The organism is Tepidimonas sp. HKU78 (assembly GCF_049860815.1).
GTDB lineage: Bacteria > Pseudomonadota > Gammaproteobacteria > Burkholderiales > Burkholderiaceae_C > Tepidimonas.
Window position 1 is genome coordinate 1 of record NZ_CP187547.1, and the last position, 221,496, is coordinate 221,496.

217 protein-coding genes, 3 tRNA genes and 7 pseudogenes (1 of these 227 only partly in view) are annotated in these 221,496 nt (G+C 67.8%); 120 read left to right on the forward strand and 107 right to left on the reverse strand.

Annotated elements, in window-relative coordinates; genetic code table 11:
* Positions 1–111: 111 nt before the first annotated feature.
* A complete protein-coding gene (locus tag ACPYIS_RS00005; protein ID WP_424894419.1) occupies positions 112–1,818 on the reverse strand; it encodes an ABC transporter permease in 1,707 nt (568 codons plus the stop codon).
* Between the two features lie 40 nt (positions 1,819–1,858).
* Between ACPYIS_RS00005 and ACPYIS_RS00010 the strand changes: the two genes are divergently transcribed.
* Positions 1,859–2,998: an ABC transporter ATP-binding protein gene (locus ACPYIS_RS00010; protein WP_299021128.1), complete on the forward strand. Its 1,140-nt coding sequence runs from the start codon at positions 1,859–1,861 to the stop codon at positions 2,996–2,998.
* A 53-nt stretch (positions 2,999–3,051) separates the two neighbouring features.
* Here the strand turns inward: ACPYIS_RS00010 and ACPYIS_RS00015 are convergent, their stop codons facing one another.
* The 3 genes from ACPYIS_RS00015 to ACPYIS_RS00025 all read right to left on the reverse strand — a co-directional run bounded on the left by ACPYIS_RS00015 (position 3,052) and on the right by ACPYIS_RS00025 (position 4,696).
* Positions 3,052–3,528, reverse strand: a complete 477-nt coding sequence (locus tag ACPYIS_RS00015; protein WP_424894418.1) for a copper chaperone PCu(A)C — start codon at positions 3,526–3,528, stop codon at positions 3,052–3,054.
* 34 nt (positions 3,529–3,562) lie between these two features.
* On the reverse strand, positions 3,563–4,198 hold the full coding sequence (locus tag ACPYIS_RS00020) for an SCO family protein (protein WP_424894417.1): 636 nt from the start codon (positions 4,196–4,198) through the stop codon (positions 3,563–3,565).
* Between the two features lie 93 nt (positions 4,199–4,291).
* A complete protein-coding gene (locus tag ACPYIS_RS00025; RefSeq protein ID WP_424894416.1) occupies positions 4,292–4,696 on the reverse strand; it encodes a DUF2946 family protein in 405 nt (134 codons plus the stop codon).
* A gap of 44 nt (positions 4,697–4,740) precedes the next feature.
* On the opposite strand from ACPYIS_RS00025, the gene ACPYIS_RS00030 reads away from it, so the two are divergent.
* The 8 genes from ACPYIS_RS00030 to ACPYIS_RS00065 all read left to right on the forward strand — a co-directional run bounded on the left by ACPYIS_RS00030 (position 4,741) and on the right by ACPYIS_RS00065 (position 12,488).
* The gene (locus tag ACPYIS_RS00030) at positions 4,741–7,050 is read left to right on the forward strand and encodes an NADP-dependent malic enzyme (protein WP_425973739.1); all 2,310 of its coding nucleotides are present in this window, start codon (positions 4,741–4,743) and stop codon (positions 7,048–7,050) included.
* Between the two features lie 195 nt (positions 7,051–7,245).
* Complete coding sequence (locus tag ACPYIS_RS00035) at positions 7,246–8,277, forward strand: ABC transporter substrate-binding protein (RefSeq protein ID WP_299021114.1); 1,032 nt, start codon at positions 7,246–7,248, stop codon at positions 8,275–8,277.
* A gap of 5 nt (positions 8,278–8,282) precedes the next feature.
* Entirely contained in the window at positions 8,283–9,119 is an 837-nt protein-coding gene (locus ACPYIS_RS00040) for an ABC transporter ATP-binding protein (protein ID WP_424858836.1), read from the forward strand.
* A gap of 28 nt (positions 9,120–9,147) precedes the next feature.
* Complete coding sequence (locus tag ACPYIS_RS00045; RefSeq protein WP_424858835.1) at positions 9,148–9,915, forward strand: ABC transporter permease; 768 nt, start codon at positions 9,148–9,150, stop codon at positions 9,913–9,915.
* An 88-nt stretch (positions 9,916–10,003) separates the two neighbouring features.
* Complete coding sequence (locus tag ACPYIS_RS00050; protein WP_424858834.1) at positions 10,004–10,879, forward strand: prepilin peptidase; 876 nt, start codon at positions 10,004–10,006, stop codon at positions 10,877–10,879.
* The gene (coaE, locus tag ACPYIS_RS00055; protein ID WP_424894414.1) at positions 10,879–11,484 is read left to right on the forward strand and encodes a dephospho-CoA kinase; all 606 of its coding nucleotides are present in this window, start codon (positions 10,879–10,881) and stop codon (positions 11,482–11,484) included. Before ACPYIS_RS00050 ends, coaE begins: the two co-directional genes overlap by 1 nt.
* A gap of 7 nt (positions 11,485–11,491) precedes the next feature.
* Positions 11,492–12,250, forward strand: a complete 759-nt coding sequence (zapD, locus tag ACPYIS_RS00060) for a cell division protein ZapD (protein WP_424858832.1) — start codon at positions 11,492–11,494, stop codon at positions 12,248–12,250.
* Positions 12,251–12,281: 31 nt separating this feature from the next.
* Positions 12,282–12,488, forward strand: coding sequence for a DNA gyrase inhibitor YacG (locus tag ACPYIS_RS00065; RefSeq protein WP_424858831.1), 207 nt, complete (start codon positions 12,282–12,284; stop codon positions 12,486–12,488).
* Between the two features lie 7 nt (positions 12,489–12,495).
* On the opposite strand, the gene ACPYIS_RS00070 is transcribed toward ACPYIS_RS00065, so the two are convergent.
* The 6 genes from ACPYIS_RS00070 to ACPYIS_RS00095 all read right to left on the reverse strand — a co-directional run bounded on the left by ACPYIS_RS00070 (position 12,496) and on the right by ACPYIS_RS00095 (position 18,655).
* Complete coding sequence (locus tag ACPYIS_RS00070) at positions 12,496–12,957, reverse strand: NUDIX domain-containing protein (protein WP_424858830.1); 462 nt, start codon at positions 12,955–12,957, stop codon at positions 12,496–12,498.
* A 19-nt stretch (positions 12,958–12,976) separates the two neighbouring features.
* The gene (locus ACPYIS_RS00075; protein WP_424858829.1) at positions 12,977–13,855 is read right to left on the reverse strand and encodes an ATP-binding protein; all 879 of its coding nucleotides are present in this window, start codon (positions 13,853–13,855) and stop codon (positions 12,977–12,979) included.
* A 5-nt stretch (positions 13,856–13,860) separates the two neighbouring features.
* The gene (gene argJ / locus ACPYIS_RS00080; RefSeq protein WP_424858828.1) at positions 13,861–15,096 is read right to left on the reverse strand and encodes a bifunctional glutamate N-acetyltransferase/amino-acid acetyltransferase ArgJ; all 1,236 of its coding nucleotides are present in this window, start codon (positions 15,094–15,096) and stop codon (positions 13,861–13,863) included.
* A gap of 17 nt (positions 15,097–15,113) precedes the next feature.
* Positions 15,114–17,870, reverse strand: a complete 2,757-nt coding sequence (secA, locus tag ACPYIS_RS00085; protein ID WP_424858827.1) for a preprotein translocase subunit SecA — start codon at positions 17,868–17,870, stop codon at positions 15,114–15,116.
* A gap of 189 nt (positions 17,871–18,059) precedes the next feature.
* Positions 18,060–18,362, reverse strand: a complete 303-nt coding sequence (locus ACPYIS_RS00090) for a hypothetical protein (RefSeq protein WP_424858826.1) — start codon at positions 18,360–18,362, stop codon at positions 18,060–18,062.
* Entirely contained in the window at positions 18,344–18,655 is a 312-nt protein-coding gene (locus ACPYIS_RS00095; protein WP_424858825.1) for a PQQ-dependent sugar dehydrogenase, read from the reverse strand. Before ACPYIS_RS00095 ends, ACPYIS_RS00090 begins: the two co-directional genes overlap by 19 nt.
* A 201-nt stretch (positions 18,656–18,856) precedes the next feature.
* Between ACPYIS_RS00095 and rpoH the strand changes: the two genes are divergently transcribed.
* Complete coding sequence (gene rpoH / locus ACPYIS_RS00100) at positions 18,857–19,807, forward strand: RNA polymerase sigma factor RpoH (RefSeq protein ID WP_299023035.1); 951 nt, start codon at positions 18,857–18,859, stop codon at positions 19,805–19,807.
* A 15-nt stretch (positions 19,808–19,822) separates the two neighbouring features.
* Here rpoH and lysS read toward each other — a convergent pair whose 3' ends face one another.
* The 8 genes from lysS to ACPYIS_RS00140 form a co-directional block, all read right to left on the reverse strand.
* Positions 19,823–21,373: a lysine--tRNA ligase gene (lysS, locus tag ACPYIS_RS00105; protein ID WP_299023033.1), complete on the reverse strand. Its 1,551-nt coding sequence runs from the start codon at positions 21,371–21,373 to the stop codon at positions 19,823–19,825.
* 113 nt (positions 21,374–21,486) lie between these two features.
* Entirely contained in the window at positions 21,487–22,215 is a 729-nt protein-coding gene (locus ACPYIS_RS00110; RefSeq protein WP_424858823.1) for an ABC transporter ATP-binding protein, read from the reverse strand.
* 1 nt (position 22,216) lies between these two features.
* Positions 22,217–22,987, reverse strand: coding sequence for an ABC transporter ATP-binding protein (locus ACPYIS_RS00115; protein ID WP_299023028.1), 771 nt, complete (start codon positions 22,985–22,987; stop codon positions 22,217–22,219).
* A gap of 10 nt (positions 22,988–22,997) precedes the next feature.
* Entirely contained in the window at positions 22,998–24,098 is a 1,101-nt protein-coding gene (locus ACPYIS_RS00120) for an ABC transporter permease subunit (protein WP_424858822.1), read from the reverse strand.
* Positions 24,099–24,123: 25 nt separating this feature from the next.
* Positions 24,124–25,053, reverse strand: a complete 930-nt coding sequence (locus ACPYIS_RS00125) for a branched-chain amino acid ABC transporter permease (RefSeq protein ID WP_299023025.1) — start codon at positions 25,051–25,053, stop codon at positions 24,124–24,126.
* Positions 25,054–25,311: 258 nt separating this feature from the next.
* A complete protein-coding gene (locus ACPYIS_RS00130) occupies positions 25,312–26,628 on the reverse strand; it encodes a replication-associated recombination protein A (RefSeq protein WP_299023023.1) in 1,317 nt (438 codons plus the stop codon).
* Positions 26,625–27,284 (reverse strand): outer membrane lipoprotein chaperone LolA, encoded by a 660-nt coding sequence (gene lolA / locus ACPYIS_RS00135; protein ID WP_424858821.1) that lies wholly within the window; start codon positions 27,282–27,284, stop codon positions 26,625–26,627. The genes ACPYIS_RS00130 and lolA overlap by 4 nt, the downstream gene beginning before the upstream one ends.
* Before the next feature lie 53 nt (positions 27,285–27,337).
* Positions 27,338–29,773: a DNA translocase FtsK gene (locus ACPYIS_RS00140; protein ID WP_299023020.1), complete on the reverse strand. Its 2,436-nt coding sequence runs from the start codon at positions 29,771–29,773 to the stop codon at positions 27,338–27,340.
* 131 nt (positions 29,774–29,904) lie between these two features.
* On the opposite strand from ACPYIS_RS00140, the gene trxB reads away from it, so the two are divergent.
* From trxB to rpmG, 3 genes are all read left to right on the forward strand, one after another.
* Entirely contained in the window at positions 29,905–30,855 is a 951-nt protein-coding gene (trxB, locus tag ACPYIS_RS00145) for a thioredoxin-disulfide reductase (RefSeq protein ID WP_299023019.1), read from the forward strand.
* A 238-nt stretch (positions 30,856–31,093) separates the two neighbouring features.
* Positions 31,094–31,327: a 50S ribosomal protein L28 gene (rpmB, locus tag ACPYIS_RS00150; protein WP_043698877.1), complete on the forward strand. Its 234-nt coding sequence runs from the start codon at positions 31,094–31,096 to the stop codon at positions 31,325–31,327.
* Positions 31,328–31,347: 20 nt separating this feature from the next.
* Positions 31,348–31,518, forward strand: a complete 171-nt coding sequence (rpmG, locus tag ACPYIS_RS00155) for a 50S ribosomal protein L33 (protein WP_143901721.1) — start codon at positions 31,348–31,350, stop codon at positions 31,516–31,518.
* Between the two features lie 93 nt (positions 31,519–31,611).
* Here rpmG and ACPYIS_RS00160 read toward each other — a convergent pair whose 3' ends face one another.
* A complete protein-coding gene (locus tag ACPYIS_RS00160; protein WP_424858820.1) occupies positions 31,612–32,841 on the reverse strand; it encodes a DesA family fatty acid desaturase in 1,230 nt (409 codons plus the stop codon).
* Positions 32,842–33,047: 206 nt separating this feature from the next.
* Between ACPYIS_RS00160 and ACPYIS_RS00165 the strand changes: the two genes are divergently transcribed.
* The 3 genes from ACPYIS_RS00165 to ACPYIS_RS00175 are packed head-to-tail and all read left to right on the forward strand — an operon-like array spanning position 33,048 to position 38,387.
* Entirely contained in the window at positions 33,048–33,815 is a 768-nt protein-coding gene (locus ACPYIS_RS00165) for a translesion DNA synthesis-associated protein ImuA (protein WP_424858819.1), read from the forward strand.
* The gene (locus ACPYIS_RS00170) at positions 33,757–35,091 is read left to right on the forward strand and encodes a hypothetical protein (RefSeq protein WP_425973742.1); all 1,335 of its coding nucleotides are present in this window, start codon (positions 33,757–33,759) and stop codon (positions 35,089–35,091) included. The genes ACPYIS_RS00165 and ACPYIS_RS00170 overlap by 59 nt, the downstream gene beginning before the upstream one ends.
* Complete coding sequence (locus ACPYIS_RS00175; RefSeq protein WP_424858817.1) at positions 35,088–38,387, forward strand: error-prone DNA polymerase; 3,300 nt, start codon at positions 35,088–35,090, stop codon at positions 38,385–38,387. The genes ACPYIS_RS00170 and ACPYIS_RS00175 overlap by 4 nt, the downstream gene beginning before the upstream one ends.
* Before the next feature lie 28 nt (positions 38,388–38,415).
* On the opposite strand, the gene lexA is transcribed toward ACPYIS_RS00175, so the two are convergent.
* The 5 genes from lexA to ACPYIS_RS00200 form a co-directional block, all read right to left on the reverse strand.
* A complete protein-coding gene (gene lexA / locus ACPYIS_RS00180; RefSeq protein ID WP_424858816.1) occupies positions 38,416–39,066 on the reverse strand; it encodes a transcriptional repressor LexA in 651 nt (216 codons plus the stop codon).
* 71 nt (positions 39,067–39,137) lie between these two features.
* Positions 39,138–40,115, reverse strand: a complete 978-nt coding sequence (gene ylqF / locus ACPYIS_RS00185) for a ribosome biogenesis GTPase YlqF (RefSeq protein ID WP_424858815.1) — start codon at positions 40,113–40,115, stop codon at positions 39,138–39,140.
* Positions 40,116–40,154: 39 nt separating this feature from the next.
* A complete protein-coding gene (locus tag ACPYIS_RS00190; protein ID WP_424858814.1) occupies positions 40,155–40,844 on the reverse strand; it encodes an HAD family hydrolase in 690 nt (229 codons plus the stop codon).
* A gap of 98 nt (positions 40,845–40,942) precedes the next feature.
* A complete protein-coding gene (locus tag ACPYIS_RS00195) occupies positions 40,943–41,248 on the reverse strand; it encodes an H-NS histone family protein (protein ID WP_299021197.1) in 306 nt (101 codons plus the stop codon).
* A gap of 55 nt (positions 41,249–41,303) precedes the next feature.
* On the reverse strand, positions 41,304–42,278 hold the full coding sequence (locus ACPYIS_RS00200; RefSeq protein WP_424858813.1) for an RluA family pseudouridine synthase: 975 nt from the start codon (positions 42,276–42,278) through the stop codon (positions 41,304–41,306).
* 564 nt (positions 42,279–42,842) lie between these two features.
* Between ACPYIS_RS00200 and ACPYIS_RS00205 the strand changes: the two genes are divergently transcribed.
* The 3 genes from ACPYIS_RS00205 to ACPYIS_RS00215 all read left to right on the forward strand — a co-directional run bounded on the left by ACPYIS_RS00205 (position 42,843) and on the right by ACPYIS_RS00215 (position 47,668).
* Positions 42,843–45,842, forward strand: a complete 3,000-nt coding sequence (locus ACPYIS_RS00205; RefSeq protein WP_424894410.1) for an Rne/Rng family ribonuclease — start codon at positions 42,843–42,845, stop codon at positions 45,840–45,842.
* Between the two features lie 78 nt (positions 45,843–45,920).
* Entirely contained in the window at positions 45,921–46,415 is a 495-nt protein-coding gene (locus ACPYIS_RS00210) for a hemerythrin domain-containing protein (RefSeq protein ID WP_424894409.1), read from the forward strand.
* Between the two features lie 98 nt (positions 46,416–46,513).
* The gene (locus tag ACPYIS_RS00215; protein ID WP_424894408.1) at positions 46,514–47,668 is read left to right on the forward strand and encodes an alpha-hydroxy acid oxidase; all 1,155 of its coding nucleotides are present in this window, start codon (positions 46,514–46,516) and stop codon (positions 47,666–47,668) included.
* Positions 47,669–47,772: 104 nt separating this feature from the next.
* On the opposite strand, the gene soxB is transcribed toward ACPYIS_RS00215, so the two are convergent.
* The 9 genes and pseudogenes from soxB to ACPYIS_RS00260 form a co-directional block, all read right to left on the reverse strand.
* Positions 47,773–49,497 (reverse strand): thiosulfohydrolase SoxB, encoded by a 1,725-nt coding sequence (gene soxB / locus ACPYIS_RS00220; protein ID WP_424858809.1) that lies wholly within the window; start codon positions 49,495–49,497, stop codon positions 47,773–47,775.
* Positions 49,498–49,618: 121 nt separating this feature from the next.
* Positions 49,619–49,930 carry a thiosulfate oxidation carrier complex protein SoxZ gene (gene soxZ, locus ACPYIS_RS00225; RefSeq protein ID WP_424858808.1) on the reverse strand — a complete coding sequence of 104 codons (312 nt, stop codon included), beginning with the start codon at positions 49,928–49,930 and terminating at the stop codon, positions 49,619–49,621.
* 36 nt (positions 49,931–49,966) lie between these two features.
* Positions 49,967–50,419: a thiosulfate oxidation carrier protein SoxY gene (gene soxY / locus ACPYIS_RS00230; RefSeq protein ID WP_424858807.1), complete on the reverse strand. Its 453-nt coding sequence runs from the start codon at positions 50,417–50,419 to the stop codon at positions 49,967–49,969.
* Between the two features lie 52 nt (positions 50,420–50,471).
* Positions 50,472–50,804 (reverse strand): c-type cytochrome, encoded by a 333-nt coding sequence (locus ACPYIS_RS00235; protein WP_299020179.1) that lies wholly within the window; start codon positions 50,802–50,804, stop codon positions 50,472–50,474.
* Between the two features lie 94 nt (positions 50,805–50,898).
* On the reverse strand, positions 50,899–51,669 hold the full coding sequence (locus tag ACPYIS_RS00240) for a c-type cytochrome (protein WP_424858806.1): 771 nt from the start codon (positions 51,667–51,669) through the stop codon (positions 50,899–50,901).
* An 11-nt stretch (positions 51,670–51,680) separates the two neighbouring features.
* Positions 51,681–53,033: pseudogene (soxC, locus tag ACPYIS_RS00245) on the reverse strand (sulfite dehydrogenase).
* Positions 53,026–53,418 carry an ArsR/SmtB family transcription factor gene (locus tag ACPYIS_RS00250; RefSeq protein ID WP_424894406.1) on the reverse strand — a complete coding sequence of 131 codons (393 nt, stop codon included), beginning with the start codon at positions 53,416–53,418 and terminating at the stop codon, positions 53,026–53,028. Before ACPYIS_RS00250 ends, soxC begins: the two are co-directional and overlap by 8 nt.
* A gap of 134 nt (positions 53,419–53,552) precedes the next feature.
* Entirely contained in the window at positions 53,553–54,245 is a 693-nt protein-coding gene (gene lolD, locus ACPYIS_RS00255) for a lipoprotein-releasing ABC transporter ATP-binding protein LolD (RefSeq protein ID WP_424894405.1), read from the reverse strand.
* Positions 54,238–55,506 carry a lipoprotein-releasing ABC transporter permease subunit gene (locus ACPYIS_RS00260; protein ID WP_424894404.1) on the reverse strand — a complete coding sequence of 423 codons (1,269 nt, stop codon included), beginning with the start codon at positions 55,504–55,506 and terminating at the stop codon, positions 54,238–54,240. The genes lolD and ACPYIS_RS00260 overlap by 8 nt, the downstream gene beginning before the upstream one ends.
* A gap of 56 nt (positions 55,507–55,562) precedes the next feature.
* On the opposite strand from ACPYIS_RS00260, the gene ACPYIS_RS00265 reads away from it, so the two are divergent.
* From ACPYIS_RS00265 to ACPYIS_RS00275, 3 genes are read left to right on the forward strand one after another with little or no spacing between them, the layout of a single operon-like run.
* Positions 55,563–56,546, forward strand: coding sequence for a phosphoglycerate mutase (locus tag ACPYIS_RS00265; RefSeq protein ID WP_299020168.1), 984 nt, complete (start codon positions 55,563–55,565; stop codon positions 56,544–56,546).
* Positions 56,543–58,288, forward strand: a complete 1,746-nt coding sequence (locus ACPYIS_RS00270; RefSeq protein ID WP_424894403.1) for a single-stranded-DNA-specific exonuclease RecJ — start codon at positions 56,543–56,545, stop codon at positions 58,286–58,288. The genes ACPYIS_RS00265 and ACPYIS_RS00270 overlap by 4 nt, the downstream gene beginning before the upstream one ends.
* Positions 58,285–58,944 (forward strand): RluA family pseudouridine synthase, encoded by a 660-nt coding sequence (locus ACPYIS_RS00275; RefSeq protein ID WP_424894402.1) that lies wholly within the window; start codon positions 58,285–58,287, stop codon positions 58,942–58,944. Before ACPYIS_RS00270 ends, ACPYIS_RS00275 begins: the two co-directional genes overlap by 4 nt.
* A gap of 55 nt (positions 58,945–58,999) precedes the next feature.
* On the opposite strand, the gene rssA is transcribed toward ACPYIS_RS00275, so the two are convergent.
* From rssA to ACPYIS_RS00290, 3 genes are read right to left on the reverse strand one after another with little or no spacing between them, the layout of a single operon-like run.
* Positions 59,000–59,980: a patatin-like phospholipase RssA gene (gene rssA / locus ACPYIS_RS00280; protein WP_424895242.1), complete on the reverse strand. Its 981-nt coding sequence runs from the start codon at positions 59,978–59,980 to the stop codon at positions 59,000–59,002.
* A gap of 5 nt (positions 59,981–59,985) precedes the next feature.
* On the reverse strand, positions 59,986–60,624 hold the full coding sequence (locus tag ACPYIS_RS00285) for a CoA transferase subunit B (RefSeq protein ID WP_299018687.1): 639 nt from the start codon (positions 60,622–60,624) through the stop codon (positions 59,986–59,988).
* 11 nt (positions 60,625–60,635) lie between these two features.
* The gene (locus tag ACPYIS_RS00290; RefSeq protein WP_299018685.1) at positions 60,636–61,340 is read right to left on the reverse strand and encodes a CoA transferase subunit A; all 705 of its coding nucleotides are present in this window, start codon (positions 61,338–61,340) and stop codon (positions 60,636–60,638) included.
* Between the two features lie 90 nt (positions 61,341–61,430).
* Here ACPYIS_RS00290 and ACPYIS_RS00295 point away from each other — a divergent pair, with 90 nt between their 5' ends.
* Positions 61,431–62,003: a LuxR C-terminal-related transcriptional regulator gene (locus tag ACPYIS_RS00295; RefSeq protein WP_424894401.1), complete on the forward strand. Its 573-nt coding sequence runs from the start codon at positions 61,431–61,433 to the stop codon at positions 62,001–62,003.
* 128 nt (positions 62,004–62,131) lie between these two features.
* Here ACPYIS_RS00295 and queF read toward each other — a convergent pair whose 3' ends face one another.
* The 6 genes from queF to ACPYIS_RS00325 form a co-directional block, all read right to left on the reverse strand.
* Positions 62,132–63,019, reverse strand: coding sequence for an NADPH-dependent 7-cyano-7-deazaguanine reductase QueF (queF, locus tag ACPYIS_RS00300; RefSeq protein WP_424858799.1), 888 nt, complete (start codon positions 63,017–63,019; stop codon positions 62,132–62,134).
* A 7-nt stretch (positions 63,020–63,026) separates the two neighbouring features.
* Positions 63,027–63,875, reverse strand: a complete 849-nt coding sequence (locus ACPYIS_RS00305) for a 2OG-Fe(II) oxygenase (protein WP_424894400.1) — start codon at positions 63,873–63,875, stop codon at positions 63,027–63,029.
* A gap of 20 nt (positions 63,876–63,895) precedes the next feature.
* Positions 63,896–64,672, reverse strand: a complete 777-nt coding sequence (gene yaaA, locus ACPYIS_RS00310) for a peroxide stress protein YaaA (protein WP_424894399.1) — start codon at positions 64,670–64,672, stop codon at positions 63,896–63,898.
* 49 nt (positions 64,673–64,721) lie between these two features.
* Entirely contained in the window at positions 64,722–65,315 is a 594-nt protein-coding gene (locus ACPYIS_RS00315) for a DUF3501 family protein (RefSeq protein WP_299019911.1), read from the reverse strand.
* Positions 65,316–65,363: 48 nt separating this feature from the next.
* Positions 65,364–66,713, reverse strand: a complete 1,350-nt coding sequence (locus ACPYIS_RS00320; RefSeq protein WP_424894398.1) for a heterodisulfide reductase-related iron-sulfur binding cluster — start codon at positions 66,711–66,713, stop codon at positions 65,364–65,366.
* A 135-nt stretch (positions 66,714–66,848) separates the two neighbouring features.
* Entirely contained in the window at positions 66,849–67,271 is a 423-nt protein-coding gene (locus ACPYIS_RS00325; RefSeq protein ID WP_424894397.1) for a rubrerythrin family protein, read from the reverse strand.
* A gap of 231 nt (positions 67,272–67,502) precedes the next feature.
* On the opposite strand from ACPYIS_RS00325, the gene ACPYIS_RS00330 reads away from it, so the two are divergent.
* Entirely contained in the window at positions 67,503–70,454 is a 2,952-nt protein-coding gene (locus tag ACPYIS_RS00330) for a valine--tRNA ligase (protein ID WP_424894396.1), read from the forward strand.
* A gap of 130 nt (positions 70,455–70,584) precedes the next feature.
* On the opposite strand, the gene ACPYIS_RS00335 is transcribed toward ACPYIS_RS00330, so the two are convergent.
* On the reverse strand, positions 70,585–70,812 hold the full coding sequence (locus ACPYIS_RS00335; protein ID WP_424858796.1) for a sulfurtransferase TusA family protein: 228 nt from the start codon (positions 70,810–70,812) through the stop codon (positions 70,585–70,587).
* Positions 70,813–70,903: 91 nt separating this feature from the next.
* Positions 70,904–71,809, reverse strand: a complete 906-nt coding sequence (gene cysM, locus ACPYIS_RS00340) for a cysteine synthase CysM (protein WP_424860174.1) — start codon at positions 71,807–71,809, stop codon at positions 70,904–70,906.
* A gap of 142 nt (positions 71,810–71,951) precedes the next feature.
* On the opposite strand from cysM, the gene ACPYIS_RS00345 reads away from it, so the two are divergent.
* Positions 71,952–72,038, forward strand: a tRNA-Leu gene (locus ACPYIS_RS00345).
* A gap of 46 nt (positions 72,039–72,084) precedes the next feature.
* On the opposite strand, the gene ACPYIS_RS00350 is transcribed toward ACPYIS_RS00345, so the two are convergent.
* On the reverse strand, positions 72,085–73,011 hold the full coding sequence (locus tag ACPYIS_RS00350; RefSeq protein WP_299019859.1) for an SDR family oxidoreductase: 927 nt from the start codon (positions 73,009–73,011) through the stop codon (positions 72,085–72,087).
* Between the two features lie 98 nt (positions 73,012–73,109).
* Between ACPYIS_RS00350 and ACPYIS_RS00355 the strand changes: the two genes are divergently transcribed.
* Positions 73,110–74,147 carry a CDP-6-deoxy-delta-3,4-glucoseen reductase gene (locus ACPYIS_RS00355; protein ID WP_299019861.1) on the forward strand — a complete coding sequence of 346 codons (1,038 nt, stop codon included), beginning with the start codon at positions 73,110–73,112 and terminating at the stop codon, positions 74,145–74,147.
* Between the two features lie 32 nt (positions 74,148–74,179).
* On the opposite strand, the gene ACPYIS_RS00360 is transcribed toward ACPYIS_RS00355, so the two are convergent.
* Genes ACPYIS_RS00360 through ACPYIS_RS00380 form a run of 5 tightly spaced genes read right to left on the reverse strand, consistent with a single transcriptional unit; the run spans position 74,180 to position 78,349 of the window.
* Entirely contained in the window at positions 74,180–74,797 is a 618-nt protein-coding gene (locus ACPYIS_RS00360; RefSeq protein WP_424858795.1) for an SCO family protein, read from the reverse strand.
* A gap of 47 nt (positions 74,798–74,844) precedes the next feature.
* Entirely contained in the window at positions 74,845–75,759 is a 915-nt protein-coding gene (gene cyoE, locus ACPYIS_RS00365) for a heme o synthase (RefSeq protein ID WP_299019865.1), read from the reverse strand.
* Positions 75,756–76,913 carry a COX15/CtaA family protein gene (locus ACPYIS_RS00370; protein ID WP_299019868.1) on the reverse strand — a complete coding sequence of 386 codons (1,158 nt, stop codon included), beginning with the start codon at positions 76,911–76,913 and terminating at the stop codon, positions 75,756–75,758. Before ACPYIS_RS00370 ends, cyoE begins: the two co-directional genes overlap by 4 nt.
* Positions 76,914–76,920: 7 nt before the next feature.
* Positions 76,921–77,646 (reverse strand): SCO family protein, encoded by a 726-nt coding sequence (locus ACPYIS_RS00375; RefSeq protein WP_299019870.1) that lies wholly within the window; start codon positions 77,644–77,646, stop codon positions 76,921–76,923.
* The gene (locus ACPYIS_RS00380; RefSeq protein ID WP_424858793.1) at positions 77,603–78,349 is read right to left on the reverse strand and encodes an SURF1 family protein; all 747 of its coding nucleotides are present in this window, start codon (positions 78,347–78,349) and stop codon (positions 77,603–77,605) included. The genes ACPYIS_RS00375 and ACPYIS_RS00380 overlap by 44 nt, the downstream gene beginning before the upstream one ends.
* Before the next feature lie 15 nt (positions 78,350–78,364).
* Here ACPYIS_RS00380 and ACPYIS_RS00385 point away from each other — a divergent pair, with 15 nt between their 5' ends.
* Complete coding sequence (locus ACPYIS_RS00385) at positions 78,365–78,592, forward strand: twin transmembrane helix small protein (RefSeq protein WP_299019879.1); 228 nt, start codon at positions 78,365–78,367, stop codon at positions 78,590–78,592.
* A 99-nt stretch (positions 78,593–78,691) separates the two neighbouring features.
* On the opposite strand, the gene ACPYIS_RS00390 is transcribed toward ACPYIS_RS00385, so the two are convergent.
* From ACPYIS_RS00390 to ACPYIS_RS00425, 8 genes are all read right to left on the reverse strand, one after another.
* Complete coding sequence (locus ACPYIS_RS00390; protein WP_299019881.1) at positions 78,692–79,573, reverse strand: cytochrome c oxidase subunit 3; 882 nt, start codon at positions 79,571–79,573, stop codon at positions 78,692–78,694.
* Between the two features lie 52 nt (positions 79,574–79,625).
* On the reverse strand, positions 79,626–79,838 hold the full coding sequence (locus tag ACPYIS_RS00395; protein ID WP_299019883.1) for a DUF2970 domain-containing protein: 213 nt from the start codon (positions 79,836–79,838) through the stop codon (positions 79,626–79,628).
* Positions 79,835–80,428 carry a cytochrome c oxidase assembly protein gene (locus ACPYIS_RS00400; protein WP_299019886.1) on the reverse strand — a complete coding sequence of 198 codons (594 nt, stop codon included), beginning with the start codon at positions 80,426–80,428 and terminating at the stop codon, positions 79,835–79,837. The genes ACPYIS_RS00395 and ACPYIS_RS00400 overlap by 4 nt, the downstream gene beginning before the upstream one ends.
* Positions 80,429–80,464: 36 nt before the next feature.
* Complete coding sequence (locus ACPYIS_RS00405; RefSeq protein ID WP_299019888.1) at positions 80,465–80,578, reverse strand: cytochrome oxidase small assembly protein; 114 nt, start codon at positions 80,576–80,578, stop codon at positions 80,465–80,467.
* Positions 80,579–80,600: 22 nt separating this feature from the next.
* Complete coding sequence (gene ctaD, locus ACPYIS_RS00410; protein WP_299019890.1) at positions 80,601–82,226, reverse strand: cytochrome c oxidase subunit I; 1,626 nt, start codon at positions 82,224–82,226, stop codon at positions 80,601–80,603.
* Between the two features lie 28 nt (positions 82,227–82,254).
* Positions 82,255–83,469: a cytochrome c oxidase subunit II gene (gene coxB / locus ACPYIS_RS00415; RefSeq protein ID WP_424858792.1), complete on the reverse strand. Its 1,215-nt coding sequence runs from the start codon at positions 83,467–83,469 to the stop codon at positions 82,255–82,257.
* 105 nt (positions 83,470–83,574) lie between these two features.
* A complete protein-coding gene (locus ACPYIS_RS00420; protein WP_424858791.1) occupies positions 83,575–84,111 on the reverse strand; it encodes a DUF2244 domain-containing protein in 537 nt (178 codons plus the stop codon).
* An 88-nt stretch (positions 84,112–84,199) separates the two neighbouring features.
* Positions 84,200–85,186: a biotin synthase gene (locus ACPYIS_RS00425; RefSeq protein WP_424894395.1), complete on the reverse strand. Its 987-nt coding sequence runs from the start codon at positions 85,184–85,186 to the stop codon at positions 84,200–84,202.
* A gap of 60 nt (positions 85,187–85,246) precedes the next feature.
* On the opposite strand from ACPYIS_RS00425, the gene ACPYIS_RS00430 reads away from it, so the two are divergent.
* Together ACPYIS_RS00430 and trmL are read left to right on the forward strand one after the other, a co-directional pair.
* Positions 85,247–85,978 (forward strand): ComF family protein, encoded by a 732-nt coding sequence (locus ACPYIS_RS00430; RefSeq protein ID WP_424858789.1) that lies wholly within the window; start codon positions 85,247–85,249, stop codon positions 85,976–85,978.
* 10 nt (positions 85,979–85,988) lie between these two features.
* Positions 85,989–86,501, forward strand: a complete 513-nt coding sequence (trmL, locus tag ACPYIS_RS00435; protein ID WP_425973746.1) for a tRNA (uridine(34)/cytosine(34)/5-carboxymethylaminomethyluridine(34)-2'-O)-methyltransferase TrmL — start codon at positions 85,989–85,991, stop codon at positions 86,499–86,501.
* On the opposite strand, the gene ACPYIS_RS00440 is transcribed toward trmL, so the two are convergent.
* Both ACPYIS_RS00440 and ACPYIS_RS00445 read right to left on the reverse strand, forming a co-directional pair.
* Complete coding sequence (locus ACPYIS_RS00440) at positions 86,489–86,944, reverse strand: MaoC family dehydratase (RefSeq protein WP_424858787.1); 456 nt, start codon at positions 86,942–86,944, stop codon at positions 86,489–86,491. The genes trmL and ACPYIS_RS00440 overlap by 13 nt on opposite strands.
* A 71-nt stretch (positions 86,945–87,015) precedes the next feature.
* Positions 87,016–87,633 carry a ParA family protein gene (locus tag ACPYIS_RS00445; RefSeq protein WP_299019903.1) on the reverse strand — a complete coding sequence of 206 codons (618 nt, stop codon included), beginning with the start codon at positions 87,631–87,633 and terminating at the stop codon, positions 87,016–87,018.
* Positions 87,634–87,701: 68 nt separating this feature from the next.
* Here ACPYIS_RS00445 and ACPYIS_RS00450 point away from each other — a divergent pair, with 68 nt between their 5' ends.
* The 4 genes from ACPYIS_RS00450 to nrdR all read left to right on the forward strand — a co-directional run bounded on the left by ACPYIS_RS00450 (position 87,702) and on the right by nrdR (position 91,578).
* Positions 87,702–88,136, forward strand: coding sequence for a DUF1841 family protein (locus tag ACPYIS_RS00450; protein WP_424894394.1), 435 nt, complete (start codon positions 87,702–87,704; stop codon positions 88,134–88,136).
* A 616-nt stretch (positions 88,137–88,752) separates the two neighbouring features.
* On the forward strand, positions 88,753–89,661 hold the full coding sequence (locus ACPYIS_RS00455; RefSeq protein ID WP_425973749.1) for a transglycosylase SLT domain-containing protein: 909 nt from the start codon (positions 88,753–88,755) through the stop codon (positions 89,659–89,661).
* A 216-nt stretch (positions 89,662–89,877) separates the two neighbouring features.
* Positions 89,878–91,122, forward strand: coding sequence for a serine hydroxymethyltransferase (gene glyA / locus ACPYIS_RS00460; RefSeq protein WP_299022674.1), 1,245 nt, complete (start codon positions 89,878–89,880; stop codon positions 91,120–91,122).
* Between the two features lie 6 nt (positions 91,123–91,128).
* Positions 91,129–91,578 carry a transcriptional regulator NrdR gene (gene nrdR / locus ACPYIS_RS00465; protein ID WP_299022677.1) on the forward strand — a complete coding sequence of 150 codons (450 nt, stop codon included), beginning with the start codon at positions 91,129–91,131 and terminating at the stop codon, positions 91,576–91,578.
* Here nrdR and ACPYIS_RS00470 read toward each other — a convergent pair.
* Entirely contained in the window at positions 91,547–92,587 is a 1,041-nt protein-coding gene (locus tag ACPYIS_RS00470) for a sensor histidine kinase (protein ID WP_299022681.1), read from the reverse strand. The two genes, nrdR and ACPYIS_RS00470, sit on opposite strands and share 32 nt — an antisense overlap.
* 159 nt (positions 92,588–92,746) lie before the next feature.
* Between ACPYIS_RS00470 and ACPYIS_RS00475 the strand changes: the two genes are divergently transcribed.
* From ACPYIS_RS00475 to tolA, 8 genes are read left to right on the forward strand one after another with little or no spacing between them, the layout of a single operon-like run.
* On the forward strand, positions 92,747–93,382 hold the full coding sequence (locus tag ACPYIS_RS00475) for a riboflavin synthase (RefSeq protein WP_299022684.1): 636 nt from the start codon (positions 92,747–92,749) through the stop codon (positions 93,380–93,382).
* A gap of 22 nt (positions 93,383–93,404) precedes the next feature.
* Positions 93,405–94,574, forward strand: coding sequence for a bifunctional 3,4-dihydroxy-2-butanone-4-phosphate synthase/GTP cyclohydrolase II (gene ribBA / locus ACPYIS_RS00480; protein ID WP_424858782.1), 1,170 nt, complete (start codon positions 93,405–93,407; stop codon positions 94,572–94,574).
* Complete coding sequence (ribH, locus tag ACPYIS_RS00485) at positions 94,571–95,041, forward strand: 6,7-dimethyl-8-ribityllumazine synthase (protein ID WP_424894393.1); 471 nt, start codon at positions 94,571–94,573, stop codon at positions 95,039–95,041. The genes ribBA and ribH overlap by 4 nt, the downstream gene beginning before the upstream one ends.
* 27 nt (positions 95,042–95,068) lie before the next feature.
* Positions 95,069–95,524: a transcription antitermination factor NusB gene (nusB, locus tag ACPYIS_RS00490; protein ID WP_409934399.1), complete on the forward strand. Its 456-nt coding sequence runs from the start codon at positions 95,069–95,071 to the stop codon at positions 95,522–95,524.
* Positions 95,502–95,987 carry a tol-pal system-associated acyl-CoA thioesterase gene (gene ybgC / locus ACPYIS_RS00495; RefSeq protein WP_424858781.1) on the forward strand — a complete coding sequence of 162 codons (486 nt, stop codon included), beginning with the start codon at positions 95,502–95,504 and terminating at the stop codon, positions 95,985–95,987. Before nusB ends, ybgC begins: the two co-directional genes overlap by 23 nt.
* Positions 95,984–96,667: a protein TolQ gene (gene tolQ / locus ACPYIS_RS00500; protein ID WP_299022692.1), complete on the forward strand. Its 684-nt coding sequence runs from the start codon at positions 95,984–95,986 to the stop codon at positions 96,665–96,667. The genes ybgC and tolQ overlap by 4 nt, the downstream gene beginning before the upstream one ends.
* Before the next feature lie 18 nt (positions 96,668–96,685).
* Entirely contained in the window at positions 96,686–97,129 is a 444-nt protein-coding gene (locus tag ACPYIS_RS00505; RefSeq protein ID WP_424894392.1) for an ExbD/TolR family protein, read from the forward strand.
* Between the two features lie 7 nt (positions 97,130–97,136).
* Positions 97,137–98,012, forward strand: a complete 876-nt coding sequence (gene tolA / locus ACPYIS_RS00510; RefSeq protein ID WP_424858779.1) for a cell envelope integrity protein TolA — start codon at positions 97,137–97,139, stop codon at positions 98,010–98,012.
* Between the two features lie 20 nt (positions 98,013–98,032).
* On the opposite strand, the gene dnaE is transcribed toward tolA, so the two are convergent.
* Positions 98,033–101,599, reverse strand: a complete 3,567-nt coding sequence (gene dnaE / locus ACPYIS_RS00515) for a DNA polymerase III subunit alpha (protein ID WP_424858778.1) — start codon at positions 101,597–101,599, stop codon at positions 98,033–98,035.
* 300 nt (positions 101,600–101,899) lie between these two features.
* Here dnaE and galE point away from each other — a divergent pair, with 300 nt between their 5' ends.
* The 10 genes and pseudogenes from galE to ACPYIS_RS00565 all read left to right on the forward strand — a co-directional run bounded on the left by galE (position 101,900) and on the right by ACPYIS_RS00565 (position 109,529).
* On the forward strand, positions 101,900–102,931 hold the full coding sequence (gene galE, locus ACPYIS_RS00520) for a UDP-glucose 4-epimerase GalE (RefSeq protein ID WP_424894391.1): 1,032 nt from the start codon (positions 101,900–101,902) through the stop codon (positions 102,929–102,931).
* Positions 102,928–104,160, forward strand: coding sequence for a nucleotide sugar dehydrogenase (locus ACPYIS_RS00525; protein WP_424894390.1), 1,233 nt, complete (start codon positions 102,928–102,930; stop codon positions 104,158–104,160). The genes galE and ACPYIS_RS00525 overlap by 4 nt, the downstream gene beginning before the upstream one ends.
* A complete protein-coding gene (locus ACPYIS_RS00530) occupies positions 104,157–105,182 on the forward strand; it encodes an NAD-dependent epimerase/dehydratase family protein (protein WP_299022945.1) in 1,026 nt (341 codons plus the stop codon). The genes ACPYIS_RS00525 and ACPYIS_RS00530 overlap by 4 nt, the downstream gene beginning before the upstream one ends.
* Positions 105,183–105,237: 55 nt before the next feature.
* Positions 105,238–105,489, forward strand: a complete 252-nt coding sequence (locus ACPYIS_RS00535) for a type II toxin-antitoxin system Phd/YefM family antitoxin (protein WP_299022949.1) — start codon at positions 105,238–105,240, stop codon at positions 105,487–105,489.
* Positions 105,486–105,872 (forward strand): type II toxin-antitoxin system VapC family toxin, encoded by a 387-nt coding sequence (locus tag ACPYIS_RS00540; protein ID WP_424858775.1) that lies wholly within the window; start codon positions 105,486–105,488, stop codon positions 105,870–105,872. Before ACPYIS_RS00535 ends, ACPYIS_RS00540 begins: the two co-directional genes overlap by 4 nt.
* 16 nt (positions 105,873–105,888) lie before the next feature.
* On the forward strand, positions 105,889–107,460 hold the full coding sequence (locus tag ACPYIS_RS00545; protein WP_424858774.1) for an ATP-binding protein: 1,572 nt from the start codon (positions 105,889–105,891) through the stop codon (positions 107,458–107,460).
* A 36-nt stretch (positions 107,461–107,496) separates the two neighbouring features.
* On the forward strand, positions 107,497–107,751 hold the full coding sequence (locus tag ACPYIS_RS00550) for a type II toxin-antitoxin system Phd/YefM family antitoxin (protein WP_424858773.1): 255 nt from the start codon (positions 107,497–107,499) through the stop codon (positions 107,749–107,751).
* A gap of 8 nt (positions 107,752–107,759) precedes the next feature.
* A pseudogene (locus ACPYIS_RS00555) lies at positions 107,760–107,939 on the forward strand (PIN domain-containing protein); the annotation flags it as partial.
* Positions 107,936–108,073, forward strand: a pseudogene (locus tag ACPYIS_RS00560) (Vi polysaccharide biosynthesis UDP-N-acetylglucosamine C-6 dehydrogenase TviB); the annotation flags it as partial. The pseudogenes ACPYIS_RS00555 and ACPYIS_RS00560, both read left to right, overlap by 4 nt.
* A gap of 94 nt (positions 108,074–108,167) precedes the next feature.
* Positions 108,168–109,529 (forward strand): lipid II flippase MurJ, encoded by a 1,362-nt coding sequence (locus ACPYIS_RS00565; RefSeq protein WP_424895241.1) that lies wholly within the window; start codon positions 108,168–108,170, stop codon positions 109,527–109,529.
* A gap of 14 nt (positions 109,530–109,543) precedes the next feature.
* On the opposite strand, the gene ACPYIS_RS00570 is transcribed toward ACPYIS_RS00565, so the two are convergent.
* Together ACPYIS_RS00570 and ACPYIS_RS00575 are read right to left on the reverse strand one after the other, a co-directional pair.
* The gene (locus ACPYIS_RS00570; protein ID WP_425974136.1) at positions 109,544–110,521 is read right to left on the reverse strand and encodes an IS481 family transposase; all 978 of its coding nucleotides are present in this window, start codon (positions 110,519–110,521) and stop codon (positions 109,544–109,546) included.
* Positions 110,508–111,467, reverse strand: a pseudogene (locus ACPYIS_RS00575) (IS481 family transposase); the annotation flags it as partial. The gene ACPYIS_RS00570 and the pseudogene ACPYIS_RS00575, both read right to left, overlap by 14 nt.
* Positions 111,468–111,676: 209 nt before the next feature.
* Here ACPYIS_RS00575 and ACPYIS_RS00580 point away from each other — a divergent pair.
* The 4 genes and pseudogenes from ACPYIS_RS00580 (at position 111,677) to ACPYIS_RS00595 (ending at position 114,055) form a co-directional block, all read left to right on the forward strand.
* Complete coding sequence (locus ACPYIS_RS00580) at positions 111,677–112,642, forward strand: IS481 family transposase (protein ID WP_424894388.1); 966 nt, start codon at positions 111,677–111,679, stop codon at positions 112,640–112,642.
* Between the two features lie 8 nt (positions 112,643–112,650).
* On the forward strand, positions 112,651–113,424 hold the full coding sequence (locus ACPYIS_RS00585) for an MraY family glycosyltransferase (protein WP_424894387.1): 774 nt from the start codon (positions 112,651–112,653) through the stop codon (positions 113,422–113,424).
* 21 nt (positions 113,425–113,445) lie between these two features.
* Positions 113,446–113,745, forward strand: a pseudogene (locus ACPYIS_RS00590) (BrnT family toxin).
* A complete protein-coding gene (locus ACPYIS_RS00595; protein WP_424858767.1) occupies positions 113,735–114,055 on the forward strand; it encodes a helix-turn-helix domain-containing protein in 321 nt (106 codons plus the stop codon). The pseudogene ACPYIS_RS00590 and the gene ACPYIS_RS00595 overlap by 11 nt, the downstream one beginning before the upstream one ends.
* A 27-nt stretch (positions 114,056–114,082) precedes the next feature.
* On the opposite strand, the gene ACPYIS_RS00600 is transcribed toward ACPYIS_RS00595, so the two are convergent.
* Both ACPYIS_RS00600 and ACPYIS_RS00605 read right to left on the reverse strand, forming a co-directional pair.
* Positions 114,083–114,637, reverse strand: coding sequence for a flavodoxin family protein (locus ACPYIS_RS00600; RefSeq protein ID WP_299021895.1), 555 nt, complete (start codon positions 114,635–114,637; stop codon positions 114,083–114,085).
* A gap of 75 nt (positions 114,638–114,712) precedes the next feature.
* Complete coding sequence (locus tag ACPYIS_RS00605) at positions 114,713–115,462, reverse strand: pirin family protein (RefSeq protein ID WP_424858766.1); 750 nt, start codon at positions 115,460–115,462, stop codon at positions 114,713–114,715.
* Between the two features lie 200 nt (positions 115,463–115,662).
* On the opposite strand from ACPYIS_RS00605, the gene ACPYIS_RS00610 reads away from it, so the two are divergent.
* A tRNA-Ala gene (locus tag ACPYIS_RS00610) sits at positions 115,663–115,738 on the forward strand.
* A 7-nt stretch (positions 115,739–115,745) separates the two neighbouring features.
* Positions 115,746–115,821: transfer RNA gene (locus tag ACPYIS_RS00615), tRNA-Lys, on the forward strand.
* Between the two features lie 217 nt (positions 115,822–116,038).
* Here the strand turns inward: ACPYIS_RS00615 and xdhC are convergent.
* Positions 116,039–116,860, reverse strand: coding sequence for a xanthine dehydrogenase accessory protein XdhC (gene xdhC / locus ACPYIS_RS00620; RefSeq protein ID WP_424858765.1), 822 nt, complete (start codon positions 116,858–116,860; stop codon positions 116,039–116,041).
* Between the two features lie 179 nt (positions 116,861–117,039).
* Here xdhC and ACPYIS_RS00625 point away from each other — a divergent pair, with 179 nt between their 5' ends.
* The gene (locus ACPYIS_RS00625) at positions 117,040–117,717 is read left to right on the forward strand and encodes a hypothetical protein (protein WP_424858764.1); all 678 of its coding nucleotides are present in this window, start codon (positions 117,040–117,042) and stop codon (positions 117,715–117,717) included.
* Here the strand turns inward: ACPYIS_RS00625 and uraH are convergent.
* Entirely contained in the window at positions 117,702–118,052 is a 351-nt protein-coding gene (gene uraH, locus ACPYIS_RS00630) for a hydroxyisourate hydrolase (protein WP_424858763.1), read from the reverse strand. The two genes, ACPYIS_RS00625 and uraH, sit on opposite strands and share 16 nt — an antisense overlap.
* 39 nt (positions 118,053–118,091) lie before the next feature.
* On the opposite strand from uraH, the gene puuE reads away from it, so the two are divergent.
* Genes puuE through ACPYIS_RS00645 form a run of 3 tightly spaced genes read left to right on the forward strand, consistent with a single transcriptional unit; the run spans position 118,092 to position 122,165 of the window.
* On the forward strand, positions 118,092–119,081 hold the full coding sequence (gene puuE, locus ACPYIS_RS00635; RefSeq protein ID WP_424894386.1) for an allantoinase PuuE: 990 nt from the start codon (positions 118,092–118,094) through the stop codon (positions 119,079–119,081).
* Positions 119,078–120,859, forward strand: a complete 1,782-nt coding sequence (gene uraD, locus ACPYIS_RS00640) for a 2-oxo-4-hydroxy-4-carboxy-5-ureidoimidazoline decarboxylase (RefSeq protein WP_425973757.1) — start codon at positions 119,078–119,080, stop codon at positions 120,857–120,859. The genes puuE and uraD overlap by 4 nt, the downstream gene beginning before the upstream one ends.
* Before the next feature lie 22 nt (positions 120,860–120,881).
* The gene (locus tag ACPYIS_RS00645; protein ID WP_424894384.1) at positions 120,882–122,165 is read left to right on the forward strand and encodes a M20/M25/M40 family metallo-hydrolase; all 1,284 of its coding nucleotides are present in this window, start codon (positions 120,882–120,884) and stop codon (positions 122,163–122,165) included.
* A gap of 25 nt (positions 122,166–122,190) precedes the next feature.
* Here ACPYIS_RS00645 and ACPYIS_RS00650 read toward each other — a convergent pair whose 3' ends face one another.
* The 7 genes from ACPYIS_RS00650 to ACPYIS_RS00680 form a co-directional block, all read right to left on the reverse strand.
* Positions 122,191–123,219 (reverse strand): DUF475 domain-containing protein, encoded by a 1,029-nt coding sequence (locus ACPYIS_RS00650; RefSeq protein ID WP_424894383.1) that lies wholly within the window; start codon positions 123,217–123,219, stop codon positions 122,191–122,193.
* Positions 123,220–123,304: 85 nt separating this feature from the next.
* Positions 123,305–124,093, reverse strand: a complete 789-nt coding sequence (locus tag ACPYIS_RS00655; protein ID WP_424894382.1) for a lysophospholipid acyltransferase family protein — start codon at positions 124,091–124,093, stop codon at positions 123,305–123,307.
* A gap of 7 nt (positions 124,094–124,100) precedes the next feature.
* Positions 124,101–125,429, reverse strand: a complete 1,329-nt coding sequence (locus ACPYIS_RS00660) for a dihydroorotase (RefSeq protein ID WP_424894381.1) — start codon at positions 125,427–125,429, stop codon at positions 124,101–124,103.
* The gene (locus ACPYIS_RS00665; RefSeq protein WP_299021216.1) at positions 125,426–126,382 is read right to left on the reverse strand and encodes an aspartate carbamoyltransferase catalytic subunit; all 957 of its coding nucleotides are present in this window, start codon (positions 126,380–126,382) and stop codon (positions 125,426–125,428) included. The genes ACPYIS_RS00660 and ACPYIS_RS00665 overlap by 4 nt, the downstream gene beginning before the upstream one ends.
* A 21-nt stretch (positions 126,383–126,403) precedes the next feature.
* On the reverse strand, positions 126,404–126,967 hold the full coding sequence (gene pyrR / locus ACPYIS_RS00670) for a bifunctional pyr operon transcriptional regulator/uracil phosphoribosyltransferase PyrR (RefSeq protein ID WP_424858757.1): 564 nt from the start codon (positions 126,965–126,967) through the stop codon (positions 126,404–126,406).
* Complete coding sequence (ruvX, locus tag ACPYIS_RS00675) at positions 126,964–127,374, reverse strand: Holliday junction resolvase RuvX (protein ID WP_299021222.1); 411 nt, start codon at positions 127,372–127,374, stop codon at positions 126,964–126,966. Before ruvX ends, pyrR begins: the two co-directional genes overlap by 4 nt.
* Entirely contained in the window at positions 127,371–128,114 is a 744-nt protein-coding gene (locus ACPYIS_RS00680) for a YqgE/AlgH family protein (protein WP_299021225.1), read from the reverse strand. The genes ruvX and ACPYIS_RS00680 overlap by 4 nt, the downstream gene beginning before the upstream one ends.
* A gap of 26 nt (positions 128,115–128,140) precedes the next feature.
* Here ACPYIS_RS00680 and ACPYIS_RS00685 point away from each other — a divergent pair, with 26 nt between their 5' ends.
* A complete protein-coding gene (locus ACPYIS_RS00685; RefSeq protein ID WP_424858756.1) occupies positions 128,141–129,688 on the forward strand; it encodes a cryptochrome/photolyase family protein in 1,548 nt (515 codons plus the stop codon).
* Here ACPYIS_RS00685 and ACPYIS_RS00690 read toward each other — a convergent pair.
* Positions 129,627–129,803, reverse strand: coding sequence for a rubredoxin (locus ACPYIS_RS00690; protein WP_299019672.1), 177 nt, complete (start codon positions 129,801–129,803; stop codon positions 129,627–129,629). The two genes, ACPYIS_RS00685 and ACPYIS_RS00690, sit on opposite strands and share 62 nt — an antisense overlap.
* A 95-nt stretch (positions 129,804–129,898) precedes the next feature.
* Here ACPYIS_RS00690 and thiD point away from each other — a divergent pair, with 95 nt between their 5' ends.
* Positions 129,899–130,765, forward strand: a complete 867-nt coding sequence (gene thiD, locus ACPYIS_RS00695; protein ID WP_424858755.1) for a bifunctional hydroxymethylpyrimidine kinase/phosphomethylpyrimidine kinase — start codon at positions 129,899–129,901, stop codon at positions 130,763–130,765.
* The gene (gene hemL / locus ACPYIS_RS00700) at positions 130,762–132,057 is read left to right on the forward strand and encodes a glutamate-1-semialdehyde 2,1-aminomutase (RefSeq protein ID WP_424858754.1); all 1,296 of its coding nucleotides are present in this window, start codon (positions 130,762–130,764) and stop codon (positions 132,055–132,057) included. The genes thiD and hemL overlap by 4 nt, the downstream gene beginning before the upstream one ends.
* A 30-nt stretch (positions 132,058–132,087) precedes the next feature.
* On the opposite strand, the gene yegQ is transcribed toward hemL, so the two are convergent.
* The 5 genes from yegQ to ACPYIS_RS00725 form a co-directional block, all read right to left on the reverse strand.
* Positions 132,088–133,515: a tRNA 5-hydroxyuridine modification protein YegQ gene (yegQ, locus tag ACPYIS_RS00705; RefSeq protein WP_424858753.1), complete on the reverse strand. Its 1,428-nt coding sequence runs from the start codon at positions 133,513–133,515 to the stop codon at positions 132,088–132,090.
* Between the two features lie 63 nt (positions 133,516–133,578).
* The gene (gene pabB / locus ACPYIS_RS00710; protein WP_424858752.1) at positions 133,579–135,333 is read right to left on the reverse strand and encodes an aminodeoxychorismate synthase component I; all 1,755 of its coding nucleotides are present in this window, start codon (positions 135,331–135,333) and stop codon (positions 133,579–133,581) included.
* A 49-nt stretch (positions 135,334–135,382) separates the two neighbouring features.
* Positions 135,383–137,977, reverse strand: coding sequence for a bifunctional aconitate hydratase 2/2-methylisocitrate dehydratase (gene acnB, locus ACPYIS_RS00715; protein WP_424858751.1), 2,595 nt, complete (start codon positions 137,975–137,977; stop codon positions 135,383–135,385).
* Between the two features lie 24 nt (positions 137,978–138,001).
* Positions 138,002–139,015 (reverse strand): HpcH/HpaI aldolase/citrate lyase family protein, encoded by a 1,014-nt coding sequence (locus ACPYIS_RS00720; protein WP_424858750.1) that lies wholly within the window; start codon positions 139,013–139,015, stop codon positions 138,002–138,004.
* Positions 139,016–139,042: 27 nt separating this feature from the next.
* Entirely contained in the window at positions 139,043–140,029 is a 987-nt protein-coding gene (locus ACPYIS_RS00725; protein WP_299020905.1) for a malate dehydrogenase, read from the reverse strand.
* Between the two features lie 134 nt (positions 140,030–140,163).
* Between ACPYIS_RS00725 and ACPYIS_RS00730 the strand changes: the two genes are divergently transcribed.
* The 25 genes and pseudogenes from ACPYIS_RS00730 to ACPYIS_RS00850 all read left to right on the forward strand — a co-directional run.
* Positions 140,164–140,949, forward strand: coding sequence for a GntR family transcriptional regulator (locus ACPYIS_RS00730; RefSeq protein ID WP_424860172.1), 786 nt, complete (start codon positions 140,164–140,166; stop codon positions 140,947–140,949).
* A gap of 157 nt (positions 140,950–141,106) precedes the next feature.
* A complete protein-coding gene (gene sdhC, locus ACPYIS_RS00735) occupies positions 141,107–141,538 on the forward strand; it encodes a succinate dehydrogenase, cytochrome b556 subunit (RefSeq protein WP_299020911.1) in 432 nt (143 codons plus the stop codon).
* Positions 141,539–141,561: 23 nt separating this feature from the next.
* Complete coding sequence (gene sdhD / locus ACPYIS_RS00740) at positions 141,562–141,927, forward strand: succinate dehydrogenase, hydrophobic membrane anchor protein (protein WP_314227338.1); 366 nt, start codon at positions 141,562–141,564, stop codon at positions 141,925–141,927.
* A 3-nt stretch (positions 141,928–141,930) separates the two neighbouring features.
* Positions 141,931–143,736 (forward strand): succinate dehydrogenase flavoprotein subunit, encoded by a 1,806-nt coding sequence (sdhA, locus tag ACPYIS_RS00745; RefSeq protein WP_299018834.1) that lies wholly within the window; start codon positions 141,931–141,933, stop codon positions 143,734–143,736.
* Between the two features lie 26 nt (positions 143,737–143,762).
* Positions 143,763–144,464, forward strand: coding sequence for a succinate dehydrogenase iron-sulfur subunit (locus tag ACPYIS_RS00750; RefSeq protein WP_424858749.1), 702 nt, complete (start codon positions 143,763–143,765; stop codon positions 144,462–144,464).
* Positions 144,465–144,497: 33 nt separating this feature from the next.
* Entirely contained in the window at positions 144,498–144,806 is a 309-nt protein-coding gene (locus ACPYIS_RS00755) for a succinate dehydrogenase assembly factor 2 (protein WP_299018847.1), read from the forward strand.
* Between the two features lie 20 nt (positions 144,807–144,826).
* A complete protein-coding gene (gene gltA / locus ACPYIS_RS00760; protein WP_424858748.1) occupies positions 144,827–146,137 on the forward strand; it encodes a citrate synthase in 1,311 nt (436 codons plus the stop codon).
* Between the two features lies 1 nt (position 146,138).
* Positions 146,139–147,560 (forward strand): 3-isopropylmalate dehydratase large subunit, encoded by a 1,422-nt coding sequence (gene leuC / locus ACPYIS_RS00765; RefSeq protein WP_299018840.1) that lies wholly within the window; start codon positions 146,139–146,141, stop codon positions 147,558–147,560.
* A 31-nt stretch (positions 147,561–147,591) separates the two neighbouring features.
* Positions 147,592–147,720 carry an entericidin A/B family lipoprotein gene (locus ACPYIS_RS00770; RefSeq protein ID WP_299018841.1) on the forward strand — a complete coding sequence of 43 codons (129 nt, stop codon included), beginning with the start codon at positions 147,592–147,594 and terminating at the stop codon, positions 147,718–147,720.
* Complete coding sequence (leuD, locus tag ACPYIS_RS00775) at positions 147,721–148,374, forward strand: 3-isopropylmalate dehydratase small subunit (RefSeq protein WP_299018842.1); 654 nt, start codon at positions 147,721–147,723, stop codon at positions 148,372–148,374.
* A 42-nt stretch (positions 148,375–148,416) separates the two neighbouring features.
* A complete protein-coding gene (leuB, locus tag ACPYIS_RS00780; RefSeq protein ID WP_424858747.1) occupies positions 148,417–149,502 on the forward strand; it encodes a 3-isopropylmalate dehydrogenase in 1,086 nt (361 codons plus the stop codon).
* A gap of 38 nt (positions 149,503–149,540) precedes the next feature.
* Positions 149,541–150,659, forward strand: coding sequence for an aspartate-semialdehyde dehydrogenase (asd, locus tag ACPYIS_RS00785; protein ID WP_299018844.1), 1,119 nt, complete (start codon positions 149,541–149,543; stop codon positions 150,657–150,659).
* A 218-nt stretch (positions 150,660–150,877) separates the two neighbouring features.
* Complete coding sequence (locus tag ACPYIS_RS00790) at positions 150,878–153,409, forward strand: FimV/HubP family polar landmark protein (RefSeq protein WP_424858746.1); 2,532 nt, start codon at positions 150,878–150,880, stop codon at positions 153,407–153,409.
* Between the two features lie 39 nt (positions 153,410–153,448).
* Positions 153,449–154,237, forward strand: coding sequence for a tRNA pseudouridine(38-40) synthase TruA (gene truA, locus ACPYIS_RS00795; RefSeq protein ID WP_424895239.1), 789 nt, complete (start codon positions 153,449–153,451; stop codon positions 154,235–154,237).
* Positions 154,222–154,974 (forward strand): phosphoribosylanthranilate isomerase, encoded by a 753-nt coding sequence (locus ACPYIS_RS00800; RefSeq protein ID WP_424895238.1) that lies wholly within the window; start codon positions 154,222–154,224, stop codon positions 154,972–154,974. Before truA ends, ACPYIS_RS00800 begins: the two co-directional genes overlap by 16 nt.
* A gap of 53 nt (positions 154,975–155,027) precedes the next feature.
* Entirely contained in the window at positions 155,028–156,338 is a 1,311-nt protein-coding gene (gene trpB / locus ACPYIS_RS00805) for a tryptophan synthase subunit beta (protein ID WP_425973764.1), read from the forward strand.
* On the forward strand, positions 156,335–157,177 hold the full coding sequence (gene trpA, locus ACPYIS_RS00810; RefSeq protein WP_299018792.1) for a tryptophan synthase subunit alpha: 843 nt from the start codon (positions 156,335–156,337) through the stop codon (positions 157,175–157,177). Before trpB ends, trpA begins: the two co-directional genes overlap by 4 nt.
* Positions 157,178–157,258: 81 nt before the next feature.
* On the forward strand, positions 157,259–158,128 hold the full coding sequence (accD, locus tag ACPYIS_RS00815; RefSeq protein WP_314227060.1) for an acetyl-CoA carboxylase, carboxyltransferase subunit beta: 870 nt from the start codon (positions 157,259–157,261) through the stop codon (positions 158,126–158,128).
* Between the two features lie 11 nt (positions 158,129–158,139).
* Positions 158,140–159,090 (forward strand): LysR family transcriptional regulator, encoded by a 951-nt coding sequence (locus ACPYIS_RS00820; RefSeq protein ID WP_299018790.1) that lies wholly within the window; start codon positions 158,140–158,142, stop codon positions 159,088–159,090.
* Between the two features lie 74 nt (positions 159,091–159,164).
* Positions 159,165–160,313, forward strand: coding sequence for an NAD(P)/FAD-dependent oxidoreductase (locus ACPYIS_RS00825; RefSeq protein WP_424858742.1), 1,149 nt, complete (start codon positions 159,165–159,167; stop codon positions 160,311–160,313).
* The gene (gluQRS, locus tag ACPYIS_RS00830) at positions 160,313–161,254 is read left to right on the forward strand and encodes a tRNA glutamyl-Q(34) synthetase GluQRS (RefSeq protein ID WP_424858741.1); all 942 of its coding nucleotides are present in this window, start codon (positions 160,313–160,315) and stop codon (positions 161,252–161,254) included. Before ACPYIS_RS00825 ends, gluQRS begins: the two co-directional genes overlap by 1 nt.
* Positions 161,255–161,277: 23 nt before the next feature.
* Positions 161,278–162,021 (forward strand): tRNA (guanosine(46)-N7)-methyltransferase TrmB, encoded by a 744-nt coding sequence (trmB, locus tag ACPYIS_RS00835; RefSeq protein ID WP_424858740.1) that lies wholly within the window; start codon positions 161,278–161,280, stop codon positions 162,019–162,021.
* Positions 162,008–163,162, forward strand: a complete 1,155-nt coding sequence (gene ribD / locus ACPYIS_RS00840; RefSeq protein ID WP_299021623.1) for a bifunctional diaminohydroxyphosphoribosylaminopyrimidine deaminase/5-amino-6-(5-phosphoribosylamino)uracil reductase RibD — start codon at positions 162,008–162,010, stop codon at positions 163,160–163,162. The genes trmB and ribD overlap by 14 nt, the downstream gene beginning before the upstream one ends.
* A 12-nt stretch (positions 163,163–163,174) precedes the next feature.
* Positions 163,175–164,140, forward strand: coding sequence for a pseudouridine synthase (locus ACPYIS_RS00845; protein ID WP_299021622.1), 966 nt, complete (start codon positions 163,175–163,177; stop codon positions 164,138–164,140).
* Positions 164,141–164,383 (forward strand): annotated as a pseudogene (locus ACPYIS_RS00850) (type II toxin-antitoxin system Phd/YefM family antitoxin); the annotation flags it as partial. It abuts the gene before it with no gap.
* Positions 164,384–164,485: 102 nt separating this feature from the next.
* Here ACPYIS_RS00850 and ACPYIS_RS00855 read toward each other — a convergent pair.
* The 7 genes from ACPYIS_RS00855 to ACPYIS_RS00885 all read right to left on the reverse strand — a co-directional run bounded on the left by ACPYIS_RS00855 (position 164,486) and on the right by ACPYIS_RS00885 (position 172,206).
* The gene (locus ACPYIS_RS00855; protein ID WP_424895227.1) at positions 164,486–167,188 is read right to left on the reverse strand and encodes a DEAD/DEAH box helicase; all 2,703 of its coding nucleotides are present in this window, start codon (positions 167,186–167,188) and stop codon (positions 164,486–164,488) included.
* On the reverse strand, positions 167,185–167,400 hold the full coding sequence (locus tag ACPYIS_RS00860; RefSeq protein WP_424858738.1) for a hypothetical protein: 216 nt from the start codon (positions 167,398–167,400) through the stop codon (positions 167,185–167,187). The genes ACPYIS_RS00855 and ACPYIS_RS00860 overlap by 4 nt, the downstream gene beginning before the upstream one ends.
* Positions 167,397–167,921, reverse strand: coding sequence for an AAA family ATPase (locus ACPYIS_RS00865; protein WP_299021617.1), 525 nt, complete (start codon positions 167,919–167,921; stop codon positions 167,397–167,399). The genes ACPYIS_RS00860 and ACPYIS_RS00865 overlap by 4 nt, the downstream gene beginning before the upstream one ends.
* A 3-nt stretch (positions 167,922–167,924) precedes the next feature.
* On the reverse strand, positions 167,925–169,529 hold the full coding sequence (locus tag ACPYIS_RS00870) for a site-specific DNA-methyltransferase (protein WP_425973767.1): 1,605 nt from the start codon (positions 169,527–169,529) through the stop codon (positions 167,925–167,927).
* A complete protein-coding gene (locus ACPYIS_RS00875; protein ID WP_424895225.1) occupies positions 169,517–170,161 on the reverse strand; it encodes a GNAT family N-acetyltransferase in 645 nt (214 codons plus the stop codon). The genes ACPYIS_RS00870 and ACPYIS_RS00875 overlap by 13 nt, the downstream gene beginning before the upstream one ends.
* Positions 170,158–170,451: a DUF1778 domain-containing protein gene (locus ACPYIS_RS00880; RefSeq protein WP_299021611.1), complete on the reverse strand. Its 294-nt coding sequence runs from the start codon at positions 170,449–170,451 to the stop codon at positions 170,158–170,160. Before ACPYIS_RS00880 ends, ACPYIS_RS00875 begins: the two co-directional genes overlap by 4 nt.
* 240 nt (positions 170,452–170,691) lie before the next feature.
* Entirely contained in the window at positions 170,692–172,206 is a 1,515-nt protein-coding gene (locus tag ACPYIS_RS00885; protein WP_424895224.1) for an NADP-dependent isocitrate dehydrogenase, read from the reverse strand.
* A gap of 50 nt (positions 172,207–172,256) precedes the next feature.
* Between ACPYIS_RS00885 and ACPYIS_RS00890 the strand changes: the two genes are divergently transcribed.
* Positions 172,257–173,201 carry a LysR family transcriptional regulator gene (locus ACPYIS_RS00890; RefSeq protein ID WP_299021609.1) on the forward strand — a complete coding sequence of 315 codons (945 nt, stop codon included), beginning with the start codon at positions 172,257–172,259 and terminating at the stop codon, positions 173,199–173,201.
* Positions 173,202–173,219: 18 nt separating this feature from the next.
* Here ACPYIS_RS00890 and alaS read toward each other — a convergent pair whose 3' ends face one another.
* A complete protein-coding gene (gene alaS / locus ACPYIS_RS00895) occupies positions 173,220–175,859 on the reverse strand; it encodes an alanine--tRNA ligase (protein WP_424858734.1) in 2,640 nt (879 codons plus the stop codon).
* 73 nt (positions 175,860–175,932) lie between these two features.
* Here alaS and ACPYIS_RS00900 point away from each other — a divergent pair, with 73 nt between their 5' ends.
* A complete protein-coding gene (locus ACPYIS_RS00900) occupies positions 175,933–176,499 on the forward strand; it encodes a dihydrofolate reductase (protein WP_299021605.1) in 567 nt (188 codons plus the stop codon).
* Here the strand turns inward: ACPYIS_RS00900 and ACPYIS_RS00905 are convergent.
* From ACPYIS_RS00905 to ACPYIS_RS00915, 3 genes are all read right to left on the reverse strand, one after another.
* Positions 176,451–176,837 (reverse strand): HI0074 family nucleotidyltransferase substrate-binding subunit, encoded by a 387-nt coding sequence (locus tag ACPYIS_RS00905; protein WP_299021603.1) that lies wholly within the window; start codon positions 176,835–176,837, stop codon positions 176,451–176,453. The two genes, ACPYIS_RS00900 and ACPYIS_RS00905, sit on opposite strands and share 49 nt — an antisense overlap.
* On the reverse strand, positions 176,825–177,130 hold the full coding sequence (locus ACPYIS_RS00910) for a nucleotidyltransferase family protein (protein WP_299021601.1): 306 nt from the start codon (positions 177,128–177,130) through the stop codon (positions 176,825–176,827). Before ACPYIS_RS00910 ends, ACPYIS_RS00905 begins: the two co-directional genes overlap by 13 nt.
* Positions 177,131–177,229: 99 nt before the next feature.
* Positions 177,230–177,853, reverse strand: coding sequence for a hypothetical protein (locus tag ACPYIS_RS00915; protein ID WP_424860170.1), 624 nt, complete (start codon positions 177,851–177,853; stop codon positions 177,230–177,232).
* Between the two features lie 83 nt (positions 177,854–177,936).
* Between ACPYIS_RS00915 and ACPYIS_RS00920 the strand changes: the two genes are divergently transcribed.
* Positions 177,937–178,236: a nucleotidyltransferase domain-containing protein gene (locus tag ACPYIS_RS00920; RefSeq protein ID WP_299021598.1), complete on the forward strand. Its 300-nt coding sequence runs from the start codon at positions 177,937–177,939 to the stop codon at positions 178,234–178,236.
* Positions 178,233–178,712, forward strand: a complete 480-nt coding sequence (locus tag ACPYIS_RS00925) for a hypothetical protein (protein WP_299021596.1) — start codon at positions 178,233–178,235, stop codon at positions 178,710–178,712. Before ACPYIS_RS00920 ends, ACPYIS_RS00925 begins: the two co-directional genes overlap by 4 nt.
* Before the next feature lie 23 nt (positions 178,713–178,735).
* Here the strand turns inward: ACPYIS_RS00925 and ffh are convergent, their stop codons facing one another.
* Complete coding sequence (ffh, locus tag ACPYIS_RS00930) at positions 178,736–180,103, reverse strand: signal recognition particle protein (RefSeq protein ID WP_424858733.1); 1,368 nt, start codon at positions 180,101–180,103, stop codon at positions 178,736–178,738.
* 29 nt (positions 180,104–180,132) lie between these two features.
* Here ffh and ACPYIS_RS00935 point away from each other — a divergent pair, with 29 nt between their 5' ends.
* The 10 genes from ACPYIS_RS00935 to ACPYIS_RS00980 all read left to right on the forward strand — a co-directional run bounded on the left by ACPYIS_RS00935 (position 180,133) and on the right by ACPYIS_RS00980 (position 187,435).
* Positions 180,133–180,930 (forward strand): cytochrome C assembly family protein, encoded by a 798-nt coding sequence (locus tag ACPYIS_RS00935; protein ID WP_424895223.1) that lies wholly within the window; start codon positions 180,133–180,135, stop codon positions 180,928–180,930.
* 20 nt (positions 180,931–180,950) lie between these two features.
* Positions 180,951–181,199 carry a PP0621 family protein gene (locus ACPYIS_RS00940; RefSeq protein WP_424858731.1) on the forward strand — a complete coding sequence of 83 codons (249 nt, stop codon included), beginning with the start codon at positions 180,951–180,953 and terminating at the stop codon, positions 181,197–181,199.
* Complete coding sequence (locus tag ACPYIS_RS00945; RefSeq protein ID WP_425973775.1) at positions 181,171–182,910, forward strand: two-component system sensor histidine kinase NtrB; 1,740 nt, start codon at positions 181,171–181,173, stop codon at positions 182,908–182,910. The genes ACPYIS_RS00940 and ACPYIS_RS00945 overlap by 29 nt, the downstream gene beginning before the upstream one ends.
* Before the next feature lie 15 nt (positions 182,911–182,925).
* Positions 182,926–183,492 carry a nucleotidyltransferase domain-containing protein gene (locus ACPYIS_RS00950; protein ID WP_424858729.1) on the forward strand — a complete coding sequence of 189 codons (567 nt, stop codon included), beginning with the start codon at positions 182,926–182,928 and terminating at the stop codon, positions 183,490–183,492.
* A 10-nt stretch (positions 183,493–183,502) separates the two neighbouring features.
* The gene (locus tag ACPYIS_RS00955) at positions 183,503–183,850 is read left to right on the forward strand and encodes a DUF86 domain-containing protein (protein WP_424858728.1); all 348 of its coding nucleotides are present in this window, start codon (positions 183,503–183,505) and stop codon (positions 183,848–183,850) included.
* Entirely contained in the window at positions 183,847–185,223 is a 1,377-nt protein-coding gene (locus tag ACPYIS_RS00960) for a sigma-54-dependent transcriptional regulator (RefSeq protein ID WP_424895222.1), read from the forward strand. The genes ACPYIS_RS00955 and ACPYIS_RS00960 overlap by 4 nt, the downstream gene beginning before the upstream one ends.
* A gap of 46 nt (positions 185,224–185,269) precedes the next feature.
* Positions 185,270–185,413, forward strand: a complete 144-nt coding sequence (locus ACPYIS_RS00965; protein ID WP_424895221.1) for a hypothetical protein — start codon at positions 185,270–185,272, stop codon at positions 185,411–185,413.
* The gene (locus ACPYIS_RS00970) at positions 185,410–185,712 is read left to right on the forward strand and encodes a nucleotidyltransferase family protein (RefSeq protein WP_424895220.1); all 303 of its coding nucleotides are present in this window, start codon (positions 185,410–185,412) and stop codon (positions 185,710–185,712) included. The genes ACPYIS_RS00965 and ACPYIS_RS00970 overlap by 4 nt, the downstream gene beginning before the upstream one ends.
* A 219-nt stretch (positions 185,713–185,931) precedes the next feature.
* On the forward strand, positions 185,932–186,375 hold the full coding sequence (locus ACPYIS_RS00975) for a pilin (RefSeq protein WP_424895219.1): 444 nt from the start codon (positions 185,932–185,934) through the stop codon (positions 186,373–186,375).
* A 40-nt stretch (positions 186,376–186,415) separates the two neighbouring features.
* Positions 186,416–187,435: a hypothetical protein gene (locus tag ACPYIS_RS00980; RefSeq protein ID WP_424895218.1), complete on the forward strand. Its 1,020-nt coding sequence runs from the start codon at positions 186,416–186,418 to the stop codon at positions 187,433–187,435.
* On the opposite strand, the gene ACPYIS_RS00985 is transcribed toward ACPYIS_RS00980, so the two are convergent.
* Entirely contained in the window at positions 187,319–188,284 is a 966-nt protein-coding gene (locus tag ACPYIS_RS00985) for an IS481 family transposase (protein ID WP_424894388.1), read from the reverse strand. The two genes, ACPYIS_RS00980 and ACPYIS_RS00985, sit on opposite strands and share 117 nt — an antisense overlap.
* Positions 188,285–188,401: 117 nt before the next feature.
* Between ACPYIS_RS00985 and ACPYIS_RS00990 the strand changes: the two genes are divergently transcribed.
* Together ACPYIS_RS00990 and ACPYIS_RS00995 are read left to right on the forward strand one after the other, a co-directional pair.
* Positions 188,402–188,995, forward strand: a complete 594-nt coding sequence (locus ACPYIS_RS00990) for a hypothetical protein (RefSeq protein WP_424895217.1) — start codon at positions 188,402–188,404, stop codon at positions 188,993–188,995.
* The gene (locus ACPYIS_RS00995) at positions 188,992–189,888 is read left to right on the forward strand and encodes a 5'-nucleotidase (RefSeq protein ID WP_424895216.1); all 897 of its coding nucleotides are present in this window, start codon (positions 188,992–188,994) and stop codon (positions 189,886–189,888) included. The genes ACPYIS_RS00990 and ACPYIS_RS00995 overlap by 4 nt, the downstream gene beginning before the upstream one ends.
* A gap of 124 nt (positions 189,889–190,012) precedes the next feature.
* Here ACPYIS_RS00995 and ACPYIS_RS01000 read toward each other — a convergent pair.
* Positions 190,013–190,201: pseudogene (locus ACPYIS_RS01000) on the reverse strand (Lrp/AsnC family transcriptional regulator); the annotation flags it as partial.
* A 71-nt stretch (positions 190,202–190,272) separates the two neighbouring features.
* Here ACPYIS_RS01000 and ACPYIS_RS01005 point away from each other — a divergent pair.
* The 6 genes from ACPYIS_RS01005 (at position 190,273) to ACPYIS_RS01030 (ending at position 193,682) form a co-directional block, all read left to right on the forward strand.
* Positions 190,273–190,854 (forward strand): Uma2 family endonuclease, encoded by a 582-nt coding sequence (locus ACPYIS_RS01005; RefSeq protein WP_424895215.1) that lies wholly within the window; start codon positions 190,273–190,275, stop codon positions 190,852–190,854.
* A gap of 143 nt (positions 190,855–190,997) precedes the next feature.
* A complete protein-coding gene (locus tag ACPYIS_RS01010; RefSeq protein ID WP_424895214.1) occupies positions 190,998–191,294 on the forward strand; it encodes a nucleotidyltransferase family protein in 297 nt (98 codons plus the stop codon).
* A complete protein-coding gene (locus ACPYIS_RS01015) occupies positions 191,291–191,767 on the forward strand; it encodes a hypothetical protein (RefSeq protein ID WP_424895213.1) in 477 nt (158 codons plus the stop codon). The genes ACPYIS_RS01010 and ACPYIS_RS01015 overlap by 4 nt, the downstream gene beginning before the upstream one ends.
* A gap of 39 nt (positions 191,768–191,806) precedes the next feature.
* The gene (gene crcB, locus ACPYIS_RS01020; RefSeq protein ID WP_424895212.1) at positions 191,807–192,190 is read left to right on the forward strand and encodes a fluoride efflux transporter CrcB; all 384 of its coding nucleotides are present in this window, start codon (positions 191,807–191,809) and stop codon (positions 192,188–192,190) included.
* A 48-nt stretch (positions 192,191–192,238) separates the two neighbouring features.
* Positions 192,239–192,949, forward strand: a complete 711-nt coding sequence (gene pyrE, locus ACPYIS_RS01025; protein WP_424895211.1) for an orotate phosphoribosyltransferase — start codon at positions 192,239–192,241, stop codon at positions 192,947–192,949.
* A gap of 91 nt (positions 192,950–193,040) precedes the next feature.
* On the forward strand, positions 193,041–193,682 hold the full coding sequence (locus ACPYIS_RS01030; protein WP_424895210.1) for a DUF4124 domain-containing protein: 642 nt from the start codon (positions 193,041–193,043) through the stop codon (positions 193,680–193,682).
* Between the two features lie 40 nt (positions 193,683–193,722).
* Here the strand turns inward: ACPYIS_RS01030 and gatB are convergent, their stop codons facing one another.
* Genes gatB through gatC form a run of 3 tightly spaced genes read right to left on the reverse strand, consistent with a single transcriptional unit; the run spans position 193,723 to position 197,033 of the window.
* Positions 193,723–195,201: an Asp-tRNA(Asn)/Glu-tRNA(Gln) amidotransferase subunit GatB gene (gene gatB, locus ACPYIS_RS01035; protein WP_424895209.1), complete on the reverse strand. Its 1,479-nt coding sequence runs from the start codon at positions 195,199–195,201 to the stop codon at positions 193,723–193,725.
* A gap of 3 nt (positions 195,202–195,204) precedes the next feature.
* On the reverse strand, positions 195,205–196,737 hold the full coding sequence (gatA, locus tag ACPYIS_RS01040) for an Asp-tRNA(Asn)/Glu-tRNA(Gln) amidotransferase subunit GatA (RefSeq protein WP_424858716.1): 1,533 nt from the start codon (positions 196,735–196,737) through the stop codon (positions 195,205–195,207).
* A complete protein-coding gene (gene gatC / locus ACPYIS_RS01045) occupies positions 196,734–197,033 on the reverse strand; it encodes an Asp-tRNA(Asn)/Glu-tRNA(Gln) amidotransferase subunit GatC (protein WP_299022704.1) in 300 nt (99 codons plus the stop codon). The genes gatA and gatC overlap by 4 nt, the downstream gene beginning before the upstream one ends.
* Before the next feature lie 139 nt (positions 197,034–197,172).
* Between gatC and ACPYIS_RS01050 the strand changes: the two genes are divergently transcribed.
* Genes ACPYIS_RS01050 through mrdA form a run of 4 tightly spaced genes read left to right on the forward strand, consistent with a single transcriptional unit; the run spans position 197,173 to position 201,693 of the window.
* On the forward strand, positions 197,173–198,219 hold the full coding sequence (locus ACPYIS_RS01050; protein ID WP_425973778.1) for a rod shape-determining protein: 1,047 nt from the start codon (positions 197,173–197,175) through the stop codon (positions 198,217–198,219).
* 49 nt (positions 198,220–198,268) lie between these two features.
* Positions 198,269–199,153 (forward strand): rod shape-determining protein MreC, encoded by an 885-nt coding sequence (gene mreC / locus ACPYIS_RS01055; RefSeq protein ID WP_299022709.1) that lies wholly within the window; start codon positions 198,269–198,271, stop codon positions 199,151–199,153.
* On the forward strand, positions 199,150–199,674 hold the full coding sequence (gene mreD, locus ACPYIS_RS01060) for a rod shape-determining protein MreD (protein WP_299022711.1): 525 nt from the start codon (positions 199,150–199,152) through the stop codon (positions 199,672–199,674). The genes mreC and mreD overlap by 4 nt, the downstream gene beginning before the upstream one ends.
* 48 nt (positions 199,675–199,722) lie before the next feature.
* Positions 199,723–201,693 (forward strand): penicillin-binding protein 2, encoded by a 1,971-nt coding sequence (gene mrdA, locus ACPYIS_RS01065; RefSeq protein ID WP_424895207.1) that lies wholly within the window; start codon positions 199,723–199,725, stop codon positions 201,691–201,693.
* Here the strand turns inward: mrdA and ACPYIS_RS01070 are convergent.
* From ACPYIS_RS01070 to glnK, 3 genes are all read right to left on the reverse strand, one after another.
* Entirely contained in the window at positions 201,675–202,439 is a 765-nt protein-coding gene (locus ACPYIS_RS01070; protein ID WP_424895206.1) for a TSUP family transporter, read from the reverse strand. The genes mrdA and ACPYIS_RS01070 overlap by 19 nt on opposite strands.
* 170 nt (positions 202,440–202,609) lie before the next feature.
* A complete protein-coding gene (locus tag ACPYIS_RS01075; protein ID WP_299022184.1) occupies positions 202,610–204,025 on the reverse strand; it encodes an ammonium transporter in 1,416 nt (471 codons plus the stop codon).
* A gap of 45 nt (positions 204,026–204,070) precedes the next feature.
* Positions 204,071–204,409 (reverse strand): P-II family nitrogen regulator, encoded by a 339-nt coding sequence (gene glnK, locus ACPYIS_RS01080; protein ID WP_299022182.1) that lies wholly within the window; start codon positions 204,407–204,409, stop codon positions 204,071–204,073.
* A 175-nt stretch (positions 204,410–204,584) separates the two neighbouring features.
* Here glnK and ACPYIS_RS01085 point away from each other — a divergent pair, with 175 nt between their 5' ends.
* Together ACPYIS_RS01085 and ACPYIS_RS01090 are read left to right on the forward strand one after the other, a co-directional pair.
* Positions 204,585–206,138, forward strand: a complete 1,554-nt coding sequence (locus ACPYIS_RS01085; RefSeq protein ID WP_424895205.1) for a YifB family Mg chelatase-like AAA ATPase — start codon at positions 204,585–204,587, stop codon at positions 206,136–206,138.
* Positions 206,139–206,167: 29 nt separating this feature from the next.
* Entirely contained in the window at positions 206,168–208,672 is a 2,505-nt protein-coding gene (locus ACPYIS_RS01090) for a GspE/PulE family protein (protein ID WP_424895204.1), read from the forward strand.
* Positions 208,673–208,693: 21 nt separating this feature from the next.
* On the opposite strand, the gene ACPYIS_RS01095 is transcribed toward ACPYIS_RS01090, so the two are convergent.
* From ACPYIS_RS01095 to ACPYIS_RS01105, 3 genes are read right to left on the reverse strand one after another with little or no spacing between them, the layout of a single operon-like run.
* A complete protein-coding gene (locus tag ACPYIS_RS01095) occupies positions 208,694–210,145 on the reverse strand; it encodes an efflux transporter outer membrane subunit (RefSeq protein WP_424858710.1) in 1,452 nt (483 codons plus the stop codon).
* Positions 210,142–213,285, reverse strand: coding sequence for an efflux RND transporter permease subunit (locus tag ACPYIS_RS01100; RefSeq protein ID WP_424895203.1), 3,144 nt, complete (start codon positions 213,283–213,285; stop codon positions 210,142–210,144). The genes ACPYIS_RS01095 and ACPYIS_RS01100 overlap by 4 nt, the downstream gene beginning before the upstream one ends.
* 13 nt (positions 213,286–213,298) lie before the next feature.
* Positions 213,299–214,474, reverse strand: a complete 1,176-nt coding sequence (locus ACPYIS_RS01105; protein ID WP_424895202.1) for an efflux RND transporter periplasmic adaptor subunit — start codon at positions 214,472–214,474, stop codon at positions 213,299–213,301.
* 137 nt (positions 214,475–214,611) lie between these two features.
* On the opposite strand from ACPYIS_RS01105, the gene ACPYIS_RS01110 reads away from it, so the two are divergent.
* Positions 214,612–215,271 carry a TetR family transcriptional regulator gene (locus ACPYIS_RS01110; protein ID WP_424858707.1) on the forward strand — a complete coding sequence of 220 codons (660 nt, stop codon included), beginning with the start codon at positions 214,612–214,614 and terminating at the stop codon, positions 215,269–215,271.
* Positions 215,272–215,280: 9 nt separating this feature from the next.
* On the opposite strand, the gene metH is transcribed toward ACPYIS_RS01110, so the two are convergent.
* The 3 genes from metH to ACPYIS_RS01125 form a co-directional block, all read right to left on the reverse strand.
* Positions 215,281–218,010 carry a methionine synthase gene (gene metH, locus ACPYIS_RS01115; protein ID WP_424858706.1) on the reverse strand — a complete coding sequence of 910 codons (2,730 nt, stop codon included), beginning with the start codon at positions 218,008–218,010 and terminating at the stop codon, positions 215,281–215,283.
* A 10-nt stretch (positions 218,011–218,020) separates the two neighbouring features.
* Complete coding sequence (ychF, locus tag ACPYIS_RS01120; protein WP_299019560.1) at positions 218,021–219,115, reverse strand: redox-regulated ATPase YchF; 1,095 nt, start codon at positions 219,113–219,115, stop codon at positions 218,021–218,023.
* Positions 219,116–219,192: 77 nt separating this feature from the next.
* A complete protein-coding gene (locus ACPYIS_RS01125) occupies positions 219,193–220,095 on the reverse strand; it encodes an MOSC domain-containing protein (RefSeq protein ID WP_424858705.1) in 903 nt (300 codons plus the stop codon).
* Positions 220,096–220,189: 94 nt separating this feature from the next.
* On the opposite strand from ACPYIS_RS01125, the gene ACPYIS_RS01130 reads away from it, so the two are divergent.
* Both ACPYIS_RS01130 and ACPYIS_RS01135 read left to right on the forward strand, forming a co-directional pair.
* Complete coding sequence (locus ACPYIS_RS01130; protein ID WP_424858704.1) at positions 220,190–221,350, forward strand: FAD-dependent oxidoreductase; 1,161 nt, start codon at positions 220,190–220,192, stop codon at positions 221,348–221,350.
* 40 nt (positions 221,351–221,390) lie between these two features.
* A protein-coding gene (locus ACPYIS_RS01135; RefSeq protein WP_424858703.1) for a DsbC family protein crosses the window boundary here: on the forward strand, positions 221,391–221,496 show its beginning. It continues 653 nt past the right edge of the window; 106 of the gene's 759 nt are visible here — the first part of the coding sequence; its start codon is at positions 221,391–221,393; the stop codon falls past the right edge of the window.

The following is a 221,496-nucleotide window of genomic DNA, read 5'->3' on the forward strand; positions in this document are numbered from 1 at the left end:
CCGTAGTTCAATGGATAGAACGGCCGCCTCCTAAGCGGCAAATCCAGGTTCGATTCCTGGCGGGGGGACCAACCCGGCATCCGTCGGCGAGCGCATTCGCGTGCCGGGTCATCAGCACGCCGACGCCTCGCCACGGCGCATGGCACGGCTGAGCCATATCACCGGCACCAAACCCACGGCCACCAGCGTCAACGCGGGCAACGCCGCCTCGCCCAGGCGCTCGTCGCGCGCCAACTGGTGCGCCACCACCGCCAGCGTGTCCATGTCAAACGGACGCAGCACCAACGTTGCTGGCAGCTCTTTCATCACATCGACGAACACCAGCAACGCTGCGGCCAGCACGGATCGGCGCAGCAGCGGCCAATGCACGCGCCACCATAGCGCCGCACCGGCGACACCGAGCGTCGTCGCCGCATCATCCCAACTGCGGGGAATGCGGCTGTAGCCGCTTTGCACCGATTGCAGCGCCACCGAGGTAAAGCGCACCAAATAGGCCCACACAATACCCAAAACGGTGGTCGTGACCCAGTACGCCACATGGCTGTCCGGCCAGCGCGCCTGTGCCCAACCCACCGGCAGCAGCAGGCCCACCACCACCACGGCCCCGGGTACGGCATAGCCCAGGCCCACGATGCGCACCTGCACCCGCGTGAGCGCCCCGGGCATGCGGCGCGCCGCATGCGCCAGCGCCAAAGCGGCTGCCGTGGCCAGCGCGGCACTGCTTGCCGCGAGCACCAGACTGTTGCGCGCCCAGCCCCCAAAGGCGTGCCACGGCAGCTCGTCCCAGCCATGCCACAACGGCCGCAGCATGAACAGCACCGGCAGCACGAATCCAAACATCACGGGCAGCGCACAGACCAACCACGCGGCCACCACCTGCCCCCCGCGCAAGCGCACTGGCTGCGCCTCCGCGCTGCCGCGCGCGACACGCTGGGTGGCAAAGCGCATCCGTCGCTGCGCGCGCTGCTCCACCCACAACAGCAACGCCACCCACGCCAGCAACATGATGGCCAACTGTGCCGCGGCGGTGCGGTCGTCCATCACCAGCCACGCATTGTAGATGCCCGCGGTGAACGTCTGCACCCCAAAGTAGCTGACGACGCCAAAGTCCGCCAAGGTTTCCATGAGCGCAAGGGCCACACCGGCCGCGATCGCGGGGCGGGCCATCGGCAGCGCCACCTCGCGCAGCCGCCGGCCCAGCGGCGCGCCCAGCAGCCGCGCGGCTTCCAGCAACTGGGGGGGGCGCTCGCTCAGCGCGGTGCGCGCCAACAAATACACATACGGATAGAGCGTGAAGGTAAAGACCCAAGCCGCGCCCCAGGGGCTGCGGATCTCGGGCAACAACCGGCCTTGCCAGCCGGTCCACTCACGCAGCGCGGTTTGCAGCGGCCCCGAGTACTGCAAAAAGTCGGTGTAAGCGTAGGCGACCACGTAAGCGGGTACCGCCAGCGGCAGCAGCAGCAGCCACTCGGCCGTGCGCCGGCCCGGAAAGTCAAAGACCGTGACGGCCACGGCCGTTGCCGACCCCACGACGCCGACGGCGACGGCTACCACCGCGCACACCCACAGCGTGGTGCGCACATAGTCGGGCAGCACGGTGACCGCCATCTCGCGCAACACGGCGGTCGAGCCCGCATCCCAGGTGAGCGCTGCCAGCAGCAGCGCCAACACGGGCAGAGCGAGCCACAGCGAAAACAACGTCAAACCGATCCGCGCCAGGGCACGCGAGGGTGCCACCCCATGGGAGCGCCGCCGGGGGGGTACGGAAGGCACCGACGCAGCAAGATGGCTGACAGCAGTGGAGTGGACAGGTTTCATGGCGCAAGAAATGAGAATACGCATTATCTACAATGCGCGTATGGAACTGTCGATCACTCAGGCGACGGTGCGCTACCCTGGATCGGGTCAGCCTGCCGTCGATGGCGTCACGCTCGCGCTGCGTGCCGGGGATATCGGCGTGCTCATCGGACCGTCGGGCTGCGGCAAAACCACGCTACTGCGCGCGGTGGCAGGATTGGAGCACTTGAGCGGCGGCGCCATCGTGCTCGGCGGTCAGGAGGTGAGCGCCCCGGGCGTGCATGTGCCGCCCGAACACCGCCGCATCGGCATGGTGTTTCAGGACTATGCGCTCTTTCCCCATCTGAACGTCGAGCGCAACGTCGCCTTCGGGCTGGCTCACCTGCCTGCACCGCAACGCCGCGCGCGTGTGGCGGAGGTGCTTGAACTCGTCGGGCTGGCCGGCATGCAGGGGCGTTACCCGCACGAGCTCTCGGGTGGGCAACAACAGCGAGTGGCGTTGGCGCGGGCATTGGCGCCACAGCCGCGACTGCTGCTGCTGGACGAGCCTTTTTCCAATCTGGACGTGGATTTGCGTGAGCGTCTGGCGCACGAAATCCGTGCCATCCTCAAAGCGGCCGGCCTGACCGCCCTATTCGTCACGCACGACCAGTTGGAAGCGTTTGCCATTGGTGACGTGATCGGCGTCATGCACCAGGGCCGACTGCACCAGTGGGACGACGCCTACACCCTCTACCATCGCCCCGCGACACGGTTCGTTGCCGAGTTCATCGGCCACGGGGTATTCGCGCCGGCCCGCATCCGCGCGCTGGGCGACGACGTCGTGGTCGAGACACCGCTGGGCGACCTGCGCGACGTGCAGGAATGTCCCTTGCCCACCGCCTATCCCGACGGGCTGTGCGATGTGCTGCTGCGCGCCGACGACATCGTGCACGACGACGCCGCCCCGGTCAAAGCGCAAATTGTGCGCAAGGCGTTTCGCGGCTCGGAGTTTCTGTACACCCTGCGGCTGGCCAGCGGCGAGACGGTGATGACGCACGTGCCGTCCCACCACGACCATGCAGTGGGCGAGTGGATCGGCATCCGCGTCGAGATGGATCATGTGGTCACGTTCGAGCGCGGCGCGGGGGCCGCATCGCCACCCGCCACCGCCCTCCGCCGTCCCGAGCGCGCCGCCGCCGAAGCAACGCTGCCCGGGTGAGCCGCGACATCGCAACGCACACCGATCCAATCGGGACCGAACCCGGTTCTCTCTCAGTGTTTGTGGCCGTGATCGTGAGACGGCTCCTGCCGGGCGCCCAGCGCCCGCACCGGCGCTTGCACCTGCTGCTCGATACGGCGCTTGTCCGCGGTCTCGAACACCAGGGTCAGCGGTACGGTTTGACCCGCAGACACGGGCTGCTTGAGGTCCATCAGCATCACGTGATAACCGCCCGGTTTGAGTTCGACCGTCTTGCCGGCGGGCAAGTCCAGCCCGGGAATCTGGCGCATCTTCATGACATTGTTGTCCATGGCCATTTCGTGGATTTCCACGACACCGGCCACCGGCGAGGCGGCTGCCACCAGGCGCACCGGCTGGTCGGCTTTCAGGCGCATGAAAGCGCCCGTGGCTTTTTGCTGTGCGACCGTCCCGCGCACCCACGGCTCCTCGACGGTAACGGTCTGTGACCATACGGCGCTGGCAACCAAGGCGGTGGCAGCGGCGGCAGTCACGCGGGTCCAGGTTTTCATGGTTGGGCTCCTTGAGAAAAAACAAAAAAGGCATCTACCCGCCGCTGGCGCTTTCGCGCAGCAGAGCAGCCACGTCATGGGCGTAATCCTCGGCCGACTGCTCGTGCTTGAGCACGATGCGCAGCCGCCCTTGCGGGTCGATGAGATAGGTTTGCGCGGAGTGATCCATGGTGTAGCTGCTGCCGGTGGGGACCTTGGCGTAATACACCTTGAATTCGCGTGCCGCTGCGGCGATCTCGTCCGGCGTTCCGGTCAGCCCCAGAAAGCGAGGGTGAAACGCGGCCAGGTACTCGCGCAGCAGCTCGGGCGTGTCGCGCTCGGGATCGACGGTGACGAATAGCAACTGCACCCGGTCGGCGTCGGGCCCCAGCCGCTGCATGACCTCCGCCGCGCGCGCCAGCGATGTCGGGCAAACGTCTGGGCACTGCACGAAGCCGAAATACAGCATCACGACCTGGCCACGAAAATCAGCCAAGGTGCGTCGCTGCCCGAACTGGTCGGTCAGCTGTAACTCACGCCCATAGGGCGCGCCGGTGACGTCGATCCCCCGAAACGCGGGGGTGGGCGAGCGGTCGCAGGCGGCAAGTCCCGCAGCGACGATCATGCACGCGGCCGCAAGCCCAAGCACCCGGCGACGGCCCGGCGCGTGCGCATCGTTTGTCGATGCCATGGATCACTCCTGTCCAACGGCCCGCCATCTGGCGGACCTCTGCGTCAGGCCACTCCGACCCGCCACCTAGCGGGCCGAGGGTTGGCCGCCCAATCAGCGCAGAGACGGCGACAGGAGCGGTGGCGCGTGCGGCTGGGGACGCCACCAATGATCTTCGTCGAAAGCAGAAGCGATGGGCGCGTCGGCAAGGGTAATGGCTACCGCGAAGGCGACCGGCGCGACGTGCTCACCCGGTGGAACGTTCCACGCTCCCGCATGCAACAGGCACCAGTCGCACGCCATGGCAGCCATCGCCGGCGCTGTAGGGGTACTGCCGACGTCCGCCGCACCGTCCGTCGGCGCACCGGCAGACACCCAGACGACACCGGTACTGGTGCAAATCTCGATGCGCTCGACCCTCTCGTCCACCCACACCCGTGCGAGTGCTGGGGACAGCGACGTCCACAGCACGGCAATGAGGGCCAGCCAATAGGGCCAGCGGTAGGCGGGTCGATGCATGGCTGATTTATTATAGGTCGGCATATTTTTGACCGCCATCCATCATGACCCCTGCCGAACAAGCCCTGCGCGACGCCGCACTCGAGTACCACCGCACCCCCACCCGTGGCAAGATTTCGGTCACGCCGACCAAGGCGCTGTCCAACCAGCGCGACCTGAGCCTCGCCTACTCGCCCGGAGTGGCGTACCCTTGCCTGGAAATCGCCGCCGACCCCCACAAGGCCGCCGACTACACCAGCCGCGCGAACCTGGTGGGTGTGATCACCAACGGCACCGCGGTGCTGGGTTTGGGCGACATTGGCCCGCTGGCAGGCAAGCCGGTGATGGAGGGCAAGGGCTGCCTGTTCAAGAAATTCGCTGGCATCGATGTGTTCGACATCGAGCTGGCCGAGAAAGACCCCGACAAGCTCGTCGACATCATCGCCGCGCTGGAGCCGACGCTGGGCGGCATCAATCTGGAAGACATCAAGGCACCCGAGTGTTTTTATATCGAGCGGCGACTGCGTGAGCGCCTGCAAATCCCCGTCTTTCACGACGACCAACACGGCACGGCCATCATCTCCGCAGCGGCGCTGATCAACGCGCTGGAGCTGGTGGGCAAGCCCATCGACGCAGTGCGTATCGCGGTCTCGGGCGCGGGCGCGGCTGCGATCGCGGTGCTAGACCTCTTCGTCGCGCTCGGTGCCCAGGCGGACAACATCCTGGTGTGCGACTCCAAGGGCGTGATCCACGATCAGCGCGAGGACGCGCTCGCCGGGCGGCTCGACGAATCCAAGCGCCGCTACTGCCGCCGCACCGACGCGCGCACGCTGGCTGACGCCGTGCGCGGCGCGGACGTCTTTTTGGGTTGCTCCGCCCCTGGCGTGCTGAGCGCCGCGATGGTGCAAACCATGGCCGAGCGCCCCATCATCTTGGCGCTGGCCAACCCCGAGCCCGAAATCCGCCCCGAGGTGGCCAAGGCCGCGCGGCCCGATTGCATCATCGCCACCGGGCGCTCGGACTATCCCAACCAGGTCAACAACGTCCTGTGCTTTCCGTACATCTTCCGCGGTGCGCTCGACTGCGGGGCCACGCGCATCACCGACGCGATGAAGCTGGCTTGCGTGCGCGAGATCGCTGCGCTGGCCAAGGCCGAAATCAGCGACGAGGTGGCTGCCGCCTACGCCGGGCAAGAACTGCAGTTCGGGCCGGACTACCTCATCCCCAAACCCTTCGACACGCGGCTCATTCTGCGCATCGCGCCGGCGGTGGCGCAAGCGGCAGCGGATTCGGGCGCGGCCACCCGCCCGATCGCTGACATCGAGGCCTACCGCGACAGCCTGCAGCGCTTCGTGTACCAAACCGGTATTTTGATGCGCCCGGTTTTCAGCGTGGCCAAAGCCGCCCAACCCAAGGCGCGCGTCGCCTACGCCGACGGCGAGGACGAGCGCGCGCTGCGCGCGGCCCAGTTGGCGCTGGAAGAAGGTATCGCCCAGCCGATCCTGATCGGGCGCCCCGCCGTGATCGAAGCCCGCATCCGCAAGGCCGGCCTGCACCTACGCCTGGGCGTGGACGTGGAGAACGTCAACCCCGAAGACGACCCGCGCTTTCGCCAGTACTGGGAAACCTACCACCATCTGCTCAAGCGAGACGGCGCCACGCCCGAGGTGGCCAAGGCCGCGGTTCGGCGCTCCAACACCATCATCGGCTCGCTCATGCTACGCCTGGGCGACGCCGATGCGCTCATCTGTGGACTGGTGGGTACCTACACCACCCATCTGGAGCGCATCGATGCCATCCTGGGGCGTCAGCCCGGTGCGTCGCTCTATGCCGCGCTCAACGCGGTCAACACCGACCGCGGCCCTATCTTTATCACCGACACCTACGTCAACGAAGACCCGAGCGCCGAGCAACTGGCCGAGATCGCCGCCATGGCGGTGCTAGAGGTGCAGCGCTTCGGCATCGTGCCCAAAGTGGCGTTTCTGTCGCACTCCACCTTTGGTTCGTCCAAACGCGCCAGCGCCCGCAAGATGCGCGCGGCGCGCGACCTGTTCGTGGCCGCCCACCCCGACATCGAATGCGACGGCGAGCTGCACGGCGACGCAGCGCTCGACCCCGGGATTCGGCAACGCTTCCTGACCGACTCCACGCTGTCGGGCAGCGCCAACCTGCTGGTGTGCCCCAATCTGGATGCGGCCAACATCCTCTACAACGTGATGAAAACCACGACCAGCGGCGGCGTCACGGTTGGCCCCATCCTGATGGGGGTGGCAGGCGCGGCCACCATCCTGACGCCTGCGGCGACGGTGCGGCGCGTGCTCAATATGACGGCGGTGGCCGCCGCGCGCGTGCGCTCGGCGCCCGCGCCGACCTGAGCGACGGGACGCCGGGTCGGTGCAAGGCCGCACCAGCGTGGTGCAGCGGTGCGGGTTTCCACGGGTTCCGGCAGCGCCCGTCTCGCGAACAATGCGGGGCATAGCGTCCGCCTGGCATCGGTTTTGCATGGGTGGGCTGTCTCAGCGCTGCCCTTAGCGGGCCGCCGTTCACCCTTGACCCGTTGGAGAGTCCCCATGCACAAGCGCCAGTTCCTCCGCACCGCAGCCGCCCTCGTGGCGGGCACGCTCGCCGTCGGTGTCGTCCACGCGCAAAACAAGCCCATCAAGTTCCAGCTCGACTGGCGCTTCGAAGGGCCCGCCGCGCTCTTTCTGCACCCGGTCAGCAAGGGTTATTTCCGGGATGCCGGCCTGGACGTGACGATCGATGCCGGCAGCGGGTCGGCGGGCACGGTCACACGCGTGGCCTCCGGCACCTACGACATGGGTCTGGCCGACATGGCGGCGCTGATGGAGTTCCATGCCAACAACCCCGACGCGCCCAATAAGCCAGTGGCCATCATGATGGTCTACAACAACACCCCCGCGGCGGTGTTGGCCTTGAAATCGTCGGGCATTCGAAGCCCGAAGGACCTGACCGGCAAAAAACTGGGGGCTCCCGTCTTTGACGCGGGACGCAAAGCCTGGCCGATTTTCGAAAAAGCCAACGGCGTGGGGCCGGTTTCCTGGACGTCGATGGACCCACCGCTGCGCGAAACCATGCTGGTGCGTGGTGACGTCGATGCGATCACGGGTTTTTCGTTCACGTCACTGCTCAACCTGGAGGCGCGCGGCGTCAAGACCGAGGACATCGTCGTGCTGCCGTATGCACAGTATGGGGTCAAGCTCTACGGCAACGCCATCATCGCCAGCCCCAAGCTGTTGCGCGAACATCCGGCCGCGGTGCGCGCCTTCTTGGCAGCCTTCGCCAAGGGGGCGGGCGAGGTCATGGCCAACCCCGCAACCGGCATCCAGGCGGTCAAGGCCCGCGACGGCATCATCAACACCGACCTGGAGCTGCGCCGGCTGCGGCTGGCCATCGACTCGGTCGTGGCCAGCCCCGACGCGCGCGCCGAAGGCTTCGGGCGCGTCAACCCTGGCCGCCTGTCGCTGATGGCCAGTCAGGTTTCGGACGCCTACCAAACCAAAACCCGGGTCGACGTCAGCAAAGTGTGGGATGGTTCATTCCTCCCCGATGCGCGCGTGCTCGACGTCCTGCCCAAGCGCTGAACCCCATGACGACAACCACTGCGCACGAAACCGACCCCTTCGTCGTCTTCGATGGCGTGTGGCTGGCGTACACCCCGGCGCTGCAGGCGCAGGGGGTGTACGCCGTAGAGGACATCCACCTGACGGTGCGCCGCGGCGAATTCATCGCCATCGTCGGCCCCTCGGGATGCGGCAAATCCACGTTCATGAAGCTGACCACGGGGCTCAAACGCCCGTCGCGCGGCACCATCTGCGTCGACGGTCGCCCTGTGGACGGGCCGCTCAAAATCTCCGGTATGGCGTTCCAGGCGCCGTCGCTGCTGCCCTGGCGCACCACGCTAGACAACGTGCTGCTGCCGCTGGAGATCGTCGAGCCCTACCGCAGTCAGTTCAAGGACCGCCGACGCGAGTTCGAAGAGCGCGCGCGGCGCCTGCTGGCCTCGGTGGGGCTGGAGGGCTACGAGCACAAATACCCGTGGGAACTCTCCGGTGGCATGCAGCAGCGCGCCAGCATCTGCCGCGCGCTCATTCACGAGCCCAAGATGCTGTTGCTCGACGAGCCCTTCGGGGCGCTGGACGCCTTCACGCGCGAGGAGCTGTGGTGCACGCTGCGCGATTTGTGGGAGGCGCAGCGCTTCAACGTCATTCTGGTCACGCACGACTTGCGCGAATCGGTCTTTTTGGCCGACACCGTCTATTGCATGAGCAAGAGCCCCGGTCGGTTCGTGGTGCGGCGCGACATCCCGATTCCGCGCACGCGCGATCTGGAGGTCACCTACTCGGCCGAATTTACCGACATCGTGCACGAGCTGCGCGGCCACATCGGCGCCATGCGCCGGCCCGGCGTGCCCCTGCAGCAGTGATGGCTTTTCCTTTCTTCCCACCCGCCACATGAACCGTCGCATCGTCGAGCGCCTGTCGCCCCTGCTGCTGCTGATTGCCCTCATCGTCGTCTGGGAGGGCATCACACGCGAGCTGCAAGTCTCGGAGTTCATCTTCCCCAGCCCCTCGCGCATCTGGGCGCAAACCCTGGAGCATCACACGGCCATCTTGGGGCATGCCTGGCGCACGTTTTGGGTCACGATGGCGGGCTTTGGCATCGCCATCGTGGTGGGCGTATTGCTGGGTTTTCTGTTGGGCTCGTCGCGCCTGGCCTATGCGGCGCTGTACCCCCTGATGACGGCGTTCAATGCGCTGCCCAAGGCGGCGTTCGTCCCCATCCTGGTGGTCTGGTTTGGCATCGGGGCGGGCCCGGCCATCCTGACCGCCTTCTTGATCAGCTTCTTTCCCATCATGGTCAACATCGCCACCGGCTTGGCGACGCTGGAGCCGGAGTTGGAAGACGTGCTGCGCGTGCTGGGGGCACGGCGCTGGGACGTGTTGACCAAAGTCGGCCTGCCGCGCTCGATGCCGTATTTCTTCGGCTCGCTCAAGGTGGCCATCACGCTGGCCTTCGTCGGCACCACCGTCTCCGAGATGACCGCTTCCAACGAAGGCATCGGCTACCTGCTCATTTCCGCCGGCTCGTCGATGCAGATGGGGCTGGCGTTTTCGGGGTTGATCGTCGTTGGCCTGATGGCGATGATCATGTACGAGCTGTTCAGCTGGCTGGAAAAGCGCATCACGGGCTGGGCACACCGCGGCAGTCAGGCGGCATGAACAAGGTCCGATGCGAGGCTGCCTCGGCGCGTGACGAGACGTTACACTGCCAGCTTTCGTGCTTTTGCGCGAACGATCCGCTGTCACCATGTCTGCTGACCCCTCCTTCCTTCTGCCCAGCCCATGGGGGCTGGTTGTCGCCGTTTTATTCGGCTTGGTCATCGGCAGCTTCCTCAACGTGGTCATCCACCGCCTGCCGCTGATGCTGCAGCGGCGCTGGGCGGACGAATGCGCGGCGCTGCAGGCCAGCGCCACGGAAGCACCCGCAGCACCACAAGGCGCGCCGTTCAACCTGTGGGTACCACGCTCGCACTGTCCGGCGTGTCAAACCCCCATCCGGTGGGTGCATAACATCCCATTGCTGGGCTGGCTGGTGCTGCGGGGGCGGTGTGCCGCGTGCGGCGCCGCCATTTCATGGCGCTATCCGCTGGTGGAACTGGTCACGGGGGTGGCTTTCGCGTTGGTCTTTGCCCGCTACGGCGCCACCGGAGCCACACTGGCCTGGTGGGGGTTCGTGGCTGCCGTGCTGGCGCTGGCCCTCATCGACTGGGACACGACGCTGTTGCCCGACGACATCACCTTGCCGCTGACCTGGGCCGGTCTGATCGCCGCCAGCCTGGGCTTCAGTGGCGTGACGCTCACCGACGCGCTGTGGGGCGCGGTTGCGGGCTATCTGTCACTATGGGCGGTGTATTGGGCATTCAAGCTGGTCACCGGCAAGGAAGGCATGGGCTACGGCGACTTCAAATTGCTGGCCGCCCTCGGCGCCTGGTTGGGCTGGCAAGCCCTCATCCCGCTGGTGCTGGTGGCCTCGGCCTTGGGGGCCGTGGTCGGACTGGCCATGAGGGCGCGCGACGCCCTGCGCGAGGGCCGCTACGTGCCGTTCGGGCCGTTTCTGGCGTTTGGCGGGCTGCTCGTGTGGGCGATGGGGCCGGGGGCGATTCTGGCAGTGTTGGGGTTGTGATGGGCGCTCCTTTGCGCATCGGTCTGACCGGCGGTATCGGCAGCGGCAAAAGCACCGTCGCCGCCATGCTGGCAGCGCTGGGTGCGACCGTGGTCGATGCGGATGCCATTTCACGTGCCTGCACCGCGCCCGGCGGGGCCGCCATCGAGCCCATTCGCGATGCATTTGGCAGCGCCTTCATCACGCCCGACGGCGCGCTCGACCGCGACCACATGCGTGCGCTCGTCTTTCGCGACCCCGAGGCGAAAGCGCGGCTGGAGGCCATCATCCACCCGCTGGTGCGAGCGGAAATCGACCGCCGCATCGCGGCCTGCACGACCGACACGGTCGTGCTCGACCTGCCGCTGCTGGTCGAATCGCCCCGCTGGCGCGAGCGCTGTGACCGCGTCTGGGTGGTGGACTGCACGCCCGAGACGCAAATCGAGCGCGTCATGGCGCGCAGCGGCTGGCCACGCGAGCAGGTGCTGGCGGTGCTGGCGCAGCAAGCCAGCCGTGCACAACGGTTGGCGGCAGCGGATGTCGTGATCGACAACGACGGCGTCGATCTGGAGACCCTGCGCGCGCGCGTGCGCGCCGCGTGGGAGCGACGCCGATTGCCAGTATGATGCCCGCGTGATTCTGTACGAATACCCTTTCAACGAGCGCATCCGTACCTACCTGCGCCTGGAGCATCTGTTGCTGCGGCTCGGTGAGCTGCTGGCGCGTGCGCACCCACTGGATCACCACTTCGCGATCCAGACGCTGTTCGAGATCATGGAGGTGGGCGCGCGCGCCGACCTCAAATCCGAGATCCTGAAAGATCTGGACCGGCACAAGCAGGTCTTCGTGGGCTATCGCGGCAATCCCGCCATCTCGGAGGTGGCGCTGGAGCAACTGATCGCGCGCATCGACACCTGTTACGCCACGCTGCGCGACGACGAAGGCAAGGCAGGACATGCGCTGGCGGGTATCGAGTGGCTCAGCGCCGTGCGCAACCGCATCACCATTCCCGGCGGCACGTGCGCGTTCGACCTGCCGGCCTATCATGACTGGCAGCACCGGCCCGCGCCACAGCGCCAGGCCGATTTGGCGCGCTGGGCGGGCGAGATTGCCTGTCTGGCCGAGCCGATCCACCTGCTGCTGCAGCTGCTGCGCGAGTCGGCCGTCGCCCAAAAGGTCTTTGCGACGCAGGGGCACTATCAGCAAAGCCTGCCGCAAAGCCGCACCTTTCAGCTGCTGCGGGTGTGGCTCGACCCCGCACTCGGGCTGATCCCCGAAATCAGCGGCAATCGGCTGCTGTTTTCGGTGCGGCTGCTGCGGCGCACCGACGAAGGACGACTCGAACACGCCGCGGACGCCGAGGCCGAGTTCGAAGTGCATTTGTGCGTGTAACCGATGCGCTTGCGGCATCCCGATACCGTTCATGACGCAGCCGTTCACTCCCCGCACCGTCACCTGCCCCACCTGTAGCGGGCCGTCGCGCTACGCGCCGGACAACCCGTGGCGCCCGTTTTGCAGCGAGCGCTGCAAACGCATCGACCTGGGGGCTTGGGCCAGCGAGCAGTTTCGCGTGCCCGACCCCGCGCCACCGGTCCAAGACCCCAACGCCGACGATACCCGCCTGCACTAAAGCCGGCTCAGGCCCGGGCGGGCGGACGCGGCGGATCGGTCTCGAACCAGGCCAGCACCGGCACCGTGCCCGGCAAGAGCGGCCCCACACTCACGGGCAAGCGCTGCCAGGCGTGGGTCTGCCCTTCGCGCATGTGCAGCGTGCCGTGCCAGTCATAGACACGGCAAAAATGCAGCCGCACCAGCGCGTGGGGGTAGTCCACCACCTGTTCGCGCCACGGGTGGACGTCGCCCACGGTCACGCCGATTTCCTCCTGCAGCTCGCGGCGCAGGGCCTGCGCCACGGTCTCTCCGGGCTCGACCTTGCCGCCAGGAAACTCCCAGTAGCCGGCATACGCCTTGCCAGGCGGCCGCGTGGTCAACAAGAAGCGCCCTTCGGCATCGATCAACACGCCCACGGCCACCTCGGTCACGGACCGCGCGCTGGCGTGGCGCGGCTGCTGCGGGTCGGCCACCAGCACTTCGGTCATCGCACGACTCCCCGCCCCGTCAAGCCGACGCATCGGCCTGACGGCCCACATAGTCGCGCGCAAACTGGTAGGCCACGCGCCCACTGCGCGAGCCACGCTCCAGCGCCCACACCAGGGCCTGCGGGCGTGCCGCCTCGATCGCCGCTTCGTCCACACCGTAGTGCCGCAACCACTGGCGCACCACGGCCAGGTATTCGTCCTGGCTGAAGGGGTAGAAGCTCACCCACAGTCCGAAGCGCTCGGACAGCGAGATTTTTTCTTCCACCGCCTCGCCTGGGTGGACCTCACCGTCGTCGGTGTGGGTGACGGCGAGGTTCTCGCGCAGGTACTCCGGCAACAGGTGGCGCCGGTTGCTGGTGGCATAGATCAGCACGTTGGGGCTGGCCGCGGCCACCGACCCATCGAGCATCGATTTGAGCGCCTTGTAGCCCGACTCACCCTCCTCGAAACTGAGGTCGTCGCAAAAGACGATGAACCGCTCGGGCCGTGGCGCGACCACGTCGACGATGTCGGGCAAGTCGGTCAGGTCGGCCTTGTCCACCTCGATCAAGCGCAGCCCCTGGTCGGCGTAGGCGTTGAGGCAGGCCTTGATGAGCGAGCTCTTGCCCGTACCGCGCGCACCGGTCAGCAGTACGTTGTTGGCGGGCAGCCCGCGCACGAAGCGCTCGGTGTTGCGTTGGATCTTGGCTTTTTGCTCGTCGATCTGCTGCAGGTCCTCGAGCCGAATCGTTGCCACGTGCCGCACCGGCTCCAGCACCCCGTGCGCGCCGCGCTTGCGGTAGCGAAAGGCGATCGAGGCGCCCCAGTCGGGCGCGCCCAACGGCTGCGGCAGGATGGATTCGAGGCGGGCGATCAACGCCTCAGCCCGCATCAGCAGGCGCTCGATGGGCTCGTTCATGGCCTTTAGCTGCGGTAGTCGGCGTTGATGCTGACGTAGTCGTGGCTCAGGTCACAGGTCCAAACCGTCTCGGCCGCGGGGCCACGCCCCAGGTCCACGCGCACGGTGATTTCGCTCTGCTGCATCACGCGCGCGCCGTCTTCCTCGCGGTAGCCTGGGTGACGCCCCCCGCGCGTGACCACGTGCACGTCGTCCAAGAACAGCTCGATGCGGCTCTGGTCCAGGTCATCGATGCCGGCGTAGCCAACCGCGGCCAGGATCCGGCCCAGGTTGGGGTCGCTGGCAAAGAATGCCGTCTTGACCAGTGGCGAGTGCGCGATCGCATACGCCACCTTCAGGCACTCGTCGGCATCGCGCCCGCCTTCGACGCGCACCGTGATGAATTTGGTCGCGCCTTCGCCATCGCGCACGATGGCGTGCGCCAGTGTACGCGCCACGTCGGTCAGCGCCGCCAGCAGCGCCTGTCCGTTCGGGCTGTCCAGGGACACAACGGGCGGGTTGCCCGCACGCCCCGTGGCCATCACGATGAACGAGTCGTTGGTCGAGGTATCGCCATCGACCGTGATGCGATTGAACGATGCGTCGGCCACGCGCCGCGTCAGCTCCGGCACCAAGTCAGGGGCCACAGCCGCATCGGTGGCCACGAACCCCAGCATGGTGGCCATATTCGGCCGAATCATGCCCGCCCCTTTGGCGATACCCGTCACCGCCACCGGCACACCCGCGACGGTGGCCCGCGCGCTGGCCGCCTTGGGCACGGTGTCGGTGGTCATGATGCCCTCGGCCGCGCGCAGCCAGTGGGCGCCGTCGGCGGCCGCGTCGGCGATGGCCGCGCCCAGCCCATCGACGATGCGCTGCACCGGCAGCGGCTCCATGATCACGCCGGTGGAAAAGGGCAGGATCTCCTCGGGCGCCAGGTCGAGCTTTTGCGCCAGCGCGATGCACACGGTGCGCGCGTCGATCAGCCCTTGCTCCCCTGTGCCCGCGTTGGCGCAGCCGGTGTTGATGACCAGCGCACGGATGCCCACCCCTGCGGCCAGATGGTCACGGCACACCTGGACGGGCGCGGCGCAGTAACGGTTGCGGGTGAATACGCCGCCCACCGCGGTGCCGGGGTCGAGCAGCACGACCGTGAGGTCCTTGCGGTGGGCTTTGCGCACACCGGCTTCGGTCACCCCCAGGCGCACGCCCGCCACGGGCAGCAAGGTCTGGGGATCAGGGGCGGTCCAATTGACGGCCATGGGTCGACTCCTGCCACTCAGCTGAGCTTACCGTGGCAATGCTTGTACTTCTTGCCACTGCCACACGGGCAGGGGTCGTTGCGCCCGACACGCGGCACGGCGGGGGCCGCCGGCTGGCTCAGCAGGCCCTGGTCGGCGGTGGTCTCGGCTTCGCCGGTCTCGGTGGGCGCGGTGTAGGTCACGTTGCTCAGCCGCTCGGCGTGCTGCTCGAGCTGCTGCGCCGCGTCGCTGACCTGCTCGGGCGACTGCACTTTAACGTTCATCAGGATGCGCGTGACCTCGTCGCGCACCGCGTCGAGCATCTGGGCAAAGAGCTGGAACGCCTCGCGCTTGTACTCCTGCTTGGGCTGCTTTTGCGCGTAGCCGCGCAGGTGGATGCCCTGGCGCAGGTAGTCCAGCGCCGCCAGATGGTCGCGCCAGTGGCTGTCGAGGGTTTGCAGCAGCACGACACGCTCGAACGGTGTGAACGCCGCGCGCCCCGCCTGCGCCACCTTGGCCTCGTAGGCCGCGTGCGCAGCCTCGACCACGCGCCGCACGATGTCCTCGTCGTCCATCGCCTCGGCGCGCTGCAGCTCGCCCACCAAGTCCAGCGTCAGGCCGTAATCCTCGGCCAATGCGCGCTGCAGGCCGGGCAGGTCCCACTGCTCTTCCACGCTGCCGGCCGGCACGTACTGCCGCACCAGGTCGGTGAGACACCCTTCGCGCAGCGCGGCCACTTGGGCTGACAGGTCCACGGCGTCGATGATGTCGTTGCGCTGCTGGTAGATGACCTTGCGCTGGTCGTTGGCGACGTCGTCGTATTCCAGTAACTGCTTGCGGATGTCGAAGTTGCGCGCCTCGACCTTGCGCTGCGCACTTTCGATGCTGCGCGTGACGATGCCGGCCTCGATCGCCTCGCCCTCGGGCATCTTGAGGCGGTCCATGATCGCGCGCACCCGGTCGCCCGCGAAGATACGCATGAGCGGATCATCCAACGACAGGTAAAAGCGTGACGATCCGGGGTCGCCCTGGCGCCCGGCACGCCCGCGCAACTGGTTGTCGATGCGACGGCTCTCGTGGCGCTCGGTACCGATGATGCGCAACCCCCCCAGCGCCTTGACCTTCTCATGGTCGGCTTGCCACTGGGCGGTCAATTGCTCGATGCGCTGGCGCTTGGCCGCCTCGTCCAGCGCCGGGTCGGCCTCGACGGCGGCGATCATCTTCTCCAGGTTACCCCCGAGCACGATGTCGGTGCCGCGCCCAGCCATGTTGGTGGCGATGGTGATCGCACCCGGGCGGCCCGCCTGCGCGATGATTTCGGCCTCGCGCGCGTGCTGCTTGGCATTGAGCACCTCGTGTGGCAGGCCCTCGCGGCGCAGCATTTGCGACAGCAGCTCGGAGTTTTCGATCGAGGACGTGCCCACCAGCACCGGCTGGCCGCGTTGGTGGCACTCCCGGATGTCGGCGATGACGGCTTGGTACTTCTCCGCCACCGTCTTGTAGACCCGGTCTTGCTCGTCGCGCCGCTGGCTGGGCTTGTTGGGCGGGATGACCACCGTCTCTAGCCCATAAATCTCCTGAAACTCGTAGGCTTCGGTGTCGGCGGTGCCGGTCATGCCGGCCAGTTTCTCGTACAGGCGGAAATAGTTTTGGAACGTGATCGACGCCAGCGTCTGGTTTTCGGGCTGGATGGCCACGCCCTCCTTGGCCTCCACTGCCTGGTGCAGGCCATCGCTCCAGCGCCGACCCACCATCAGCCGGCCCGTGAACTCGTCGACGATCACCACCTCGCCGTTTTGCACCACGTAGTGCTGGTCGCGGTGGTACAGATGCTGCGCCTTGAGCGCCGTCACCAAATGGTGCAGCAGCGTGATATGGGACGGGTCGTACAGCGATGCCCCCGCGGGCAGCAGGCCAGCTTGTGTGAGCAATTCCTCGGCCCGCTCGTGGCCTTGCTCGGTCAGGTGGATTTGGTGCGACTTCTCATCGACCGTGAAGTCGCCCGGCTCGATCACGCCTTCGCCTGTGCGCGGGTCGGCCTCGCCGATCTGGCGCTTCAGGTGCGGCACCAGGGTTTTGATCTTTTGGTACAGCTCGGTGTGGTCCTCGGCCTGGCCGCTGATGATGAGCGGCGTGCGCGCCTCGTCGATCAGGATCGAATCCACCTCGTCCACGATGGCGTAGTGCAGCCCGCGCTGAACGCGGTCGCGCGCCTCATAGACCATGTTGTCGCGCAAGTAGTCGAAGCCGTATTCGTTGTTGGTGCCGTAGGTGATGTCGGCAGCGTAGGCGGCTTGCTTTTGCTCGCGCGACATCAACGGCAAATTGACCCCGACGCTCAGCCCCAACCACTGGTAGAGCTTGCCCATCCACTGCGCGTCGCGGTTGGCCAAGTAGTCGTTGACGGTGACCACATGCACGCCCTTGCCGGTCAGCGCGTTCAGGTACACCGGCAGTGTCGCCGTCAGCGTCTTGCCCTCACCGGTGCGCATCTCGGCGATCTTGCCCTGGTGCAACGCGATGCCGCCGATGAGCTGCACGTCGAAGTGGCGCATCTTCATGACGCGCTTGCTCGCCTCGCGCACGGTGGCGAATGCCTCTGGCAGCAGCGCATCGAGTGACTCGCCATTGGCCAGCCGCTGGCGGAACTCGGCCGTCTTGGCCTGCAGTTGCTCGTCCGTCAGCATGGCGTACGAGGCTTCCAGCGCATTGATGCGCTCGACCGTCTTGCGGTAGCTCTTGAGCAGCCGATCGTTGCGGCTGCCGAAAATCTTGGTCAGAAAAGGGATGGCCATACAAACCCCACCGCACGGCCCGCCAGGCGTGCGGCTCAAAGAAAACGATGACGAGGTCGCCACCCCGCCCACGGCGGCGCGCAACCGATACCGAGCCCGCGGCACAGCGGCGCCCCGGGTCAGTCATATGGCCATTGTAGCCCTGTAGCAAGTCGCACCGTGGAACCTGCCGGCGCCCTGCCGGCGCGGCTATGTCGATCGGCCCGCCACGCGCACCTGCAGCACCTGCACCTCGGCATTGGCCGCACGCGCCGCCGCCAGCAGCACAGGGGTGAGCTGGCGCACCTTGGCCGCCACCGATGGATTGGCCGCCAGCAGGCACCACACACCTTCCTCCAGCGGACCCGCCGTCACCAAGGGCCGCAGCGCCGGGGGCAAATGCACGGCCACGCGCTGTAACAGGCGGCGCGAGGCCCAGGCGCGCTCGGCCACATCGGCCAGCACCGGGTGCGCGCGCACCGCCTGTTGCAAGGTCAGGACATTTCGGGACATATCCACCAAGTGTACGCGCAGCGCCGCGTGTGGTCTCTAAGCCGGTCAGGGCGCTGGCAACAACCGCAGCAGCCGTCCGGCGCCTCCACGATGCGGTAGCCAAAGTGCAATCGGCCCTCGTGCCGTGGCCGCTGCCGAAAGATGACCTGCACCTCCTGCAAGCGGGTCGCATCGGGTGCCAGCACCGCGCGCGCCAGCGCGGTCGCGTTGCCCTCTCCGTCCGCGCCGGGCTCGGCAAAACAGAAATAGAGCCAGCCAAGCCAGCGCTCAGCGGCCCACGCCACGCCACGCACGGGCGTCTGCTGCCCAACCCAAAAAACGCCAGATCACTGCCATGGGCGCAGCGTCGCCGAATGGCGGTGGGGCGTCAAGCCCGGGCAGCGGCATTTCCCTGGCGGGATGTTGGGCATCGCGCCCATCGCTTGGGGAACTTGGACGACTGGCACTCGATCAAAGAGAGTGCTAATATGGAAACCCACAGGAGAGGAGATCCCATGTCCACGACGCTTGCCCTCGCCCCGGCCACCCAGACGCTGCCGGCCGCCTCGTGGTCGAGCCGCGCGCTCGTGTTGCCACCGCTGGGCAACCTGGATGCCTACATCCGCGCCGTCAACCAGATCCCCATGCTCAGCGCGGAGGAGGAGCGCGAATGCGCCCGGCGCTGGCGCGAGCAACAGGATTTGGAGGCCGCCGGCAAGCTGGTCATGTCGCACCTGCGGCTGGTGGTGGCGATTTCGCGCCAGTACCTGGGATACGGCCTGCCGCAGGCAGACCTGATCCAGGAGGGCAACATCGGCCTGATGAAGGCTGTCAAGCGCTTCGACCCCGCGCAGGGGGTGCGACTCGTCAGCTACGCGGTGCACTGGATCAAAGCGGAGATCCACGAGTTCATCCTGCGCAACTGGCGCATGGTCAAGGTGGCCACCACCAAAGCGCAGCGCAAGCTGTTTTTCAACCTGCGCTCGCTCAAGCGCGGCTTCAAGGCCGACGCCGATGACGATGCCGTGGGGCGCGAACGCCTGACGGAGGCCGAGATCGACACCGTCGCCCGCGAATTGAACGTGCGTCGCGAAGACGTGATCGAGATGGAAGCCCGCCTGTCGGGCACGGACGTCGCGCTCGACCCGCTGCCGCAGGATGACCAAGAAGACCACCACGCCCCCATCGCGTATCTGGCCGATCAGCGCCACGAGCCGACGGCGGTGCTGGAGGCGCGCGAACGCGAGCGCCTGAGCTCGGAAGGCATCGAGCACGCGCTGGCCCAGTTGGATGAGCGTTCGCGGCGCATCGTCACGGCGCGCTGGTTGCAGGTCAAAGACGATGGCAGCGGCGGCGCCACGCTGCACGAGCTGGCAGAGGAATTCGGCGTCAGCGCCGAACGTATCCGCCAGATCGAGGCCGCGGCGCTCAAGAAGCTGCGCAAGGCGTTGGAGGCGTACGCCTAAGCCCTGGCCGGCCCCTCACTCCTCGCGCCGCAGCGCGGGGAACAAAATCACGTCGCGGATGCTGGGGCTGTCGGTCAGCAGCATGACCAGGCGGTCGATGCCGATGCCACAGCCGCCTGCCGGCGGCATGCCGTACTCCAGCGCGCGGATGTAGTCGGCGTCGAAGTACATCGCCTCGTCGTCGCCCGCGTCCTTGTTGGCCACCTGGGCGTGAAAACGGGCGGCTTGGTCTTCGGGGTCGTTGAGCTCGGAAAAGCCGTTGCCCACCTCGCGCCCGGTGATGTAGAGCTCGAAGCGCTCGGTGATGCTAGGGTCGGTGTCGCTCGCCCGCGCCAGCGGCGAAATTTCGGTCGGATGGTTGCAGATAAACGTGGGCTGCCAGAGCTTGTCCTCGACCGTCTCCTCGAAGTACAACACCTGCAGCCCGGGCAGGCTGCGGCGATCGAGCCGCTCCTTGACGGGGTCGACCCCCAGGCGGCGCAACTGCTCGCGCAACCAATCCGGGTCGTCCACGCGCTCGCCCGCGTCGGTGTGGCGCAGGATGGCTTCGCGAATGGTCAGGCGCTCGAACGGGGCGTCGAGGTCCACGTCGCGCCCCTGGTAGACCAGCCGGCCGCTGCCGCACACGGTGTGCGCTACGTGCCGGATGAGCCGCTCGGTGAAGGCCATCATGTCCACGTGGTTCCAGTACGCCGCGTAGAACTCCATCATGGTGAACTCGGGGTTGTGGCGCACACTGATCCCCTCGTTGCGGAAGTTGCGGTTGATCTCGAACACGCGATCGAACCCGCCCACCAACAGCCGCTTCAAGTACAGCTCCGGCGCGATGCGCAGGTACATGTCCTGATCGAGCGCATTGTGGTGGGTGACGAACGGCTTGGCGTTGGCCCCGCCAGGAATGGGATGCAGCATGGGGGTCTCGACTTCCAGGAAGCCGTGCTGCACCATGAAGTCGCGCACCGCGGTGACGGCCTGGCTGCGCGCCACGAAGCGCTGGCGAGCCGCGACGTCGGTCATCAGGTCGACGTAGCGCTGGCGGACCTTGAGCTCCGGGTCATGGACCCCATGAAACTTGTCCGGCAGCGGGCGCAGGCTTTTGACGATCAAGCGCAGGCGGTCGGCCTTGATGGAGAGCTCGCCCGTGCGCGTCTTGAACACCGTGCCTTCGGCGTACAGGATATCGCCGAGATCCCAGTGTTTGAAGCTTTCATAGGTGGCCTCGCCCAGTGTATCCTTGGTCAGGTAGAGCTGGATGCGCCCCCCGGTCGGGCCGAACGAGGCGTCCTGGATGGTGGCAAAACTGGCCTTTCCCATGACGCGCTTGAGCATCATGCGCCCAGCGACGCTCACGCGCGCCTGCAGGGGTTCGAGCAGCTCGTTGCTCATGTGGCCGTATTCGGCCTGCAACCCTTCGGCCGTGTGTTGCGGACGCACGTCGTTGGGGAACGCGGGCCCCGCCCCCTGCGCGGCGGCGGCGCGCAGCGCCTGCAGCTTTTCGCGGCGCTCGGCCATCAGCTGGTTTTCGCTGGCGCCGTCGGCGGGGGGTCGATGCTCGTGATCGGTCATGGCTGTGCACGAAAAGAAAGGGTCCTGCGGTGGGTACCGCAAAACCCTCGATTGTAGGCTCCGCCCGGGATCGACCCGCCGTCGGTGGGTGCCCAGCTGCGTAGCCCCGAGTGTCAGGCGATCGCGGCTTCGCCCAGGTACGCCGCGCGCACCTTGGGGTCGTCCAGCATGGCTTTGGCCTCACCGACCATGATGATCTCGCCCGAGTCCATGACGTAGCCCCGGTCAGCCACCTGCAGCGCGCGGCGAGCGTTTTGCTCCACCAACAGCACGGTCACGCCCTGCGCGTGCACGTCGCGCACCACCTCGAAGATTTTGTCCACCATGATGGGCGACAGGCCCATCGACGGCTCGTCGAGCAGCAGCAGCTTCGGCCGGCTCATGAGGGCGCGTGCCATGGCCAGCATCTGTTGCTCCCCGCCCGACATGGTGCCCGCGAGCTGGTCACGGCGCTCCTTCAGGCGCGGAAACAGCTCGAACATGCGGTCGATGTCACGCTGGATCTCGGCCTTGTCGTCGCGCACGTACGCGCCCATGAGCAGGTTTTCGGTGATGGTCATGCGCGTGAACACACCTCGCCCCTCGGGCACCATGGCCAGGCCGCGCTTGACCAAGTCCCACGAACCCATACCGCGAATGGGCTGGCCCTGGTAGGTGATATCACCGGCCTCGGCCAACAACATGCCGGTGATGGCCTTCATGGTCGTGGTCTTGCCCGCGCCGTTGGAGCCGATCAGGGTCACCAGCTCGCCCTCGCGCACCTCCAGATCGATACCCTTGACGGCCTTGATGCCGCCATACGAAACCTTCAGACCCGTGACTTTGAGCAGGGTATTGGCCATTTCAGTGTCCTCCGGTGCCCAGGTAGGCCTCGATGACCTTGGGATTGCGCTGCACCTCCGCCGGTGTGCCCTCGGCGAGCTGCTTGCCGTAGTCGAGCACGGTGACGCGGTCGCACAGCCCCATGACGAGCTTGACGTCGTGCTCGATGAGCAGGATCGTGCGGTTGTCGTGGCGGATGCGGTCGATCAGCTCGCGCAGCTGCACCTTTTCGGTGGCGTTCATGCCCGCGGCCGGTTCATCCAGCGCGATCAGCTTGGGGTCCGTCGCCAGCGCACGCGCGATCTCGAGGCGCCGCTGGTCGCCGTACGACAGCGTGCGCGCCTTGTAGTCGGCGTACTTGGCGATGCCCACGTACTCCAGCAGCTCCATGGCTCGCTCGGCGATGGCTTTTTCTTCGCCCTTGAAGCGCGGCGTGCGCAGGATGGCGTCGATGATGTTGGAGCGCGTGCGCACATGCCGGCCGACCATGACGTTTTCGAGCACGGTCATTTCGGCAAACAGGCGGATGTTTTGAAAGGTGCGCGCGATGCCCGCCTTGGCCACTTCATGCACCGCCGTCGGGGTGTACGGTTTGCCGTCGAGCTCGAAGGTGCCGCTGTCAGGCGTGTACAGCCCGGTCAGCACGTTGAAGAACGTCGTCTTGCCCGCGCCGTTGGGGCCGATCAGGCCATAGACCTGGCCGCGCTTGATTTCGATGCCGACGTCCGAGAGCGCCTGCAGACCGCCGAAGCGCTTGGAGACGCCGCTGACTTTGAGAATAGTGTCGGTCATGTCGGGCTCCTCACTTGCTCAGCGACTTGCCATGCTCGGGCGCGGGCCACAGGCCGCGCGGGCGCAGCAGCATGACGATGATCATGGCCAGCGCGATGAGCAGCTGACGCAGGATCTCCGGCGCGAGCCGCCCGTCGGTCAGATGGTGCAGCGGCCCCGCCATATGGCGCAGCAGCTCGGGCAAGCCCGCCAGCAACAGCGCACCCAAGATCACGCCCGGGATGTGGCCCAGTCCCCCCAGCACCACCATCGCGACGATCATCACCGACTCCATCAGGATGAACGACTCGGGATAGACCCCACGCATGAGCGAGGCAAACAGCACACCGGCCACGCCGCCGAAGGTGGCGCTAGTACCAAACGCCGCCAATTTCAGGTTGCGCGTGTTGATGCCCATCGCCTTAGCGGCGATTTCATCCTCGCGAATCGCCATCCAGGCGCGGCCGATGCGCGAATCCTGCAAGCGATACGCCACCACCACCGTCAGCACCACGAAGAACAGAATCAAGTAGTAATACATCGTGACCGACTGGAAAGTGAAGGTCCAATCGCCGAGCGACATCTGCAGCGGCTGCGCCATGTTGTGGCCGAACACCGTCACCGCATCGACGCCCGCGATACCCTTGGGCCCATTGGTGATGTTGATTGGGCGGTCCAGATTGAGCATGAAGATACGCACGATCTCGCCGAACCCCAGCGTCACGATCGCCAGATAGTCACCGCGCAGCTTGAGCACCGGGTAGCCCAACAGCAGGCCCGTCAAGCCCGCCAGTAGCGCTGCCAGGAAGATCACGATCCAGAAGCTGATGTGCAGCCCGTTGGGGAACATCGCGGCGATGGCGGGAAAGTTGTCCGCCAAGTGACTCGACGCGAGCAGGGCGTACAGGTAGGCGCCGACGGCGAAGAACGCGATGAAGCCCAGATCAAGCAGGCCGGCGAAGCCCACCACGATATTGAGGCCCAACGCCAGCATCACGTACAGCAGCGCCACGTCGACGATGCGCACCCACGAATTGCTGCCGGTGGCTTGCAACAGCAGCGGCAGCACCAGCAGGCCAACGGCCGCCAGCGCGAACACCATCAGCTTGGTAGAGGTTTTCGATTGACTCATGTTCATCTCCTTGCGTGCGGCCACGTCAGGCACGATCCGCCACGCGCTCGCCCAGCAGGCCGGAGGGGCGGAAGATCAGCACGATGGCCAGCACGATGAAGGCGAAAATGTCGGAGTACTGGCTGCCCAGAAAGCCGCCGGTCAGCGGCCCCAGATAGCCCGCCCCGAGCGACTCGATGAGGCCCAGCGAGATGCCGCCGACGACTGCCCCCGCCAAGTTGCCAATACCGCCAAAGACGGCCGCAACGAACGCCTTGAGGCCCGGCATGAAGCCCATGGAATGCTGCACCGTGCCATAGTTGGACGCCCACATGATGCCCGCAATGGCCGCGAGCATCGCACCGATGATGAAGGTGGCGGAGATCACCACGTCGGGCTTGATGCCCATGAGGCCAGCCACTCGCGGGTTTTCCGCCGTGGCACGCATCGCACGCCCCAGGTTGGTCCTGTTGACCACGAACATCAGCAGCGACAACACAATGGCCGTCGTGGCCAGAATCATCACCTGCGTCGGCGAGATCACCGCGCCGCCCAGATGGAAAGGTTCGCTCGGCAGCAGCGTCGGGTACGACTTGGGGTTGGGCTTCCAGATGATCATCGCCAGCGTCTGCAGCAAGATGCTCATACCGATGGCGGTGATCAGGGGCGCCAGCCGGGGGGAGTTGCGCAGCGGCTTGTACGCGAGCTTTTCGATCGAGAAGTTGAGCACCGCGCACACCACCATCGAAATGAGTGCGGCCAAGATCAGCAACGCCCAACCGGGCATGCCGGGCATGGCCTCGCGCGCCTGAACGATGATGGTCCAGCTGGTCAGCGCGCCAATCATGAGCACGTCACCATGGGCGAAATTGATCAGCCCGATGATGCCGTACACCATGGTGTAGCCCAGCGCCACCAGCGCGTACATGCTGCCCAGGACCAGACCATTGATGATCTGCTGTAGCAATACATCCATGAGAGCTCTCCGTGATGAGGAACCACCAACCCCAGCGGCGGCTGGCCACCCGGGCTAGCAAAAAACCCGCCAGTTCCGGCCGGGATCGGGCCTTGGGGCGGGTTCGGTGGGCGCGATTGTAGCCAAGGGCCCGTGGCGTACCGCTGCGTGTTTGCCCTAGGCTGCCCGTCAAAACCTAGGGTTTACCCTGCAAACTTCGGGCCGCCGACACCTGTTGTACGACTTTCATCAATACAAGTGACGGAACATTAGTCCGGCTTATTTAGCATCCTCCACCGGCGCCTGACCCGCCACGGCCTGCGCTTGACGCGCCCGCAGCTCGGCCAGTCGCTCGCCGATGCGGATCTCCAAACCACGAGGCACCGGTTGATAAAACGTGGCCGACACGCCGTCGGGGAAGTAGCGCTCGCCCGCGGCGAAGGCATCGGGTTCGTCGTGCGCATAGCGATAGCCTTCACCGTGACCCAGTGCCTTCATGAGCCGCGTGGGTGCATTGCGCAGGTGCAGCGGCACCGGCCGGGTGCCCTCGCGCGCCACGAAGGTGCGCGCCGTCTGATACGCCCGGTAGACGGCATTGCTCTTGGGCGCCACCGCCAGGTAAACCGTGGCCTCGGCGAGCGCCAACTCGCCTTCGGGACTGCCCAGGCGCTCATATACCTCCGCTGCGTCGAGCGCCAGGCGCAGCGCGCGCGGGTCGGCCAGCCCGATGTCCTCGGCGGCCATGCGGATCAGGCGCCGTGCCAGGTAGCGCGGATCGGCCCCACCGTCGAGCATGCGCACCAGCCAGTACAGCGCCGCATCCGGATCCGAGCCGCGCACGCTTTTGTGCAGCGCGCTGATGGTGTCGTAGAACTGGTCACCGCCCTTGTCGTAGCGGCGCAGGCGCTCGCCCAGCGTGCGCAGCAACCAGGCCTCATCCACCCCCGACAGGCCTTGGGCTCGCGCGGTCATGGCGACCGTCTCCAGCGTGTTCAGCAGTCGCCTGGCGTCGCCGTCGGCGTAAGCCACCAGCCGCTGGCGGGCCGCCGCGTCCAGCGCGGGCACTTCTGCCGTGGCCAGTGCGCGGTCGATCAAGGCTTGCAAGTCGGCATCGGCCAGCGGCTGCAGTACATACACGGTCGCGCGCGACAGCAGCGCCGCGTTGACTTCGAAACTGGGGTTTTCCGTCGTGGCACCGACGAAGGTGAACAGGCCGCTTTCCACGTGCGGCAAAAACGCGTCCTGCTGTGCTTTGTTGAAGCGGTGCACCTCGTCGACGAAAACGATGGTGGGCTGGGGATGCAGCCCGGCACGCGCGGCTTCGGCCCGCTCGACCGCATCCCGGATATCTTTCACGCCGCCCAGCACCGCACTGATGGCGATGAACTGCGCATCGAACGCGTCGGCCATCAAGCGCGCCAGCGTTGTCTTGCCCACGCCAGGCGGCCCCCACAGGATGCAGCTGTGCGGTCGGCCACTCTCGAAGGCCAGCCGCAGCGGCATGCCGTCGCCGAGCAGGTGGGCCTGACCGACGACCTCGCCCAGGCTGCGCGGGCGCAGCCGCTCGGCCAGCGGGACGTGCGTGACCGCGGTCACGGACGCAGTACCTCAGCCCCTGCGGGTGGTTGGAAGCGAAAGCTCGCTGCGGTCAAACCCGCTGCCCGCTCCAGCGGACCGAAGCGCATGACCGACCGCTGGCCAAAGCTGTCCAGAATATCGAGCACTTCGAGTTCGCCTTGCCGAAAGCCGATGCGGATGCGCTGCACCTGGCCATCGCGCGCCTTGGGCACCGCCTCCACCCAGCGCAGACCGTCTTGCGGCGGGGCTTCGGACAGCGTAAACGCCTGGCGCACCGAGCGCAGGTCGGCTGCCGCGGCCAACAGCGCCGCCGGCGTGTTGCCCAGCACCTCGGCCTGACGGCGCGCCGTGACCTGGTTGAGGTCCGGGTCGTACAGCCACAGCGTCTGCCCATCGGCCACGATGAGCTGCTCGAATGGCTGCGTGTAATGAAAACGGAAGCGGTCCGGGCGCAAAAAGGTGAACTCCCCCCGGCTGGTGCGGGTGCGGGCCACGGTTTCCCCATCGCGCAGCGGGGCCGTCACCGTTTGCGTAAACGTTGCCCGCCCCTGCTGTACACCAGCCAGGAATGCCTCCAACTCACGCAAGCCGTCAGCGGCGTGCGCGGGCCACGCGAGCCATCCCGCAGCGGCCAGTGAGGCGGTCAGGGTCGACAAAACACGGCGTCGGTTCATGGGTGTTGGAAGCTTTGAAGGGGGTGCGGGTTCCGATGAGCGTTGTCACGCGCTCACTCGGGCCGCGAACCCACCAGAATGTCGCGCTGGCCGCTGGCGGTCAACGCACTGACCAAGCCGGCTTTTTCCATATCCTCCAGCAGCCGCGCAGCCCGGTTGTAGCCGATCTTGAGCTTGCGCTGCACGTAGCTGATGCTGGCCTTGCGGTCCTGCAGCACGATGGCCACCGCCTGGTCGTACAGCGGGTCCTTTTCGCCTGCGGCATCGCCCTCGCCCGCCGCGTCCGGCCCGCCCAGGCCATCGCCGCCGGCGTGTTCCAGCACGTCGTCGATGTAGTCGGGCTCGCCGTAGCGTTCCTTCAAAAACGCCACCACGCGGTGCACCTCGTCGTCGCTGACGAAAGCGCCGTGCACCCGGGTCGGGAACCCCGTGCCGGCAGGCAGGTAGAGCATGTCGCCCATGCCGAGCAGAGCTTCGGCACCCATCTGGTCCAGGATGGTGCGGCTGTCGATGCGGCTGCTGACTTGGAAGCTGATGCGCGTCGGGATATTGGCCTTGATGAGGCCGGTGATGACGTCCACGCTGGGCCGCTGGGTGGCCAGAATGAGGTGGATGCCTGCGGCGCGCGCCTTTTGCGCCAGGCGGGCAATGAGCTCCTCGATCTTTTTGCCCACCACCATCATCAGGTCTGCCAGCTCGTCGATGACGACGACGAGGTAGGGCAAGCGCTGCAGCGGCTCGGGCGCTTCGGGCGTGAGGCTAAACGGGTTGGGAATGGATTCGCCGCGGGCCGCGGCGTCGTCGATCTTGGCGTTGTAGCCGGCCAGGTTGCGCACGCCCAGCTTGCTCATGAGGCGGTAGCGCTTTTCCATCTCGGCCACGCACCAGTTCAGGCCGTTGGCGGCCTGCTTCATGTCGGTCACCACGGGCGCGATCAGGTGCGGGATGCCTTCGTAGACGCTGAGCTCGAGCATCTTGGGGTCGATCAGCAACAGCCGCACATCTTTCGGCTCGGCCTTGTACAGCAGGCTCAGGATCATGGCATTGATGCCCACCGATTTGCCCGAGCCCGTGGTGCCCGCCACCAAGCAGTGCGGCATCTTGGCCAGATCGGCCACCACGGGGTGGCCCGCGATGTCCTTGCCCAGGCCCAGCGTGAGCAGGCTCTTGGCCTCGTGGTAGACCTGGGAGCCCAGAATCTCGCTCAAATGGATGGTCTGGCGGCGCGCGTTGGGCAACTCGAGCGCCATCAGGCTCTTGCCCGGAATCGTCTCGATCACGCGGATCGACACCAGCGACAGCGAACGCGCCAAATCCTTGGCCAGGTTGACGATCTGTGAGCCTTTGACGCCAGTGGCAGGCTCGATCTCGTAGCGCGTGATCACCGGGCCGGGCTGGGCCGCCACCACCCTCACCTCGACCCCGAAGTCGGCGAGCTTTTTCTCGATCAGGCGGCTGGTCATCTCCAGCGTCTCGGGCGCCACGGTCGTGGGCTGGCGCGCCGGCGGGTCGAGCAGATCCAACCGTGGCAGCGGCGATTCGCCCTCGGCGAATAGGGCTTGCTGGCGTTCCTTGACGACGCGCGCGCTGGGCTCGACGGCGGCAGCCGCGGGCTCGATCTGCAGCCGCGCGCTCTTGGGCGGTGTCGGGGGCGGTGCCTCGTCGCTCGTCGCCGACGCGGTGTCGGCATCGGACGTCGGCACAGCCGCGGCGTCCGGCGGCAGATGCGGTTCGTGCGCGGGGTGGGCCGCGCGCGCCGCGGCTTCTTCGCGGCCGCGCTCGCGCGCCGCCCGCTGGCCGATGCGCACATCCTCGTCACGCTCGCGGCGCTCGCGCCAGGCTTCGATCCCATGGTCGATCGCCGCGCCCACGCGCTCGGCCACCTGCGCCCACGAAAAGCGCAACACCACCGCCACCGACACCGCCCACACGCCAATCGCCACCAGGGCGGACCCCGTCTCGCCCAGCCAGCGCACCGCCACCGGCCCGGCCAGCGCACCGACCACGCCACCGGCGACATGGCCGGGCAACCACGCGTCCCAGTGATACAGCCGGCTCCACTCGATGACGCAGCTCGACAACATCAGCAACACCAGCGCCAGCGCGTAGCCCAGACCCCGCCACAGCGGCGTGCGCCACCACGGCACGGGTGCTTGGGGTGGCTGTGTCGGCGCCGCGCGCAGCCAGCGCGCCAGCCCGGCCAGCCATGCGCGCGCGGCGGCCAGCAACAGCCACCAAACCGACGCGCCGAAGACGTAGTACCCGATATCGGCCACCCAGGCCCCGAGCCGCCCTCCCCAGTTGCGCCACCCCACCCCCGTGCCCGAGGTGGACCATGCGGGATCGGCGGGATGGTGGCTGATCATCGCCAACCACCAAAACCCCAGCACCACGGCACCCAACAGCAAGGCGATCTCTTGCGCAAAACGCATCCAGCCCCGGCCGGGCGCGGCCAGATCGGCGTTGAGGGCATTGACGGATCGACTCATGGGGACAGACGAAGGTTGATGCGCACCCCGAAGCTTAACCCGGCTTGGCACCCGCCGACGACCACCCGTGCACCCATGGTCATGACCAGACCCATGCCCGGCGCGGCCGACGTCTCCGTACAATCGGGCGTATGACGACCCATGCCCACGTGCTCATTCTCGGCTCCGGCCCGGCCGGTTATACCGCCGCCATCTATGCGGCGCGCGCCAACCTGAAACCGGTGCTCATCACCGGGCTGGCGCAAGGCGGCCAACTCATGACCACCACCGAGGTGGACAACTGGCCTGCCGACGTGCACGGGGTGCAGGGGCCGGAGCTGATGCAGCGCTTCCAACAGCACGCCGAGCGCTTCGCCACCCAGATCGTTTTCGACCACATCCACACCGTGGACTTGTCGCGCCGCCCCTTCACCCTCACGGGCGACAGCGGCACCTACACGTGTGACGCCCTCATCGTCGCCACCGGCGCCTCGGCCAAATACCTGGGCCTGCCCTCCGAGCAGGCGTTCATGGGGAAAGGCGTCAGCGCCTGCGCCACCTGCGACGGCTTTTTCTACCGCGGCCAGGACGTGTGCGTGGTCGGCGGCGGCAACACCGCGGTCGAAGAAGCGCTGTACCTGTCCAACATCGCGCGCAAAGTCACGCTCATTCACCGCCGCGACACATTTCGCGCCGAGGCCATCATGGTCGACAAGCTGATGGAAAAGGTGCGCGAGGGAAAAATCGAACTCAAGCTGTGGCACGTGCTCGACGAGGTACTCGGGGACGCCAGCGGCGTGACCGGCGTGCGCATCCGCCACGTGCAGACCGACGCCACCGAAGAGCTGGCGCTGCAAGGCGTCTTCATCGCCATCGGGCACAGCCCCAACACGCAGATCTTCCAAGGCCAGCTCGAGATGAAAGACGGCTACATCGTCACCCGCGGCGGGCAAGAGGGCTTTGCCACCATGACCAGCGTACCAGGCGTGTTTGCCGCTGGCGACGTGGCCGACCACGTCTACCGCCAGGCCATCACCAGTGCCGGCACGGGCTGTATGGCGGCGCTGGACGCGCAGCGCTTTCTGGAACAGCAATCCGCCTGAGGCCGCCGCGCAGGACACCCACTGCGCGAGCCGTTATAATCTTGGGTTTGCTGCTGACTGGTGGCAGCAGACTGGTAGCAGCAATTGGGCCGCTTGCGAGCCGGAGCCGTCCACACGGCGTGAATCCTTTTCCAACAGGCACTCCACGTGTGGCAGGCGGCGCAACACAGGACGCAAGCGAGGTGCAGCCCTGGCCCACCAGGCCGGGGCGGCTTACATTTTTTCTGGAGTGGCCAACATGGCACGCGTGTGCGAAGTCACGGGCAAAAAGCCCATGGTGGGGAACAACGTCTCCCACGCCAACAACAAAACCAAGCGCCGGTTCCTGCCGAACCTGCAAACCCGCCGTTTCTGGGTCGAGAGCGAAAACCGCTGGGTGCGGCTGCGCGTCTCGGGCGCGGCGCTGCGCCTGATCGACAAAGTCGGCATCGATGCCGTGCTCGCCGACCTGCGTGCCCGCGGTCAGGCCTGATCACCACATAGGAGTCCATCATGGCTGCCAAAGGCGGACGCGAAAAAATCAAGCTGGAATCCACCGCGGGGACCGGCCACTTCTACACCACCACCAAGAACAAAAAGACGACGCCGGACAAGCTGTCGTTCATGAAGTTCGATCCGGTGGCGCGCAAGCACGTCGAGTACAAGGAAACCAAGCTCAAGTGAGCATCGGCCGGTCCCGGCCGGTGACGATCGTTTCCCACCCATAAAAAACCGCCAGCGCTGCTGGCGGTTTTTGTTTTTAGACGGCCACCGTGTTCATGCGGGCGAAGCCGTGTTCATGCGGGCGGCGCGCAGCCGTTGGGCAAAGTCACGCAGCGCCTGGATGCCACTGGCTTCGGCGCGCTGGATCCACGCCTGCAACTCGCGCGCCATTTGTTCGCGCGTGAGCGTGCTGTCACTCCAGAGTCGGCGCAGCTCCTCGCGCATGGCATGCATGGTGGCCAGCGTCGGCGCGGCGTGCAGCACCTGCTGCAGCCGCTCGCGCACCGGCGTGGGCACGTGATCGGTGTCGCGGTGCAGCCAACGCCGCGCCAACTTCAGCAGCGACTCGTCACCCACCTGAGCACGCAGCGACGCCCACTCCGCGCGCATGGCGGCACGCATCTCGCGCGCGTATCGGGCCATGACTTCGTAGCGGTTGGCCACGATGGCTTCCAGCGTCTGTTCATCCGGCACCGGCTTGACATCGCCAAACGCCAACTTGGGCGGCACCTTCTTCGGCGTGGCCAGCCCCAGTTTGGCCAGCGCCTGGATGTAGAGCCAGCCGATGTCGAACTCGTAGGGCTTGACGGAAAACTTGGCCGACGTCGGGAAGGTGTGGTGGTTGTTGTGCAGCTCCTCACCGCCGATGATCACCCCCCAGGGCGACACGTTGGTGCTGGCGTCGGGCGCCTCGAAGTTGCGATACCCCCAGTAGTGGCCGATGCCGTTGATGACGCCCGCCGCCCAGAACGGGATCCACACCATCTGCACCGCCCACACGGCCAGACCCGCAGCACCGAACAGCACCACATCCAGGATCAGCATCAGGCTCACGCCCAGGCGCGAATGGCGGGTGTACAGATGGCGCTCGATCCAGTCGTCGGGCGTGCCGTGCCCGTAGCGGCGCAGGGTGTCCGGGTTTTTCGCCTCGGCCCGGTACAGCTCGGCGCCTTCCCAGAACACCTTGCGGATGCCAAACACCTGCGGACTGTGTGGGTCGCCCTCTTGCTCGCACTTGGCGTGGTGCTTGCGGTGAATGGCCGCCCACTCCTTGGTAACCATGCCGGTGGTCAGCCACAGCCAGAAGCGGAAGAAGTGCGACACCACCGGGTGCAGATCCAGCGCGCGGTGCGCCTGGTGGCGGTGCAAAAACAGCGTGACGCTGACGATGGTGATGTGCGTCATCACCAGGGTGAACAGAACGATCTGCCACCACGAGGCTGCGGTCAGCCCCTGGGCCAGGAAGTCGATGAACGCGCTCCAGGCCGATTCCATTGCAAACATGCGATACCTTTGACAAACTCGACACGCCACTTGCCGCGCGGAGCTCAGCCCATGGTGAGCTGCCACCGCACCCAGTGACCAATCCATTGTAGGGGCAGACGGGCCGTTCACCAAGAGGGCGGGCCACCGTTGGGCGGATGGGGAAGCCCGTTGGGGCGCCTGCGCGGGTATCGACGGACAGCAGCCGCCCACGAGATACTGTTTTTATGTACAGTATCGGTATGCCGCTGCCGTTGCCTCGCCCCGACGTCTGGTGGGCCGACCAGCTCGCCCCCAGCGAACAGCCGACCACCCCGACCGGATGGTCGGCGCTCGATGCCGCCCTGCCGGGGCGCGGTTGGCCATTGGGCGCGTTGATCGAATGTGCCGTGGCCCCAGAGGCGCTGCCGTGGCGGCTGCTGCAGCCCGCGTTGCGAGCGGCCGCAGCACACGGCCCGATCGTCCTGATCGGCCTGCCGCTGGAGCCCCACGCCGCCGCCTGGGCGGCCCAGGGGGTGGAACCCTCACGGCTGCTGCGCGTGCACACGCACACCGATGCCGATGCCCTGTGGGCGGCCGAGCAGGTGCTGCGCTGCCCCGATGGCGCTGTGTGCTGGGTGCACGCCCGTCAGCCCACGGTGGCATGGATGCGGCGGCTGCAGCTAGCGGCTGCCGCGGCGCGGCGCGACACCACACGCCCCGGCGCCTGGCCCGCGCCACTGGTGTTGGCCAGCGTGGAGGACACGCGCGCCCTGCCTGCTTCGGCCGCCGCGCTGCGGCTGGTCGTCGAACCCGGCGATGCCGATGGCCTGCGGGTGCACGTCCGCAAGCGCCGCGGACCGCCCCTGTCCCATCCTATCTGGCTGGATGCGCCGCTGCCGCTGCGCCGCCTGTTGCCCGCGCCCGACGCCCTCTGTGCCAGCCCAAATACCCGCCATGTCGACCCCTGCCCTGTGGATCGCCTGCCTGCCCACCGGCCACTCGCCTGCGCCTGAACCCGCCGGTCCGTGGCTGGCGCACTATGGCCCCCAGCCCGCCGCACACGATGACGGTTGGGTGCTCGACGTGTCGGCCAGCATTCGCCTCTTCGGTGGCCGCGTGGCGCTGCTGCAACGCTTGCGGCGCGAGGGCCTGACGCATGGCTGGGGCCGCCTGGGTGCCGCCCCCACCGCGCTGGCCGCTCTGGCCTGCGCCCACCGCACTCCCGCCAACGGTGGGCTGCACGCTGCACTGGGGCCAGACTGGACGGCCCGCATCGACGCCCTGCCCATCGCGCACCTGAGCGCCACCCGCCCCCACGGCGCGGTGCTCGATGCCCTGGGCCTGCGCACCCTGGGGGCCCTGCGCGGCTGCCCGCGTCATGAATTGGCGCAGCGCACCTCGCCCGCGCTGCTGCAAGCGCTGGACGCGCTCTATGGCACGGCGGCGCTGGCCGTGCGCCCCTGGCAGCCGCCGCCCCGCTTTCGCCAGACCCTGGCGCTGCCCGCACCCAGCAGCGACGGCAGTGCACTCGCTTTTGCGGCCCAGCGCCTGTTGGTCCAGATGGCGCGCTGGCTGCACCGGCGGCAGGCGGGCGTGCTGCAATGGCGCCTGGGCTGGGTGGGCCAGCCGACCGACGCCGCGCTGCACTTTCGCCACCGTCGACCGTTGCGCGACCCGGCACAACTGCGACCGCTGCTGCACGAAGCGCTGGCGCGCACCGCGCTCAGCGCCCCGGTCGACGCCCTGTGGCTCGAGACGATCGACATCGCACCGTACCACGCCGAGGCAGCCAGCCTGCTGCCGGGGCGTCCCGCCGACGAGGCGCTCACCTGGAGCGCCGTGCTGGAGCGGCTGGCGGCCCGCCTAGGGCCCGAGCGGGTGCAAGCAGCGCAATTGGCCGCACACTGGGACCCGCTGCAGCGCCAAACCTGGCACCCGGCGCTGGCGCACGAACCACGCACCGCAGCGACGGGCTGTGTGCGCGCCCGTAGCGAGACTCGGTCGGCTGCGGTGCCAACGGCGCCAGCCGACACCCTCTGGGAACCCGCCTGGCGGCTGCCGCACCCTCGGCGCTTGGCCCTCGATGCGCGGGGGCGTCCACTGCTGCAGGGCCAACCCCTGCGCCGTCTGCTCGGCCCGCAGCGCATTGTCACCGGCTGGTGGAACATGCCCATCGCGCGGGATATTTACGTGGCCGCCACGCCCGACGGACGCTGTTGGTGGCTGTACCGGGTGCATGACGGCGCGGCCGAAGGCCCGCATTGGTTCTTGGCCGGGGTGTATGCATGACCCCATCGCCCCCATCCGCCGATGCGCCCGCCGCGCTGTATGCGCTGAGCCACTACAGCTTTTTGCGCGCAGCAGCCAGCCCGGACGCCCTGGTGCAACGGGCCCACGCGCTGGGCTATGCGGCGCTGGCGCTGACCGACGAGAACACGTTGGGCGGTGTGGTGCAGGCGCACCTCGCCGCCCGCGCCTGTAGGCTGCGGCTGCTGATTGGCGCCCACTGGCGGCTGCGCTGGCCGACACTCCCCGGGGGTGGATTCACCCTCGTCGCGTGGGCGGCCGACCGCAGCGGCTACGGACACCTGAGTGCCTGGATCAGCCAGCGGCGCCTGGGCCGCCACGACGCTGGCACCGCCCCCCACGACCCGCAGCGGCTGCCGCTGCACGCCCACGCCGATGAGGTGCCCGCGCTACCCGGCTGCCTGCTGATGGCCGTGCCCTGGGCCTGGGCGCTGCCGCTGGCCGACGATGCGATGTGGGACGCTGGGCTGCGCGCGCTCACCGGCTGGCTGCGCGAGCGTGGCCCCGAGCGCGGCTGGCTCGGCATCACGGCCGAGGGCCAGCTGCACGACGCGGCTTGGCAGCAACGGCTGCGGCAGGCCGCGCGCCAAGCCGGGCTGCCCGCGCTGGCCGCACCCGAGGTGCGCATGGCGCACCCCGATCAGCAGGCGCTGCTCGACACCCTGACCGCTATCCGGCTGCGGCGGCCCGTGGCCGACTGCGGGTTGGCGCTCAGCCCCCATGCCGAGGCGCACCTGTGGCCCGCGCCGCGCTGGGCGCGGCGCTTTGCCCCCGAGCTGATTGCCGAGACGCGCGCGGTGGTCGAGCGCTGCACCTTCGGCCTGGACGAGTTGCGCTACGAATACCCGGACGAAATCGTGCCCCAGGGGCTGACGGCCACGCAACACCTGCGCGCACTGGTGGAGGCAGGCGCGCGCCAGCGCTACCCGCATGGCATACCAGCCCCCGTGCAGGCGCAGCTCGAACACGAACTCGCCCTCATCGCCGAGCTGCGCTACGAGCCCTACTTTCTGACGGTCTACGACATCGTGCGCTTCGCACGCTCGCGCGACATCCTGTGCCAGGGCCGGGGATCGGCGGCCAACTCGGCCGTGTGCTACTGCCTGGGCATTACCGAGGTCGATCCGGCAAACCATTCCCTGCTGTTCGAGCGCTTCATCAGCCGCGCGCGGGCCGAGCCGCCCGACATCGACGTCGACTTCGAGCACCAGCGGCGCGAGGAAGTGATCCAATACCTCTACGCCAAGTATGGCCGCGAGCGCGCCGCCCTGGCCGCCAGCCTGATCCGCTGGCACGGCCGCAGCGCCATCCGCGACGTGGGCAAGGCCCTGGGGCAGGATGCGGCCACCATCGACGCGCTGGCGCGCCAGTGCGGCCACCGCGAACCGCAGGAGCTGGAGCCGGCCGCGCTGGCCGCCGCGGGCTTGTCCCCCGACGACCCCACCGTGCAGCGCTGGCTGGCGCTGGCGCAGGCGCTGGTCGGCGCGCCGCGCCACCGCTCGCAGCACACGGGCGGCTTCGTGCTCACGCGCGGCCCGCTCACCCACACCGTGCCGGTGGTGCCCGCCGCCATGCCGGGACGCACAGTGATCGAATGGGACAAGGACGACATCGACGCGCTGGGCTTGCTCAAGGTGGACGTGCTCGCGCTGGGTATGCTCAGTGCGCTGCACGGCGCGCTGCGCTTGGTGGGCCAGTGGCGCGGGCGACCCTTCACGCTGGCCGACCTGCCGCGCGAGGACACCGCCACCTACGCCATGATCCAACGCGCCGACACGGTGGGCGTGTTTCAGATCGAAAGCCGCGCCCAGATGAGCATGCTGCCGCGCCTGCAGCCCGCGTGTTTCTACGACCTGGTGGTACAGGTGGCCATCGTGCGCCCCGGGCCCATCCAGGGGGGTATGGTCCACCCCTACCTGGCCGCACGCGAGCGCCAGCGCCGGGGCGAGCCCGTATCATTGCCGCGACCCGAGCTGGCCCCCGCCTTGGCGCGCACGCTGGGTGTGCCCATTTTTCAGGAGCAGGTGATGCAAATCGCCATGCTGGCTGCGGGCTTTAGCGCCGAAGAAGCCGACGCCCTGCGCCGCGCCATGGGCGCGTGGCGCCGCCGTGGCGAGCTGGAGCGCTTCGAGCAGCGGCTGCTGGCCGGCATGGCCGAGCGTGGCTACGACGCGGACTTTGCCCAGGCCATCGTGCGCCAGATCCGCGGTTTTGGCAGCTATGGCTTCCCGGAGAGCCATGCCGCCAGCTTCGCGCTACTGGCTTATGCGAGTGCCTGGCTCAAGTGCCACGAGCCCGCCGCTTTTTTGGCCGCGCTGCTCAATGCCCAACCGATGGGCTTTTATGCCCCGGCCCAGCTGGTGCAAGACGCCCAGCGCCACGGGGTGGTCGTGCGCCCGGTGGACGTCTGCCACAGCGACTGGGACTGCACGCTGGAGGCGACGGCCGCCCCCGCTCAGTCGGATGCCGACCGGGGCGATCGAGCCCCCGCGGACCCCAGGGGCGCACCGGCCGTGCGGCTGGGTCTGCGGCTGGTCGACGGATTGGGCGAGGCCAGCGGCCAACGCATCGTGGCGGCGCGCCGCGCGCAACCTTTTGCCAGTGTCGAGGATCTGGCGCGCCGCGCCCGGCTGGACCGCGCGGCCCTGCACGCCCTGGCGCGCGCCGATGCGCTGTCCGGGCTGGCCGGGCACCGCCGCCAGCAGTGGTGGGCCGTCACGGGTTGGCACCCACCGCTGGCGCTGGAGCGTGCCGCGCCCCCCGAGCGCACGCCCGAACCCGACGCCGCTGGCGCCGCGCACGTGGCCGACGCCCGCGGCGCCCCCCCATGGCAGCCTCCCGCTGCCGAACTGGGCGAAGAAGTCTGGCAAGACTACGCCAGCCTGGGCCTGAGCCTGCGGGCGCACCCGCTGCGGCTGCTGCGACAGCGGCTACCCGCGCCGCGCTGGCTGACCGCGCAACAGCTGCGCGACCAGCCGGATCGGCGGCTGGTGGGCGTGTGCGGACTGGTCATCGCACGCCAAAAACCCGCCACCGCCCAGGGCGTGCTGTTTCTGACGCTGGAAGACGAAACCGGCACGGTCCAAGTCATCGCCTGGCGCAGCGTGCAGGCGCGCTTTGGGCCGGCGCTGCGGCACGGACGGTTGCTGGCCATCCGGGGCCAGTGGCAACGGCACGGCGATGGCGCGCACGCGGTGTGCCACCTGATCGCCGGTCATGTGCACGACTGCAGCGACTGGCTCGACGGCCTGACCGTGGCCAGCCGGGATTTTCACTGAGCCGCTGCGAGCAGCAGCCTACAGGGCGTCAATCCCAGCCGCGGTCGCGCAACAGACCGACCACGACCCCCTCGATGACGAACGCCTCGCCGGGCCGCACGATGCGATCCGGCACCTCCGGGTTGGCCGCCTGCAGCCGCCAGCCCGCGCCATCGCGCTGCAGGCGCTTGACCGTCACTTCGTCGCCCAGGCGGGCGACCACCGTTTGACCGGGGCGCGCCTCGCGCACCGCCTGCACGGCCAGCAGGTCGCCGTCGTGAATGCCAGCGTCGCGCATCGACCAGCCACGCACCCGCAGCAAGTAGTCGGGCCGGCGTGCAAACCAACGCGGATCGGCCGGATACACCGCCTCCACGTGCTCCTGCGCCAAAATCGGCGATCCGGCCGCGACCCGACCGACCAGCGGCAACTGCAACAACGGCGGCTCGTTGGCCGCAGCCGTCGCGCCATCCCTCGCCAACACGCGTATCCCGCGCGCGCTGCCGTCGAGCAGCGCGATGGCACCTTTGCGCACCAGCGCACGCAAATGCGCCTCGGCCGCGTTAGGCGAGCGAAACCCGAATGCTTGCGCGATCTCGGCCCGGGTCGGCGGCACCCCGCGCGTGCGCAGCGACGCGAGGATGAAGTCGAGCACCTCGCGTTGGCGCGGGGTCAAATCCCCATGGGCAGAATCGGCCATCGGCGGGCGCGTCGGCTGGGGGCGAGACGAAAGCGAGGCGGGCTGCATGAACCCGGACTGTAGCAGCGCCTTCAGCGGGGCGTATCCCCCGCCCGATCGTCGTCCCCGGCAGCCGGTGCGGCCGCCTGCGGGCGCGGTCGGCGCTGGGCACGTTGGGCCTGCCGCTCGGCCTCGGCCGCCTCGGCGGCAGCGCGCCACGTGGCAAACGCCTGCGGTGTCTCGAGTGTGATGCGCCCGATGGCACCGGCGCGAAAGTCGGCCAGTAGCGCCTCACCCGCCTTGTGCGGGTCAATGCGCCCACCAGGCAGCAGGGCCCCGCGTTTGCGGCCGATCGCCGCCAGCAGCTCATGGGCGGGCTCGGTGGCAATCTGCTCCACCGTCCCCCCCAAGCGATACCGGGCTGCCAGCAGCCCGGGGTAATCTGCCTGCAGCACACGCAGCAGGGCCAGCGCCACTTCCTCCTCATCGTAAGCGTTGCGGCCCACGGCCCCACTGGCGGCCAACCAGTCGCCACTCTCCGGCACCACGATCTTGGGCCACAGCATGCCCGGCGTGTCGACCAGGTACACGTCGTCGGCCAGCACCACACGCTGCTCTTGCTTGGTCACCCCCGGCTCGTCGGCGGCCTTGGCCGCGCGCTTGCCCACCAAGGTATTGATGAGGGTGGACTTGCCCACGTTGGGGATGCCCGCGATGAGCACCCGCAGCGGCTTGACCATGCCCCCGCGGTGCGGCGCGAGCCGCCGACATTCGGCCACCAGCGTGCGGGCCGGCCCCGGGACGTGCGCGTGCAGCGCGATCGCACGCGTGCGCGGCTGTGCGTTGTAGTGCGCCAACCACTGCTCGGTGCGCACGGGGTCGGCCAAATCGGCTTTGTTGAGCACTTTCAGCGTGGGGCGCGCCCCAATCAGCTCTGCCAGCAGCGGATTGGCGCTGGAGCCGGGCAAGCGGGCATCGAGCAACTCGATGACGACGTCGATGGCTTTGAGCCGCTCGCGCAGCGCCTTGAGCGTCGCGTGCATGTGACCGGGAAACCACTGGACACTCACCGCCAACTCCCCCTCGGTGGAAAAAGGCGTCGGCTGCGCTCACGCATGGTCACGCAGCCAACCATGCAACTCGGCCACCGTGTGCGCCACGAAGCGCGGTTGCAGCGCGCGCAGATCGTCGTGCGGATGGGCGCCATAGGTCACCGCCACCGCGTCGCAACCGGCTTGCTGCGCCATCAGCAAGTCATGAGTCGTGTCACCGATCATCAGGGTGCGCTCGGGCGGCACGTCCAGCTCGTCCATCAGCTCCAGCAACATCTGCGGATGCGGCTTGCTCGCGGTCTCATCCGCCGTGCGCGAGGCGTGAAAGACCCCGTGCAGCGCCACCGTTTGCAACGCGACGTCGAGCCCGCGCCGGCTTTTGCCCGTGGCCACCGCCAGCCAGTGGCCACGCGCGCGCAGATCGTGCAACAGCGGCAGCACGCCCTCGAACAGCGTCACCGCGTGTTGCTGCGCAAACCAATGGTGGCGGTAACGCTCGACCAGGAGTGGCTGGCGCTCGGGCGGCACATCGGGCGCCACGTGGGCCAACGCCTGCGCCAACCCCATGCCGATAACCCACGCCGCGCGCTCGCGCGACGGCGGCTCGCCGCCAACATCACGCACCGCCGCTTGGATGCAGCCGACGATGAGCGCGGTGGAGTCGAACAGCGTGCCATCCCAGTCGAAGGCGATCAGGTCATAGCGACGCGGCCGCGTAGCAGCTGCGAAACGGTTTGGTTCGGTCACGACCCATCCAGAAAGGCAAAGCGCCCCACAGGGGCGACCCTCAAAAAGACGAAAGGCGCTTGACCGGCGCCTTTCGTCGGCCATGGGTGGAAGATCCCTCAGGCGACGCGATAGTTCTCGATGTTGCCGCCCGCCGCCAGGATCTCCCGCACCCACGCGGGCTTGCGACCCGGTCCACCCGACCAGGTTTCGCCATTGGGGCCGCGATACTTGACTTCGCCTTTGCCCCGGCCTGCCTTGCCCTTGCGGCCAGCGGAACCCCCCAAATCTTGCACGGTGATGCCATATTCCGCCATGCGGGCGCGGATCTCGGCGATCACGGCGGCACGCTCTTGCTTGCGCAATTGTTCGGCCTGCGCCAGCAGGGCTTCTGCCTGCGCCTTGAGCTCTGCATAGGTTGCCATAACGACGTTGCTCCTGAATGTCAAAGAAATGTGGCGAACCACATGACTATTGTAATCACAAAAACCGTTGCACGTCACCCCATTGCGCCAATTCGGGCGGCAGTGGGGCCTGCAAGCTCAATTCTTCACCCCGCACGGGATGGCGAATCGACAGCCGCCAGGCATGCAAAAACATACGCCGCAGCCCGGAGCGTGACAGCCAACGGTTCCATTCGAAATCACCGTACTTGTCGTCGCCCGCGATGGGATGCCCGCAATGCGCCAGATGCACCCGAATCTGATGCGTGCGTCCGGTTTTGATCGTCACGGCCAGCAGGCTCATTGGCGGCGCATCGGGCGGCGCGTCCGGTGGCGGTTGCACGGTGCCGAGCACACGCACGAGCGAAATGGAGCGCTGTCCCTGTGGGTCGCGCGCATCGGTGACGCGCACCCGCCGCTCGCCATCGGGCAACAGGTATTTGTGCAGCGGCACATCGATCACCTTGCGCCCGGCGGGCCACACCCCGCGCACCAACGCCAAATAGGTTTTGCCCGTGCTGCGCTGCCGAAATTGATCCTGCAGGGCCTTGAGCGCACTGCGCTTCTTGGCCACCAGCAGCACCCCACTGGTGTCGCGGTCCAAGCGATGCACCAACTCCAGCAGCGGCGCCTGCGGATGCGCCCGGCGCAACTGCTCGATCACACCGAACGCCACCCCGCTGCCCCCATGCACCGCCACCCCGGCGGGTTTGTCCACCGCCAGCAGCACCTCGTCTTCGTACAGCACGGGGAAGGTGCGCGCCGGCACGGCGGGTGCGGCCTCGGGCGAACGCTGGGGCACGCGAACCGGGGGCAGCCGCACATCGTCACCCGGGTGCAAGCGCGTATCGGCACGCGCACGCGCCTTGTTCACGCGCACCTCACCACTGCGGATGATGCGGTAGATCAGTGGCTTGGGCACGCCCTTGAGCTCGCGCAGCAAAAAATTGTCGAGCCGCTGATCGGCGGACTCGGCATCGACGGTGAGGTGACGGACGGCAGGGACGGACATGAAAACGAGCCAAAGGGCCGGGCGGCACGCGGGCACGGTGGGCGGTCTATAATGCCCTTGCTTGTTCGTGCGCCGAAAGATGTTCGGGGTGCCACGAAGTGTACGGCACGCCCAGAGAGGGCGCAGGCAGGCAACCGTTGCCGAACCCCAGGCGGGGTGCCGCATTCGACCCCCGTTGGCCCGGGGCCCAAAGGCCCGCCAGCGGAAAGACGCGCACCGCCGGGATGAACCGACGTCCAGTCAGCGAACCCGAACCGGAATACCCCAAACGTGCAGCCCGCCACCTGTCTGATCTCGCGGCGTCGGTCTGCACGAGGACCCAGTGACCACCGAGACGCCCGCCCACCCGTGTCGTACGACGGCCCGTCATCCCTGTTCACCGTGATCCACGCGCCCATGCCCGGGAGCGTGTCCACACCCTGCCTGGCGCTGCGCCACGCAGGGTGACACGCCTTCCCGCAGCTCTCCGGCCATTCCTCCCTCGTTCGCTCGATCGGTCTGCGGTTTGCGGCATCCGCGCCCCACCGGGGGCGCTCGTACGAGACTGTGTTCGAGGAACGCACGATGAAACGCATGTTGATCAACGCCACGCAGGCCGAAGAGCGCCGCCTGGCGATCGTGGATGGGCAGAAACTGCTCGATTACGAAATCGAAATCGAAGGGCGTGAGCAGCGCAAGGGCAATATCTACAAGGCCGTCGTCACGCGCGTCGAGCCGTCGCTGGAAGCCTGCTTCGTCGACTACGGTGAGGAACGCCACGGCTTTTTGCCGTTCAAGGAAATCTCGCGCCAGTATTTCCAGGGTAACGTGCCACCGTCGCAGGCCCGCATCCAGGACGTCATCAAAGAAGGCCAGGACCTGCTGGTGCAGGTGGAAAAAGAGGAGCGAGGCAACAAGGGGGCAGCGCTGACCACTTTTATCAGCCTAGCCGGCCGCTATGTGGTGCTGATGCCCAACAATCCCCGCGGTGGCGGCGTGAGCCGGCGCATCGAGGGTGACGATCGCGCCGAATTGAAGGCCACGCTCGACAAGCTGGAATACCCCAGCGGCATGAGCATCATCGCGCGCACCGCCGGCATCGGGCGCGAAGCCGCGGAGCTGCAGTGGGACCTCAATTACCTGCTCAAGCTCTGGAGCGCGATCGAAGGCGCCGCCAAGTCGCTGACCAAGCCCGAGTTGATCTACCAGGAATCGACCCTGGTCATTCGCGCCATCCGCGACTATTTCAACAGCGACATCGGCGAGATCCTGATCGACACCGACGATATCTTCGAGCAGGCCAAGGGTTTCATGTCCCACGTCATGCCCGAGTATGTCAACCGGGTCAAGCGCTACCGCGACAACGCGCCGCTGTTTTCGCGCTTCCAAATCGAGCACCAGATCGAGACCGCCTACAGCCGCACCGTCACCCTGCCCTCGGGCGGTGCCATCGTGATCGACCAGACCGAGGCGTTGGTGGCCATCGACGTCAACTCGGCGCGCGCGATCAAGGGGGGTGACATCGAGGAGACCGCGCTGCGCACCAACCTCGAAGCGGCCGATGAAGTCGCGCGCCAGGCCCGCTTGCGCGACTTGGGCGGCCTGATCGTGATCGACTTCATCGACATGGAGGACAGCAAGAACCGGCGCGAGGTCGAAAACCGCCTGCGCGAAGCGCTGCGGCAAGACCGCGCGCGCGTGCAGTTCGCGCCCATCAGCAAGTTTGGGCTGCTCGAGATGAGCCGTCAGCGCCTGCGCCCGACGCTGTCCGAGGGTGCCTCCATCCCCTGCCCGCGCTGCGGCGGCTCGGGCCACATCCGCGACACCGAATCGTCGGCGCTGCAAATCCTGCGCGTCATCCAGGAAGAGTCACTCAAAGACAACACCGCCGCCGTGCTGGTGCAAGTGCCGGTCGAGGTCGCCAGTTTCTTGCTCAACGAAAAGCGCGTCGAGATCACCAAAATCGAGCTCAAGCAGCGCATCAGCGTGCTGCTGGTGCCCAACAAGTCGCTCGACACGCCCAACTACAAGCTCGAACGCCTCAAGCACGACGACCCGCGGCTGGACAACCTGGACGCCAGCTACAAGCTCGCCGACATCGCCGAAGACGTCGCGCTGGTCACCCGCCGCAGTCAGGAACGCACCAACCGGCAAGAGCCGCTGATCAAGGGTGTGCTGCCCGACGGCCCGGCGCCGGTGGCCGCGCCCCGGCCCGAGGCAGCCGCGCCCTCGCCCCACCCCGGCGTGGTGGCGGCGCAGCCCTCTGCCCCCACTCCCGCCCCCGCCGCGCGTGCGGCGACCGCGGCGCCGGTGGCCGCCGAAACGGGCTTCATCGCCTGGCTCAAGCGGCTCTTTGGCTGGCAGGCCGTGCCAGCAGCGGCCACACCGGCACCGGCCGCGCCGGCTGCTACGCCGGCGACCGCGTCGCCCGCACGGCCTGGCGGCGACGAGCCACGCCAGCGCCAGGGCCGCGGCGGCCGTGACCGCCCCCGCAACGACGCCCGCTCGCGCGCCGAGCGATCGGCCGAAGGCCCCTCCGCTGGTACCGGTGATGCCCGGGTATCGCGTGCCGAGGAAGGCGCCACCGAAGGACGCCGCGAGCGCGGAGAGCGGGCGGGCGAGCGCCGTCCACGCAGCGAGCGCCCGGCTCGGCCACCGCAAGCGGACGGTACGCAGCAGACACGGTCGGCATCCAACGCCGCACCCGTCGAGTCCGACGACGTGGCGGCCACCGCCCCGGCAGTGGCGGCGGCTGAGGCTGGCGAGGCCACGACCGACGCGCGCGAACGGGGTGGGCGCGGCGATCGGCGTCGGCGTGGCCGCCGCTCGCGCGGCGATACCGCAGCCGCCGAGACAGCCACCACGCCCGACGCAGCCGTCGTGCCCGACAGCATGACCACGGCTGCCCCCCAGCCGGAAACCGAGGGCGCAAACCCCGATGCAGCACCTGAGGCCGGCACACCCGCGCTGGGAGATGCAGCGGTCGCTACCGACGGCAACGAATCGGCCCCACGCGAGCGCCGCAGCCGCGACCGCTACGGGCGCGACCGTGCCCGCCGGGCGTCCACGCCAGCCACGTCGGATTCGGAAGCGGTGCTCGACACCAGCGCGAGCACGCCGCAGCCCACCGCCGGGGACGGGGACGTGACAGTGGACACCCCGCGGCGCTCGTACTTTGCCCGGCCGCAGACGGCGCCGGCGGGCGAGGCCGAGGCCCCCGCCCAGCCGGCTCCGGCCCCGGTTCCCACAGCCGAAACCCCGCTGGCAGCGGACGTTCCCGCCGAGGCCACGGCACCCGCACCCGCACCCGCCGCGGCGCCGATCGCCGCCAGCGGTGCCGACACTGCCCAACCATTCACCCTCCCCGTAGACGAGCTGGCAGCGCTGGCCCGTGCAGCGGGTCTGGAGTGGGTGCAGTCGGACGCGAACAAGGTCGCTGCCGCGCAAGCCGCCATCGCGGCCGAGCCTGCGCCCGTGCACGTCCCGCGCGAGCCGCGGCCGGCACCCGCGGTCAGCGAAGGGCCGCTGGTGCTCATCGAGACCCGGCGTGATCTGCGCGACATGCGCTGGCCGTTCGACGCGTGAGCCTCCGCGCGCTTCGGGCCGGTGCGCCTTGACCTGCGTCAAGCCGCACGGCCCGCGCCCCCACTACCCTTGCGCGTCATGAGCACCGAGCCCTTTCCCGACATCCCGCCCCTGTACTGGAGCGACGCGCTCGCCACGGGTGACGCGCGCATGGACGAGACCCACGAGGAATTCGTGACCCAGCTCGCCGCGCTGCGCGCGCTGCCACACGACCAGCAGCTCGCGCCCTACCGGGCGTTGGTCGCCCACACGCGGGAACACTTCGCGCGCGAGGAGCGCTGGATGGTCGCGGTTGGCTTTGCGCCCGACAACTGCCACGCCAGCCACCACCGGCAAATCCTCGACACCATGCGCGCGGTGGAGGAGCATTACCTGCAGGGCGACCACGAGATCATCGAGCGCATGGCCGCGGCGCTGGCCGAGTGGTTTCCCATGCACGCGCAGACCATGGACGCGGGGCTCGCGCAGCATATGCGCGCGGTCGGCTTCGACTCGCGCAGCGAAACCCTGGCCGACCCCAGCCGCGTGCGCCCCGCCACCATGACGGGCTGCGGCAGCGTGCACTGCAGCTAAAACCCCTGCGCGCGTTTTTCTTCAAAGCGCGCCAGCCGCATTTCACGTGACGGGCTGGGGGCATCGGCGCTACGATGCGCGAAAAACGAGGAGACCCCATGCCCGTCATCACCTGCATCGAAGACCTGCGCCGCCTGGCGCAGCGGCGCGTGCCGCGCATGTTCTACGACTACGCCGACAGCGGCTCGTGGACCGAGAGCACCTATCGCGCCAACGAATCGGACTTCCAGCCCATCCGCCTGCGCCAGCGCGTGGCCGTGCCGATGGAGCCGCGCAGCACGCGCACCACCATGGTCGGCCAGCCCGTGGCCATGCCCGTGGCGCTGGCGCCCACAGGGCTGACCGGCATGCAACACGCCGACGGCGAAATCCTCGCCGCACGGGCGGCCAAGGCGTTTGGCGTGCCGTTCACGCTCTCCACCATGAGCATCTGCTCGATCGAAGACGTCGCCCAGCACGCCGGCGAAGGTTTTTGGTTTCAGCTCTACGTGATGCGTGACCGCGACTTCATCGCGCGCCTGATCGACCGCGCCAAGGCCGCCCGCTGCGGCGCGCTGGTGCTGACGCTGGACCTGCAGATTTTGGGCCAGCGCCACAAAGACCTGAAAAACGGTCTGTCGGCACCGCCCAAACTGACCCTGCCCAACATCCTGAACATGATGACCAAGCCGCGTTGGTGCTGGGGCATGTTGCGCACGCCACGGCGGCAGTTCGGCAACATCGTGGGGCACGTCAAAGGCGTGGCCGACATGGGCAGCTTGTCGGCGTGGACGGCGCAGCAGTTCGACCCCACGCTCAACTGGGCCGACGTCGAGTGGATCAAAAAGCGCTGGGGCGGCAAGCTCATCCTCAAGGGCATCATGGACGTCGAGGATGCCAAGCTTGCCGCCAACTCGGGGGCGGACGCGATCATCGTCAGCAACCACGGGGGCCGCCAGCTCGACGGCGCCGAGTCCAGCATCCGCGCGCTGCCGCGCATCGTCGAGGCCGTCGGTTCGCAGATCGAGATCCACCTCGACAGCGGTATCCGCAGCGGGCAAGATGTGCTCAAAGCGCGCGCCCTCGGCGCACGGGGCACTTACATCGGCCGTGCCTTTCTGTACGGCCTGGGTGCGATGGGCGAGGCGGGCGTGACCAAGGCATTGGAGATCATCCACAAAGAACTCGACCTGACCATGGCCTTCACGGGCCACACGAACATCGAGACGGTGGACCGCTCGATCCTCATCCCCGGCACCTACCCCACGCCCTGACCGATTCGGGCGACCATCCCGGCCCGCACACCGTCTGCACACACCCGGCCCGCAAAAAAGCCCGCCGAGGCGGGCTTGGGGCGACGGCAGAAATCGCGAACGGCTTACGCTGCGATGCCGGGATTGCCGCCCACGTTGATGATCTTCGGTTGGTTGACCTTGACCGGCTTGATCACCTTCTTGTCGCGCAGATACGCTGAAACCACGTCCCAGATGGGGGTGCCGGTCACGCCTTCCTGCACCGACGCCCAACCCGCGACCTTGTACTTCTTGTCGGCCTCCAGCGGCTTGCCGCGCAGCGTCAAGTTCTGGATGCGCTGGCCCATGCGCGCCGTGGGGTCGATCGTGTACTGGATGCCGCCCACGCGCACCATGTCGCCGCCCTGCTGGTAGTACGGATCGGGGTTGAACAGGTTGTCGGCCACGTCCTCCATGATCTCCTTGATCTGGGCGCCAGTAAATTCGTTGAGCGTGGTGGCCGGATAGGTCATCGCCATCTGATCCATCATGCGCTCATAGGTGATGGCATCGCCCGGCAGCAAGCTGGTACCCCAGCGCACGCCTGGCGAGAAGGCGGCATCGGCGCCCTTGACCTCCATGAGCGCATCCAGGATCAACTGGTCCCAGGTGCCGTTGAAGTTACCGCGGCGGTACAGCAAGCCCTCGGTGACCGCGAGTTTTTCCTCCAGCTTGGCCTTGTACGGTGCGCGCACCTGTTCGATGAAGCGGGCCATCTCCGCGTCCGCCGGCAGCAGGTTGGAAAACACGGGCAGCAATCGATACTGGTAGCCGCGCACCTGGCCGTCGCGCACATCGAAGTCGAGCACGCCCAGAAACTTCCCGTTCGAGCCGGCATTGGTCACCAGCGTCTGACCGCCGGCATTTTTGACGATCACGGGCGCGGGCATCCCGTCGTGGGTGTGCCCGCCCAGGATGGCGTCCACCCCGCGCACCCGCGAGGCCATCTTGATGTCGACGTCCATGCCATTGTGCGACAGCACGACCACCACCTTCGCCCCTTTGGCGCGCACCTCGTCGACCATCTTTTGCAGGTGATCGTCGCGGATGCCGAACGTCCAGTCCGGCACCATCCAGCGCGGGTTGGCGATCGGCGTGTACGGGAACGCCTGCCCGATCACCGCCACGGGGATGCCGTTTTGCTCCTTGATAACGTAGGGCTCGAAGACCAGCTCCTCGAAGTCCGCCGTCTTGACGTTGTGGGCGACGAAGTCGATGTGACCCTTGAAGTCCTTCTCGACGATTTCCTTGACGCGCTGGGCACCGAACGTGAACTCCCAGTGCGGCGTCATGATGTTGACGCCGAGCAACTTGCAGGCGTCGACCATGTCTTGCGCATTGGTCCACAGCGACGTCGCCGAACCCTGCCAGGTATCGCCCCCGTCGCACAGCAGCGCGTGCGGTCGGCTCGCCTTGAGCATTTTGACCAGCGTGGCCAGGTGTGCAAACCCCCCTACCTTGCCATACGTCTTGGCCGCGCGCGTGAAATCCAGGTACGTGAAGGCATGCGCCTCGCGCGTGCCCGGACGGATGCCGAAATGCTTGAGCAGGTGCTCGCCCACCAGGTGGGGCGGGCGACCCTGGGCCTCGCCGAGACCCAGATTGACGCTGGGCTCACGAAAATAGATGGGGGTCAACTGCGCGTGGCAGTCGGTGAAGTGCAAAAAACTCACATTGCCGAACTTGGGCACATCGTAGAGCCGATTGGCAGCGCCCGGTTTGGCGGCCAACACGTCCTCGTGGGCGATGGTCATGCCAGACGCACTGGCGACGGCCAGCACCTGCAAAAACTCGCGGCGGCTAAAACTCATGGTGACGGTTCCTGTGGAAGCGGAGGTATCGGGGATGACAAAAAAGGCCAGCGGGCCGTGGGGTCCGCTGGCCCTCGGTGGACTGCGTCAGCGCAGCCCTGGGCGCTGGGGCGCTGCACGCTCAGGCGATGGCCGCCTCGTCGGTGCGCGACTCGCCCTTGTTGTCGGTCCACTTGACGACGACCTTGTCGCCCTTGGCCGCACCCTTGAACTTGAAGCTCAGAAACGGGTTTTGCGACACCGCCCCGCTCCACATCGCCTTGAGCACTTCTTTGCCATTGTGCGTGGCCACCACGTCCGTGATGTAGTGCGCCGGCACCAAGTTGCCCGACGCATCACGCCGCGTCCCTGGCTCCATCGGGTGGCTCATGAGCACCCGCACCGTCGTCACCCCACCGGCCTCGTTGGCCCGGATGCGCATCGGATCTGCCATGTCTGTTCTCCTTGTCTTTCCTTGCGTGGTGTCAGTTCAGCCGCCGCAGCCGCCGAGCGTCACCTTGGTTTCCTTGACCGCCGAGTACAGCTTGCCGTCGGCCTTGACCACCGCCAGCACGTTGGTGCTCTGCCCCATCTTCAGACGGGTCTGCACGTCGGCTTCCGTGCCCGCCGGGATCATGAACGCCGCCGCCAGCGGCGTCGGGTTCTTCTCCACCAGCAGGTAGATCTCGCTCGTGTTGGGGATCTTGCTGACCGCGCCCACCGGCACCACGGCACCGTTTTCGGCGATGTCGGGCGAAATGATTTGCACCTGGTCGCTCGTGGCCGGCTGCCCACCCACGGCCTTGAGCGCATCGGCCAGGCTCTTGGCCGCAAACGCGTCGCGGTTGGCCGCCAGCGCCTGCTCGGCCGTCACGATCCCCAGCGACACCAGCGTCGCCAGCGCAGTGCCGGTCTTGAGCACGGCACGTCGGTTTTGTTTCATGTTCAACTCCTTGTCAAACGAAGGTCCACGACGCGAATGCAACCGCATCGCGTCACTTGTCGGGGGCACCCGCCAAAATCCACTCGGCAAGCAATTTCGCGTCATTGTCGCTCAAACCGGCTTGGGCCGGCATCGGCACCGGGCCCCACTTGCCCGCGCCGCCCTTCTTGATCGACGCCGCCAGTTCTTCGGGCTTCATGCCCTTGTACTTCTCGGCAATGGCCTTGTACGCCGGGCCGACCATTTTCTTGTCCACGGCATGGCAGCCCATGCACGCGCTCTTTTGGGCCAGCGCCTTGGCAGCGGCGGCGTCCATCGCGTGCGCGGGGACGGCCAACACCGCAACGGCGCCTGCGGCGATCGTCAGCAACGTCTGGATCTTCATCTCTCAGTCTCCTGGGTGGTGAATAGCCCGCTGCACGGGCCAGTGGGTTTGGATCGAAGGTTACAGGGTAGGTTCACTGTCTTTGCGTGAGGGGCTACTTGCGCGGTGGCTTGGTGGTGTCCCAGCCGCGCGTCGGACCAATCACTCGCTGTTGCTCGAACAGGTTACCGTGGGCATCGCGCATGTTCTCCGGCAACATCGACTTGATGTTGCCGTCGATCGGACAATCTTTCATGCATCGAGTATTGCGCACGTCGGGTTTGCCAGTGAAGGCATAGTTCGGCAACCACATCCCGTGCTCCAGCGTCATGCCGTTGCGGTTGGGCATGATCTTCTGGACTTCGGCGATATTCTGGTCGCTCAGCACGAAGTCCTCGGGCACAATGTCACCCAGGTGCAGGATGTAGGCCACGACGCCGTAGACGTCTTCGACCGACAGCGATTTGGGCGCGTTCCACGGCATGGCGCGGTTGATATAGTCCCACAGCGTCGAGATCGTGGGTACTTTCATCAGCGTGGTGCGCTGCGGGTAATGGGCCTCGGCGCGCAGATTGGCCACGCGGCCGGTTTCCATGTCTTTCTTGGTCGTGCCACCCACGATCGGCGTGAACACCTCGTTGGATTCGCCAAACTCGCCATGGCACGAGGCGCACTTGGTGTCCCACACTTCCTGCCCGTGGCGGACCGAACCCGACCCTTTGGGCAGACCCTTGAAGTCGGGGCGCACGTCGATGTCCCAGGCTTTGATCTCCGCCGGTGTCGGGGCGCGCCCCAAGTTCGCCCAAGGTTGGTTGGCTTGCGCGGCACCGGCCATGCCCGCGCTCAGAAAGGCGGCCGCGATGGCCGCACGAAGGGGGGATGTCATGCGCTTCATCTTCAGTACACCTGCACGTTGGAGACTTCGCCGTTTTCCGCGACCAGCCAGCTCTGGATAGCGTTGTTGTGGTAGATCGACCGGGTACCGCGCACGGCACGCAACTGGTTGATCTTGGGCTGCACATAACCCGTGGAGTCGATCGCGCGGCTTTGCAAAATAGCCGGCTTGCCATCCCAGACCCAATCGAAGTTGAAGCGCGTGAACGCTTTGGGCAGGATGGGTTTTTCGAGCCGTGCAGGACGCCAGGTACGGCCACCATCGACCGATACGTCCACCGCTTTGATGGTGCCGCGCCCCGACCAGGCCAGCCCCGAGATGTTGTAGTAACCGCGATCCAGCAGCGTCTGACCGCCCGACGGGGTGGTGATGACGCTCTTGCATTCTTGGATACCGCTTTACTGGCGGTGCAGGCCGTTGGGCAGCAGGTCGATGTAGTGCACCGACTCGTCCTTGGTGCCCCAGGGCTTGTCGCCCACTTCGATGCGACGCAGGTATTTGACCGAGCTGACCGCCTGCACGCCCGGCACGATCAAGCGCAGCGGGTAGCCGTTCTCGGGGCGCAGCATCTCGCCGTTTTGCCCCCAAGCGACGATCACGTCGTCCATGGCGAGTTCGATGGGGATGGTGCGCGTCATCGACGAGCCGTCCGCCCCCTCGGCGAGCACATACTTGGCGCGCTTGCGGTCGATGCCGCACATGTCCAGCAGCGTCGACAGCAGCACCCCCGTCCATTCGGAGCAGCTGCACATGCCGTGCGTGTACTGCACCGTCGGCACGGCGACGTTGGCCCACTCCATCGCGGTGTTGGCGCCGCACTCCAGGAAGTGGATACGCGACACGCTGGGCAGGCGCATCAGCTCGTCCATCGTAAAGACACGCGGGCGCTTGATCAGGCCATCGTCGCCATGAATCATCAAGCGGTGACCTGAGGGGTCGATGTCCCACCAGCCTTGGTGGTGGCGCTCGAAGTGCAAGCCGCTGGGTGTGATGATGCCAAACAGCCCTTGCAACGGTGTGAAGCTAACCGACGCTTGCGACACGCGGGTCAGGCCCGGGCTCTCGCGGCGCTGCAGGTTGCTCTCCCACTTGCTGGGCATACCATAGCCTCGTGCCGCGACGGGCTGACCCAGACCCGTGGTGTGTTCGGGCAGCTTGAGGATGGCGTCCTCGCCCTCGGGAGCGGCAAGCGCTTTGCCCCCCACCACGGCCGAGGCTGCACCCGCCCCCATCGCCAACGCCTTGCCCATGAAGCTGCGTCGGGCCTTGCGGGCCTTCTCGAGCAGCTCCGGACTCAGATGATTCTCCGGCGCGGGCTGTACCCGGCCGATGACTTCACGGAGGTTGTCAGACACTGGTTTCTTCCTTTGATTCGACGGGGAATACCGACTCCAGCCCACCAGCGGTGCACCCCTGCCCCGAACCGGGGCGCACCTGCGCACGGCACACTTGCTGCGCGATCAGCCGACACAAGTCCCACTGCGGCGAGCGGGCAGCCCGGTAAAACACCCGACTGCCATCCCGACGACGCTCCAACAGACCCGCCTGGTGCAGTCGCGCCAGATGGCGCGATACATTGGGCTGCTCCAGACCCGTGATCTGCATGATGTCGTTGACGCAGCGCTCCTCGTCGCAGACCGCGTGCAGGATTCGCAACCGCGTCGGCTCCCCCAACAGACTGAAATAACGTGCGACCGACTCGTACATCGGCAGCAGCGCATCTGACGGAGAGGGCGACACCGAGGAATCCACGGCTGAAGTATATGATTGATTGCGAATATGGCGATTAGTGTAAACCCGAATGTTCGATGCCGATGAGCCGGTCTGCATCGGGACGCCAACGGTTCGACACCGTGTGCGCCCCGCGGCGCCCATCAGACGCCGTCGGTCAACCGCCCGGCGGTGAGCCGCAAGCGACGATCACAGCGCGCCGCCAGCTCCGCGTCGTGCGTCACCAGCACGAACGCTGTGCCCTGCGATCGCGCCAGTGACAACATTTGATCGAACACCGCGCTTGCCGTCTCGCGGTCCAGATTGCCCGTGGGTTCGTCGGCCAGCACGCACGCCGGCTGCGTGACCAGCGCACGCGCGATTGCCACGCGCTGGCGCTCGCCACCCGAGAGCTCGGCCGGCCGGTGCGCCAGCCGCTCGGCCAGGCCCACGCGCTCGAGCCACTGCGCCGCCTGGACGGCCGCGGCGCTGCGCGCCATGCGGCGTATCCACAGCGGCATGGCCACGTTGTCCTGGGCGCTGAACTCGGGCAACAGGTGGTGAAATTGATAAACGAACCCGAGGTGACGATTACGCACCTGCCCCTGCCGTGCTGGCGACAGGCGGTGCAACGCCTCGCCCAGCAGGTGCACCTCGCCACTGGTGGGCGCATCCAACCCTCCCAGCAAATGCAGCAACGTGCTTTTGCCGGAACCCGAGGCCCCGACGATGGCCACCGTCTCGCCGGCGTTCACCGTCAAATCGACCCCGCGCAACACGGTCACGTCGAGCCGCCCCTCGCGAAAACGCTTGCACACGCCGCGGGCCTGCAACACGATGGAGCGGGCCTCACTCATAGCGCAGTGCCTCCGCGGGGTTGATGCGGCTGGCACGCCAGCTCGGGTAGAGCGTGGCAACGAACGCCAGCAGCAACGATACGATCGCCACCGGCACGATGTCGGCCGCCTGTGGGTCGCTCGGCATGCGGCTGATGAGGTAGATATCCTGTGGCAGGAAGTTCACCCCCAGCAGCCGCTCCAGTGCCGGGACTAGCGTGTCGATATGGAAGGCCACGCCCAGGCCGAGTGCCAGGCCGATCGCCGTGCCCACGATGCCAACCGCTGCGCCCTGCACGACGAAGATCGCCATCACGCTCGTCGGACTCGCCCCCAGCGTGCGCAAAATGGCGATATCGGCGCGCTTGTCGGTCACGGTCATGACCAACGTCGAGACCAGATTGAACGCTGCCACGGCGATGATGAGCGTCAGGATGATGGCCATCATGCGTTTTTCGACCTGCACCGCGGCAAACCAGGTGCGGTTGGCACGCGTCCAGTCGCGCACGACGATGCCAGTGCCGAGCTCCGCCGCCAAACGCGCTTCCAGATCGATGGCCACCTCGCGCGCCGCCTGCATATCGTCCAGCCGCACGCGCACGCCCGTGGGGCCCGCGACGCGAAACAGCCGCTGCGCGTCGGCCAGGTGCACCAGCGCCAGCGTGGCGTCGTATTCGTAGTGGCCAGAATCGAACAACCCCACCACCGTCATCTGCCGCAAGCGCGGCACGACGCCAGCAGGCGTCAATTCGCCCGAGGGCACCACTAGCGTTACCGCGTCGCCGGGCACCACGCCCAGCGAACGCGCCAGCGCCGCCCCCAGCACGATGCCGAAGCGCCCCGGCTGCAGCGCCCCGAATGCGTGGGTGGCCAGATCCGCCCCCAGCGCCGTCACCGATGGCTCGAGCGCAGGATCGATGCCGCGGATCACGACGCCCCTCATGTCCTGGCCGCGCGCGAGCAGCCCCTGCGCGGCGACGAACGGTGCGGCCGCCTGCACGCGCGGGTGCGCACGCACCTGCGCCAGTACCGCGTCGGGGTCCGCCAGCGCGTCGCCCGAGGCGGACAGCACCTCCACATGGGACAGCACCCCCAACATACGGTCGCGCACCTCTTTTTGAAAGCCATTCATCACCGACAACACGATGATGAGTGCAGCCACCCCCAGCGCGATGCCCAGCATGGAGACGGCGCTGATGAAAGAGATGAAACCATTGCGGCGGGCTCCGCGGCCGGCGCGCGTGTAGCGCCAGCCGATCACCCATTCGTACGGTAGCGGCATGGGATGTTCCAAGATCAGCCCCGATTGTGCCGCAGCGCTTGCGCCACAATCGGGCCATGCCCGAGGTTCGTCACTGGATCATCGCCTACGCCGCCCCCCCCGACGGTACCGACATGCCCATCCCGCCGCTGCCAGCACTGCAGCGCTGGCTGGCGCGCGCCGTCCCGCACGCCTCTTACGACGGCGACCCCTGGAGCCTGACGCCCCCGCACGAACACGCGCTGGCGCGCGCGCTCGGCTGGTCCATCGAGGATGGACGCCTGCCTTGGGCCGCCTGGCACGCCGGGCGCGCGGGCGTCGCCTGCGCCTGGCTGTGGCCGTGTGCGTGGCAGGCAGGGCTCGACCATATCACCCTCATCCCGCCGCAGGCGCTCGATCTGCGTCCAGACGAAGCCGTGGCCCTGAAAGCGGCGTTTTCCCCCTACGCGGCGGAGGACGGCATCGCGCTCGACGATGACGGCAGCCCCGGGCGCTGGCTTGCCGAAGGCGACCTGTTCGACGGCTGGACGGGTGCCAGCCTGGACCGCGTGGCGCACCGCCGCGCCGATGTCTGGTGGCGCGACGCGGGCTCGCAACCCAGCGCACGGACGCTGCTGCGTCTGCTCAACGAGGCGCAAATGCTCTTTCACGACCACCCGGTGAATGCGGCGCGGGTGGCGCGCGGTGCGCTGCCGATCAACGGCCTGTGGATCAGCGGCGCTGGGCGCTGGCGTGGCGACGGACCGCGCCCCGCCGAGGCGAGCGTGCAACTGATCGACGCGCTGGTCGAACCCGCCACGCGCAGCGATGCGCCGGGCTGGGCCGCCGGCTGGCAGGCGTTGGAGCCCGAGCTGGCGAATTGGATGGCCGCGGCCGACGCCGATGGGCAGCCGCGCTGGCTGACGCTGTGCGGCGAGCGCGGCTGGCGCACCTGGCGGCTGGACCCCGGCGCCGACCCCGCGCCGTGCCCGCGGCGAGGCTGGCGCGACTGGTGGCAGCGGCTGTACGGTCGGCCAGCGACGCCGGCTGCGGCCGTGCTCGACTGGTGGAGCGGACTGTGAATATCACAGCGCGCGACATCCCACCGCGAGCCGCCTGGGCACTGGAGCAAGCGGGTACCCATCCGTTGCTCGCGCGGCTGTTTGCGGCGCGCGGCGTGCAACAGCCCGAGGAGGTGGACGACGACCTGGCACTGCTGCCCGCGCCCGATCAACTGCTGGGTGCCCGCGCGGCCGGCGAGCTGCTCGCCGATGCGCTGCAGCAGGGGCTGACCATCGGCATCGTGGCTGACTACGACTGCGACGGCGCCACCGCCTGCGCGACCGCATGGCGCGGCCTGCGCCTGCTGGGCGCGCCGCTGGGCTGGGACCGGGTACGCTATTTGGTGCCGGACCGCGTGCGCGATGGCTACGGACTGACCCCCACGCTGGCCGAGCGCGTGCGCGCGATGGGCGCCGACATCTTGCTGACGGTGGACAACGGTATCGCCAGCCTGGATGGCGTGGCGCACGCCCGGGCGCTGGGGATGCAAGTGCTCATCACCGACCATCACCTGCCGCTGGTGGTGGACGGTGAGGTGCGCTTGCCGACGGATGCCGTCATCGTCAACCCCAACCAGCCGGGCTGCCCCTTCCCCAGCAAGGCGCTGGCGGGCGTGGGTGTGATGTTTTATGTGCTGTTGGCGCTGCGCGCCGAACTGCGCCGGCGCGGGGTTTTCGGTCCGCGTGACCAGCCGCGCCTCGACGGTCTGCTACCCCTGGTGGCGCTGGGCACGGTGGCCGACGTGGTACGGCTGGACGCGCACAACCGGCGCCTGGTGGCACAAGGGTTGCGCCGCATTCGCGCGGGCGCCCTACCACCCGGCATGGGCGCATTACTGGCCGCGGCCGGGCGCAGCGCCGCACGCGCCACCACCTTCGACCTGGGTTTTGCGCTGGCGCCGCGCCTCAACGCCGCCGGGCGTCTGAGCGACATGGGGCTGGGCATCGAATGCCTGATCACCGACGACCCGCAGCGCGCGCACGAGCTGGCGCAAACGCTCGATGGCATCAACCGCGAGCGACGCCAGGTCGAATTCGCCATGCGCGAGCAGGCGCTGCTGAGCATGGCCGAGCGCCACGGCGCCGACCTCGACCCCGACACCGCGCCGCCCGCGCTCACCGTCTTCGACCCCTCGTTTCACGAGGGGGTGGTTGGCATCGTCGCCGCGCGTCTGAAAGACCGGCTGCACCGACCGGTATTCGTTTTCGCTGCGGCGCAGAGCGACGACGGCCTGCCCTGTCTGAAAGGGTCCGGTCGCTCGATCCCGGGCTTTCACCTGCGCGACGCACTGGACTGGATCGCCAAGCGCCAACCCGGACTCCTGCTGCGCTTTGGGGGCCACGCGATGGCGGCTGGCTGCACCCTGCCGGCGGACGGCCTGCCCGCATTCGAAGCCGCACTCCAGGCCGTGGCCCGCGACTGGCTCGACGCCGCGACACTGCAGCGCCAGCTCGACACCGACGGCCCCTTGCCCGCGGAGTGGCGACAGGTGGACACCGCCGACCTGCTCGACGCCCAAGTGTGGGGCCAGGGATTTGCCCCGCCGCTCTTCAGCGAAGAGGTCGAGGTGCTCGGTCAGCGCATCGTGGGCGAGCGGCACTTGTCGCTGCGACTGCGCATCGGTAGTGACATGATCGACGGCATCTGGTTCGGCCGCACCGACCCCCTGCCGCGCCAGGCGCTGTTGGCGTACCGGATCGTCGCCGACGAGTGGCAGGGTCAGCGCCGCCTGCGCTGCGTCGTCGAGGGAGCGGCCGCTTGATCCTCGACGGCGTCCCGCTCGTGCACATCGACGACGACCTCGTGGTCGTGGACAAACCCGCCGGATTGCTGGCGGTGCCCGGCCGCGGCCCGGAGAAGGCCGATTGCGTGCTGCACCGGCTGCAGCGCCAACTGGGGCCGCTGGGCGTCGTGCATCGGCTCGACATGGACACTTCGGGCCTGATGGTGCTGGCGCGCACGGCAGCCGCGCAACGCACGCTGTCGATGGCCTTTGGCGCGCGCCGCGTGCACAAACGCTACGTGGCCGTCGTGGCCGGCATCCCCCTGCCACCGACCGCTCCCGACGGTTGGGGCGACATCCGCCTGCCCCTGATCGTGGACTGGCCGCGGCGCCCGCGCAGCAAGGTTTGTTTCCGCACCGGCAAACCCAGCCACACCCGCTGGTGCCTCTGCGGCACGGAACGCCACGGCCCCGCCTGGGCCGCGCGCGTTACGCTCGAGCCGATCACCGGCCGCTCGCACCAGCTGCGCCTACACCTGGCGGCGCTCGGCCACCCCATTCTGGGCGACCCCCTGTACGCCCCACCTGCGCTCGCGCGCGCCACGCCGCGCCTGCTGCTGCATGCCAGCGAACTCGCCCTGCCCCACCCGGCCCACGGCCAGTGGATGGCGTGGTGCAGTGCGTGTCCGTTTTGATCCCCTCCGCCCACGGGCAACGCCGTCACCACGCTGGCACCAGCCCGCCACACCGCTAGAGCGACGGATCGGCGACACCGCCCCCCACGAGACCAAGGCCGATCGCCTCGCGGAGGGCGCCCAGCGCTTGCTCGGCCGCCTTGCGGCCGGCGGCGATGGCCGGCGCTGCGCGGTGAAAATCCATCGCCGCGATGTCGGCCAGCATGGGGCGGATGACGACGTCGGCCGGCTCGCCCGCCAGGCGACTTTGGGTGATGCGCCACTGCACGATATTCATGCTGGTGACCATCACGTCCAACAACGAAGGCGCCTCGGGGCCTGTTTCGTCATCGCGGGCATCATCCGCCGAACGTCCGCGCAGTCGCCCCCACACCCCATCGAGCAGCCCGCGCGCGCGGCTGCGGCCGCGCCCCACCACCCGCTGGCGGCGGCGCATCAGGTCCCAGTTCAGGTCCACGGCGATGATGATCTCGGCCCCCATGGCGCGCGCCAGCGAGACCGGCACTGGGTTGACCAGACCACCGTCCACCAACAGCCGCCCCTGGGCGCGCGCTGGCGTGAATACCCCTGGGATGGCAATCGAGGCGCGCACCGCGTCGATCACCGGCCCTTGCTGCAACCACACCTCGCGCCCCGTGGCCAGGTCGGTTGCCACGCAGCCAAACGGTTTGGGCAAGGCTTCGATGCCGCCATCGACGAAGCGCTCGCGAAAAAACGCGACCAGCTTGCCGCCCTCGATCAGTCCGCCGCCCAGCTTGAGGTCGATCAGGCCCACCACCTGCTGCCAGCCCAGCGAGCGCACCCAGGGCTCGAGGCGGTCCAACTCGCCCGCCGCGTACGCCGCCCCCACCAGCGCGCCAATGGAGGTGCCGCAGACGATGTCGGGCTCGATGCCCACCTCTTGCAGCACGCGCAGCACGCCGATGTGCGCCCAGCCGCGGGCGGCGCCGCTACCCAGCGCCAGCCCGACGCGGGGACGGGCGCTGGCGGCCCCGGGGGCACGCACACGCGGGGCTTGCGAGCCGTCGGCCGGCACGGCGGTCACAGCAGCGGCACGCCCGTTTTGCTCTGGATGAACTCGCGCGTCACCCCCGGCGCCAGTTCCACCAGCTTCAGCCCCTCGGGCGTGACGTCCATCACACCCAGATCGGTGATGATCCGATCGACCACGCCCTTTCCGGTCAGCGGCAGCGTGCACTCGGGCAGGATCTTCAAATCCTCGGTGCCGTCCTTCTTACGCGCCACGTGCTCCATGAGCACGATCACGCGCTTGACGCCGGCCACCAGGTCCATGGCGCCGCCCATGCCCTTGACCATCTTGCCGGGGATCATCCAGTTGGCCAGGTCGCCCTTGTGCGTGACCTGCATCGCACCCAGGATCGACAGGTTGATCTTGCCCCCGCGAATCATGGCAAAGCTCTGGTCCGAGCTGAAGATGGACGAGCCGGGGATGCACGTCACCGTCTGCTTGCCGGCGTTGATCAGGTCGGGGTCCACCTCATCCTCGTAAGGGAAGGGGCCGATGCCCAGCATGCCGTTTTCGCTTTGCAGCCAGACCTCGATGTGGTCGGGCACGTGGTTGGCCACCAGCGTCGGGATGCCGATGCCGAGGTTGACATAGAAGCCGTCTTGCAATTCTTGCGCCGCGCGGGCGGCCATCTGGTCTTGGGTCCAAGGCATGGTCGGGCTCCTCACACTTTGCGGTCGCGGGTGGTGCGCTTCTCGATGCGCTTCTCGGGCGTGGGGTTGTGCACGATGCGGTGCACATAAATGCCGGGCAGGTGCACGTCGTCCGGGTCGATGGCGCCAGTGGGCACGATGCGCTCGACCTCGACGATGCAGATTTTGCCCGCCGTCGCCACCGCCGGGTTGAAGTTGCGCGCCGTGCGGCGAAAGCGCAGATTGCCCGCCAAATCGGCCACGTCCGCCTTGACGAGCGATACGTCCGGAAACAGCGCCTGCTCCATGATGTACGTCTCGCCGTTGAAGGTGCGGTGCTCCTTGCCCTCGGCGACGATGGTGCCCACCCCGGTCTTGGTGAAAAACGCCGGAATGCCCGCGCCACCGGCGCGCAGCTTCTCGGCCAGCGTGCCCTGTGGCGTGAACTCGAGTTCCAGCTCGCCCGCCAGATACTGCCGCTCGAACTCCTTGTTCTCGCCCACGTAGCTGGAGATCATCTTCTTGATCTGGCGCGTCTCCAGCAGCTTGCCCAGGCCGAAGCCATCGACGCCCGCGTTGTTGGAGATGACCGTCAGGTTCTTCACGCCGCTGTCGCGCAGCGCGTCGATGAGCGCCTCGGGGATGCCGCACAGGCCAAAGCCGCCGACCGCGATGAGCTGCCCATCGGCCACCACGCCCTCGAGGGCGGCAGCGGCGCTGGGGTAAACCTTGTTCATGCTCGCACGCTCCTGTCCATAAAGTGGATAAGAACCGTACGATACTACGTCATCGTGTACGTAGGATTGCCTACGGTCCAACCCCAAGCCGTGACCCCGCCCCTGCCCACCCTAGACGACTACCGACTCGCCTTCGAGCTGGCACCGGTTGGGCTGGCCCTGTCGCGCCACCGCATCATGGTCGACTGCAACCAGGCCATGTGCGACATCTTTGGCGCCAGCCGCGAACAGCTCGTGGGCCAGAGCTTTCGCCTCCTGTATCCCAGCGCCGACGAGTTCGAGCGCATCGGCGAGCGCATCGCCCCCATCCTCAACGCCCACGGGCAGTACAGCGACGAGCGCATCATGCGCCGCGTCGGCGGGCGCTTTGCCGGGCAGACGTTCTGGTGCCACGTCAGCGGCCGTGCGCTGGATCGTGCCGATCCACACGCCGCCGGCATCTGGAGTTTCGAAGACCTCTCGGCGCGCCGACCGGTCACGGTCGCGCTCACCCCTCGCGAGCGCGAGATCGCCGCACTCGTCATGAAAGGACTGACGGCCAAACAGGCGGCCAAGGTGCTGGGCATCAGCCCGCGCACGGTCGAAGTGCACCGCGCGCGCCTGATGCGCAAGGTGCAGGCGCGCAGCACGGTGGAGCTGGTGCAACGGCTGCTGACCGGATGAGCCGACCGCTTGTCCCCGCCGCCTGTGGGCGAGGCTGTGGACAAACCGCCGAACAAACCGGGAAAGCCCGCCGCGTCAAGGCCTGCATCAGACTGCCCGTTTTTTCAGCAACCCGCGCTCGCTGCGGATCACTGCCGCGCCGTGCGCGCGTGCGTCGGCAGCGGCTGCGGGTGGCTCGTGCGCCAGGGGTTGATGTCGAGCCCACCGCGGCGCGTGTAGCGCGCGAGCACACTCAGGCGAATGGGGCGGCAGCGCGTCCATATGTCCATGTAGATGCGCTCGACGCACTGCTCGTGGAACTCCTGGTGCTGACGAAAACTGACCAGGTAGCGCAGTAACCCCTCCTGGTCGATGGGCGCGCCGCTGTAGGCAATCTGGATGCTGCCCCAATCGGGCTGGCCGGTCACCAGGCAGTTGCTCTTGAGCAGGTCGCTCGTCAACACCTCTTGCACCGGGGGCTGGTCAGGGTCGGCACGCAACCACTCGGGCGCGGGCTGGTAGTCGGTGCAATCGACGTCGAGCCGATCCAGGCTCAAGCCGGGCAGGGTTTGCACCGTTTGCGCGCCCCACTCGTGCGGCAAGAGCAAGCGCACACCCACGCTGCCGGGCGCCTGGTCACTGCCGCGCCACAGCGCCTCGGCCAGATCGACGCGCAGGCGCTCGCGCACCGCCTCGGCACTCGCAAACGGCGTTTGGTGGTAGCTGTTGAGGTAGAGCTTGAAGGACTTGCTCTCGATCAGGTTGGGCGACTCGGCGGGGATGGTGAAGTGTGCGATGGCGACCTGCGGCTTGCCACGCGGGTTGAGCCAACTCAGCTCGAACGCCGTCCACAGATCCGCGCCGGTGAACGGCAGGGTGCCGGTGATGCCGATCTCGGCGCGCTTGGGCGCGCGCGGCAGTGGGCACAGCAAGGTAGGGTCGTAGTTGTCGATATACGTGCTGGCGCGGCCCAACGGGGCCTGCGCCAAGCCAGGCAAATCAGCCGCCGCGGCAGGGGGCGTCGCAGACAGGGACATCATCGGTTCAGGGAGTGAATTCGGACTCGCGCAGCCACTTGGTGGCCACCCATTTCTCGCCCTCCAGCACGGGCGCGCCGCCATGCAGCGTCAGCGTGGCGGGGTCGGGCTGGTCGTAGGCAAAAAAAACCGCATGCCCGCGCTGTGGCATCACCTCCAGCCCAACGTCTGGAAACGTGGTGCCACCGCCGCGCACCGGCTCGTTCAGGTAAATCACCAGCGTGGCCACGCGCTGCCCGCCACGCTCGGTGATGCGCGCGGTGCCAGGCGCATTGGGGTCGAAGTAGTCGTAGTGGGGTTTGTATTCCGCGCCTGGCCGGTAGCGCAGCACTTGCAACCCCTCGCCGTTTTCCACCGGCCAGTGCACCAGGCGGCTCAGGCGCGCCTCGATGCGCTGGATCAGCGGCGACTCGCCGCGACGAAAAAACATGCCATCGCTGGTGCGGTCGGCGTTGAGCTCCTCGCCACCGGTCTTGGTCTGCACGGTGCGCGAGCGCTTCAGGCGTGGCTCGGCGGCACGTATCAGCGCCGCGCATTCTTCATCCGACAAGACGTTGCCCAAAACCGCCAGCCGCGGCCGGCGCAGGCTCACGTGGACGGTGACGATACGGTCGCCCACGTCCATGGCGCGCGGCGATCCATCCAAGACCAGATGGGGCCGCACGGGTGCCGCGGGCGGCACCGGCTGCGGCAGCGTGCGCACGAACCCCTCCAGCGCGTCCTCCATGGCGTCGAGCGCCACGGCCTCCTCCCAACCGGCGGCGCGCATGGCCTGCAACACCGACTCCGGCGTGCAGCCGGCGCGTGCCTGTTGCACGATCCATGCCTTCAGCTCTGGGGTCACGTGCTGCGCCATGGCTGAATCTCCCGCGCCGCTCAGGCGGGACGCGCCTCGCGCCGGAACACCAACCGCTCGGGGGTGGAGACCTCGGGCGCGTAGCGGTAGCCCTCGCTGTCGAAGCCCTGCAAGTCCTCGACACGGCTCGCGCGGTGCAATGCGGCCCAACGTGTCATGAGCCCACGCGCACGCTTGGCGGCAAAGCTGATGATTTTGTAGCCCGTACCGCGGCGCTCCTCGAAAACACAGGTCACCACGCGCGCCTGCAGTACGGCCAGGTCGACCGCCTTGAAGTACTCCTCGCTGGCCAGGTTGACGACGATACCATCGTCCTGTGCCACGCGCTCGTTGAGGTACTGCGCGATGCGGCCACCCCAAAATTGATAAAGATTGCGTCCGCGCGGTGTGGCCAGCCGGGTGCCCATCTCCAGCCGATAGGGCTGCATCCGATCCAGCGGCCGCAACACGCCGTACAGGCCGCTCAAGATGCACACATGCGCTTGCAGCCAGTCCAGGTCGTCTTCGCTCAACGAGCGCGCGTCGAGCCCCTCGTACACATCGCCGTTGAAGGCCAGCACCGCTGGGCGGCTGTTCTCGGGTGTGAAAACTGGCTGCCACGCCTGGTAGCGCGCCACGTTGAGCGCCGCGAGCGTATCGCTCAAATCCATCAGCTCCGCCACCTGCTGCGGCGAGAGGGTGCGCAGCACCTCGATGAGCTGCGCCGCCTCGGGGATGAACAACGGCTCGGTCGCGCGCTGCGTGGTCAGGGGCGATTCGACATCCAGCGCCTTGGCGGGAGAGAGCAAAAAAATCATGCCCGTATCCTACCGCCAACGCGGCACCCCGCGCCAACGGCGTGCCCCCTCAATCGTTCAGGTCGCCAGCCAGGCTCGCCAGCGTCTCGGGCGGGATTTGCACGTGCGCCGGGTAGTGAGTGTGGTCGCACCCCAGCTTGACCGCCGCCCCCGCCTTGACCGCGGCGCGCATCGCGGGCGTGAGCTCGAAGCGCAAAAAGTGCACCGCCGAGGTCTTGTCCTCGGTTTCGCGGTCCAGGTCCTCGTCGGCGATGGCATAGACGCGACCGTGCCCCTCGATCTCGACGAACATGCGGTCCTCGATGCCGATCAGGCGCGCCAGCTCCCGACGCCGCTCGTGGACGTCGGGGTACTCGATCATGAGGGTCGCCTTCCAATTGGTGCCGTCGGGCACCAGTGGGGCATAAGCGTCGATCTCGTCCTGAATGCCCTCTTCCTCGAAGATTTTTTCGATGCGCAGCATCTCCTGGATCTGGTAGCGCATCGACAGCTCGCTCTCGAACTGCACACTCAAGTGCTCGCCCAGACGCACCGTGCGCAGCTTGCGGTGCGCGATCACCTCGGGCTTGTGCACCTTGCGCCACTTGGCATACGCTTCCAGTGGCATGAGCGTCTCGCGCGTGATCTTGCCGGTCAGTTGCATGGTGGTGATCATGGTCTCGCTCCAGTCGGATCGTCTCGGGCCTCGGACTCACTTCAACCCATACGCGGTGGCCAGCAGCGTCAGCGGATGCGCCAGCTGGGGGGTGCCCAACTGGTTGACCTCGAATCCCTGCGCGATGTGGTGCCCGCCCAGCGGGCAATCGGAGCTGATGTAATCCGGCGCACTGCCGTCCTTCCATTGCGCCATGGCCTTGAAAACGGGCTTGCCGATTTTCATCGCGACCGGGTGCGTCGCTTTCTTGACGCCATAGGTGCCGGCATGGCCCGAGCAGCGCTCGATCGTCTGCACCTGCGTGCCCGGAATGGACTTGAGCAGCTCCTCGGTGCGTCGGCCGATGTTTTGCACCCGGCCGTGACAGGGGATCTGATAGCTGACCTTACCCAGTGGCCGCGGGAAGTCGGTTTTGAGCAGCCCGTCGCGCCGGCGCGCGGTCAGGTACTCGAAGGGATCCCACATGGCTTCCTTGACCGCCTGCACGTCGGGATCGTCCGGAAACATGAGCGGGATCTCTTGTTTGAACATCAGCGTGCAGCTCGGCACCGCGCTCAGGATCGCGTAGCCCTCACGCGCATAGCGCGCCAGCACCGGAATGTTGGCCTCCTTGGCCGCCGCCACGGACTGCAGATCGCCCAGCTCCAGCTTGGGCATGCCACAGCAGCGCTCTTTCTCGACCAGCGTGTACGCAATGCCGTTGTGCGCCAGCACCCGTAGCAGGTCCAGGCCGATGCCGGGTTCGTTGTAGTTGACGTAGCAGGTCGAAAAAATCGCCACCTTGCCCGGCGTGCGCTCGCCGTCGATCGCCTGGGAGGTCGGTGACTCGGGCGCGGCGCGGCGGAAGGTCTTGGCGGCCAGCTCGGGCATCCACGCGTCGCGGTGCACGCCCAGGGCGCTCTCCATCAACGCCCGCGCGGGCTTGGTACGGTTGACGGCGTTGACCGTCTGCACCACGATCGGGATGCCAGCCAGGCTGCCGTGCACGTCGGTGGAGGCCAGAAACTTCTCGGCCGCTTTGACCTTGCCCTGGCGAAACTTGATCGCCTTGGCACGCAGCATGGTGTGCGGAAAGTCCAGGTTCCACTCGTGCGGCGGCGTATACGGACACTTGGTCATGTAGCACAGGTCGCACATGTAACACTGGTCGACCACTTTCCAGTAGTCGGCCTTATCCACGCCGTCGAGTTCACCGGTCTTGCCCTCGTCGATCAGATCGAACAGGGTCGGAAAGGCCGCGCACAGGCTCACGCAGCGACGACAGCCGTGGCAAATGTCGAAGATGCGCTCCAGTTCGGCGAAGCACTTGTCCTCGTCGTAGAACTCGGGATTCTTCCAGTCCAGCGGGTGTCGGGTCGGGGGCTCGAGGTTGCCTTCGCGCGCCATGGCGGGTGTCTCCTGAAGGGGGCCGCCGTGGGTCCGGCGGCTCGTTGTGCAAAAACCGGCCCGCGGGGGATTGGCGCCCGCCACCCGCGGCGGATGGCGCACAGCGACGGCCCCGCGGGTTACCGGGGTGGCGGATCAGTCGACCAGTTCGGCCAGCGCCTTGGCATAGCGGTTGGCATGCGAGCGCTCGGCCTTCGCCAGCGTCTCGAACCAGTCCGCGATCTCGTCGAAGCCTTCCTCGCGCGCGATCTTGGCCATGCCGGGGTACATGTCGGTGTACTCGTGCGTCTCGCCGGCCACGGCGGACTCGAGGTTCTGGCGCGTGGTGCCGATCGGCATACCGGTGGCCGGGTCGCCCGATTGCTCCAAAAACTCCAGATGGCCATGGGCATGGCCCGTCTCGCCTTCGGCGGTGGAGCGGAACAGTGCGGCGATGTCGTTTTGACCCTCGACGTCGGCCTTGTTGGCGAAGTACAGGTAACGGCGGTTGGCCATCGATTCGCCCGCGAAGGCGTCTTTCAAGCACTGCTCGGTTTTGGAACCTTTGAGTTGCGGCATGGTTGTCTCTCCTGGTAGGGTGGTATCTCGAATGCGCCACCGACCACCATAGTCAGCGGCACGGAGCAACCATACCCTCAGGGCTCGCTGACGTCCAGCGGCTCGCGTCTATGCCGTTCATTGAGGGGATCAATCACGTCGTCATTCGTGCGTCACATCCACCCCGCCTTCTACAATCAGGGTTTTTGCCCCGCCGTGGGGCGCGCCCTCCCATCTGCTTTGTCGATCGCCATGTCCGATTCCGTTGCCCAACCCGGCCTGCAGAGCCTGTCCAAATCGTTCGACCCCGCCGCCGTGGAACGCCGCTGGGGCCCCGAGTGGGAAGCGCGCGGCTACGGCTGTGCCGGCTGGCGCGGCACTGGGCAACCGCAGCCCGATGCGCCAGCGTTTGCCATCCAGCTGCCGCCACCCAACGTCACCGGCACGCTGCACATGGGGCATGCGTTCAACCAGACCATCATGGACAGCCTGACGCGCTACCACCGCATGCGCGGCGCGAACACGGTGTGGATTCCCGGCACCGACCACGCCGGCATCGCCACCCAGATCGTGGTCGAGCGGCAGCTGCAGGCGCAAGGGCTCACCCGGCACGACCTCGGGGCCACGCCGGAGGAGGCGCGCAAAAATTTCGTCGCGCGCGTGTGGGAGTGGAAAGAAAAGAGCGGCAACACCATCACTCAGCAGATGCGCCGGCTGGGCGACAGCGTGGACTGGAGCCGTGAATACTTCACGATGGACGAGCGGCTGTCGCGCGTGGTCACCGAGACCTTCGTGCGCCTGTACGAACAGGGGCTGATTTACCGCGGCAAGCGCCTGGTCAACTGGGACCCGGTGCTCATGAGCGCGGTGTCGGACCTGGAGGTCGAAAGCGAGGAGGAAGACGGCCACCTGTGGCACATCGCCTACCCGCTGGCCAGCGGCGAAGGCCAGCTCGTCGTGGCCACCACACGCCCCGAAACCCTGCTGGGCGACGTCGCCGTCATGGTGCATCCCGACGACGAGCGCTACGCCCACCTGGTGGGGCAGTACGTGAAGCTGCCGCTGTGCGGGCGCGAGATTCCCATCATCGCCGACGCCTATGTCGATCCCAGCTTCGGCACTGGCGTGGTCAAAGTCACGCCCGCGCACGACCCCAACGACTACGCGGTGGGCCAGCGCCACGCGTTGCCGCTCATCCCCATCTTCCACCTGGACGCCACGGTCAACGACAACGCCCCGGCCGCGTACCGGGGGCTGGATCGCTTCGAGGCGCGGCGGCGCGTGCTCGCCGACCTGCAAGCCGCCGGGCTGCTGGTGGCCACCCGCCCCCACCGCCTGATGGTGCCGCGCTGCGCGCGTACTGGCCAGATCGTCGAGCCGATGCTGACCGACCAGTGGTTCGTCGCCATGACGCGGATCAGCCCGCAGGATCCCAGCGGCAAGAGCATCGCGCAAAAGGCCATCGACGCCGTCGCCAGCGGGCAGGTGCGCTTCGTGCCTGAGAACTGGGTCAACACCTTCAACCAGTGGATGGCCAACATCCAGGATTGGTGTATCAGCCGCCAACTTTGGTGGGGCCACCAGATTCCGGCCTGGTACGACGCCGAAGGCAACGTCTATGTGGCGCGCAGCGAGGCCAACGCCCAGGCTCAGTTCGACGCCTACCTGGCACACCTGAGCCCCGCGCAGCGCGAGCCACTGCGCCAGGCGGGCCTGCGCCGCGACCCCGACGTGCTCGACACCTGGTACTCCAGCGCGCTGGTGCCGTTTTCCACGCTGGGCTGGCCCGACAGCCTCGACGATCCCCAACCGCTCAAGGACTACGACCTCTACCTGCCCAGCACGGTGCTGGTCACGGGCTACGACATCATCTTCTTTTGGGTGGCGCGCATGATCATGATGACCACCCACTTCACGGGGCGCGTGCCGTTTCGCCACGTCTACATCCATGGTCTGGTGCGCGACGCCCAGGGCCGCAAAATGAGCAAGAGCGAAGGCAACGTGCTCGACCCCGTGGACCTGATCGATGGCATCGACCTGCCGACGCTGCTCGAGAAGCGCACCACCGGCCTGCGCAAGCCAGAGACGGCACCGGCCATTCGCCGCGCCACCGAGAAAGAGTTCCCGCAGGGCATTCCCGCGTACGGCGCCGATGCACTGCGCTTTACCTTCGCCGCGTTGGCGTCGCTTGGGCGCAGCATCAACTTCGACAGCAAGCGCTGCGAGGGCTACCGCAACTTCTGCAACAAGCTCTGGAACGCGACGCGCTTCGTGCTCATGCACTGCGAGGGCCACGACTGCGGCCTGGCCGAGCACACGCCCGACCAGTGCGCGCCGGGCGGGCCGTTCCACGGCTATTTGAGCTTCTCCGCGGCCGATCGCTGGATCGTCTCGCGCCTGCAACGAGTGGAGGCCGCCGTCGCGCAGGGATTTGCCGACTACCGGCTCGACCTGGTGGCCAATGCCATCTACAGCTATGTCTGGGACGAGTTTTGCGACTGGTACCTGGAAATCGCCAAGGTGCAGCTGCAAACGGGCGACGCGGCGCAACAGCGTGCCACCCGTCGCACGCTCATCCGCACACTGGAGACCGTGCTGCGGCTCGCGCACCCCATCATCCCCTTCATCACCGAGGAGCTGTGGCAAAAGGTGGCGCCCGTCGCCGGACGCGCTGGCCCCTCGGTGAGCATCGCCCCCTACCCCGAGGCGCAGCCGCAGCGCATCGACGAGCACGCCGAGGCCGAGGTCGCCCGCCTGCAAGCGATGGTGGAGGCGTGCCGCCGCCTGCGCGGCGAGATGGGCGTCTCACCCGCGCAGCGGCTGCCGCTGTATGTCGTGGGCGAGAGCGCCTTCGTGCAGCGCTGGCAAGCCGTGCTGCAGGCGCTGGCCAAACTGAGCGAAGTGCGCCTCTTTGCCGATGAAGCAGCGTGGGCCGAGGCGGCACAGGCCGCCCCCGTGGCAGTCGTGGGCGAGGCCCGCCTGTGCCTGTTCATGGCCATCGACGTGGCGGCCGAGCGCGCCCGGCTGGACAAAGAAATCGCTCGCCTGCAAGGCGAAATCGCCAAGGCGCAGGGCAAATTGGCCAACGAATCGTTCGTCGCGCTCGCACCGGCTGCCGTCATCGAGCAGGAGCGCCAGCGCCTGGCCGACTTCAGCGCGACGCTGACCAAAGTGCAGGCGCAGCGCGCGCGTCTGGGCGACTAAAAGAACGCCTCAGCCGGTGGCGCGTTGCGCGCAGTGGAAAAAAGCAACGGCCCGTCCATGGGCCGTTTGACCGGAGGTACCAGCGGCTTCGGGGTGGAATACCCCGGCACAGCCATCAGGCACCGAACACTCAGCGACGCTTGAGGATCGACACGTAATCGGACCCGATCGTTTCCTGGTGCAGCAGCTCGTTGCCCGTTTGCTTGGCAAAGGCCTGAAAGTCGCGCACCGACCCGGCATCGGTGGCAATTACCTTGAGCACTTGACCGCTGGCCATCTCCGCCAGCGCTTTCTTGGCCTTGAGAATCGGCAGCGGACAGTTCAGCCCGCGCGCGTCCACTTCACGGTCGATATTCATCAATCGCAACTCCGTTTAGAGCCAGCCATTTTACGGTGGCACCCCGCGCCTTGCCGCCTCGACAGGAAAAACCCCATCAGGGATAACCCGTTCATGCCGGGAATACCCCGGTCGAGAGGTAGCGATCGCCGCGGTCGCACACCACGAAGACGATGGTGGCGTTGGCCTCGCGCTGGGCGATTTGTTGCGCCACCCAACACGCCCCAGCGGCCGAGACGCCGGCGAAGATCCCTTCCTCGCGCGCCAGGCGTCGGCACATCTCCTCCGCATCGGCCTGGCTGACGTACACCAGCTCATCGACGCCGGACGGGTCATAGATCTTGGGCAGATATTCCGGCGGCCACTTGCGAATGCCCGGGATGCGCGAGCCCTCAGCCGGTTGCGCCCCGATGATGCGAATGGCGGGGTTTTGCTCCTTCAGATAGCGCGACACGCCCGTAATCGTGCCTGTGGTGCCCATGGCGCTGACGAAATGCGTGATGCGCCCGCCCGTCTGCCTCCAGATCTCGGGGCCCGTCGTTTCGTAGTGGATGCGCGGGTTGTCGGGGTTGGCGAACTGGTCGAGGACTTTGCCCTTGCCCTCCTTCTCCAGCTTGTCGGCTAGATCGCGCGCATATTCCATGCCCCCGCTCTTGGGCGTGAGGATGAGCTCGGCGCCAAACGCCTTCATCGTCTGCGCGCGCTCGATCGACAAGTCTTCCGGCATGATGAGCACCATGCGGTAGCCGCGGATGGCCGCCGCCATGGCCAACGCGATGCCCGTGTTGCCGCTGGTCGCTTCGATCAGGGTGTCACCAGGGCGGATCTCGCCGCGCTCCTCGGCGCGCCGGATCATCGACAGCGCGGGGCGATCCTTGACCGAGCCGGCCGGGTTGTTGCCCTCGAGCTTACCCAGCACGACGTTGCCACGGGCGCGGTTGTCGGGCTCACCGATGCGCTGCAACGCCACCAGCGGGGTGTTGCCCACTGCATCCTCGATGGTGGGGTAGCGCCGCAGCGCACGGCGACGGGGCGCCGGTGAAGGGGTAGAACGATCGGTCGTCAACGGTGGGGCCATGGAACGCTTCGTATCGGATGGAGCTGACGCCCAGGCGGCGTCAACTGAGGGTTTGAACTGTGCCATAATTTTGGCCTTGTGCGCCGGAGTGGCGAAATAGGTAGACGCAGCAGATTCAAAATCTGCCGGTGGCGACACCGTGCCGGTTCGAGTCCGGCTTCCGGCACCAAACACCTCAGGCCGATCGTGAACCGATCGGCCTTTTCTATGGCGTGTCAGGCACCGACGAAACCCCAACCCTCCTGCACCGTGGGGTAGCGCAGCCGCAGCCCCAGCTCGCGCCCCATACGCTCGTTGCGCAACCGGCGGGATTCGCTCATGAACGACAACAGCATCAGCGGCAGCCGCTGCTCGGCGCCGTCGCGTGCCACACGCGGTGGGCGCGGCAGCCCAAACCCATCGGCCAACAAGTCGAAATAGTCGCCCATTTTGAGCTGCGTGTTGTCGCAGACGTTGATCACACGCTGGGGCCCACCCCGCCACAGCGCGCGCACGCAAGCACGCGCCAAGTCGTCGGCATGGATGTGGTTGGTGTAGACGTCGTCCTCGGGCCGCAGCACCGGGGTGCCTCGCTGCAGGCGCGGCAGCGGACCGTCGGGCCGGTTCGGCGCGTAAATGCCCGGGATGCGCAACAGCGTCACGCGTGCGCCCGTCATGCGCCCCCAAAACCGCCACTGGCGCTCTGCGTCCAACCGCCGCCACGCCCGCGGGGTGGCGGGTGCGGGCATGCGGGTTTCGCTCACCCACTGCCCACCACAGTCGCCATAGACACCGCTGGTCGATCCGTACACGAGCACGGCCGGCGGTTGGCGCAACGCCAGCGCCTGCGCGAGCGCACGCGAGCGGGGGTCGCGCCGCCAGTCAGCCAGTCCCTCGCTCGGCGGGGGCGCCAAATGCAGCACCCGGTGCGCCAAGCCCGCCAGCCGCTGCAGCGTTAGCGGATCGTCGAGATCCCCGCGCAGCGGTGTGATACCGGCAGCGCGCAACAGCGGCACGCGCTCGGGCGACGACGTCAATGCCAGCAACCGCACCCGCCCGGACAGCAGGCGCGCGCTGCGCAGCCCCACGTCGCCGCAGCCCACGATCAATACGCGCTGGCGCCGAAACCGCGCCGGCAGCGCTCCCCCGAATCCATGGAACATGCGCATCCTTTCCCCATGCGCCCCTGGGGCGCCATGGCATTTGCGACAATCGATGTTATCTCTCAGTCTCGTTGGGCCGCTACGGCCACCTTTCCAGTATGACCTTTACCATCACCGTCGAACCCAGTGGCCGCACCTTTGCGGCGACGGAAAGCGAAACCCTGCTGGCTGCCGCCATTCGCCAGGGTATCGGCCTGCCCTACGGCTGCAAGGACGGCGCCTGCGGCTCATGCAAATGCCGCAAGCTCGCCGGCACCGTCACGCACGGCCCGCACCAGTCCAAGGCGCTCAGCGCCGAAGAAGAAGCCGCCGGCCTGATCCTGACCTGCTGCGCCATCGCGCACAGCGACGTGGTGATCGAGTCGCGCCAAGTCACCGAAGCCGGCGCCTTCCCCGTCAAAAAGTTGCCAGTGCGCGTGCAACAACTCGAGCGCGCCGCCCCCGACGTGATGATCGTGCGCCTGCAGCTGCCCGCCAACGACACCTTTCAGTACCACGCCGGGCAGTACGTCGAATTTTTGCTGCGCGACGGCGCGCGCCGCGCCTACTCGATGGCCAACGCCCCGCACACCAGCCAAGCGGGCACGCCCTTCCTCGAGCTGCACATCCGGCACATGCCGGGCGGCAAGTTTACCGACCATGTATTCGGCGCACTCAAAGAAAAGGACATTCTGCGCATCGAGGGGCCGTTTGGCAGCTTTTATCTGCGCGAGGCATCGGACAAACCGATCATCCTGCTCGCGTCGGGCACGGGCTTCGCGCCCATCAAGGCCATCGTGCAGCACATGCAGCACAAAGGCATCGTGCGGCCCACGTGGCTGTACTGGGGGGGACGTCGCCCGCACGACTTGTACCAAGACGCCTGGATCCGCGAGGCAGCAGCCGCGCTGCCGAACCTGACCTACGTCCCCGTGGTATCCGACGCCCTGCCCGAGGACGGCTGGTCGGGTCGCACCGGCTTCGTGCACCAGGCGGTGTTGGCCGATCACCCAGACCTCTCGGGCTTCGAGGTCTATGCGTGCGGCGCGCCCATCGTGGTGGAATCGGCTCGGCGCGACTATGCGGCGGCCGGCCTGCCCGAGGACGCGTTCTACGCCGACGCCTTCACTTCCGAAGCCGACAAGGCGTCTGCCTGAGGGGCTGGCCGTGGCAGCGCCTCGCGGTGCGGTCAGCCCTCGGCCAGCAACCGTTTGACGTCATCGGCCAGCGCCTGCGCACCGCTGCCATAGCGGTGGTACAGGCGCAGGCGGCCCTGGGTATCGTAGACGTAGCTGCCGGCCGAGTGGTCCATGGTGTAGCTGGTCGGCGTCGAGCCCTCGACTTTTTTGTAGTACACCTTGAACGCCTTGGCCAGCGCGGACAGCTCCTGCGGCTCGGCCCGCAGCGCCAAAAACGTGGGGTCAAAACTGGCCATGTACGCGCGCATCAACTCGGGCGTGTCGCGTTCGGGGTCGACGCTGATGAAAATGCCCTGCAGGCGCGCCCCATCGGCACCGAGCAGCCGTTTGGCCTCGGCCAGCTCCGCCAGCGACGTCGGGCACACATCCGGGCACTGGGTGTAGCCAAAAAATACCACCACGACCTTGCCGCGAAAATCGGCCAGCGTGCGGCGCTGGCCATTTTGATCGGGCAAATCGAAGCCCTGGGCGTAGTCAGCCCCGGTGAGGTCGATACCGTGAAAGGCTGGGGGACGCTCGCCGCAGCCCCCGAGCCACGCCACCCCCAGTGCCAGCAACGCCCCCCCAGCGCCGCCAAGCAGGCGCGCAAGCGCACCACGCCGGGGCACGATGTGCGATTCTGATGGGGGGCGGGGATCCGCGCGTGTCGGTCGTGTCATGGGATCATGATCAGGTAATGGTCCACCAGCATGGCCGCAAACAGCAGCGACAGGTGGATAAGGGAAAAGCGGAACGTCTGGCGCGCCAGCGCGTCCGAGTAGTCGCGCCACAGGCGCCAGGCATGGAAAACGAACCCGGCATTGAGCACGACGGCGGCCACCAAATACAGCCACCCATTCATGCGCAGCAGATACGGCAGCAAGCAGGCGGCAAACAGGATCAGGGTGTAGAGCAGGATGTGCAGGCGCGTGAATTCGGACCCGTGCGTGACGGGCAGCATGGGCAGGCCAGAGCGGCGGTAGTCATCGACCCGGTACAGCGCCAGCGCCCAAAAGTGCGGCGGCGTCCACAGAAAAATGATGAGGAACAGCACCAGCGCCTCGGCCGTGACGGTGTTGGTCATCGCCGCCCACCCCAACACGGGGGGCATGGCGCCCGATGCACCACCGATGACGATATTTTGCGGCGTCAACGGCTTGAGGATGACGGTGTAGACGACGGCATAGCCGACGAAGGTGGCGAGCGTGAGCCACATCGTCAGCGGATTGACCGCGACGTACAGCAGCACCGAGCCCGCCGCGCACAACAGCGCCGAAAACACCAGCGCTTGGCGCTGGCTCAGCTCGCCCCGGGCCGTGGGCCGCCACGCGGTGCGGCGCATGCGCGCGTCGATGTGTTGCTCGATCAGGCAATTGAACGCCGCCGCCGCGCCCGAGACCATCCAGATCCCCACACAGGCCACGGCCATCGTGCCCCACTGCTGCGCGCTGGGCCAACCCGGCACCGCCAGCACCATACCGATCAGCGCGCAAAAGACGATCAGTTGGATGACGCGCGGCTTCATCAACACGTAGTACTGTCGCCAGGTCGACGGCAGTGGCGCCCCGGTGGCGGTGTGCGGCGTGCTCATGCCCGCCCCTCCTGCCACACCGAGGCTGTCATCGGCGCCGTGGCTGGTTTGGCACGAGCCGGATACGCCGCGGCCAGCCACCCCGCCAGCAGCGTGACCAACAGCGCCGCACCGCCCGTGTGGGCCACGGCCGCCACTAGCGGCCACTCCAGCACCACGTTGCTCAAGCCCGTCAACAGCTGCCATGCGCCCAACCCCCACAACCACGCGGCATGCCGGGTCAGGCCCGCGCGATGCAGCGCCCAGCCTACCCCCAATAGCACTGCCAACACCCCATAAGCGAACAACCGGTGTACGTAGTGGATGGCGGTCAGCGCGGCAAACGGCAGCGCGTCGCCGCTGCGCAATTCACCCAGTGGGCGCCAGAGCTCGAAGCCGCGCGCAAAATCCATTTCGGGCCACCAACTGCCCTGGCAGGTCGGAAAATCGCGGCACGCCAGCACCGCGTAATTGGTGCTGACCCACCCCCCCAGCGCCACCTGTAGCGCCACCAGCGCGAGCAGCCCCCACAACGCCAGCCGCAGGCCGGGGCCGAGCGCGCCTGCCTGCTGGGTCAGCGCGTCGGCCTGGCCGAAGCGCACCGTTTGCAGCCGCAGCAGGGCCAGCAGCGCCAACCCGCCCATCAGGTGCAACGTCACGATGGCCGGGAACAGCTTCATCGTCACCGTCAGCGCCCCGAATGCGCCCTGTATACACACCCACACCAGCGACACCCACGGCCACAGCGCGGGCACGGTCGGGTCGCGCCGACGCTCGATCAGGCTGGCCACGGCCATGACCAGAATGAGTACCCCTACCGAGGTGGCAAGATAGCGGTGGATCATCTCGATCCACGCCTTGGAAAACGTCACCGGCCCCGTCGGCATCGCGGCCTGCGCGGCGGCAATATCCGCGTGCGCGCCGATCGGCGACGCTGCCCCGTAGCAGCCCGGCCAGTCTGGACACCCCAGGCCGGAGTCGGTGAGCCGGGTGAATGCCCCAAACAGCACCAAGTCGAACGTCAAAAACAGCGTCAGGGCGCTCAGCAGCCGCAGTCGTTGCCGCGTGCTGGCCCCGCGCGCGCGCAGCCACACCCACGCCAGTGGCCCGGCGGCGATCAACAGCCCCAGAATCATGAGCCGAAATACCGGCGTCCAGTCGGTCCACGTTTCCATACTCACCTCAGGGCCGCCCCGGCCGGTCCCACGAGCTCGACGCCCGCATCAGGCGCTCCAGGTCGCGCCGCATCTTCGACGGATCCGCGTTGGGCGGAAAGCGCATCATCCAGTTGCCCAGCGGATCGACCACGTACAAGTGATCGGCCAGCCGCGCCCCCGGCGCGGGCTGCAGCCACGTGGCCAGCTGCGCCTCGTCGACCCATAGCACGGTCGCCGTCTGCAGGGCGGCCCGCAGCCGCTCGGGGTACGCGCGGTCGCCGGTGCGCAGCCACACCCAATCCATGCGCTCCTTGTCCTTGCCCAAACCTTCGCGCAACTGCCGCTGCAGGTACAGGTGCCGCTCGCACTGCGCGTCACACGCGCTGTCGGCCACGCTGATGAACAGCCACTGGTGCATCAACGCCGTCAGTGGCACCTCGCGCCCCTGCGCGTCCACCGCCACGATAGGGGGCAGTGGCCGCTGCGGCTCGATCAGTTCGCCATAGTTACGCCGTCCTTCGGGGCGAATCACATAGTACGTGAAGTACGACGCGATGACGGGCGACGCGCTGACCAGAAACAGCAAAAACATCTTCCAGCGCCCACGGCGCGTCGCTGCCACGTCGCGGGCCAGACCGGCCCCGGGTGACGGCAAGCTGTGCACGGTCAGCGTCAGGGGCTGGTCGAGCGCACCAGCGGGTGCTGCGTCAACGCGCGCGGCGCCGGGGGGAGACGAATTGGAACCAGACATACAAAACGCCAATCAGGGCGGCAAGCCCAAACCACTGAACCGCGTACCCGACGTGCTTGGCGGGATCGACCGCCACCACCGTCCACTCACGCAGCAACGGCGTGCCATCCGCTGCCGACTCGGGCGGCGCGCTCTGCTGCACCGATGCGGGCACCAGCACCAAGCGCCACTGCTCGCCCCACGCGTCGATGTCGATATTCTGCCGGATCGGGCCAGCCGCATCGGGGCCCAGTTGAAATAGCCGCGAGGGAGGCGGGGCGAGCCGCCCCTCGACCGTCACCACGCCATCGGGTGTGCGCAACGGTGGCACGGCGGTGCGATCGTCCGCACGGCGAGGCACCCAGCCACGCTGCACCAGCAGCCCCGGCCCCCCGCCCTCGGGCATCAACGGCGTCACGACGATGAAGCCCGCGCGGCCTTGCATCGGCCGATTGTCCAGATACACCGTCGCCTCGGGCACCCAACGCCCGCGCAGCTGCACCGCTCGCCCGTGCCAGGCAGGCAGCTCCCCCGCCTCGAACGCCCGGTGCACGTCGCCCCAATCGGCGGCGGGCTGGCCGACTTGCGCCAACTGCTGCGCCAGCAGGGTGCGCTTTTGGTCGGCACGGCCGAGCTGCCAAACGCCCAGCGACACCGTCAGCGCAAAGCCCACCACCGCTGCCAGGGTCACCCCCAGCGAACGCCCTGTCCGTACGCGTTTCATTCGATAATTCCAGCCATGAAATATTTGGTCGCCGTCGCTTTCGTGGGCATCGTGGGTGCGCTGGGTGCCGCGTTGGCGGCCATGATGAAGGGCGACTCCAGCAGCGGGGATGCGCAACGCTCGCGCCGCATGGCACGGGCGTTGACGGTGCGCATCGGCTTGTCCATCGTGCTGTTTCTGTTGATTTTGTTTAGCCATTGGATGGGCTGGATCCAACCCACCGGCTTGCCCACCACCCCGTGACGGTTCACCCGGATTCCCGGGCCATCCGCGCCACCGCACCCCCACACAAACGAAGAAAGCGCCCGCAGGCGCTTTCTTCATGGCTGCTGCGCCCGTGGGTCACATCCAGTACACCAAAACGTACAGGAACAGCCACACCACGTCGACGAAGTGCCAATACCACGCCGCGCCTTCGAAACCGAAATGGCGATCCTTGGTGAAATGGCCCTTTTGCAGCCGCAGCGTGATCACCAGCAGCATCAGCATGCCCACGAACACGTGAAAACCGTGGAAACCCGTGAGCATGAAGAACGTCGAACCGAAAATGCCCGAGCTGAGCTTGAGGTTCAGATCGGTGTAGGCGTGATAGTACTCGTAGCCCTGCACCAGCAAAAAGATCGCACCCAGCAGCACGGTAATCCACATGAAGGCGATGGTCTTGGTGCGGTTGCCGTCTTGCAGCGCGTGGTGCGCGATCGTCAGCGTCAAGCCCGAGGTGAGCAGCAGCGCCGTGTTGATAGTGGGTAGCCAAAACGGCCCCACGGTCTGGAACGGCTCGACGATACCCGCGGGCGACGCGGTGGCACCCGCCTGCACCGACGGCCAAATCGCCTGGAAGTCGGGCCAGATCAGGCTGTTTTCCAGATTGCCCAGCGCCGGCACCGAGTGCGCACGCGCCCACCACAGCGCGGTGAAAAAGGCGCCGAAAAACATCACCTCGCTGAAGATGAACCAGCTCATGCTCCAGCGGTACGAAATGTCGATCTTACGGCTGTACAAGCCGCCTTCGCTCTCGGCCACGGCGTCGCGGAACCACTGGTACAGCACCACCAGCCACCACGCCAGCCCGAAAGCCAACGACCATTTGCCCCACTCGACGCCGTTGATCCACTGACCGGCGCCAAGGATGACGAAAAACAGCCCGAAGGCCGCCATGGCGGGGTGCCGCGACAAACCCGGCACGTAGTAGTACGGCGTGTTGCCGTGTGTGGTTGCGGACATGCTCACTCCTCTTGGTATCGAATCGTTGGTCGTTGACAATCGACGTCTGGCGTCACGGCGAAACCACCCAGCGCACGATCGACATCAGCGCGATGATGAAGACCAGCGTCAGCACCACCGCCGTCACCATGACCGCGATGGGGTTGAGCCGCTGGACGTCCTGCTCGAAGTCGGACCGACGGCGCAAACCGATGAAGCTCCACAGCACCGCCTTGACGGTGCCCCACCAATCGATCGGTCGCCGATGCGCAGGGGTGCCCTTCACGACGCACCTCCCGTTGCCGTCGGCAGTGCCGCCGTGGGCGCCGCCGGGGTGGGTGTGCCGACTTCGAAGAAGGTGTACGAAAGCGTGATCGTCTTGACGTCTTTGGGCAGTTTGGGGTCGATGACGAACGCCACCGGCCACTCTCGCCGCTCACCCGGGGCCAGCGTGTACTGGTTGAAGCAAAAACACTCCAACTTGTTGAAGTGGTTGGCCGCCTGCCGTGGGGCGTAGCTGGGGATCGCTTGCGCCGCCATGGTGCGGTTTTGCACGTTTTGAAACTCGTACATCACCGTGGCCAGCTGCCCGGGATGAACCTCCATCGACCGGACCGCCGGCTTGAAGTGCCAAGGCCCACGCACGTTGGTGTCAAACTCGACCGTGATGGTGCGCGAGGTATCGACCTGGGTATTGACCGGATCGACGCGCGACTTGCCAGGCACCTGCTTCTCCCCGAGCGCCAGGATATTGATGCCGGTCACCTCGCAAATGGCGCGGTAGATCGGCACCAGCGCATAGCCGAAGGCAAACATGCCCACGGCAATGACGACCAGCTTGCCGGTCATGCGGAGGTTTTCCAGGTGACGGTTCATGGTGGTTGACGACGAGTCACGTCAGGCCAGCGGCATTCAGCCCCCGAGCAGCACGATCTTGGCCACGAAGCCCAGCGCGAACGCCAAGGCCACCGACGCCAGAATCCAGCCCAGTCGGACGTTTTGACGGCGCTGCTCAGGGGTGCTCATACCTCACTCCAGGGTTGGGTACTCACCCGACGATGCGGGTCGCGGTCGCGTCCAGCTTGGGCGGGGTTTCGAACGTGTGGTGCGGCGCCGGAGACGGCACTTCCCACTCCAGCCCTTCCGCGCCTTCCCACGGCTTTTGCGGAGCCTTCTGGCCCTGGCCACGCATCATGGGCAACACGACGAACAGGAAGAAATACACCTGTGCCAGACCGAAAGCGAACGCCCCGACCGACGCGATCGCGTTGAAGTCGGCGAACTGCATCGGATAGTCGGCATACCGACGGGGCATGCCGGCCAGACCCAGGAAGTGCATCGGGAAGAAGGTCACGTTGAACGAGATCATCGACCACCAGAAGTGGATCTTGCCGCGCGTCTCGTCATACATGACCCCGGTCCACTTCGGCGCCCAGTAGTAGTAGCCCGCAAACATCGCAAACAGCGAACCTGCCACCAGCACGTAGTGGAAGTGCGCCACCACGTAGTAGGTGTCCTGGAAGTTGATGTCCAGCGGCGCCATGGACAGCATCAGACCGGTAAAGCCGCCCATAGTGAAGACGAAGATGAAGCCCACGGCCCACAGCATCGGGGTCTCGAAGGTCATCGAACCCTTCCACATGGTCGCGATCCAGTTGAAGATCTTCACGCCGGTGGGCACCGCGATCAGCATGGTCGCGTACATGAAGAACAACTGACCCGTGACCGGCATGCCGGTGGTGAACATGTGGTGCGCCCACACGATGAACGACAGGATGGCGATCGACGCCGTGGCGTACACCATCGAGGTATAGCCGAACAGCTTCTTGCGTGCAAAAGCGGGCACGACCTGGCTGATGATGCCAAACGCCGGCAGGATCATGATGTAGACCTCGGGGTGGCCGAAGAACCAGAAGATGTGCTGGTACATCACCGGATCACCACCGCCCGCCGGGTTGAAAAAGCTCGTGCCCAAATGCCGGTCAGTCAGCGTCATCGTGATGGCGCCCGCAAGCACCGGCATCACGGCGATCAGCAGATAGGCCGTGATCAACCAGGTCCAGGCGAACATCGGCATCTTCATCAGCGTCATGCCGGGCGCGCGCATGTTCAGGATGGTCACGATGATGTTGATCGAGCCCATGATGGACGACGCGCCCAGGATGTGCATCGCGAAGATGGCCGCATCCATCGACGGGCCCATCTGCAGTGTCAGCGGGGCGTACAGCGTCCAGCCGGCGGCGGGCGCGCCACCAGGCATGAAGAACGAGCCGACCAGAATGATTGCCGCCGGCACCATCAGCCAAAAGCTGAAGTTGTTCATGCGCGCAAACGCCATGTCGGAGGCGCCGATCTGCAGCGGGATCATCCAGTTCGCGAAGCCGACGAAGGCCGGCATGATGGCCCCGAACACCATGATGATGCCGTGCATGGTCGTGAGCTGGTTGAACAGCTCGGGGTTGACCACCTGCAGCCCCGGCTGAAACAGCTCAGCGCGAATACCCAGCGCGAGTAGCCCACCGATCATCAACATCGCGAAGCTGAACAGCAGGTACATCGTCCCGATGTCTTTGTGGTTGGTCGCGAATACCCAGCGCCGCCACCCCGAGGGTGCGTGATGGGCATGGTCATGGTCGTGCGCGTGCGCGCCGTGATGATCCAGAACTGCACTCATGGCTCTTTCCTCGTCGCTTTAAAAGTAATCACTGACGCGCCGCCACCACTTCCTTGGGCTGCACGACTTGACCGGTGTTGTTCGACCAGCTGTTTTTGGCATAGGTCATGACCGCTGCCAGCTCGACGTCCGACAACTGCTTCCAGGCCGGCATGGCGCCGTTGCCCGCGCCGTTGAGCATGACCCGGATCATCTTGCCGTGGTCCGCGTCGGTGACGATGGTCGAGCCGTCGAGCGGTTTGATGGGTCCGGCACCCTTGCCATTGGCCTGGTGACAGGCCGCACAGTTGGCGGCGTAGACCGACTCGCCGCGCTTGACCAACTCGGCGAGCGTCCATTCCTTGTTGGGGTCGTCGGCGAGAGCCGCCATAGCCTGCTTTTTCTCGGCCACCCACTTGGCATACTCTTCTTGCGTCACGACCTTGACGTGAATGGGCATGAAGGCGTGCTCTTTGCCACACAGCTCGGCGCACTGGCCGTAGAAGTCGCCGGTCTTTTCGGCGCGGAACCAGGTGTCGCGCACGAAGCCCGGGATCGCGTCTTGCTTGACGCCAAACGCCGGCACCATCCACGCGTGGATCACATCGTTGGCGGTAGTGATGATGCGCACCTTCTTGCCCACCGGCACGACCAGCGGGTTGTCTACCTTGAGCAGGTAGTCGTCGGTCGGCGGCGGGTTACCCGAGTCGGCCCACAGGCGGTGCTGAGGGTCCAGTGTGGACAGGAATTGAATGCCCTCGCCCTCGCCCTTGAGGTACTCGTAGCCCCACTTCCATTGCATGCCCACGGCTTTGATCGTCAAGTCACTGTTGGTGGTGTCTTTCTGCGCGACCAGCACCTTCGTGGCCGGTAAGGCCATGCCGATGACGATGAGCAGGGGCACGATGGTCCAGCCCAGCTCGACCCACAACGGTTCGGGCAGCTCTTGCGCCTGGTGGCCCGCCGCCTTGCGGTGCTTGGCGATCGAGTAGAACATGATGCCGAACACCACCACAAAGATGGTGGCACAGATCGCCAGCATGAACCAGTGCAGCCAGTGCTGTTCTTCGGCGATGCGGGTGACGGGGGGATGGAAGTTGAGCTGGTTGACCGCTGGGCCACCGGGCAGGTCATTGACCGCAGCGTGGGCGGCATTCGAGACCCATACGGACAAACCCAGCAGGGCCGCGCCCGCCGCGTCTTTGGCGCCCGTCCAGACGCGGGCCCCATGGCCGCGCCGCACTTGACTGGATTGCTTCATCATGCTCACGTCGTTTGCCTCGAATATAAGCGTTGATTTATGTCAACACGAATTACACCAAACTTGTTCCTCATGCGGACTCCGGACAATCCCGAACCCGAGTGCGGCTCATGGTTTCGGTGACGCCCCCGGTGCCCCCATGGCCGTCACGGCTCGCAGCGCCCAGCGCAGCTCGCGCGCCAACTGCCGCCGCTGCTCCGGGCGCGCATGGCGCCCCACCCAGACCTGTCGCCCACCCGAGCGCAGGCCGATCAGCCCGCTACCGTGCGCTTCCTCCACCTTCAGCCACTGCCGCGCCAACTCACGTCGCTGCACGGCACCGGCCTCCTCGATCTCGACCAACAGCCGCTCGGCGTCGAGCACCAGGGTTTCGCGGTCCGTCGCATGGCGCGCGTACCACAGGAATCCCGCTCCCAGCGCCAGCGTCTCGAGCAGCGCAAATGGCAGCACGAGCCGGGCCCCCAGCAACCAAAAGAAACCCGACACCCCCATCGCCGCTGCAGCGGCCAGTGCGAACGCCCAGCCACACTGCGCCGGCGTGAGCGCGCAATTGCGCGCCAGCTGCCAGCGGATGCCATCGGCATCCACCCGGGCCAGCCGCAGCACGCCTGTGCGCGACGCATCCGCCATCTCAGGTGCCACCATCGCCCTCGAGGCCCGCAGGCCAATTACCAGAGTCATCGGCCGGCGCGTTGCGCCGATCGATTTGATCTATGTCAATTGTAGTGGGGTTTCAGCCCCTGCCACCGGCGGGGTCACGCCCAGCCCCAGCACTGCGCTGCAGCATCGCCCGCAGCTGCTCGAGGGGGACTGCCGTCGTCCCCCGGACCAAGGCACGCGGCGCCGGTCGCCACGCGTGGCCATAGACCACCTCGATCGTCAGGCTCAGTTGACCGTCGGGGGTGCGCGGCAAACCTTGCTCCACCGCCTGCAGCCAGCGCGCATACCAGCCGCGGCCGCGCAGGCCGGGAAAGCGATCGACACGCCAGTTGCGCCCCGACGCGCGCAAATCGACCAGCAGCCGCTCGGCGCTCGGGTAGGTCAGCGTCAGTCGCTCCATGTCCATCACCGGCTCGGCAAAGCCGGTCTCGACGAGCAGGTCGCCCCAATCGTGCATGTCCACGAAGGCGGGCGCCGGGTCGGGCCAGCCGTGGGTGGCGTGCAGGGCGCGCAATTCCCGCAAGGTATCGGGCCCCAACCCCGAGACCATCAAAAACCCATCCACCGCCAGCCAGTCGCGCCACTGGCGCAGCCGCGCCCGCGGCGCGACCTGGGTGTGCAGGGCCATATTCGCCCACACCATGTCCACTGGCATGCTCGGTAGCTCGCCCGGTGCCAGCACGCCGGCCAGCGCGCCCCAGGGGGACGCCGCTGCGTCGCGGTCGGCACGCCGACCCCAGCGTTGCCACCAACGCGGGGGCGCAGGCTGCCAGCGCTGCCAGGCCGCCGCAGCCCCCTCACCGGCCAGCCACACCGGGGCCTGCGGGTAGTGCTGCACCACCGCTTGGTGCGCCCGTTCGCCACCCAGCAGGGGCGACCAGTGGATCCACGCGCGCGGCTGCGCCTTGATCCACGCCAGCCGCTGCGCCATGCGCGCGCCCACCGTCTCGTGCAGCCACGGACTGTTCGTGGGCGTGCGCGCGTGCCAGCGCGCCAGCGCCACCGGATCGAGTCCCGGCACGCGCTCGGCGTCGTCAGAGGGGGATGGAACAGCAGCCATGGGCGCCGCAGTATAGTGGCGGGCGCACGACGACGCGAAGTCCGCACGGGGAGGCTGGTCATGCCGCACTCGATCCACCACCGCTGGAGGCGCGCCTGGGACGCGCTGTGCCCGGCCGTGTGTGAAGTCTGTGGCCGCTGGCCCGACGGGCCGTTGTGCCCCGACTGCCAGCACGATCTGGCCCCCGTGCTGCCCCGCTGCCCGGGCTGCGCGTTGCCACTGGCGCCAGGGCTGACGCGCTGCGCGGACTGCGAGCGCTCGCCCCCGCCGTGGACGCGGGTGCTCGCGCGCGTGGACTACGGCTACCCGTGGGATGCGTGGATCCTGACACTCAAGTCCGGCACGCGCCCGGGTTTGGCGCGCCCTTTGGCCCAGTTGTGGCTCGACGACCCGGCGCTGCCCACGCTGCTGGCCGACGCCGACCTCTGGCTGCCCGTGGCACTGACGCCACAGCGGCTGGCCGAGCGGGGCTATAACCAGGCCTGGGCGTTGATGCGCGCGCTGGCCCGGCTGACCGCCACCCCGCGCGCGCTGCCGACGGCGCTGGAGCGCGCGGCCGATGCCCCGATCCTGCACCACCTGGGCCGACAGGAGCGGCTCGCGCAGGTCTCCCGGCTGTTCACGGTCGCGCCGCACGCGCGCGCCGCCCTCGCCGGGGGGCGTGTGTTGGTGGTCGATGACGTCATGACCACCGGCGCCACGCTGCGCGCGGCCACGCTCGCGCTGCTCGACGCGGGCGCCACCCGCGTCAGCGCCCTCGTCGTCGCCCGCACCCCACCCCGCGTGGAATAATGCGCGCCCCATGTTTCGCATCGTTTTGGTCGCGCCCGAGATCCCGCCCAACACCGGCAACGTGATCCGCCTGTGCGCAAATACCGGCTGCGCGCTGCACCTCATCGAGCCACTCGGCTTTTCGATGGACGACCGGCTGCTGCGGCGCGCGGGGCTGGACTATCACGAGTATGCCAACGTGCGCCGTCACGCCTCGTGGGGCGCGTTCGTCGCCGCCGAACGTCCCGACCCGCAGCGCTGCTTCGCCCTCACCACACGCGGCACGCGCACGCCCCACGAGGTGGCATTCGCGGCGGGTGACTGGTTGGTGTTCGGGGCCGAGTCGTGCGGGCTGCCACCGGCGGTGCTGGAGACTTTTGCGCCCGAACGGCGCCTGCGCCTGCCCATGCGGCCGGGGCAGCGCAGCCTGAATCTGTCCAACGCGGTGGCCGTGGTCGCGTACGAGGCCTGGCGGCAGCTGGGGTTTGCCGGCACGGCCCCGCCTGCACCCACGGGCGGTGCCGCCAGCGCTCAAACGACGTAGCGCAACAGCAGCTCGGCCACGCAGGCGGGCTTGGGCTGCCCCTCGATCTCGACCGTGGCCAACCAGCACAGGTGCGCCCCGCCAGACGTCAACGGCTCGAACGACTGCAACTGCAGGCGCGCGCGCACACGCGCCCCCACCCGCACCGGGGCCGGAAAGCGCACGCGGTTGACGCCGTAGTTGATCACCAGGCGCACCCCACGCACGTCCACCGCCTCCGCCATCCATCGGGGCAGCAACGACAGCGTCAAAAAGCCGTGCGCGATGGTGCCGCCGAATGGCCCGTTTGCGGCTCGCTCGGCATCGACGTGGATCCACTGGTGATCGTCCGTTGCGTCGGCAAATCGGTTGACGCGTTCCTGGGTCATGGGCAGCCAGTCGGTGACCGCCACTTCGGTGCCGACGGCCGCTTGCAGCGCGTCGAGGGATTCGAAGACTTTCATGCCCGCCACTGTAGCCGCTTCGCGCGACGCCCCCGTGACGAACGCGCGACACGCGCGTGCACCGACACCACCTAACGCGCGTCCACCCAGTCCAGCAGCGGCTGCCACTGCGCCAGCTCGCGCTCGACCTGCGGCGGGCGCACGTCGAACAGCGTCAGGCCCTGCGCCGACAAGTGGCGATACACCTGCGCCTCGCGCACGAAACCCGCCACCGGCACCCCCAACCCGTCCAGATAGGCCCGCAGCTGCTGCGCCGAGCGCGTGCGCTCGTCCACGCGCATGCCCACCACCGCCACCCGCAAACCATCGCGGGCACGCTCGCGCACCACTTGCAAAAAATCGTGCGTGGCAAACATGTCGAACACCCCGGGCTGCAGCGGCACCAACAGGGTGTCGGCGCGGCGCAGCACCTCGCGCAGGCGTTGACCGTGCAGGCCCGCAGGCGTGTCGAGCACCACGTGCGTCGTGCCGCGCGGGGGCTTGAGCGTCCCCCCCGCACTCGCATCCCACCCGGCAATGTGGCGCGCCGCCGCCGGCCGCAGCGCGAGCCAGCGCGCACAGCTCTGCTGGCGGTCCACGTCGCCCAGCATCACCCGGCGGCCACAACGGGCCCAATACCCGGCAATGTGGGTGGCCAGCGTCGTCTTTCCGACGCCGCCTTTGGGGTTGGCAATGGCAAGCACGGGCATGCGGGTCCTCTCCATGCCGTCCATGGAATGACGCCACATGGTAGCCGATGACGAGCGACAATCGCGGGATGTTCACGCCATCGCAAGCCGACGTGCGCCGTTTTTTTTGCGGTGCCTTTGCCAAAGGCCGCGCAGGCCAGCCGCTCGAGCCGATCGAGACGCTCGCCTACGAGTGGATGCTGCGCCACCCCGAGTACCACGCCGAGTTGGATGACCTGGAAGGCGCCCTGCGCTCGATGGCCGAGGCCGACCCCGCGCGCGACAACCCGTTTTTGCACCTGTCGATGCACCTGAGTATCAGCGAGCAATGCTCGATCGACCAGCCCCCGGGCATTCGGCAGGCGGTCGAGCTGCTGGCCGCGCGTCGCGGCTCGCTGCATGCCGCCCACCACGAGGTGATGGAGTGCCTGGGCCGCATGCTGTGGGAGAGCCAACAGAAAGGGCGAGCGCCCGACGGACACGCGTATCTGGCAGAGGTGCGCCGCCGCGCCACGGCCGACTGACGACACGCCGCCACCCTCGAGCGCGAGCACCCCAACGAAAAGGCCCCGTCGGGCTGCACCCGTCGGGGCCTTGGCACGACCCAGTCGTGCCGGGCGAGGCAGCGCGGAGGGTCATGTCGCACGCTGCCGGAAGCAAGGGATTGCTCCCATCATGCTGGCCAGGCCTGGGCGTGACCACCCGGGCGGGCCCGTCGCTCCGGACGGGGCGGGATGCCCTGAGTAACCGGAGACGACGTCTGTACTGTACGGCAGTCGCGAGGCCCGCGCACGCCAATTTTTTTCATGGCTCACCGGCTGTTCATTGCCCCAGGAAAACCCCGATTCCCATCGCCGCCCTCCGCTTACTGCGCCGCAGAAAAACAATATTGGTTATAAAAAGCTGCTCTCTAAGTATTGACTTGGTATGTCGAGGGCCCTACCATCGCGCCCAACGACTAGGGTCAACCCTAGGTTGGGTGCGGCCATCGACCCCGCACCGCTGCCCCGACCGCCATGGCGAGTGGGGCCAATCGACCGCCGATGCCACGCATCGGCGCCATGGACGGCGTGTCCGCCCGCCACCCAACCGGGAGCGGCTGGCGCGGACCGCCGCGGACAACGAACAAGGAGTGTGTGCATGACGACGTGCATCGACACCCCGGGCGCTTTCGCCGCCGGCCCGCGGGCCGGGGCCAACCGCCCGACCCCCCCACATCGCGTGGGGCACCGATGGATGCGGCTCTGGCGCGCGGCGAGTCACGGCTTGGCGGCGCTGGGCGTGGGCGTCCTGGCCATCGTAGCGCTGCTGCTGGCGCAGCCCCAGCTGCGCGCCCAACTCGAACGCGGTATGGCCGACTGGCTGCTGGAACGGCACGCCGCGCTGACCCTCGGCGCCGAAATACCCGCCTCGGCGGCAGCCGACCGCCCCGCGGCGATGGACCCCCAGGCACTGCCCCCCGAGCAGCAGCGTGTGGCGCAGTGGTTGGCGCGCAAATACCGTGTCGCCAGCGAACCGCTGGCTGCGCTGGTAGCCGAGGCGCACCAGGTGGGCCGTCAGTTGCGGCTCGATCCGGCGCTGATCCTGGCCGTCATGGCCATCGAGTCGCGTTTCAATCCCTTTGCCGCCAGTCCTTTCGGCGCCCATGGGCTGATGCAGGTCCACACCCGCGTACACGCCGACAAGTTCGATGACTTGGGCGGCACGCTGGCCGCCTTCGACCCGCTCAGCAACCTGCGGGTGGGTGCGCAAATCCTGCACGATGCCATCCGAACGGCAGGCTCCGTACCTGGCGGCCTGCGGCTGTACGTGGGCGCGGTCAGCGTCGATGCGCGCGACTATATCGTCAAGGTGATGGCGGAGCAGGAGCGGCTCAAACGCGTCGCCGCCGGCCAACAGGTGGGCTTCACCGCCTCGATGCCGCTGCCCCCGGGTCTGGTGGTGGACGCTGCGGCACAGGAAGAGACCAATGGCGCCCTGCCGTTGCGAATCGGAGGTGAGCCCACCCCAGACGACGCGCCACCGGCGAGGGGGACGCGACCGTCCTGATAGAATTTGCCGCGCGCGCGACTGGCGATAGGTCCGGCAGCGGCCTTTCCGGGAAGGCCGCCACGCCGCCAACCGACGTGGGGCTCACCACGGGGAAGCGCGCAGCCGCACGAACGCGTCTTCACGACGTGGCCAGCGCGGCGGTCTGCCGTTCGCCTGGGCAACCCGTGTGACAAACCGCCGCACCCGGGTGCAACGCCGCCGACAGGACTGCCCATGTTTGACCGCAATATCCTCATCGAACAGACCGACCCCGAGCTCTGGGCTGCCATCCAGGCCGAAAACGCCCGCCAAGAGCAGCACATCGAGCTGATTGCCAGCGAAAACTACGCCTCGCCCGCCGTCATGGCAGCGCAGGGCACCCAGCTCACCAACAAATATGCCGAAGGCTATCCCGGCCGGCGTTACTACGGTGGTTGTGAGCACGTGGACGTGGCCGAGCAGCTCGCCATCGACCGCGTCAAGCAACTCTTCGGCGCCGAGGCCGCCAACGTGCAGCCCCATTGCGGCGCCAGCGCCAACGAGGCGGTGTTCCTCGCCTTCCTCAAGCCCGGCGACACCATCATGGGCATGAGCCTGGCCGAGGGCGGCCACCTCACGCACGGCATGGCGCTCAACATGAGCGGCAAGTGGTTCAACGTCGTGAGTTACGGCCTCAACGAGCGTGAGGAAATCGACTACGACGCGATGGAGCGAAAGGCGCACGAAACCCGGCCCAAGCTCATCATCGCCGGGGCCAGCGCCTACAGCCTGCGCATCGACTTCGAACGCTTCGCCCGTGTGGCCAAAGAAATCGGCGCCATCTTCATGGTGGACATGGCGCACTACGCCGGCCTGATCGCGGCCGGCGTCTACCCCAATCCCGTGCCGCACGCCGACGTGGTCACCTCCACCACGCACAAGAGCCTGCGTGGCCCGCGCGGCGGCATCATCCTGATGAAGGCCGAGCACGAAAAGGCCATCAACAGCGCCGTCTTCCCCGGCCTGCAAGGGGGGCCGCTGATGCACGTGATCGCTGCCAAGGCGGTGGCCTTCAAAGAAGCGCTGAGCCCCGCGTTCCGCGATTATCAACAGCAGGTGGTGCGCAACGCCCAAGCCATGGCCGAGGCACTGCAGGCGCGCGGCCTGCGCATCGTCAGCGGCCGCACCGAAAGCCACGTGATGCTGGTCGATTTGCGCGCCAAGGGCATCACCGGCAAAGAGGCCGAGGCCGTGCTGGGACAAGCGCACATCACGGTCAACAAAAACGCCATCCCCAACGACCCGCAAAAGCCCATGGTCACGAGCGGCATCCGTCTGGGCACACCCGCCATGACGACGCGCGGCTTCCGAGAGGCCGAGGCGCGGCTGACCGCCAACCTGATCGCCGACGTGCTCGACGATCCGCACAATCCGGCCACCGTCGAGCGCGTGCGCGCGCAGGTCGCCGAGCTGACGGCGCGCTTCCCCGTCTACGGCTGACGCGCCATGAAGTGCCCCTTCTGCGGACACGCCGACACCCAGGTGGTGGAGACGCGCGAGTCCGACGATGGGGTATTCGTGCGCCGCCGCCGCCGCTGCGCCGGCTGCGAGCGGCGCTTTACCACCTACGAACGCGCCGAGGTCACCTTTCCGCAAGTGGTCAAGAAAGACGGGCGGCGCGTCGACTACGACCCCGCCAAACTGCGCGCCAGCATGGCGCTGGCGCTGCGCAAGCGACCGGTGAGCACCGAACGGCTCGATGCCGCCGTCGCCCGCATCGAAGAAAAACTGCTGGCCGAGCCCACGCGCGAGGTGCCCGCGCAGCGCATTGGCGAATGGGTGATGGAGGAGCTGCGCCAGCTCGACCAAGTGGCGTACGTGCGCTTTGCCAGCGTCTACCGCAGCTTCGAGGACGTGGACGCCTTCAGGACACTGATCGACGAGGTGCGCGGCTGACAGGGTCGCGGGCGCGGATCGGCAGTCGCACCTGGGCCACGAACTCACCCTCGGACTCGTACACGCGCAGCCGCGCTTCGGCGTCGTACAGCAAGTCCAGCCGCTCGCGCAGATTGGCCAGCGCCAGCCCATTCCCCCGCGCGCCTGGTGGTGCCTGCGGCGGCGGGAGCGGGTTGCGCACGAACAGCACCAAATGGTCGTCGTCGCGAAACGCCTCGACAGTGACGCAGCCCCCCTCCTCGCGGGGTTCAATACCGTGGCGCACGGCATTCTCGACCAGCGGCTGCAGTGTCAGCGGCGGCAACAAGGCATCGTCGGGGGCGGTGTCGACCTGCCACGCCAGCCGCAGCCGATCACCCAGGCGCACCTGCTCCACCGCCAGGTAGGCACGCGCCAATGCCAGCTCCTCACGCAAGGGCACGAGAGCCCGGGGCTCGGTGAGAAGGGCACGGTAGAGGTCGGCCAGGTCCTCCAGCATCGCTTCGGCGCGCCCGGGATCGCGGCGGATCAGCGTCAACACGCCATTGAGGCTGTTGAACAGAAAGTGTGGCCGCATGCGCGACTGCAGCGCCAGCAACCGGGCCTCAGCCAGCGCGGGCGACAGGCGCTGGTGCCGCCAGTCGAAATAGCCCACCACGGCCAGCCACACGGCCAGCGTCGCCACTACCACCGTGGCCAGTGGCGGCACCGTCAGGCCCAGGCGCTGCAGCCCGAAACGCCACAGCAACGCCACCACCACCGCCAGCAACGCGGTCATCCAAAGAGCCCGCAGGGGCGGCAGACGGCGCAGCCACGGCGCCAACCATGCCAGTACACCCGTGACCGTCAGCAGCACGGGTTCGTACAGCGCGCCCTCCCTCCACCAGCCCGTCCACGCGTGCCCACGCATCGGGGCCTCGATCGCCCACCACAGCAGCCGCAACCCCTCGGCCAGCAGCAGCAGCCGCAGCAACACCCCCAGATTGCGAAAATCCGGTACCGTCAAACGCGCGGTGGGTCGCTGGCGCATGGTGTGGGGTCGACGCGATGTTGGCAGCATAGAAACTGGCCGCGTGCCACCGGGCACGCCGATCGCTGCCGCGCCGATGGTAACGCCGTCGCCCCGTTGCAGGTGCGTGTACGCCAACGAGGCGCTGTCGTACGTGCGGAAGCTGCGACAATCGGGGCCATGTTTACCGGCATCATCACGCACGTCGGGCGCATCGAGGCATTGCACCCGTTGGGCTGCGGCCCGGATCATGGCCTGCGGCTGCAGGTGGCGGCCACCCCGGACTACCTCGACGACGTCGGACTGGGCGACAGCATCGCGATCAACGGCGCGTGCATGACTGTCACCACGCTCGATCGGGCGGGGGGTGCCTTCACCGTGGACGTCTCGGCCGAGTCGCTGGCCCGCACCACGGGGCTGGACCAACCCGGGCCCGTCAACCTGGAAAAAGCGCTGCGCGCCACCGACCGGCTGGGTGGCCACATCGTCAGCGGCCACGTGGACGGGGTGGGTACCGTCACGCGGCTGGAGCCGGTGGGCGAGTCGTGGACACTGGGCGTGCTCGCACCGCCCGTGCTGGCCAAGTACTTGGCCTATAAGGGCTCGATCACGGTCAACGGCGTCAGCCTAACCATCAACCAGGTCACCGACCGCCCCGACGGGTGCGAAGTCACCATCAACCTCATCCCGCACACCGTGCAGCACACCACGCTGGGTACATTGGCGGCTGGATCGCGGGTCAATCTCGAGATCGATATGATGGCGCGTTACGTCGAACGCATGCTCTCGCTCGGCGCCACGCCGGCGTCGGCGTGACGGCGACGGCGCGATCTACCCTATGCACACCCCTGCTTGCGCCCCCTCTGCTGGCCCGGCCGAGGCCGTGGCCCCCATTTCACCGGTCGACGACATCGTCGCCGAGTTGCGCGCCGGGCGCATGGTCATCCTGGTCGATGAGGAAGACCGCGAAAACGAAGGCGACTTGGTGCTCGCCGCCGATCATGTCACGCCCGAAGCGATCAATTTCATGGCCAAGTACGGCCGCGGGCTGATCTGCCTGACGCTGACGCGCCAGCGCTGCGAGCAGCTGCAGCTGCCGCCCATGGTGCCGCGCAACGGCACCAAGATGGGCACGGCGTTTACCGTCTCCATCGAAGCGGCCGAAGGCGTGACCACCGGCATCTCGGCCGCGGACCGGGCGCACACCATTCGCGTCGCCGTCGCCCCCAACGCACGCCCCGACGATCTGGTGCAACCCGGGCACGTGTTCCCGCTGCAGGCGGTCGATGGCGGCGTGCTGATGCGCGCTGGCCACACCGAAGCCGGCTGCGACCTCGCCGCCATGGCGGGCTGCACGCCAGCCGCGGTGATCTGCGAGATCATGAACGACGACGGCACCATGGCGCGGCTGCCCGATCTGCAGCGCTTTGCGGCGCGGCATGGGCTCAAGATCGGCACCATCGCCGATCTGATCGAATACCGCAGCCGCACCGAAAGCCTGGTGCGCCGGGTCGGCAGCCGGCCGCTGCAGACGGCCTATGGCCCCTTCACCGCACACGCGTACCGCGACCAGACGGGCGGCGGTGTGCACCTGGCGCTGGTGGTGGGTCAGTGGGGGCCCGACGACGCGGTGCCGGTGCGCGTGCACGAGCCCCTGTCGCTGCTGGACGCGTTGGAAGTCGGCCGCCGCATGCACTCTTGGAGCCTGGAGGCCAGCCTGCGCCACCTGCAACAGGCGGGTCGTGGCGTGGCGGTGTTGCTCAATGCGGGCGAGAGCGCCGAGCAGCTGCTGGCGCAGTTCGACGGCACCGCCCGATCGTCACAAGCGCCCGAGCGCGGCCGCATGGATTTGCGCACGTACGGCATCGGCGCGCAGATATTGCGCGACTGCGGCATCCACCGCATGGCGCTGCTCGGCCCCCCCCGGCGTATGCCCAGCATGACCGGTTACGGGCTTGAAGTGGTCGGCTTTGTTCACCCCCAACCCCCGGAAGGAAACTCGACATGATGGGAGCGCACAAAGGGCAAGCTGCGGCGCTGGATGGCCGTGGCCTGCGCATCGGCATCGTGCAGGCGCGCTTCAACCAGGGCATCACCGACGCCCTGGCCAACGCCTGCCGCGACGAGCTGCGCGCGCTGGGCGTGGCTGATGCCGACGTCGTGCTGGAGCAAGTGCCCGGCGCGCTCGAGGTGCCGCTCGCCCTGCAGGCGATGGCGCAAAGCGGCCGCTTCGACGCCCTGATCGCGCTCGGCTGCGTGATTCGCGGCGAGACCTACCACTTCGAGCTGGTGTGCAACGAGTCGGCAGCGGGCATCACGCGCGTGGGGCTGGATCACCACATCCCGATCGCCAACGCCATCCTCACCACCGAAAATCTGTCGCAGGCCGTCGCTCGGCAGGACGAAAAACCCCGTGACGCGGCACGCGTGGCGGTGGAGATGGCCGCGCTGCTGCGGCGCTACCCGCTCGACTGACCCCCGTGGTCTGGGACAATAGCGCCCATGACCAAAGCATCCGAAAAATCTGCCCGCACCCGTGCGCGCGAATTCGCCCTGCAAGGGCTCTACCAGCACCTGGTCGGCCGCAACGAGGCAGCCGACATCGATGTCTTTACGCGCGACCTCAGCGGCTTTCACAAAGCGGATAGCGCGCACTACGACGCGCTGCTGCACGGCTGCATTGCGCAGGCCAGCGAATTGGACGCGCACCTGAGCCCGCTGCTCGACCGCCCGCTGGCGGAGCTGTCGCCCATCGAGCATGCCGTGCTGTGGATCGGCGCCTACGAGCTGCAGCACTGTCCCGACGTGCCCTGGCGCGTCGTTCTCAACGAATGCATCGAACTGGCCAAGACCTTTGGCGGCACCGACGGACACAAATTCGTCAACGGCGTGCTCAACCGCCTGGCCCCCCAGCTACGACCCGAGGAGGTGGCGCGTGATCCCGCCCGCCGCAGCTGAACCGTCGGCCGCCAGCGCCGCGCCGGGGCACACCTGGCCCGTGCGCATCTACTGGGAAGACACCGACGCGGGTGGCATCGTCTACTATGCCAACTACCTGAAGTTTTTCGAGCGTGCGCGCACCGAGTGGTTGCGCAGCCTGGGGCTGGGGCAGCAAGCGCTGCGCGAGCGCACCGGTGGCATGTTCGTCGTCGGTGCGATCGAGGTACGCTATCTGCGCCCGGCGCGGCTGGACGACGAACTGACGATCCACACACGTGTACGGGAACTCGGGCGCGCCACCGTGACACTGCAACAGCAGGCGTGGCGGACCGGCGACGGCAGCGGGCCGCTGTGCGAGGGCACGGTGCGCATCGGTTGGGTGCAAGCCGATGCGTTGCGCCCCGCCCGGCTGCCTGCCGAAGTGGCCGCTGCGCTGGCCGGCACCCTGCCCACCGACAGCCAAGGAACACGATCCGCATGACACATGAGTTTTCCGTCGTCGAGCTAATGCTCAACGCCTCCTGGGTGGTGCAGGCGGTGGTGTTGTTGCTCGTGGGGGTCTCCATCACCAGCTGGGCGGCCATCTTGCGCAAGGTCTTTGCGCTCAAGCGCGTGCGGCGCCTGACAGACGAGTTCGAGCGCGACTTCTGGTCCGGCGGCAACCTGCAGACGCTGTACGAGTCGTCGCTGCGCCGCGCGCCGGAAGGCAGCCCCATGGAGCGCATCTTCGCCAGCGGTATGCGCGAATTTCTCAAGCTGCGCGAGCGGCGCATCACCCAGCCCGACGCGCTGCTCGACGGCGCCCGGCGCGCCATGCGTGCGGCCTACCAGCGCGAGCTCGACGCGCTGGAGGTCAACCTGTCGTTCCTGGGCTCGGTCGGCTCGGTGTCGCCCTACGTGGGCTTGTTCGGCACCGTCTGGGGCATCATGCACGCCTTCACTGGCTTGGCTGCGCTGACGCAAGTGACGCTGGCCACCGTGGCGCCGGCCATCGCCGAAGCGCTGGTGGCCACCGCCATCGGGCTGTTCGCCGCCATTCCGGCCGTGGTGGCCTACAACCGCTTTGCGCACGACATCGACCGCCTGGCCAACCGGCTGGAGACCTTCATCGAAGAGTTTTCCAACATCCTGCACCGCCACGCGGGTGCCGCAGGACACTGAGCCACGGAGGCGCTCGCCATGCCCGCCATCGCCCCTCGTCGAAGCGGCCGCCGCGCGATCACCGAGATCAATATGGTGCCCTTCATCGACGTGATGCTGGTGCTGTTGATCATCTTCATGGTCACGGCGCCGCTCATCGTGCCGGGCCAGGTCGAGCTGCCCCGCGTCGGCCAAGCGGCCCGCCAGCCGGAGCGCTATGTGCAGATCATCGTCGAACAGGACGGCCGACTGCAGCTGCGCGACAGCGCCCGCACCAGCGGCGAGGGCGACGTGCTCACGCTGCGCGAGTTGCCCGCGCGCGTGCGGGCGCTGCAGGAGTCCGCCTCGACCCCGGTGCCCGTCATCATCAGCGCCGACAAGCGCGTCGCCTACGAACAGGTGGTGCAGGTGATGGACGCGCTGCAGCGTGCGGGCGTGGCCCGCATCGGCCTGGCCGTACAACCCGAAACCACGCGCCGCTAAGTTCCCCATGCACGCCATCGCCGACGAGCTGGACCTGAGCCCCCCGCCTGCGCGCGGTGGTTGGCTGCCGTGGACGCTCGCGGTGCTGGCACACGGCGTGCTGGCGCTGGCCCTGGCCTGGGGGCTGGCGTGGCAGCGCGAGGCACCGACCGTCGTCGCCAGCGCCGAGCTCTGGTCGGCCCTGCCGCAAGTCGCCGCGCCGCGCGCCCAAGAGCCGCCCCCCGCCCCGCCCGTGCCGGCGCCCCCCACCCCCACCCCCACCCCGCCCGCCACCGCCGACGCCCCGCGCGACGCCGACATCGCACTGCAACGCCAACGTGAGCAGCAGCGCCGCGCCGACGAGGCCCGCCGTCAAGCGGAGGAACGCCGTCTGGCCGAGGAACGCGCCGCACGCGAACGACGCGAGCGGGAGCAAGCAGAGAAAGTCCGCGCCGAGCGCGAGAAGGCCGAGCGTGAGAGGGCGGCACGCGAGCGGGCACAACGGGCGGAGCGCGAAAAGGCCGAGCAGGCGCTGCTCGAAGCCGAGCGCCAGCGCAACCTAGAGCGCATCCTGGGCCAGGCGGGCGCCAGCGGCGGCCCCAGCGCCCGCGGCAGCGCCGAGCGCGATGCCGGCCCATCGGCCAGCTACGCGGGCAAACTGGTCGCGCACATCCGTCCCCACATTGTCTTTACCGATACGGTGCCGGGCAACCCTCGCGCCGAGGTCGAAGTGCGCACCTTGCCCGATGGCACCATCCTGAGCGCGCGCCTGCTCAAATCCAGCGGCCATCGCGCCTGGGACGACGCCGTGCTGCGCGCCATCGAGCGCACCGCGCGCCTGCCGCGGGACGAAAACGGCCGCGTGCCATCCACGCTGATCCTGGGCTTTCGGCCCAACGAGTGAGCGCACTGGGGCTGACGCGTTCACTCGTACACCACTTCCGCGCGCTGCTCGTGCGCCTGCGCCATCCAGCGCGCCAGCGCCGCATCGGTGGGATAAAAGCTGGCCCGGTCATCGAGTTGCAACTCGCAGCGCGCGCTCGGGCGCCACACCTGCAGCCGCACCGGCAGCGCGCGCAGTAGCTCGCCATGCTCGGTCATCTCGCGCTGCGGCGGAAAATCCCGCACCAACGCCGCGATGTCCGGCACGCGGTCGCACACCACGGCGCGCAAATAGCGCCCGAAGCGGCAGCGCGCCGTCGGCAAATCCCACAGCTGCTGCACCTTCAAGCGCAACCCACCCGAAAACCGGTCCGGCTGCGCCAGCACTTGTGCCACCACCAGCTCGTCGTCGCGCAGCAGCGCGCGGTGCGCCTGGATCAGCGCTTCATCGGCGCTGGCTTCCAGCACGGCGGACTTGTCGTCGAGCTTGAAGATGGCCACCTTGCCCCGTTGGCCGTTGATGACGCGCAGCTCGCTGACGATGCCCGCCACCAGCCACGGCTCGCGGCTGTCGGCCACCTGCGCCAGTGGGGTCTTGGCAAACCGGCGCACCTCGGCCTCCACTTCGTCGAACAAATGGCCGGAAAAGTAAAACCCAAGCGCCGCCTTCTCGTGCGTGAGCCGCTCTTTCACGCCCCAGGGCATGGTCTCGACCAGCGGCGGCTCCTGCGCCGCTGAACCATGGCCGCTGTCGCCCAGCGCATCGAACAGCCCTCCTTGCTGGGCATTGGCCTCCTGCGCCGACGCCCACTCGAACGCCCGGTCCAGCGACGCCAGCAGTGCCGCGCGGTCCAGGTGCAGTCGGTCGAACGCCCCCGCCTTGATGAGCGCCTCCACCGTGCGTTTGTTGACACGGCTGCGATCGACCCGGCTGCAAAAGTCGAACAAGCTGGCAAACGGGCCTTCGACCGCGCCGCGCGGCCCGACGCCGTGGCCCTGGCGCGCCGCCACGATGGCCTCGATCGCCTGCTGCCCCGTGCCCTTGACCGCGCCCAAGCCGTAGCGGATGGTGTGGTCGTCGATGGGCTCGAAGCGGTATGTGCCCTCGTTGATGTCGGGCGGCGCGAACCGGATCCCGAACGTGCGCGCATCGTCGACGAGCACCTTCAATTTGTCGGTGTCGTCGATTTCGATCGTCATGTTGGCGCAAAAAAACTCCGCGGTGTAATGCACCTTGAGCCACGCCGTGTGGTACGCCAACAGGGAATACGCCGCCGCGTGCGATTTGTTGAACCCGTAGCCGGCGAACTTCTCCATCAAATCGAAGATTTCGTCCGCCTTGGTCTGATCGATGCCTTTTTTGGCCGCGCCCTCGCGAAAGATTTCGCGGTGTTTGGCCATTTCCTCGGGTTTCTTTTTGCCCATGGCCCGGCGCAGAAGGTCGGCACCGCCCAGTGTGTAGCCTCCCAACACCTGCGCCACCTGCATCACCTGCTCTTGGTAGACCATGATGCCGTAGGTCTCGGCCAGCACCGGCTCCACCAACGGGTGCGGATATTCCACCGGCTCGCGCCCGTGCTTGCGCGCCACGAAGCTCGGAATCAGGTCCATTGGCCCGGGACGGTACAGTGCGTTGAGCGCGATCAAGTCCTCCAGCCGCGTCGGCTTGGCCTCGCGCAGCATCGCCTGCATGCCGCGGGATTCGAACTGGAACACCGCCTCCGTGCGCCCTTCCTGGAATAGCCGGTATGTCTCAGCATCATCGAGCGGAATGCGCTCGAACGCAAAATCCCGCTGGCTAGGGTGTCGCGCCACGATGAATGCCTTGGCCAACTCCAAAATGGTCAGCGTCGCCAGACCCAGAAAGTCGAACTTGACCAGACCGACGGCCTCCACGTCGTCCTTGTCGAATTGGCTGACCGCCGCGTCGCTGCCGGGCTGTTGGTATAGCGGACAAAAATCGGTCAATTTGCCCGGGGCAATCAACACGCCCCCGGCGTGCATGCCCACGTTGCGCGTAAGGCCCTCCAGCTTTTGCGCCAGTTCGATCAACTGGCGCACCTCCTCTTCTTTTTGCACGCGCTCGGCCAGCAGCGGCTCCATTTCCAGCGCGTAGTGGTTTTTGTCGCCCTCCGGCTTGGGGTTGGGCGGGTATTGCAGCGTGACACTCATGCCCGGTTTGTTGGGCACCAGCTTCGAAATGCCGTCACAAAACCCGTAGGCAAAATCCAGCACCCGCCCCACGTCACGGATCGCCGCGCGCGCCGCCATGGTGCCAAAGGTGGCGATCTGGCTCACCGCCTCGCGCCCGTAGCGGGTTTTGACGTATTCGATGACGCGATCGCGGTTTTCTTGGCAGAAGTCGATGTCGAAGTCCGGCATCGACACCCGCTCGGGATTCAGGAAGCGCTCGAACAGCAGGTTGTAGCGCAGCGGATCCAGGTCCGTGATCTGCAGCGCATACGCCACCAGCGACCCCGCCCCCGACCCCCGCCCCGGCCCCACGGGGCAGCCATGGGTCTTGGCCCACTGAATGAAGTCGGACACGATCAAGAAATAGCCCGGAAACCCCATTTTTACGATGGTGTCGAGCTCGAATTCGAGCCGCTGCACATAGCGCGGGCGCTGCGCAGCACGCTCGGCTTCGTCGGGGTATAACTGCGCCAGGCGCTGCTCCAGCCCGTGCAGTGACACGTGGCGAAAGTAGGCTTCCGTGTCCATTTGCCGCCCATCCACCGCCGGAATCGGAAAGTCCGGCAGGCGCGGCTTGCCCAGCGTCAGCGTCAGGTTGCAGCGGCGCGCGATTTCCACCGTATTGGCCAGCGCCGCGGGCAGATCGGCAAAGCGCTGTGCCATCTCGGCCGCCGACAAAAAATACTGCTCGCGCGTGAAGCGCCGCACCCGGCGCGGGTTGGCCAAGATCTCGCCCTCGGCAATGCACACGCGCGCCTCGTGCGCCTCGTAATCGTCTGGCGCCAGAAACTGGATCGGGTGCGTGGCCACCACGGGCAGCCCCAGACGCGCGGCCAGCGGCACCGCCGCCTGCACATGGCGCTCGTCGTCGGCGCGGCCGGCGCGCTGCACCTCCAGATAAAACCGGTGCGCAAACACCTGCGCCAGCCGCAGCGCGACGTCGGCCGCCCGCGCCTCGTCACCCGCCAGCAGCGCCTGCCCCACCGGGCCCGCAGCCGCACCATCGAGCACGATCAGCCCCTCGTGCCGCTCCTGCAACCAGGCCCACTGCACATGCGCCTGCTCGCGCACCACGCCGCGCGTCCACGCGCGCGACAGCAGCTCGCACAGGTTCAGGTAGCCGCGCGCGTTTTGCACCAGCAGCAGCACGCGCGGCACCACCGGCTGCGGCCCCGCGCCGCCCGCCACGCGCGCGTCCACCCCCAGCCCATCCAGCCAGACCTCCGCGCCCAGAATCGGCTTGACGCCCGCTGAGCGCGCCGCCTTGTAGAACTTGATCGCGCCAAACAGGTTGCTCAGGTCCGTGATCGCCAACGCGGGCTGCCCATCGGCGGCCGCCCGCGCCACCGCATCGTCCACCCGGGTGGTGCCATCGACAATGGAAAACTCGGTGTGCAGGCGCAGGTGAACGAACATGGGCGAGGATTGTAGGCGGCAGGGTCGCGATAATGTCGCCATGTCTTCTTCCGCCCCGGCCACCCCCTCGGCCACGCATTGGTACCTGGTCCACACCAAGCCCCGGCAAGAGGCGCGCGCTGGACTACCTGCAGCGCGAAGTCCGGGTGGCCGTGCCGGTGGGTGCGCTGCGCAAGGGTTAGGCGCGGTTACAATCCTGCCCAAAAAAGGGGGGGTCGCCGTGCACAGGAAATGCACCGCGATCTGCGGTAGCCTGGGCGAAAGACGCCAGCCCCTTCCGTCGAACGACCAAGACGAGACATGAATCTTCTCCTCACCGGCGGCCTGGGCTACATTGGCAGTCACACCGCCGCCGTGTTGCAGCAGGCCGGCCATCACGTCGTGCTGCTCGACAACCTCTCCAACAGCAAGCTCGAGGTCGCCGACCGCATCGCCCGCACCACCAGCACGCGCCCGGTGACCGAGGTGGGTGACGTGCTCGACACCATCCGCGTACGCATGGCGCTGCGCCACTACCGCATCGACGCCGTGGTGCATTTCGCTGGGCTCAAGGCGGTGGGCGAATCGGTGGCGCAGCCCCTGGCCTACTACCACAACAACGTCGCCGGCACCGTCAGCCTGCTGCAGGCGATGGCGGCCGAGGGCGTGCGATCGTTGGTCTTTTCCAGCAGCGCCACCGTTTACGGGCAGCCGCAGTACCTCCCGCTGGACGAATCCCACCCCACCAGCGCCACGAATCCCTACGGCCGCACCAAGCTGCACATCGAGCAAATGCTGCACGATCTGGCCGCCAGCGACGCCACGTGGCGCATCGCCATCCTGCGCTACTTCAACCCAGTGGGGGCGCACGCGTCGGGCCTGCTCGGTGAGGACCCCAACGGCATCCCCAACAACCTCATGCCCTACATCGCGCGCGTGGCAGCAGGCCAACTGCCCCACCTCAACGTGTGGGGCAACGACTACCCCACGCCCGACGGCACCGGCATCCGCGACTACCTGCACGTCATGGACCTGGCCGAGGGCCACCGCGCCGCGCTCGAACACCTGCAGCGCACCACCACCCCGTGCGACGTGTTCAACCTCGGCACCGGGCACGGCACCAGCGTGCTGGAGATGGTGCGCACCTTCGAGCAAGCCACGGGCCAGTCGGTGCCCTACCGCATCGCTCCGCGCCGCCCAGGCGACGTGGCCGAGTGCTGGGCCGACCCCACCAAAGCCCAGCGCGTGCTGGGCTGGCGCGCCGAGCGCGGCTTGCACGACATGTGCGCCAGCACCTGGGCCTTCACGGCCGGCCAGCGCAGCGCCTCTGCCCCGCATACCCTCGCCGTATGAACCCGTCCCTACCCTCCCACCACATCGCCGTCGTCGGCGCGGGCTATGTCGGCATGGCCAACGCGCTGCTGCTGGCGCAGCACCACACCGTCACCGTGGTGGACATCAACCCGCAGCGCGTGGCCCAACTGCAGGCACGCCAAAGCCCCGTGGCCGACGCGTTGGCCGACGAGTTTTTGCAGCGGCCCGATTTGCGCCTGCATGCGAGCACCGACGCGGCCGCAGCGCTGGCCGACGCCGACGTGGTCTTCATTGCCACCCCCACCGACTACGACCCTGCCACCAACGCTTTCGACACCCGCAGTGTCGAAGCGGTGGTGGCCCAAGCGCTGGCCGCGCACCCCAGCAGCACCCTGGTCATCAAATCCACTGTGCCGGTGGGCTTTACGCAGCGGCTGCGGCAACAGCACGGCACCGACCGCATCGTCTTTTCGCCGGAATTTTTGCGCGAGGGCCAGGCGCTGGCCGACAACCTGCGCCCCAGCCGCATCGTGGTGGGCGACCGCGGTGCGCGCGGCCAGCTCGTGGCCGACCTGCTGCACCAAGGCGCGCACAAGGCCGACGTACCGGTGCTGCTCACCGATCCCACCGAGGCCGAGGCGATCAAGCTCTTTGCCAATACCTACCTGGCCATGCGGGTGGCGTTTTTCAACGAGCTCGACAGCTACGCCGCCGCTCACGGGCTGGACACGCGCCAGATCATCGACGGCGTGTGCCTGGACCCGCGCGTGGGCCGCGGCTACAACAACCCGAGCTTTGGCTACGGCGGCTACTGCCTGCCCAAAGACACCAAGCAGCTGCTGGCCAACTACCGCGACGTGCCGCAGAACCTGATCGCCGCCATCGTACAGGCCAACGCCACGCGCAAAGACTTCATCGCCGACGACGTACTGCGCCGCCTGCAGGTGCTCTGCGCCGATGGCGAGCCCGCACGCCACGGACGCGCCCCTACGGTGGGCGTGTACCGCCTGGTCATGAAGCAAGGCTCGGACAATTTCCGCGCCTCGGCCATCCAGGGCGTCATGAAGCGCATCAAGGCCAAAGGCGTGCCCATGATCGTCTACGAGCCCATGCTCGAGGGCGAGCACTTCTTTCACTCGCCACTCGTGCGCGACCTGTCGGCCTTCAAAGCGCAAGCCGACGTCATCCTGGCCAACCGCCTCCACCCGGATCTGGCCGACGTGGCGCACAAGGTTTACACGCGCGATTTGTTCGGGGCCGACGCATGAAAGTTTTCATCACCGGCACCGCCGGCTTTATCGGTTTTCACCTGGCGCGGCTGTTGTTGGCCGAGGGCCATACCGTCCACGGCTACGACGGCATGACCCCCTACTACGACGTGCGGTTGAAACAACGCCGCCACGCCATGCTGCGCGAATTTCCGGCCTTCGTCGCCACCGAGGCCATGCTGGAAGACCTGCCCGCGCTGCAGGCTGCCGTGCAAGCCGCGCAGCCCGACGTCATCGTGCACTTGGCCGCGCAGGCTGGCGTGCGCTACAGCCTGGAAAACCCCGCCGCCTACATCGACGCCAACCTGGTCGGCACCTTCCACCTGCTGCAGGCCGCCGTGCAGGCCCGCCCGCGCCATTTGCTGCTGGCCTCCACCAGCAGCGTCTACGGCGCCAACACCCACATGCCGTTTGCCGAAGGCGACAAGGCCGACACCCCGCTCACGCTCTACGCCGCCACCAAAAAGGCCAATGAGGCGATGAGCCACGCCTACAGCCACATCCACGGTGTGCCCACCACGGTGTTTCGCTTCTTCACCGTCTACGGGCCCTGGGGCCGGCCCGACATGGCGCTGTTCAAATTCACCAAGGGCATCTTGGACGGCACCCCGATCGAGATTTACAACCACGGCGACATGCAGCGCGACTTCACCTACGTCGACGACTTGGTGCGCGCCATCCGCTTGCTCATCGACGCCATCCCACCCGCGCCCGACGCCCGCACGCCCGCGCACGGCTGGCAGCCCACCGAGGGCGACACGCTCAGCCCCGCGGCGCCATGGCGCGTCGTCAACATCGGCAACAGCCAGCCCGTGCGGCTGCTCGACTTCGTCGATGCGATCGAGGCCGAAATCGGCCGCCCCGCCATCCGCCACTACCTGCCCATGCAGCTGGGCGACGTGCCCGCTACTTGGGCCGACGCCAGCCTACTGCAGCGCCTGACCGGCTACCGCCCCCAAACCCCCGTTCGCGAAGGCGTGCGTGCATTCGTGCAGTGGTACCGTACCTTTTACTCAGGATGACAACGGTCGGCACCGATGCTAGCATTGGCCAAGCCAGACCAAGACACTCAGCCCCATGCCTGCGATCAACATGCTCCAAGCAAAGTCGTCACTGTCTCGACTGGTCGAGGCCATCGAGACCGGGCGCGAGCGCGAAATCATCATCGCCCGCAACGGGCGCCCTGCCGCCAAGCTGGTCCCCATCGATGGCACGTCGCCGAGCCGACGCATCGGCGTGGCTAAGGGTTGTTTCCAGGTGCCTGACTCCATCGATACCCATAACGACGAAATTTCACGTCTGATGACCGGTGACGCAGCCGCCGCATGAACCTGCTACTGGATACGCACGTGGCACTGTGGGCCCTCATCGACAGCCCCAGACTGTCTGAGAAAGCGCGGGAGCTCATCTTGTCGCCACGCGCCACCGTATGGGTTAGCGCTGCCTCCGTTTGGGAGATTGCCATCAAGCACTCCCTGGGTCGCGGCGATATGCCAATTTCTGGCGCGGACGCGTTGAGCTATTTTCTCGAAGCTGGCTACCGCATACTACCCATCGAGGCCGAGCACGCAGCCGCCGTGGAAACCCTGCCGCCACACCATCAAGACCCCTTCGATCGCTTGCTGGTCGCGCAAGCTCTCGTCGAGCCGATGCGGTTACTGACACACGATGCCCAGGTGTTACGCTACAGCGACACGATCATCCGCGTCTGAAGCGAAGTACGCACCCATGACCCGTCGCCCACTGCCCATCGGCATCCAGACCTTCGCCAAGATCCGCGAAGGGGGCTACTACTACGTCGACAAAACCGCCTATGCGCTTCGGCTGATCGAATCGGGCTCGCACTACTTCCTCTCCCGCCCGCGGCGCTTTGGCAAGTCGCTCTTTCTGGACACACTCGCGGAACTCTTCGCCGGCAACGAGCCGCTCTTTCGTGGCCTGACCTGCCACGACCAGTGGGATTGGTCCAAGAAGCACCCCGTCATTCGGATCAGCTTCGGTGGGGGACGGCTAGACAACCGTGCTGGGCTGGAAGCCCACATCGCCGACGAGCTCGACGCCAACGCCCAACGCTTGGGGTTAGACGTACCCGCGGCCGGAGACAGCCACCTGCGCTTTCGCCATCTGATCCAGCAGGCGGTCCAACGCCACGGCCAGCGCGCCGTGGTGCTTGTCGATGAGTACGACAAACCCATCCTGGACAACCTGACCGACCCCGAGGTGGCGCGCGCCATGCGCGAGGGCTTGCGCAACCTGTACTCCGTCATCAAGGATCAGGACGCGCACATCCAGTTCGCGTTCCTGACCGGGGTTTCCAAGTTCAGCAAGGTCTCGATCTTCTCGGGCCTGAACAACCTGCGCGACATCACCGTCTCGGCGGAGTATTCGGCCATCTGCGGCTACACCGAAGCCGACCTCGACGCCGTTTTTGCCCCGGAGTTGGAAGGGCTCGACCGTGACGAGATCCGCCGCTGGTACAACGGCTACCGCTGGTTGGGCGAGTCGGTCTACAACCCGTTCGATGTGCTGCTGCTGCTGCAAGAGCGCACCTTTCGCGCTTACTGGTTCGAAACCGGCACGCCCACGTTCCTGGTCGATCTGCTGCGCAGCCGCCAGACGTTTACCCCGCAGCTCGATGCACTCTATGCCAGCGACCAGCTGCTCAACGCCTTCGACGTCGAGCACATCGGCACCGAAGCGCTGCTGTGGCAGACGGGCTATTTGACGATACAGGACGTGCGGCGGCGGGGCGCACGGGCCGACTACCGGCTGGGCTACCCCAACCAAGAGGTCGAGAGCGCCTTCAACGAGGCGCTGCTCCTGGCGCTCACCCCCAACCCCAGCACCACCAGCGCGCACATCAGCCGCTTGTACGACCTGCTGCAAACGCTGGACTGGCCCGCGCTGCGCGCGCACTTCGAGTCGCTCTTTGCCAGCATCCCCGCCGACTGGTACCGCGCCAACCCCGTGCTGCACTACGAGGGCTACTGGGCCAGTGTCTTTTACTCGCACTTGGCCAGCCTCGGGCTCGATCTCACCCCGGAAGACGTCACGAACCAAGGCCGCATCGACTTGACGCTGAGACTCCCGCAGGCCATCGTCATCATGGAGTTCAAGCGCATCGACGGCGACGCCCCCACGGGCGAGGCGATCGCCCAGCTGCGACAGAGGGGCTACGCCGACAAATACCGCGCCGACGGCCGCCCCATCTGGTTGCTGGGCGTGGAGTTCAGCAGCGCCACGCGCAATGTGGTGGGGTGGGAAGTGGAGGGTTTTACACCAAAGCCATCGGCGACGTAGAAACATAGCCACATCAGCATGGCAAAGGAGATCCCCATGGCCATTACAACCCTCTCCAGCCGAGAACTCAACCAAGACGTTACACGCGCCAAAACGGCGGCCAGCCGCGGTCCAGTCATCATCACCGTCCGTGGTAAACCCGCGCATGTGCTGCTAAGTTTCGAGGAATACCAGCGCCTCACCCACCAGCACCGCAGCATCGCCGACGCGCTGGCCATGCCGGACGTGACTGACATCGACTTTCAGCCGCCACGCATCGCCGGCTCTCTTCGTACGGCCGATTTGGCGTGATGTACCTGCTCGACACCAATGTCGCCCTGCGCTGTGCCCGGTTGCATGTACCCAACCCGCGGGGAGAACGTGACGCCCTGATCGCGGCTACTGCATTGGTGCATGGTATGGCGGTCGTCACGCGCAACGTCACCGACTTCACACCCACTGGCGTCCCGATCGTCAACCCCTGGCAACCCGCGACATGAACCTCATCGGACAACCCATCGCCGTCATCGGCCTCGGCTACGTCGGCCTGCCCTTGGCGGTCGAGTTTGGCAAACGCTACCCTGTCACCGGCTTTGACATCAAACCCGAGCGCATTGCCGAGCTGCAAGCGGGGCACGGCGGGCACCCGTGCCCTCCTCAAGCCCGGCGGCTTGCTCTAGGATGTCAAATCCCTGCTGCCGCGTGAGAGCGTGGAGGGCAGGTTGACCATGCCAAAGGGGTTACATCACCTCGAGCAAACCGTTTTGGGCTGGTTGCCAAACAGTTGGCAGGTACGCTTGCGGCGTGCCCATGCAGGCCATAAGAACGTGGTGCGGGGCATGGTGTGGCTGACGCTGTTCGTGATGGCCGCAAAAGGCGTGGCTGCGATCAAGGAAGTCGCGGTGGCCTACCGCTTCGGCACGGGCGAGACGTTGGAAGGGTACCTATTGGCGTTCAACCTGGCCACTTGGCCCGTCAGCCTACTGTTTTCCGTCATGCACTTTGTGCTAGTGCCTGCGCTCGTGCGTCAGCAAGCCGCGCCAGACGGCGGTCACGCGTGGCAGCGCCAGGTCACGACCTGGGTGTGGATGGCTGCGCTGGCGGTGGCGGGCCTAGTGGCAACGCTGTTGCCGCTGCTTATCCGGAGCGGCTGGTTGGGGCTCGCCCCGCTGGCGCGGGAAGCTGCACTTGCCGCTGTGCCTTGGCTGGCGCCGGTTGCGGTGCTGGGGGTGCTGGCCAGCTGGCACGCCTGCCAGTTGATGAGCCGCCAAAGGCATGCGAACACCTTTCTCGAGGCCATGCCTGCACTGGGGATCTTGGCCGCCGTTTTGCTGATGCCGTTCGCAACGGTGAATGTTCTGCTATGGGGGACGGCCGCGGGCTTTCTGTTTCAATGGTTGCTATTGATCGCCATCGTGCGGGCTAGCAGCTTGCCCGTTATGCCCGCCCTGGGCTTTGCTCGCCCACTCGATCCTACTCTCGGTCGCAGCGCGGCTTGGTTACTGGCAGCTCAACTATTGATGAGCATGGGTGCCGTCATCGACCAAATCATCCTGGCGCACCTGCCTGCCGGGGCGCTGGCTACTTTTGGCTACGCTAATCGGGTCATGGCGTTGGTACTGACGTTGACTGCTACCGTGACAGGGCGTGCCCTGCTGCCCGTGTTGGCCGGGCTGCGTCCGGAAGAGTCCTACGCCATAGCCCGGCGATGGGCGACATGGCTATTTGGGCTGGGATTGCTGGGTGCAGTACTCATCGTCGTCAGCGCTCCATTCGTCATCGAGATACTGTTCGAGCGCGGGGCGTTCACCGCCGACGATACGGCCCAGACTGCAAACCTGCTGATGGGCATGGCGTTGCAGTTGCCGTTTTACTTGGCAGGTACGGTGTGGGTGCAATGGGCGCTTACATCCCCCGGCCAGGCCCGCACACTGTGGTGGGCCGCAGTGTGCAGTGTCGTGGCGAAGCTAACGGTCACATTAAGCTTGATAACCTTCGCTGGCTGGCAGGCGCAAGCGGTGGTGGCCGGTTTGGTGGCCGCGACCCTTGCCTACCTCATTCCGCTCCTCGCCCGCCACCGTTTTCGATGAGGACCACATGCCCGCTATGTGTCAGGTCCCGGACGATTACGTGGTTTGAAGATGAAAAGATCGGGGCGTTGAGGGTACCACTTTTTCAAGGCCTCCAGAGGTGTTATGTGTCCGATTGCCTTCTGGGGTAAATGATGGTTGTACAGCCAAACATAACGGGTCAAGGTAGTCTCGAGGTCCTCGGCGCTGTTGAAGTGATGGGTGGCAAGGACCTCGGCAATACGGCCGTTGAAGCGTTCGACCATGCCATTGGTCTGAGGGTGTCTGGGCTTGGTGAGGCGATGCTCGATGCCAAGGGCCTGGCAGAGCTGATCGAACTCGTGCTTCCCGGACGGTGCGCGCGCGCCTGAGGCGAAGAGGCGATCCGTGAACTCCTTGCCGTTGTCGGTGAGGATGTGCGTGATTCTGACCGGGCAGGTCTTGTGCAAGGCCTTCAGGAAGCTTCTGGCCGCGGCTGCGGTCTTGTTTGGCTTAATCTGGATGAAGACCCAACGGGTGGCGCGGTCAATGGCGACGAAGAGATAACGCCTCTGATGTTCGTCGGGCATCTGCGGCAGGTACTTGACGTCGATGTGCAGGTAGCCCGGCATGTAGGTCTTGAATGGCTTGGAAGCAGGCGCATCCTTGGCTTCACTGGGCAGTTGGGATAGGCCATGGCGCTTGAGCAGACGATACAGCCCAGAACGTGAGGCCCGGGGGTTGATGAACTCCCGTGTGACCACCAGCAGATCGTCAAGGGGTAGCTGGAGGGTCTTGCGCAGCTCCACCACCAAAAGCTCCTGCGCCGGGGTGAGCGTCGTCTGCAAACGATGCGCGGTATGCGGGCGATCTTCCACAAAGTCCCGACGCTTCCAGCGGCGGATGGTGTCTTCGGATACGCCCAACTCGGCTGCCAAGGCCGCAACCGACAAGGACGAGGACTGGATGTAGGCGCGGGTGGCGGGGGTTGTGGTGGCGTTTTTGTGTAGGCGAATAATTGTCGGGTCCCGGATGATTCCTAACCTGTTTTGAGAACAGATGCGGATGGGAGCTGCGCCATCGTTTCATGGCCTGGAGGGGCGTGAGGTGCTGCAGAGCCTTCTGGGGCAGGTGCTCGTTGTACAGCCACACGTAGCGGTGCAGCGTGGTGGCCAGGTCCTGGGCGCTGTTGAAGTGGTGCGAGCGCAGCACCTGCTCAAGGCGCCCGTTGAATCGCTCGACCATGCCGTTGGTCTGCGGCGACTTCGGCCGGGTCAAGCGATGCTCGATGCCCAGGGCTTCGCACAGGGCGTCGAACGCATGCTGCCCCGAGGCGTCCTTGGCTTTGGAGCCGAACTGGCGGTCGGTGAACTCACGGCCGTTGTCGGTGAGCAGGGTGTGGATCTTGAACGGCGCGGCCTTGTGCAGCGCGTTGAGGAAGGATTTGGCCGCTGCGGCCGTCTTGTGGCTCTTGATGGCGATGAACACCCAACGCGTGGCCCGGTCGATGGCCACGAAGACGTAGCGCCGGGCCGTCTCATCGGCCATCTGCGGCAGGTACTTCACGTCCAGGTGCACATAGCCCGGCTCATAGGCCTTGAAGGGCTTGGACGCGCGCGCAGGGACCTCCGGGGCCGGCAGGCGCGAATGGCCTCGTCGGCGCAGCAGCCGGTCCAGCGCCGAGCGGCTCATGCCAGGTTCGATGAATTCACGCACCACCGCCAGCAGATCGTCCAGCGACAGCCTCAGCTGCGTGCGCAGATAGATCACCAACTCTTCCTGCGCGGCATTGAGCGTGGTCTGCAGCCGGTGCGGGGTGTGGCTGGCGTCAAACACGCTGTCGCGCTTGCGCCAGCGCCGGATCGTCTGGCGGCTCACGCCGTATTGCCGGGCCAGCTCGTAGTCGCTGGCCGAGGACTGCTGGATGGCCGCGCGCACGGCCGGCGTGGTGGTGGCATTCTTGTGCAAGGTGATCAGCATGCTACGCCTCCCGGACGGATGATCTTGCCAGCACGGCCCGCAGCACCTCGCGGCCCATCAGCAGGCCTCGTCGATTATGCAGCAACCAATCATCCGGGACCCGACAGGTGTAGGGTTCCGGACGATTGCATAGATCCTTCGCGTCGTGCACTCTTCGTTAGTCGCGCAGTGATGCGAGAGCTGATCGACAACCTCCGGAGCGCTCAACCATGATTATTCGCCTACACAAAAACGCCACCACAACCCCCGCCACCCGCGCCTACATCCAGTCCTCGTCCTTGTCGGTTGCGGCCTTGGCAGCCGAGTTGGGCGTATCCGAAGACACCATCCGCCGCTGGAAGCGTCGGGACTTTGTGGAAGATCGCCCGCATACCGCGCATCGTTTGCAGACGACGCTCACCCCGGCGCAGGAGCTTTTGGTGGTGGAGCTGCGCAAGACCCTCCAGCTACCCCTTGACGATCTGCTGGTGGTCACACGGGAGTTCATCAACCCCCGGGCCTCACGTTCTGGGCTGTATCGTCTGCTCAAGCGCCATGGCCTATCCCAACTGCCCAGTGAAGCCAAGGATGCGCCTGCTTCCAAGCCATTCAAGACCTACATGCCGGGCTACCTGCACATCGACGTCAAGTACCTGCCGCAGATGCCCGACGAACATCAGAGGCGTTATCTCTTCGTCGCCATTGACCGCGCCACCCGTTGGGTCTTCATCCAGATTAAGCCAAACAAGACCGCAGCCGCGGCCAGAAGCTTCCTGAAGGCCTTGCACAAGACCTGCCCGGTCAGAATCACGCACATCCTCACCGACAACGGCAAGGAGTTCACGGATCGCCTCTTCGCCTCAGGCGCGCGCGCACCGTCCGGGAAGCACGAGTTCGATCAGCTCTGCCAGGCCCTTGGCATCGAGCATCGCCTCACCAAGCCCAGACACCCTCAGACCAATGGCATGGTCGAACGCTTCAACGGCCGTATTGCCGAGGTCCTTGCCACCCATCACTTCAACAGCGCCGAGGACCTCGAGACTACCTTGACCCGTTATGTTTGGCTGTACAACCATCATTTACCCCAGAAGGCAATCGGACACATAACACCTCTGGAGGCCTTGAAAAAGTGGTACCCTCAACGCCCCGATCTTTTCATCTTCAAACCACGTAATCGTCCGGGACCTGACACCTAGGTGCCACCATGGTGGCTGCAGGGCTGGCTGGCTGGCTGCTGGGCGCGTGGCTGCCGCGGCTGGGACTGGGGCCAGTGGATGCGTGGCTGGCGGCTTGGCCGGTACTGAGCATAGGGTTGACGCTGGTGGCCGTCGCGGGCGTCGCGAACGCGGTCAACATCATCGATGGCTTCAATGGGCTGGCAGCGGCCACGTCGCTGCTGATGTTTGCCGCCCTGGGCTATGTCGCATGGGCCGTGGGCGATACGCTGCTCGTGCAGGTATGCTTGGCAATGGCAGGAGCGCTGTTGGGCTTCTTGGTGTGGAATTACCCCTGTGGACTGATTTTTCTGGGGGACGGCGGGGCGTATCTGGTGGGCTTCGTGCTGGCGGAGGTGGCGGTGCTGCTGGTAGTGCGCCAGCCGCAGGTATCACCCTGGTTTGGCCTGCTGGTGTGCCTGTATCCGGTAACCGAGACGGTGTTCTCCATCTACCGCAAGCGGTTTTTGCGGGGCATCTCTCCAGGGGTGCCCGATGGCTTGCATTTGCACATGTTGGTTTATCGCCGCCTGGTGCGCTGGGCCGCGGGCCACGAGGCGGCGCGCGACATCACCCTGCGCAACTCGGCCACCTCGCCCTATCTGTGGGGCTTGTCGACGCTGTCGATCGTGCCAGCGGTGCTGTTTTGGCGCCACGAGGCGCTGCTGATCGCCAGCGCCGTGGTGTTCGTGGCGGCCTATGTCTGGCTATACGCCAAGCTGGTGCGCTTTCGCACGCCGCGCTGGCTGCGGCGGCGCGTCTGAACGAGCAAACAGACTCGGCCAATGAACTATACTTCAGCGGTGAAGTTCGAATGGGACGAAGCCAAGAGCGACCAGTGTTACGCCGAGCCGGGTTTCGATTTCGCGTATGCGGCCAGGGCATTCTTCGATCCCAACCGGCTGATTCAGGCTGATACCCGCCACTGCTATGGCGAGGAAAGGTACCAGTTGATGGGGAAGATCGAGTAACGCCTGTTCGTCGTGGTTTACACCCCGCGAGGCGATGCCATTCGTATCATCTCGGCGCGCAAGGCCAACCGACGAGAGGTTCAGCACTATGAAGACCGTACGCGTGACGATTGACCCCGCCGTCCCGGCCACGTTGAGTGGCGGGCGCATCGACCCGGCCCGTGTGGACGGCACCACGGAAGCAGATCTTGCCCGACAAGCGGCGGCTGACGAGGCAGCGGCCTTGCAGGACGCAGCCAAATTCGCGCGCCGTGTGCGCAAGCGCCTGGGGTTGAGCCAAGCAGAGTTCTCAGAGCGTATCGACGTGCCCGTGGAGACGATCCGCAACTGGGAGCAGGGCAAACGTAGCCCCACGGGCGCAGCCAAGGCGCTGCTCAAGGTGCTCGACAAGGCACCAGAGGCGGCCTTGGCCGCCCTGCATTGAGCCTGTCGCGCTTTTCTCGAGACCCCCTCACCCCACCCACCGCGCCGCCACCTGCGCGATGCGCTGGCCGAACTGGCGGGCGGTCTCCAGGTCGCCAGGCAGCATTTCTTGCGCGCCGGCATCCGCCGGCGTGGTGGCCATGGCGCCGGCCGACGAGCCAACGTAGTTGACGTCGTTGCGTTGCGCGGCCTTGGTGTTGGCAGGCATCATGCCTGTGCCCACCCACACGCCGCCGTGCTGCATCGCCAGCGTAAACAGGTAGTGCAGTGTGGAGAGTTTGTCGCCGTTCATGGTGGCGCTGTTGGTAAAGCCCGCGAACAGCTTGTCTTTCCACGCCTGCGTAAACCAGCGCTTGCTGGAGGCGTCGGCAAATTTTTTGAATTGCCAGCTGACGCTGCCCATGTAGGTGGGGCTGCCCATGACGATGGCGTCGGCCGCGTCGAGCTGCTCCCAGCCGCCTTCGGGCAGGTTGCCGTCGGCGTCGATGGCCAGCAGCGCGGCACCCGCGCCGTCGGCGACGGCTTGCGCCATGCGCTGGGTATGGCCGTAGCCCGAGTGATAAACGACGATGATGTTGGGCATGTGGGACTCTCCTTTTGGTAGCGTGGTTTGGGCCCGGCTGGGCCATGGGAAGAACTCGGTTCCAACGGATGGGTATCAGGCAGGCACGGGCGTAGCCCCGTTGGGCGCCAGGTCGAACAACAGGACCTCGGCGTGCTCCGCGTCGCTGAGGGTGATCGCGGGCTCGTCGGCCACCATGGCCGCGTCACCCGCGCCTAGCCGCTGCCCGGCCAGGTGCACACTGCCGCGCACCACGTGCACGTAGGCGCAGCGCCCGGGCGCGATCGGATGCCGCACCGCTTGCGGCCCGTGCAACGTGGCCAAGTCCAACGCCGCGTCGGCGTGAATGGTCAAGGGGGCGTCCGGCGCGGCTGCGGCGTCCGATGACACCGACGACGCTGGCCGGGCGATCGGCCGCACGCCCGTGCCCACACTGGACGGCCGCAGCGCCCGTTGCTCGTAGCCAGGGTCGATGCCGCGCACAGCCGGTTCGATCCAGATTTGCAGCAGATGCACGGGGTCGGGGCCTTCGTTGACTTCGCTGTGCCGGATGCCGCGCCCGGCGCTCATGCGCTGCACATCGCCCGCGCGGATGACGGCCTGGTGGCCCAAGCTGTCGCGGTGGGTGAGCACGCCCGCCAGCACGATGGTGATGATTTCCATGTCGCGGTGGCCGTGCATGCCAAAGCCGGTGCCCGGGGCGATGCGGTCTTCGTTGAGCACGCGCAGGTTGCCCCAGCCTGTGTAGCGCGGGTCCCAATAGTCCGCAAACGAAAACGAATGGCGCGCCTGCAACCAGCCGTGATCGGCGTGGCCGCGGGCGTCGCTGGGGCGCAGGGTGATCATCGAGGAAGCCTCCTTGGGCAACGCAGTGCGATGGTCAGACTGTACGCGGTGCGCACGCCAGTCGGGATGCAGGCATTTGATGACCGCATTCAACGTTTTTGAATACCAGCTGCAGCTGCACACCGGTCAACGCCGCCCGGCCCTCCGCGGCGCGCGACGTGCCCACCAGTCGGGTGCAACGGTATATAATCTGCCCTGTCGGGCCGATAGCTCAGCTGGGAGAGCGCTGCGTTCGCAATGCAGAGGTCGGGAGTTCGATCCTCCTTCGGTCCACCAAATACCCGGGTTCTTAGCTCAGTTGGTAGAGCAGCGGACTCTTAATCCGTAGGTCGTAGGTTCGAATCCTACAGGACCCACCAATTTGACCCGCACCCATCGACAGATCAGGCTCAATGGCTGTCATGAGCGAAAACTGTCGACGCTGACCGGCGCACATAGCCCGGGACAACCCGCTCGCTGCCATCCGCGTGGATGAACTTCTCGAGGCAGCGGTCGGCCGACTCGCCGAGCATTCGTTGCTGGGTAGGTCTGGACAAATCCATGGCACAACAGGTCGCAGGGTAAGCGTCTCCTGGCTTATCTCGTCATCAACAGCTGCGCCGCCACGGCCGCGGCGATGACGGCGGGTTCTTTGCCCTGAATCCCCGGGATCCCGACAGGGCACGTCACGCGCGCCAGCGCCGATGCGTCGTGCCCGCGCGCGAGCAAGCGGTGCTGAAACGCGGCCCATTTGGTGCGGCTGCCGATGAGGCCGACGAACGGCAGGTCGTCCTGCTGGCGCAACCGCTGCAGACAGGCGTCCACCACGGCCAGGTCTTCAGCGTGGCTAAAGCTCATGACCAGCACGCGGCTGCCGGGTACCAAGTCGGCGACGGCGCGCTCGACGGGGTCGGAGTGCTCGGCGACCACGGTTGGTGGCAGGTCGGTGGGAAACATGCCGTCGCGGCTGTCGATCCAGGTGAGGGCGAACGGCAGCGGCCGCAGCGCGCGCTCGATGGCCTGCCCGACGTGCCCACCGCCGAACAGCGCCACCGGCACCCGCTCATCGACCCAGGCCGCGCGCAGCGCCGCCGCGTCGGCCGCCGTGACGCGCTGCAGCCGCAGGTGCACGACGCCACCGCAGCACTGCCCCAGGCTGGGGCCGAGTGCGCAGCGCAACGCCTGCCCTGCCCAGCCCGGTTGCCGCAGGCCCGCGCGCGCCTGCTGGATGGCGTGCCACTCGAGTTGCCCGCCACCGATGGTGCCCAGCATGCGCTGCGCGCCCACCAACATCCACGCGCCCGGCTCGCGCGGCGCCGACCCCTCGGTACGCTCGACCCACACCAACACGCCTGGCTCGGCGCGCAACCAGGCCAGCGCCGCATGCAGATCGCCCCCGCGCAAACAAACGGATTCCATGCCCCGCAGTATCGCCGGGGTTGAAAGGCCGGGCGCGTTGGCGCACAATCCGAGCCACATCGACTCCTCGGGCCCAACCGCCCCACCATCCGACGATGCCATCGACGACCGAAACTGGCGCACGTATGTCACCCGCCCCCACAGCCACCCCCCGTACACGGTTGGTCTGGAGCGTGGTGGTGACGACGCTGGCACTGCTGGCTGGCTGCGCCAGCCCGCCGCCCGCCGCGCCCCCGCGCGCCGTGGAAGCGCCGCCCGCCCCCGCCGAAACGGCCCCACCCGTGGTGGTGCAGCCCGCGCCCGCGCCCGAGCCACCCTTCAGTGGCAAGGTGTCTCTGGCAGCGTCGGAGCGGGACTACCGGCGCGACGGCGCGCAGCACCTGTATGAGCGCTACGGCGATCGCATCTTCCGTGGCAAGTTGCCGCCGCTGCTGCAGGCGGTGGGGGTGATGCGACTGGACATCGGCCCGCGGGGCGAGGTGCGGCGCTTCGAGTGGATGCGCGCGCCGGATCACGTGCCGCACGTCAAGGCCGAGATCGAGCGGCTGGTGATGGCGGCGGCGCCTTTCCCGGCCCCCCAAAAGTTGGGCACGGTCAGCTATACCGACACTTGGTTGTGGGACCGCAGCGGCACCTTCCAGCTCGACACCCTGACCGAAGGACAATTGGACCGCTACCCCGCCCCAGCGCCCAAGCGCGCCGCTGCGGCGCCCGAGCCTGCGGTCAGCCAGCCGAAAGCCACCACGGCCCGCGGCACCAATACCCGAACCGCCACGCGCAGCACGCGCAAGCCGCAGGCCAACGCTGACACGCAGGTGGCGCAAGGTCAAGACGGTGCGCCTCAGCTGCCGCGGTAAGTGGCGTAGCTCCACGGGCTGACCAACAGCGGCACGTGGTAGTGCGCCTGCGCGTCGGCCACGCCAAAGTCGATGGTGACGCAATCCAGAAACGGCGGCTGCGGCAGCGCCACACCGCGTGCGCGGAAGTAGTCGGCCACCTCGAACACCAGCCGGTAGGTACAGGCGGCCAGCTCGCCCGTGGCCAGCAGCGGCCCTTCGGGATTACGGCCATCGGCATTGAGCACGACCTGTTTGATGAGGCGTGGCCCCTCACCGGTGGCATACAACCGCACAGCCATACCCGCGGCCGGGCAGCCGTGCATGGTATCGAGAACGTGTGTGCTCAGGCCCATTTGTGTCTATGATGCCGCAAAACCGACTGCCTTGTCACCATGGCCCACGTTTACGACAGCACTGCACCTTATCCGCGTGATTTGATCGGCTACGGCCGCCAGCCGCCGCACCCACGCTGGCCGGGCGGGGCGCGCATCGCAGTGCAGTTCGTGCTCAACTATGAAGAAGGCGGCGAAAACTGCGTGCTGCATGGCGACGCGGCGAGCGAGACGTTCTTGTCGGAGCTGTTTGCGCCCACGGCGTACCCGGACCGCCACCTGAGCATGGAGGGCATTTACGAGTACGGCTCGCGCGTGGGCGTGTGGCGCATTTTGCGCGAATTCGAATCGCGCGGCCTGCCGTTGACGGTATTTGGCGTGGCCAGCGCGCTGCAGCGCCACCCGGAGGTGGCGCAGGCCTGTTTGGCCGCCGGGCACGAGATTGCCTGCCATGGCCTGAAGTGGATCCACTACCAACAGGTGGACGAAGCCACCGAGTGCGCCCACCTGCACGAGGCGGTGCGCATCCTGACCGAGTTGACCGGTGCCGCCCCGCTGGGCTGGTACACCGGGCGCGACAGCCCCCATACGCGCCGCTTGGTGGTGGACCACGGTGGCTTCGTCTATGACAGCGACTACTACGGCGACGACCTGCCCTTTTGGATGCGCGTGCGCCGCAGCGACGGGCAGGTGGTGCCGCACCTGGTGGTGCCGTACACGCTGGACGCCAACGACATGCGCTTTGCGCTGCCGCAAGGGTTCTCGCACGGGGATCCGTTTTTTGCCTACCTGCGCGACACCTTCGACGCCCTGTACGCCGAGGGTGACCCCAACGGCCTGAATCAGCCACGCATGATGAGCGTGGGCATGCACTGCCGCTTGCTGGGGCGGCCCGGGCGCATTGGGGCGCTGCAGCGGTTTTTGGACCACATCCAGCGCCACGACGGCGTGTGGGTGGCACGGCGCATCGACATCGCCCGCCATTGGCAGGCGGTGCATCCGTATCCGGGCGGCGACAAGGAGTGCGCGGGCACGGGAGGGGCGGCATGAGCACGGGCATCACGGCGCTGGACGCCCTCAACACCGCGCCGCTGGCGCAAGCGGCCGCGCTGCTGGATGGGCTGTACGAGCATTCGCCTTGGATCGTGGCGCAGGCGCTGCAGCGGCGCCCGTTTGCCAGCCCGGCGGCGCTGATCGCGGCGTGTGCCGACGTGGTGGCACAGGCGGGCGAGGAAGCGCAGTTGGCGCTCATCCGCGCCCACCCGGAGCTGGCGGGCAAGGCGGCGCTAGCAGGGACGCTGACGGCCGAATCCAGCGGCGAGCAAGGCCGCGCGGGACTGACCCACTGCACGCCCGAGGAATACGACACGCTGCAACGCCTCAACGCGGCGTACCGGGCACGCTTTGGCTGGCCGTTCATTCTGGCGGTGCGTGGCCCGCGCGGCACGGGGCTGACGCGCGCGCAGATCATCGCGCACTTCGAGCGACGCTTGCACGCCCACCCGGACGACGAGCGGCGCGAGTGCCTGCGCCAGATCCACCGCATCGCCGAGATCCGTCTACACGACAAGCTGGGCTGGGAGCCTGCCACCGGCCACGCGGTGTGGGACCGACTGGCGGCCTTGGCGCGCCACAGCGAAAGCGCCGATGGCCTGACGGCGACGTACCTGAGCCCGGCGCACCGCGCGTGCGCGGCCGAGCTGGCCGCGTGGATGCGCGAGGCGGGCTGCGACGAGGTGACACACGACGCCGTGGGCAACGTGGTGGGCCGCTACCACGCGCAACGACCGGTGGCACGCTGGCTGCTGACCGGCAGCCATTACGACACGGTGCGCGACGCCGGGCCGCACGATGGGCGCTTGGGCATCGGTGTGGCGCTGGCGGCGGTGCAGCGGCTGCACGCGCGCGGACAGCGGCTGCCGTTTGGGATCGAGATCGTCGCTTTTGCCGAGGAGGAAGGCCAGCGTTACGCGGCGACCTTTCTGGGCTCGGCGGCGTTGGTGGGCGCGTTCGACCCCGCCTGGCTGGCGTTGACCGACGCCGCGGGCATCCCGATGGCGCAAGCGATGCAGCAAGCGGGCCTGCCGGGCACATGGGAGGCGATCGCTGCCTGCCAGCGTGACCCGCGGCACTACTTGGGCTATGTGGAGGTGCACATCGAGCAAGGCCCGGTGCTGGCGCGCGCCCACCGGCCGCTGGGGGTGGTTACCAGCATCAACGGCAGCCTACGGTGGCTGGGCGAGTACGGCGGCGTGGCCTGCCACGCCGGCACCACGCCCATGGGGCAGCGGCGCGACGCGGCAGCGGGCGCAGCGGAGCTGACGCTGGCCGTGGAGCGGCTGGCACAGCAGCGCCCGGGCACGGTGGCGACGGTGGGCATCCTGGAAGTGCCGCAGGGATCCATCAACGTGGTGCCGGGGCGCTGCCGCTTCAGCCTGGATGTGCGCGCCCCCACCGACGCCGCGCGCGACGAGCTCGCGCAAGCGGTGCTGGCTGCGGCGCACGAGATTGCCGAGCGACGCGGGCTGACGCTGGCCCCGCGCGAGACGGTGCGTGCCAGCGCCGCCCCCAGCGATGCGGCATGGCAGGCGCGCTGGGAGCGCGCCGTGGTGGCGCTGGGCCTGCCGGTGCTGCACCTGCCCAGCGGCGCCGGGCACGACGCCATGATGATGCACCGCCTGCTCCCCCAAGCGATGCTGTTTGTACGCGGCGAGCACGACGGCATCAGCCACAACCCGCTGGAGTCGACCACCAGCGACGACATCGAATGCGCGGTGCAGGCGTTCGAGCGCCTGCTGCACGACCTGGCCGCCGAGACGGTGGCCTGACCCCCCTGCCCCGGCACTGCCCATGACCACCCCCGCCACCACTGACCCCACCCCCGACTACGCCGCCTTGGACGCCTGGATCGACGCGCACTTCGACGAGCAGGTACGCTTTTTGCAGACCCTGGTGCGCGTGCCCACCGACACCCCGCCCGGCGACAACGCCCGCCACGCCGAGATCACCGCTGCCGCGCTGGAAGCGATGGGTTGGGCAGTGGAGCGCCACCCGGTGCCCGCCGAGCAGGTGCAGGCCGCGGGGCTGGCGTCGATCACCAACCTGATCGTGCGCCGACCCTACGGCGCAGGCGAGCGGGCACGGCCGGTCATCGCGCTCAACGCCCATGGCGACGTGGTGCCCCCGGGGGAAGGCTGGACGCACGACCCGTATGGCGCCGAAATCGTGGACGGCAAACTGTACGGGCGCGCGGCCGCGGTGAGCAAAAGCGACTTTGCCACCTACACCTTTGCCGTGCGCGCGCTGGAGGCTGCGGCCCGCCCGCGGCGCGGCGCGGTGGAGCTGCACTTCACCTACGACGAAGAAATGGGCGGCGAACTGGGCCCGGGCTGGCTGCTGGCGCAGGGCCTGACGCAGCCCGACTTGCTGCTGGCGGCGGGCTTTACCTACCAGGTGGTGACGGCGCACAACGGCTGCCTGCAGTTGGAAGTGACGGTGGAAGGCGAGATGGCGCACGCGGCCATCCCCGACACGGGCACGGACGCGCTGCAGGGGGCCGTCCACATCCTGCAGGCGCTCTACCGCCTCAACGCCGATTATTTGCAAGTGCGATCGGGGGTGGAGGGCATTACGCATCCGTACCTGAACGTGGGTCGTATCGACGGCGGCACACACACCAATGTCGTGCCAGGCAAAGTGGTGTTTCGGCTCGACCGGCGCATGATCCCCGAGGAAGACCCCGCCGAGGTGGAGGCACAGCTGCGCCGCGTGATCGCCGAGGCGGCAGCCGACTTTGCCCCCCCGCGCGGTGGGCGCGCGCTGCGCGTGCAGGTGCGTCGCACATTGCTGGCACACGCCATGCGCCCGCTGCCCGGGGCGCAGCCGTTGGTGCAGGCGCTGCAGCGCCACGCGCAGGCCGTGCTGGGCGAGGCCATCCCGGCTGTGGGCACGCCGCTGTACACCGACGTACGGCTGTACGTGGCGCGCGGCATTCCGGGCGTCATCTATGGCGCGGGGCCGCGCACCGTGCGCGAATCCAACGCCAAGCGCGCCGACGAACACCTGGTGCTGGAAGACCTGCGCCGCGCCACAAGGGTAGTGGCGCGCGCGCTGGCCGATCTGCTGGCCGGATGAGGCAGGTGGTGGCGACCACCGGCACTCACGTCGACGCTCGCCGGCGCTCGCGCACCGACGACACGACCGACGCGGCAATGAAGACGATGCCGATCAGCCCCGTGATGACCTCGGGCACGTGCACCACGGTGCCCACGATCATGATGGCCGCCAGCGCCCCGATGGCATAGTGTGCGCCGTGCTCCAGGTAGACATAGGCCTGCAGCGTGCCGCGTTTGACCAGATAGACCGTCATCGAGCGCACGAAAATGGCACCGATGGCCAGCCCCAGCATGATGATGACCACATCCTTGGTGATGGCGAAAGCGCCGATGACGCCGTCGAATGAAAACGACGCGTCGAGCACCTCGAGATAGAGAAAACTGGCAAAACCGCTGCGCTGCACGGTCGCCACGGCCGCTTCGCCAGCCTCTTCGGTTGAGAACAGCGCGCCCACCGCGTCCACTGCCAGGTACAGCACGATGCCCGCAATGCCCGCGACAAAGACGCGCATCTGCTCTGCCTCGGGCACCCACCAGCGCGTGGAAAACACCACCAGCAGCGCGATAAAGACGCTGATCTCGTCGAACTTGGCTGCACGCACGAGCGGCCGCTCCAGAGGGCCGAGCCAGTGCGTCTCTTTGTTACGGTCGAACAAAAAGTTGAGAAACACCAGCAACAGGAAGACACCGCCGAACGCCGAGATGACCGGATACGCCTGCGTGAGCACGCGCGAGTATTCGTCGGGCTGTTGCAGGGCCAGGCGCACCGTCTCGGCCCAGCCGATGTCCGCCGAGACGGCCACGATGACGATGGGAAACACCAGCCGCATGCCAAAGACGGCAATCAGGATGCCCACGGTCAGAAAGAGCTGACGCCACAGCGCACTCATGCCGCGCAGCACACTGGCGTTGACGACCGCGTTGTCGAACGACAAGCTGACTTCGAGCACCGCCAGCACCGCGGTCAGCCACAGCGCGGTCCACAGGCCCAGGGGCGACTGCACACCCCACCACGCCGCCAGCCCCAGGCAGACGGCAGAAAACAACAGCGAAAACCGAAAATCCTTGAGCACGAGAACGACTCCTGCGCCGCGGGCGGGGTGCAGCGGCATGGCTATGGGGAAAACCCGCGATTGTCGCGAAATTTCGGCGCTGGGTTTAGACGTTGGGCGGCGGCAGCCCGGCCAAGGTGGCCACGGCGCCACGCAAATCGCCAGCCCAGGTGCGCCGGTCGCGCCCGTCGGCGCGCTGTGGCTCGCCCCAGTGCAGGTGGGCGCACAGGTCGGTCGCGGTCAGCACGCGCCACAGGGACGCGACCAGCGTGTCGTCCCCCACGTAGACGGGCGCGTCGTGGCGCTGCAACGCGTCGGGGCTAGCCCCCGCGTGGCGGTAGGCGATGCCCAGCGGCAGCGCGGGGCTGTCGGTCGCGAGCGCCGCCTGCAGCAGGTTGGCGTGAAACGGCAACACACCGCGCCCGTCACTGGTCGTGCCTTCGGGAAAGATCGCCAGCACGTCACCGGCATGCAGGCGCTCCGCCATCTGGTGCACCACGCGCAAGGCGTCGCGGCGGCTGGCGCGCTCGATGAACAGCGTGCCCGCCCCCGCGACCAGCCGGCCCAGCACGGGCCAGTGACGTACGTCGGCCTTGGAGACGAAACGACACGGGCGCACCGCGTTGACCACCAAAATGTCCAGCCACGAGATGTGATTGGCCACCACCAGCAGCGGCCCGCGGGCGGGTGGCGGGCCATGCACGAACCAGCGCACACCCAAAATGTCCAGTGCCTGCCGGGACCAGCGCTGCACGTGAGCGACGCGGGCCGCGTCGTCGGCGCGCGGAAATGCCCGCCACAGCGTCCACAGCCCCTGCAGGACGTGCGCCAGCAGCCGCGCCGCGCGGCCCACGGCACGCACGCGGCACCCCCACGGCACGGCGGCGGTCGCCATGGCGCGGTCAGTCGGCGGCATCGAACGCGATGTGGCCACCCACGACCGTGGTGCGCACGCGCGCAGGCAGCGCGTGGCCCTCGAACGGCGTATGCCGGCCCTGGCTGCGCAGGCGTGATGGCTCCACGCGCCAGGTGGCTTGCGGGTCGAGCACGCACACGTCGGCCACCCCGCCCACGGCCAGCCGGCCGACGCTGGCCTGCAGCGTGCCCAGGCGCGCGCCCAGCACACGCGCCGGCCCGCTGGTGAGCACCTCTACTGCGCGCGCCACGGGCACGCCGTCTTGCTGCGCCCATTTGACGGCGAGGCCCGCGAGCAGCTCGATGGCGGTGGCGCCCGGCTCGGCCTGCGCGAATGGCACCGCCTTCGCGTCGGCCGATACCGGCGTGTGGTCCGACACCAGCGCGTCGATCGTGCCGTCAGCCAGCCCGGCGCGCAGCGCGTCGCGGTCGCGCTGCTGGCGCACGGGCGGCTGCAGGCGCAGCCGGGTGTCGTAGTAGCCGATGTCGGTATCGGTGAGCAGCAGTTGGTGCACGCTGACGTCGGCCGTGACCGGCAAGCCTTCGGCCTTGGCTTGGCGCACCAAGTCGACGCCGGCGGCGGTGCTCAAGCGGCACAGGTGCAGGTGCACGGGCGGCGGCGCCCCCGGCGGCGTGCCCGCCACGACGCTGCGCAGCAGCGCCAGCAGCGTGTGCAGCGCGATCACCTCGGACGCGGCGGGCACGCCCGACAGCCCGAGCCGCGTAGCCAGCGGCCCGCTGGCCATGACGCCTTTGGACAGCCACGGCTCTTCGGGCCGCAGCCACAGCGTGTAGCCAAAAGTGGCGGCGTACTGGAAGGCACGCTGCAGCACCTGGGTGTTGACGATGGGCTCATCCGCCTGGCCAAAGCCCACGCAGCCGCGCTCGGCCAGTTGCACCATCTCGGCCAGCACCTCGCCCTGCAGCCCGCGCGTCAGCGCCCCCAGCGGAAACAGGCGCGTGCGGTGCAGCCGCTCGGCGCGCGCGCGCAGCATGTCGACCAGGCCCGGTTCGTCCAGCACGGGATCGGTATCGGGCGGGCACACCAGGCTGGTCACGCCACCGGCGACGGCGGCGGCGGTTTCGCTCTCGAGCATGCCCGCATGCTCGTGGCCGGGCTCGCCCAAGCGGGCGCACAAGTCCACCAGTCCGGGTAATACCCAGCAGCCGCGGGCGTCGAGCACGCGGTTGGGGTGGAAGTCCGCAGGCACCTGACCGATGCCGATGATGCGCCCGGCAGCGATGGCCACGTCGGCCACCCGGTCGGTGCCGCTGGCGGGATCGATGACGCGGCCGTCTCGGATGAGGAGTTTCATGCTTCGTTCCCCGCGATGATGCCCATGACCGCCATGCGCACCGCCACGCCAAAGGTCACCTGCGGCAGCACCACGCTTTGCGCGCCATCGACGACGCTGGAGTCGATCTCGACCCCACGGTTGACCGGCCCCGGGTGCATGACGATGGCATCGGGCTTGGCCCAGCGCAGCCGCTCGGGCGTGAGGCCAAAGCGCTGGTGAAACTCCTGGCTAGAGGGTAGCAGCGCACCGCTCATGCGCTCGTTTTGCAGCCGCAGCGCGATGACGACGTCGCAGTCACGGATGCCCTCTTCCAGCGAATGGCACACGCGCACGCCCAGGTGCGCCAAGTCGCTGGGTACCAACGTGCGCGGGCCCACCACACGCACGTCCGGGCAGCCCAGGGTGGTGAGCGCGTGGATGTCGGAGCGCGCCACGCGCGAGTGCAGCACGTCGCCCACGATGGCCACCGACAGACGGGTGAAGTCACCCTTGTAGTGGCGGATGGTGTACATGTCCAGCAGGCCCTGTGTGGGGTGGGCGTGGCGGCCATCACCGGCATTGATGACGTGCACGTGCGGTGCCACGTGCTGCGCGATCAGGTACGGCGCGCCCGACTCGCTGTGGCGCACGACGAAGATGTCGGCCGCCATCGCCGAGAGGTTGGCGATCGTGTCGAGCAGCGTCTCGCCCTTGGCGGTAGAGGAGCGCGCGATGTCGAGGTTGAACACGTCGGCCGACAGGCGGGTGGCCGCGATCTCGAACGTGGTGCGGGTGCGCGTGCTGTTTTCGAAAAAGAGGTTGAACACGCTCTTGCCGCGCAGCAGGGGGACTTTTTTGACCTCGCGGTCGTTGACGCTGACGAACTGCGCGGCCGTGTCCAGGATGTGCAGCAGGATGTCGCGCGGCAGCCCTTCGGTGGAGAGCAGATGGATGAGCTCGCCGTGGCGGTTGAGTTGGGGATTGCGCGTCATGGCGTGGGGGCTCCGGCAGATTTAGCCCAGGCGCGGCGGGGTGCGTTCGAGCAGGGCGAAGGAGAAGCGCCCGCCGCCGTCGCGCACCAGCTCGAACGACTGGTGCGCGGGCAGCGGCAGGCGCACGGCTGCGGCGTCGGCTGCCACCGGTAGCTCGCGCCCACCGCGGTCGACCAGCACCGCCAGCCGCACGCTGGCCGGGCGGCCATAGTCGAACAGCTCGTTGAGCACGGCGCGCAGCGTGCGGCCGGTGTAGAGCACGTCGTCGATGAGCAGCACGTGCGCACCTTCGACCTCGAACGGCAGGCGCGTCTGCGCGGTGCTGGCCGCCAGCCCGCGCTGCGCGTAGTCGTCGCGGTGCAGGGTGGCGACGATGACACCTGGCTCGCCGGGCAAGCCCAGCTCGCGGTGCAGCCGCTCGGCCAGCCATGCGCCGCCCGAGGCCACGCCCACCAGGTGGGTGGGTTGTGGCCCGGCGGCCAGCAAGGCCTGCACCGCGCGGCGCAACTCGGCATACAGGGCCTCGGCATCCAGCGGCAGCCGCCCGTCGGTCGGCGCGGCGTCCCGCCCCCCGTCGTGGGTCATGGCAGACTCCTCAAATACTGCTCCAAAATGATGCACGCGGCAGCGGCATCGGCGTCTTTGGCACCCAGCGCGTGGGCTTCGGTGCTGCTGTAGCGTTCGTCCACTTCCACCACGGGCAGACCGGTGCGGCCGTGCAACTGGCGCGCAAAGCGCTGCGCGCGCTGCGTGTGCGCGTGCGCCGCGCCGTCGGGATGGTACGGCACGCCCACCACCAGGGCGTCCGGCTGCCATTGGGCGATCGCCGCCAGCAGGCGCTGCCAGCGCGCGTCGCCCTGGGCGTCCACCGTGGGCAAGGGCGTGGCGGTGCGCGTGATGGCGTTGCCGCTGGCCATGCCGACGCGACGCTCGCCCCAGTCGAACGCCAAAAAACTCTGTGCGCCCGCGCGCACCACGCCCCAGGTCGTCATGCCCGCCCAGCGCCCGGTGCCAGCATCCACGGCTGCAGGCCCAGCAGGCCCATCGCCCGCTCGTAGCGCTGCTCGATGGGCACCTCGAACAGCAGCGCCGGGTCGGCCGGCACCGTCAGCCAGGCGTTGTCGCCCAATTCGGATTCGAGCTGCCCCTCGCCCCAGGACGAATATCCCAGCGCCACCAGCATCTGCCGCGGCCCGGCGCCGGCGGCGACGGCTTCGAGCACGTCGCGCGAGGTGGTCAGCTCCAGCCCTGCCCCGTCGATGCGCAGCGACGAGGCATAGGCACTAGCGCGTGGCGGCGGGGCCGCCGGGTCGCGGGCGGAAGATCCCGACACCTCGTCGGGCGCCTCGTCGGCTGCCCCCGCTGCCTGCAACAACGACGGCAAAGCCGACGTCGGCGCGGGCACGGCCTGCGTCGCAGGGGGGTTGACCGAGCCCACGGGCTCGGGCTCGCCCATGTGCTCGTGCAGCACGAAGCCACGCTCGGTCTGCAGCGGCCCGCCTCGCAGCACGGGCATGCCCGACCATTCGGGGCGGCCCAGGGGCAGTTCCAGCCGCTCGAACAGGTCGTCGAGCGTGATGCCCGTGGGTTTGTTGATGATGAGGCCCAGCGCGCCGCGCGGCGTATGCTCGCAGACATAGACGACACTGCGGCCGAACAGCTCATCGTTCAGCCCGGGCATGGCGATCAAGAAATGATGCGTCAGGTTGACGGGGGCAGAATCCGAGCTCATGGCATCGATTCTACGCGCGCACCCCCATGAACCCTGACCGCAAACCGTACGACCGTGGCCTGATGTGGTTTCGCCGTGACCTGCGCACGGCCGACAACGCGGCGCTGTGCCACGCCCTGCAACAATGCCGGCGCGTGTGGGCGGTGTTCGTCTTCGACACCGACATCCTGCAGCCGCTGCTGGAGCGAGGGCTGCACGCCGACCGGCGGGTGGAGTTTATCCATGAGAGCCTGATCGACCTGGACGAGCAGCTGCGCGCGCTCGGCCGCGCCAATGGCGTGGAGGGGGTCGGGCTGATCGTGCGGCATGGCCCGGCGCGGCAGGACATCCCGCGCCTGGCCGCCGAGCTGGGCGTGCAGGCGGTCTTTGCCAACCACGACGACGAGCCCTACGCCCGCACCCGCGACGCGCAGGTGCTGGGGGCGCTGGCGCACCAGGGGGTGGTGCTGCGCACGGTCAAAGATCACGTGATCTTCGAGCGGCGCGAGGTGTTGACCGCCAACGGGCAGCCTTTCACGGTCTTTACCCCGTACAAAAACGCGTGGTTCAAAGCGTTGACCGACGCGCACCTGCAGCCCCACCCGGTGGAACGCCACGCCGACGCGCTGGCCCCCTGCCCGCCCACACACCCGCCGGGCGTGCCCAGCCTGGCGTCGATTGGGTTTGTGCCCACCAACCTGCGCGCACTCAAGGTGCGCACCGGCAGCCGCGGTGCGCGCGCGCTGTGGGAGGATTTCCTGGAGCGCATCGACCACTACCACCAGGCGCGCGACTACCCCGCCATCAAGGGGCCCAGCTATCTGAGCGTGCATTTGCGCTTTGGCACGATCAGCATCCGCGAGGTGGCCGGCACCGCCTACCGCCTGCACCGGCAGGGCCGCGCCGGCGCCACCGCCTGGCTCAACGAGTTGATCTGGCGCGACTTCTATCACCAGATCCTGGCCAATTTTCCGCACGTCGGCGAGGGCAAGGCCTTCAAGCCCGCCTACGACGCCATCCACTGGGAGCGGGGCCGCCACGCCGAGGCACTGTTTGCCGCCTGGTGTGAGGGCCGCACCGGCTATCCGCTGGTGGACGCAGCCATGCACCAAATCAACCAGACCGGCTATATGCACAACCGGCTGCGCATGGTGGTGGCGAGCTTTCTGACCAAAGACCTGGGGCTGGACTGGCGCTGGGGCGAACGCTACTTCGCCGATCGTTTGATCGACTTCGACCTGGCCGCCAACAACGGCGGATGGCAGTGGGCCGCGTCCAGCGGGTGCGACGCGCAGCCGTACTTTCGCATCTTCAATCCCGTCGCCCAGAGCGAAAAGTTCGACCCGGACGGCAAATTCATCCGCCGCTACTTGCCGGTGTTGGCGGCGCTACCCACCCCAGCACTGCACGCACCCTGGCGCGCGAGTGCCGCCGATCTGGCGGCCGCCGGCGTGGTGATCGGGCGCGACTACCCGGCGCCGATCGTCGACCATGCGCAGGCGCGGCTGCGCACGCTGGAGCGCTACGCGGTGGTCAAATCGGAACCATCTCGAAATCTTCCTTACGCGCGCCGCACTCGGGACAGGTCCAGTTGACGGGCACGTCCTCCCAGCGGGTGCCGGGGGGGATGCCGTGCTCGGGGTCGCCTGCGGCCTCGTCGTAGATCCAGCCGCAGATCAAGCACATCCAGGTTCGGGTCGGGGTCGTCATGGCAGCGTCGGCACGAGGGGTCCAAGTAGAATGGAACCATTGTAGCCATGACCCCGGCGCGCTTTGCGACCTCGGTCGACCGACGTCCGATGCCCATGTCCCCAGAAACCCCCGCTGCTCGCGACACCCCGGCGCGGCCGCCGTGCGTGCTGTGCTTCAATGCCAGCGACCCCAGCGGCGCCGGCGGCCTGGGCGCCGATATCGGGGCGCTAGCCAGCGCCTCGTGTCACGTGCTGCCGGTGACCACCAGCGTCTGGCTGCGCGACACGCGCCACCTGCACGGCCACCACGCGCTAGACGCCGAATGGATCGACGACCAGGCGCGCGCCGTGCTGGAGGATATGCCGGTGGCAGCGATCAAGGTCGGCTTTGGTGGCAGCCCCGAAGGTCTGTCGGCCATCGGCAGCATCCTGAGCGACTACGACGACGTGCCCGTGGTGACCTACCTGCCCGAGCTGGCATGGCTGTCGGACGGCGAGCGCGAGGCCTATCTGGAAGCGTGCGAGGAGCTGGTGCTGCCCCAGACCGACGTGCTGGTGGGCAACCATCACACGCTGGCGCGCTGGCTGTTGCCTGACTGGGAGGACGAGCGAGCGCCGGGCGCGCGCGACATCGCCCGCGCCGCCGCCGCCCATGGCGTCAGCGTCACCCTGGTCACGGGCATGGTGCACGACGACGGCATCGACAACCACCTGGCGTCGCCCGAGGTCGTGCTGGCGCAGGCGCGCTTCGAGCGCATCGAGGCCACCTTCATTGGCGCGGGCGACACGCTGTCCGCCGCGCTGACCGCGCTGCTGGCGCACGGCAGCGACCTGTCGCAGGCCGGCGCGGAGGCGCTCACCTACCTGGACCAGACGTTGGCCAACGGCTTTCAGCCGGGCATGGGGCACGCCGTGCCCGACCGTCTGTTCTGGGCCGACGACGATACTGACAACCCCAACGACACCCCCGGAGAGCCATGACCGACCGCAACGCCACGCTGTTCGAGCGCGCCAAGACCGTCATCCCGGGCGGGGTCAATTCGCCCGTGCGCGCCTTCAAGGCCGTGGGCGGCACACCCCGCTTCATCACCCGCGCCCAGGGCGCCTACCTGTGGGACGCCAACGGCCAGCGCTACATCGACTACATCGGCTCGTGGGGCCCGATGATCCTGGGTCACGGCCACCCGGAGGTGGTGCAGGCGGTGGAGGCGGCGATCGCCGAAGGGTTTTCGTTCGGGGCCCCGACCGAGCGCGAGATCGAACTGGCCGAGGCCATCCGGCGCCTGCTGCCCAGCCTGGAAATGGTGCGGCTGGTCAGCTCCGGCACCGAAGCCGGCATGAGCGCCATTCGACTGGCGCGCGGTGCCACCGGCCGGCCCAAGATCATCAAATTCGAAGGCTGCTACCACGGCCACGCCGACGCGCTGCTGGTCAAGGCCGGCTCGGGGCTGGCCACCTTCGGTCACCCCACGAGCGCCGGCGTGCCGCCCGAGGTGGTGCAGCACACGCTGGTGCTGGAGTACAACAACATCGCGCAGCTGGAAGCGGCCTTTGCCGAGCACGGCGAGCAGATCGCGGCGCTGATGATCGAGCCGATCGCGGGCAACATGAACTTCGTGCGCGCCAGCGTCCCGTTCATGCGCCGCTGCCGCGAGCTGTGCACCGAGCACGGCGCACTGCTGGTGTTCGACGAAGTGATGACGGGCTTTCGCGTCGCGCTCGGCGGGGCGCAAAGCGTCTATGCACGCCACATCCCCGGCTTCGAGCCGGACATGACCGTCATGGGCAAGGTCATCGGCGGCGGTATGCCGCTGGCGGCCTTCGGCGGCAAGCGCGCGGTTATGGAACAGCTCGCCCCGCTGGGGCCGGTGTACCAGGCTGGCACGCTGTCGGGCAACCCGGTGGCCACCGCCTGCGGGCTGGCGACGCTGCGGCTGATCGAACAGCCGGGCTTTTTCGATCGGCTGGCCGCGCAAACACGGGCGCTGGTCGGCGGGCTGCGCGCCGAGGCCCAGCGCGCGGGCGTCCCGTTCAGCGCCGACAGCGAAGGCGGGATGTTTGGCTTTTTCTTCTTGCCCGAGCTGCCGCAGAACTACGCGCAGGTCATGGCCAGCGACGCCGCGCGCTTCAACCGCTTCTTCCACGGCATGCTCGAGCGCGGCGTCTATTTCGCCCCCGCGCTGTACGAGGCGGGCTTCGTCAGCGCTGCGCACAGCGACGCCGACATCGACGCCACGCTGCAGGCGGCGCGGGCGGTGTTGGCCCAGCTCTGACACCGGGGCTGCTGCCCCGCTGTCCGGCCATCACACCAGCCGCGCCAGCAACGCCCCGTCGGCGGGTGCGCCCAGCGGCACCCACACGCGCAGCGGGTTGCCCGCCGCCACCTCGATCGGCTGGCCGTTGCCATCCTGCATGGCCGACAGGGTCAACGTGCGGTTGCCCGCGGGGTGGATCACCTCCAGCCGGTCGCCGACGGCAAAGCGGTTTTTCGTCTCCACCTCGGCCCAACCGTCGGCGCGCACGCCGATCACATCCCCCACGTACTGCGCACGCGTGGGTGCGGAGTGGCCGCTGAGGTAGTTCTGGTAGTCCTGCGCCGGTCGGCGCTCGAGCAACCCGCTCGTGTAGCCACGGCTGGCCAGTCCCTCCAGCTCCCGCAGCAGCTCGGGGTTGAAAGGCCGACCCGCCACCGCGTCGTCGATGGCGCGCCGGTACACCTGGGCTGTGCGCGCCACGTAGTACACACTTTTGGTGCGGCCCTCGATCTTGAGCGAGTCCACCCCGATGCGCACCAGCCGCTCGACGTATTCGACCGCGCGCAGATCGCGGCTGTTGAGGATGTAGGTGCCGTGCTCGTCCTCCATGATGGGCATGAGCTCGCCCGGGCGCTGGCTCTCTTGCAGCAGCCACACCCGGTCGGCCAACGGGTGGCGCCGACCATCGCCGGTGGTGGCGGGCCGCGCTTCGGCGTCGGCCTGCTCGCGCGCCCAGTCGAAGTCCGTCCCCAGCGGTTGCGGGTCGGGCGCATCGCTGCCGCACCCGCTGCCACACCCGGCCCCGGTGGCCATCGCCTGTACGTCACCGGTCTCGGTCGGCTGCGCGGCGTGGGTGGTGTACGACCAGCGGCAGGCGTTGGTACAGGTGCCTTGGTTGGGATCGCGGCGGTTGAAATACCCCGACAGCAGGCAGCGCCCCGAGTAGGCAATGCACAGCGCGCCATGCACGAACACCTCCAGCTCCACGTCGGGGCAGGCGTCGCGAATCTGCGCCACCTCATCCAGACTGAGTTCGCGCGACAGAATGATGCGCGATACCCCCGCGCGCTGCCAAAACTTGACCGCCGCCCAGTTGGTGGTGTTGGCCTGCACCGACAGGTGGATGGGGATCTCTGGCCAGCGGCCGCGCTCCATCTCCTCGCGCACCAGCATGATCAGGCCCGCATCGGCCATGATGAGGGCGTGCGGCCGCAGCTCGACCACCGGCGCCAAATCGCGCAGGTAGGTGCGCACCTTGTCGTTGTGCGCAATCAGGTTGCTGGTGACGAAGAGTTTTTTGCCGCGCGCGTGGGCCTCGGCGATGCCCTGTGCGAGCTGCTCCAAGCGGAATTCGTTGTTGCGCGCGCGCAATGAGTAGCGTGGCTGGCCGGCGTAGACCGCGTCGGCCCCGAAGTCGAAGGCGGCCCGCAGATGGCGCAAGGAGCCCGCAGGCAAGAGCAATTCAGGGGCGTTCATAAGGCGTATTGTCGCCGCACGAGCCCCGCGACCTCGGCCGCTCGGTACACCATAGACAGAGGCTCATGGAATGAGCTCGACCGGCAGCCAGCCCCGCAGGTCGTTGATGAAAGCCAGCCCTTGGGCATGCGCCAGCTCGCTGCGTTGGACCACGCGTTCGACGACCTTCCCCTCACGCAACGCCACCGCACGCCCAACACCGCTGAGCAGGCCGCAGGAGGTCGGTGGGGTCACCCACTGACCGTTTATTCTTACGGCCACGTTACCGCGGGTAAACTCGGTCAACTCGCCCGCCTCGTTCCACAGTAAGGTGTCGAAAACATCGGGGTCGTCCGGCGCAAACGCGTCGTAGTGGCCTCGCCGAGTGGTCTTGAAGCGTACGAATTCGCTTCCGGCCGCCTCGAAAGGTTGCTCAGCGAGCCGTACCCGGGCGGGTAGTGACATTTCGGCAAGCTCGAAAGCCTCGGCCCGGCAAGCGCCATCCGCGCCAGCCAGCAACCTCACCCGCCACCGGCCGGTGGGATGTTCGTCAATCAAATGACGCAACACCTGCTGAGCCATCTGCGGCTGCCAAGCAAATCCAAAACGCTGGGCAGCGTTGGCCATGCGCGCCAAGTGCTCGCTGACGTGCCATAGGTAGCCGTTCTCCAGCCGCATCGTCTCTAACAGTTCGAACGGTGATTCGGCCCGCAGCAGGAAAGCTTGTTTGCTGCGCCATTCCGCCCATTCGCCAGCGGCAGTTGCATCAGCCGTGATACCGCTGCCAATACCGCAGCGGGCCGCGTCCGAGCGTACACGCACCGTGCGAATAGGCACATTGAACGTGGCCGAGCCGCCAGGCCGCACCACCCCTACCGCACCGCAATACACGCCGCGTGGACCTGTCTCGAGCTGAGCGATCCAATGCATCGCGCGCCGTTTGGGCGCGCCTGTGACCGATCCGCATGGAAAGAGCGCTCGAAAAATATCGGGCAGTCCGACGTGCGGGCGAGTAAGGGCAACCACATCCGACGTCATCTGCCATACCGTCGGCAGGGCCTCGACATGAAACAATCGGGGCACCTGCACGCTGTGTGGCTCGGCCACGCGTGACAGATCGTTGCGGACCAGATCCACGATCATGACATTTTCAGCGCGCTCTTTATCGCTCGTGCGTAAGTGGTTGGCGCGGCTCGCATCATCGGCCGGGTCCGGTGAGCGCGCTGCAGTCCCTTTCATCGGTCGCGACAACAACAACCCATCGCGCCAATCGAAAAACAGCTCCGGAGAGACCGAAAGCACTTGCTGCGATCCTGTGTCGATATAGGCCGCGTACCCACCAGGCTGTGCACGCAGCAACGCCTCAAACAGCGCCAGGGGGTCGCCCGAAAAGGGGCTTGACAATGGTGCCGTGAAGTTGATCTGATAGACCTCACCATCGGCGACGGCTCGGTGAATCTGGTCGATCGCCCGCTCGAAGTCGCGTCGGTCGAGACCGGCTCTCCAAGACAAAGGCGCGTAGGTGCCAGTTGGCAGCCTTGGCCATGGCCGCGCTTGATCGAAGACGGCGAACCAGGCCAGCTCACCGTCGGGCGGGTACGTCAGCAAGGCGGGATCGAATGCGGTTGCTGCCTCATAAGCGACGAAACCCACAGACCAGCGTCCGCGCTTGGCTTCGACCTCCACCTGCTGCAGCACCGACAACACCGCATCCAGCGTATCGGCACGCAGCACCTCGATCGGTTCGACGAAAGCCAGGCGCTCACGGAAAGCACCCTCGGTCGGTGCCGTGAAATCGATCAGTGCAATAGGGTTGGGGGTCGACACGATGAAAAGCAAGCAAAAACCGCCCCATCCGGGGCCGCCCGCGCGATCGGCTCCGCGCCGGTCACACCTCGACCGTCTTGGCCGTCTCGGCGTACTCTTCGATCTGGTCGAAGTTCATGTAGCGGTAGACCTCGCTCGCCTTCTGGTTGATGATGCCCATCTCGGCATGGTACTCCTCGACCGTGGGCAGGCGCCCCAGACGCGAGGCGATCGCCGCCAGCTCGGCCGAGGCCAGGAAGACGTTGGTGTTGCGCCCCAGCCGGTTGGGGAAGTTGCGCGTGCTGGTCGACACGACGGTCGCGCCCTCGCGCACCTGCGCCTGGTTGCCCATACACAGGCTGCAGCCCGGTATTTCGGTGCGCGCGCCCGCGGTGCCGAACGTGGCGTAGTAGCCTTCCTTGATGAGCTCGTTTTGGTCCATCTTGGTCGGCGGTGCCACCCACAGCCGCACGGGGATGTCGCGCTGACCGTGCAGCAGCTGGGCTGCGGCGCGGAAGTGCCCGATGTTGGTCATGCACGAGCCGATGAACGCCTCGTCGATCTTGGTGCCCGCCACTTCGGACAGCGGCCGCGCGTCGTCCGGGTCGTTCGGGCAGCACAGGATGGGCTCCTTGATCTCGTTGAGGTCGATCTCGATGACCGCGGCGTACTCGGCGTCGGGGTCGGCTTCGAGCAGCTGCGGGTTGGCCAGCCACGCCTCCATGGCCTTGATGCGGCGTGCCAGCGTGCGCGCGTCCTGGTAGCCGTCGGCGATCATGTTCTTGAGCAACACGATGTTCGACTTCAGGTACTCGATGATGGGTTCCTTGTCGAGCTTGATCGTGCAGCCCGCCGCCGAACGTTCGGCCGACGCGTCCGACAGCTCGAACGCCTGCTCCACTTTCAGATGCGGCAGGCCTTCGATCTCGAGGATGCGGCCGGAGAAGATATTTTTCTTGCCCTTCTTCTCGACCGTCAGCAGCCCTTGCTTGATGGCGTAATAGGGAATGGCGTGCACCAAATCACGCAGCGTGATGCCCGGCTGCATCTGGCCCTTGAAGCGCACCAGCACCGACTCGGGCATGTCCAGCGGCATGACGCCGGTGGCCGCGGCAAACGCCACCAGGCCCGAGCCGGCGGGGAAGCTGATGCCGATGGGGAAGCGCGTGTGCGAGTCGCCGCCCGTGCCCACGGTATCGGGCAGCAGCATGCGGTTGAGCCACGAGTGGATGACGCCGTCACCCGGGCGCAGGCTGACGCCGCCGCGGCTGCTGATGAAGGCGGGCAGCTCGCGGTGCATCTTGACGTCCACCGGCTTCGGGTAAGCCGCGGTGTGGCAGAACGACTGCATCACCAGATCGGCCGAGAAACCCAGGCACGCCAGGTCCTTGAGCTCGTCGCGCGTCATCGGGCCAGTGGTATCTTGGCTTCCGACGGTGGTCATGCGCGGCTCGCAGTAGGTACCCGGGCGGATGCCCTTGCCCTCGGGCAGCCCGCAGGCACGGCCGACCATCTTTTGCGCGAGCGTATAGCCCTTGCCGCTGTCTTGCGGCGCCTTGGGCAGGCGAAACACGGTCGAGGCGGGCAGGCCCAAGAACTCCCGCGCCTTGGCCGTCAGCCCGCGGCCGATGATGAGGTTGATGCGCCCGCCGGCGCGCACCTCATCGAGCAGCACCTCGCTCTTGAGCTGGAAGGTGGCGATGACGGTGCCGTTTTTCTCGATCTTGCCCTCGTAGGGGTAGATGTCGATGACGTCACCGAAGTCGATGCCGCTGACGTCGACCTCGATCGGCAGCGAGCCGGAGTCTTCTTGCGTGTTGAAGAAGATCGGCGCGATCTTGCCGCCCAGGGTGATGCCGCCATAGCGCTTGTTGGGCACGAACGGGATGTCGAAGCCCGTGTGCCAGATGACGCTGTTGGTGGCCGACTTGCGACTCGAGCCCGTGCCGACCACGTCCCCCACGTAGGCCACCAGATGGCCTTTTTGCTTGAGGCGCTCGATGACGCTGATGGGCCCACGCTTGCCGTCCTCGTCGGGCTCGAACGGCGCATCGGGCCGCTTGTTCTTGAGCATGGCCAACGCGTGCAGCGGAATGTCCGGGCGGCTCCAGGCGTCGGGCGCGGGCGACAGGTCGTCGGTATTGGTCTCACCCGGCACCTTGAACGCGGTCACCGTGATCTTGTGCGGCACTTCGGGGCGCGACAAGAACCACTCGGCATCGGCCCAGCTCTGCATCACGGCTTTGGCATGGGGGTTGCCCGCCTGCACCTTCTCCACCACGTCGTGGAAGGCGTCGAACATGAGCAGGGTTTTCTTCAGGCCCTCGGCGGCGATGGGCGCCACCTCGGCATCGTCGAGCAGGTCGATGAGCGGCTTGACGTTGTAGCCCCCCACCATCGTGCCCAGCAGCTCGGTGGCCTTGGCTTTGCTGATCAGGTCCACCGAAATGTCGCCGTGGGCGACGGCAGCGAGGAAACTGGCCTTGACCTTGGCCGCGTCGTCCACCCCGGGCGGCACGCGGTGCGTCAACAGGTCGACCAGGAACTGCGGGTCTTCCCCGGCGGGCGGGTTTTTGATGAGCTCGATCAGGTCGGCGGTCTGCTGCGCGTTGAGCGGCAGCGGCGGGATGCCCAGCGCCGCGCGCTCGGCCACATGGTCACGGTAGGCTTGCAACATGGTGAGTGCTCCGAAGAAAAGGTGTCAAGAAAAGTAGCCGCGCACCGACTCGGGCAGCGGCACGCCGGTGGCGTGGGCGCGCTCGAGCACCTGCCAAAAGTAACGGAAAGACGCGCGGTCGTGCAAATGCCCTTGATGCGATATCGGCGCCCAGTCGGCCGCCGCCGCCTGCTCGATGATCTCGGCCGCGGTGGCGACCGCTTGCTCGCTGGGCTGGAAGGCCTGCACGATGGGCTCGATCTGGTCGGGGTGGATGCTCCACATGCGGGTGTAGCCGAACTCGCGCGCCGCGCGCCGCGCCGCCTCGCGCACCGCGTCGCGGTCGCGAAACTCGGTCACCACGCAGTGCGACGGCACCTTGCCGTGCGCATGCGCGGCGCTGGCGATCTCGAGCTTGGCCCGCCGCACCAGCGGGTGCTCGAACTGCCCGGGCAGCGCCATCGCCTCGGCTGGGATGGCCCCGCCATGCGCCGAGACGAAGTCCATCAACCCGAAGCTCAGCGACACGACGCGCGGGTGTGCCGCGATGTCGAACGCCCGATGCACGGCCGCGGGCGACTCGATGAGCACGTGCAGCGCCAGCGCGGGCGCGCCCGCAGCGTCCAGCGCGGCCGCGGCGCGCTGGACGTCGGCCACCGACTCGACCTTGGGGCACATCACGTGCGTGAGCCGATCCCCCACGGCACCGACGATGGTCGCCACGTCTGCCTCGAAGGCCGGATGATCCACCGGGTGCACCCGCACGCCGACGCGCGGCCGCACCGGGGCCGACCAGTCCAACCCCTGCACCAGCGCCACCACCAGCGCCGCGTGCTCGGCTTCGCCGCCCACCGGCGCGCCGTCCTCGCAATCCAGCGTCACGTCGAACGGGCACGCGCCGCGCTCGGCAGCCCACTGCGCCTGCAGCGCCAGGCTCTTGCGCATGCGCGCCTCGACCCCGGCGTAGTGATCGCACACGGGCAACGCCACCGCCCCCGCCTGCGCCCCCAGCAGCACGTCGCGCGGGTGCGGTGCTTTCGTGGCTCGGGCGTGGGTCATGGGGCGGCTGCGCATGCAGTGGAGGGGTCAGATCAGGTGCGCGACACCCTGGCGCTCTTCCTCCAGCTCGGCCAGGGTCTTGTTCAGGCACTGCTGGCTGAACTCGTCGATGGGCAGGCCCTCGACGACGGTGTATTCACCGTTGGCGCAGGTGACGGGGAAGCCGAACATGACCTCCTTCGGGATGCCATACCAGCCCTGCGACGGGATGCCCATGGTCACCCACTTGCCGTTGGTGCCCAGCGCCCAGTCGCGCATGTGGTCGATGGCGGCGTTGGCCGCCGACGCGGCCGACGACAGGCCGCGCGCCTCGATGATGGCCGCGCCGCGCTTGCCAACAGTGGGCAGGAACACGTTGCGGTTCCAATCCTCATCGTTGATCATGTCCTTGACCGACTGCCCCTCGATGGTGGCGAAGCGGTAGTCAGCGTACATGGTGGGCGAGTGGTTGCCCCAGACGCACAGCTTTTCGATGCTGGAGACCGGTTTGCCGGTCTTGGCTGCGATCTGCGACAGCGCCCGGTTGTGGTCCAGGCGCAGCATGGCGGTGAAGTTCTTGGCCGGCAGATCGGGGGCCGACTTCATGGCGATGTAGGCGTTGGTGTTGGCCGGGTTGCCCACCACCAGCACCTTGACGTTGCGGCTGGCCGACTCGTTGAGCGCGCGCCCCTGGGCGGTGAAGATTTGCGCGTTGGCCGACAGCAGGTCCTTGCGCTCCATGCCGGGGCCGCGCGGACGCGCGCCCACCAGCAGCGCGTAGTCGGTGTCCTTGAACGCGGTGCGCGCATCGCTGTGCGCCTCCATGCCGGCCAGCAGCGGGAACGCGCAGTCCTCCAGCTCCATCATCACGCCTTTGAGGGCCTTTTGGGCCTTCTCGTCCGGGATCTCCAGCAGCTGCAGGATGACCGGCTGGTCCTTGCCAAGCATCTCGCCAGAGGCGATGCGAAACAGCAGGGCGTAACCGATTTGGCCGGCAGCACCGGTGACGGCGACGCGGACGGGCTTTTTGCTCATGGGGTTCTCCATAGGGGGAAGTGACGAGGAATAGGCCCGAGTGTACTCTGGTAAACCCGCAGCGTCAATTTGTCTTATGTCTTATATAAGATATGATTGCATCCATGAAACCCGATGGTCAGACCGTCAAGCCCATGGCGCCACCCGCCCCTGCGGAGGGTGCGTCCGCTGCTGCACCACTGGCCACATCACCCACGCCGGCGTTCAGCCCGCTCTACCAGCAAATCAAGGCGCTGATCCTGCAGAGCCTGCAAGCCGGCGAATGGAAACCGGGTGACCTCATCCCCAGCGAGGTCGAGCTCGCCACGCGCTTCAAGGTCAGCCAAGGCACGGTGCGCAAGGCGATCGACGAGCTGGCGGCAGACAACCTGCTGCTGCGCCGCCAGGGCAAGGGCACGTTCGTGGCCACCCATGCTGAGCAGCACATCCAGTACCGCTTTTTGCGCTTGCACCCCGATGAGGGCACGGTCGAGAGCGTTGGCCCCGCCACGCGCGACATACTCGGCTGCCGCCGCGTGCGCGCCAACGCCGAGGTAGCGGCGGCGTTGCAGCTACGCAGCGGCGACCCCGTCGTCCAAGTCAGCCGCGTGCTGTCGTTTCAGGGCACCCCCACCATCCTCGAGGATCTGTGGCTGCCGGGCACCGCTTTCCGTGGCCTGACCCTGGAGACCCTGGTCGCCCACGCCGGCCCCATGTACGCCTTGTTCGAGACCCAATTCGGCGTGCGCATGGTGCGCGCCGAAGAACGCATCAAAGCCGTCGCCGCCAGCGACACCGCGGCCGAGCGCTTGCAGGTCGCGCCTGGCACCCCGCTGCTGAGCGTGGAGCGGCTGGCCTACACCTACAACGGCGTGCCGATGGAGCTGCGCCGAGGCCTGTACCGAACCGACCGACACCACTACCGCAACGAGCTCAGCTGAGCAACCCCCAACCCCAAAGACCCTGATCGATGCTGCATTGCAATAGAATGTGACAGTTCCTCGTCAGTGATCGGATCCATCATCGAGCACTCGCCGCCCGCCCACGGCCATCACGGCGGCGACGGTGGAACCCCAAGACTCCCAGGAGAACCCCCCCATGACGCCCCTGCGCACTGCACGGCCCGAGTTCCGCAACATCAACGCCTTCAAGGACCTCACGACCTACCGACTCCCGGCCGCGGGCTGGGTGTCGATCCTGCACCGCGTCAGCGGCGCGCTGATGTTCCTGCTGCTGCCGTTCGTGGTCTGGATGATGGACACCTCGCTGTCGTCCGAGCTGTCGTACGGCACGTTCACGGCCGCCTTCGCGGCGGGGATCGGCTTCGTGCCCGGCTGGTTCGTCAAGCTGGTCGCGCTGGCCCTGATCTGGGCCTACCTGCACCACTTCTGCGCCGGTGTACGCCACCTCATCATGGACGCCACCCACAAGGTGGACAAAGCCTACGGCCGCTCCTCGGCCATCGTCACGCTGGTGCTCAGCCTGGGCCTGACGGCCATCCTCGGCGCCAAGCTGTTCGGCCTGTACTGATCGTTTTCGACGGAGTAATCACAATGGCAGTCAACTACGGCTCCAAGCGCGTCGTCACCGGCGCCCACTACGGCCTGCGCGATTGGCTCGTGCAGCGCGCTACGGCGGTGCTGATGGCGCTCTTTACGGTCATCCTGCTGGCGCAAGTCATCTTCACCCCCGGCCCCATCGGTTACGAGGCATGGGCGGGCATCTTCGCCGCGCCGTGGATGAAATTCCTCACCTTCTCGGTGGTGGTGGCCCTGGCCTGGCACGCCTGGATTGGCGTGCGCGACATCTGGATGGACTACATCAAACCCGTGGGCCTGCGTCTGGCCCTGCATGGGTTGACCCTCGTCTGGCTGGTCGGTTGCACGGGCTGGGCGTTTCAAGTGCTCTGGAGGCTGTAAGCCATGACCCTGACCGCAAACCTTCCCCGTCGGCGCTTCGACGTCATCATCGTCGGCGCTGGTGGCTCCGGCATGCGCGCTTCGCTGCAACTGGCGCGCGCCGGCCTCAACGTCGCCGTGCTGTCCAAGGTGTTCCCGACCCGCTCGCACACCGTGGCCGCGCAAGGCGGCATCGGTGCCTCGCTGGGCAACATGTCCGAAGACAACTGGCACTACCACTTCTACGACACGGTCAAGGGCTCGGACTGGCTCGGTGACCAGGACGCGATCGAGTTCATGTGCCGCGAAGCGCCCAAGGTGGTGTACGAGCTCGAGCACATGGGCATGCCGTTCGACCGCAACCCCGACGGCACCATCTACCAGCGCCCGTTCGGCGGCCACACCGCCAACTATGGCGAAAAGCCCGTGCAGCGCGCCTGTGCCGCGGCCGACCGCACCGGCCACGCCATGCTGCACACGCTGTACCAGCAAAACGTCGCCGCGCGCACCACGTTCTTCGTCGAATGGATGGCGCTCGACTTGATCCGTGACGCCGACGGCGACGTCATCGGCGTGACCGCGCTGGAGATGGAGACGGGCGACGTCTACATCCTGGAAGCCAAGGCCACGCTGCTGGCCACGGGCGGCGCCGGGCGCATCTATGCGGCCAGCACCAACGCCTTCATCAACACCGGCGACGGCCTGGGCATGGCCGCGCGCGCCGGCATCCCGTTGCAGGACATGGAATTCTGGCAGTTCCACCCGACCGGCGTGGCCGGCGCCGGTGTGCTGCTGACCGAGGGCTGCCGCGGTGAAGGCGCCATCCTGCTCAACAGCAACGGCGAGCGCTTCATGGAACGCTACGCCCCCACGCTCAAAGACCTGGCGCCGCGCGACTTCGTCAGCCGCTGCATGGACCAAGAGATCAAGGAAGGACGCGGCTGCGGGCCAAACAAGGACTACATCCTGCTCAAGCTCGACCACCTGGGCCCGGAGACCATCCACAAGCGCCTGCCGTCGGTGTACGAAATCGGCATCAACTTCGCCAATGTTGACATCACGAAGGAGCCGATCCCCGTCGTGCCCACCATCCACTACCAGATGGGTGGCATCCCGACCAACATCAACGGTCAGGTCGTGGTACCGGACGGCAACGGTGGCCAAAAGGTCGTCAACGGTCTGTACGCGGTGGGTGAGTGCTCGTGCGTGTCGGTGCACGGCGCCAACCGTCTGGGCACCAACTCGCTGCTGGACCTGCTGGTCTTTGGCCGCGCGGCGGGCAACCATATCGTCAGCCATCTGGACCGTGGGCGCGAGCACAAGCCGCTGCCCAAGGATGCCGCCGACCGCACGCTGGAGCGCCTGAGCCGCCTGGAATCGCGCACCGACGGCGAGTACGCACAGTCCGTGGCCAACGACATCCGCCAGACCATGCAGCAGCACGCGGGCGTCTTCCGTACCCAAGCCAGCATGGACGAAGGCGTGCGCAAGATCAACGCGCTGCGCGAACGTGTCGCTGCCATCGGGCTCAAGGACAAGTCCAAGGTATTCAACACCGCGCGCATCGAAGCGCTGGAGGTGGAAAACCTGATCGAGGCCGCGCAAGCCACCATGACCTCGGCCGCCGCGCGCAAAGAATGCCGCGGCGCGCACACGGTCAAGGACTACGAGCGCGGCCCCGATGACCCCGAATGCCCGCTGGGCCGCAATGACAAAGAGTGGATGAAGCACACCCTGTGGTGGAGCGAGACCAACAGCCTGACCTACAAGCCGGTCAACCTCAAGCCGTTGACGGTCGAGTCCATCCCGCCCAAGGTCCGCACGTTCTGACGCCGCTTTGCCCGGAGGATCCCACCATGGCCAAACGCACCTTCAAGATCTACCGCTACGACCCGGACAAAGACGCCAAGCCCTACATGCAGACGCTCGAGGTCGAGCTGACCACCGAGCGCATGCTGCTCGACGCGCTGATCAAGCTCAAGGAGCTCGACCCGACGCTGTCGTTTCGCCGCTCGTGCCGCGAGGGCGTCTGCGGCTCGGACGCGATGAACATCAACGGCAAGAACGGGCTGGCGTGCCTGACCAACCTGCGCACGCTGCCCGACACCATCGTGCTCAAGCCGCTGCCCGGGTTGCCCGTGGTGCGCGACCTGATCGTGGACATGACGCTGTTTTTCAAGCAGTACCACTCGATCAAGCCGTACCTGATCAACGAGACGCAACCGCCCGAAAAGGAGCGCCTGCAGTCGCCCGAGGAGCGTGAGGAACTCAACGGCCTGTACGAGTGCATCCTGTGCGCGAGCTGCAGCACCTCGTGCCCCAGCTTTTGGTGGAACCCGGACAAGTTTGTTGGCCCGGCTGGCTTGCTGCAAGCGTACCGCTTCATCGCGGACAGCCGCGACCATGCCACCGCCGAGCGGCTGGACAACCTGGAAGACCCGTACCGGCTGTTCCGCTGCCACACCATCATGAACTGCGTCGATGTCTGCCCCAAGGGACTCAACCCGACCAAGGCCATCGGCAAGATCAAGGAATTGATGGTGCGTCGCGCCGTCTGACGGCCCGCTGCCCTGTCCTGCCCCACCGTGACCATGGACGACGGCGACCGGCTCGACGAACACCAGCTCGGCAAGCTGCGCTGGCGCTGCCGCCGTGGGCTGCTCGAAAACGATTTGTTCATCGAGCGCTTCTTCGCGCGCCATGGTGCCACGCTCACGGCACGCCAGGCGCGCGGGCTGCAAGCGTTGATGGACTTGAGTGATAACGACCTGCTCGACCTGCTGCTGCGCCGCCGCGAGCCCGACGGCGCGCTGGCCTGTCCGGAAGTCATCGAGGTGCTGGCGCTGCTGCGCACGCCGCCGCGCGCCGACGCGCCGCCTCCGGCGTCTTTCGCCCCCTAGACCCCCAAGGACCCCCGCGTATGAAACTCCAAGCCCATAAAGCCACGCTGTCGTTCTCCAATGGCGCGCCCAGCGTCGAGTTGCCGATCTACTCCGGCACCATCGGCCCGGATGTGATCGACATTCGCAAGCTTTACGCCCAGACGGGGATGTTCACCTACGACCCGGGGTTCCTGTCCACGGCGTCGTGCCAGTCGGCCATCACCTACATCGACGGCGACAAGGGTGAACTGCTCTACCGCGGCTACCCGATCGAGCAGCTGGCCACCCAGTGTGACTATCTGGAAACCTGCTACCTGCTGCTGTACGGCGAGCTGCCCAATACCGCGCAGAAAGCCGACTTCACGCGCCGCGTCACGCTGCACACCATGGTGCACGAGCAGATGCAGTTCTTCTTGCGCGGCTTCCGGCGCGATGCGCACCCGATGGCGGTGCTCACCGGCTTGGTGGGCGCGATGTCGGCCTTCTACCACGACAGCACCGACATCAACAACCCCGAGCACCGGGAAATCGCGGCCATCCGTCTGATCGCCAAGATGCCCACGCTGGTGGCCATGGCCTACAAATACGGCATCGGCCAGCCCTTCATCTACCCGCGCAACGATCTGAGCTACGCCGGCAACTTCCTGCGCATGATGTTTGGCACCCCGTGCGAGGAGTACCGCGTCAGCCCCGTGCTCGAGCGCGCGATGGATCGCATCTTCATCCTGCACGCGGACCACGAGCAAAACGCCTCGACCTCGACCGTGCGCCTGTGTGGCAGCTCGGGCACCAACCCGTTTGCGGCCATCGCCGCCGGCGTGGCCTGCCTGTGGGGCCCCGCGCACGGGGGCGCCAACGAGGCGTGCCTGAATATGCTGGAAGAAATCCAGGCCATGGGCGGCGTGGACAAGATCGGCGAATTCATCGCCAAGGTCAAGGACAAGAACTCGGGCGTGCGCCTGATGGGCTTTGGCCACCGCGTCTACAAGAACTACGACCCGCGCGCCAAGCTGATGCAGGAAACCTGCAACGAGGTGCTGGGCGAGCTGGGGCTGGAGAACGACCCGCTGTTCAAACTGGCCAAGACGCTGGAGCGAATCGCGCTGGAGGACGACTACTTCGTGCAGCGCAAGCTGTACCCCAACGTCGACTTCTACTCGGGCATCGTGCAGCGCGCCATCGGCATCCCGGTCAATCTGTTCACCGGTATCTTCGCGCTGGCGCGCACCGTGGGCTGGATCGCCCAGCTCAACGAGATGATTTCCGATCCGGAGTATAAGATTGGGCGTCCGCGACAACTCTTTACTGGCTCGCCCAAGCGCGACGTCAAGCCCATCGACCAACGCTGATATGGGTCGCACGCTCTACGATAAGATCTGGGACGAACACGTCGTCCACACCGAGGAGGATGGCACCGCCATCCTCTACATCGACCGCCACCTGGTGCACGAGGTGACCAGCCCGCAGGCCTTCGAGGGCCTGCGCGTGGCGGGTCGCAAGCCGTGGCGGGTGTCGTCCATCGTCGCCACCGCCGACCACAACACCCCCACCACGGGATGGGAGCGCGGCTACGACGGCATCACGGACCCGATCAGCCGCGAGCAAATCGTCACGCTCGACGCCAATATCCGGGAGTTCGGCGCGGCGGCGTACTTTCCGTTCCTGAGCAAGCGCCAGGGCATCGTGCACGTCATCGGCCCGGAAAACGGCGCCACGTTGCCAGGCATGACGGTGGTTTGCGGCGACAGCCACACCAGCACGCATGGCGCTTTCGGTGCGCTGGCGCATGGGATCGGCACGTCCGAAGTCGAACACGTGTTGGCCACGCAAACGCTGCTGGCCAAGAAGGCCAAAAACATGCTCATCCGCGTGGAGGGCGAGCTGCCGCGCGGCTGCACCGCCAAGGACATCGTGCTGGCCATCATCGGCCGCATTGGCACGGCCGGCGGCACCGGCTACACCATCGAGTTCGCCGGCAGCGCCATCCGCGCGCTCTCGATGGAAGGTCGCATGACCGTGTGCAACATGGCCATCGAGGCCGGTGCGCGCGCCGGGCTGGTGGCGGTGGACGACAAGACCATCGAATACGTGCGCGGCCGGCCCATGGCACCGACGGGTGTGGAGTGGGACCAGGCCGTGGCCTACTGGCGCACGCTGCACTCCGACCCGGATGCACACTGGGACGCGGTGGTCGAACTCGACGCCAGCCAGATCCTGCCGCAGGTTACCTGGGGCACGTCACCCGAGATGGTGCTGCCCGTCACCGAGCGCGTGCCCGACCCGGACAAAGAAAAAGACCCGGTCAAGCGCGCCGCCATGGAGCGCGCCCTCCAGTACATGGGGCTGCAGCCCGGCAAACCGCTGACCGACATCACGGTCGACAAAGTATTCATCGGCTCGTGCACCAACAGCCGCATCGAAGACATCCGCGAAGCCGCCGCCGTGGTGCGCAAGCTGGGCCAGCGCGTGGCGCGCAATGTCAAGCTCGCCATGGTGGTGCCGGGCTCGGGCCTCGTCAAAGAGCAAGCCGAGCGCGAAGGGCTCCACGAAATCTTTCGGGCTGCTGGCTTCGAGTGGCGCGAGCCCGGCTGCTCGATGTGTCTGGCGATGAACGCCGACCGGCTCGAACCCGGTGAGCGCTGCGCCAGCACCAGCAACCGCAACTTCGAAGGCCGCCAGGGTGCCGGCGGGCGCACGCATCTGGTCAGCCCGGCAATGGCCGCCGCCGCGGCCATCCACGGCCATTTCGTCGATATACGGTCCTTTGCCTGACGTTGTCATGTCGTCGTTCACGGAGACTGCCATGAACCGCGTTCTTTGCTGCACCCTCGCTGCACTCGGCCTGCTGCTGGCGGGCTGCAACACCGTGGCTGGCTTGGGCAAGGACATCCAGAAAGGAGGCCAAGTCCTGCAGGACGCGGCCAAGAAATAAATGGAACGCTTCACCGTGCACCGGGGGATCGTCGCCCCGATCGACCGCGAAAACGTCGACACCGACGCCATCATCCCCAAACAATTCCTGAAGTCGATCCGACGCACCGGCTTTGGCCCCAACCTGTTCGACGAGTGGCGTTACCTGGACCAGCCCGGACAGCCCGGCGTACCCGAGAGCCAGCGGCGGCCCAACCCCGACTTCGTGCTCAACCAGCCGCGCTACCAGGGCGCCTCGATTTTGCTGGCGCGCAAGAACTTCGGCTGCGGCTCTAGCCGCGAGCACGCGCCGTGGGCCATCCAGCAGTACGGGTTTCGCGCGCTGATCGCCCCGAGCTTTGCCGACATCTTTTTCAACAACTGCTTCAAAAACGGGCTGCTGCCGATCGTGCTGCCGGAGCCGGTGGTCGATACGCTCTTTCATGAGGTGTACGCCTTCCCCGGCTATGAGCTCACGATCGATCTCGAACGCCAGGTGGTGGTCAAACCCGACGGCAGCGAAATCGCGTTCGAGGTGCAGCCGTTTCGCAAGTACTGCCTGCTCAACGGACTCGACGATATCGGCCTGACGCTGCGCCACGCGGACAAGATCCGCGCCTTCGAGGCCGAGCGCCTGGCGCGCTACCCTTGGTTGGCACGCACCTTTGCGGGCTGAGCCGCTGCCTGGCCCCACTCCTTTCGTTGATCGGTTTGCCCCATGAAGATTGCCATTTTGCCCGGTGACGGCATCGGCCCCGAGATCATCGCCGAAGCGGTCAAGGTCCTGCGCGCGCTGGCGCTGCCGCTGGAGATGGAAACCGCCCCCGTGGGCGGTGCCGCCTATGCCGAGAGTGGCCACCCGCTGCCCGAGGCCACGCTGCGCCTAGCACAGCAGGCCGACGCCGTGCTGTTTGGCGCCGTGGGCGACTGGAAATACGACGATCTGCCGCGGCCGTTGCGCCCCGAACAAGCCATCCTGGGCTTGCGCAAGCACCTGGGGCTGTTTGCCAACCTGCGGCCGGCCATCTGCTACCCCGAGCTCACGCACGCCTCCAGCCTCAAGCCCGAACTGGTCGCGGGGCTCGACATCCTGATCGTGCGCGAACTCACGGGCGACATTTACTTCGGTCAGCCGCGCGGGCGGCGCACGGCGCCGGACGGCCCGTTTGCGGGCGCCGACGAGGCCTTCGACACCATGCGCTACAGCCGTCCCGAGATCGAGCGCATCGCGCGCGTGGCGTTCGAAGCGGCGCGCCGGCGCCACGGCGGCCGCGGCGGCAAGGTGACCAGCGTGGACAAGGCCAACGTGCTGGAAACCTTCCAGTTCTGGAAGGAAGTCGTCACCGACGTGCACCACGACTACCCCGACGTGACGCTGGAACACCTGTACGTGGACAATGCCGCCATGCAGCTCGTCAAGGCGCCCAAGGCGTTCGACGTCATCGTCACGGGCAACATGTTCGGCGACATCCTGTCGGACGAGGCGGCCATGCTGACCGGCTCGATCGGCATGCTGCCCTCGGCCAGCCTGAACGAACACGGCCGCGGTCTGTACGAACCCAGCCATGGCAGCGCCCCCGACATCGCGGGCAAAGGCATCGCCAACCCGCTGGCCACCATCTTGTCGGCAGCGATGATGCTGCGCTACTCGCTCGGGCAGCCCGAAGCCGCCACGCGCATCGAGGCTGCGGTGCAGCGCGTGCTGGCCGACGGCCTGCGCACGCCCGACATCCACAGCGCCGGCACCACACGCGTGGGCACCGCCGAGATGGGCGACGCGGTGGTGCGCGCGCTGCTGACATAGACCGGTTTTTCTCCTTCATCCCCCAAAAGGCACACGCAATGAGCACTGTTGGCAATCGGGTCGGCCTCGTCGGCTGGCGCGGCATGGTCGGCTCGGTCTTGATGGACCGCATGGTCGCCGAGGGCGACTTCGACCTCATCGAGCCGGTTTTCTTCTCCACTTCCAACGCGGGCGGTGCCGCCCCCGCGCAGGCCAAGGCCCACCGCACGCTGCAAGATGCGCACGACATCGAGGCGCTGTCGCGCTGCGACATCATCCTCACCTGCCAGGGCGGCGACTACACCAAGGACGTCTTTCCGCGCCTGCGCGCCGCCGGCTGGCAGGGGCACTGGATCGACGCGGCCAGCGCGCTGCGCATGGAGCCCGACGCCGTCATCGTGCTCGACCCGGTCAACGACCATGTGATCCGCCGCGCGCTGGCCAATGGCGGCAAGAACTGGATCGGCGGTAACTGCACCAACTCGATCCTGCTCATGGGCCTCAACGGCCTGTTCCGCGAAGACCTGGTCGAGTGGGTCAGCTCCATGACCTATCAGGCCGCCAGCGGCGCCGGCGCCAACAACATGCGCGAGCTGCTGCAAGGCATGGGCGTCATCCATGCCGCGGTGGCCGACGATCTGGCCAACCCGGCGTCGGCCATTCTGGACATCGACCGCAAGGTGGCGAAAGCCATCCGCGAGGACGTGCCAACCGAATACTTTGGCGCGCCGCTGGCAGGCAGCCTCATTCCCTGGATCGACGTGCAACTGCCCAACGGCCAGTCGAAGGAAGAATGGAAAGGCCAGGCCGAAGTCAACAAGATCTTGGGCACCACGCAGACGATCCCCGTCGACGGCCTGTGCGTGCGCATCGGGGCCATGCGCTGTCACAGCCTGGCGCTGACCCTCAAGCTCAAGCTCGACGTGCCGCTGGATGAACTCGAGACCATCATCCGCAGCGGTAACCCGTGGGTCAAGTGGGTGCCCAACGAGCGCGCCATCACCGTGCGCGAGCTCACCCCCGCGTCCATCACGGGCACGCTGCAGGTGGGCGTGGGCCGGGTGCGCAAGCTCAACATGGGCCCCGAGTACGTCTCGGCCTTCGTGATCGGCGACCAACTGCTGTGGGGCGCGGCCGAGCCGCTGCGCCGCATGCTGCGCATCCTGCTGCGCGCGTGAGGCGCGCATTCGCGGTCTGACGGCGGTATAGTCGGGTCTGAAGCACCAAACGTGCCGGCGCTGGCCGCGCAGCGTTGTACCGCTGCAACGCGCGGCGGGCCGTCACGCGATAGATGGCATCCGGCGGCGTGCTCGGCAACACGTGAGCTTGTCGCGGTAACGCATTGATGCTATGGTGTTTCGACGTCATCGACCCGATGCCTGAAAAAAGGACCTCTGTGCCGAACCTCCGCCCGCCTCTGCGCTCGCTGCCGCCCGCGCCCGACGGCGCCATCGACCGCCCCCACCGCGGGGGAGTGCGGCCATGGCGTGGCGTGGCCATCGCGGCGGCGTTGTCTTGCGCCTTGGCTGGCAACGCCTGGGCGCTGGCATTGGGGCGGGTGTCGGTGCAATCGCTGCTGGGTGAGCCCCTGCGTGCCGAGATCGACGTGCCAGGGCTCACCGACGCCGAGGCGGCCAGCCTGCAAATCGGGCTGGCACCGCCCGAGCGTTTTCGCGCGGCCAATCTGGACTTCAACCCCCTGCTGCAGGACGTGTCGCTGACGCTGGAGCGCCGCCCCGACGGGCGCGCCGTGATCGTCTTGCGCAGCAACCGCCCGGTGGCCGAGCCGTTCCTGGACGTGGTGGTGCAAGCCCGCTGGGCGGGCGGTGAGCTGCTGCGCGGCTATACGCTGTTGTTCGACCCGCCGAACTTGCGCCCTGTGGCGCCGGTGGCGCCCGCCGTCAGCGCCCCCCCAGCAGTGCCCGCCGTTCCCGCCAGCCCGCCTGCCCCGCTGGTGACCGACGTGCGGCCCGCGCAGCCGGTGCCGGCAGCCGTCCCCTCCCCCCGCGCGGCCGTGGCGGGTGCCCCTGGCGAGCGGACGCAGCGCATCACCGTGCGGCCCGGCGACACCGCCGGCCGCATCGCCGCCGCACACAAGCCCGCCGACGTCACGTTGGAGCAGATGCTGGTCGCGCTGCTGCGCGCCAACCCCAACGCCTTCATCCGCGGCAACGTCCACTTGCTGCGCGCAGGGGCTGTCATCGACCTACCCGAGGGCGCCAGCGCCGCTCCGGTCGATGCGCAGGAGGCTCGCCGCATCGTGGCCGCGCAAACGCGCGACTTCAACGAATACCGGCGCCGACTGGCCCAGGCCGCACCTGCACAGGAGGCGCCCGCGGCCACCCGCACCGCCACCGGCGGCGTGCAGGCCGCCGTGGCCGAAGACAAACCCCAAGCCAGCGCACAGGATCGCCTCACGCTGAGCAAGCCCGGTGCCACCGCCCCCGCCGAGGCGCGCATCGCCCAGGAGCGCCAGCGCAACGAAAGCGAGCAACGCGTCGCCGAACTCAACCGCAACCTGCAGGAACTAGAGCAACTGCGGCAAGCGGCCGCCGCACCGACACCAGCGCCCGAAGCGGCACCCGCGGCCCCGCCTGCCGCGGCGCCTGTGGCGGCTGCGCCTGGCCTGGAGGTGGCGGCCACCCCCCCCGCGGCTGCCGCACCCAGCGCACCCGCCGAGCCGGCAGCGGCTCCTGCCCCTGTCCCGGAGCCGGCGGCACCCGCGGCCCCGCCCGCACCTCCACCGGCACCCGCGCCGGCCCCCGAACCGTCGGCGCTGACGGCGCTGCTTGGCCATCCGCTCGTCATCCCTGCCGCCGGGGGAGTGGCGGTGCTGCTGGCGGTGCTCGCGTGGTGGCGTCTGCGGCAACGCCGGCGCAATGCCGAGCCAGCAGCGGCGAAGGAACCCGACATCGACGCCGTTGGCCAGACCGTGGACACCGACGAACCGGCGCCGGCATCGTCGATGATGTATTCGCCCAGCCAGCTCGATGCCGGTGGCGACGTGGATCCGGTGGCCGAGGCAGACGTCTATCTGGCCTACGGTCGTGAACAACAGGCCGAGGAGATCCTGCTGGAGGCGTTGCGCCTGCACCCGGACCGCCTGCCCGTGCGACTCAAGCTGCTGGAAATCTACGCCCAGCGGCCCGACGCGGCCCGCTTCGAAGCCGCGGCACGCGAGCTGCACGCCCTCACCCAAGGCCAGGGGCCGGAATGGGCACGAGCCTGCGAGCTCGGCCAGACCCTCGACCCCGACAACCCGCTGTACCGCCCAGCGACGGGTCAGGCGGGTGGGATGGCGGGCGCAGCCGCTGCGGCCATGGCCGCTGGCAGCGTAGCTGGCGCCAGCAATCTGCCCGAGCTCGACCTCTCCGCCGTGGCCGCCAGCGCGCCGTCCATGGCGGCAGACACGCCTGCCCCCCCCGCGGCCGAAGCGGCCGATCTCGACTTCGACCTCGACCTAACGACGGCCCTCGACGCCGCGCAGGCCCCAGCACCCGCCGCCGCGCCCACCCCGGCGGACGAGGGCCTCGACTTCGACTGGGATCTGCCCCCCGCCGATGGCACCGCACGCGCGGACGACCCCGCTGCGGCGGCGGCCGATGCGCCCAGTCTGCCGCCCGAGCTGGCCGAGTTGTCGCTCGATCTGCCGGGCGACGATTCCCCGGCCACTGCCGAGGGTGCACCCGCCCCGGCCGAGGCCAGCGAGACGGCCGAGGGCGACGTCCCCATCGACGACCTGTCCAGCCTGGAAGTCGCCGAAGACTTGGCCGAGGCCGACCCGCTGGAGACCAAACTGTCGCTGGCGCGAGAGTTCGAAGCCATCGGCGACATCGACGGCGCGCGCACGCTGGCCGAGGAGGTGGTGGCCGAAGCGACCGGCAAGCTACAGGAGCGCGCGCGCGCCTTCCTCGCCCAGTTGGCCTGAAACCCAGCCTGAGCGGCTGCGATGGCGACGGGTGCATCGATGCGCGTGGCGTTGGGTGTGAGCTACCTGGGCACCGCCTACCAGGGCTGGCAGAGCCAGCCCAGCGGCCAAACGGTGCAAGACCAGCTCGAGCGCGCCCTGTGCGCGTTTGCCGACGTGCCCGCGATCACCACGCTGTGCGCGGGCCGCACCGACGCCGGTGTGCACGGCCTCAATCAGGTGGTGCACTTCGACGCGCCGGTGCAGCGCCCCATGGCAGCCTGGGTGCGCGGCACCAACCGGTTTTTGCCGCCAGACATCGCGGTGCAGTGGGCGCGCGCGGTGCCCGCGACCTTTCACGCCCGCAACAGCGCCCGCGCGCGCCGCTACGCCTACGTACTGCTGGAGTCGCCCGTGCGGCCCAGCGTCGAGGCCGGGCGCGTCGGTTGGGTCTTTCGCCCGCTGGCACTGGCACCCATGCAGGCGGCGGCGCAACACCTCATCGGTCAGCACGATTTCAGCGCCTTTCGCGCTGCGCAGTGTCAGGCGCGCTCGCCCATCAAGCATGTGCAGCGACTCGACATCCGCCGCCGCGGGCCCTACTGGCGCTTCGACTTCGAGGCCGACGCCTTTTTGCACCACATGATCCGCAACATCATGGGCTGCCTGATCGCCATCGGCCAGGGCCTGCGCCCGCCCGAGTGGATGGCCGCCGTGCGCGACGCCCGGCGGCGCGACATCGCTGCACCCACCTTCGCGCCCGACGGCCTGTACTTTTTAGGGCCGCGCTACGATGAGGCGCTCGGCCTGCCCGAGCGGACGCCCGCCTTCGACTGGCTGCCGCTGTAGCTGGCGTTGCTCATCGTGCGCCTCGACATCGATCCTCCTTCCCCAGTCATCCCATGCGACGCACCCGCATCAAAATCTGTGGCCTCACGCGCGAGGCCGATGTCGAACATGCCGCGGCTGCCGGTGCCGATGCCGTCGGCTTCGTGCTCTACCCCGGCAGTCCCCGCTGCGTGAGTGCCCGACGCGCGGGCGAGCTGGCGCGCCGACTGCCCCCCTTCGTCACGCCCGTGCTGCTGTTCGTCAACGCCAGCGCCGATGAGGTGCGCGCCGCGTTGGACGCCGTGCCGGGCGCGCTGCTGCAATTCCATGGCGACGAGTCCCCCGAGCAATGCGCGGCACTGGCGGGCGCACGCCCGTGGCTGCGCGCCGCGCGCGTGCCGGTGGGTGCTGGCGCCGCGGGCTTCGATCTCCTAGAATACGCCGATCGTTATTCCGCCGCGCAGGCCGTGCTGGTCGATGCCCACGTGCCCGGCTACGGCGGAGGCGGACACGCTTTCGACTGGACAGCCCTTCCGTGGTCAGACCCTCGACTCCACGCCGCCCATCGGGTCGTTTTGTCTGGTGGACTCACACCCGCAAATGTGACCGATGGCGTGCTTCTCGTACGCCCTTGGGGTGTTGACGTCTCCTCTGGCGTCGAAGCCGCCAAGGGCATCAAAGACCCGGCCCGGGTCGAGGCGTTCATCGCCGCGGTGCGCCGCGCCGACGCGATCCTGGCCGATTCCCCCGCCTCCTGACGCGCCCCGCCGTGCCTGGCACGCTGGCCGTCACCCTCCATCGGATGCTCCCCATGTCTGCCCACGCTTACGCCTTTCCCGACGCCCGCGGCCATTTCGGGCCCTACGGCGGTAGCTTCGTCAGCGAAACGCTGACCCACGCCATCGCTGAGTTGCGCGCCGCCTACGAACACTGGCGCCACGACCCGGACTTCCAGCGCGAGTTCCACTCGGAGCTCAAACACTTCGTCGGCCGCCCCTCGCCCGTCTACCACGCCGCACGCCTGAGCCGCGAGCTGGGCGGCGCGCAAATCCTGCTCAAGCGCGAAGACCTCAACCACACCGGCGCGCACAAGATCAACAACGTCATCGGCCAGGCGATGCTGGCGCGGCGCATGGGCAAGCCGCGCGTGATCGCCGAGACCGGCGCCGGCCAGCACGGCGTGGCCACCGCGACCATCTGCGCGCGCTACGGGCTGGAATGCGTGGTCTACATGGGCAGCGAGGACGTCAAGCGCCAAAGCCCCAACGTCTACCGCATGAAGCTGCTCGGCGCCACCGTGGTGCCGGTGGAGTCCGGCAGCAAGACGCTGAAGGACGCGCTCAACGAGGCGCTGCGCGACTGGGTCACGAACGTCGAAAACACCTTCTACATCATCGGCACCGTCGCCGGGCCGCACCCCTACCCCATGATGGTGCGCGACTTCCAGAGCGTGATCGGCGAGGAATGCCTGCGCCAGATGCCCGAGATGCTGGCCGACCTGGGCCTGCCCGGCAACGGCGCGCAGGCGCAGCCGGACGCGGTGATCGCCTGCGTCGGCGGCGGCAGCAACGCCATGGGCATCTTCTACCCCTACATCCCCCACGAGCGGGTGCGCCTGATCGGCGTGGAAGCCGCGGGCAATGGGCTCGACAGCGGACGCCACGCCGCGTCGCTGCAGCGCGGCGTGCCTGGCGTACTGCACGGCAACCGCACCTACGTGCTGCAAAACGCCGACGGCCAGATCACCGAGACGCACTCCGTCAGCGCCGGCCTGGACTACCCCGGCGTCGGCCCCGAGCACGCCTGGCTGAAGGACAGCGGCCGCGCCGAGTACGTGGGCGTGACCGATGCCGAGGCGCTGGAGGCCTTCCATCGCCTGTGCCGCACCGAGGGCATCATCCCCGCGCTGGAGTCCAGCCACGCGATCGCCTATGCCATGAAGCTCGCGCCGACGCTGCGGCCCGATCAAAGCCTGCTGGTCAACCTCTCGGGCCGGGGCGACAAGGACATCGGTACCGTGGCCGACCTGTCCGGCGCCGACTTCTATTGCCGCCCCAGCTGCCGCGGCCAAAGCGTCAAGACCGCCGCGCCGATCCACCTGACCCCAGGAGCCGTGCAATGAGCGCCCCCCGCTTGGCCGCCACGTTCGAGCGCCTGCGCGCGAGCGGTCGCCGCGCGCTCATCCCCTTCGTCACCGCGGGCTTTCCGCAGCCCGACGTCACGGTGGACCTGCTGCACGCCATGGTGGCCGCCGGCGCCGACGTCATCGAGCTGGGCGTGCCGTTTTCCGACCCGATGGCCGACGGCCCGGTGATCCAGCGCGCCGGCGAGCGCGCGCTGGCTGCGGGCATCGGCCTGGCGCAGGTGCTGCAGATGGTGCGCGACTTCCGCGCCCGCGACACGGCGACACCGGTGGTGCTCATGGGCTACGCCAACCCCATCGAAGCGTGGGAACATCGCCACGGCGCGGGCAGCTTTGCGCGCGAGGCGGCCGCCGCGGGCGTGGACGGCGTGCTGGTGGTGGACTACCCGCCCGAGGAATGCGAGGCCTTCGCAGCCACGCTGCGCGCGCACGGGCTGGATCTGATCTTTCTGCTGGCCCCCACCAGCACCGACGAGCGCATCGCGCTCGTGGGCCAGCTGGCCAGCGGGTATGTCTACTACGTCTCGCTCAAGGGCGTTACCGGCGCGGCGCACCTGGATACGGCGTCGGTGGAGGCGATGTTGCCGCGCATCCGCGCCCATGTCAAAGTGCCCGTCGGCGTGGGGTTTGGCATCCGGGATGCGGCCAGCGCCCAGGCCGTGGCGCGCAGCGCCGACGCCGTCGTCATCGGCACCCGGCTCATCCAGTTGCTCGACAACGAACCGCGCGAGCGCGCCCCCGCCGTGGCGGCGGCGTTCGTACGCGACATCCGCACCGCGCTCGACGCGCTACCCAAGGCCGCCGCGGCTGGCGCATAATCGCGCGCACACCGGCGCCGCGCGCCCCGCCACGCCTCGGCCTGCGCGTCACGGGCGGCGCTGCCATCGCAAGGAGTTGCCATGTCCTGGCTGGAAAAACTGCTGCCCCCCAAGATTGCCTCCGCTGGTGGCCAGCGGCGCAGCATCCCCGAGGGTCTGTGGGTCAAGTGTCCGAGCTGCGACGCCGTCCTGTACAAGACCGACCTGGAAAAAAACCTCAACGTCTGCCCGCACTGCGCGCACCACCACCGCATCGGGGCGCGCGCGCGGCTGGACGCCTTTCTCGACCCCGAGGGCCGCTACGAGATCGGGCAGGAGGTGCTTCCGGTCGATCCCCTCAAGTTCAAGGACAGCCGCAAGTACCCCGAACGTCTGAAAGAGGCGCTCGAAGCCACGGGCGAGACCGACGCCCTCATCGTCATGGGGGGCGCGGTGCACACCCTGCCCGTGGTCGTGGCGTGCTTCGAGTTCGACTTCATGGGCGGCTCCATGGGCTCGGTGGTCGGTGAGCGCTTCGTGCGCGGCGTGGAAAACGCCATCGAGCAAAAAGTGCCCTTCATCTGCTTTACCGCCACCGGCGGCGCGCGCATGCAAGAAGGGCTGCTGTCACTCATGCAAATGGCCAAGACCAACGCGGCGCTCACCCGCCTGGCCAAGCAGCGCCTGCCCTACATCAGCATCCTGACCGACCCCACCATGGGCGGCGTGTCGGCGGGCTTCGCCTTCATGGGCGACGTGGTGATCGCCGAGCCCAAGGCGCTCATCGGCTTTGCTGGCCCGCGTGTGATCGAAAACACCGTGCGCGTCAAGCTGCCGGAGGGCTTTCAGCGCGCCGAGTTTTTGCTGCAAAAAGGCGGCATCGACATGATCTGCGACCGGCGCGAGCTGCGCAGCACCGTGGCCAACGTGCTGGCCATGCTCACGCGCCAAAGCGCCGACGCGGTCGCTTGAAGCGGCGGCACATGGGGCCGGAACAGGTGGCGCTGCTGGCGGCCGTGGCGCGGCATGGCAGTCTGGCGGCCGCCGCGCGGGCGCTCGGCCTGGTGCCCAGTGCGCTGACCTACCGGGTGCGGCAGATGGAGCAGGCGCTCGACGTGCTGCTGCTGGACCGGCGCTCGCGCCGCGCCCGGCTGACCCCGGCCGGGCAAGAACTGCTGCGGGCTGGGGACGCGTTACTGCGCGAATGGGACGCGTTGGCGCAGCGCGTACGGCGCATCGCCACCGGCTGGGAAGCCGAACTCACCATCGCGGCCGATGCCGTCATCTGCCCGCGCACGCTGCTCGAGCTGTGCGAGGCCTTCTACGCCCTGGGGGCGCCCACCCGGCTGCGGCTGCGGGGCGAGACCCTCTCCGGCACCCTGGAAGCGCTGCTCAGCGGCCAGGCCGATCTGGCTCTAGGGGTAACACTGGAGCGGACGCCGACCGCAGAAATCGGCTTGCAACCCCTGGGCAACGTCCCGTTTTGCTTTGCGGTGGCGCCACACCACCCGCTGGCCAGAGCGGCTGAACCGCTGACCCCGGCAGACATCCGCGCCCATCGCATCGTGGCGGTGGCCGACACCGCGCCGCAGGGCGGGCTGACGGTGGGCCCGCAGCCGGGCCAGGATGTGCTGACCGTGCCCAGCATGGCCATGAAACTGCAGGCCCAGCTGCGTGGACTGGGCTGCGGCTGGTTGCCGCAGCCGCTGGCGCAGCCTCACGTGAACGCCGGGCACCTGGTGCTCAAGGCCACGACGTTGCCAGCCCGCGTCGTGCCCACCGCCTACGCCTGGCGCCAGACGGCGCGGCCCGTCGGCAGTGGCGCCCCGCGCACGGGACCGGCGCTGCACTGGTGGCTGCAACGGCTAGCCGATCCGCTGACGCGCGACGCCCTGTTGATGAAGCGCCCGGGGCATGATGCGCCGCTGGCGTGAGTCGCGTGGCGGCTGCGCTACCATCGGCGGGTCATCCCATCGGTGTTTCCTCCTTCCCACCGAAAGTTCGCCCCATGCCGCGCCGCCGATCTGCCCCCACCCCGCTGCCTCCGAAGCGCCCTCGGCGCAGACCGGCGGCCGAACCGTCCATCGCGCCACCCACGCCCCGGCGGGTGGCGGTAGTGGGCGCTGGCATCGCCGGCATCACCGCGGCGCGCACCCTCGCGCAGGCAGGCTGGCACGTCACCGTGTTCGAAAAGAGCCGGGGCGCCGGTGGCCGCATGGCCACGCGCCGCACGGATTGGGGCGACTTCGACCACGGGGCGCAGTTTTTTACGGTGCGCGACACGCGCTTCGAGCTCGCCCTGCGCGCCACGCAGGCCCCGATCGCCGCATGGGATGCGACCTGGGTGCGCGTGCTCGACGCCACCGCATCCCGGCTGGCCGTCGCCCCTGCCCCCACAGAGACGCGCTGGGTCGCTACGCCGGGCATGAGCGCGCTCGTCAAGCATTGGGCACAACCGTTGGCCGATGGCACGCTCGGGCAGTGCCACTGGGTCACGCGCGTGGTGCGGCTGGAACCCGACGCCATCGCGCCCACGCGCTGGCAACTCCGCCTGGAGGGCGCGCCGGACGCGGCCGACGCACCGGCGGTGATGGGCGGCTTCGATGCGGTGCTGCTCGCCATCCCGCATCCGCAGGCACGGGAGCTGCTGGCCGCCAGCGCCCTGGCACCCACGTGGCAACAGCGCTTGGACGAAGAGGTAGCGGTCGCCCCCTGCTGGACGCTGATGGCCGCCTGGCCACACGCCGTGGCGGGCCCGAGCCAGCGCTTGGGGCCGCATTGGGACGCCGCCCGCAGCGACCACCATCGCCTGGCCTGGGTGGCGCGCGAGCCCAGCAAACCCGGACGCGGCCCGGTAGAGCGCTGGGTCGCGCAAGCCAGCCCCGCGTGGTCGGCCGAACACCTAGAGGACGACCCCGAGCGCGTGCTGGCCAAGCTGCTCAAGGGCTTCGCCGAGGTCACCGGCATCCGTGCCACCCCCGCGCACGCCACCGTGCACCGCTGGCGCTATGCGCAGACGCAGCGACCGCTCGGCGAGCCGTACCTGTGGGACGCGCAGCGCGGCCTGGGGCTGTGCGGTGACTGGTGCCTGGGGCATCGGGTCGAGCACGCCTTCCTGTCGGGGTTGGAGCTGGCGCTGGCCATGCTGGAGGGCTGATGGCCGCAGCGGCAACGGCCTATCGGGGCCGCTTCGCCCCGTCGCCCACCGGTTGGCTGCATGCGGGGTCGCTGGTGGCGGCCCTGGCCAGTTGGCTGGACGCGCGCGCGCACCGCGGCCAGTGGCTGGTGCGCATCGAAGACGTGGACCGCCCGCGCTGCATGCCCGGCGCGGCCGAGGGAATCCTGGCGCAATTGCGCGCCTGCGGCCTGTGGCCAGATGAGCCGCCGTGGTGGCAGTCGCAGCGCGAAGCGGCCTACCAGGCCGCGCTGCAGCACCTCATCGACGCGGGCTGGGCCTATCCGTGCCACTGCACCCGGCAAGCGATCGAAGCCGCGTGGCGGGCACGCGGGGTGCAGCGCACACGCCACGCGGCCCTTCCCTACCCTGGCACCTGCCGCCCGGAGCGGAGCGGGCCGAACCAGTCCGACGGTCGCGCGGCGCGCGCCTGGCGCCTGCACGTCGACCGGGTGCTGGCCGACCTGGGCCTGCCCACGCCGCTGACGTGGCATGACCGGCGCCTGGGGGCCCAGGCGCAAGATGTCTCGGCCGCGGTGGGCGACTTCGTGCTACGGCGCGCCGACGGTTGCTGGGCCTACCAGTTGGCCGTGGTGGTGGACGATGGCGCGCAGGGCATCACCGACGTGGTACGCGGCGAGGATCTGGCCGACAACACCCCGCGGCAGATCGTGCTGCAACGCGCCCTGGGACTGCCGACGCCGCGCTACCTGCACACCCCGCTGGTGTGCGCCCCCAATGGCGAGAAGCTCTCCAAACAAACCGGTGCGGCCCCGCTGAAGCTTGACGACCGACAGGCGGCCCTATCGGCCCTGGCCGCCGCCGCTGCGGTGCTCGATTTGCCGGCACCCGCCCCGGGCGCGGCGGAAGTGGAGACGGCGCTGGCCGCGTGGACCCGCCTGTGGCAGCAACGCTGGGCGTGAGCGGGATCTCTACAATCCCACCCGTGAGCGACCACCTGCCTGAATCTGCTTCGGCCGCCCCTACTGGCGTGCCCCACCCCAAAACCATCCGCAGCTATGTGCTGCGCGCCGGCCGCACCACGAGCGGCCAGGCCAAGGCCCTGCAAACGCTCGGGCCGCGCTTCGTGCTGCCCTACGCACCCGTGCCGCTGATCCCGGAAGCGGTCTTTGGCCGACGCGCGCCGCTCATCCTGGAAATCGGCTTTGGGATGGGCGATGCCACGGCGCACATCGCACGCTTGCGGCCCGACGACGACTTTCTGGGCTGCGAAGTGCACGAGCCCGGTGTAGGCGCGCTGCTCAAGCGCATCGGCGAGCTGGGGCTGACCAACCTGCGCATCATCCAGCACGATGCGGTCGAGGTGCTCACCCACATGCTGGCCGAGGGCTCGCTCGACGGCGTTCACATCTTTTTTCCCGACCCGTGGCACAAAAAGCGCCACCACAAGCGCCGCCTGATCCAGCCGCCGTTCGTGGCGCTGCTGGCCAGCCGACTCAAGCCTGGCGGCTACGTGCACTGTGCCACGGACTGGCAGCCCTACGCCGAACAAATGCTGCAGGTGCTGGGGGCCGAGCCACGGCTGCGCAACGCCAGCACCGACCCCAGCCTGGGCGGCTATGCGCCGCGGCCCGCCTACCGGCCGATGACCAAGTTCGAGCAACGTGGCCTGCGCCTGGGCCACGGCGTGTGGGACCTGGTATTCGAACGCCGCCATGACGACGCCTGACCCGCTGGACGCGCGCGCCTGGGAGGGGCTGCTCCCGCTGGCCGAGCAGGCCATCGGCCTGTCCGACCCCAACCCGCGCGTGGCGTGCCGGCTGCTCCTGCGTGACGGCCGGGTGTTCGAGGGCCACACCCAGGCCGCAGGGCAGGCGCACGCCGAGGTGATGGCCCTGCGCGCCGCGCAGGCGGCTGGCGCGGACGTGCGCGGCGCCACCGCCTTCGTCACGCTGGAGCCGTGTAGCCACCATGGACGCACCCCTCCGTGCTGCGATGCGCTCGTTGCCGCCGGCGTCGCCCGCGTCGTCGTCGCCACCGAGGATCCGAACCCGCGCGTCAGCGGGCAAGGCCTGGCACGGCTGCGGCAGGCGGGCGTGCAGGTGACCGTGTTGCCCCCGGATCATCCCGTCGCCGTGGCGACGCGCGAGCTCAACATCGGCTTTTGGCAGCGCATGCGCCACGGTCGCCCGTGGGTGCGCATGAAGGTGGCCGCCTCGCTCGACGGCGTCACGGCGCTGCCCAATGGCGTCAGCCAGTGGATCACCAGCCCCGAGGCGCGCACCGACGGCCACGCCTGGCGCCGCCGCGCGGGCGCCGTACTCACGGGCATCGGCACCGTGCGCCAGGACGACCCGCGCCTGGACGTGCGGCTGGTGCCCACGGCGCGCCAGCCGCTGCGCGTGGTGCTCGACTCGGCCCTGGAGATCGACCCGGACGCGCGCATCCTGCAGCCGCCAGGCGAAGTGTTGCTCTACACCGCCAGCGACCCGGCTGCCACCGCACGCCAGCGCGCCGCACTGCACGCACTGGGCGTGACCATCATCGACCAGCCCGGGCCCCCCAAAACCCCTGGCGGGTCCCCCAAGGTCGATCTGGCCGCCGTGCTGGCCGACCTGGCCGCGCGCGAGGTCAACGAGCTGCACATCGAAGCGGGCGCTGCGCTCAACGCCTCGTGGTGGCGCGCCGGGCTGGTGGACGAGCTGCTGCTGTACCTCGCGCCCCGCCTGTTGGGCCAAGGCTTGGGACTGACCACACTGGGGCCACTCGACCGGCTGGACGACGGCTGCGCGCTCGCCTTCGTCGCGGTCGACCCCGTCGGGCCGGACCTGCGCGTGCGCGCCCGCGTGCCGGGGCGCACGCCCTACTGACCCCCGGCGACCATGGCCCATCTGCCCAAAAACGGAGCCTTGCCCCTGCGCGATGGCGTCTCGCCCAGTTGCGTGGCTCTACCCCGCCTGCGCCAGTGCCCATGGCCCACGCTGCTGGACTACCTGGCCGCGCGCTTGCCGCGCATCCCGCGCGCCGAATGGCAGGCGCGGCTGCGCGCTGGCCATGTGGTGGACGACGACGGGCGCGCGCTGGATGAATACACCCCCTACTTGCACGGCCAACGCGTCTATTACTGGCGCACATTGGCCGATGAGGCGCCTGTGCCGTTTCAGGAGACCGTGCTCTACCGCGATGCGCACCTGGTGGTGGCGGACAAGCCGCACTTTCTGCCCGTCACGCCCGGGGGGCGCTACGTGCGCGAGACGCTGCTCGTGCGCCTCAAGCGCGTGCTCGACCTGCCCGATCTGAGCCCGCTGCACCGCATCGACCGCGAAACCGTCGGGCTCGTCGTCTTTAGCGTACAGGCGCACGAACGCGACGCCTACCAGCGCCTGTTTCGCGAGCGGCGGGTGGACAAAACGTATGAAGCGATCGCCCCGTGGCGCGACGGACTGCGCTGGCCGCTGCGCCGCACCAGCCACCTGCGCGAGGATGAAAAGGCATTTTTTCGCATGCGCGAAGCCGCGCCCGAGGAGGGGCTGCCCGCCAACAGCGAGACCTGGATCGAACCGCTGGAACGCCTGGACCCCCAGGCAGAATACGCGCGCTACCGCCTGCGCCCGGTGACCGGCAAGCGCCACCAGCTGCGCGTGCACATGGCTGCACTCGGCTTGCCCATCGTGGGCGACCAGTTTTACCCCGTGGTGCGCCGTGGCCCGGACGAACCCGAGGACTACACGCAGCCGCTGCAACTGTTGGCGCGCGCCATCGCTTTCGATGACCCCATCACCGGCGAGCGCCGCGTGTTCGAGAGCCTGCGAAGCCTCTCTCCGTCATGTCTGCAGGCCATCTCATGACACGCACCTGATGCTAACCGTCTCGAAGCCGTGATCGATCAAGTCGTCAAACACGCCGATGTCACGGTCATCGCACGCCGGGACGCGCCTGATGCGGTAGTGATGTCGCTCGACACCTTCAACAGCCTCATGGAGACCGTTCATCTGCTGCGCTCGCCTGCCAACGCCGCGCACCTGGCCCGCTCCACCGCGCAGTACCACCAAGGAAAGGTCAAGCAGCAGGATCTGGTCGATGGCGATTGAGGACTAACCGCTCAAGCGCACCTGGACCCTGGCTGCCTGGGAGGACGACGAATACTGGCAAGGCCAGGACCAGAAAACCCAGCGTCTCCTTTGGGAAGTCGCTCACTTCAACACCTTCTCGATCCAATCCCAGCGCCTGTCCTTGACCATCACGAACCGGCAACGGCCTTCCGACAGCTTGGCCCACAGGTCGCCGATCAAGCGGTCATCCTCAGCGCCGTTCCAGCGATCCGCGCCCTTGTATTCAACCGCCAGAATCGGCCCGGGTTGGTCGGCTGAGCCTGGCAACTGGCACAGGAAATCCGGGTAGAAACGGCCATCGGCTTTCTGCAGAAAGAAGGAACAACCTTCGCGCCGAACCAAGTTGCGCACCCAGAACCGGATGCGGCCTTGTTGCGCCCACATATCCAACTGGCAGGCACACTCAAACTCCTCCTTGCTGTCGAAGTCGCCGATGCGCCCGTAGAAATGCTTGCGGAAGTCGAAGTGCCCAAAGCGCCCGTCGTAGTCGCGGCTGGGCGCATAAGCCTGCGGATGAAACTCGTAGGCATATTGATCCGTCACCGCCACGCGCGTGGCCGCATCGTCACCAAACAGTGCCTGCTGGTAGGCCTTGCCGACCGCCTGCTGGCGCAGTTCACGAATGCGCGCCTCGAGCAGATTGCGGATCAGGAATTTCTGCAAGTTGGCGCGCGCCAGCGTGAAGCCGTCCCGGCGCAGTAAATCGGTGAGCCATGCAGCGACGAATGCCCGCTTGCTGGCGTGGGTCAGCGACGGCTCCGGCAGGTTGCGGCACAGCCAGGTGGCCAGGCGCACCTCATCCCAGTTTTCGGGTTGGTAAACGAGGCCCAGATCGCGCTGTAGCTCGGGCAAAAAGCGCGACACCACGTGGCCGCCATCATCGATGTCGATCTCGCCGCCTGCGTACACCTTCAGCGCAGCATGCAAAGCCGTCAGGTCGTCGGCGGTCGGTGCCGCATCGTGGGGCGAGAGGTCCCACGGATAGTCGAGCACTTCTGGGTCATCGAACAGTTGCAACTCGCCCTGCACACGCAAGGCCAGTTGCGGCACGCGCAAGCGCTCGCCCAATTCGGCGGGCGTCTGGAAAAACTCGATCGCCGTGGTGCGGCTGACTTCGGCGGCTTGCACAATCGCCGCCGCGGCAGTTTCGGAAGTCACCGAAACCTTGAGCATTTCGGCTTCATCTTCGGTAAGCGGCGTGCTGATCGTCAGCGTGCCCCGCTTGCCGTCCCAGCTCACCTTGTCGCGCACCGGCTTGGGCACACGCTTCAGGTCGGGCTTTTCGGACAAGGTAATCGCCACGGGCCGGACAATGACGCGCCCGGCGTGCCCATCCAGATCCAGCCGGGCTTGCTCTGCCTTCGCTGCAGTGACGAACTCGGCCACCTCGCGCCGCTCGAACCCCGCGCCCACCACCAGCCGGTCGCGTAGGGCGCTGGCGGCTTCGGCAAAGTTGCGCGACACCACAAAGGCATAAGACTGGTTGAGCGCCTTGGCCTGCCGATGGGCCGCACCCGGCTGGCGCAAAATGCGCCCGAGCAACTGCTCCACCGCCGTCGCGGATCGAAGCTCCGCCATGCTTACCAGAATGTAGGCAAACGGGCAGTCCCAGCCTTCGGCCAGCGCCTTCTGGGTGATGACGAACTTTACCGGGCAGGCGGGGTCGGACAGCCCTAGCTTGTAGTCCGCAGCGATCTGCTCCAGCCCTTTTTCCTCGCCGGTGGCGACGACGATTTCGCTGGCCGGGATACCGTGGTGGGTGATCAGTTCGTTCTTCACCTTCTCGACATCCAGCGTCTCCACCCCCGCACGGCGCGGCTCTGCCTGGATCAACACCAAGGGACGCAGATACGGGGCGCCCGCGCGTCGCTCTTCGTCCGCCAGCTTGTGCAGGGCATCGCGGCGGCCAATGGCATCGGCCAGACACTGCTGCCAGTTCGGTTCCGTTTCCAGCACCACCGGCAGCTTGATCATTTCTTCCGCCTTCAATTCGGCGGCGGACACGCTGTGCAGCACGTTGCTGGGCGTGCGCTCCAGGTCGGGCGTGGCGGTCAGCTCCATCACGCCGCTGGGGCGAAAGCGCGCCAGCATGTCGAAGGCCAGTTCGGTGCGGCTGTTGTGCGCCTCATCGACGATCACGAAGGGTCGGCGCAGGCGCAGCACGTTGGCGAGCGAATACGGCGTCGTGGCATCCGGCCCTTCGCCCTCCTTCAGCAAAGCGTCGCGCTGCACGGGCGAGAGGTGCTCGAAGTGATGCATCAGCGCACCGCTGGACTGATACACCTTGCGGCACTCTTCCTCTTCCACCTGAAACGCCTGCCGCGTGGCAACGATCACCGTCGTCGAGGTGTCCAGCGTGGCGCGGGTGACGCTCTTGGCCTCTTCCAGATCCAGCACCGTCACCGGGCCCGCCTCGCGCAGCGCCGCGTGATAGGGGTGGTGGCGATCCTTGAGTGCCTTGAGCGTCTGCTCACGAATCGGCTTGCTGGGCACCAGCCACAGAATCACGCTGTGCTCGCTGCGCAGCAGGTGGGTGTTGACGAGCGCCACGCTTTTCGCCGCCAGCCAGGTCTTGCCGCCGCCGGTGGGCACGCGCAGACAGAAATACGGCATGTCGGCCGGGAAGCCCGACAGCGGGTTGTATGGGTTGCCCCACCCCCACAGGCGTTCGGTGGTGGCGGTGAAGGCAATCGAGGGTGACGGCAGTTCATGGCAGGCCTTGAAATAGGCCTCGATACTGTCGAGCACCTGCTGCTGATAGACCTTCGGAGCGAAGCTGTTCATCGCGTGTCCCCACAAGGCGGGATGGTTTCTTGTGCCGTCGGCGCAAGCTCCGGCTGCGGCGGAAGGTACTCGATCACCCCTTGGCGACAGACCACGATTGCGGTGCCCGTCTGCTGCGCCAATTCACGGGCGCGCTGCGCCGCACGCCGAAGCGCCGAATAGGTCAGCCGCAAATCCGCGTCACGCGCTTGTTCGATGGGTCTTTGGCTCATGGTTTCTCACTCCAATCCAGCAGCACGGGTTGCTCGCCGGAGTTGTCGTAGCGCACCCAGGCATCGACACGCGGCGCATACAGCCGTTCAAAATTGACAAGGCCCGCGGCAAACCGACGCCGGATCACGGCCTCTGGCACATCGTGCCCGCCCTGTTTGACGCGCAGCGCGACCCGTGCAATGGCCTCTTCGGCGCTGGCGAGTTGCAGAAAAATGATTTTCACCCGATAGCCGGCTGCCTGCCATTGTTCGATCAGGTGCAAATAGGTGCGCCCGGACAGCGTGGTCTCAAAGGCAAAGCTCTCGCGCGCCCCAAAATGCCGCTGCAATTCCTGCAACATCAGCCGCCCGGCATGAAGCGCGGCGGTTTCCGGCGCAAAAGGCGCCAAGCCGGCCGCGATCAGATCGGCATTGACGAACACGGGGCAAGCGGCCTCATGGGGCAGAAACTCGCGGGCAAAGGTGGTTTTACCCGCACCATTGGGACCCGCGATGATGATGACACGCAGGTTTCCAGCCATCGCTCACACCTCCAGCGCGTAAGGCGTCTGCTTGAAAGTGATGCCCTCCCGCGCGGTGCGGGCGCCCATGCGGTTGGCGGCGGCGTAGATCACTTTGGGGCCGTCGAACCTCGGCAGCGCATCGAACACCGGGCCGGTGAGCACGTTGCCGCCGCCGACCGACCTGTCCTTGAGGATGCCGTTGTAGAGCAGATAAATGGCGCGGCCCTCAAACACGCCCAGCAGCGGCGAATCGGCGGTGCCAGTGAAGCCGGTGCCGGTTTCGGCAAACCAGACAAACTCGGCCAGTTGCGCGAACGTCACGTCGCGGCGGATCTGGCCGTCGGCGTCGAACAGCGGCTCGCGGGACAGGCGGCAGAACTGGAAGCCGCCACCCAGCCCCGGCACGGCTTGGCCTTTGGCGTTGGTGTAGCCCTCGGCGACGCGCTTGACCCGCTCGCGGGTGACGTTTTGCGCGATGTTCTCATCCATCTCGACGAGGATGAAGCGGCGGTTGCCGCCATCCTCGGCGTTTTGCTTGAGCACCGCGTGGGCCGTGGTGCCGGAGCCGGCGAAGCTGTCGAGAATTAAGTCACCGGGGTTAGTTGAGATTTGAATAACGCGCTGGATTAGTCGCACTGGTTTTGGAGTGGTATCAAATGGACTTGCTCCGCCGAAAATGGACATCAATTCTTTAGTTGCCTCGTCGGTATTACCAACCTCATCGTGAGGCCACCAAGTCCAAGGCACTACCCCCTCCACTTCGGAGAGGTACCGAATTATGTTAGGCTGTGAGTTCCCTTTTTTCCCGAAATAAATCCGCCCTTCCGCTCGAAGCTTTTCAAACGTTGCTTCCGACAACCCCCAACACCTGCCTGCTGGTGGCTTGAACTTTTTCCCCGATGGCGCTGTTATTTCGTAGAACTGATCAGGGGTTGCATGACCAGCTTGCGCAGTCATTGGGATGGGCCGCCATCTACCTTTGGGGTCGTTATTTGGGTTGCGGTAAACCTTGGCTTGCTTTTCATCAATCGGCACCTTATTGCGACTCTCCTTGAACTTCGCCGGATTCATTGCGTAGACAAGCAAATATTCGTGCACATCCCCAATGGCCTCCCGATTCTCGCGGGAGTAGCGTTTCTGCCAAACGTTGCAGGCAATAAACCTTCCGGCACCGAAAATTTCATCCATTAACAGGCGCGCCAGATTGACCGCGGCGTCATCAATGGAAATCCAAATAACGCCGTTATCCTCGCGCAAAAACTGCTTCAGCAGCACCAGCCGCGGATACATCATGCACAACCAGCGGTCGTGCCGGTCCAGCGTCTCGCCTTCCTTGCCGACCACTTCGCCCAGCCACTTGCGAATCTCCGGGCTGTTGACGTTGTCGTTGTACACCCAGCCCTCGTTGCCGGTGTTGTACGGCGGGTCGATGTAGATGCACTTCACCTGGCCGGCATAACGCGGCAGCAGGGCTTTGAGCGCGTGCAGGTTGTCGCCCTGCACGATGAGGTTGCCGCTCTCCGCCGGGCCGCAGGAGAGTTCCGGCACCGGCTCCAGCAGGCGGAACGGCACTTCTTTGTGGTGTTTGACGACGGCTTCTTTGCCGATCCAGTTCAATGTTGGCATGGGCGCCCATCCCCTCTAGCTTTGCGCGACGGCGGCTGGCCATCGCCGCTTTGTTCTTCGTCCGCCCCCCAGGCGCGCACGCCGTCATCCACCTCAGAGTCCAGGAACTTCCACAGCCGCCCAACCCGGTCGGCAGGGATGGATTGACAGACGTCCTTCAAAAGCAACAGCAGTTGCTGCTCACGCAATGGCGAGGCGATGAATCCGAACCGGGTGTAGAACCTCGCCGCTTCTTCATCGATGGGGTGAGTCAGCATCGCCCGAATGCCGGCCTGCTCGGCAATCAGCACCGACCGCCGAATGGCATCCTGCAACAGACCAAAGCCAATGCCGCGCCCCTGATCCTGCTGCGACACGGCCAGCCTTGCCAGGATCACGACCGGAACCGGATATTGACTCACCCCTTTGCGGATGCGCTCCGGCGCCTCCAGCGTGTCGACTTGGCCGACGGTCAAACTGAAATAGCCCGCCACACGGCCATCATCCTCGGCAACCACGAAGGTCTTGGCCGATCCACTGCCTTGCGCTTGCCGAGCGTGGCGCAGCAGCCAGTCGTTGAGCGCGGGCTTGCCGCAATCAAAATCTTCGAGCCGATGCTGCGCGGCCAGAGGCTCCGGTGAGCGCAACGTCACTTCGTATCCCAGGGTGCCTTGCGGGCAAACAAATCACGCAAACCGTCGTTGGCCTGTTCGGGGCGATCCAGCAGATCCATCAGCGCCTGGTACTGGCTGCCCGAGACCATGAACAGGCGCTGATCCAGCAGAGTTTGCTCGGCGGCCAGGCAGGCGCTGTCAAGGATGAAGTCGGTCAGCGATTTGTGAGCGACCTCGGCGGCACGGCGCAGTACGGCCTCTTGCTCGGGCGTGGCGCGCAGCCCGAGGCGGGCAGACTTTGCGGAAGGCGACGATGCAACGGCAGTCATGGCAGCACCTGTTTGGTTAGGTCAGTTGCCGCAATGTTAGTACAAATGACACACACTGTCGAGTTGCTGTATGAGTCCAGTACCTTTGGCACTCGGGTTGATGTTGCAAGAGGAAGGACAGCGGGGAACGCTGGCCGAGGGTGTGGTGCGGACGCTGAAGCGTTGTAGAAGACGAGCCAGTCGGCGAGCTTGCGGTTGAAGAGAGCGAGGTCGGTGAAGAGCAACTCCTCCAGCAGGGTTTCACTGTCCCTGCCCCAGCGCGTAGCCGCGCTCGCCGTCGAAGGTGCATAGATTTTCGGTCTTGATCACGTCCACGCCGCGCGCGGTCAGGGCCTGCAGCAAGCCAATGATGTCGGCGTGCGTGACGGTCTGCCCGTCTGGCGCGACGAAGCGGCAGCGCCAGTGGTCGGTGCAGAAGGTCTCGGGGAATCCTCCCGGCCAGACCTTGACCCCGCGGTTGGTGATCATCTGCAGGGTAAACGGCGGGGTCACCAGCGCGCTGAGCTGCCCGGCCAGAAAGTCCGCGCTGATGCCCGCGCCGTGCACGAACACGTCCACGCCCACCATGGCCTTGGCGGCGCGCCCACTGGGCCGCGGCGCCAGCGCCGGCGCGGCCGCAGCCCCGGTCGACGCGGGCGCCTCGTGCGCATAGCGCACGGCGGGCAGCTTTTCGGGCACCTGGCCCAAGCGGTCGATCACCGCGTCGGCAAAGTCCATGCTGCCAAAGGGCCGGCCAATGCTCAGCGACCCGTGCAGCTCGGCCGTGTGCACGCCGTCTTCGATCGTGCGCAGCCACGCGTTGTGGATGGTCCCGGCCACGGCGGGCTGGCCGATGTGCACCAGCATCAACACGGCCGCCAGCAGCAAGCCCGAGGGGTTGGCGACGCCTTTGCCCGCGATGTCCGGCGCGCTGCCGTGGATGGCTTCGAACATCGCCACGTGGTCACCGATATTGGCGCTGGGTGCCAGCCCCACCGAACCGGTGAGCTCCGCCGCGATGTCGGAGAGAATGTCACCGTACAGATTGGGCGTGACGATGACGTCGAAGCGCTCGGGCCGGGTGGCCAGCCGTGCCGCGCCGATGTCGATGATCAGGTGCTCGGTCTCGATGTCCGGGTACTCACGCGCCACTTCGTCGAAGACGCGATGGAACAGGCCATCGGTCATCTTCATGATGTTGTCCTTGGTCATGCATGTGACCTTCTTGCGCCCATGGCGGCGCGCGTAATCGAAGGCGTAGCGCACGATTTTTTCGCAGCCCGGGCGCGTGATGAGCTTGAGACACTGAAACACCTCGTCGGTCTGCCGGTGCTCGATGCCAGCGTAAAGGTCTTCCTCGTTCTCACGCACGATCACCAGGTTCATCTTGGGGTGGAGCGTGCGCACGAAGGGCGCGTAGCTCACGCACGGGCGCACATTGGCGTACAGCCCCAAGGTCTTGCGGATGGTGACGTTGAGACTCTTGAACCCGCCCCCTTGCGGCGTGGTGATCGGTGCCTTCAGGAACACCTTGGTGCGGCGCAGGCTCTCCCACGCCTGCGGCGGAATACCCGAGCTGTGCCCGGCCAGGTACTGCTGCTCGCCGATGTCGATGAACTCGGGCGCGATGCGCGCGCCTGCTGCTTGCAGCACGCGCAGCGTCGCGTCCATGATTTCGGGGCCGATGCCGTCGCCGCGAGCGACCGTGATGGGGGTCAGTTCCGTCATGTCGATGCCTGATGGGGTGTTGACGATGACGCGAGTCTGGCGCATCATGGCATCGATTTCAAATCATCAATTCTGATTTTTTACATCGATTTATTTCTATGAATAAGATCCGCCCGCCGCGCGCCACCTTTCACCAACTGCGCACGCTGGAAGCCGTGGTGCGCCTGGGCTCCATCACCCGCGCCGCGCAGGAGCTGCACCTAACCCAGCCCACGGTATCGTCGCAAATCCACGAACTGCAGTCGGCGCTCGACACCCCGCTGGTGGAGCCGGTGGGCCGTGGCATCCGCCCCACCGAAGCCGCCCGGCTGCTGCACGACGCCGCGCTCGACATCTTTGCGCGCTGGACGCGGTTCGAGGAAGACTTGGCGGCGCTGCACGGTCTGGAGCGCGGCCTGCTGCGCATCGCGGGCGTGACCACGACCGAATATTTCATCGCCCAGTGGCTGCGCCGCTACACCGACCGCCATCCGGGCGTCGACATCGAGCTGGCGGTGGACAACCGCGACGCCGTGGTGCGCCGCCTGCGCGAGGACGACACCGAGCTGGCCGTGATGATGATGCCGCCCGACGACCTGCCGCTGCACAGCATGCCGCTGATGCGCAACCCGCTGGTGCTCATCAGCGCGCTCGACCACCCCTGGACGCGCGCGCGGCGGGTGCCGCGCCGCTGGCTGGACGGCCAACCCCTGCTGCTGCGCGAGCCGGGCTCCGGCACCCGGCTGGCCACCGAAGCCTATCTGCGCGCGCACGGCTTGACCCCCACCCGGCGCGCCACGCTGGGCAGCAACGAGGCGATCAAACACGCCGTGGCCGCCGGGCTGGGGTTGGCGGTGCTGTCGCGCCATGCGCTGGCCGACGACCCGGCGCGCGACGGCGTGGCCGTGCTGCCGGTGGCGGGCTTTCCCATCGAACGCCGCTGGCTGCTGGTGTGGCGCCGCGACCGGCGGCTGTCGCTGGCTGCGCAGCGCTTCATCGAGCATGTGCAGGCGCACCCACCCGACGAGGCACCCACGCCCGCGGGCGGCACGGGGGCGGGCTGACCCCCGGCGCCAGCGCGATCAGGCGCGTGCGGCCACCCAGGCCGCTACGCTGCCCAGCGCCTCGCCCAGCCGGCTGGCGTCGTTGCCCCCAGCCATGGCCAAGTCGGGCTTGCCGCCGCCCTTGCCGCCGACTTGCTGCGCCACGGCGTTGACCAGCTCGCCGGCCTTGAGGCCGCGCGCGACCGCATCCGGGGTCACGCCCGCGCACAGCTGCACCTTGCTCCCCTCCACGCTGGCCAGCACCACGACGGCGCGCCCCAGCTTGTCCTTGAGCCGATCCACGGTTTCGCGCAGCGTCTTGGCGTCGGCCCCGTCGAGGCGCGCCGCCAGCACGCGCAGCCCCTGCACGTCCACGGCTTGTGCGGCCAGTTCGTCGCCTTTGGCCGACGCGAGCTTGGCCTTGAGGCCGTCGAGCTCCCGCTCCAGCTCGCGCACGCGCTGCTGCGTCTGCTCGATGCGGCCGACCAGCTCGGGCAGGGGGGCCTTGAGGGCCGCGGCGGCCGCCTGCACCTGGGCTTCCAGCCCCTGCAGGTAAGCCAGCGCCCCCTCACCGGTGACGGCCTCCACGCGCCGCACGCCCGCGGCCACGCCGCCCTCGGCCACGATCTTGAACAGGCCGATATCCCCGGTGCGCGCCACGTGCGTGCCGCCGCACAGCTCGCGGCTGCTGCCGATGTCGAGCACGCGCACCGTCTCGCCGTACTTTTCGCCGAACAGCATCATCGCGCCGCTGGCCTTGGCGGCCTCCAGGTCCATCACGCGCGCCTGCGTCGGGGTGTTGGCCAGGATCTCGGCGTTGACGCGCGCCTCGATGGCGCGAATCTGCTCCGGCGTGAGCGGCGCGGGGTGCGCGAAGTCGAAGCGCGTGCGCTCGGCATCGACCAGCGACCCCTTTTGCTGGACATGCTCGCCCAGCACCTCGCGCAGCGCCTTGTGCATCAGGTGCGTGGCCGAGTGGTTGCGCATGGTGGCCGCACGCCGGGCACCATCGACCTGCGCGCTGACGTGGTCGCCGACCGCGATCACGCCCTGCGCCACCACCCCGTGATGGCCGTGCACCTGAGCCTTGATCTTTTGCGTGTCGTGCACCTCGAAGCGCGACGAGCCGCTGATCAACACCCCGCTATCGCCCACTTGGCCACCGCTTTCGGCATAGAACGGGGTTTCGTCGAGCACCACGATGCCCGCCTGCCCCGCCTTGAGCTCGGCCACCGGCGTGCCTTCGTGGTAGAGCGCCACCACCTTGGCCTGCGCCTGCAGGTGCTCGTAGCCCACGAAGCGGTTATCCGGCCCCGCGTAGTCCAGCACGCGGTCCATCTTGAACTTGCCCGCTGCGCGCGCCTGCGTCTTTTGCCGCTCCATCGCGGCCTCGAAGCCCGCCACATCGACGCCCACGCCACGCTCGCGGCACACGTCGTGGGTCAAATCGAGCGGAAAGCCGTAGGTGTCGTGCAGTTTGAACGCCACGTCGCCCGGCAGCGTCGTCTGGCCCTCGGCCAGCGCCGCTTCCAAAATCTCCATACCGTGGCCCAGCGTCTCGAAAAAGCGCTCCTCCTCGGCCTGCAGCACGTCCATGACGCGTTGCGCGTTGGCCGCCAGGTGGGGGTAGGCCTCGCCCATCTGCGTCACCAGGTCGGGCACCAGCCGGTGGAAAAACGGCGCCTTGCGGCCCAGCTTGTAGCCGTGGCGGATGGCGCGGCGGATGATGCGCCGCTGCACGTAGCCGCGCCCCTCGTTGCTGGGGATGACGCCATCGGCCACCAAGAAGGCCGTGGCGCGAATGTGGTCGGCGATCACACGCAGGCTGGGGCTGCCCAGATCGGTGGCCCCCGTCTCACGCGCCGCCGCCCGGATGAGGGCCTGGAACAGGTCGATATCGTAGTTGCTATGCACCCCTTGCAGAATGGCCGCGATACGCTCCAACCCCATGCCGGTGTCCACGCAGGGCGCGGGCAGCGGCCGCACCGATCCGTCGGGCTGCATGTCGAACTGCATGAACACGTTGTTCCAGATTTCGATGTAGCGGTCGCCGTCGGCATCGGGGCTGCCGGGCGGCCCGCCCGCCACCTCGGGCCCGTGGTCGTAGAAGATCTCGGAACACGGGCCGCACGGGCCGGTGTCGGCCATCATCCAGAAGTTGTCGCTCTGGTACTTGCCGCCCTTGTTGTCGCCGATGCGCACCACGCGCTCGGGCGGCAGGCCGATTTCCTTGGTCCAGATGTCGTAGGCCTCGTCGTCCTCGTGGTACACCGTGGCCCATAGGCGATCGGCGGGCAGCCGGTACACCTCGGTCAACAGCTCCCAGGCCCAGCGCAGCGACTCGCGCTTGAAATAGTCGCCAAACGACCAGTTGCCCAGCATCTCGAAAAACGTGTGGTGGCGCGCGGTGTAGCCCACGTTTTCCAGATCGTTGTGCTTGCCCCCGGCGCGCAGGCACGCCTGCACCGACGCCGCGCGCACATAGGGCCGCTTGTCCGTGCCCAAAAAGACATCCTTGAACTGCACCATGCCCGAGTTGGTGAACATCAGCGTCGGGTCGTTGGCAGGCACCAGGGGGCTGGAGGGCACCACCGTGTGGCCACGCTGGGCAAAGAAGTCCAGAAACGTGCGCCGGATGTCAGCCACGGAAAAGAAAGGTCGGTCGGCGGCTTGGCTCATGTCGATCGAAAATGTTGGGGTAACCCTTCATTTTACGGGGCAACCATCCACCGCGCGGTATGCTTCGCGTGCTATGCGCTTGAACCTCATTTACGCCCGCGCGGCCAACGGCGTCATCGGCTGCACGCGCGACGGCCAGCCCGCCATGCCCTGGCACCTGCCGGAAGACTTGGCACATTTTCGCCGCTGCACCCAGGGCTGCCCCGTGATCATGGGGCGCACCACGTGGCAGTCGCTGCCGCCGCGCTTTCGGCCGCTGCCAGGGCGCGTCAACGTGGTCCTCACGCGCGACCCCGCACAGGCGCAGGCGCTGCGCACTGCCGGGGCCGTGCCGCAATCCAGCCTGGAGGCTGCGCTGGCCTACTGCCAAACGCTGCCCGGCGCCGACGGCGGCCCACCGGCCGAGGTCTGGGTCATCGGCGGTGCGCAGGTGTACGCACAGGCGGAACCGCTCGCTGCGCGCGCCGTGGTCACCGAGATCGACGCCGCCTTCGAAGGCAACGCCGTCGCACCCACGCTGGGCCCAGATTGGCGCGAAACCGCACGCGAGCCCCACGTCAGCACGAGCGGCCTGCGCTTTGCCTTCGTCACCTACGAGCGCAACAGCGCGCCCAGCCAGTCTTGCATCAGCGCTCGGTAGGCGGGCAGCGCCGCAAAAATCTCGTCGGCCAAGGCCTCGTTATAGGTGTGCGACGTAAGGTTCCGATGGTCCACCATCGCCAGCGCAAGCCGCGCTTGTTCTTCGGTCAGCAAACCGTTTTCCATGGCTGCACGCACGACGGCTTTGGGTGACGCCACATCGACGCCATAGCGGTCGGCCAACACCGCTTTGGCTGCTTTCCAGACCGCCTCCACCGTATATTCGAAGCGTTGGATGGACGCATCCCTTACGACGGTCGAATAGGGCTCCGACACGAGCGCAACAAGCGACGTCAGCGCCCGCTGGGCCACCTCCAGGCGTTGTGCTAGACGCTCCATTCGATGCCCTCCCGATCGATCGACTGCCGCAGCCCAGCCGGTGCGCGCGCATAGTCCACGAGATCCACCCGAAACGGGATGCAGGAATCCTCCAACGCCTCACGGGCCAACGCCAGCTCGTCGAGGGGGATCGGCTGCGCGCCGACGAGCGCGATATCGATATCAGAAGCACGACGCGCATCCCCACGGGCCCGCGACCCGAACAGGCACAGGCGCGCCCGATGGCGTCGCGCCAGCGGCGCCAGCAGATGCACGATCGCTTCGCGGTCACGAGGGTCGACGAGAGTGGACATGGAAACGGGAATAGAACTACCCGACGTTCGCATTCTAGAGCGCCGATCATTCAAAGCGCACCGCAACGCTCCCGACACCCACTCCGACGCCACGACGCGCTATGAGCCCCCCGGCGGGCGCAGGTAGCGCTCGTCCGACCAGGTGGCCAGCCACTGCGGCGCAAAGGCCACGAACACCGCGGCGAACAACCCCGTCAGAAACGCGTCGCCCCACGCCATCAACCAGCGCGCTACCAGCGCCTCGTGCATGGTGACGCCGCCCATCAAATGGTGGATGCCCTCGTACAGCACGCCGGAGGCAAAGATCGCCAGCGCCGTGCCCAAAAACCCACGCCCCAGCGTATAGATGAACGGGTTGGGTGGTAGCCAGCGGCGCAGCGCCCAGCCGATGCCCAGCGCCAGTGTTGCCGGCACCAGTCCCACCCACACCCACTGCGACAGCGCCGCCTGCCAGTCCCCCTGCCCCAGCAGCCACACGGCCAGCGCGACCACGGCCAGCACCGGCACCGCCAGCGGCCAGCCCAGCATCAGCACCAACAGGCACGCGCCGGAAAACTGCACCGCCATGCCAGCGGGCAGTTTTTGCGGCAGCAGCCAGAACCACGGCAACAGTACCAGCGCGGCCAGCGTGGGCGACAGCAGCGGCCCGCGCAGCAGCCGCCAGGGCCGCACGCTCAGTGCGGCGGCCAAGCCCAGCGCGGTCAACAACCATTCCAACATCAGCATCGTGGCGGCATCTTACGCCCGCGGCCGTCGGCAGGCCCTTGCGTTGCATCAAACCCCTGCCGCCGTGCCACAATCACAGCATGCGACTGTCCGCTCACGACACCCAGTGCATTCGCGATACCGTCGGTGCGGTGTTCGGCCCCGAGGCGCACGTGTGGTTGTTCGGTTCGCGCACAGACCCCAGCGCGCGCGGCGGCGACATCGACCTGCTGGTCAGCGTGCCGCACCCCGTGGAGCGACCCGCTCTGCTGGCCACGCAACTGGCCGCGCGGCTGCAAATGGCGCTGGGCGAGCAGCACATCGACATCGTGCTGGAAGCACCCAACCTGCAGCCCCTGCCCATCCACCGCGTGGCCCGCGAGCAAGGAGTACGGCTGTGACCGACGGCTTGCGCGAGCGCTTGTGGCAGCTTTGTGAGCTGGTCGAGTGGGAAATGCAACACCTTCAGGCCACCGACCAGCGTCTGTTCGAGCGACCGTTCGATGCGCAACGGGCGGCATCCCTGGCGCACGACGACGCGTTGGCCGAGCGGGTCGATGCCTTCGTGGCCCGATTTGGGCGGCTGCAGGACACCCTTGGCGACAAACTCATGCCTGCCTTGCTGCGCTGGCTGGGACAGCCGCCCGCCCCGGTGCTGGACAATCTGCGCTCCCTCGAACAATGGGGCTGGCTGGCCAACGCCGAGGCGTGGCTGGAGGCCCGTGCGCTGCGCAACCGACTGATACACGAATACCAGAAAGACCCAGCCCTGCTCGCCGACGCCTTGAACCTGGCTCACGAACGGGTCGGCCTACTGGTGGCGACCGCTCAGCGCTTGATCACCGAAACGCGGCGCCGCCTGCCATCAGCCCCGTGACGCAAAACGCGCCCGCGCCAGCCTCACAGCCCCGGCAGCCCGCCGGGCAGCCCCTTCATGCCGCCTAGGCGCTTCATCATCTTCATCAGGCCGCCGCCTTTCATCTTTTTCATCATCGCCTGCATCTGCTCGAACTCCTTGAGCAGGCGGTTGACCTCCTGCACGGGTACCCCGGCACCGGCGGCGATGCGGCGCTTGCGGCTGGCCTTGATGATCTCCGGGTGGCGGCGCTCGTGCGGCGTCATCGCGCAGATGATGCCTTCCTTGCGGCGGATGTCTTTTTCCGCGCGCTGCAAGTCGGCCTCGCCCGCCTTGGCGGCCAGTTGGGTGGGCAGCTTGTCCAGCAGGCTGCTCAAGCCGCCCATTTTTTTCATCTGGCGGATCTGCTCCAAAAAATCCTCCAGGTCAAAGCCGCCACTCTTGACCTTGGCCGCCAGCTTTTGCGCCTGCTGCAAGTCCACGCCCGCGGTAACCTGCTCCACCAGCGCCACGATGTCGCCCATGCCCAGCACACGGCCGGCGTGGCGCTCGGCGTCGAACAGCTCCAGGCCGTCGATCTTTTCGCTCACACCGGCAAACTTGATGGGCGCGCCCGTGATGGCCCGCACCGACAGCGCCGCGCCGCCGCGCGAGTCGCCATCGAGCTTGGTCAGCACGATACCCGTCAGCGGCAACGCCTCGGCAAACGCCTTGGCGGTGTTGACCGCATCCTGCCCCTGCATGGCATCGACCACGAACAGTGTCTCCACTGGCTTGAGCAGCCCATGCAACGCCTGGATCTCGCGCATCATCGCCTCGTCGATGGCCAGCCGCCCGGCGGTGTCCACGATCAGCACATCGAAGTAGTGCTTGCGCGCGTGGTCCAGCGCCGCACGCGCGATGTCCAGCGGGTTTTGGTCCGGACGACTCGGAAACCACTCCGCCCCGGCCTGGCGAGTCACGGTCTTGAGCTGCTCGATGGCCGCCGGCCGGTACACGTCACCGCTGACGGTGAGCACCTTTTTCTTGCGCCGCTCGATCAACCACTTGGCCAGCTTGGCGGTGGTGGTTGTCTTGCCCGCGCCCTGCAGACCGGCCATCAAAATCACCACTGGCGGCTGCGCGGCCAGATTCAGGTCGGCCACCCCCGCGCCCATGGTGGCCGCCAGCTCTTTGTGGATGATGCCCACCAGCGCCTGCCCGGGCGTGAGCGAGCCCACCACCTCCTGCCCCAGCGCCTTGTCCTTGACGCGGGCGATGAAGTCGCGCACCACCGGCAAGGCGACGTCGGCCTCCAGCAGCGCCAGGCGCACCTCGCGCAGCATGTCTTGCACGTTGCTTTCGGTGATGCGGGCCTGGCCGCGCAGTTCTTTGACCAGGCGCGACAGTTTTTCGGTCAGGGCAGAGGCCATGGCAGGGCAGCCTTCGTTACACTAGGCGAATGATTGTAACGGTCGGTCCCTGGTGGACGGTGGCGCCCGCGCTCGGTGCTGCCGTCGGTTACGCGGCCCTCGCGGCGGGCGCGGCCAGCCTCGGTCGGCGCGCCACGACCGGGATCATGCTGGCCACCCTGGTGCTGCATGGGCTGGCGCTGGCCGTGGCGTTTGGCACCACGCCCGTTCGCTTTGGCTTTGCCCCTACGCTGTCGGTCACCGCCTGGCTGGTGCTGGCCATCTACGCGGTGGAGACGCGCCTGTACCCGCAACTCGGCACGCGCTGGACGCTGGCCGGGCTGGGCGTGCCCGCCGTTCTGCTGGCGTTGCTGTTTCCTGGCACCCCTTACCCCACGCTCGCGTCGCCGTGGCTGCCGCTGCACTGGGCGCTGGGCTTTGCCTCCTACGGGCTGCTGGGGGCCGCCGTGGCGCATGCCTGGATGATGCAGCGCTCCGAGGCCGCTATCCGCCGCGGTGCCACCCAGCCCTCCGCGCTGCCCCTGCTGGCGCTGGAGCGGCTGACGTTTCGCTTCGTGACCGGTGCCTTCGTGCTGCTGACGCTCACCCTGGCGGCGGGGTGGACCTTCACCCGACTGCTGCAACCCACGGCGGGCTGGATCACGCACAAAACAGTTTTCACGGCACTGTCGTGGGCGGTACTGGCCGTGCTGCTCTGGGGCCGCTGGCGCTGGGGCTGGCGCGGCCGCACCGCCGTGCGCATGCTGTATGTGGCCGGTGCCTTGCTGCTGCTGGGCTACGTCGGCTCGCACTTCGTGCTCGAGGTGATTTTGCGCCGCGGCGCCTGACGCCCATCCGGAAAGTCCCCATGTTCAAGTGGTTGCTGGTCATCGCCGTCGTCGTGCTAGGCTACGTGTGGTGGCGGCACCAGCGCCAGATCAGCCCGCGCGAGCGCGCGGCGCAGCGCCCCCCGTCGGCGCCCGCGTCGGGGCCAGCTACGCCGGCAGCGATGGTGCGCTGCCGTCACTGCGGCGTGCACCTGCCGGCCAGCGATGCCGTGCGCGGTGCGCTGGGCCCATACTGTGGCGATGAACACCGCCGACTCGCCGAAGGCTGACGCCGCGGGCGCCTCGGGCTTTGCGCCCTCGTGGTATGCCCCTGCCGGGGCGGAGACAGCCCCGCACGGGCTCGACCCCGACACCGCTCGGGCCAGTGCCGAGACGGATGACGCCGTCTCGCCACGGCTGTGGCGGCTGCTCATGGGCGCGCGGCTGCTGGTGGCGCTGGCACTGCTGGCAATGCTGGCCACCGCGTGGTGGAACGGCAACGCCCCCGGCTGGATGGTCGGGCTGTGCGGCGCACTGGTCGCCGTCAGCGCGCTGGCAATCGCCTGGCCTGGGCTGGGCCGCCGCCGTGGCGGCCCCGGGGCGGCGCGCTGGCTGCTCACGGTCTGGGCCGACCTGGGCACCTTTGCGCTGCTGCAGGCCTACGCGCCGGGCAACATCAACTTCACCCCGCTGTTCGTGTGGCCGGTGCTGCTGGCCGCCGTCGCGGGCCCCCGGCTGCTGGCGCTGGGCAGCGCCGCCGCGGGCACCCTGGCACTGTTGGCAATCGCCTGGGCCCGCAGCCCCGGGTCAGCCGATACCCAGGCGTGGCTGCAGGCCGCGGTCACCGGCAGCGGGCTGTTCATCGTGGCCCTGCTGGCCAACCACCTGAGCACACGGCTAGCACGAGAGCAAAGCGCCGCCCGCCGCAGCCGGCAATTGGCCACCCTGCACAACCGCGTCAACCAACTCATCGCCACTGGCCTGGACGAAGGCATCGTCGTCCTGGACGAGCGCGGCGCCGTTTGGTATGCCAACCCGGCCGCGGCACGCATGCTGGGCGCCGACACCACCCACCCACTGCGCCACACGCCCGCATGGCCGCTGCTCGCCGGCTGGGCCCGCGGTAGCCTACGCGCACAGGCGCTGGCCCGTCCGCCCGCGGCCGATGGCAGCGCGGGTACCGAGCAGGACCTCGTCCTACCCCTGCCCGATGGCAGCCAACGGCGCGTTCGGGTACGGCTGCGTACCGCCCAGGTAGCGGACCTTCCGGCGGCGGCCGTGCTGTTTTTGGCCGACGTGCATGAGCTCGAACAGCGCGTGCACACCGAAAAACTGGCTGCCATGGGCCGCGTATCGGCCGCCGTCGCCCACGAAATCCGCAACCCGCTGGCGGCCATCGCCCAAGCCAGCGCGCTGCTGGCCGAAGACGACGCCACCCCCGCCCAACGCCACCTCATCGGGTTGATCGAGCAAAACGTCCGTCGGCTCGGGCGCACCGTGGACGATATCTTGGAAGTCGCGCGGCCTCCCAGCCCCGACGAGCCGCGGGCCGCCCCCGCGCTGCCGCTGGACGAGGCGGTGGACGCGGTGCTGGCCGACTGGCTGCGCCAGCACCCGCAGGGCCCACGCCTTCTGCGGCACGCCGCGGGTGCCGACGCCCGCATCGCCTTCGACCCCGAGCACCTGCGACGTGTGCTGGTCAACCTGCTGGACAACGCCGACCGGCACGCGCCACCCACTCCCGGCACCATCCGGGTCGAAACCAAAGGCGGCACCGACCACGCCTCGATCACCGTCTGGAGCGAAGGGCCCGAGCTGCCCCCCCACGTGCGCGCGCACCTGTTCGAGCCGTTTACCACCTCGCGCAGCCGCTCCAGCGGACTGGGGCTGTATCTGTCGCGCCAACTCTGCCAGCGCTATCATGCCAACCTGAGCTACGAGCGCAGCGCGCGCGACGGACGCGAGGGACATGCGTTTTGCGTGCGGATGGCGCGCCGGTAAGCCCAGAGACAAGGCATGACCCTTCGTGACGATCCCCCCCTACTCATCGTCGAAGACGAACCCGACCTGCGCCAGCTCTATGAACTGGCGTTGGTCAAGATCGGGCTGGCGGTGGAAGCCGTGGGCGACGTGGCCAGTGCGCGCCAGCGGCTGGCACAGCAGCGCTATCGTGTCGTCGTCACCGACATGCGGCTGCCCGACGCGCCGCGAGGCGCAGGGCGGCCTGCCTCAAGCACTCTTCCAGCGGTATCATGTCGGCGTCGATCAAGAGCGTCGCAAGCGAGACCGAGAGCCGCCATGCACCCTGTCATCGAGCGTCATCGCGCCGAACTCAAAGCGCTGGCACGGCGCCACGGCATCGTGTCCATCAGCGTATTTGGATCCATGGCACGCGGGGATGCCGACGAAGACAGCGATGTCGATCTGCTGGTGGAGACCGCACCGCAAACCAGCGGATTCGCGTTGGGGGCGCTGCTCATGGACGCGCAGGACATTTTGGGTCGGCCCGTCGATGTCGTCACGGTCTCGTCGCTGCATCCCCTGTTGCGAGAACGCATTCTGCGCGAAGCACGCCCATTGTGATTGACGGATCATGAAGCCCGGCCCCGAATCCGATGCGGTCTACATCTCACACATGTTGGAGTGTATCGACCGGGTGCAGGAGTATGCCCAAGGCGATGCTGCACGCTTCCGAACCACCCGCATGGTGCAGGATGCCGTCATACGCAATCTCCAATTGATGGCTGAATCCAGCCAGCGCATTTCGGACGGGTGCAAGGCAACCGCGCCCGAAATCCCGTGGCGGGCCATTGCAGGGTTTCGCAATGTGCTGGTGCATGACTACCTTGCCATCGATATCGAAGCCGTCTGGCAGGTCGTTGAACATGAGCTTCCTCCGCTCAAATTGGCCTTGCTTCGGATGCAGCGTGAGCTACCGTGACCCCATCCCCCCTGCTCATCGTCGAAGACGAACCCGACCTGCGCCAGCTCTACGAGCTGGCGTTGGTCAAGATTGGGCTGGCGGTGGAGGCCGTGGGCGACGTGGCCAGTGCGCGCCAGCGGCTGGCACAGCAGCGCTATCGTGTCGTCGTCACCGACATGCGGCTGCCCGATGGCACGGGGCTGGACCTGCTGCGCGAGCTGGCGCGCGACGGCCGCAGCGAGCGCACCATCGTCATCACCGCCTACGGCTCGGCCGACAACGCGGTCGAGGCGCTCAAGGCCGGCGCGTTCGACTACCTGACCAAGCCCGTCACCCCCGCACGGCTGCGGCAGGCCATCGCCACCGCACTGGCGGCCGCGCACCCCCAGGGTGCCCCCGTGCCCGCCGCGCCACCCGCGCCAGACGAACCCCCTGCCGCCCTGCAACGGCTGGTGGGCGACTCGCCCGCCATGCACGCCGTGCGCCAGACCATCCAGCGCGTGGCGCGCACCATGGCGCCGGTGCTCATCACGGGCGAGTCTGGCACCGGCAAAGAGCTCATCGCACGCGCGCTGCACGCCTGCAGCCACCGCGCCAGCGGCCCGTTCGTGGCCGTCAACTGCGGCGCCATCCCCGCCGAGCTGCTGGAGAGCGAACTCTTTGGCCACCGCCGCGGCGCCTTCACCGGCGCCAGTGCCGACAAGCCCGGGCTGTTCCAGGCCGCCGCCGGTGGCACCCTGTTTCTGGACGAAGTGGCCGACCTGCCACTGGCCATGCAGGTCAAGCTGCTGCGCGCGCTGCAAGAGCGCGCCGTGCGCCCCGTCGGCGCGACGACCGAAGAGCCCGTGGACGTGCGCCTGGTCAGCGCCACGCACAAAGACCTGGCCCGCCTGGTGCAGGGTGGCCAGTTCCGCCACGACCTGTACTACCGCCTCAACGTTATCCCCATCCACGCGCCCGCGCTGCGCGACCACCTGCCCGACCTGCCGGCGATTGCGCAAGCCATCCTGGAGCGGCTGGCGCAGCGCGACGGCCTGCCGCGCGCACCCACGCTGACACCGGCGGCGCTGGATCGCCTGCGCGCCTACCCCTTCCCCGGCAACGTGCGCGAGCTGGAAAACCTGCTCGAGCGCGCGCTGGCCCTGCACCCTGGGCCGGTGCTGGACGCCGACGCCTTCACACTGCTGACACCACCCACCGCCACCATGGGCGACACCCCGATGGCACCAACGACCGATGCGCCCTCGCGCGATGCCGACGCCCCCTTGAGCCGCGCGCAACTCGAAGCCCTGCTGCAGCGCCACCGCTGGAACCAGTCGCGCACCGCGCGCGAGCTGGGCTGGACGCTGGCCAAGCTGCGCTACTGGATGCAGCGGCTGGGGGTAGGGTAGAGATCGAATACCTGCTTGTCGCTCGCGACCGCGATACGATCCCCCCATGCCACCGTCCCCCATCGACCTCACCCCTCTGCGCCGGGCGCTGACCGCTCCACTGGTGCCCGATCTGTCGTTCAACGACCTGCTGCACACTGCCGCCGACGCCGGGTTGATCGACGACACACCGCACACCAGCCGCCGATGACCGCCGCCGCCCTGATGCTCAGCGATGCGCAGCGCGCCCTGCTGCGCCGCATCGTCGCCGACACCATGCCCGGCGCGCGCGTGGCAGTCTTTGGCTCGCGCGCCACGGGTCGGGCGCGGCCGTTTTCCGACGTGGACCTGTTGGTGCTCTCGCCTGACCCCCTGCCAGACGTGCAGCGCCTGGCCCTCATCGACGCGCTGGAGGCCAGCGAGCTGCCCTTTCGGGTGGACGTGGTGCCCATCGCCACGCTACCCCCCGGGTTGCGCGACCGCGTGCTGGCGGAGGCGCTCGCGCTATGAGGCCATGGGCACCTCTCTTTGAACATCAAAATTTAACGTTTGACGTGAAGAGTTGAAGCGCGAGCTCATCCACGAACGCCACGATTCGCCAGGACACTCGCTCATGCCAAGAAAAGCCCACCTCACGAGAAGCGACTGGATGGTTGGCACGCTTCATGCTTTCCTGTTGGCGCTCCCATTCAGGGGCCATGTCACACCAACATTGGAGGTTTTACATTCATGAAACGCACGCAACAAGGCTTCACGCTCATCGAACTCATGATCGTCGTGGCGATTATCGGCATCCTGGCCGCCGTCGCCATTCCCGCGTATCAGGACTACACCGTGCGCGCCAAGGTCACCGAAGGCTTGAGCCTGGCCGCCAGCGCCAAAACCACCGTCTCGGAAAATGCTGCCAACGGCAGCGCCAACCTGTGTGCAGGCTTTACCGCCCCGACAGCGACCGCTGCTGTGTCTTCCGTGGAGTGCAACGGCACCAACGGGACCATCACCATCACCTACACCGCAGCCGCCGGCAATGGCACCATCACCATGGTGCCGACGTCTGGCGGTAACGCGCTGGCAGCAGGCGCCGTTCCCGCTGGCGGCAGCGTAAGCTGGGACTGCACGGGTGGTTCGCTCGCAGCAAGATATCGCCCGGCGCAGTGCCGTACCAACACTTGATGCCATCAGATTCGACGCCATAACGACAAACCTTTCATTCATGGTGGGCCGCTTGCGCGGCCCATTTTTTTACATGCGTTCGGTTTTGCTGGCCGCACTGTCGGCTTACTTGCTTGCCACGCCACTGCTGTGGATGCCCGTCGGCATCGAATGGCACGACCAGCAGCGCTGGTTCCAATTGCTTCTGCTTACAGGAGCCTTCATCTATTCGGCATGGCGTCCCTGGGCGTGGCAGCCGCTGTTGCGCCGCCCCGGGGCATTTGTGATACTGGTCGTTGCGCTCGGCGCGGGGCTACTCGCCAGTGCATTCGCCGCCAAGCCTGGCTGGGCGGTCATGGAAGTCGCGCTTACGCTCGGTCTGATCCAATTGGCGCTGCTGATCGCCTGGGCCTACGTACAGCAGCCGGTGACGGGTCGAGCCTTCACCGTTACGCTGGGTGCCGTGGCCGCGCTATTGACGACACAAACGCTCGCAGCGCTGCTCGCCGCCTATGTACAGCGCATGCCACTCGACCCGTGGCTGCTGCTGAGCGGTTTCGCAAACATCCGCTTTTTCGGCCAGGTCGTCACCGCGATCGCCCCGCTGCTGGTTGCCGGCTGGATGTTGCAAAGCACCCTCCGATGGCGCCGCACTCTGGCCGCCTTGGCGATGCTGTGGTGTTGGACGGGCTGGCTGTCGGGCACGCGCGGCACCTGGCTGGCCGCGGCGGTGTGCGCCGTGACGGCAGCGCTGCTCCCATTTCCTGTGGCGCGACAGTGGGCGCGACGGTTTGTGGCCGCCTGGGCAGGGGGACTCGTCATCTACCTATTGACTCACGGTGTGATACCGCGCTTGCTGGCGGTGGATGTGGTGCAGCCCATCACTGATCGCCTGACGCTTGACAGCTCCGGTCGTTGGATGCTTTGGCAGGTCGCTGCACAAGAGTGGTGGCACACGCCATGGCTAGGTGTCAGGTCCCGGACGATTACGTGGTTTGAAGATGAAAAGATCGGGGCGTTGAGGGTACCACTTTTTCAAGGCCTCCAGAGGTGTTATGTGTCCGATTGCCTTCTGGGGTAAATGATGGTTGTACAGCCAAACATAACGGGTCAAGGTAGTCTCGAGGTCCTCGGCGCTGTTGAAGTGATGGGTGGCAAGGACCTCGGCAATACGGCCGTTGAAGCGTTCGACCATGCCATTGGTCTGAGGGTGTCTGGGCTTGGTGAGGCGATGCTCGATGCCAAGGGCCTGGCAGAGCTGATCGAACTCGTGCTTCCCGGACGGTGCGCGCGCGCCTGAGGCGAAGAGGCGATCCGTGAACTCCTTGCCGTTGTCGGTGAGGATGTGCGTGATTCTGACCGGGCAGGTCTTGTGCAAGGCCTTCAGGAAGCTTCTGGCCGCGGCTGCGGTCTTGTTTGGCTTAATCTGGATGAAGACCCAACGGGTGGCGCGGTCAATGGCGACGAAGAGATAACGCCTCTGATGTTCGTCGGGCATCTGCGGCAGGTACTTGACGTCGATGTGCAGGTAGCCCGGCATGTAGGTCTTGAATGGCTTGGAAGCAGGCGCATCCTTGGCTTCACTGGGCAGTTGGGATAGGCCATGGCGCTTGAGCAGACGATACAGCCCAGAACGTGAGGCCCGGGGGTTGATGAACTCCCGTGTGACCACCAGCAGATCGTCAAGGGGTAGCTGGAGGGTCTTGCGCAGCTCCACCACCAAAAGCTCCTGCGCCGGGGTGAGCGTCGTCTGCAAACGATGCGCGGTATGCGGGCGATCTTCCACAAAGTCCCGACGCTTCCAGCGGCGGATGGTGTCTTCGGATACGCCCAACTCGGCTGCCAAGGCCGCAACCGACAAGGACGAGGACTGGATGTAGGCGCGGGTGGCGGGGGTTGTGGTGGCGTTTTTGTGTAGGCGAATAATCATGGTTGAGCGCTCCGGAGGTTGTCGATCAGCTCTCGCATCACTGCGCGACTAACGAAGAGTGCACGACGCGAAGGATCTATGCAATCGTCCGGAACCCTACAGCTAGGAATCGGCCCCATGCACCTGGCCAACATTCCCACCCTGCCCAACGCGCACCCACATAATATCGTGCTGCAGTGGCTCGCCGAATGGGGCGTGATCGCAACGTTGGCTTGGGTGCTGCTATTGGCAGGCTGGCTGCTGCATCTGCTCTGGCGCGTACCCCAAGGCCACGCTTATGCTGCCTGGCCTCAACGACAACGCACGCTCTATTGGGGCGTCTGCATGGGGCTGTGGGGCAGCGCGGCGCAATCCTTGGTCGATGGCAATTTGGTCATGCCTTATCCGCAGATGGTGATTGTGGTCTTGGCAGGACTGGCCCTTGGGATGACCGTATCCAACACCCAACCCTGGCTTAACTTAACCCCCTCATCTGGCGCGGTTTCTGGGCGCTCGGTAGTGACCCTGCGGCTGGTTTTGCTGTGTAGTGGCGCCGTCGTTCTCCACCATTTGTGGGTCATGACCCCGACGCTGGAGCAGCGCCCCCACCAATGCCTACCTTTCTGTGGCGGGCCGCTGCCGCCACGACTGTGGAGCCAAGGGATGATCGCGTGGGACGACGACCTCTATCGGCTACCATCGAGGACATCCGACATCCCCCCTTCCCCATGAGCGGCACCGATACGGCCTCACTCACCGTCGCCATCTCCTCGCGCGCGCTGTTCGACTTCGAGGCAGAAAACCGCGTCTTCGAGGAGGGCGACGACCGCGCCTACATGCAATTGCAACTTCAGCGGCTGGAGCAGCCAGCTGCGCCCGGCGTGGCGTTTTCGCTGGTGCAAAAGCTGCTGCGCTTCAACGATGCGCGCGCGCAGCGGGTGGAGGTGGTGATTCTGTCGCGCAACGACCCCGTATCTGGCATGCGCGTGTTTCGCTCCGCGGCGCACTACGGGCTGCCCATCCAGCGCGGCGTGTTCACACGCGGCGCGCCGCCGTGGCGCTATCTGCGGCCGCTGCGCGCCAACCTGTTTTTGTCGGCCAATCTGGACGACGTGCGCGCCGCGCTGGAGGCCGGCTTTCCGGCGGCGCAGGTGTACCCGCACGCGCAGCGCGCGTCGGACGCACACCCGCACGAGGTGCGCATCGCCTTCGACGGCGACGCGGTGCTGTTTTCGGACGAGGCCGAGCGCGTCTTTCAGGCCGAGGGGCTGGATGCGTTTCAGGCGCACGAGACCGCCAAGGCCACCCAGCCGCTGCCTGGTGGGCCGTTCAAGCCGCTGCTTGAGGCGCTGCACCGGCTGCAGCAGGAGGGCACGGACGCCATGCGCATCCGCACCGCGCTGGTCACCGCGCGCAGCGCCCCGGCGCACGAGCGCGCCATTCGCACGCTCATGGACTGGCGCATCGAGGTGGACGAGGCGATGTTTCTGGGCGGACTGCCCAAGGGCGAGTTTTTGCGCGAGTTCGAGCCCGATTTTTTCTTCGACGACCAAACGCGCCACGTGCACAGCGCCGCCGAGCACGTGCCGGCCGGGCACGTCGCCGCCGGGGTGATGGGCGGCTGAAGGGGCGCGAGAGGGCGCTACCCGCCAAGCCCGTTGCGGAGAGCGGCTCGACGCCCAAGCCGTGCGGTCATCCCTGGCACTGCGCATGGGCTTGACCCGAATCCGGGTCGGGGAGTGGCGAGACAATTTTCTGCCGGTCGAGGATGGCGCGGTAGCCGGTGATGAAGCCGGCTTCTTCGAGCGCGCGCACCCGTCGCCAGCAGGGCGCGGCGCACAGCCCCACACGGGCGGCCAGTTCGGCATTGGACAGCCGCCCGTCGGCCTGCAGCTCGCGCAGGATGGCCAGGTCGAATTGGTCGAGGCGCGGGTTCATGGACGCTATCTTGCCGCGGATTGCGGCGTTCCGTCACAATGCAGCACTGCACCGCTTGCCAGGAGTTCCCCATGACCGCGCTTACCCAGCCCAAATTCGGCGCCGAGGACTATCTTGCTTGGGAGGCCAACCAGCCTGTGAAGCATGAATACCTCGCGGGCGAGGTATTCGCGATGGCGGGCGGCAGCGACGCGCATGTGACGGCATCGGGCAACCTCTACGTTGCTCTGCGCACTCACCTGCGCGGCACGCCCTGCCGCACCTACATTGCCGACATGAAGCTGCGCGTGGCGGCAGCGGACGCGTATTTTTACCCCGACGTGTTTGTCACCTGTTCGGCCGCCGACGCCCAGCAGCCGCTGGAAAAGGCCGAGCCCGTGCTGGTGGCCGAAGTGATTTCGCCCAGTACGGAGGCCTTTGACCGCGGGGGTAAGTTCGCGGCCTACCGCAGCCTGCCGAGCTTGCAGGAATACCTGCTGATCGACCCCGACCGCCGCAGCGTCGAGGTCTACCGGCGCGACGCCAGCGGCCACTGGGTGCTGTACCCCTACAGCGGCGACGAGGTGCTCGAACTGGCCAGCGTGCATCTATCGCTGCCTTTGGCGCAGGTGTTCGAGGATATCGCGCCCGCAGTTGGGGCGGCGGCGGGCTGATGCGGAGACGCCCCACCCGATGTGGTGCTGGTCATCGTGGGCGATGCGCCCAAGCAGGCGCTGTACGCGCAGGCGCAAACGCCGGAGAGCATCTTCGCCGCCGGGGTGATGGGCGGCTGAAGTTGCGCTAGACTGGTGTTGCGATGCGCCTGACGCCCACCCAACGCCAACTGATCCGCGACGCCGTGGCGGCCACGTTCGGGCCCTCAGCGCGGGTGCGGCTGTTTGGCTCACGCACCGACGACCAGCGACGCGGCGGCGACATCGACTTGTTGGTGGAGACCGACGCCCCCCTCGACACCCCCGTGCAGCATCGACTGGCCCTGCTTGCGCGGCTGGAGCGCGCCTTGGGCGAGCGCCGCATCGACGTGGTGTTGGCACACCCTGGCGACACACGCCCTATCGTTGCGGTCGCCCGTGAGCAGGGGGTATCGCTGTGACCACGCCAGCACCCGAGCGGCTGGCGCTGCATCAAGCGTTGGCGACCTGCCGCAGCCACCGCGATGGTCTGGTGGATGCGCTCACCGACATGCCGCAGCCGCCGACCGATGCCTACGCACTGGAGCACCTGGCGCGCGGAGACCGGCGCGTTTTGGACCAATTCGCCTACCGCTACACCCGGTTGCAAGACGACATGGGCAGCCGTCTGTTGCCGGCCATATTGCGCGCGCTCGGCGAAGATGTTGCCGTCATGTCCACCATCGACCGCTTGGCGCGCTTGGAACAGCTGGGTTGGATTCCATCGGCGGACGAATGGTTAGAGCTGCGGCGCGTGCGCAACGAATTTAGTCACGATTACCCGGACGCCCCGAAAGAACGATTGGAACGGCTACGACTGGCATTCGCTGCGGCCGGTCGCTTGCTGGCGGTATTGGCAGACCTCGAGCAGCGCATTCATGCACGCTGGGGTTGATCCGATACGGCTCTCGACGCACCGCCACCGGTTGACACCATGCTGACCTCCACATTCGCCATCGTCGCCGGCGCCGGCATCGGCGCGCTGCTGCGCTGGTGGCTGGGACTGGCGCTCAACGCGGTGCTGCCGCACTTGCCGCTGGGCACGTTGGCCGCCAACTGGGTGGGGGGTTACGCCATCGGGCTGGTGGTGGCGTTCCTCATGCACCACCCGGAGCTGAGCCCCCACTGGCGGCTGTTTCTGGTGACAGGGCTGTTGGGCGGGTTGACGACGTTTTCCAGCTTTTCGGTCGAGGTGGTATCGCTGCTGCAGCAGGGGCGGCTGGGCTGGGCGCTGGCGGCGATGGGTCTGCACGTGGGCGGCTCGCTGGCGCTCACCGCGCTGGGCTTTGCCACCTGGGCTGGCCTGCGTGGCAGCTGATGCGCCGCCGCCCGCCCCTACAATGGCAGCGGTTGATCTCATCGCATCATGGCTGATACTGCTGCCCCCTCCCCTTGCGATGCTGGCGCGCTGGCGCAGCGTTTCGTGCAATTTGCCCTGGAAGCGGGCGTGCTGCGCTTTGGCGAATTCAAAACCAAGGCCGGGCGCCTGAGCCCGTATTTTTTCAACGCCGGGCTGTTCAACGACGGCGCCAAGCTGGGCCAGCTGGCGGCGTTTTACGCCGATGCGATTCTGGCCAGTGGTATCGCGTTCGACATGATTTTTGGCCCGGCGTACAAGGGCATTCCGCTGGCGGCGGCGGTGGCGGTGGAGCTGGCGCGGCGCGGGCACAACACGCCGTTTGCCTTCAACCGCAAGGAGGCCAAGGACCACGGCGAAGGCGGCTCGCTGGTGGGCGCGCCGCTTCAGGGGCGGGTGCTGATCATCGACGACGTGATGAGCGCGGGCACGGCGGCGCGCGAGTCGATCGCGCTCATCCGTGGCGCGGGCGCCACACCGTATGCGATGGCGATTGCGCTGGACCGGCAGGAGATGGCCACCGAGGTGGCCCCCGACGGCACCGTGCGTGACGTGCCCTACAGCGCCGTGCAGTACGTGCAGCGCGAGCTGGGCCTGGCGGTGTGCGCCATTGCCAAACTGGACGACTTGCTGCAGTATCTGCAGCAACAAGACGACCCCGCCATGCAGGCCCACCGCGAGCGCGTGCAGGCGTACCGCGCACGCTACGGCGTGGCATGAGGGGGCCCACACCGGACACCCACCGATGCCCTTGCACACCCCCTCACGCCATCGCCCACCCCATCCCTGTCGTGCTGCCCGGGTATGGCTCGTGGCCGGGTGCCTGTTGGCCGGCCCGGTGGCGGTGGGGGCGCAGACCAAGGCCCCGGCGGCGGGCAGCATCTACACCTGTATCGATGCGCGCGGGCGGCTGCTGTCGTCGGACCGGCCGATCCCCGAATGCCGCGACCGCGTGCAGCACGAGATTGGCCCCAGTGGCACGGTGCGCCGGGTCATCGCCCCACCCCCCACGCCCGAGGAGCAGGAGCGCGCCGCCGCCCAGCAACGCGCGGCCGCCGAGGCCGCCGCGCGCGAGGCAGACCAGCGCCGGCGCGAGTCGCTGCTGCTGGCACGCTACCCGGATGAGGCATCGCACCAGCGCGCACGCGCCGAAGCGCTAACCCAGGTGCAGGCCACGATCGACAGTGCACAACAGCACGCCCAGGCACTGGAACAAGAGCGCCAACGCCTGGACGAGGAGATGGCCTTCTACCGCAAAGACCCGGCCAAGGCGCCCCCGGCCCTGAAGCAGCGGCTGGCCACCAATGCGCAGCAGCGGCAGCTGCAGGCGCAGTTCATCGCCGACCAGGAGCGCGAGAAGGCCCGCATCGAGGAGCGCTTCGATGCCGAGCGGGACACGCTGCGCCGCTTGTGGACAGGAGCCAGCGCCACACCCAACGCCGCCCCGCGCTAGCGCCGCACGCTGCGGGGCGCGATCCCACGGACACACCGCGTCAGCCGCCCAGCGCGCGCCGCAGCAGCTCGTTGACTTGTTGCGGGTTGGCCTTGCCCAGCGTGGCCTTCATCACTTGGCCGACCAGGGCGTTGAACGCTTTGTCCTTGCCGGCGCGGTATTCGGCCACGTTCTTGGGGTTGGCGGCGACGACTTGCTCGACGATCGCCTGCAGGGCGCCAGTGTCACTCATCTGGCGCAGGCCCTTGGCGGCGATGATCGCATCCACGCGCGCCAGCGCCTCGTCCCCCGTGGCCGCTCCCGGCTCGGCCCACAGCGCGTCGAACACCTGCTTGGCCGCGTTGTTGGACAGCGTGCCGTCGGCCACGCGCTGCAGCAGCGCGCCCAGCAGCGCCGGGGACACGGGGCAGGACTCGATGCCGATGTCGGCCGCGTTGAGTCGGCGCGAGACCTCGCCCATGATCCAGTTGCTGGCGGCCTTGGCCGGCGCGCCCGCGCGCACCGTGGCCTCGAAGTAAGCTGCCATGGCCGGGGACTGGGTAAGCGTGGTCGCGTCGTAGTCGGGCAGGCCATGCTCGCGCACCAGGCGTTCGGCCAGCGCACGCGGCAGCTCGGGCAGGGTGGCGCGCACCTGCGCCACCCACTCGGGATCGATCACCAGCGGCGGCAGGTCGGGGTCGGGGAAGTAGCGGTAGTCGGCCGCGTCTTCCTTGGTGCGCATGGCGCGCGTCTCGCCCGTGTCGGGGTCGAACAACACGGTGGCCTGCTCGATGGCGTGGCCGTCCTCCAGCTGCTCGATCTGCCAGCGCACCTCGTAGTCGATGGCCTGCTGCATGAACTTGAAGCTGTTGAGGTTTTTGATCTCGCGCCGGGTGCCCAGCGGCTGCCCCGGCTTGCGCACGGAGACGTTGGCGTCGCAGCGGAACGAACCCTCCTGCATGTTGCCGTCGCAAATGCCGATCCAGGTGACGAGCTTGTGCAGCTCCTTGGCGTAGGCCACGGCTTCGGCGCTGGAGCGGATGTCGGGCTCGGTGACGATCTCCAACAGCGGCGTGCCCGCGCGGTTGAGATCGATGCCGCTCATGCCGTGGAAGTCTTCGTGCAGCGACTTGCCGGCGTCCTCTTCCAGGTGCGCGCGCACCAGGCGCACGGTGCGCCGCTCCTGGCCCAGGTAGAACTCGATGGCGCCGCCTTGCACCACGGGGATTTCGTACTGGCTGATCTGGTAGCCCTTGGGCAGGTCGGGGTAGAAGTAATTTTTGCGCGCGAAAACGCTGCGCGGGGCGATGTGGGCCCCGACCGCGAGGCCGAAGCGAATCGCGCACTCGACCGCAGCGCGGTTCATGACGGGCAATGTGCCCGGCAGCGCCAGATCGACCGCACACGCCTGCGTGTTGGGCTCGGCGCCAAAGGCGGTGGCCGCGCGGCTAAAGATCTTGCTGCGCGTGGACAGTTGGGCGTGCGTCTCGAAGCCGATGACGACTTCGTAGCCCTGAACGAGAAACGATGAACGGGTCATGGGTCAAGCCTGACGCGAGAGGGTGTCGCCCGCCGGGGCGCGGGTGTGCCAGTCGGTGGCGCACTGGAACTGGTGCGCGGCGTGCAGCAGGCGCGCCTCGGCCAGGTGCGGGCCGATGAGCTGCAGGCCCACCGGCAGCCCACCCGCGCCGAAGCCCGCCGGCACACTCATGCCGGGCAAGCCAGCGAGCGACGCGGGCAGCGTGTAAATGTCGGCCAGGTACGCCGCGAGTGGGTCATCGGCCTTGTCGCCAATCGCCCAGGCCACGGTGGGCGCCACCGGCCCCGCGATCAGGTCGCACTGCTCGAAAGCCTGCAAAAAATCCTGCGCGATCAGGCGCCGGATTTGCTGTGCCTTCAGATAGTAGGCATCGTAGTATCCGTGCGACAGCACGTAGGTGCCGATGAGGATGCGGCGCTGCACCTCGGCACCGAACCCCTCGCTGCGGCTGCGGCGGTACATGTCGAGCAAGTCGGTGTACTCGGCGGCCCGGTGGCCGTAGCGCACGCCGTCGTAGCGGCTGAGGTTGGAGCTGGCCTCGGCCGGCGCGATGATGTAGTAGGCGGGGATGGCGAGCTGCGTGCGCGGCAGGTGCACGTCCACCAGCGTGGCACCCAGGCGCTCGAACTCGGCCAGTGCCGATCGCACGGCGGCCAGCACGTCGGCGCTACAGCCGTCACCCAAAAACTCCACCGGCAATCCGATGCGCAGGCCCTGCAGCGGCCGCGCGGCGCTGGCGCCGGGCAGCGGCTCGTCCAGCCCGCGCGTGTAGTCCTCGGCCGGGCGGTCCAGGCTGGTGGAGTCGCGGTCCGGGTCGGGGCCGGCCATGGCCGACAGCAGCAGCGCGCAGTCCCACGCCGAGCGGGCGATCGGGCCGGCCTGGTCCAGGCTGGAGGCATAGGCGACCATGCCGTACCGCGAGCAGCGGCCGTAGGTGGGTTTGATGCCGGTGACACCGCAAAACGCCGCCGGCTGGCGGATGGAGCCGCCGGTGTCGGTGCCCGTGGCCGCAGGCACGAGCCGCGCCGCCACCGCCGCTGCCGAGCCGCCGGAGGAGCCGCCGGGCACGCGCGTGGGGTCCCACGGGTTGCGCGCGGGGCCGTAGGCCGAGTTGTCGTTGCCCGAGCCCATGGCAAATTCGTCGCAATTGAGCTTGCCCAGCGTCACGGCGCCCGCGCCGGGGTGGCCGTCGGCGCCGTGCCCCAGGCGCGCCACCACGGTGGCGTCGAACGGGCTGCGGTAGCCAGCCAGCATACGGCTGCCGGCGGTGGTCGGCCAGTCGCGCGTGACGAACACGTCCTTGTGCGCGATCGGCACGCCCAGCAGCGGCGTGTGCTCGCCGCGTGCGCGCCGCTCGTCGGCCGCGCGGGCCTGCGCGAGACTCGCTTCCTCGTTCAGCGCCAAAAAGGCGCCCAGCGCCTCGTGCGCGCGTACGCGCTGCAGCAGTGCCTGCGTCGCTTCGACGCTAGAGACGCGCCGCTGCTCGAGCGCCGCCGCCAGCTCGGCCACGCCCATGTGGTGCAGTTCGGTACTCATTCGATCACCCGCGGCACGAGGTACAAGCCGCCTTCGACGGCCGGGGCACTGGCCTGATTGGCCTCGCGCTGGTTCGGTTCGGTCACGACGTCGTCGCGCAGGCGCAGACGCACCGGCTCGAAGACCTCGGCCGGATGCGCCAGCGGCTCGACACCGGTGGTGTCGACGGCGCGCATTTGCTCGACGATGTCGAAAAACGCATTGAGCTGGCCCAGCATGCGCTCGGCGGTGGGGCGGTCGAGCGCCAGCCGCGCCAGATGCGCGAGGCGATCGACATCCTGTAGGGTCAGTGCCATGGTGTGTAACGAATGAAAACGCCGCGTGTCGAGACCGTGAACAGAGGTCGATGCGGTATTATCCCGGGTTTCACGATACGGCCTGCCCGCGGCCAGACGCCCACCCCTTGCAGGCAGGCTGCACAGGACTCCACACACCATGTTCGAATCTCTGCGTCGGCACTTCTCGACCGACCTCGCCATCGACCTGGGCACGGCCAACACGCTCATTTACGTGCGCGGCAAAGGCATCGTGCTCGACGAGCCGTCGGTCGTCGCCATCCGCCACGAGGGCGGCCCCACCGGGAAAAAAACCATCCAGGCCGTCGGCCACGCGGCCAAGGCCATGCTGGGCAAGGTGCCCGGCAACATCGAAGCGATCCGGCCCATGAAGGACGGCGTGATCGCCGACTTCACCGTCACCGAGCAAATGCTCAAGCAGTTCATCAAGATGGTGCACCCGCGCTCGATGCTGCGCCCGAGCCCGCGCATCATCATTTGCGTGCCGTGCGGCTCCACGCAGGTGGAGCGGCGCGCCATCCGCGAATCGGCGCTCGGTGCTGGCGCGTCCGAGGTGTTTCTGATCGAAGAGCCGATGGCCGCGGCGATCGGTGCCGGCCTACCCGTGTCCGAGGCCGCCGGCTCGATGGTGGTGGACATCGGCGGCGGTACCACCGAGGTGGGCGTCATCAGCCTGGGTGGCATGGTCTACAAGGGCAGCGTGCGCGTTGGCGGCGACAAGTTCGACGAGGCCATCATCAACTACATCCGCCGCAACTACGGCATGTTGATCGGCGAGCCCACCGCGGAGCTGATCAAAAAGACGATCGGCAGCGCCTTTCCCGGCTCCGAAGTTAAGGAGATGGAGGTCAAGGGCCGCAACCTCTCCGAAGGCGTGCCGCGCAGCTTCACCATCAGCTCCAACGAGGTGCTGGAGGCGCTGATGGACCCGATCAACAACATCGTCAGCGCGGTCAAGACGGCGCTGGAACAAACCCCCCCGGAGCTGGGCGCCGACATCGCCGACCGCGGCATGATGCTGACCGGCGGTGGCGCGCTGCTGCGCGACCTGGACCGGCTGCTCAACGAGGAAACCGGTCTGCCGGTGTTCGTGGCCGAAGACCCGCTGACCTGCGTGGTGCGCGGTTGCGGCACGGCGCTGGAGCAGATGGACCGGCTGGGTCACGGCATCTTCACCAACGAGTGAGGCACGTGGGCGGCCCCGTCGCCGACGGCCCGATCGCCATCGCCGCACCATGCCGCTGGGCACCCTCGACCGCACACCGCCGCCCTTTTTCAAGCAGGGCACGCCCGCGCTGAGCAAGATGCTGGTGCTCAGCGCACTGGCGGTGGTGCTGATGGTGGTCGATGCCCGCCTACACTGGGCGGCGCCGTTGCGCACCGCCGTGGCCACGGTGCTGATGCCGGTGCAGTGGCTGGCGCTGCAGCCGGTGCACGCAGTGCGGTGGGTGGGGGCGCACTTGGCGTCGCTGGAGGCGGCGCAGCGCGACGCCCGCGAAGCCCGCGAGCAATTGGCCCAGCAAGCGCAGCGCGCCGGGCTGGTGGAGCACCTGGCGCAAGAAAACCGCGAACTGCGTCGGCTGCTCGGCCTGCGCGAGCGGGTATCGCCCGCCGCGCAGGGTGCGGAAATCCTGTATGCGTTACCCGATCCCTACGTGCCTGGGGTGGTGATCGACCGGGGCGCACTGCAGGGGGTACGGCTGGGCGCCCCGGTGATGGACGGCTACGGCGTGCTGGGGCAGGTGACGCGCGTGCACCCGGCCACGAGCGAGGTCACGCTGCTGGTACACCGCAAAATGGCGGTACCGGTGCTCAATACCCGCACCGGGGAGCGCTATTTGGCCTATGGCACCGGCAGCCGCGACGAGCCCGAACTGAGCCTGCGCTTCGTTCCCGTGCAGACTGCCACGCGCGCCGGTGACGTGCTGGTGACCAGCGGCATCGACGGGTTGTACCCCACGGGCCTGCCCGTGGCCACGGTGCGCCGGGTATCGGCCGAGGGCGGTGAAGGCTTTGCCGAGGTGCTGGCGGAGCCCGCAGCGCGCGTGCGCGACGCCCTGCACGTGCTGGTGCTGGAGCCGATGTCCAGCGCCCCCGCTGCCCGGGAGGATCGGCCATGATCATGCCGCGCGGCCAGGCGCTGCTGTTGCCGGCCAACCCCACCTTCGTTTGGGTGACACTGGCCGCGGCCTTCGTGTTGCAGGTCTTGCAAGGGCTGCTCAGCCCCGCCGCTTGGCTGCCGGACTGGATGGCGCTGGTGCTGGTCTTTTGGATCGTCCACCAGCCACTGCGCGTCGGCGTGGGGGTGGCATTCGTGGCCGGGTTGGGGCTGGACGTGCACCAGGGTGTCTTGCTGGGGCAACACGCCCTGGCCTACACGGTGATGGGGTACCTGGCAGTGACGCTGCACCGGCGTGTGCTGTGGTTCGACTGGCTGGGCCAGACGCTGCACGTGCTGCCGCTGTTGGCGGTGGCCTTTGGCGTACAGGTGCTGGTTCGCGCCGTCGCTGGGCATGGCGCGCCGCCCGCATGGGCCTGGGTGTCGCCGTTGCTGACCGCAGCGCTGTGGGTGCCGGCGACCGGCCTGTTGCTCGCACCGCAGCGCCGCGCACCCGACCCCGACGAGACGCGGCCCCTGTGATCGCGGGGCATGTCCTTCCCTCGGCCGCGAGACCCGCCCAACCCCGCGATGACTGCCTACACCGACGCCGACGCCCACATCGCGCAGCTGCGCTGGCGCGCCTGGATCGCGCTGGTGGCTGTGGTGTGTGCGTTTGGCCTGGTGGCCTTGCGGGCCTGGCACCTGCAAATCCGCGAGCACGAACGCTACCTCGCCCAGGCCGAAAGCAACCGCACGGCGGTGGTGCCCATCGTGCCGCTGCGCGGTCGCATCGTGGACCGCAACGGCATCGTGCTGGCCGAAAACCTGCCCGTGTACACCCTGGAGATCGTCCCCGCGCGCACGCCCGATTTGGACGCCACCCTGGAGCGGTTGGGCGATTTGATCACGCTCACGCCACGCGATCTGCAGCGCTTTCGGCGACTGCTGGCCGATTCCAAGCGCTTCGACTCGGTGCCGCTCAAAACCCGGCTGAGCGAGGCCGAGATGGCGCGCGTCGGCGCACACTTGTGGTCGTTGCCTGGCGTGGACATCCAAGCGCGCCAATTGCGGCGCTACCCGCTGGGCCCCACCGCCGCGCACGTCATCGGCTACATCGGGCGCATCAGCCCACGCGACCGTGAGGCGATGGAAGACTGGCCCGAGGAAAAAGTCGCCAATTACCGCGGCACCACCCACATCGGCAAGCTGGGGGTGGAGCTGGCGCAAGAGGAACGCCTGCACGGACGCACGGGTTTCGAGCGCGTCGAGACCTCGGCCACCGGGCGTGCCGTGCGCCGACTGGAGGCGACGCCCCCGCAGCCCGGCGAGACGGTGCGCCTGTCGATCGACGTGCGGCTGCAGCACCTGATCGAGCGCCTGTACGGCGAGCGGCGCGGGGCGTTGGTCGCGCTCGACCCGCGCACGGGCGAGGTATTGGCGCTGGTGAGCATGCCCAGCTTCGACCCCAACCTGTTCGTCGACGGCATCGACGTGGACAACTGGCGTGCGCTCAACGAATCGCTGGACCGCCCACTGCTCAACCGCGCGCTGCGCGGCACCTACCCGCCCGGGTCGACCTACAAGCCGTTCATGGCACTGGCCGCTCTCGAGCTGGGGCTGCGCACGCCGCAGACCGTGGTCCATGACCCGGGCTATTGGATGCTGGGCAACCACCGCTTTCGCAGCCACGGCGAACACGCCCTCGGCGCGGTCGATCTGCGGCGCAGCATCGTCATGTCCAGCAACGTGTACTACTACACCCTGGCACACGAGATGGGCGTACAGGCCATCCACGACTTCATGGCCCCGCTGGGATTTGGGCAGCTCACGGGGATTGACCTACCGGGCGAGGCGCGCGGGATTCTGCCCAGCCCCGCGTGGAAGCGGGCCACCTACAAGCGAGCCGAGCAGCAGCGTTGGCACCCGGGCGAGACGATCTCGCTGGGCATCGGCCAGGGCTACAACAGCTTCACGATGCTACAGCTGGCCACCGCGATGGCGACGCTGGCCAACGGTGGCCAGCGCCAGACGCCGCACGTCGTGCTAGAGACGCTTGCCCCTGGTCCGCAAGGCGAAGTCACCTCGACCCGGGTGCAGCCAGCCCCACTGGCGCTGGGCTACCGGCCACAGCACGTGCAGACCGTGCTCGAAGCGATGGCGGCCGTGACCACCGAGGGGACGGCGGCGCGCGTGTTTGCCGGCGCCCCCTACCGCAGCGGCGGCAAGACCGGCACCGCGCAGGCGGTCACCATCGGCCAGCGCGACAAATACGACGCCCGCCGCTTGGCCGAATTCCAGCGCGACCACTCGCTCTACGTGGCGTTCGCGCCAGTGGAATCTCCGCGCGTGGCGTTGGCCGTGATCGTGGAAAACGCCGGTTTTGGTGCCGCCCATGCGGCCCCGATTGCGCGCCGGGTGTTCGATTACCTGCTGCTGGGCCAGTACCCGAGCGAAGAGGACATCGCTGCCACGCAAAAAGGCCAAACCGCTGCGCCCATCGGCACGCCGCGGCGCGTCGAAGACATCCCGTGGCCGCCGCCTCAGGGCAGCGCGCCGTAAGCGTCCCAGGTGGTCTTGGCAATGAGGGCCGCGACCACGATCAGGAACACGCCACGCACGAAGCCAGCGCCGTGCCGCAGCGCCAGACGCGTGCCCAGCAGGCTGCCGGCGACGTTGGCCAGCGCCATCGCCAGCCCGTAATGCCACCAGACGTGGCCCTTCCAGGCAAACAGAGCCACCGCCGCGACGTTGGACGTGGTGTTGAGCAGCTTGGCCGCCGCGCTCGCCCCCAAAAAGTCGTACCCCAGCCAGCGCACGAAGGCAAACACGAAAAAGCTGCCCGTGCCGGGCCCAAAGAAGCCGTCATAAAACCCGATCGTGCCCCCCACCGCGCACGTCGCCAGCACCTCGGCGCGACCGGCATAGCGGGGCTGATGGGTGCGGCCCAGGTCTTTGCGCGCCAGGGTGTAGAGCAGCACCGCCGCCAGCACGAACGGCAGTGCGCGCCGCAGCGCCTCGGGCGACACCACCGTCACCACCCACGCCCCCAGCCATGCCGCCAGCGCACACACCCCCGCTGCGGGCAGCAACGCCGACCAGCGCAGGGGCACGCGCCGGGCATAGCGCCACGTGGCGGTCGCCGTACCCCACATCGAAGCGCTTTTGTTGGTGCCCAGCAAGGTGGCGGGCGGCGCATGCGGAAAGGCCGCAAACAGCGCCGGCACCAGAATCAGGCCGCCGCCGCCCACGATCGAATCCACGAACCCCGCCAGCAACGAAGCCGCTGTCAAAACCAGCCATTCCATCCCCCCGATTGTGGCGCCTGCCGCCCACCCAGGCGGCCGCGTCGCGTCGCCCGTTTGACGACCCCCTGCCCGACTGGCGGTCACGCTGGTTGAAAAAAGGCCCGGGTGCTTGGCGCAACCCGGGCCACGAGCCCTAGGAGAGACGCGAGGCAGATGAAGCCGTGGCGTCGTCAGCGGTTGTAGGCCGACTCGCCGTGGTAGGTGATGTCCAGACCCTCGCGCTCTTCCTCTTCGGTCACGCGCAGACCGATGACCATGTCCACGATCTTGTAGGCGATGAAGGCCACCACCGACGACCACACCATGGTGATGACGACACCCTCGGCCTGAACCAGGAGCTGGCTGGCGATGCTGAAGTCCTCGGCACCCGTGCCGCCCAGCCCCGGCGCGGCAAACACCCCTGTCAGCAGCGCACCGACGATGCCGCCGACCCCGTGCACACCGAACACGTCCAGCGAATCATCGGCACCGAGCATCTTCTTGAGGCCCGTCACGCCCCACAGGCACACGAAGCCCGCCACCAAACCGATGACGATGGAACCCATGGGCCCGACCGAACCGCACGCCGGGGTAATGGCCACCAACCCCGCCACCGCCCCAGATGCCGCGCCCAGCATGGACGCCTTGCCCTTGTGCAGCGCCTCGCCGATCGACCAGGCCAGCACGGCCGCTGCGGTGGCCAGCAGCGTGTTGAGGAACGCCAGCGCGGCACCGGCGGTGGACTCCAGGTTGGAGCCCGCGTTGAACCCAAACCAGCCCACCCACAGCAGCGAAGCGCCCACCATCGTCAGCGTCAGGCTGTGCGGGGGCATGGCCTCGCGACCATAGCCGATACGCTTGCCCAGCAGATAGGCGCCGACCAGACCCGCCATGGCGGCATTGATGTGCACCACGGTGCCACCGGCAAAATCCAGCGCACCCTTGTCCAACAAATAACCGCCAGGCCCCCACACCATGTGCGCGATCGGCAGGTAGCTGAACGTGAACCACAGCGCGCTAAACAGCAGCACCGCGCTGAACTTGATGCGCTCGGCAAACGAGCCGACGATGAGCGCACAGGTGATGCCCGCGAAAGTGGCCTGGAATGCAACGAAGATCAGCTCCGGTAACTTGACGTTTTCGGTGAAGGTATCCGCCAATGACGCCGTGGTCACCCCCGCCAGAAAGACCTTGTCCAAGCTGCCGATGATGGCCCCCTCGCCCCCAAACGCCAGGCTGTAGCCGTAAATGGCCCACAGCACCGTGATGAGCGAAAACACCATCATCACCTGCATCAGCACCGACAGCATGTTCTTGCTACGCACCAGCCCGCCGTAGAACAGCGCCAGCCCAGGCAGCACCATCAGGACGACCAGCAGCGTGGCGGTCATCATCCAGGCCACGTCGCCCTTGTCGACCGTGACCGCCGCCGCAGCGGCAGCAGCGGGCTCGGCCGCCGCCGGTTCGGTCGCGGCGGGGGCGGGAGTAGGCGCCGCGGTCTCGGCCGCCGCGGGCGCGTCTTTGGGAGGCTCGGCACTCTGGGCCAGCGCGGCGCCAGCCCATACCAGCCCGATACCCAGGCACAGACTCAAGAGCAGTTTTTTCATGGGAATCCCCTCACGGTGATGGGTGTTGGATGGATGGGCGCGGCGTCAGAGCGCGTCGGCGCCCGTCTCGCCAGTGCGGATGCGGATCACTTGCTCGAGCGGGAAGACGAAGATCTTGCCGTCGCCGATCTTGCCGGTGCGGGCCGCAGACTCGATCGCCTCGATGACACGCTCGACCAGCCCGTCGGCCACGGCCGCCTCGACCTTGACCTTGGGCAGAAAATCGACGACGTACTCCGCGCCCCGGTAGAGCTCGGTATGGCCCTTCTGGCGCCCAAAGCCCTTGACTTCGGTGACCGTGATGCCCTGCACGCCGATGGCCGACAGCGCTTCGCGCACCTCGTCGAGCTTGAAGGGTTTGATGATGGCGGTGACCAGTTTCATGGCAGTCCTTTCCTTGGGGTTGCTCACCTTTCCATTAGGCTCACCCATCCAAAGCACGACGCGTGCCAGCCTGCGCCGATGCCGCGCGCGGCCAGCACGCTCGCCGACCGGCTCGCCACCCATGGCATCATTGGCACCGAGCCATTCGCACGAGCGAGAGGGAGGGCGACAGGTCATGGGTCTATGCGTGGTGCACAGCCGTACCCTCGTGGGGTTGACGGCGCATCCGGTGCACGTCGAGGTGCACCTGGCCAACGGTTTACCCAGCTTCACGCTGGTTGGACTGGCCGATACCGAAGTCAAGGAAGCGCGCGAGCGCGTGCGCTCGGCGATCCAGAACAGTGGGCTGGAGTGGCCCTCGTCCAAGCGCATCACGGTCAACCTGGCGCCCGCCGATTTACCCAAGGAATCGGGTCGGCTCGACCTGCCCATCGCGCTGGGCATCCTGGCCGCCAGCGGCCAGCTCGATGCACAAGCCCTGCAGGGGTACGAATACGCGGGCGAACTCTCGCTCAGCGGCGCCTTGCGCCCCGTGCGCGGCGCGCTGCCCATGGCACTGGCCCTGCGCACCGAACACGCGCAGCGCCCGGCGGCCCCCACCCTGGTGCTGCCCGCGGGCAGCGCCGAGGAAGCCGCCCTCGTGCCCGGGGTCACGGTGGTGCGCGTGGCGCACCTGCGGGACGTGGTGCAGCGCTTCGCAGCGGGCGAGGGTCAGGCTGCCGACGACGCGGGTAGCTGGCAATTGGTGCGTGCTGGCACCACTTTGGTGCATACCGCACCCAGCGGCCCCGATCTGGCTGACGTCAAGGGGCAGGCGGCCGCGCGGCGGGCGCTGGAGGTCGCGGCAGCTGGCGGGCACAGCCTGCTGCTGTCGGGGCCGCCGGGTTCGGGCAAATCGATGCTGGCGCAGCGGCTGGCCGGACTGTTGCCCCCGTTGAGCGACGACGAAGCCCTGGAGGCGGCAGCCATCGCCTCGCTGGTCGGGCGCTTCGACCCACAGCGCTGGCGCCAGCGCCCCACCGCCGCCCCACACCACACGGCCAGTGCGGCGGCGCTGGTGGGCGGCGGCTCGCCACCGCGCCCAGGGGAGATTTCGCTCGCCCACCACGGCGTGCTGTTTCTGGACGAGCTGCCCGAATATTCCCGTGCCGCGCTGGAGGCGCTGCGTGAGCCGCTCGAGACCGGCACGGTGCGCCTGTCGCGTGCAGCGCGGCAGGTCGAGTACCCGGCACGCTTTCAGCTCGTCGCGGCCATGAACCCCTGCCCGTGCGGCTACCTGGGGGCGACGACGCGCGCCTGCCGCTGCACACCCGAGCAGATCCAGCGCTACCGCAGCCGCCTCAGCGGCCCGCTGCTGGACCGCATCGACCTGCAGGTCGAGGTGCCGGCGCTGCCGCCCGAGGTGCTGCTGACATCGACCCCGGGCGAGTCATCCGCCGTGGTACGTGAGCGGGTATGGGCCGCGCGGGCACGCGCCCAGGCACGCCAGGGCTGCCCCAACCACGCCTTGCAAGGGGACGCGCTGCTGGCCCACGCCGCCGCCGACGATGCCGCACAGCGCCTACTGCAGCAGGCGGCGGCACGGCTGGGCTGGTCGGGGCGGGCCACGCACCGGGCGCTGCGCGTGGCGCGCACCATCGCCGACTTGGCGGGCAGCGAGCGCGTGCAGGCCATTCATGTGGCGGAAGCGCTGCAGTACCGCCCCACGCCGGGCCCGATGCCGCCATAATGGCGCGCAGCGCCACGCCCTTGCCCTCCATGAACACTGCGACGCCCGCTTTTCGAGCCTCAGCGTTTCCGGACGACGCCGCCCTGCCACCGCTGCGTTGGCCCACGCCTCCTTACCTGGCGTACGGCGCGGGGCAACAATTGGACGGCCCACAGCCGTGCGAGGTCGAGGGGGTCAACGGCCAGACCCGCTCGTGCCTGCTCGTCAGTCTGGACATGGAGCGGCGGCTCGCGCTCATCCAGGTGCCGCCGTCGCGCACCGTGATGCCGTTGCGGTTCGACATGTTCCGACGGCTCTCGCTGACCGAGCCGCTGGCGCCACTGGCACTCACCGACACCCAGCCACCCGACAGCACGTTCGAGGCCTTGGTGCGCCACCGCCCGCGCCTGCCGTACCGGCTGACGCTGGCCGACGGCAGCGTGCGCGAGGGCACGACCATCGGACACGTGACCGGCGAGGCGGGTGCCTTTCTGTACGAGCCCCTCGACGACGACGACCGCGTGCGACGGTTGTTTTTCCCGCGCGAGGCGTACCGGGATCTTCACGTCGGCGAGGCGATCGGCCGGGTGCTGGTGGAGCAGCAGGCCCTGACCGCCGACCAAGTCGAACTGGCCGCGCGCGAGCAAGAAGCGATGCGCCAGCGCAAGCTGGGCGACTACTTGGTGGGCAAGGAGATCGTCAAACCCGAGCAGCTGCTCGCGGCGCTGGAAGAGCAGCACCGCATGCCGCTGGTGCGCATTGGCGAGGCGCTGACAGCGCTGGGGTTCATCACCGAAGCGCAACTGCAAGAGGCGCTGGAGCGCCAAAAATCCGAGCGCAGCGTGCCGTTGGGGGAGCTGTTGGTGCAAAGCGGTCAGCTCACGCGCGAGCAGCTGCGGGTGGCGCTGGCGCGCAAGATGGGCTACCCCGTGGTCGATCTGGCGCAGTTTCCGGTCGATGCCGACGCCCTGCGGCGGGTCCCGCTGGCCACTGCACGCAAACTGCGCATCGTGCCGCTGCTGTGGCGCGCCGGCACGCTCATCATCGCCGCCGAAGACCCCTCGCGGCGGGCGATGATCGACGAGCTGGAGTTTTTGCTGCAATGCAAGGTGGTGCCGACACTCAGCAGCCAGCCGCTCGATGCCCGCGTCGTCACCGACGTCTATGCCCGCTTCGGGCTCGATGCCGGTGCGCCCCCCGTCGCCGAGGCACCGGGCGGTGCCGAGACCTCATCCGAGCAGCTGCTCGAGTCGCTGGAGCTCAGCGCCGAGGACGCCGACGACGGCGCCCCACCGGTCGAGCAATCCGACAACTCGCTGGTCCGGTTGATCAACACCATCATCGTCGAGGCCTACCAGCAAGGCGCCTCGGACATCCACATCGAGACGCACCCGAGCAAGCGCAAGGTGCGCATCCGTCTGCGCAAGGACGGGCGGCTGCGCCCCTACATGGAGCTGCCGCACACGTACCGCGCGGCGCTCGTCGCGCGCATCAAGATCATGTGCGAGCTCGACATTTCCGAGCGCCGCAAGCCGCAGGACGGCAAGATCGACTTCGCGAAGTTCTCGCCGCAGCACCGCCTGGAACTGCGCGTGGCCACCATCCCCACGCACGGCGGCGCGGAGGACGTGGTGCTGCGCATCCTGACCTCCGCCAAGCCCCTGGCCGTCGAGGAGCTGGGACTGACGCCGGAGAACCACGACCAGCTGCTGCAGGCGGTGCAGCGCCCGCACGGCATGGTGCTGTGCGTCGGGCCCACCGGATCGGGCAAGACGACCACGCTGCACTCGCTGCTGCAGCACATCAACACGCCCGATCGCAAGATCTGGACGGCCGAAGACCCGATCGAGATCGCCAACCCCGATCTGCGCCAGATCCAGATCAATCCGCGCATCGACTGGACGTTCGGCAAGGCGCTGCGCGCCCTGCTGCGGGCCGACCCCGATGTCATCATGGTCGGCGAGATCCGCGACACCGAGACCGCGCAGATGGCCATCGAGGCGTCGCTGACCGGCCACCTGGTGCTGTCCACCCTGCACACCAACAGCGCAGCCGAGACGGTGGTGCGCCTGCTCGACATGGGGATGGACCCGTTCAACTTCGCGGACTCGCTGGTGGGGGTGTTGGCCCAGCGCCTGGTGCGCCGTCTGTGCCCCAACTGTGTGCACACCTCGCCGGCCGATGCCGCATTCGTGGACGAGCTGCTGGCCGACTACCTGCACGCCTTCCCGGACGACCTGTGCCCCGGAGCCGATGCCCTGCGCTCGCAATGGCAGGCGCGCTTCGGACGCGAGGGGGGCGGGCTCACCCGGTCGGAATCGGCCGGCTGCCCGCTGTGCGACCACACCGGCTACAAGGGCCGGCTCGGCATCCACGAACTGCTGCTGGTGGACGGCCCCCTGCGCCGGCTCATCCAGACCAAGGCCCCGCCGGAGGTGCTGGAACACTCGGCGATGGCCACCGGCCACTTCCGCACCCTGCGGCAGGACGGGATCCTGAAGGTGCTGCAGGGCCTGACGACGATTGACGAGATCCGCGCCAGCACGGCACACTGAGCACCACCGGGACGCCTGCCGTCAGCGCGCGACCAAGGGTGCCCCGGAAGGCGTCCAGCCGCCGCCCAGGGCCTTGAAGACGTCCACCGTCGCCGCGAGCTGCGCACGGCGGTTGGACAGTGTCTGCAGTTGCGCGGCGTTGGCGGTGCGTTCGGCGTCGAGCAGCTCCAGATAACCGGCGTAGCCGGCGTCGTAACGCCGGCGCGCCAGCACCAGCGCCTGGCGCGCCGCGCCCTCGGCCGCAAGCACCTCGGGCTCGGACGCGCGCGCAGCGCGCAGGTTGGCCAGCGCGTCCGAGACATCCTTGAACGCCGCCTGCACCGCCCCCTGATAAGCCGCCAGTGCTTCGCGCTGCCGCGCCTCGGCCTGTTCGACCCGCGCGCGCCGCAGCCCCGCGTCGAAGATCGGCAGATCGACCCCCAGCCCCAACGTCCAGATCCGCGACCCGCCGCGCAGCAGCTCGGACAGCTCCGCGCTCTCGCCACCCGCCAGCCCCGTCAGCGCGATGGACGGAAACAGCGCGGCCCGGGCGACGCCGATCTGGGCCTGGGCCGAAACGAGCGCCTGCTCCGCCTGGCGCACGTCCGGCCGCCGCTCCAGCAGCACGGAGGGCAGACCCGCGGGCGGCACGGGCGGCCGCGGCAGATCGCGCACGCGCCCTTCGGCCAGCACGAGTCCCGGCTCGCCCACCAGCAGCGCCAACTGGGCGTGCACCCCGGCGCGCTGCCGCTCCAGTTCGAGCAGTTGCACGGCGGCCTCGGCGCGCAGCCCCTCGGCCTGCGCCACCTCCAGCCGGCTGCCCAGGCCGTTATCCAGCCGCAGCCGCAGCAACCGCAACGCCTCCTCGCGGGTGCGCAGGGTCTCGCGCGTCAGGGCGATCTGCTCGTCCAGCGTGCGCAGGCCGAAGTCCCCCTGCACCACCAGGCCGGCCACGGTCTGGCGCACCACCTCCTGCGCGTACCGGGTGGCCAGGGCCTGGGCCCGGGCGGCTTCCGAGGCGCGGCGCAACCGCCCCCAGAAGTCCAGCTCGAATCCGGTGGACAGCGCCAGGCGGTAGCGATCGGTGGTGGCGCCGCCGCCGGCCTGTCCGGTGGTCGCGCTGGAGCGGCTGCGCGCGGCGCTGCCCTGCCCGTCGACACCGGGCCAGCGCGCGGCATCGGCCTGCGCCAGCAGGGCCTCGGCCTGCTCCACGCGGGCCACCGCCTGCCGCACGTCGGCGTTGTGGGCCAGCGCGCGCTGCACGAGCGCCGTCAGCCGCTCGTCCCCGAACTGCGTCCACCAGTCGGGTGCCACCGTGGCCTGCGCCAGCGCGGCCTCACCCCCTTCCCCCGGAAACTGCGCCGGCAGCGCGACCTCCGGGCGCCGGTAGTCGGGACCGACGGCGCAGCCGGCGAGCACCGCTGCGGCCAACAACAGGGCCGCGCGGGCCGTCGCACGGGTGAAGGGGATCGAAGGGGGAATCACGGTCATCATACCGGCAGCTCCTCGGTCTCGGCCGGGGTGTGGGTGTGCTGCGGTCGCGGCTTGCGCGCCAGCAGCGCAAAGAACAGGGGCACGAAGATCGGCGCGACGAAGGTGGCCACCAGCATCCCGCCGAACACCCCGGTGCCCATGGACTGCCGCGCGGCGGCACCGGCCCCCGTGGCCAGCACCAGCGGCACCACGCCCAGCACGAAGGCCAGCGACGTCATCAGAATGGGCCGGAACCGCAGCCGGGCCGCCTCCAGCGCCGCATCGGCCGCCTTCTTGCCGTGCTCCATGCCCTGCATCGCGAACTCGGCGATCAGGATGGCGTTCTTGGCCGCCAGGCCGATCAACACCACCAGGCCGATCTGGAAATAGATGTCGTTCTGCATGCCGCGCAGCCACACGGCGAGCAACGCGCCGGTGACCGCGAACGGCACCGCGAGCACCACCGCGAACGGCACGCCCCAGCGCTCGTACAGCGCCGAGAGAATGAGGTACACCATCACGAGCGCGAAGCCGAACGCGAACACCGACGCACTGCCGGTGCGCTTTTCCTGGAAGGCCTGACCTGTCCATTCGTAGCTGTAGCCCGGCGGCAGCGCCTGGCGCGCCACGGCCTCGACCGCGGCGATCGCTTCGCCGGAGCTGTAGCCCGGCTTGGCGTTGCCCATCACCTTGGCCGCGATGTACGAGTTGTACCGCTCGATCTGCTCGGCCCCGACGACGGCGTCCACCTGGATCAGCGCCTTGAGCGGGATCATCTGCCCGGTGGTCTGCGAACGCACGTACAGGCGCCCCAGGTCGTCCGGCTTCGCGCGGTACGGTGCATCGGCCTGCATCGTGACGCGGTAGATGCGACCGGAGCGGTTGAAGTCATTGACGTAGAGCGAACCCATCTGCGCCTGCAGCGCGGCGAACACCTCGTTGACCGGCACGCCCAGCGCAAGCGCCTTCTCGCGGTCCACCTCCACGCGCAGCTGCGGCACGGTGGGGCGGAAGAACGTCTGCGCCTGCGCAAGCACCGGGTGCTGGTTGAGCGCGGCGATGAAGTCCTGCGTCACCTGCGCCAGGCGCTGCGGGTCGCTCTCGCCGCGCCCCTGCACATACACCTCGAAGCCGCCGGCCTGCCCCAGCCCCTGGATGCCCGGCGGGTTGAAGGCGAAGGCCAGCCCGTCCTTCAGCGCGAGCCCCATGCCGCTGACCTGCTGCGCGAGCTGCTGCGTGGTCTGCTCGCGTTCCTCCCAGCCCTTCATCGGGATGAAGATGGTCGCCGCATTGCTCTTGGCGCCTCCGCCGATCAGGTCGAAGCCGTTGATGATGAAGAAGCTGTCGATCGCGGGGTTCTGCGCATTCATCAGGCGCAGCTGCTCGGTCGTGCGCGCGGTGCGCTCGAGCGTCGCGCCGTCGGGCAGCACCACGGCGGCGATGATGTAACCCTGGTCCTCCTCCGGCACGAAGCTGCCCGGCACACGGGCGAACAGCCACGTCGCCCCGCCGAGCATCAGCGCAAAGCCCAGCAGCGCCAGGATGCGGCGCTTGAGCGCCAGATCCACCGCCCCCAGAAAGCGGTGCGTCAACCAGTCGAAGCCGCGGTTGAAGGGTGCAAAGACCTGCTGCAGCCGCGTGCGGCCGTCGAAGTGCGGCTTGAGCAGCAGCGCGCACAGCGCCGGCGTCAGCGTCAGCGCCACGACGCCCGACAGCACCACCGCAATGGCCACCGTGACCGCGAACTGCCGGTACAACTGCCCCGCGATGCCGCCCATGAACGCCACCGGGATGAACACCGCGCACAGCACCAGCACGATGCCCACCACCGCGCCCGAGACCTCGCGCATCGCCTCGATGGCGGCGGCCATCGGGCTCATCTTCTCCTCGCGCATCAGCCGCTCGACGTTTTCCAGCACCACGATGGCGTCGTCGACCACGATGCCGATGGCCAGCACCATCGCGAACAGGGTCAGCGTGTTGATCGAAAAGCCGAACAGCCACAGCCCCGCGAAGGTGCCGATCAGCGACACCGGCACGGCGAGCATCGGAATCAGCGTGGCGCGCCAGGTCTGCAAAAAGACGAACACCACGATCAGCACGATCGCCGCCGCCTCGAGCACCGTCTTGACCACCTCGTGGATGGAGGCTGAGACGAAGCGCGTGGTGTCGTAGGGGATCAGGTAGTCCACGTCCTGCGGAAAGCGCTCGCGCTTGAGCTCGACCATGCGCGACTTGACGGCATCGCCCACGTCGAGCGCGTTGGCACCCGACTGCAGGAACACGCCGATCGCAATGGCCGGCATGCCGTTGACCGTGCTGGACTGGTCGTAACTCTGCGCCCCCAGCTCGATGCGCGCCACGTCCTTCAGGCGCAGCACGCCGTTCGGGCCGGCCGCGCGCACGACGATCTCGCCGAACTCCTCGGGCTGCACCAGCCGCCCCCGTGCGGTGACGGTGTAGACCAGCTCCTGCCCCTTCGGCGCGGGCTCGGCGCCGATCTTGCCCGCCGCGTACTGCGCGTTCTGCGCGTTGACCGCGGCCGCGATGTCGGCCGTCGTCACGCCCAGCTGCGCCATGCGGTCCGGCTGCAGCCAGATACGCATCGAGTAGTCGCGCGCACCGAAGACCAACACGTCGGCCGTGCCGGGGATGCGCTTCAACTCGTCGAGGATGTTCTGCGTCGCGTAGTTGGACAGGAACAGCTCGTCATGGGTGCGCTTCGGCGAATTGAGCGCGATCACGAGCAGGAAGTTCTCGGAACGCTTGGCCACCACCACGCCGTTGCGACGCACCTCGTCGGGCAGCCGTGGCGTGGCCAGCTGCACGCGGTTGTTGACGTTGAACGTCGCCTTGTCGATGTCGGTGCCGACCTCGAACGTGGCGGTGATCGTGACCGTGCCGTTGGACGAGGAGGTTGAGTTGAAGTAGAGCAGGTTCTCGACACCCGAGAGCTGCTCCTCGATCGGCGCAGCCACCGTGCGCGCCAGGGTCTCGGCCGAGGCACCCGGGTACGTCGCGGTGATGGTCACCGTCGGCGGCGCGATCTCGGGGTACTGCGCGATCGGCAGGATGCGCAGCGCCACCAGCCCGGCCAGCACGATGATGATCGACAGCACGGCCGCGAAGATCGGCCGCTCGATGAAAAACTTGGACGACATGCGCGGCTCCCGTTCAGTTCGCTGCGCCGGCCTTCGGGGCCTCGGCCGCCGGTGTGGCGGGGGCCGCGGAAGTGGCGGGCTGAGGGGCGACGGGCGCCCCCGGACGCAACTTCATCAGGTTGTCCAGGATGACCTGGTCGCCGTCGGCCAGCCCGCGGTAGATGACCCAGTCCCGGTCCAGCCACGGTCCGGTCTCGACCGGCGCAGGCGCCGCCTTGCCGTCACGCACCACCCACACCATGCGCCCCTGCTCGGTCTGCATGACGGCCGACTGCGGCACCTTGAACGCGTCCACCTGCCCGGCCACGACCTGGGCACGCACGAATTGCCCTGGCAGCACCGCCAGCTCCGGGTTGGGGAACTCGGCCCGCAACTGCACGGTGCCCAGGCGCGGCTCCACGGTCGAGGCGGCGAAGTTCAGTCGCCCCCCGGTCAGCACGGGCTTGCCGTCCGGCCCCAGCAACCGCACCTCCGCCCGCCGGGCCTGGCGCAGGCGCGTCAGTTCCGCCTCGGAAAACGAAAACCGCACCCAGATCGGGTCGGTCTGCGCGATCGTCGTCAACAGACTGTCGGCGCCGGCGGCGACCAGCGCTCCCTGCGACTTCTGCGCGCGCCCCGTGACCCCCGTGATCGGGGCCGTCACCGTGGTGTAGGAGAGGTTCAGCTCGGCCTCCCGCACCGCCGCCTCGGCCGCGGCGACGGCAGCCTCGGTAAGCCGCACGGCCGAGACCGCGTCGTCGTACTCGCGCCGGGCGATGGCCTGCTGCTCGGCCAGGGGCGCGAGGCGCTGCGCCTCGCGCCGGGCCTGCTCCAGTTGCGCCTGCCGCTGGGCCAGGTTGGCCCGCGCCTGCTGCAGCGCGATCTCGAACGGGGCGCGCTCGATCTGGAACAGCGGCGCTCCGGCACGCACCCGCTCGCCCTCCTGGTACAGCCGCCGCTCGAGCAGCCCCGAGACCCGGGCGCGGACCTCCACCTCCTGGGAACCTTCGGCCTGCCCCACCGCCTCCACGGTGACCGGGACCGGCTCACGCCGCGCCACCCGCACGGTGACCGGCATGGCGGGCATCTCGGCCCCCGATCCGGCGGCCTGGGCCCCGGGAGACGCGCCGCGCTCCCCGCACGCGGACAACAGAACCGCGCCGGCCAGCGCGGCCAGGATCGACAAGACGAAACGATGGGGATGGGCCATGATGCAACCGTTGAGGAAAACGACGGAATCTCGCCCGGATCCAGCGGAATCCGGACGGACGATGGGGAACCAGGACGGTGTGGGCGGTATCATACATACATTCCTGCATGTATGTTTGACATCTCACCGACCCCGCCATGGCCCGCCGCACCAAAGAGGAAGCCGAACAGACCCGCGCCCAGATCCTGGCCGCCGCGCGGCGGGTGTTCCACGAGCGCGGCGTCGGCCAGACCTCGCTCGAGCACATCGCCCAGGCGGCGGGTGTGACGCGCGGCGCCATCTACTGGCACTTCGCGAACAAGGGCGAACTGCTGCAGGCCATGTGCGACGAGGTGGCCATCCCCTTCATCGACCGGCTGGACTACACCCTGCTGCAGGACACCCGTGCCGATGCCCTGAGCCGCGTGCGCAACTTCCTGCTGCAGGTGACCGGCTCCATCGACGCCGATCCCCAGTTGCGCGCGATCATGCAGGTGCTGGAGTTCAAGTGCGAGTTCGTGGGTGAGCGCGCCCGCGACCTGGACGACTGGGTCCGGCACAACGAGGAGTGTTTCGCGAAGCTGGAGCGCACCTACGCCGCCGCCCGGCGGGAGGGCAGGCTGCGTCCCGACCTGACGCCATCCCTGGCCGCCCTGGAGACGCAGTGCTTCCTGGCGGGGCTGATCCGCCTGCGGCTGCTCGGGCAGCCCGCCATGCAGGCCCCCGCGACCATCCCCGCCCTGATCGAGGCCCACGTGCGCAGCCGCGCCTGCCCGCCAGCCGAGGCGCAGGCCCCGCGGCAGACGCTGGCGGCCTGAGCGCCGCCGTCACAGGTTCGGCGCCAACCAGCGCGCCAGCTCGTCCACCGGCAGACCGCGGCGCGCGGCCATGTCTTCCAGCTGGTCGCGGCCGATCTTGCCGACGTTGAAATAGGTGCTGTCGGGGTGCGCCAGGTAAAAGCCGCTGACGCTGGCCGCCGGCGTCATGGCCAAGCTCTCGGTCAAGCCCATGCCGATCTCGTCACAGCGCAGCAGCGCGAACAGGTCGCGCTTGACCGTGTGGTCCGGGCAGGCCGGATAGCCTGGCGCGGGCCGGATGCCCTGGTAGCGCTCGGCGATCAGCGCCTCGTTGCTCAGGCGCTCGTGCGGCGCATAGCCCCACAGCTCGGTGCGCACGCGCTCGTGCAGGCGTTCGGCCAGCGCCTCGGCCAGCCGGTCGGCCAGCGCCTTGAGCATGATGGCCGAGTAGTCGTCGTGCGCCGCCATGAAGCGCGCCTCGTGCGCCTCGACCCCGATGCCCGCAGTCACCGCGAAGGCCCCCACATAGTCGGGCACGCCGCTGGCCAGCGGCGCCACGAAGTCCGCCAGGCAGCGGCTCGGGCGCATCACACCGTCGATGGCCTGCTTCTCGGTCTGCTGGCGCAGGTTGTACCAGGTCAGCACTGGCAGCGTGCGCGACTCGTCGGCGTAGAGCACGATATCGTCCCCCTCACCGCTGGCGGGCCAAAAGCCCAGCACGGCGTTTGCGGTCAACCAGCGGCCGTTGACGATGCGCTCGAGCATCGCCTGCGCGTCGGCAAATACCTTGCGGGCCTGCTCGCCGACCACCTCGTCATCCAGAATGGCCGGATAAGGCCCGGCCAGATCCCAGGTCTGAAAAAACGGCCCCCAGTCGATGTAGCGCGCGATCTCGGCCAGGTCGTAGTGCAGGAACACCCGCCGCCCCAAAAAACTCGGGCGCACGGGCTGCCAGCGGCCCCAGTCGATGGGCGTGCGGTTGGCGCGCGCCTTGGCCAGCGGCCACAGCGTGACGGGTTTTTTGGCGGCGTGCTGGGCACGCACGCGCTCGTAGTCGGCGCGCAGCTCGGCCACGAAAGCGTCGCGCTGCTCGCCCAGCAGCGCCTGTGCCACCCCCACCGCGCGCGACGCATCAGGCACGTACACCACCGGGCCGCGGTAGCACGGCGCAATCTTGACCGCCGTGTGCACGCGGCTGGTGGTGGCACCCCCAATCAGCAGCGGCACGCCCCGCTCGGCAAACCAGGGGTCCTTGTCCATCTCGGCGGCGACGAACTGCATCTCCTCCAAGCTCGGGGTGATCAAGCCCGACAGGCCCACCGCGTCCGCGCCCACCTCTTTGGCTTTGGCCAGGATGTCGTGGCACGGCACCATGACGCCCATGTTGACCACCTCGAAATTGTTGCACTGCAACACAACGGTGACGATGTTCTTGCCGATGTCGTGCACGTCGCCTTTGACGGTGGCGATGACGATCTTGCCTTTGGGCTTGGCGTCGCCACCGGCGGCTTGGAGCTGGCGCTTTTCCTCCTCGATGTAGGGCACCAGGTGTGCCACGGCCTGCTTCATCACGCGCGCACTCTTGACCACCTGGGGCAGGAACATCTTGCCCGCGCCGAAGAGATCGCCCACGATGTTCATGCCGGCCATCAGCGGGCCTTCGATCACGTGCAGCGGACGACCGCCTTGCGCCTGGATCTTCTGCCACGCCTCTTCGGTGTCCTCGACGATGAAGTCCGTGATGCCGTGCACGAGCGCGTGGCTCAGGCGCTCCTCGACCGGCAGCGCGCGCCAGGCCAGCTTGGCGCTGTCGTCTTTGGCCGCGCCCTTGACCTGTTCGGCGATCGCCAGCAGCCGCTCGGTCGCGTCGGGGCGGCGGTTGAGCACCACGTCCTCCACGCGCTCGCGCAGCTCGGGGTCGAGCTCGTCATAGACGCCGATCTGACCGGCGTTGACGATGCCCATGTCCATGCCGGCGCGGATGGCGTGGTACAGGAAGACCGTGTGAATGGCCTCGCGCACTGGCTCGTTACCGCGGAAGCTGAAGCTCACGTTGCTCACGCCGCCCGACACCTTGGCGCCCGGCAGGTGCTGCTTGATCCAGCGCGTGGCTTCGATGAAGTCGACCGCGTAGTTGTCGTGCTCCTCGATGCCGGTGGCGATCGCGAAGATGTTGGGGTCGAAGATGATGTCCTCGGGCGGGAAGTCCACCTCGTCGACCAGGATGCGGTAGGCCCGCTCGCAGATCTCGATCTTGCGCTGGAAGGTGTCGGCCTGGCCCTGTTCGTCGAAGGCCATCACCACGGTGGCCGCGCCGTAACGCCGGATCAGCCGCGCCTGGCGCTTGAACTCGGCCTCGCCCTCCTTGAGGCTGATGGAGTTGACGACGCCCTTGCCCTGGATGCATTTGAGCCCCGCCTCGATTACCTCCCACTTGGACGAGTCGATCATGATCGGCACGCGCGCGATCTCGGGCTCGGACGCGATGAGGTTGAGGAAGCGCACCATCGCGGCCTTGCTGTCGAGCATGGCCTCGTCCATGTTGACGTCGATGATTTGTGCGCCGTTTTCCACCTGCTGGCGCGCCACGGCCAGCGCGTCCTCGAAGCGCCCCTCCAGAATCATGCGGGCAAACGCCTTGGAGCCGGTGACGTTGGTGCGCTCGCCGATGTTGACGAACAGGCTGCCCTCGCCGATGACGAGCGGCTCCAAGCCCGACAACAGCATGGGCGGAATGCGGCGCTCGGCAGCGGACCCCATCGAATCTGGCTCAGACATTGAAGAGGAAGTGGATCACGTCCCCGTCTTGGACGACGTAGTCCTTGCCCTCGGCGCGCATCTTGCCCGCCTCCTTGGCGCCTTGCTCGCCCCGAAAGCGGATGAAATCCTCGAAGGCGATCGTCTGCGCGCGGATGAAGCCGCGCTCGAAGTCGGAGTGGATCACGCCCGCCGCCTGCGGGGCGGTGGCGCCGATCGGTATCGTCCAGGCGCGCACTTCTTTTTCGCCCGCGGTGAAGTAGGTCTGCAGCCCTAACAACTGGTAGGCCGCGCGGATGAGGCGGTTCAGGCCCGGCTCCTGCAGCCCCAGCTCGCGCAAAAACTCGGCGCGGTCGGCGTCGTCCATGTCGGCCAGCTCGGCCTCGATCTTGGCGCAGATGGCCACCACCGGCGCGCCCTGGCGCTGGGCATAGTCGCGCAGCTGGTCCAGGAAAGGGTTGTTCTCGAAGCCGTCCTCGGCCACATTGCCGACGAACATCGCGGGTTTGGCCGTGATCAGGCACAGCGGCTTGAGCAGCGCCCGCTCTTCGTCGGTCAAGTCCATCACGCGCACAGGGCGGCCTTCGTCCAATACGGCGCGCGCACGGCCCAGCACGGCCACCATCTTGGCCGCCTCCTTGTCGTTGCCACTCTTGGCGGCCTTTTGGTAGCGCTGCAGGGCTTTGTCCACCGTGCCCAGGTCGGCCAGGCACAGCTCGGTTTGGATGACCTCGATATCGGCGATCGGGTCCACCCGGCCGGCCACGTGCACGATGTTGGGGTCATCGAAGCAGCGTACCACGTTGATGATGGCGTCCGTCTCCCGGATGTGCGACAGGAACTGGTTGCCCAGCCCCTCGCCCTGGCTGGCACCGGCGACCAAGCCCGCGATGTCCACGAATTCGACGATCGCGGGCACCACACGCTGGGGCTTGACGATGGCGGCGAGCTGCTGCAGGCGCGGGTCGGGCACCTCGACCACGCCCACGTTGGGCTCGATGGTGCAAAACGGATAGTTCTCGGCCGCGATGCCCGCTTTGGTCAGGGCGTTGAACAGGGTGGACTTGCCAACGTTGGGCAGGCCCACGATGCCGCATTGGAGGCTCATGGCAAAAAGCGAAAGGGTGACGGGCAGGACGGCGCTTGGGCGCCGACAAAGGGTGGCATTCTACCGGCGACGCCGCTTCACCAGGCCCCCCAGTGGCCATTGGCACGCATGCCTTCGTGCAGCATCTGCCCGACGCCCCGGCGCACGATGGCGTTCATGCCGAAGGTGACCGCGCCCATCAGCCGCCGATCCTGCCGGTAGGTGTGCAGCACCGGGCTCAGACGCCCGTCCGGCACGCCGGTGGCCGGATCGACGTCGGGGATGCTGCAGCGCGCACACGGCTTGACGAGTTGCAGCGTCGCCAGCGGCGCGCCGACCGGGACGCCGTCGGCCGAGAAATCGATGCGCTCGATGCGATCCTCGTCATGCGGATACACGCCACCGATCACCAGATTGGCGCGCAGGCGCTCGATGCCCACGGGCGGCTCGCCGCGCGCGGCCAGACGCTCGTTCAAATCGTCCAGCGACGCCTGCGACACCACCAGCAGCGGGTAGCCGTCACTGAAGGTGTTGGGCGCCTCGATGCCCCCCGTCCAGCGGTAGGACGACAGGCGCCGCTCGTCGGGGTCGAAGCGCACCAGCCGCAGCGGCCCCATCCCGGGCGGCAGATCGTCGCCCAGGAAATCCGTGAACCACTGTGCCGCAGCATCGCCCATGTCGAACGCGTCCACCGTGTCATCCCAGACGCGCACGCGGCACGGCGCTTCGGCCGCATCCAGCGCCACGTGCAGGGACAGCATGCCGGGCGCGCGCAGCTCCAGCCGCCCCAGGCGCAGCCGCGGCTGCACCAGCGCCATGCGCGGCAGCTCGCGTTGCGAGACGAACTCGCCGTCCGCGTCCACCACCATCCAGGTGCGGTCCCACTCCAAGCCGGTGTCGAGCAGCTCGACCGTGCGCAGGCGAATCCCGGCGCACGACTTGACCGGATAGATCCAGATTTGCTCCAGCGTCAGCGGCAGGGTGGTGGTGGCGGCATTCATGGGACGGCGGGGCTCGCGAAACAGGGTCAAACCCCATTGTGCCCAAGGTCGGCGCGGACGGCACGCAGCGGCAGTGCGCGCCTACAATGACCCCATGACCAAAACCTATGACGTCGCGATCCTGGGGGGCGGCATCGTCGGCCGCACGCTGGCACTGCTGCTGGCCCGTGAGCGGCTGCGGGTGGCGCTGGTCGAGCGCGCGCCCCCAGCGGGCGGCGCCACCCCCGACATCCGAGCCTACGCGCTCAACGCCGCCTCGCGCGCTTTGCTCGAGTCGGTGCGCGCGTGGCCGACCGACGAGCGCGCCGCCACGCCAGTGCACCACATGTGGGTGGCCGACGCCGATGCGCCGCCGCTCGTGCCCGTTACCGATGCAGCGGCGGCCGTGCGCTTCGACACCGACGGCGGCGCACCACTGGCCTGGATCGTGGACGTGCCGGTGCTGGAGGAGACGCTGGCGCAGGCGCTGGCGTATCAGCCGGGCATCGAGCGGCTCGTCGGCGACGGCAGCCAGCGGCCGCGCGCGGCGTTGACCGTGATCTGCGAGGGCCGACGCAGCGCCACCCGCGCGGCCGAAGGCTTCGCCTACGACACGCGCCCGTATCCGCACACCGCGATCGCCGCCCGGCTGCGCTGCGAGCGCCCGCACGGGGCCGTGGCGCGGCAGTGGTTTCGCGACGATGAGATCCTGGCGCTGCTGCCGCTGGACGGGACGCAGGGGCACACCGTCGCCCTGGTGTGGTCGGTGCCGCACGCGCGTGCGGCCGAGCGGCTGGCCTGGCCCGCCGAGGCACTGGCGCAGGCGGTGCAAGACGCCTGCGGCGGCGCGCTGGGTGCGATGCAGCTCGAAGGCCAGCCCGCGGGCTGGGCGCTGGAGCTGTCCATCGCCCGCCCTTGGGTACGCCCGGGCCTGGCGCTGGCAGGCGACGCCGCCCACGCCATGCACCCATTGGCCGGGCAGGGCCTCAACGTCGGGCTGGGCGACGTGGCCGAGCTGGCGCGCGTGCTGCGCGAGCGCGAGTACTGGCGCTCCCTGGGTGACTGGCGGCTGCTGCGGCGCTACGAGCGTGCACGCGCCGCGCCCGTGGCGGCCATGCTGCTGGCCACCGACACGCTGTACGGCCTGTTCGGCCACCCCGACGAGCGGCTGGCCACGCTGCGCCGCTGGGGCCTGCGCGCGGTGGACCGGCTGGAACCGATCAAACGCTGGTTCATCCAACAGGCAGCGGGGCAACCCGTCGCCCCCCACCCCTGAACGGCGCCCAGTATTCGCGCCCTCCTCCGAGAACGTCCACATGATCCGTCTTTCGTCTCTTGCGTCGCCCCCCGTTTTGGCTGCCGGGCTGCTGGGCATCGCGCTGCTGGCCCCGGCCGCGCACGCCAACGAGGCCCTCATCCGCA

Bases quoted from the DNA above. Each gene is read 5' to 3' on its own strand.
- ACPYIS_RS00005 (WP_424894419.1), bottom strand. From the start codon at position 1,818: ATGAAACCTGTCCACTCCACTGCTGTCAGCCATCTTGCTGCGTCGGTG.
- ACPYIS_RS00010 (WP_299021128.1), top strand. From the start codon at position 1,859: ATGGAACTGTCGATCACTCAGGCGACGGTGCGCTACCCTGGATCGGGT.
- ACPYIS_RS00015 (WP_424894418.1), bottom strand. From the start codon at position 3,528: ATGAAAACCTGGACCCGCGTGACTGCCGCCGCTGCCACCGCCTTGGTT.
- ACPYIS_RS00020 (WP_424894417.1), bottom strand. From the start codon at position 4,198: ATGGCATCGACAAACGATGCGCACGCGCCGGGCCGTCGCCGGGTGCTT.
- ACPYIS_RS00025 (WP_424894416.1), bottom strand. From the start codon at position 4,696: ATGCATCGACCCGCCTACCGCTGGCCCTATTGGCTGGCCCTCATTGCC.
- ACPYIS_RS00030 (WP_425973739.1), top strand. From the start codon at position 4,741: ATGACCCCTGCCGAACAAGCCCTGCGCGACGCCGCACTCGAGTACCAC.
- ACPYIS_RS00035 (WP_299021114.1), top strand. From the start codon at position 7,246: ATGCACAAGCGCCAGTTCCTCCGCACCGCAGCCGCCCTCGTGGCGGGC.
- ACPYIS_RS00040 (WP_424858836.1), top strand. From the start codon at position 8,283: ATGACGACAACCACTGCGCACGAAACCGACCCCTTCGTCGTCTTCGAT.
- ACPYIS_RS00045 (WP_424858835.1), top strand. From the start codon at position 9,148: ATGAACCGTCGCATCGTCGAGCGCCTGTCGCCCCTGCTGCTGCTGATT.
- ACPYIS_RS00050 (WP_424858834.1), top strand. From the start codon at position 10,004: ATGTCTGCTGACCCCTCCTTCCTTCTGCCCAGCCCATGGGGGCTGGTT.
- coaE (WP_424894414.1), top strand. From the start codon at position 10,879: ATGGGCGCTCCTTTGCGCATCGGTCTGACCGGCGGTATCGGCAGCGGC.
- ACPYIS_RS00065 (WP_424858831.1), top strand. From the start codon at position 12,282: ATGACGCAGCCGTTCACTCCCCGCACCGTCACCTGCCCCACCTGTAGC.
- ACPYIS_RS00070 (WP_424858830.1), bottom strand. From the start codon at position 12,957: ATGACCGAAGTGCTGGTGGCCGACCCGCAGCAGCCGCGCCACGCCAGC.
- ACPYIS_RS00075 (WP_424858829.1), bottom strand. From the start codon at position 13,855: ATGAACGAGCCCATCGAGCGCCTGCTGATGCGGGCTGAGGCGTTGATC.
- argJ (WP_424858828.1), bottom strand. From the start codon at position 15,096: ATGGCCGTCAATTGGACCGCCCCTGATCCCCAGACCTTGCTGCCCGTG.
- secA (WP_424858827.1), bottom strand. From the start codon at position 17,870: ATGGCCATCCCTTTTCTGACCAAGATTTTCGGCAGCCGCAACGATCGG.
- ACPYIS_RS00090 (WP_424858826.1), bottom strand. From the start codon at position 18,362: ATGTCCCGAAATGTCCTGACCTTGCAACAGGCGGTGCGCGCGCACCCG.
- rpoH (WP_299023035.1), top strand. From the start codon at position 18,857: ATGTCCACGACGCTTGCCCTCGCCCCGGCCACCCAGACGCTGCCGGCC.
- lysS (WP_299023033.1), bottom strand. From the start codon at position 21,373: ATGACCGATCACGAGCATCGACCCCCCGCCGACGGCGCCAGCGAAAAC.
- ACPYIS_RS00110 (WP_424858823.1), bottom strand. From the start codon at position 22,215: ATGGCCAATACCCTGCTCAAAGTCACGGGTCTGAAGGTTTCGTATGGC.
- ACPYIS_RS00115 (WP_299023028.1), bottom strand. From the start codon at position 22,987: ATGACCGACACTATTCTCAAAGTCAGCGGCGTCTCCAAGCGCTTCGGC.
- ACPYIS_RS00120 (WP_424858822.1), bottom strand. From the start codon at position 24,098: ATGAGTCAATCGAAAACCTCTACCAAGCTGATGGTGTTCGCGCTGGCG.
- ACPYIS_RS00125 (WP_299023025.1), bottom strand. From the start codon at position 25,053: ATGGATGTATTGCTACAGCAGATCATCAATGGTCTGGTCCTGGGCAGC.
- lolA (WP_424858821.1), bottom strand. From the start codon at position 27,284: ATGAACCGACGCCGTGTTTTGTCGACCCTGACCGCCTCACTGGCCGCT.
- ACPYIS_RS00140 (WP_299023020.1), bottom strand. From the start codon at position 29,773: ATGAGTCGATCCGTCAATGCCCTCAACGCCGATCTGGCCGCGCCCGGC.
- trxB (WP_299023019.1), top strand. From the start codon at position 29,905: ATGACGACCCATGCCCACGTGCTCATTCTCGGCTCCGGCCCGGCCGGT.
- rpmB (WP_043698877.1), top strand. From the start codon at position 31,094: ATGGCACGCGTGTGCGAAGTCACGGGCAAAAAGCCCATGGTGGGGAAC.
- rpmG (WP_143901721.1), top strand. From the start codon at position 31,348: ATGGCTGCCAAAGGCGGACGCGAAAAAATCAAGCTGGAATCCACCGCG.
- ACPYIS_RS00160 (WP_424858820.1), bottom strand. From the start codon at position 32,841: ATGTTTGCAATGGAATCGGCCTGGAGCGCGTTCATCGACTTCCTGGCC.
- ACPYIS_RS00165 (WP_424858819.1), top strand. From the start codon at position 33,048: ATGTACAGTATCGGTATGCCGCTGCCGTTGCCTCGCCCCGACGTCTGG.
- ACPYIS_RS00170 (WP_425973742.1), top strand. From the start codon at position 33,757: ATGTCGACCCCTGCCCTGTGGATCGCCTGCCTGCCCACCGGCCACTCG.
- ACPYIS_RS00175 (WP_424858817.1), top strand. From the start codon at position 35,088: ATGACCCCATCGCCCCCATCCGCCGATGCGCCCGCCGCGCTGTATGCG.
- lexA (WP_424858816.1), bottom strand. From the start codon at position 39,066: ATGGCCGATTCTGCCCATGGGGATTTGACCCCGCGCCAACGCGAGGTG.
- ACPYIS_RS00195 (WP_299021197.1), bottom strand. From the start codon at position 41,248: ATGGCAACCTATGCAGAGCTCAAGGCGCAGGCAGAAGCCCTGCTGGCG.
- ACPYIS_RS00200 (WP_424858813.1), bottom strand. From the start codon at position 42,278: ATGTCCGTCCCTGCCGTCCGTCACCTCACCGTCGATGCCGAGTCCGCC.
- ACPYIS_RS00205 (WP_424894410.1), top strand. From the start codon at position 42,843: ATGAAACGCATGTTGATCAACGCCACGCAGGCCGAAGAGCGCCGCCTG.
- ACPYIS_RS00210 (WP_424894409.1), top strand. From the start codon at position 45,921: ATGAGCACCGAGCCCTTTCCCGACATCCCGCCCCTGTACTGGAGCGAC.
- ACPYIS_RS00215 (WP_424894408.1), top strand. From the start codon at position 46,514: ATGCCCGTCATCACCTGCATCGAAGACCTGCGCCGCCTGGCGCAGCGG.
- soxB (WP_424858809.1), bottom strand. From the start codon at position 49,497: ATGAGTTTTAGCCGCCGCGAGTTTTTGCAGGTGCTGGCCGTCGCCAGT.
- soxZ (WP_424858808.1), bottom strand. From the start codon at position 49,930: ATGGCAGATCCGATGCGCATCCGGGCCAACGAGGCCGGTGGGGTGACG.
- soxY (WP_424858807.1), bottom strand. From the start codon at position 50,419: ATGAAACAAAACCGACGTGCCGTGCTCAAGACCGGCACTGCGCTGGCG.
- ACPYIS_RS00235 (WP_299020179.1), bottom strand. From the start codon at position 50,804: ATGAAGATCCAGACGTTGCTGACGATCGCCGCAGGCGCCGTTGCGGTG.
- ACPYIS_RS00240 (WP_424858806.1), bottom strand. From the start codon at position 51,669: ATGACATCCCCCCTTCGTGCGGCCATCGCGGCCGCCTTTCTGAGCGCG.
- lolD (WP_424894405.1), bottom strand. From the start codon at position 54,245: ATGAGTGAGGCCCGCTCCATCGTGTTGCAGGCCCGCGGCGTGTGCAAG.
- ACPYIS_RS00260 (WP_424894404.1), bottom strand. From the start codon at position 55,506: ATGCCGCTACCGTACGAATGGGTGATCGGCTGGCGCTACACGCGCGCC.
- ACPYIS_RS00265 (WP_299020168.1), top strand. From the start codon at position 55,563: ATGCCCGAGGTTCGTCACTGGATCATCGCCTACGCCGCCCCCCCCGAC.
- ACPYIS_RS00285 (WP_299018687.1), bottom strand. From the start codon at position 60,624: ATGCCTTGGACCCAAGACCAGATGGCCGCCCGCGCGGCGCAAGAATTG.
- ACPYIS_RS00290 (WP_299018685.1), bottom strand. From the start codon at position 61,340: ATGAACAAGGTTTACCCCAGCGCCGCTGCCGCCCTCGAGGGCGTGGTG.
- queF (WP_424858799.1), bottom strand. From the start codon at position 63,019: ATGTCCCTGTCTGCGACGCCCCCTGCCGCGGCGGCTGATTTGCCTGGC.
- ACPYIS_RS00305 (WP_424894400.1), bottom strand. From the start codon at position 63,875: ATGGCGCAGCACGTGACCCCAGAGCTGAAGGCATGGATCGTGCAACAG.
- yaaA (WP_424894399.1), bottom strand. From the start codon at position 64,672: ATGATTTTTTTGCTCTCTCCCGCCAAGGCGCTGGATGTCGAATCGCCC.
- ACPYIS_RS00315 (WP_299019911.1), bottom strand. From the start codon at position 65,315: ATGCAACTGACCGGCAAGATCACGCGCGAGACGCTCATGCCACTGGAA.
- ACPYIS_RS00320 (WP_424894398.1), bottom strand. From the start codon at position 66,713: ATGGCGCGCGAAGGCAACCTCGAGCCCCCGACCCGACACCCGCTGGAC.
- ACPYIS_RS00325 (WP_424894397.1), bottom strand. From the start codon at position 67,271: ATGCCGCAACTCAAAGGTTCCAAAACCGAGCAGTGCTTGAAAGACGCC.
- ACPYIS_RS00330 (WP_424894396.1), top strand. From the start codon at position 67,503: ATGTCCGATTCCGTTGCCCAACCCGGCCTGCAGAGCCTGTCCAAATCG.
- ACPYIS_RS00335 (WP_424858796.1), bottom strand. From the start codon at position 70,812: ATGAATATCGACCGTGAAGTGGACGCGCGCGGGCTGAACTGTCCGCTG.
- ACPYIS_RS00350 (WP_299019859.1), bottom strand. From the start codon at position 73,011: ATGTTCCATGGATTCGGGGGAGCGCTGCCGGCGCGGTTTCGGCGCCAG.
- ACPYIS_RS00355 (WP_299019861.1), top strand. From the start codon at position 73,110: ATGACCTTTACCATCACCGTCGAACCCAGTGGCCGCACCTTTGCGGCG.
- cyoE (WP_299019865.1), bottom strand. From the start codon at position 75,759: ATGAGCACGCCGCACACCGCCACCGGGGCGCCACTGCCGTCGACCTGG.
- ACPYIS_RS00370 (WP_299019868.1), bottom strand. From the start codon at position 76,913: ATGGAAACGTGGACCGACTGGACGCCGGTATTTCGGCTCATGATTCTG.
- ACPYIS_RS00375 (WP_299019870.1), bottom strand. From the start codon at position 77,646: ATGTCTGGTTCCAATTCGTCTCCCCCCGGCGCCGCGCGCGTTGACGCA.
- ACPYIS_RS00380 (WP_424858793.1), bottom strand. From the start codon at position 78,349: ATGAAACGCGTACGGACAGGGCGTTCGCTGGGGGTGACCCTGGCAGCG.
- ACPYIS_RS00385 (WP_299019879.1), top strand. From the start codon at position 78,365: ATGAAATATTTGGTCGCCGTCGCTTTCGTGGGCATCGTGGGTGCGCTG.
- ACPYIS_RS00390 (WP_299019881.1), bottom strand. From the start codon at position 79,573: ATGTCCGCAACCACACACGGCAACACGCCGTACTACTACGTGCCGGGT.
- ACPYIS_RS00400 (WP_299019886.1), bottom strand. From the start codon at position 80,428: ATGAACCGTCACCTGGAAAACCTCCGCATGACCGGCAAGCTGGTCGTC.
- ACPYIS_RS00405 (WP_299019888.1), bottom strand. From the start codon at position 80,578: ATGAGCACCCCTGAGCAGCGCCGTCAAAACGTCCGACTGGGCTGGATT.
- ctaD (WP_299019890.1), bottom strand. From the start codon at position 82,226: ATGAGTGCAGTTCTGGATCATCACGGCGCGCACGCGCACGACCATGAC.
- coxB (WP_424858792.1), bottom strand. From the start codon at position 83,469: ATGATGAAGCAATCCAGTCAAGTGCGGCGCGGCCATGGGGCCCGCGTC.
- ACPYIS_RS00420 (WP_424858791.1), bottom strand. From the start codon at position 84,111: ATGGTGGCACCTGAGATGGCGGATGCGTCGCGCACAGGCGTGCTGCGG.
- ACPYIS_RS00425 (WP_424894395.1), bottom strand. From the start codon at position 85,186: ATGGCTGCTGTTCCATCCCCCTCTGACGACGCCGAGCGCGTGCCGGGA.
- ACPYIS_RS00430 (WP_424858789.1), top strand. From the start codon at position 85,247: ATGCCGCACTCGATCCACCACCGCTGGAGGCGCGCCTGGGACGCGCTG.
- trmL (WP_425973746.1), top strand. From the start codon at position 85,989: ATGTTTCGCATCGTTTTGGTCGCGCCCGAGATCCCGCCCAACACCGGC.
- ACPYIS_RS00440 (WP_424858787.1), bottom strand. From the start codon at position 86,944: ATGAAAGTCTTCGAATCCCTCGACGCGCTGCAAGCGGCCGTCGGCACC.
- ACPYIS_RS00445 (WP_299019903.1), bottom strand. From the start codon at position 87,633: ATGCCCGTGCTTGCCATTGCCAACCCCAAAGGCGGCGTCGGAAAGACG.
- ACPYIS_RS00450 (WP_424894394.1), top strand. From the start codon at position 87,702: ATGTTCACGCCATCGCAAGCCGACGTGCGCCGTTTTTTTTGCGGTGCC.
- ACPYIS_RS00455 (WP_425973749.1), top strand. From the start codon at position 88,753: ATGACGACGTGCATCGACACCCCGGGCGCTTTCGCCGCCGGCCCGCGG.
- glyA (WP_299022674.1), top strand. From the start codon at position 89,878: ATGTTTGACCGCAATATCCTCATCGAACAGACCGACCCCGAGCTCTGG.
- nrdR (WP_299022677.1), top strand. From the start codon at position 91,129: ATGAAGTGCCCCTTCTGCGGACACGCCGACACCCAGGTGGTGGAGACG.
- ACPYIS_RS00470 (WP_299022681.1), bottom strand. From the start codon at position 92,587: ATGCGCCAGCGACCCACCGCGCGTTTGACGGTACCGGATTTTCGCAAT.
- ACPYIS_RS00475 (WP_299022684.1), top strand. From the start codon at position 92,747: ATGTTTACCGGCATCATCACGCACGTCGGGCGCATCGAGGCATTGCAC.
- ribBA (WP_424858782.1), top strand. From the start codon at position 93,405: ATGCACACCCCTGCTTGCGCCCCCTCTGCTGGCCCGGCCGAGGCCGTG.
- ribH (WP_424894393.1), top strand. From the start codon at position 94,571: ATGATGGGAGCGCACAAAGGGCAAGCTGCGGCGCTGGATGGCCGTGGC.
- nusB (WP_409934399.1), top strand. From the start codon at position 95,069: ATGACCAAAGCATCCGAAAAATCTGCCCGCACCCGTGCGCGCGAATTC.
- tolQ (WP_299022692.1), top strand. From the start codon at position 95,984: ATGACACATGAGTTTTCCGTCGTCGAGCTAATGCTCAACGCCTCCTGG.
- ACPYIS_RS00505 (WP_424894392.1), top strand. From the start codon at position 96,686: ATGCCCGCCATCGCCCCTCGTCGAAGCGGCCGCCGCGCGATCACCGAG.
- tolA (WP_424858779.1), top strand. From the start codon at position 97,137: ATGCACGCCATCGCCGACGAGCTGGACCTGAGCCCCCCGCCTGCGCGC.
- dnaE (WP_424858778.1), bottom strand. From the start codon at position 101,599: ATGTTCGTTCACCTGCGCCTGCACACCGAGTTTTCCATTGTCGATGGC.
- galE (WP_424894391.1), top strand. From the start codon at position 101,900: ATGAATCTTCTCCTCACCGGCGGCCTGGGCTACATTGGCAGTCACACC.
- ACPYIS_RS00525 (WP_424894390.1), top strand. From the start codon at position 102,928: ATGAACCCGTCCCTACCCTCCCACCACATCGCCGTCGTCGGCGCGGGC.
- ACPYIS_RS00530 (WP_299022945.1), top strand. From the start codon at position 104,157: ATGAAAGTTTTCATCACCGGCACCGCCGGCTTTATCGGTTTTCACCTG.
- ACPYIS_RS00535 (WP_299022949.1), top strand. From the start codon at position 105,238: ATGCCTGCGATCAACATGCTCCAAGCAAAGTCGTCACTGTCTCGACTG.
- ACPYIS_RS00540 (WP_424858775.1), top strand. From the start codon at position 105,486: ATGAACCTGCTACTGGATACGCACGTGGCACTGTGGGCCCTCATCGAC.
- ACPYIS_RS00545 (WP_424858774.1), top strand. From the start codon at position 105,889: ATGACCCGTCGCCCACTGCCCATCGGCATCCAGACCTTCGCCAAGATC.
- ACPYIS_RS00550 (WP_424858773.1), top strand. From the start codon at position 107,497: ATGGCCATTACAACCCTCTCCAGCCGAGAACTCAACCAAGACGTTACA.
- ACPYIS_RS00565 (WP_424895241.1), top strand. From the start codon at position 108,168: ATGCCAAAGGGGTTACATCACCTCGAGCAAACCGTTTTGGGCTGGTTG.
- ACPYIS_RS00580 (WP_424894388.1), top strand. From the start codon at position 111,677: ATGATTATTCGCCTACACAAAAACGCCACCACAACCCCCGCCACCCGC.
- ACPYIS_RS00585 (WP_424894387.1), top strand. From the start codon at position 112,651: ATGGTGGCTGCAGGGCTGGCTGGCTGGCTGCTGGGCGCGTGGCTGCCG.
- ACPYIS_RS00600 (WP_299021895.1), bottom strand. From the start codon at position 114,637: ATGCCCAACATCATCGTCGTTTATCACTCGGGCTACGGCCATACCCAG.
- ACPYIS_RS00605 (WP_424858766.1), bottom strand. From the start codon at position 115,462: ATGATCACCCTGCGCCCCAGCGACGCCCGCGGCCACGCCGATCACGGC.
- xdhC (WP_424858765.1), bottom strand. From the start codon at position 116,860: ATGGAATCCGTTTGTTTGCGCGGGGGCGATCTGCATGCGGCGCTGGCC.
- uraH (WP_424858763.1), bottom strand. From the start codon at position 118,052: ATGGGCCTGAGCACACACGTTCTCGATACCATGCACGGCTGCCCGGCC.
- puuE (WP_424894386.1), top strand. From the start codon at position 118,092: ATGGCCCACGTTTACGACAGCACTGCACCTTATCCGCGTGATTTGATC.
- uraD (WP_425973757.1), top strand. From the start codon at position 119,078: ATGAGCACGGGCATCACGGCGCTGGACGCCCTCAACACCGCGCCGCTG.
- ACPYIS_RS00645 (WP_424894384.1), top strand. From the start codon at position 120,882: ATGACCACCCCCGCCACCACTGACCCCACCCCCGACTACGCCGCCTTG.
- ACPYIS_RS00655 (WP_424894382.1), bottom strand. From the start codon at position 124,093: ATGGCGACCGCCGCCGTGCCGTGGGGGTGCCGCGTGCGTGCCGTGGGC.
- ACPYIS_RS00660 (WP_424894381.1), bottom strand. From the start codon at position 125,429: ATGAAACTCCTCATCCGAGACGGCCGCGTCATCGATCCCGCCAGCGGC.
- ACPYIS_RS00665 (WP_299021216.1), bottom strand. From the start codon at position 126,382: ATGACGCGCAATCCCCAACTCAACCGCCACGGCGAGCTCATCCATCTG.
- pyrR (WP_424858757.1), bottom strand. From the start codon at position 126,967: ATGACCCACGACGGGGGGCGGGACGCCGCGCCGACCGACGGGCGGCTG.
- ruvX (WP_299021222.1), bottom strand. From the start codon at position 127,374: ATGACGACCTGGGGCGTGGTGCGCGCGGGCGCACAGAGTTTTTTGGCG.
- ACPYIS_RS00680 (WP_299021225.1), bottom strand. From the start codon at position 128,114: ATGAGCTCGGATTCTGCCCCCGTCAACCTGACGCATCATTTCTTGATC.
- ACPYIS_RS00685 (WP_424858756.1), top strand. From the start codon at position 128,141: ATGAACCCTGACCGCAAACCGTACGACCGTGGCCTGATGTGGTTTCGC.
- ACPYIS_RS00690 (WP_299019672.1), bottom strand. From the start codon at position 129,803: ATGACGACCCCGACCCGAACCTGGATGTGCTTGATCTGCGGCTGGATC.
- thiD (WP_424858755.1), top strand. From the start codon at position 129,899: ATGTCCCCAGAAACCCCCGCTGCTCGCGACACCCCGGCGCGGCCGCCG.
- hemL (WP_424858754.1), top strand. From the start codon at position 130,762: ATGACCGACCGCAACGCCACGCTGTTCGAGCGCGCCAAGACCGTCATC.
- yegQ (WP_424858753.1), bottom strand. From the start codon at position 133,515: ATGAACGCCCCTGAATTGCTCTTGCCTGCGGGCTCCTTGCGCCATCTG.
- acnB (WP_424858751.1), bottom strand. From the start codon at position 137,977: ATGTTGCAAGCCTACCGTGACCATGTGGCCGAGCGCGCGGCGCTGGGC.
- ACPYIS_RS00720 (WP_424858750.1), bottom strand. From the start codon at position 139,015: ATGACCCACGCCCGAGCCACGAAAGCACCGCACCCGCGCGACGTGCTG.
- ACPYIS_RS00725 (WP_299020905.1), bottom strand. From the start codon at position 140,029: ATGAGCAAAAAGCCCGTCCGCGTCGCCGTCACCGGTGCTGCCGGCCAA.
- ACPYIS_RS00730 (WP_424860172.1), top strand. From the start codon at position 140,164: ATGGCGCCACCCGCCCCTGCGGAGGGTGCGTCCGCTGCTGCACCACTG.
- sdhC (WP_299020911.1), top strand. From the start codon at position 141,107: ATGACGCCCCTGCGCACTGCACGGCCCGAGTTCCGCAACATCAACGCC.
- sdhD (WP_314227338.1), top strand. From the start codon at position 141,562: ATGGCAGTCAACTACGGCTCCAAGCGCGTCGTCACCGGCGCCCACTAC.
- sdhA (WP_299018834.1), top strand. From the start codon at position 141,931: ATGACCCTGACCGCAAACCTTCCCCGTCGGCGCTTCGACGTCATCATC.
- ACPYIS_RS00750 (WP_424858749.1), top strand. From the start codon at position 143,763: ATGGCCAAACGCACCTTCAAGATCTACCGCTACGACCCGGACAAAGAC.
- ACPYIS_RS00755 (WP_299018847.1), top strand. From the start codon at position 144,498: ATGGACGACGGCGACCGGCTCGACGAACACCAGCTCGGCAAGCTGCGC.
- gltA (WP_424858748.1), top strand. From the start codon at position 144,827: ATGAAACTCCAAGCCCATAAAGCCACGCTGTCGTTCTCCAATGGCGCG.
- leuC (WP_299018840.1), top strand. From the start codon at position 146,139: ATGGGTCGCACGCTCTACGATAAGATCTGGGACGAACACGTCGTCCAC.
- ACPYIS_RS00770 (WP_299018841.1), top strand. From the start codon at position 147,592: ATGAACCGCGTTCTTTGCTGCACCCTCGCTGCACTCGGCCTGCTGCTG.
- leuD (WP_299018842.1), top strand. From the start codon at position 147,721: ATGGAACGCTTCACCGTGCACCGGGGGATCGTCGCCCCGATCGACCGC.
- leuB (WP_424858747.1), top strand. From the start codon at position 148,417: ATGAAGATTGCCATTTTGCCCGGTGACGGCATCGGCCCCGAGATCATC.
- asd (WP_299018844.1), top strand. From the start codon at position 149,541: ATGAGCACTGTTGGCAATCGGGTCGGCCTCGTCGGCTGGCGCGGCATG.
- truA (WP_424895239.1), top strand. From the start codon at position 153,449: ATGCGCGTGGCGTTGGGTGTGAGCTACCTGGGCACCGCCTACCAGGGC.
- trpB (WP_425973764.1), top strand. From the start codon at position 155,028: ATGTCTGCCCACGCTTACGCCTTTCCCGACGCCCGCGGCCATTTCGGG.
- trpA (WP_299018792.1), top strand. From the start codon at position 156,335: ATGAGCGCCCCCCGCTTGGCCGCCACGTTCGAGCGCCTGCGCGCGAGC.
- accD (WP_314227060.1), top strand. From the start codon at position 157,259: ATGTCCTGGCTGGAAAAACTGCTGCCCCCCAAGATTGCCTCCGCTGGT.
- ACPYIS_RS00820 (WP_299018790.1), top strand. From the start codon at position 158,140: ATGGGGCCGGAACAGGTGGCGCTGCTGGCGGCCGTGGCGCGGCATGGC.
- ACPYIS_RS00825 (WP_424858742.1), top strand. From the start codon at position 159,165: ATGCCGCGCCGCCGATCTGCCCCCACCCCGCTGCCTCCGAAGCGCCCT.
- gluQRS (WP_424858741.1), top strand. From the start codon at position 160,313: ATGGCCGCAGCGGCAACGGCCTATCGGGGCCGCTTCGCCCCGTCGCCC.
- ribD (WP_299021623.1), top strand. From the start codon at position 162,008: ATGACGACGCCTGACCCGCTGGACGCGCGCGCCTGGGAGGGGCTGCTC.
- ACPYIS_RS00845 (WP_299021622.1), top strand. From the start codon at position 163,175: ATGGCCCATCTGCCCAAAAACGGAGCCTTGCCCCTGCGCGATGGCGTC.
- ACPYIS_RS00855 (WP_424895227.1), bottom strand. From the start codon at position 167,188: ATGAACAGCTTCGCTCCGAAGGTCTATCAGCAGCAGGTGCTCGACAGT.
- ACPYIS_RS00860 (WP_424858738.1), bottom strand. From the start codon at position 167,400: ATGAGCCAAAGACCCATCGAACAAGCGCGTGACGCGGATTTGCGGCTG.
- ACPYIS_RS00865 (WP_299021617.1), bottom strand. From the start codon at position 167,921: ATGGCTGGAAACCTGCGTGTCATCATCATCGCGGGTCCCAATGGTGCG.
- ACPYIS_RS00870 (WP_425973767.1), bottom strand. From the start codon at position 169,529: ATGCCAACATTGAACTGGATCGGCAAAGAAGCCGTCGTCAAACACCAC.
- ACPYIS_RS00880 (WP_299021611.1), bottom strand. From the start codon at position 170,451: ATGACTGCCGTTGCATCGTCGCCTTCCGCAAAGTCTGCCCGCCTCGGG.
- ACPYIS_RS00885 (WP_424895224.1), bottom strand. From the start codon at position 172,206: ATGATGCGCCAGACTCGCGTCATCGTCAACACCCCATCAGGCATCGAC.
- ACPYIS_RS00890 (WP_299021609.1), top strand. From the start codon at position 172,257: ATGAATAAGATCCGCCCGCCGCGCGCCACCTTTCACCAACTGCGCACG.
- alaS (WP_424858734.1), bottom strand. From the start codon at position 175,859: ATGAGCCAAGCCGCCGACCGACCTTTCTTTTCCGTGGCTGACATCCGG.
- ACPYIS_RS00900 (WP_299021605.1), top strand. From the start codon at position 175,933: ATGCGCTTGAACCTCATTTACGCCCGCGCGGCCAACGGCGTCATCGGC.
- ACPYIS_RS00905 (WP_299021603.1), bottom strand. From the start codon at position 176,837: ATGGAGCGTCTAGCACAACGCCTGGAGGTGGCCCAGCGGGCGCTGACG.
- ACPYIS_RS00910 (WP_299021601.1), bottom strand. From the start codon at position 177,130: ATGTCCACTCTCGTCGACCCTCGTGACCGCGAAGCGATCGTGCATCTG.
- ACPYIS_RS00920 (WP_299021598.1), top strand. From the start codon at position 177,937: ATGCGACTGTCCGCTCACGACACCCAGTGCATTCGCGATACCGTCGGT.
- ffh (WP_424858733.1), bottom strand. From the start codon at position 180,103: ATGGCCTCTGCCCTGACCGAAAAACTGTCGCGCCTGGTCAAAGAACTG.
- ACPYIS_RS00935 (WP_424895223.1), top strand. From the start codon at position 180,133: ATGATTGTAACGGTCGGTCCCTGGTGGACGGTGGCGCCCGCGCTCGGT.
- ACPYIS_RS00940 (WP_424858731.1), top strand. From the start codon at position 180,951: ATGTTCAAGTGGTTGCTGGTCATCGCCGTCGTCGTGCTAGGCTACGTG.
- ACPYIS_RS00945 (WP_425973775.1), top strand. From the start codon at position 181,171: ATGAACACCGCCGACTCGCCGAAGGCTGACGCCGCGGGCGCCTCGGGC.
- ACPYIS_RS00950 (WP_424858729.1), top strand. From the start codon at position 182,926: ATGACCCTTCGTGACGATCCCCCCCTACTCATCGTCGAAGACGAACCC.
- ACPYIS_RS00955 (WP_424858728.1), top strand. From the start codon at position 183,503: ATGAAGCCCGGCCCCGAATCCGATGCGGTCTACATCTCACACATGTTG.
- ACPYIS_RS00965 (WP_424895221.1), top strand. From the start codon at position 185,270: ATGCCACCGTCCCCCATCGACCTCACCCCTCTGCGCCGGGCGCTGACC.
- ACPYIS_RS00970 (WP_424895220.1), top strand. From the start codon at position 185,410: ATGACCGCCGCCGCCCTGATGCTCAGCGATGCGCAGCGCGCCCTGCTG.
- ACPYIS_RS00975 (WP_424895219.1), top strand. From the start codon at position 185,932: ATGAAACGCACGCAACAAGGCTTCACGCTCATCGAACTCATGATCGTC.
- ACPYIS_RS00980 (WP_424895218.1), top strand. From the start codon at position 186,416: ATGGTGGGCCGCTTGCGCGGCCCATTTTTTTACATGCGTTCGGTTTTG.
- ACPYIS_RS00985 (WP_424894388.1), bottom strand. From the start codon at position 188,284: ATGATTATTCGCCTACACAAAAACGCCACCACAACCCCCGCCACCCGC.
- ACPYIS_RS00990 (WP_424895217.1), top strand. From the start codon at position 188,402: ATGCACCTGGCCAACATTCCCACCCTGCCCAACGCGCACCCACATAAT.
- ACPYIS_RS00995 (WP_424895216.1), top strand. From the start codon at position 188,992: ATGAGCGGCACCGATACGGCCTCACTCACCGTCGCCATCTCCTCGCGC.
- ACPYIS_RS01005 (WP_424895215.1), top strand. From the start codon at position 190,273: ATGACCGCGCTTACCCAGCCCAAATTCGGCGCCGAGGACTATCTTGCT.
- ACPYIS_RS01010 (WP_424895214.1), top strand. From the start codon at position 190,998: ATGCGCCTGACGCCCACCCAACGCCAACTGATCCGCGACGCCGTGGCG.
- crcB (WP_424895212.1), top strand. From the start codon at position 191,807: ATGCTGACCTCCACATTCGCCATCGTCGCCGGCGCCGGCATCGGCGCG.
- pyrE (WP_424895211.1), top strand. From the start codon at position 192,239: ATGGCTGATACTGCTGCCCCCTCCCCTTGCGATGCTGGCGCGCTGGCG.
- gatB (WP_424895209.1), bottom strand. From the start codon at position 195,201: ATGACCCGTTCATCGTTTCTCGTTCAGGGCTACGAAGTCGTCATCGGC.
- gatA (WP_424858716.1), bottom strand. From the start codon at position 196,737: ATGAGTACCGAACTGCACCACATGGGCGTGGCCGAGCTGGCGGCGGCG.
- gatC (WP_299022704.1), bottom strand. From the start codon at position 197,033: ATGGCACTGACCCTACAGGATGTCGATCGCCTCGCGCATCTGGCGCGG.
- ACPYIS_RS01050 (WP_425973778.1), top strand. From the start codon at position 197,173: ATGTTCGAATCTCTGCGTCGGCACTTCTCGACCGACCTCGCCATCGAC.
- mreC (WP_299022709.1), top strand. From the start codon at position 198,269: ATGCCGCTGGGCACCCTCGACCGCACACCGCCGCCCTTTTTCAAGCAG.
- mreD (WP_299022711.1), top strand. From the start codon at position 199,150: ATGATCATGCCGCGCGGCCAGGCGCTGCTGTTGCCGGCCAACCCCACC.
- mrdA (WP_424895207.1), top strand. From the start codon at position 199,723: ATGACTGCCTACACCGACGCCGACGCCCACATCGCGCAGCTGCGCTGG.
- ACPYIS_RS01070 (WP_424895206.1), bottom strand. From the start codon at position 202,439: ATGGAATGGCTGGTTTTGACAGCGGCTTCGTTGCTGGCGGGGTTCGTG.
- ACPYIS_RS01075 (WP_299022184.1), bottom strand. From the start codon at position 204,025: ATGAAAAAACTGCTCTTGAGTCTGTGCCTGGGTATCGGGCTGGTATGG.
- glnK (WP_299022182.1), bottom strand. From the start codon at position 204,409: ATGAAACTGGTCACCGCCATCATCAAACCCTTCAAGCTCGACGAGGTG.
- ACPYIS_RS01085 (WP_424895205.1), top strand. From the start codon at position 204,585: ATGGGTCTATGCGTGGTGCACAGCCGTACCCTCGTGGGGTTGACGGCG.
- ACPYIS_RS01090 (WP_424895204.1), top strand. From the start codon at position 206,168: ATGAACACTGCGACGCCCGCTTTTCGAGCCTCAGCGTTTCCGGACGAC.
- ACPYIS_RS01095 (WP_424858710.1), bottom strand. From the start codon at position 210,145: ATGATGACCGTGATTCCCCCTTCGATCCCCTTCACCCGTGCGACGGCC.
- ACPYIS_RS01100 (WP_424895203.1), bottom strand. From the start codon at position 213,285: ATGTCGTCCAAGTTTTTCATCGAGCGGCCGATCTTCGCGGCCGTGCTG.
- ACPYIS_RS01105 (WP_424895202.1), bottom strand. From the start codon at position 214,474: ATGGCCCATCCCCATCGTTTCGTCTTGTCGATCCTGGCCGCGCTGGCC.
- ACPYIS_RS01110 (WP_424858707.1), top strand. From the start codon at position 214,612: ATGGCCCGCCGCACCAAAGAGGAAGCCGAACAGACCCGCGCCCAGATC.
- metH (WP_424858706.1), bottom strand. From the start codon at position 218,010: ATGGGGTCCGCTGCCGAGCGCCGCATTCCGCCCATGCTGTTGTCGGGC.
- ychF (WP_299019560.1), bottom strand. From the start codon at position 219,115: ATGAGCCTCCAATGCGGCATCGTGGGCCTGCCCAACGTTGGCAAGTCC.
- ACPYIS_RS01125 (WP_424858705.1), bottom strand. From the start codon at position 220,095: ATGAATGCCGCCACCACCACCCTGCCGCTGACGCTGGAGCAAATCTGG.
- ACPYIS_RS01130 (WP_424858704.1), top strand. From the start codon at position 220,190: ATGACCAAAACCTATGACGTCGCGATCCTGGGGGGCGGCATCGTCGGC.